The organism is Maribellus sediminis (assembly GCF_011799805.1).
GTDB lineage: Bacteria > Bacteroidota > Bacteroidia > Bacteroidales > Prolixibacteraceae > Draconibacterium > Draconibacterium sediminis_A.
This window is the reverse complement of the sequence record NZ_WXUB01000003.1, coordinates 57,672-288,357: the sequence shown is the minus strand read 5'-3', so window position 1 is coordinate 288,357 and position 230,686 is coordinate 57,672. Positions and strand designations below refer to the sequence as shown.

Here is a 230,686-nt window from a genome sequence, read left to right as displayed (position 1 = left end):
AATAAATACTGCGGCTAAAAAAAGCTGAGCGATCCAGAGAAGAATATTCATAGATTTGTTAAATTAGGTTTGCAACATTTGTTACAAGTTCTACAAAATCAAATAACTAAAATTTGCCATGTCATTCAGCGAATTAATTAATAAACGTCAGAGTGTGCGAAAATATTTGCCGCGACCGGTGGAAAAAGAAAAAATCCTGAAAATTGTTGAGGCGGTTCATTTGGCACCTTCAGCCTGTAATTCGCAACCGTGGAAAATTGTTATTGTTGATGAGCCCGATTTAAAAAGTGAAGTGGCAAAAGCGACATTCAGTAAAAGCGTTTCGTTTAACAAATTTATTCAGGAAGCTCCGGTAATTGCCGTGTTGGTGATTGAGAAAGCACGCCTAATTACGCGAATTGGTGGCACTATAAAAAATCAGGAATATCCGCAATACGATATTGGCATCGCCGCCGAACATTTTAGTTTGCAGGCTACCGACTTGGGACTGGGAACTTGCATCGTCGGTTGGTTCGACGAAAAGAAAATCCAGCAGCTGCTGAATATTCCGGCAAAGCGAAAAATTGGATTATTGATTACTTTAGGCTATTCACCTGAAGATTACAAACTCCGAAAGAAGATCCGCAAACCCATCGATCAGATTTACAGTTTTAATTCGTACTCCTGAAAACTATTTTTCCAAAATCCAGATGCCCGAATCAGGATTTTTATCAAGAAATTCATTTTTGGCTGAAAGGGCTTCATCTTCCGTATCGTATTTACCGATTCCGACAATGTAAAAACTGCCGTATTTTCCAAGGTGGAACGGTTCGTAGCCATCTGCTTTTAGCGTTTGCAGGTAAGTTTCGGCATTTTCTTCAGCTTTAAAACTACCTCCAATTAGGTAAAATTTAGGCCCGGTTTCTTCAACAACAGGCTCCTGTTTTGGTAGTTCTTCTGCCTGAGAAATTGAATCGCTAACTTCAATTTGTGTCGAATCACTTATTGTAGAATCAATCACAGCAACCGGTTCAGGTTTTTCTTCAGGAGTGTTTAAAACCGTTTCTTTTTCCACCTGTTTTTCAGGTGTTTTGTCTTTCATAAGAATAAAAACAGAAACAGCGATCAGTGGTATCAGAATTACCAGCAACCAGATCCAGCCACCTTTTCGCTTCTTTTCTTCTTTTTCAGCGACCGGAGCTTCGGTAACAGGTGGAACAACTGCAACTATTTCTTCCTCCTCTTTTTCTTCGATAGGTTCTTCCCCGGCAATTTCCTCTTCTTCGGGCTGTGATTCTTCCTGTTCTTCCAACTCTTCCACTGATTCCTCAGCCGGCTGTTCTTCTTCCTGCGACTGCTCTTCTTCTTGCGGCAGTTCTTCAGAAATATCCGGCTCATCTATTTCCGGTTCAACAGGGACAACTACCGGAGGTACTTCTTCCGTCTGTTCTTCTTCGATTACTGCTTCCGGTTCTGCAGGTTCTTCAATTTCCGGTTCTTTTAACGAAGTAGCCTCCAGTCCGAACGATTCCAGCGAGTGACTTTTATCCTTTTCAGACATAAAAACCAATTCATTTTTTTCGTTGTAATAAAGTATTCCAAGATCTAAAAGTTCAACTTTCTCTCCCTTGTCGAGCTGGTAAAGAATGTTGTCGCGTTCCTTCTCTATTTTCTGAAGCGCTTCGAAATGCGAACTTCGCGTAGCTTCGGCTACATAACCAACGAGCAAGCCGTCGTTATTTTTTATTTGCGGATTAAAAACGGTTTTGGTCGAAGGCGGTTTTATTTCATCACTTTCGTTATCGACCTGAGCCGGTTGATATTCAGAAATAAATACCCCAAATCCCGGGACGATCACCATTTCGTGATCCAGTAAAAGCTGTTGGATGTAACTGTCTATTTTCACGCTGTTCGGATTTTGGTGTAAAATTAATAAAAATCGCCATTTCGGGTTTTTTAGATTAATTAATTGGAAATCGGGCGTATCCAAACAATAATCATAATTTGTTCACAGTGGAATTTTATACTTTTGGACTTCAAACCAAGAAAAAATAATGGCAAACAAAATTTTAGTTACAGGCGGAACCGGATACATTGGTTCGCATACAGTTGTAGAACTTCAGGAATCGGGTTACGAGGTAATTATCGTCGACGATCTTTCGAACTCGAGTATTGATGTTCTGGATAATATCGAAAAAATTTCAGGGATAAAACCGGCATTCGAGCAATTCGATCTTGCCGACGCCGCTAAAACCGATGATTTTTTTAGTCGGAATAGCGATATTGATGCGATCATTCATTTTGCAGCTTCGAAAGCTGTTGGTGAATCGGTTGAAAAGCCGCTCATGTACTATCGGAATAACCTGGTTTCGCTGATGAACCTGCTGGACTGCCAGTTAAAATACGGAGTTGCAAACATTGTTTTTTCATCGTCGTGTACGGTTTACGGACAGCCAGACGTTTTGCCGGTAACTGAAGAAACGCCGCGAAAAGATGCCGAATCACCTTACGGAAATACCAAGCGTGTTAATGAAGATATTTTAAACGACACCATCGCAGCTTATCCCCGGTTGAAAGGAATTGCCTTGCGTTACTTTAATCCGATCGGAGCTCATCCGAGTGCCTTGATCGGTGAACTGCCATTGGGTGTACCACAAAACCTGGTGCCGTTTATCACACAGACTGCTGCCGGGTTGCGCGATGAGCTAAAAGTTTTTGGCGACGATTATGATACACCCGACGGTTCTGCCATTCGCGATTACATAAATGTTGTTGACCTGGCAAAAGCCCATGTGGTGGCTATCGGACGCCTGCTGAATGGCAAAAACAAAAAGAACTACGAGATTTTTAACCTGGGTACCGGAAACGGATTAACAGTTCTGGAAATTGTAAATGGTTTTGAAAAAGCTACAGGTGTTAAACTCAATTATAAGATCGTTGCTCGCCGTGCCGGTGACATCGAAAAAATCTGGGCCGATACTACCTTTGCCAACGAAGAACTGGGCTGGAAAGCTGAAAAGGAACTGGAAGAAACTTTGCTTTCGGCCTGGAACTGGGAAAAAAGAGTGCGCGGTATTTAGCAGACAAAGTCACCTTTGCGCAATTCTTCTATTTCATTGAGGTGATTCTCAGAAATATATTAGAATAATAGTAATGGTTTTCCGTTAATATGGAAAACCATTATTAATGTTACGTCTTTTTACCTTCGCACTATGCATGCTTACATTGATTAGTTCAGCACAGGAAGCAAAAACCTACCTTTCATTCGAAGGTGGGGGAACAGGAATTGTAGCTTCAGCCAATGTTGCACGAACAGTTTTTACCCACGAGCGATATAAAATTGTTTTTCAATCGGGTTTGGGATGGACTCCGAAATCCGCACATTCAAGCTTGCCGATTGATCTTCCTTTACAACTCACTTGCAATTTTGGAAAAGCCAACTTTTTTGTAGAATCCGGGCTTGGAGGCACTTTTATTTTTCGAACCGCAAATGATACTGATCAGGGAGAGCGCAAAACAAATTTGTATTTGTCTCCGATTGTTGGATTCAGGCATGAAACGGAACGATGTTTGGCAGGATTTACGCTTGTCCGCTGTTTAAAGTCTCAGGTAATAAGTTATACGATGATGTTACCACTGATTTTATTAAATTTGGCATCTCAGTCGGTACACGTTTAAAAGCAAATTAATTAAAGACAATTAGGATGAAAACGATATTAATAACAGGCGGAGCAGGATTTATTGGTTCGCATGTGGTAAGACTTTTTGTGGAGAAATATCCGGACTACAAAATCGTTAACCTCGACAAGCTCACCTACGCCGGTAACCTCGCCAATCTGAAAGATGTGGAAGATAAGCCGAATTACGAATTCGTAAAAGGCGACATTGTTGACGGCGATTTTATTCAAAAACTTTTCGAAGAACGCCGGTTTGATGGTGTAATTCACCTGGCTGCTGAATCGCATGTCGACCGTTCGATCTCGAATCCAACCGAATTTGTTTTTACCAACGTAATCGGAACCGTTAACCTGTTGAATGCAGCCAAGCACATCTGGAAAGACAGTTTTGAAGGCAAACGTTTCTATCATATTTCAACCGACGAGGTTTACGGATCGCTGGGTAGCGAAGGGATGTTTACTGAGGAAACGTCTTACGATCCGCATAGTCCGTACTCAGCTTCAAAAGCCAGTTCCGATCATTTTGTTCGGGCTTATCTCGATACTTTCGGCGTACCAACCGTGATTTCGAATTGCTCGAATAATTACGGTTCGTACCAGTTTCCCGAAAAACTGATCCCGCTTTTTATTCATAACATAAAAAATAATAAACCGCTTCCGGTTTACGGAAAGGGAGAGAACATTCGCGACTGGTTGTGGGTGGTTGATCATGCCCGTGCCATAGATGTGATTTTCCACAAAGGAGAAATTGGTGAAACCTATAACATTGGTGGTTTTAACGAATGGACCAACATAGATCTTATTCGGGTGATGTGCCGCAAAATGGATGAAAAACTGGGACGCCCTGAAGGTGAATCGGAAAAGCTGATCACTTATGTGAAAGACCGCGCCGGGCACGATTTACGTTATGCCATCGATGCTACAAAAATCAAAAACGAACTGGGATGGGAACCTTCGCTGCAATTTGAGGAAGGCATTGAAAAGACCATCGAGTGGTACCTCGAAAATACCGAATGGCTCGAAAATGTAACTTCGGGCGATTACCAGAAATATTACGAAGAACAATACGTAAAAAGATAATTCGTTTTCGAAAAAACGATGGAAAGGAGATGCAACAATGTGTCTCCTTTTTTGTTAAATTGTATGTCGTTGAAGAAACTTAAATAAACACAAGAATCGCTCAAAAAATTAAAGTAATAAAGCATGAAAATTAAATTTCTATTTCTAACGCTTGCTGTTTTTTTACTGGCGGCATGCGGTTCAACAAAAGTGGTAAGGTCGAGCCAAAAAGGCTTAAAGGGCAACTGGACACTGTCTTCCATCACAACAAGCGAGGGAGGCATTGTGAAAATAAAACAGTTGTTTAACCAGGCATCGCCCGGTTGTTTCGAAGGAAGCCGGTGGAGCTTTGTCAGTAATAACAATTCCGGTACCTACACTTTCCAGGATGCAAGCTGCAGTGCTTCGGCCAACTCCATCAAGTGGTTTATGGAAGAAAACGGCGACGAGGTAAATTTCTTATGGAAATTTATCCCCGAAGGAACAAAAGCAAAAGATGTGAAGACAGGTTATAAACTGAAACTGGTTTCGCAAAATGAAACTGAATTTGTTTTGGCACAGGATGCCACATTCGAGGGGAGTATAATTACTATATATTATGATTTTATAAGAAACTAGGATATGAAAAGGAATATTACAGTTTGGGCGGTTCTTCTGATTTTTATTTCGGGGATGACTTTGAATGGGTGTAAATCGGTACAAAATGCGAATAGTTCGCAAAAAGGTGCCGGCATTGGTGCAGCAGCCGGGGCGGCTTTAGGTGCACTTATTGGCGGTAAAGACAACCGGGCGGCAGGAGCCTTGATCGGTGCAGCCGTTGGCGGAGGTGCAGGTGCCATAATCGGTCACCAAATGGATGAACAGGCCGCCGAAATTGAAACAACCATGCCGGGTGCCGAAGTGGTGCGTAGTGAAGAAGGAATTCAGCTGATCCTGGATGAAAACGCTGATGTTCGTTTCGAATTTAACAGCTCCGATCTTACCAGCGCTGCCCGGACCAACCTGGGCAAACTGGTTGAAATATTTGATAAATATGCCGATACCGATATTCTTGTAATTGGCCATACCGACAGCGACGGCAGCGAAACCTACAACCAAACCTTATCGGAAAAACGAGCAGCTTCGGTTGTTACTTTCTTGAAGTCGAAAGGAATTGCTGCCTCCCGTTTAAAATCTACAGGAATGGGCGAAACGCAGCCAAGAGCTTCGAACGATACAAAAGAAGGAAAGGCGCAAAACCGCCGGGTTGAATTTACTATCACCGCTAACGAAGATATGATAGAAGCCGCCAAAGAGCAGGCAGGCGAGAATTGATTTTGTATGAGATATCCGGAGGTAGTGAATTCGTTTATTTCTTGTTCCGGCCGGGATAAGGATGTCATCTTTTTAAAAGATGACATCCTTTTTTAAACCAATTTTTGCATTAAGGTTAAGAAATGCCGTGAGTTCAAAAATAGCACTACAAAACTTTCAGGAACAGAAATTTATACTATCTTTGCGCCACATTTTTCAAAAACAAAAAAAGTAGAGTTATGCCAGTAAAAATGAGACTCGCGCGACACGGTCGCAAACGCTACGCATACTACCACATTGTAGTAGCTGATAGCAGGGCGCCACGAGATGGCAGGTACATTGAGCGGATTGGCACTTATAATCCGAACTCTGATCCTGCTACTATTGATCTCGATTTTGACAAAGCCTATGATTGGCTGGTTAAAGGCGCACAACCTACCGACACCGTTAAGGCAATTTTGTCTTACAAAGGTGTATTGTACAAAAAACACCTGATGGGTGGAGTGAAAAAAGGAGCTTTCGATGAAGCCGAAGCTGAAAAGCGTTTGGACAATTGGATCGCTGAAAAAGAAGCAAAAATTCAGGCGAAAATTGATCGTTTGAAAGGTGATGCTGATGCAGAGGTTCAAAAACAATTGGCTGCTGAGAAGAAAATCAACGAAGAAAGAGCTGCTGCCCTTGCTGCTAAAAGCGCGGAACTAGCTGCTGAAGCTGCCGCTGCTACTGCAGAGGAAGAAGCAGAAGAAGCTGCTGAAGAGGCAAGCGAAGAAGTTGTTGCTGAAGTTGAAGAAACTCCGGAAGCTGAAGCACCTGCTGTTGAAGAGGAAGCTTCGGAAGAAGAAAAAGGTGCTGAATCTTAAGAAAGAAATCACATCTTAGTATAGAAAACCACTCGTCGTTTGGCGGGTGGTTTTTTTGTTCATTCTAAAATGAATTACTCAAATTTCTTTGTGGTTCTTTGCGAATTCTCAGTGGTACTCTGTGTAACTTCGGTTTAAAATTGTTACACAAACCAACACAAAGATGTCACAGAGGACCTCAATGTTCTCTGCTCTATTTTCCGTCTTGTTCGAATTCAACACAATTTGTCTATTTTTGAAATATGGAAACAATACCAAAAAGCGAGTGCGAAAAAATCGGTTTCTTCAGAAAAACACACGGTGTGCATGGTGAAGTAGTGCTGGAGTTTGAAGAACATTTTGAGTTTTCGGTGGAAGAAGCCGAACGTTTTTTTGTTGAACTCGATGGTTTACTGGTTCCGTTCTTTATTGAAGAAGAAGGTTTGCGTTTTCGTTCGGCCAAGGCGGCTATTGTAAAATTCGAAGATGTTGAAAGTGAACAGTACGCCAAACGTTTGATCGGGCAATCGGCCTGGTTGTATCAAACCGAAATTGTTGACGAGCCTGAAGAACACGCCTCTTTACTGATAGGATATTCACTTTTTGATGAGCAACTTGGCGAGATCGGCCCGATTGAAGAAGTTGACGATTTTGCAGGAAATATTGTTCTTACCGTTAACCGAAAAGGCGAGGAGCTGCTTGTTCCGTTTAACGATGAAATTCTGGTTGCCCTCGATGAAGAGAAAAAGACAATAACACTGAAACTTCCAGAAGGCTTAACTGAAGTTTAATTCCGGTTCGTAGGTTTTGAATCTTTCTTTCCACTCATTCGGGATGGGTTTCGAAACCTTTTCTTTCATGTTATAGGAAACCATAATTGTAGTACAAATACATGCCGGTTCGGCTTTCCCGTTTTTGTAGAGTTGCTGAAACATTTGCAGGCTTTTTTCACCTACCGAAGCAATGTGGGTTTCTACTTCAATCAGGTCGTTTAGAAAAGTGGGTTCAATAAAATCAACCTTCACCGATGCGATCACCAGCCCTTGATCGTCCCAGCTGATAAGGCTGCCAATCACTTCTTCGAAATATTCCAGACGGGCCAGATCAAAAAACTCCTGGTACTTTGCGTTATAAACATGCCCCATCAAATCGATATCGTTGAACCGGATTTGAACCGGTGTGGGGTGTTTTTGCTTCATGTGTAAATAGTAAATGGCGGATTAAAAGTGCTAATTATTTTACGAACCGTGCAACTTTCTGAGCATTCATCCGTCCTTACAAGAGTAAAATTAAAACGTGCCAAATTCTTTTTAACTTTAGATCGTACGCAAATATTAACTCGAAAAATATAAAACCATGAAATTTAGATTATTAGCTTTTATCCTTGTCGTTGCAGGCCTTTTAACATATAGTACTTCAATGGCTGAGGAACAGGATCGTGATGTGTCTTCTTTTTCAGAAATATCGTTGAGAGTTTCGGGAAAACTGTACCTAACACAGGGGCCAAAGCAAAGCGTCAGGATTGAGGCCAAAGAATCCACATTGGAAGAATTGATTACTGAAGTTAAAGGCAGCGAACTGATCATTCGTTTTCCGAATAAAACCTGGTTCCAGCGCGATTTCAATGCAGGTAAAATCGAGATTTATATTACCGTTCCCGATGTAAATTCACTTTCAGTATCAGGTTCGGGCGATATTCTGGCAAAAGAACTGGAAGCACGTATTTTGAACCTGGCAGTAAGCGGCAGCGGAAACATTACAATTGAGGATCTGGATTCGAAAAAAGTAAAAGGAGCGATCTCAGGCTCCGGAAATATTTCATTGGAGGATGGTGGCGTAGCCGATGAATTGTCAGTGTCCATTTCGGGTTCCGGTAATTTCGATGCTGCAGGTTTCGAAGCTGATGCCGTAAATGTGGCAACTTCAGGATCAGGAAACTGTAAAGTAAGTTCCGACGGTTCGATTAAAGCCAGAATAGCAGGATCGGGCAGTGTTTATTATAAAGGAAATGCCAGTATCGATGCTTCGGTTGCGGGCTCGGGTCGTGTGAAAAAAATGTAAGAAAGCATATTGTTTATCAGAAAAAGCCATTGTTGATGCAATGGCTTTTTTTATTGCGGGAAATAGCATAAATTGAAACTGATAATTAGCTGTTTAATTAAACTTTTAATTTATGAAATTACTAAAAGAATTTAAGGCCTTTATCATGAAAGGCAATGTGCTTGATCTGGCTGTTGCAGTTATAATTGCTACCGCATTCAAAGCAATAGTTACTTCTTTTGTTAAGGATGTTTTGATGCCTCCGATAGGAATGCTGCTGGGAGGAGTAGATTTTGCCGACCTTAAACTGGTGCTGAAAGAAAGTAGCGAAGCTGTTATGAACGGCGATCAGGTGGTGACACCTGCAGTGTCGGAAGTGGCAATCAGTTACGGTTTGTGGATTAACACGATGATTGATTTTGTCATTATTGCCTTTGCGATTTTCATAATTATTAAAGCTTACAACAAAACTCAAAAGAAAGAGGAAGAAGCGCCTGCACCTCCTCCGGCTCCGTCAACCGAAGAAGTATTACTAACTGAAATCCGCGATATTTTGAAAGAAAAGAAATAATCATTCATAAGACTGCTTCCATTAGGGAGCAGTCTTGTTATTTCCTGATAATATCAATCTGTCCACCCGGGCCAAGTTTGATAATACTTGAGGGTGTTGCCGGAGTTCGGTCGTCCTGCCGGTATTCTACAATGTAATCAACTGCATTTTTAATGTCTTCCGAAATCTCATCAAAAAAGGCCGGTGATTTTTCGCCACTGATATTTGCCGAGGTAGAAACCAATGGTCGTCTGAGCCTTTGCAACAGTTTGCTGGTAAATTCTTCCTTGGTAAATCGAATACCAATACTACCGTCTTCAGCAATCAGGTTTTTCGCCAGGTTTTTTGCACCGGGATAAATAACCGTTAGTGGTGTGGTGGCAATTTCTACCAGATCCCAGGCTACTTCCGGAACTTCATCTACATAGCGATCGAGCAAGGCCGGATTTTCCATCAATACCAGCATGCTTTTCGAATCTTCCCTTTTTTTGATGCCGTAAATGCGTTTCACAGCTTCCACATTGGTGGCATCACAGCCGATCCCCCAAATCGTGTCGGTGGGATAGAGGATCACACCACCTCCTTTTAATACTTCCAGTGCTTTTTTAATAGCGTCGTGCATATTCTTTTGGTTTTCATGTTTACACCCCCTGTTGCACCTTCGGCGCACCTGTCCCCCTCAGGGGGACAATCGAATCCCTATATTTCGGGAGAGATGGGGGGCTTTTATCCAATAATGTCGTTGTACAATTTTACCAGTCTATCGGTATATTTTTGGGGCTGAAATTGCTGTGCTCTTTCTTTTCCTTTTTCTATTAGTTCATTTCTGAATGCGCTGTCGTTCAGTATTTTTGAAATCTGATTCCCTAAGTCCTCAATGTTCTCCGGAGCACAAAGTACAGCTGCATCGCCGGCTGTTTCGGGCAAACAGGAAACATTTGAAGTGATCACCGGGCATGAACAAGCCATGGCTTCGATCACCGGTAATCCAAAACCTTCGAAAACCGAAATGTATACCGACAATTCTGCCAACTGATAAATTCCGGCAAGATCCGTTTCCGGGATATTTTTCAAAAAGATCACTTTTTCTTTCCTCCCTTTTTCGGCCAAATATTTATGAATATCGTTGCAATACGAAGTCGGATTTCCAACCAAAACCAGCGGAATATCAAGTCCGGCAGCTTCCAGGGCTTTAAGTATCGACAACTGGTTTTTACGTTCTTCAATCGTTCCAACAGCCAGAATAAAATTTTCAGGCAACTTGTATTTCGCTTTTACTTTTTCGGTTTCGGCCGGTTCGAAAAACAAAGGCGAAATGGCCTGGTGAACGATTTGAATTTTGTCAGGTGCCGTTCCGATGTATTTTATAATATCGGCCTTGGTTTGTTCGCTGATAGCGATGACTTTGGTGGCTGCCTTGCAGGCATATTTTACTTTTTCGAAATAAAGCGTCCTGTCGATGTAGCTGTAAAACTCGGGGTAACGAATAAAGATGAGGTCGTGAATGGTTACCACCGACGGAACCTTGGTTTTGTGGATTCCATTGGGCAGTTCATTACTCAATCCGTGAAAAAGGTCGAGTTGATGTTCTTCCAGTTCCTGGCTCATTTGATACGAGCGCCAGAACGATTTCTTGATCTTCGACATCGATTCGGGTGGAGTAACAATTTCAAAAGCTTCCTGCTTATTCAACATACCTTTCCTTACTTCAGGAGTAAATAAAGTGTAGTGGTTCTCAGGATAGAATTTCTGAAGTGCATTGAGCGCATTTCTGGCGTAATTTCCCAGTCCCGAAGTATTTAGAAAAGCCCTTTTTGCGTCGTATCCAACTTTCATTTAAATAGCTTTGTTGACACCTAAAATACGAAAAAGGCCGGTTTAATTGCCCGGCCTTACTATTTTTGAATGTAGATTTTTAAACTTCAAAATCTTTCAATCCGGCAAAGTCGAGCGTAGCGAAATAATCTTGCACCGTTTCGGCACGACGGATTTGCACCACTTCTTCATTCTCGCGGAGCAGTAACTCAGCCGAGCGCAGTTTACCGTTGTAGTTAAATCCCATAGAATGACCGTGTGCACCGGCATCATGGATCACCACAATATCATCGGACTCCAGTTTTGGCAACATGCGGTCGATGGCAAATTTATCGTTGTTTTCACACAACGAACCGGTAACATCGTATTTGTAATCAGCTGTTTCGTATTCTTTTCCGGCAACTGTAATGTGGTGGTAAGCACCGTAAAGCGCGGGGCGCATCAGGTTAACCATGCAGGCATCCAGTCCGGCAAATGATTTATATGTTTCTTTTATGTGACGCACCTTGGTTACCAGGTAGCCATAAGGTCCGGTGATGGCTCTTCCAAGTTCGAAAAACAGTTTCAGTGGTTTCAGACCATTACCGATGATGATTTCGTCGTACACTTTTTTAATGCCGGCGCTTACATATTCCAGGTCAACAGGTTTTTCTCCCGGACGGTAAGGAATACCAACGCCACCACCAAGATTGGCAAATTCAATTTCAACTCCGGTTTTTTGATAAACCTCAAGTACCAATTTAAACAGCAACTCAGCAGTTTCCACAAAATAATCAGGATCGAGTTCGTTCGATGCCACCATGGTGTGGATACCAAAGCGTTTTACACCTTTTTCCTTCAGCAGTTGATAGCCTTCGATCATTTGTTTATGCGTGAATCCGTATTTCGCTTCTTCAGGGTGACCGATTATCAGGTTACCCTGTTTCAGATCGCCCGGATTGTAGCGCATGCAAATTTTCTCTGGCAATCCAACATGTTTCTCCACAAAGTCGATATGCGAAATGTCGTCGAGATTAATGATAGCGTCCATCTCTTTGGCCAGCTGAAATTCGTAAGCCGGAGTATCGTTTGATGTCAACATGATCTCGTCGCCACTCATACCTAATTTTTTTGCCAATTCCAGTTCGGCAATCGAGCTGCAGTCGATTCCAAAACCTTCTTCCTTCAATATCTTCATCAGATACGGATTCGGTGCAGCTTTAATGGCATAATATTCCTTAAAACCTTCGTTCCATGAAAAGGCTTTTATAAAACGTCGCGCATTTTCGCGAATGGCTTTTTCGTCATAAATATGAAATGGTGTTGGGTGTTTTTCAATAATCTGTTCAAGTTGTTCCTTGCTAAAAGGCAGCTTTTTATCTGTCATGTTTATCCTGATTTAAAGAGCTACAAAAGTACACTTTCTGGCTGATTTTTAATAGAATTATTCTAAATAAAGGGAGGATGAATTAACCGGAAATTTACATTGTTGAAAGGCTAAGTGCTGAGAGCTTCGGGCAAAGAGCTCTTTTTGTGGAAAAAAGAATAAGTTGCTGTCTTAACAGGCAAAAATGCTTAATTGTAAGGGGCGCAAAAATTATCTCGAGTTCCACTACTATCAATAGGTTGGCAAATGAAGTTTGCGTGCAATGTTAGAACCAAAGCGGTTAAATTATCAGTTGAGAGGAATCCTTACCATTTTAAAAACTTTTGCAATCCCCGTAACCAATGACAATTGACCAGTGACTAATTCCCTTCCACCAAGCTCATCGCCGCCCTGATTCCGTCGGCAGCACTTGAAACTATGCCTCCGGCGTAGCCACTTCCTTCGCCAATAATATACAGGTTCTTAAAACCTTCCACCAAACCGTTTTTTTCGCGAATGACCTGAATAGGTGCCGATGTTTTACTTTCGAAACCGAGCAGGTTTCCGTTTTCGAAACCACGCATTTTCCGGATAAAATCCTGCAAACCTACTTTCATCGACACAACTACCGGTTTTGGTAGTAGGGTCCACAAAGGAGCAGGTAGCAATCCCAGCGGGAAACTGCTTGCGGCTTTTCCGGCCAGTTTTTTTTCGGCCAGAAAACTTCGGATGGAACAGAAAGGAGCCGAGTAGCCTCCTGCATAATTGAAAAATTGTTCTTCCAGTTTTTGAAGCTGGTCGAGTGCTTCAAGCGGCGAAACCGTTTTCCCGGCCAGTTCGTCGGGATGAATTCCGGCCACACAGGCTGCGTTCGCAAAGTTGCCGCCGCGTTTGTAGTAGCTCATCCCGTTTACGATGTTGGTTTCGGCATAAGCAGCTGCAGGCACCACGGTTCCGCCCGGACACATACAAAACGAGAATACGGGGTGCAGCCCGTCGGCTTGCGAGGTGAGCCGGTATTCGGCAGCTTTTACTCCCGGAAGTGTTGCTTGTCCCCACTGAGCCAGGTTGATGGTTTCCTGCCGGTGTTCCATTCGGCTGCCAATGGCAAAATTCTTGGTGCGGAAAGGAACGCCGTTTCTCATCAGCATCCGGTAGGTTTCATAAGCCGAATGACCGGGAGCTATAAATACAGCCTCAGCTTCAAGCGATCCCGCAGAAGTCACCGCTTCATTCACTTTTCCGTTCACAATCCGGAGATCTTCCAGCAGGGTGTTAAAAAGAAAAGTGCCTCCCAGGTTTTCGAATTCGTTTCGCAAGTTCACTACAATCTTGCGCAGGTTGTCGGTGCCTAAATGCGAGTGAGTCATGTACAGTATTTCCTTCGGAGCACCGGCTTCCACATAACTTTTCAGTATAAAAAGCTTCTCTTTTGAAATGTGCTTTGAGCGCGAAGTGAGTTTTCCGTCGGAGAAAGTACCGGCGCCGCCTTCGCCAAAGGCATAATTGTTGGCACCGTTGAAAGCTCCGCCCTGTTCAAAATCGGCAATGGCTGCTCCGCGTATTTTTACCTCCGAGCCGCGTTCGATCAACGTCACTTCGAAACCCGCTTTTTGCAACGCAAAAGCATTGAAGAAACCGGCGGGTCCGCTACCCACCACCACTATTTTTTGCTTCCTTTTTTTAAAAGGAATAATCAATTCTTCCTGAATTTTTGCATCGTCTCCCTTTAATTGCGGCGAATCAACCACCACACGAAGCTGCCAGAAGATGTTTCGTTTGTTCCGGGCATCGAGACTTTTGCTTTCGGTACGAAAAGTGAACTCGCGGATACCCAGCTGCCGGCTGATCTGGTTGCGCAGTAGCTGCTCCGAATAATCGGTCGGTAATTTTATGTTGATCGTTTTGATTCCCATCTTATTTGAGTCTGTGGCAAAATTAGTGAATCGTAGCTGATTTATATGCGTTAAGATTTCTTCGCGAAAAAATTTGTAACGGAATGGGGTTCTGTACGTCTCAAATTAAAAGTAAAGGAGCAAAAATGACTGTTATGAAGTATGTGAAATCGGAATCAAGCAATCGTTTACTTGACAAAAACGGTTGTTCATCGAAAAAATACCAAAGAACATCTTGATTTTTAGCAACTTTATACTGAAAACCTGAATCGGTCAGGAAAGAAAACAAAAACTAAAAAACAATACTTTAAACAAGTTCAAGCTATGATTAGTATTAACAATGTTCACAAATCGTATGTGACCGGCCACAATTCGCTGCATGTTCTCAAGGGCATCGACCTTGACATTGAGCAGGGTGAATTTGTATCCATTATGGGATCTTCGGGATCGGGGAAATCTACTCTTTTAAATATACTTGGCATCCTGGATAATTACGACGAAGGGTCGTATTACCTGAACGGATCGCTGGTAAAAGATATGTCGGAGAAAAAGGCGGCTCAACTTCGTAACGAGCTGGTTGGCTTTGTTTTTCAATCGTTCAATTTAATTTCTTTTAAAAATGCCATGGAAAATGTGGCGCTTCCACTTTACTACCAGGGAGTGCCGCGTAAAAAGCGCAACAAGATTGCCATGGAATACCTCGAAAAAGTAGGATTATTAGAGTGGGCGACTCACCTACCGAGCGAAATGTCGGGCGGACAGAAACAACGTGTGGCCATTGCACGCTCATTGATTTCGCAACCCAAGATCATACTTGCCGATGAGCCAACCGGGGCACTCGATACCAGCACTTCGTACGAGGTTATGGAAATTCTGAAAGAGATTAACAAAGACGGAATTACCATAATTCTGGTAACGCACGAACACGATATTGCTGCCATGACGCAGAAGATCGTTCACCTGAAAGATGGCGGGATCGACCAAATTATTATGAATGGCGATCTTAAGCAGTTTAAGAGCCAATATGCGAAACAGCTGGAAACCGCTTAGGAAGTTTTCAGTCGCAGTTGCCAGTCTCTGTCTCAGAAATACATGCTTTAAACTTTGAACTTTAAACTTTGAACGATCATGTTCGACATCGATAAATGGCAGGAGATCTTTGCCACCATCAAAAAAAATAAAATGAGGACCTTCCTCACCGGTTTCAGTGTTGCCTGGGGGATTTTTATGCTGATGATCCTTTTAGGCGCCGGAAATGGCCTGAGCAACGGAGTGTCGCAGAACTTTATGCGTAATGCGGTTAATTCCATGTGGTTGTGGAGTGGTCGTACAAGTGTTCCTTACCAGGGGCTGAAAGAAGGTAGAGACATCCGTTTTACCAATGCCGATTACGACATTTTGAAAGACATGGAAGGAATTGATGCCACTTCAGGTCGTTATTACATTGGAGGAAACACCTTTTCGTACGGGAGCGAATACGGCGAGTACTCTGCCATAACCTGTCATCCCGGGTTAAAAGAAGTGGAATCGATTGAAATTATTGACGGACGTTTTATCAACCAGGTTGACATCGATCAAACCCGAAAATCTGTAGTAATTGGGAAAGACATTTACGATGCCCTTTTCAAAGGAAAAAATGCAATTGGCGAATACATAAGAGTAAATAACATTCCGTTTAAAGTGGTTGGCGTTTGTAAAGAGAGCAGTGGCACCCGTCACCGCAACGCCTACTTACCGGTAACTACTGGTCAAAAAGTTTTTAACGGAGGCAACCGCCTGCACAATTTTGCACTGACGATAAATGCCGAAACACTTGAAGAAAGCCGTGCCATTGAGCAAAAGGTGCGCGAAACTTTTGCACGCAAACACAAGTTTGAGGCAAGCGACGAATCAGCAATGGGCTCTTTTAGTTTGCTCGAAGAATTTTTGCAAACCATGAAAATATTTCAGGCGATCGACATTTTTATCTGGATAATTGGTACCGGTACGCTGATAGCCGGGGTGGTTGGTGTGAGCAACATTATGCTAATCGTTGTAAAAGAGCGTACCAAAGAAATTGGAATTCGTAAAGCCATTGGTGCCAGTCCTTCTTCTGTAATTGGTTTGATCTTGCTTGAATCGATTCTAATCACAACAGTTGCCGGTTATATCGGGCTTGTACTTGGAACCGGCCTCATGGAGGTGATCAATATTTTTGTTGAGAAACAATACGAAATATCGGCAGCAACAAACGGAGGAAATGGGGAAACAATTTTCAGAAACCCAACAGTTGACCTTGGTATTGCTGTAACTGCAACACTGGTACTGGTGGTTGCCGGGGCAATTGCGGGTTATATTCCTGCAAAACGCGCTGCAAGGATTAAACCGATTGTAGCCTTACGAGACGAATAACAGCCAACGAAAAGCAATAAACAGAAAACAAAAAACAAAATGTTCGACTTAGATCTTTGGAAAGAAATATTAAGCGCCTTAAAAAAGAACCGGATGCGGAGCTTTATGACTGCTTTTGGTGTTTTTTGGGGAATATTCATGCTTATTATTATGTCGGGAGCAGGCAAGGCGCTTGAAAACGGTGTGATGGATGGTATCCGGGCATTTGCATCAAACTCTGCTTTTTTCTGGACCGAACGTACCAGCGTTCCCTATAAAGGATTCCAGCGTGGACGACGTTGGATCTACTCCAATACTGATATTGAATACATAAAAGCCAACGTTTCTGATATTGAATACCTGTCTCCAAGGTTATTCGGACCAAATGCCAACTCGGGAGACAACACCATTCGCGGAAAAAAGACGGGCTCGTTTAATATTTACGGAGATTATCCTGAGTTTTTCAAAATTGACCCATGGACTCCGCTCCAGGGACGGCTAATCAACGAAATCGACATTATGCATAGCCGGAAAGTAGTTAACATAGGTGAGCGCGTAGTGGAAGTGATGTTTGATGAAGGTGAAGACCCGATTGGGCAGTACCTCAAAATTAATGGTGTTTACTTTCAGGTAGTTGGTGTAATAAAAGGCGAAACACGTGTAAACATTGGCGGAGGGCGAAAGCCTGAAACAATCATCATGCCTTTTACTACCATGCAAAAAACCTACAATTTTGGCGACGATGTTCATTTTTTCTCGGTTACTTCTAAACCCGGGGTTCCGGTTAGCAGCCTGGAAACCAGGTTGAAAGAATTGCTTAAAAAACGACACAATATAGCACCTGACGATTTGCAGGCCGTGGGTTCATTCAACATCGAAGTAGAGTGGAAGAAATACATGGGCTTGTTTAACGGAATTCAAATTTTAACCTGGATTGTTGGAATCGGAACACTCATGGCCGGTGTAATTGGAGTAAGTAACATTATGCTAGTAATTATTAAAGAACGTACCCAGGAAATTGGCATTCAACGTGCTATCGGCGCTACACCCGGAAAAGTGATCCTGCATATTGTAGCGGAGAGTGTTTTCCTGACCGTAATAGCCGGTTATATTGGCTTGGCGCTGGGAGTTGGAATACTCGAATTGTTGAACATGGCTCTGGAAGCCAATGCCGGAAATGCAGATGATATCTTTTTCCGTCAGCCCGAAGTTAGTTTCCAAATGGCAGTTGGCGCTTTATCCGTACTGGTGATTTCCGGGATTTTTGCCGGACTTATACCTGCCCGGCGGGCAGTGAGCATAAAACCGATAGATGCCCTTAGAGATGAGTAAAGTCGGAGAAATGAGTAGTTAATGAGTAATTGAGTGAATGAGTTCAAGAGGTATAATTGAATTAAGATTGAAGATTTATGAAGTGAGAAGAAAGTATTCAGTCGCAGTTTGCAGTGTTCAGTAAGAACCAGTGACCCCGTCCGAATGGCATTCGTGCCGGGCGGGAAATAACAGATTCACATTATAACAACAACAACTTGAAATACAAACATAAATAGAGGAAAAATAAGCTTGTGGCTAGCGGCTCGCGGCTCGTGGCTCAAAAAAATATCAAAAACAAAAAACAATTGAAGCGATGAAAAAGATTTTTAGATTTTTAGGAATTGCAATTCTGATTGCAGCATTTGGCGGAACTTTGTTCTTCCTGTACAACAAGTCGAAAAAGAAACAGGATTTTTTCGAAAATAAAAATCCGTTTTACAGTGAAGTAGTAAGTAAAACAGTTGCCACAGGTTCGGTGGTGCCCCGTTACGAAATCGAAATTGTACCCCAGGTTTCGGGTATTATTGACGAACTTTATGTGGAAGCCGGTGACAAAATTTCGAAAGGCCAGATTGTTGCCCGTATCAAAATTATTCCTGATATGGTGACTTTGAACGCCGCAGAAACACGTATGAACCGTGCCAAAATTAATTACGAAGATGCCCAGATCGATTACGACCGTCAGCAAAAACTTTTCGACAAGAATGTGATTTCATATGAAGAGTTTAAAACGGCCAAAGTAGGTTACGATTCAGCCAAAGAAGAACTTACGGCTGCCGAAAATAACCTGGAATTAATTAAAAACGGTGTAACAAAAAAGGCTGCTACCGCTACCAATACTCTGGTTCGTTCAACCATCGATGGTATGGTGCTCGATGTTCCTGTTAAAGTTGGAAATTCGGTAATTCAGGCCAATACGTTTAATGCGGGTACAACTATCGCGTCAGTAGCCGATATGTCGGACATTATATTTGAAGGGAAAGTGGACGAAACCGAGGTGGGCAAAATTAAAGAAGGCATGCCTATTGAACTGGAGATCGGTGCCATCGACAAGGAAAAATTTGATGCGCGTCTCGAATACATTTCACCAAAAGGTGTGGAAGAAAACGGCGCCATTCAGTTTGAAATAAAAGCCAACGTTCACCTGAAAGAAGGTCAGTTTATTCGTGCAGGTTACAGCGCCAATGCCAATATCGTTCTTGAGAAAAAAGACAGCGTAATGGTAATTCCTGAAGGTTTACTTCAGTTTGAAGATGATTCTGCCTTTGTTGAGGTGAACACCGGTACACCGGAAGAGCCTAAGTATGAGAAAAGAAACGTAAAAACCGGATTGTCCGACGGCATCAATATTGAGATTACAGAAGGACTGAAACTGGAGGATAAAGTTAAAGGCGAAAAAATTGATCCCAAAAAGTTAAATGAAGAAACAAGCAATCAGGGCTAATTTTAGGTGGTTGTGAAAGGTTTATGTAAATTAGTCGCAAACAAAAAACAATAACAAATGAAGAATCTTTTAACCTTGCTAACCGGTGTGCTTTTCATTGCCTTCTCGGGGGCGGTAAATGCACAGCCAACCTGGGACTTGCAAAAGTGTTTCGATTATGCCATCGAGCACAATATTCAGATCAAACAACAATCATTAAACACCCAATACAACGAAAATTTGGTGAAGCAGGCCAAGGACGATAAGCTGCCAAATTTAAATGCGCAGTTGGGCAACGATTTCAGTTTCGGTCGCTCGCTTACCTACGACAATACTTACGATAACATCAACTCGGCAAGTGTTTCCGGTTATTTGTCAACCAACATGACCTTGTTTAACGGGATGACACTTTCAAATACGGTTAAACAACGTCAACTCGACCTGGAGGTGACTTTGCACGAACTGCAAAAAACCAAAGACGATATTATGCTGGGCATTGCGGCCGAATACCTTCAGATTCTGTTTGCCGAGGAAGTAATAGAAGTAACGAAAGCTAACATTGAAGTAACGAAACACCAGATTGAAAGAACAAGACAACTGGTTGAAGCCGGAAGCGCTGCAAAAGGCGCTTTGCTCGAAATCGAAGCTCAACTGGCGCGTGAAGAACTTCAGCTGGTAAATAATCAGAATGCAGTTCAGCTTTCGTACCTGAATTTGTACCAGTTTCTCGACCTGCCCATTTCTGAAAGTTTTAAGGTTGAAAAACCAAAGCTTCCTGAAGTTCAGGCCAACCTGACTATTATGAATGCCTTTGATGTGTTCAACAATGCAGTTAACACCCGGCCCGAAATTAAAGCGGCACAGTTGCGTGTTGAAAGCGCCATGAAACAGCTTGATATAGTTAGAGGGAATCAACATCCAAACCTCAGTTTTGGCGCCAACTACTACAACCAGTACAACAACCAGTACAACGATATTTTCGGTAACCGAATTGATTTTGGCGAACAGCTAAAAAACAACAGCCGCTCGAGTCTTGGATTTACATTGAGCATCCCTATTTTCAACCGCTTCCAGGTGCGTAACGGCATTTCGAATTCCGAGCTTCAGATTGAAGATTACAAATACCAGTTGCAATTGGCCAGCAATGTACTGCGCAAAGACATTGAGTTGGTTTACACCAATGCACTTGCTGCTTTGAATCGTTACATTTCTACCCAAAAAGCTGTGACTTCAATGGCAGAAGCTTTCAGATATACCGAAGAAAAATTTAATGTAGGAATGATCAATACCGTGGAATACAACCAAAGTAAAAATAACCTCACAGTTGCACAATCTGATCTTATTCAGGCCAAATACGAGTACATTTTTCGTACAAAAATACTTGATTTCTACAACGGTGTACCGATCACCTTGTAGCTAATCATGCTTGAACATTGTTTTTTGTGCCTCCGACTGAAACGTCGGAGGCTTTTTGTTTTATAGCTAACGGAACCGGCACTTTGTTAGTATCACAAATTCAATATCTTTGTGTGCATTGTAAAAACCTATATCAATTAAACTGCACAATGAGGCCGGCACTTTTGCTTGTATTATTGTTTTTGGGGAGTTCGCTTTTCGCCGGAAACAATTTGAAATGGAAGAAAGACACTGTTACAACAACATTCAATAATAATTTTGTTTACCATGTAAAAAAGGCGAAAGGTACCATCATTGTCGATGGTATTTTTGATGAGCCTGACTGGCAGGTAGCTCAAAAAACCGATAATTTTTTCAAAGTTCTTCCTGTTGACACGGGTTATGCAACTCAGCCGTCGGTTATGATGATGACTTACGATGACAAGGCACTGTACCTGGCGCAGATATTTTACGATACTATACCCGGCAAGCGCGTAATGGAGTCGTTCCGCCGTGATTTTAGCTTTGCCAACAACGATAATCTACTGGTATTTTTCGATACTTTTTTAGATCAAACCAATGGTTATTCGTTTGGTATTTCGGCATCGGGTGCCAAATGGGACGGGACGATGAGCAACGGTCACAGCAGCTTGCTTGACTGGGATTGCAAGTGGGAATCGAAAACCCGGCATTACGACGATCGCTGGGTAACCGAAATGCGTATTCCTTTTAAATCGCTCCGCTACCCGAATAACAGTCAAACCTGGTATGTGAATTTCAGCCGTCTCGATCTGAAGTCGGATGAAAAGTCGGCCTGGGCGCCGGTGCCAAGGCAGTTCCCGACAGCCTCGCTGGCATATACAGGGGTGATGAAATTTGAGGAACCGCTGCCAAAATCGAAGACACAATTCTCGTTCATCCCCTATATTTTCGGAGGTGTTTCAAAAGATTTTGAAGCCGGAACGGATGTCGATTACCGCAAAGATTTTGGGTTCGATGCCAAAGTTGGTATCTCATCATCGATGAACCTCGACCTGACGTACAATCCCGATTTTGCTCAGGTTGAAGTGGATCAGCAGATCGCCAATATCGACAGGTTCGAGCTGTTTTTTCCCGAGAAGCGACAGTTTTTTCTCGAGAACAGCGATTTGTTTTCCGACTATGGCTACCACACATCCACACCGTTCTTTTCACGACGTATCGGATTGGATGCACCTGTTCTGGCAGGGGCACGTTTAAGTGGTAAAATTGGTAACGACTGGCGTATTGGTTTTATGAATATGACCACTGAGAAAACGAGCGATTTCCTCGCCCGGAATTTTACGGTGGCTTCGGTTCAGAAAAAGGTGTTTTCGCGCTCGAACTTTGGTGTTATAGCGGTAAACAAACAATCCATCAATGCTCCGTCGGATACCAGTATGTATAACCGGGTGTTTGGTTTCGATTTTAACCTGGCAAGTAAGGATAATTTCTGGGATGGAAAATTCTTTTACCATCGTTCTTTTCAGCCCGAAAATCCGGATAAACAATATGCACAAGGCGCATTTTTAGCTTATCAAACCAAGCACATAAAAGTTGGACTATACGAAACATCGATAGGTGAAAACTACAGGGCAGAAGTTGGTTATGTACGCCGCACCGGGTACAATTTTATTGGCCCGAGCGTAAGCTATTCTTTTGTGCCCAACAAACGGGTGGTAAGCCACGGACCTCAGGTTAAACTGGATAATTATTTCGATCCGGGATACAGAAAGATTGAACATGAATATGAATTTCAGTACAATATGCAGTTTCAGGACCGTTCGGAGTTACAGCTTTCGTTTACTAATAATTACGTAGAATTGCAGGAAGATTTTAATCCTACGCACGATGAAAACAATTATTTGCCAAAAGGATCGGATTATAAGTTTGGTGGCGTTTCGCTAGAATACACGTCAACACGTAAAACGCTGTTCAATTACGAAGTGGAAATGACAAAGGGTTCCTTCTATTGCGGGAATATCCAATATATTCAGGGAAAAGTGGGGTATCGATTTCAGCCTTATGTAAATCTCACAATGAACTTTAATTATACCGATCTCGATCTGGGTGATCCGTTTGAAAGGGAAAAGTTTTTATTGGTTGGTCCGAAAATGGATATTACTTTTTCTGACAAAATATTTTGGTCGACATTTGTGCAGTACAACGAACAGATCGATAACCTGAATATTAACTCGCGTTTTCAGTGGCGGTATCAGCCGGTTTCGGACATTTACCTGGTTTACACCGACAATTATTTTACCGGAAACTGGAACTCACGCAACCGGGCCATCGTATTGAAAATGACATACTGGTTTAATTAATCAAAGCATTCAAATAGATAGAATAATGAATATTTATGCTTATGTTAAGGACATCGGAAGGGGCCTTTTTGCCTTTTATACATCGGGAAAATAGTTTATATTTGCCTGCCTTAGAAAAAGTTGATAGCTAATTATTTAAGCATATATAACAAATTTCAATAAAACAATTAATATCATGAAGGTAACTGTAGTTGGAGCAGGAAATGTTGGAGCAACCTGCGCTCAGATAGTAGCTGAGAAGAATATTGTACAGGAGGTTGTACTATTAGACATTAAAGAAGGTGTTTCTGAAGGAAAAGCCCTCGATTTATGGCAAACAGCACCAATTAACTGGTACGATTCGCGTTTAACCGGATCAACAAACGATTATTCTAAAACTGCCGATTCTGACGTGGTTGTTATTACATCAGGTGTTCCGCGTAAGCCGGGAATGAGCCGCGACGATTTGATTTCGATCAACGCAGGCATTGTAAAAAGCGTTACAGAGAATGTGGTTAAATACTCACCAAATGCTAAAATCATTATCGTTTCGAATCCACTCGACGTAATGACTTATGCGGCATATGCTACTGCCAAGTTGCCAAAGAATCAGGTAATGGGTATGGCCGGTATTCTGGATACTGCTCGCTATCGCGCATTCCTTGCTGAAGCACTGGATGTTTCTCCACGCGATATTTCAGCCTTGTTAATGGGTGGACACGGCGATACCATGGTACCGCTGCCACGTTACACCACAGTTGCCGGTATTCCTGTAACTGAATTGATCGACGAAGAAAAACTGGATGCCATTGTTGAACGCACCAAAAAAGGTGGTGGCGAATTGGTTAACCTGATGGGAACTTCTGCCTGGTATGCTCCGGGTTCGGCAGCTGCTCAAATGGTTGAAGCCATTGTTCTCGATCAAAAACGCGTTTTCCCATGTTGTGTGAAACTGGAAGGTGAATACGGACTGAACGACATGTTTGTTGGCGTTCCGGTAAAATTGGGTAAAAACGGTGTTGAAGAAATAATTGAAGTGAAGCTGAATGAAGCTGAAATGGAATTACTGAATGGTTCGGCCAACGCTGTTAAAGGTGTAATGGACGTTCTCGACGGTATGAATATTTTGTAAGAAAAATCCTACAATAGACAAAACGGTTGATTCGAACGAATCAGCCGTTTTTTGTTTCTTATTATCTTTACCCGATGCGATATAAAATTCCTATCAAACTTATCGAACTTGAAGATGATAACTACCACCTGGTAGTCAGCTCGGATTTTGCCGATGGCAGAAAGGGCATCTGGGTGATTGATACCGGGGCCTCGAAATCGATTTTTGATAAAACACTCGAATCGGATTACACACTTATCGACGGCTTATCGGATGACCTGCATTCAGCCGGTATTAGCGATGATCCGATAAAAAGTGAAGTGGCCAACATGAATCCGTTTTCATTTTCGGGTATGAAGATCGAAAATATGAGAGTAGCCGTTTTAGATTTATCGCACATCAATCAGCTTTATGCTGCGAGTACCGATATCGTTATCTGTGGTTTGCTGGGCGGCGATTTTCTGGTGCGTTACCAGGCTGTGATCGATTATAAAAGAAAGCGAATGCTTTTACGAAAATAATTTGGTGAATTCAGCCACTGTTTCCGGAACTACATAGCGAATATAATCCTGCAGGAAATGCTGTTCAAAATTTTTAAGGTTCCAGTCGGACTCTGTTAGCAAGCCGGGATCGTTGTTCCAGGTAAAAACATGCGCGAAAACCGATTGTTTTTTGAGCTTTACCTCCAGTTTGCGGCAATCGTAGTCTTCGCCCTCATAAAAACGTAAAAGTTCCATCGACCGTGCATCAACATTCAAGACCAGCATTCCCGATACACTTTCTCCCTCAGCAGCTATAATTGCCGGGTAATCGCCTTCTGCAACACGCAGACGTTTGAAGTTGTACAGTTCGGCCTTTTGAACTGAAAACGTACGGCCGGTAAGTCCTTCAAGGATTTCGGGGAAGAGTAAAGTTCCGTATACAAAAACATGTTGCATAAAATGCTGGCATTAAATAGGCTGTCTCAAATTTAATAGCTTCATCTTTGGAAACCTGAACTATTTCGGTATATTTGCTCCGCTTAAAAGTAAAGTGTTGAGAATTAAAGCCTACATAACTAAAAAGTTGTTGATCCGACTGGTTGTTTTCGCAGCCTTGATTGCTACTGCTTTTGTACTCGATGCTTATTCTGAAAAAAATCCGACTGAATTTAATAGTGTAGAAACCGCAACTGATAATCACCATCCGGAAAGCGGTGAATTTTATGTGCTGGCTCAACTTAGCCCATACACTGTAAAAACATCGGTTCAGAAAACTTCAATCCGAAATTTAAACGTTGAGAAACATACCAGGTTTTTAAGAAACTATCATTCTGAAAGGAATTATCAGGTACTAAAGGCAGAAGTGATCCAACAAACCACGCCGCTCATTTCCTCTTATCATTTCCTGGTTTATCAAACCCATCTTTTTTCCCCCGACGAGGATCCTCTGGGCTAAGAAAGTCCGTTTTCTTCCACTAGAAAGAAAGTACATGGAATAAAAGCGTCCGTTTGTGATGCTTAGTTTCGGTAATCTGTAATCAAATAATTTCAAGAGAAATAAACATTAAAAATCAATTAAAATGCAAAACAAAGGTGCAATTTTATCATTTGCAATTCTGTTGGCCGCTGTTTGCCTTTACCAGTTATCGTTTACCTGGAAATCGCAGCAGATTAAAAAAGACGCCGTAGAATATGCACAAGGAAATCCTGATCTTGAGTATCAGTACCTTGATTCAATGGCCGGTGAAGTTGTTTACAATTTCTTAGGGCTGAAAAAATTTACTTACAAAGATGTTCGTGAGCTGGAAATGAACCTTGGTCTCGACCTGAAAGGTGGTATGAACGTAACACTTCAGGTAGAAGTGAAGGACATTATCCGTGCCATGTCGAACAACAGCAGCGACGAAACTTTTAACAGGGCGCTGGCACTTGCTTCCGAGCGTCAAAAAAATTCACAGGAAGATTACTTGACACTGTTCGGAAATGCTTTTGAAGAACTTGATCCGAATGCAAAACTGGCGTCGATTTTTAACACGCTGGAACTGCGCGACCGTGTAACTTTCAATAGTACAAATGCCGAAGTTTTAAGTGTTATCCGCAAGGAAACTGATGCGGCGATTTCTAACGCTTTCAACATCATCCGTACACGTATCGACCGTTTCGGTGTGGCTCAGCCGAATATTCAACAATTGCAAAACCGTAGCCGTATCCTGGTTGAACTTCCGGGTGTTAAAGACCAGAACAGGGTTCGTACACTGCTTCAGGGAACTGCAAATCTTGAGTTTTGGGAAACTTACGAAAACTCTGAGGTTTATCCTTACCTGATGCAGGCCAACGAAAAAATCAGAGAGTTGGAGGCTGTTGCAACAGAAAGTGCTTCGAAAGAAGTTACTGAAGGTGCCACTGCTGAGACAGAAAAAGCTGAAGCTGATACTGCTGGTGAAGAAAGTTCGCTGTTAGCCGAGATGGAAGCAGAAGCTGAAACTGATACAACTGCCGGAATTGACAACCTGGCTGATTTCAAAAATCAGTATCCTTTATTTGCTGTGCTGAATCCAAGCACCGACCAAACCGGACAATTATTCCCTGGCCCGTCAGTTGGTATAGCTGCAGCAAAAGACACTTCAAAAGTAGGTGCATACTTGCGCATGCCACAAGTAAGAAACTTGTTCCCACGTGATATGATCTTCAAATGGACTGCCAAATCGGTTGATGAGGCCGGAATGTACTACCGTTTGATTGCATTGAAAGTAACTACCCGCGACGGAAAAGCGCCGCTTGATGGTGACGTTATTACCGATGCCCGTCAGGATTACGACCAAAGAGGTACAACTCCTGAAGTTTCGATGCAAATGAATGCTGAAGGTGCCAAAATCTGGCAGCGTATGACCAAAGAGAACATTAACAAATCAATTGCTATTGTTCTGGATGGTTATGTGCGTTCGTTCCCAACAGTGAATGGTGAGATCCCTGGTGGTCGTTCAAGCATTACCGGTTTGGAAAGTGTGGAAGAAGCAAAAGACCTTGCAAACGTATTGAAGTCAGGTAAAATGCCTGCTCCTGCTCATATTATCCAGGAAGAAATTGTTGGTCCTTCTCTCGGTCGCGAGGCTATCCGCAGCGGTTTCATTTCGTTTGCAATTGCATTCGTTCTGGTACTTGCTTACATGTTGTTCTTCTACAGTAAAAATGCAGGTTTGGCAGCCAACATTGCTTTGCTTGCCAACATGTTCTTCATCATTGGTATCCTGGCGTCGTTGGGTGCTGTATTAACACTGCCTGGTATTGCCGGTATCGTACTTACTATTGGTATGTCGGTGGATGCGAACGTACTTATTTACGAACGAGTCCAGGAAGAATTACGATCGGGTAAAGGAGTTAAACTGGCCATCACCGATGGTTACAAAAATGCTTACTCCGCAATTATCGACGGTCAGGTTACAACACTGTTGACGGGTATTGTACTTTACTTGTTTGGTTCAGGTCCGATTAAAGGTTTCGCAACTACTTTGATCATTGGTATTCTTACTTCATTGTTCTCGGCTATTTTCATTACCCGATTGATTTTCGAAGGATACCTGAAACGTGGTGGACGTATCCTCTTCACTTCAACTATGACCGACAGTTGGCTGCGTAACACCAAAATCAAATTCCTCGAAAAGCGGAAAATTGCTTACATCATTTCAGGTGCTTTGATCGTTCTTTCGATCGGTTCTCTTGCTACCCGCGGATTGAATTACGGTATAGACTTTAAAGGTGGACGTACTTACGTAGTAAAATTTGACGAACCGGTTCAGGTGGCCGATGTACAGGCTTCTTTGACCGACGTTTTCGAATCAGCTCCGGAAGTAAAAATTTTTGGTGAAAATAATACCGTAAAAATTACTACCGACTACCGTATCGATGACAATACTGAAGACGTAGATAATGAAGTTGAAGCATTGTTGATGAAAGGTTTGCAGGATGGCGGATTTATTGGTCAGGATGTAACCTTACAACAATTTACGGACGTTTATCAGCAAAGTTCACAAAAAGTTGGACCTACTATTTCTGATGACATTCGTAAAGATTCAGGCATCGCGATCGGTTTCTCACTGATCATTATCTTCTTGTACATACTGGTACGTTTCCGTAACTGGCAGTTTGGTTTGGGTGCTGTTGCTGCATTGGCACACGACTCATTAATTGTATTGGGTATCTTCTCGATGCTACACGGATTGCTGCCTTTCTCACTGGAAATCGACCAGGCATTTATAGCGGCAATTCTAACGGTTGTGGGTTACTCCATTAACGATACCGTGGTTGTATTCGACCGTATCCGTGAAGTACTTGGCTTGCATCCAAAACGTCGTGTTGAAGATAATACCGATGAAGCTTTGAACAGCACATTGCGTCGTACATTTAGTACATCACTTTCAACATTTGTAGTATTGCTGGCGATCTTCCTCTTTGGTGGAGCAAGTATCCGAGGCTTTACATTTGCATTGTTGGTTGGTGTAGTTGTGGGTACTTACTCATCGATATTTGTTGCAACGCCTATTGCTTACGATACTCGTAACCGTATTGCAAAAGTGGTTGCAAAGCGTAAAAAATAGTTGTATTACACTTTATATTGAAAGAATCCGGCCGGTTTTCCGAGCCGGATTTTTTATGCTTTCAAACCTCAATGTAAAATCAACTCAGGTCTTTACGAATCATCAACCATATTTGTATATTTGCAGGCGTATATAAAGAGGAATAAACTGATGGGAAGTTATTTGTTATTCATAAGCGGAGGAGAGCTGGTTTTGGTGATGTTATTGGCTTTGCTCTTTTTCGGAGCGAAAGCCATTCCTGATATTGCCAAGACCCTGGGGAAAGGAATGCGTGAATTCAAGAAAGCCACTAACGAGATCAAACGTGAGTTTGATGAATATTCTTCTGATATCAAAAAAGATATTGATGAGGTTTCGTCTACCGTAAAAAAGGAGACCAATCAACTAAAACAGAATATTAATAAGGTTTCGGAAAAGGTAGAAAAGGAAACAAATTCTATTACAAACGACCTTAACAAGGATCTGAAAGATTAAGCCTCCAAATAAATAAAATCATTTGATGATAATTGTTTACATATTGGTGTTGCTGGCCTGCTTTGTTGTTTTGGCTCGCATTGTCGATTTATTTTTTATTGCTTCGCTCGATCGCATTTCAAAAGATCTGAGGCTTTCGAGCGATGCTGCCGGTGCTACTTTAATGGCAGTGGGATCGAGTGCTCCCGAGTTGTTTGTAGCTTTGTTTGCGGTGTTGAAACCCGGCGAACATCAGGCCATTGGGATTGGAAGTATTGTTGGTAGTGCCATTTTTAACCTGCTGGTGATTGTTGGCGCTGCGGCGGTGGTTCGCAAGTCAAAACTGAACTGGCGACCACTGGTTCGCGACCTGTTTTTTTATACCCTCGCAGTAACTTTGCTTGTCGTGTTTATCTGGGATGGAAAATTTACGTTTACCGAGGCGGCAATTTTTATGGCTGTTTATGCTTTATATGTAATAGCAGTGGTTTACTGGCGGCGAATATTGCCGTACGAAGACATGGGAGAAGATGTAGAAGATGCACATGCCGAAGAAAACCGGTATACAAAACCTCTCGATAGTCTGCTGAAATTCTTTTTCCCGACGAAAGAAAAATATTACATGGTTTTCTTTGTTTCGATTGTGCTGATTGCAGTACTCAGCTATGTTTTGGTTGAAGTAGCCGTAGCTTCGGCACACATTCTGAATATTCCTGAAGCCATTATTGCACTAACGGTTTTAGCCGTTGGTACTTCAATACCCGATCTGTTTTCATCGATTATTGTGGCCAAACAAGGTCGCGGCGATATGGCGGTAAGCAATGCCATCGGCTCTAATATTTTCGATATTCTTGTTGGACTGGGATTACCGTTTATTATTGTTATGCTGGCTTCTGGTGGGACAATCGAGGCAGGAGGAAACCTGATCCATTCGGTGATCATCCTCTTCGGATCGGTATTCTTACTGGTGATTTTACTGGTTTTCCGTCGGTGGAATGTTGGAAAACCAACAGGTATTATCCTGATCCTGGTTTATTTGGGATATTTGGTCTACGAAATACTAAATATGTAATTTCACAGTTCAGTAAATAAAAACCTGAAAGTGATAAAAGCAAAAAATATACGAAAGTCATTCGGCCAGCTTGAGGTTTTGAAAGGCATTGATCTGGAAATTCCTTTGGGTAAAATTTACTCGATTGTAGGAGCCAGTGGAGCCGGAAAAACCACCTTGTTGCAAATTCTGGGTACGCTGAGTACACCCGATTCAGGCGAGATTTACTTTGGAGATCAGAAAATTTCCGCGATGAAGGAAAAACAACTGTCGGCCTTTCGTAATCGCGAGATTGGTTTTGTTTTTCAGTTTCACCACCTGTTGCCCGAATTTACTGCCCTCGAAAATGTGTGTATCCCGGCGTTTATTGCAAAAACTTCGAAGGCAAAGGCCGAGACAAAGGCAAAAGAATTATTGCAATACCTTGGACTGAGTGACAGAATGGAACACAAGCCTTCGGAACTTTCGGGTGGCGAAAAACAGCGGGTGGCTATGGCACGGGCACTCATTAATAATCCGTCGGTGGTAATGGCCGATGAACCATCGGGAAACCTCGATTCGAGCAACCGCGACGAACTGCACGAACTGCTGTTTAAATTGCGCGACGAAATGGGGCAGACTTTTGTAATTGTTACCCACGATGATCATTTTGCCGAACGATCGGATAAAATCCTTCACATCAAAGACGGCGTAATCGGATGATCATTTCCGCTATGAAACGCGATGATCTGAAAGAATTTCTGGATGAAAAAGTGCAGGAATTCAACCGCCCTGAGTTTATTGAAACCGATCCGATTCAGGTAGCCAGACTGTTTTCAGAAAAAGAGAATATCGAAATTGCTGGATTTCTGACAGCAACCATTTCTTGGGGAAACCGGGCAGCCATTATTAAAAACGCATTGCGTTTAATGGAAATGCTCGATCATCAACCACATGATTTTATAATGAATGTTTCGCCTTTTGAATTACAAAACCTGCAGAAATTTGTGCATCGCACGTTTAACGGGCACGATCTGATCCATTTTATTGAATCCCTGAAGAACATTTATCAGAACCATGGTGGTTTGGAATCGGTTTTCGAAACCGGATTTCAGAAAAGCGCTACCGTTTATGGAGCGCTGGAGCATTTCTTTAACGTGTTTTTCGAGAATGGCGGTGAACGTACCCGTAAACACGTTTCGAGTGTTTCGAAAGGAGCTTCGGCAAAACGTTTGAACATGTACCTGCGTTGGATGTGCAGGGACAACAAATCGGGTGTTGATTTTGGTTTGTGGAAAGGAATTCCGCCGTCGGCACTCATGTTGCCGCTCGATGTACACACCGGGAATGTTGGACGCAAACTTGGGCTGCTTCAACGAAAATCGAATGACTGGAAAGCTGTGGAGGAGATCACAGCCAACCTTCGTACATTCGATCCGGAAGATCCGATAAAATACGACTTTGCACTGTTTGGTTTGGGAGTATTTGAGAAATTCTAAGTTTATGCGGGAATGTGTTACAATCAAACCCGTACCGGGTTTTAGTAGAATGTACTAATATTGTTTTACTAAATTCAAGCCCGTACCGGGCTTTGTAATATCAATTTTGACAGGATGGGTTTTGTTACCCCAAATAATCCAACTCAGTAAGAGTTGGATTATAATAAAAACCGTCAGTGGTAATCCTGTTTACAACTCGGTACGAGTTGGATAAAATAAGCACCAAATTACTGTTTGAAATTTAGAAAGTTCAAGCTAGGTTTGTTACTAAATTCTAATCTTTGCGACTTAGCGGTTTTACGTGAAATTATGGGCAGAAACAACTATTTTCAGTTTAAGCGATTCAGGATCGAGCAGGAACGGTCGGCCATGAAAGTTGGTATCGACGGCGTTTTGCTGGGTGCCTGGGCAAAAGTTGATACTTGCCAAAACATACTGGATGTTGGCGCCGGAACCGGGCTTATCGCTTTAATGCTGGCACAACGCTCAAGTGCACAAATTACCGCTATCGAACTTGAAGAAAATGCTGCCGGGGAAGCTGCCGAAAATGTTGCGCTTTCGCCCTGGAAGGATCGCGTTGAAGTGAAACACATTTCTTTTCAGGAGTTCGCTGAACATAACTCACAAAAATTCGATCTTGTTGTTTCCAATCCGCCGTTTTTTAGCAACTCCTTCCATGCAGCTAATAACGAACGCACACTGGCCCGCCATAATCAGGCACTGCCGTTTTCAGCGTTAATTGAGTTGTCGGCCAATCTTCTGACTGAACAGGGACGACTTGCAGTTATTTTGCCTGTTGAAGCAGCTCAACAATTTATTAATCTGGCCGAAACGCATAAGCTAAATATGGTTCGTTTAACCAGGGTTGCTCCCGACATGCAAAAGGATCCTCACCGTTATCTTATGGAATTTTCTAAGCAGGACTTACCTTGTAGCACCAATTTCCTCACCATAAGAAATAATCATCAAGAAGATTATTCAGCCGAATACAAATTGTTATGTAAAGAGTTTTATTTGCTATTTTAGGTGTTTTCAGATCAACCCAAAATCGACAAAAATGGAAACCCATGAAATAATCCGGATAGAAGGCCTGAGTAAATCTTTTGGCAATGGATCGGATAAGAAAGAAGTATTAAAAGGCATCGATTTAACCATCAATTCGGGCAGCCTTATTGGTTATATCGGCCCAAACGGTGCAGGCAAAAGTACAACCGTAAAAATCCTTTGCGGGATCATTTCTGATTATGGTGGTAAAATTTCGATGTTTGGAAAGGATTTCGCCGGCAATCAATTGGAAATGAAACACCGGATCGGTTACATTCCCGAAAACGGGAAGATTTACGATTCGCTGACCCCGATGGAGTACGGCCTTTTTCTCTCGGACATTTATGGTTTAGACCCTGAAAAAACCAGGGCAAAGATGGAGCAGTTTTATGACCTTTTTGAATTAAAGTCGGAATTGAATAACCGAATGGATACGTTCTCGAAAGGGATGAAACAAAAGGCGCTCATCATTAATGGCTTATTACATAATCCTGATATTATTTTCCTGGATGAACCGCTTTCGGGGCTTGATGCCAATTCGGTTATCCTTGTTAAGGAGATGTTGATCCAACTGAAAAACGACGGAAAAACCATTTTTTACTGTTCGCACTTGATGGATATCGTTGAGAAAATTTCGGATCGGATTATTTTGATCAATGGAGGGAAAGTGGTTGCCGACGGAACTTTTGAAGAACTGAAAGCCGGAAACAACAAAACGCTGGAACAACTCTTTTCAGAAATGACAGGAAAGTCGGACAACGTGGAGAGATCACAGTTTATGCGCAACATCGTTAAGTCCTGAGTCATGGGTTTTATCAATTTCACATTAAAATTGGTTGCGCTGTTCAATCCGCTCTGGAAACGGATGGGAATAGACACCCTGCAACTAAAGGCTATTTTGCGCGCAAAGCTAATCATGGACAGCCGGCGACAAAACAATATCTTCAATCAAAACAAACCAAAGGCTTCTAATCAGTCGCTGACACTGACCCTGGTAAATGGATTTCTTGGCTTCCTTATCGGTACGATGTTTTTGGGCGATATCGATCATGAAATTTCATTTTTAATCTATCATTCCGTTTTACTGGTTTACTTTTCGCTGTTAATTATTACCGAATTTTCCACCATTCTTTTCGATACAAAAGATAATGTGGAGATTCTCCCCCGACCGATTGATTCGAAAACTTTTTATGCTTCCCGGATTATTCATATTATCATTTATCTTTTAATGATGGGAATACCGCTGTCGCTGGGCGGTGTAATCATTGGAAGTGTGAAGTTCGGACTTTCAACCGGCTTGCTTCTGTTTCTCCTCGTTTTGCTCGATGTGGTGATGGCTGTTTTTATTTCAAACATTTTCTACATGGGGGTGATACGATTTTTCTCGGCCGAAAAATTTAAGACCATCATCATGTATGTGCAGGTGCTGCTTGCCGTGATTATTTACGGAGGATACCAATTTGTTCCACGCTTATTTGATAGTGAGATGATAACCGAGGCACACCTTGGAAATGAGTGGTGGCTGAACCTTATTCCGCCATATTGGCCCGCTAAAGTTTCAACACTGTTTCTCGAAGGTAATTTGTATGATTTGTGGTTTCAGCTTGTATTAAATTTCTTATTTCCGATACTGGGTATAATTGCCATTGTAAAGTACTTTGCGCCATTTTATAACCGCCGGTTGTCGGAAATTGATAGTGTTTCAGCCAAACCGATTAAAGCAAAGCAGGCGCAAAAGAAAGAGCGCAGAATGCTGATCGACTTTTTACGATTCACTACCACCGAAAAAGCCATATACCGACTGATCCGTATGGTGGTTTCAAAAGACCGGAAATTTAAACAGGGAGTGTATTCAGTAATGGGTTACGCCGTTGTTTTGTTGTTGCTTCCTTTTGCTTCGAAAATTGGACACACCGGCGAATTTTTAACAGAGTTGGCCAATTCAAAACGCTACTTCATTGTACTTTGTGTACCTGTAATGCTAATCCTGGTAATTTACCCAACCTTGCAATATTCCGAACAACCCGATTCTGTATGGTTATTCCGGTTTTTGCCGATTAAACAGGCCGGCGAATTCTTTACTGCAAGTCTGATGATCACGCTTCTGAATTATTTCTTGCCTATGGCTTTGGTCGCCTTATTCATTACGCTGTTAATATGGCCGCTGTCGGTACTGAATCATGTTCTGTTGATTTTTGGCGTGTCGTTATTATTTATGGCATTGTATGTTTTGATTCTGCCAAAATACCTGCCCTTGTCGAGAGACCGAAACATGAGCAATTCGAGCCAGAACATTGGAAATGTAATGCTGATGTTTTTGCTTGTTGCAGTTGTTGGAGGATTGGTGTATGCCTGTTCGCTTTTACCCTACTGGACCAGCTATGCCATTGGAACCGGTGCTTTTATTGCATTTGTTCTGGTGATAAAACGACTTCGCAAGATATCCTGGGAGAAAATACAGGCATAAAACATTTGAGTGAATATCAGGAAGATCTTCACCCAAATGTTTTTAGCGTAACTAGACAAAGAACAAAAACGGATTAAAAATCTTATTCATGTTGTTCGAGAAAGAATGAATGGCATCGTAATTCACTTTTGAAGTGCTGTGATCGATTTTTGCAACTTTCTTCACGATCAGTTTTTCCATGAAATTCATTTTTTTGAAGTTGAATTCGCCACCCAAACAAGCTGTTGCTTTCGCATGGATGAGCAGCTCTTCCGGAAATGCTTCCTGAAGTTGTGCTTCTGCTTTTTCGCCTTCTTCCATGCAGCAAATAAATAAACCCAGTTCGGTTTTTTGCAGGGCTTCAACATTGTTTTTACAGAACTCTTTTACTTTCTTTTGAATCTGTCCGGCGTGGATGGAGCCGCCGATTATTACACGGTCAAATTCGCTCACATCAGGAGCGCTTTCCTTTTTCAAATTACAGGTAGTTACTCCTTCCCCTAAAAATTGTGCGATTTCACTGACGACTTTTTTGGTGCATCCATGTGTAGTGCAATAGGTGATTAATGTTTTCATGTTGTTAATTGTTTTTTGGCTTTTGAATAAATAATGCTAATGTGTGTTCAAAAATTTCTATCTAAAATTAGGACACAGAAAAGAACATTTGTGTTAATAATCGGTTAATTGTTCATATTAATCGGCGAAAATAAAACACTAAAAAGTATTTAAATAAAAAAGTAGTATTTTTGCCCCAGTTTTAAAGAATAACACCATGACAATTGATATGAAACCAGACGTGCAGATTGATACTAATTATTACAAAGTAATGGGGATTAGGCAATTGACCGAACATGCTTTTGTGCTTTCGTTGCCCAAAAGCCGTTTTCGCTTTGTGGCGGGGCAACATGTTTCCTTATCTATTCCCGGCGATTATCAGAGTCGCGAGTATTCGATCTACAGCGCTGAAGACGGAGAAAACCTGGAAGTTTTGGTGAAAGAAGTTGACGGAGGTTATTTTTCTCCGAAACTGAAACACCTGAAAGTTGGCGATATGGTTGAAGTTCACGGGCCATTCGGAAAATTTGGTTTAGACGAGAAAAACCTGAAGACCCATAAACACGTGTTTATTGCCAGCGGAACCGGACTAGCACCTTTTCACAGCATGGTAAAAAGTAATCCTGAACTCGATTACCAGGTTATTCACGGAGTGCGTTACACCAGCGAAGCCTACGAGAAAGATCATTACGATAAGAAAAGATTTCTGCTGTGTACCTCGCGCGATCCGAAAGGCGATTACGAAGGCCGCCTGACCGAGTACCTTAAAAAGGCCGATTTCGATAAAAATACCTGCTTTTACCTGTGTGGTAATAGCGATATGATTTTCGATTCTATGGAAATTCTGAGGGAAAAAGGTTTTGAAAGAGAAAACATTAACGTTGAAGTATACTTCTAGATAACATTATTGATAGTTGTTGGGAGAGTCGTAAATGCCATTCCAAGCTGAATTCAGCGGAATGGCATTTTTATTTAAGTTTATTTCGAATCAATTTTTTCACCGAAGGCCAAATCACCGGCGTCGCCCAGTCCGGGAACAATGTACGATTTTGGCGTCATTTCAGGATCGACTGCACCCAGCCAAAGTGTAACATTTTCGGCCGTAATTTTTTCTTTTACGTACCGTACACCTTCTTCGCTGGCAATAATGGCAATCATATGAATGTGCGACGGCGTTCCTTTACTAAAAAGGGCTTCGTATCCAATTTCCATCGATTTGCCCGAAGCCAGCATCGGATCAGATAAAATCACCACTTTATTGTTTAACGAAGGCGAAGCCATGTATTCAAATTCAATTTCAAACTCGCCACCTTCGGTGTATTTTCGGTAAGCCGAAATAAAACAATTTTCGGCACGGTCGAAAATACGCAGCAAACCATTGTGCGTGGCAAGACCCGCCCTCAGAATTGTTGCCAGAACCGGCTGCTGCTGCAGTTTTGGTACTTTTGCTACACCTAGCGGGGTAGTTACATCAACCACTTCAAATTGAAGTTCTTTGCTGATTTCGTAAGCGAAAATTTCGCCAATTCGGTTCAGGTTATCCCTGAAACGCATCGGATCGGTTTGGATGTTGATATCTCGAATTTCTGCCAGGTAATGATCCAGAATGGAGTGATTGTGTCCTAAAATCTTAATGTCCATCGTGACGAGTTTAACGATATGTTGAATTATTATTAATCGGGACATATAACTATTTTAGTTCCGCCCGAACGAGAGTTTAAAAATAGTTTTTTAAAACTTTCAGATGAACATACTTCCTAATTTTTTGATTGTTGATACCTCAAAAAGCGGAACTTCATCGCTTTTGAATTGAATGAATCAACGATTCAGAATTTTATCCAGGAAACGAAAATAGAAAACTGAATGGAAGCTTTCGGATGAAGTACCAAAACCTTTATTCCTGTAACTAATAGATTTAATGTTTGATCCGGCAAAGTCAAGAATAATTCCGGTATCTGAAAATTTCCTGATGACGTGATCAATGAGTAGGTATTGAGCACTGTTTTCTCTCCCTTTTAAAGAAGCTGCTGAATGAAAAATTGCTCTTCCTTTAAAAATCACCAACATTATTACTGCGTTCGTTTCATCATCGTTTTTAACCCGGCAGCAATAAGTTTTTATGTTTTTATCGATCAGATCACACAAAGGTTTAAAGACTTCGAATATTCCTTCATACTTCGAGAATTTTCCTAAAGCGGTATGTATTTCAATGTAATCGTTACAAAACTCTTTAACCTCAATACTTTCTTCAATTTTCAGATTGTGCTTTTCAGCTTTTCTGATATTCTTGAGGTGGTTTTTCGAATAGTTGCTTTGTAATTCTGAGTAACTTTTATTCAGTACTAATAAATCCAGATTATTAGGGATGAGCTTTATTTTGTTATGCTTAAGGCTGTTGTGGGTATTAAAACTGTAGTGAATATGTTTGAAGCTTTTGGGTATTGACTCAAGAAATGCAGTGGAGTATTGCTCAATATTTTCTTTCGATCCGAAAACTCCCAAACGATGCGTAAAATAGGGGACAAAAATGTACTTGATCCCATATTTCCGTCGCCAGGTAAGTGGCATTACTGCTTCATAGTCGTTTAAAACCAAAGCATCCCAATTTGGCGATACACAATCGAGGTACCAGGAAAGCGCGTAAACAAGCCCGTTTTGACTGTTCTCAATGCTTGCATCCCACTTCTGCTTATTAATTTGGCTATGTTTTAAGTATTCTATCATGAAAATTATTCGTCTTTATAAACGACCTTCCATCAAATTATTTGGATACTGATACATGCATTGTAAGTTGACTTCTACTATTCCGGACAAAATCAGCCATATTTTTTAAGCTTTGAGCCACTTGAGAGGCAAAGGTAAACGATTAAAGTGAAGCTGGAAATAGGTTTCCGGACTGGCGCCAAAACTGTCAAAAAAACGGGCAACTCCGGGCAGCATCGAACCTTCGAAATCAAGCGTAAGGTTTTTGCCAACGTTTTGCTTAATAAATTCATTTACCAGGAAATACATTCCTCCCATTTCTTTTCCGGCTTCGTTTGAAGCGGCGCTGAAATAGATCACCCGATCTTTCCAGCGGCAAAAATAAACAGCCGAACACAGCTCATTATCTGATGTATATACACCATAAATCTCACCAAATCCTTTATACTGTCCGTATGCGATTAGGTTTTTCAAGGTAGCTATTGAAGACTTTGATATACTGGCTTGCAGATTTTTCTCTATAAAATCGAGATACGTTTCCAAACGAATGCCCTGAATCAGGGAAAGATTATTCGTATTGGCTTTCGCAATGTTGCGTTTGGCATTGCTCGAAAAGAATTTCTTAATGCCGGTATAACTCTGTTCGAGAGGCAGAAGGTAATTTTGTTTGGCCTGAAAATCTACCGATGTGCTATTTTTCCAGGGTAAGTTACCCGCATTCAGATGGACTTTTGCGTAACGAAAGTGCCTGACCAGGTAGTCGTAAAACTGTGAACTAATGGTGGAATTGGCTGCGGGATAAATACCAAGCTGCTGCGAAAACATCGGCTGGAAAAGGTAAGTAATGCCAAATTTTCGTCGGATTGGAAGTGGCATCACATATTCGTAATCGCCCATTACAAGTGCATCCCAGTAGGTTGCTGTTCGGTCGAGGTGCCAGGTGTTGGCGTAAATACGGCTGTTAATGGCTGCATCAATACACCGGTCCCATTTATCGTAGTCGATATCCTGATGTTTGATGTAATGCAGTTTTGTCTTTTCTGTCATTAAAAGGTATTAAGTAAGCCGCTAATTTTCTTTTCCGTTGGCCCAGGCAAAACCCAGTCGGTTCATTTCTTCAAAAACCGTTTGGAAGCCCTTCCAAATGCCTTTGTTGTTAACCGTTTCGTTGTGCCAAACACTCACAAAAGTACCACCAACTTTTTTTACTTCTGTCATAATTCCTTTAATTTCTTCCCAGGCTTGTTCGGGCTTTAATTGCTGGTAATGTGTAAAGGTCCCGTCAAGAATCTGAAACGGAGTGATCAGCAGATTTGTTGTTGTTTCGCGTTCCACATCGTAGAAATAATATGGCGTACAAATTCCGGCTCTGAATCCGGAGACACAGGAATAACCCATGGTATAATCTTCCAGAATCCCGCTTTTTATCAATCTGCGATACGATTTGGGGAACTGAATGCGAAGAAAATGTTGTCGGCTTTTGTCTACCTCTTCTCCAAGGATACTTTCCAGACGTGCACGCTCAACACCCGTTTTTTTACGATTGCCTTTTTTACTCGATGCAAACGAGGGATGTATTCCCACTTTGTATTTTTTTCTTATATCACGAATCAGTTTCTGATACTGTGTATTCTTATGCGAAATATTTTTATCGTAGCGCGCATAATCGCCAAGTAAAAAGAAGAACAGCACCTTATCTTCGTTTCCATTAAAAACTGAATCGAGGTATTCATAAGTGTCATACGGATCCTTAGCTTTACCTCGCAGCACTTTCATTCGTTCTTTATATTCAGCCCGGTTTTTAATAAACGATCGAAGCAGATTCGCACTTTCCCGCATTGTTCCTTTGTTTTTATAGGCCCAGGCATTGTCGATATCGATGGTAGAAATAAAGCGAAACGGAGTTTCAGTGAACTCCAAAACAGGATAACGCTCCTTCAACTTTTCACCCAATAATTTTGCCCAGATATTTACCACAGGCTTTTTAAGCAAATCGTATTTGGTAAGAATGCTTTGTTTTGCATGAAACCGATCGAGATGATCGCGAACCGTTTCGGTATATTCTTCATGGCGGGAAACCAGGTAAAACGAAGCCGCCAGCGGATCGAACGGCAGATCCGAATCCTGTGAACTCTCGCAGAAATACTTGTTGCCTTCGTACCAAACGGGCTCAATGTTGGGCTTTATCATTGCCCGTGAAAACATAAGCCGATGCGGTTTAATGTAGAATTCATCGTCGAATTTATCGGTTGAATAATTCAGCTTTGGTAGATCCGATTTTCTAAATTCCGACGAATTTGTTGAGAACGCAATCTCGGTTTGAAGTATCTGGTTGAAAATTAGTTTTGATATGTATTCGATCCTTGGGTTGACTTTTTTCACATAGATCAGTATCATTTTCTCTGGTTTTAAAGGTTCAGCATGCCTTCGTCGGCGAAACTAAGATAAGTGTTTTGCCCGATGATCACATGATCGAGGACGGTGATGTCCATAATTTCAGCGGCATTTTTGATTTTTGAGGTAATTTTCAAATCAGCATCCGAGGCCTGCATGGTTCCTGAAGGATGATTGTGGCATAGAATAATGGAGCTTGCCAGTTTTTCCAAAGCGACTTTTAAAATCAGCCGAACATCTATTACGGTTCCGGAAATGCCCCCCTGGCTGATCATGAAGGTGTCGATGATTTTATTTCCACGGTTGAGCAGCATCACCCAAAACTCTTCATGGTTCAGATCACCTAAAATCGGGAAAAAGAAATCGGCGGCATCTTTACTCCCCGTTATCTTGTTTTTGTTGAATACTTCAGCTTCTTTTCGGCGTTTCCCCAGTTCAAGTGCGGCAGCGATTGTAACAGCTTTTGCTTCGCCAATCCCGTTAAAGGCTTTTAAAAAATCGATGTTTTTACGCCCCAGTTCATTAAGGTTGTTGTCGGAAGCAGAAAGGATGCGTTTTGAAAGTTCAACTGCGGTTTCTTCCAGGTTACCTGAGCCAATAAGGATGGCAATTAGTTCGGCATCAGTAAGTGCCCGGGCACCTCTGGAAAGTAATTTCTCGCGAGGCCGGTCTTCGGCTGCCCAGTCTTTTATATTCAGTTTTTTGTATTCGGACATTATTGCAGACTTCTCTTCTAAAATTAGCCATAATAAATGGTTTTGAAAAGTTGCCGAATAGATTTTGAAACATGTTTAGGGAAATTGAGGGCACAAAAAAACCTCTTCGGATTCCCGAAGAGGTTTCGATATATCGAATTGATTTTTTTTACAACTGGTTAACCTGTAAGGCCAGTTTCGATTTCAGGTTCGATGCTTTGTTTTTATGAATGATATTGCGTTTTGCCAACTTATCAATCATAGCAACAACCTCCGGGTACATTTTTTCAGCTTCTGCCTTGTCAGTAGCATTACGCAAAGCTTTAATTGCATTACGCGTAGTTTTAGCGTAGTACTTGTTGTGTACTCTCTTCTTTTCGTCCTGACGGATTCTTTTTAATGCTGATTTATGATGTGCCATTTTTCTACTTCCTTCTTCTTTAAAAAAATTAGTAGCCCGTAGGGGATTCGAACCCCTGCTACAAGAATGAAAATCTTGCGTCCTAACCCCTAGACGAACGGGCCATCCTGTTTTGTTCCCTTAATTTTGGGACTGCAAAAATACTTCATTTTTGTTATCCACCAAATTTTCGAGAAATATTTCAGCTAAATTTGACATTTTTTCGTTTAAAAATGCCGTTTTTGATTTTAGCGCTGCAAAGAAAAGCAAGATTTTTGAAACTGCAAATAAAAAAATGAAAAAAAATAGCATTTATCGCAATTCGAAGTTCTGGCCGAGGTAAACGCGCCGAACGTCTTCGTCTGCAGCCAGTTCTTCTGCGGTACCGGCTTTTAATATTTTTCCTTCGAAAAGCAGGTACGAACGGTCGGTGATTGTTAAGGTTTCGTGTACGTTATGGTCAGTGATCAATACCCCGATATTTTTTTCTTTCAGCTTCATTACAATCTCCTGGATGTCTTCAACTGCAATCGGGTCGACACCTGCAAAGGGCTCGTCGAGCAAAATAAATTTGGGATCGATGGCCAGGGCGCGGGCGATCTCCGTACGTCGACGTTCTCCTCCCGACAACTGAATGCCTTTACTTTTACGAATGTGTTGCAAGCCGAACTCATCGATAAGCGTTTCCAGTTTTTCACGCTGGTACTCTTTTGAGTAGTTGGTAAGTTCGAGTACGGCTTTTATATTGTCTTCGATGCTAAGCTTACGAAAAACCGAAGCTTCCTGTGCCAGATAACCAATGCCTTTTTTCGCACGTTTGTATACCGGAAGTTTGGTTATTTCTTCATCATCGAGATATATTTTTCCCGAAAATGGCTGGATCAAACCAACGATCATATAGAATGAAGTGGTTTTTCCGGCACCATTTGGTCCGAGCAGACCAACGATTTCGCCTTGTTCCACTTCAAAACTAACTCCTTTAACAACGGTACGCTTGCGGTATTTCTTTACAATATTTTCTGCTCGAAGAATCATTTCAGTTCAAATAACGTATTTTTTCTGTTCACTTACATGGCATCCATTTCTATTTCACGTTTTTTAACTACACGACGCGAAATAAAAATACCGATCTCGTACAAAAATACCAGCGGGAAACATACCATGATCTGGCTAAAAATATCGGGTGGAGTAATAATGGCCGACAACAATAACATGAGTACATAAGCATGCCGGCGATACGTTTTCATAAACTGCGGAGTAAGTATTCCAACCTTGCTTAAAAAGTATGAAAATATCGGGATCAGAAAAACGACACCTGCTGCCAGCGAAATGGAAGTTACCGAACCAATATACGAACGCAAATTAATGGTATTCTCTACCTGGCTGCTCACCTGGTACGTTCCCAAAAAATGAATGGATAAAGGAACGATCAGGAAGTATCCAAAAAGTACACCCATCAAAAACAGGATGGATGTAAAAAATACAGCTCCTCCGGCATGTTTCTTTTCGTTTTCGTACAAAGCCGGGCGAATAAAGCGCCAGAATTCGTAAAATACAACCGGCGATGCCAAAATAAGTCCGGCAATAATCGACACCATAATATGAGTGGAAAACTGACCGGCAATTTTAATGCTCTGCATTTTTAGCGGAACCTGATTAATTTTCACGGCTTCGGAGCCAATCATATCACCCAGTTTGGAAAACATTCGGTTAGTCCAGAACTCCGGTAAGCGCGGACGTAATATAATGGTGTCAAAAACAAACTCCTTCATTACAAAAGCAACCACGGCGAAAACCATAATGGCTGCTGCCGACCGAACGATGTGCCACCTTAACTCTTCAAGGTGTTCCAGAAACGACATTTCGGCTTCGTTTTTTTGTCTGCCTCTTCTTTTTGTACTTTGTTCTTCGCTCATCCCTTAATTGGCTTTTCAGAAATCATCACAAAAGTAAACGAAATTTTGGCATTTTGAATTTCTGACATTGAAATGGATTATGTCAGGTTTATTTAAAGAATGAGTGGAATAAGGCTGTTAGGAATATTAATGCCATAATTTGCGTTATGATTTTTATTGATTTCAACTAAAAAATATTAAAAAGTATTGTGGTTTAGTTTACTTTTGATAATTTAGAAATTCAGAAGACATACAATAGTATATTGTGAGAGAGTAGGTTATGGAGAAGAACATTGTATTAACAGAGCGATTGCAGCATTTCTTTGGCTTCGATCGTTTTAAGGGTCAGCAGGAAGAAGCGGTTAAAAGTGTACTGGAAGGAAAGGACACTTTTGTTTTAATGCCCACCGGAGGAGGGAAATCGTTAATTTATCAACTTCCGGCCCTGATACTGGAGGGTACTGCAATTGTTATATCGCCTTTGATTGCTTTGATGAAAAATCAGGTGGATTCGATCAGGGGCACCCACGCTGAAGACAGCGTGGCACATTTCTTAAATTCTTCGCTGTCGAAAGCTGCAATAACCCAGGTGAAAGAAGATGTCCTGGCCGGAAAAACCAAGTTATTGTACGTGGCTCCGGAGTCATTGACAAAAGAAGAAAATATCGATTTTCTGAAGCAGATCAAGATCTCGTTTTACGCCATCGATGAAGCCCACTGTATTTCGGAATGGGGTCACGATTTCAGGCCGGAATACCGCCGTATTAAACCAATTGTTGAAGAAATAGGTCAGTCGCCGATTGTTGCGCTTACTGCAACGGCCACTGCAAAAGTTCAGCACGATATTCAAAAGAACCTTGGAATTCTGGGAGCCCAGGTATTTAAAGCATCGTTTAACCGCGAGAACCTTTATTACGAAGTGCGGCCCAAAGTAAAAACGGCAAATCAGATCATCAAATTTATAAAACAGAACGAAGGGAAATCGGGCATTATATATTGTTTAAGCCGCAAAAAAGTAGAAGAGCTGGCTGAAACCTTGCAGGTAAATGGAATTAAAGCCCTGCCTTATCACGCCGGGATGGATGCCGCGACGCGGTCGGGAAATCAGGATAAATTTTTGATGGAAGAGGTAGATGTGATCGTTGCTACCATAGCTTTTGGAATGGGGATCGATAAACCTGACGTTCGTTTTGTTATTCACTTTGATATTCCGAAAAGCCTGGAAGGGTATTACCAGGAAACTGGCAGGGCTGGCCGTGATGGTGGCGAAGGCAAATGCATCACTTTCTACAGTTATAAAGACATTCAGAAACTGGAGAAATTTATGCACGGGAAGCCAGTGGCAGAACAGGAAATTGGAAAGCAGCTTTTGCTCGATACCGTTTCTTATGCGGAATCTGCGATCTGCCGAAGAGTAATTCTGTTGCATTATTTTGGCGAGAAGTATGAGCCCGATAACTGCGGAAACTGTGACAACTGCCTGAATCCAAAAGAGCAGATCGAGGCAAAAGATGAAATCGTTACTGCCTTGAAAGCAATTCTCGAGGTCAACGAAAAATATAAAGGCGACCACATTGCAAATATTCTGATTGGTAATAAAACCGCTGCAATAAAATCGTTCAAACATTATACCCTGGAATCGTTTGGAACCGGTAAAGACCACGACGAACGATTCTGGAATGCAGTTTTCCGTCAGTCGATGGTTGCAGGTATTATTAATAAGGATATAGAAAACTACGGTTTGCTGAAAGTGACCGAGAAGGGCCACGATTTTTTAGCCAATCCACAAAGTTTTATGCTCGTTAAAAACCACGAGTACGAAGAGGAAGGAGAAGACACAGCCGGAGGAGGAGCGCCATCAGGAGGTGCCAGCGGCGATCCGCAGTTGTTTGCCATGCTGAAGGACCTTCGGAAAAAGATTGCTAAGAAGCACGATCTTCCGCCCTTCGTAATTTTCCAGGATCCATCCCTGGCTGACATGTCGATTCAGTATCCGGTAACGATAGAAGAATTGCAGAATATTCAGGGAGTTGGGCAGGGGAAAGCACGCCGCTACGGTCGTGAGTTTGTCGCGCTTATAAAAACCTATGTCGAGGAAAATGATATCGAACGACCGGAAGATCTGGTGGTGCGAACCGTTGCCAATAAATCGAAAATGAAGGTTTTCATCATTCAAAGCATCGACCGAAAATTGTCTTTCGATGATATTGCCGACTCGAAAGGTCTGGAAGTTAGCGATGTGATCGGTGAAGTGGAAGCAATCGTAAACTCTGGCACAAAACTTAATATTGATTACTACATCAATGATGTGCTTGATGAAGATCACCAGGATGAGATTTTTGACTATTTCAGGGAAGCTAAAACCGATTCAGTACAAGATGCTTTAAACGAATTGGGCGAGGACGAATACTCGGAAGACGACATCCGTTTGATGCGTATAAAATTCTTTTCCGACATGGGGAATTAGCCCTTCAAAATTTATCCCAACCTTTTTGTTGTAGAAATTGTTATTTTTGCAGCGAATTTATTCATGCATAAACAATTGGAAATGACAGTTGCAGTAAACGAAACACTTGCTTATAAAGTTGCCGATATCTCTCTTGCAGATTTCGGAAGAAAAGAAATTGAGATTGCCGAAAAAGAAATGCCCGGCTTGATGTCGGTGCGTAAAAAATTCGGACCACAAAAACCGCTCGATGGTGTCCGCGTAATGGGAAGCCTTCATATGACCATTCAAACTGCGGTATTAATTGAAACACTTGTTGAATTAGGTGCTGATGTACGCTGGTGCAGTTGTAATATTTTCTCAACGCAGGACCATGCAGCGGCCGCAATAGCAGCAGCAGGTGTACCTGTTTTTGCATGGAAAGGTGAAACACTCGAAGAATACTGGTGGTGTACCCGCGAAGCCTTGAGTTTCCCCGATGGAAAAGGGCCGCAGTTAATTGTTGATGATGGTGGCGATGCTACGTTGTTGATACATAAAGGTTATGCTGCTGAAAAAGATGCCAGTGTTTTGGATGTTGAACCGGAAAGCATTGAAGAAGGTGAAATATTAAGTCTGTTAAAGCAAACACTTGCTGAAGACAATCAAAAATGGCACCGTACTGTTGCAGAGTGGAAAGGTGTTTCGGAAGAAACCACTACCGGCGTTCATCGTTTGTATCACATGTTCGACAAAGGTGAATTGCTGGTACCGGCTATCAATGTTAATGATTCGGTAACAAAATCGAAATTTGATAATTTATACGGTTGTCGTGAATCACTGGCTGATGGAATTAAACGTGCCACCGACGTGATGATTGCTGGTAAAGTGGTTGTTGTTGCCGGATATGGCGATGTTGGTAAAGGATGTTCGCACTCGATGCGCAGCTATGGAGCCCGTGTAATTGTTACCGAGATAGACCCGATTTGTGCACTGCAGGCTGCCATGGAAGGTTTCGAAGTGAAAACCATGGAAGATGCCCTGGCTGAAGGAAATATTTTTGTTACTACAACAGGAAATAAAGACGTAATTACCGGAGAGCACCTGGCTGCCATGAAAGACCAGGCCATTGTTTGTAATATCGGACACTTCGATAATGAAATTCAGGTATCACGCCTCGAAAAGTGGCCGGGAATTACAAAGACGAATATCAAGCCTCAGGTTGATAAATATACATACGAAGACGGTCATAGCATTTTCCTGCTGGCCGAAGGCCGTTTGGTGAACCTTGGCTGTGCAACCGGACATCCGTCGTTTGTGATGAGTAACTCATTCAGTAATCAAACACTGGCACAAATCGAATTGTGGCAAAAAGACTATGAAGTTGGTGTTTACACTTTGCCAAAACATCTGGATGAGGAAGTTGCCCGTTTGCATTTAGATCAGTTGGGAGTCAAACTTACCAAACTCACTGATGAACAGGCTGCCTACATCGGAGTTCCGAAAGAAGGACCGTTCAAACCTGATCATTACAGGTATTAGAATCTTACAAGGATATATTTGGAAACGGGTCTCAGTTTTGGGGCCCGTTTTAATTGTATATCCTGAGTGTATTTCCGTACAGCGAGGTGTTGTATTGTTTTAAGGGCGCTGAGGCCGGACCGTCTGAAGGATAGCCGCCAATAAATATATACTGCGACTGACAACATGAACAGATTCCAAGAAGACCATCGGGTTCTACTTTGCAGGAACTGCTAATTTCGTTGGTGCAGGCTGCATCGAAGGCATAATATGAGCCTTCGGTTTCGCAGTACACAATAATGCCACCAAAACCAAAGCCCTGAAAATACAAGGAATTGCCCGGAACAGTCAGTTCATTGTATATCGAAAGATTAATAGGCAGGTTTACGTAAACATCGGGGATTTGCGATTCAATGTCGTTGCACGATGCGTTCATCAGCACAAATAGTGTAAAAATCAATAAATACTTTCCACTTTTCAAGACCAACTCCTTCATTTTTATTATTTTTACTGAAACGCAAAATTAGCATTTTATTGCTTTAACTTGTTTTTTATGGATGATCTGATCGTCATTATATTAACCATTGTTGTTGCTGCTATTGGTATTATCGGACAGCGAAATAAGAAAAAAGCTGCCCAGGTCAATGGTACTCCCGGTGAGGCACCGAAGCAACAACCTATGGATTTTTGGGACCTGATCATGAATGAAGAGAACAGAGCGACTCAGTTTCAGCCTCAGGCTTATTACGAAGAAGAGGATGAGATTATTGAGGAGCAGAAGCAGCCTCCTGTGGTTGAAAAACCAAGGCAGTACGAGTTTGCTGCGGACAATGAAGGCCGGTCCGACATTGAAGAGGAGCTGCGAAAAGCACTCGAACCACGAGCCCGAAAATTGAAAATTGAAGGTGAGGAATTTTCGCTCAGGAAAGCGGTAATTTATAGTGAAATTCTAAACAGGAAATACACGTAAGCGGCTATAAATCATTCATTATTAAGATTTATTCCGCGGGATTGACAGAGATTTAAATAAAATATTTACTTTTGCAGTAGGAAGAGTCCCGGGATATCCGGGATTCTTTCTGTTTTTTTATAGTATAACAAGAGAGTAATTAAAAGGAGGATACGAAATGTCCGAAGTAACATATTTAACGCAAGACGGATTAAATAAGCTCAAAAAGGAATTAGAGCATTTAATGAATGTAGAACGCCCTAAAATTTCGAAGCAGATTGGTGAAGCTATCGAGAAAGGCGATATTTCTGAAAACGCAGAGTACGATGCAGCAAAAGATGCTCAGGGCATGCTGGAGGCTAAAATTGCCATGTTAAAAGGCAAAGTGGCCAGCGCACGTATTTTGGACGAATCGAAAATTGATACTTCTAAAGTTCAGATCCTGAATAAGGTTACAATCAAAAACCAAAAGAACGGAGCAACAATGAAGTATACATTGGTTCCGGAAAGTGAAGCAAACCTGAAAGAAGGAAAGCTTTCGGTTCAAACACCTATTGCCAAAGGCCTGATGGGGAAAAAAGTTGGCGATATGGTAGAAATTCAGGTACCTTCGGGTATTATTCCATTCGAAATTGTAGACATTTCACTGTAAAAGAATGGCAAGCATTTTTACCAAAATAATCAATGGCGAAATCCCTTCGTATAAGGTAGCGGAAGACGAGAACTTTTTTGCTTTTCTCGATATCTTTCCAACGGCCAAAGGACACACTTTGGTAATTCCTAAAAAGGAAGTGGATTATCTTTTCGATCTGGATGACGAAACGTATGCCGGATTACAAATGTTTGCCAAAAAAGTAGCCAAGGGACTCGAAAAAGCTGTTCCCTGCCTAAAAGTTGGAGTAATGGTTCTGGGGCTCGAAGTTCCACATGCGCACATCCATTTGGTGCCCATGCAAAGCGAACAGGATTTGTTGAACTTTACCGACAAAACCAAATTTCCGCCTGAGGAAATGGAGGAACTGGCAAAGCTCATCGCTGAAAATATTTAGTATCAGCCCTGACCATCGCGTCAGGGCTTTTTTTTGCCCCTTCAATCTTTCAAAATTTATTAACACGCCCCGATTCAGGCGTTAAAATCCCTAACTTTAAGGGACGTTTTTTATACAACATTTATGGTTCCTTTTATTCATTTACACGTACATTCACAGTATTCGATTCTCGACGGGGCAGCCAGTGTCAACGATCTGGTAACTAAGGCAAAAAGCGACGGGATGAATGCGCTTGCATTAACCGATCACGGAACCATGTTTGGTGTGAAAGAGTTTCATGCAGCCTGCTCCAAAAATGAAATCAAACCTATTTTGGGCTGCGAAACATATGTGGCTTCGCGTACCATTAACGATAAATCGGATAAAGTCGACCGTTCGGGGCATCACCTTATTCTGCTGGCCAAAAACAAAACCGGTTACCGCAACCTGATCAAATTGATTTCAGTAGCCAACACCGAAGGTTTTTATTATAAACCCCGCATCGATAAAACCTTACTTGAACGACATCACGAAGGTTTAATTGCTTCTTCGGCTTGCCTGGGAGGTGAAATTGCTCAGTTGATTATGGCCAACCGGATGCAGGAAGCCGAGGACGCTATTTTGTGGTATAAGAATTTGTTTGGTGAAGATTATTACCTTGAACTGATGCGTCATCCGGCCCTGTCGCCAAGAGAGCGGGAGGAAGTTTACGATCGGCAGGTAGAGGTGAACCGGCACCTGGTGCGGCTTGCAAAAAGTTTGGGAGTGAAGTTGATTGCTACCAACGATATTCACTTTACAAATGAAGCGGATGCCGATGCACACGACCTGCTCATTTGTTTGAATACCGGGAAGGATTTCGACGATCCAAACCGGATGCGTTATACCAAACAGGAATGGTTCAAAACGCAGGCTGAAATGAATGAGTTGTTCCGCGACATTCCCGAAGCGCTGGAAAATACCAAAGAAGTTGCCGAAAAGATTGAAAATTTCGAATTGAATTCGGCACCAATCATGCCGGTATTCCCCATTCCGGAAGAAATAGGAACAGAGGAGGAATTCAAAGCGAAATATTCGGCCGATGACTTAAAAGAAGAATTTGGAGAAGCTGCTTTTGAACGCCTTGGCGGATACGAAAAAGTGATCCGTGTAAAGTTGGAATCGGCCTATCTCGAGCATCTTGCCATTGAAGGCGCTAAAGAACGTTACGGCGATCCGTTGGAAGATAGCGTTTTGGAGCGCCTGGTATTCGAACTGAATACCATTAAAACAATGGGTTATCCCGGTTACTTCCTCATTACCCAGGATTTTATCAACTGGGCAAAAGAGAACGGAGTACTGGTTGGTCCGGGGCGTGGTTCTGCAGCGGGGGCGGCTGTGTCGTATTGTTGCGGAATTACTAACATCGACCCCATTAAATACGACCTGCTATTTGAGCGTTTCCTGAATCCCGACCGTATTTCACTCCCCGACGTTGATATCGACTTCGATGACGACGGCCGACAACTCGTGCTCGACTACGTTACCAATAAATATGGCCGCGATAAAGTGGCACACATCTGTACTTTTGGTACCATGGCCACAAAATCGGCAATTCGCGATGTGGCGCGTGTATTGAAATTGCCGCTTCCCGAGGCCGACCGTCTGGCAAAACTGGTACCCGATGCCCCGAAAATGAGCTTCCCGAAAGCTTTCAAGGAAAGTCCGGAACTGTTAAAAGAAAAAAGTTCGGGCATCGAACTGGTTTCGCAAACCATAAAATTTGCCGAAACGCTGGAAGGATCGGTACGTCAAACGGGTGTACACGCCTGTGGTATTCTTATCAGCCGCGATCCGCTTTCTGATCATATTCCGCTGATGCCTACCAAGGATGAGGAACACCTGTTGACCACGCAATACGACGGACGTTTTGTTGAGGATATCGGTTTGCTGAAAATGGACTTCCTTGGCTTAAAGACACTGTCGATTATAAAAGAAACCCTCGAAAATATCCGGCTTTCGAAAGGTATCGAAATCGATATCGACAAAATTCCCTTTGACGACGAAAAGACATTCGAGCTATTCAGTCACGGTGAAACCACTGCCATCTTTCAGTTTGAATCCGACGGTATGAAAAAACACCTGCGCGATTTGAAACCTAACCGTTTTGAAGACCTTGTTGCGATGAATGCTTTATATCGTCCGGGACCGATGGAATATATTCCGGACTACATTGCAAGGAAGCACGGGCGGCAAAAAGTAGATTACGATGTGCCGATGATGGAGGAGTATTTGAGCGATACCTACGGAATTACGGTCTTCCAGGAACAGGTGATGTTACTTTCGAGGTTGCTGGCCGGATTTACACGTGGTGACTCCGACACGCTGCGTAAGGCCATGGGTAAAAAGATCATGGCGGTGATGAATAAGCTAAAGGAAAAATTTGTTGCCGGGTGTAAAGCCAATTTCCGTTTTGTTGATGAATGTAAAAATGCCGGAAAGAAACCGGAAGATGTGATCGAAAAGATCTGGAAAGACTGGGAAGCCTTTGCTTCTTATGCCTTTAACAAGTCGCACTCGGTATGTTATGCCTACATCGCCTATCAAACCGGATATTTGAAAGCACATTTCCCTGCAGAGTTTATGGCGGCCAACCTTAGCCGAAACCTCAGTAATATTGCAGATATCACCAAATTGATGACCGAATGCAAACGCATGAAGCTGAATGTATTTGGTCCCGATGTAAACGAGAGTTTTATCAAGTTTACTGCCAACAAAAATGGCGACATCCGCTTTGGGATGGGGGCCATAAAAGGAGTTGGCTCAGGCGCTGTTCAGAACATTATTGATACACGTGAAAAAGTAGGTGCCTTTAAAACCATTTTCGATGTGGTTGAGAATGTCAACCTTCAGAGTGTAAACAAGAAAAACCTTGAAGCACTGGCAATGGCCGGTGCATTTGATAACCTGAACGGAATAAAACGAAGTTGCTTTTTTGCCGGTGAAAACGAAACGGATGATACCAACTTTATAGAAAAGTTGATCCGCTACGGGAACAAAATTCAGCTGGAAGCAAACAGCGCCCAGCAAAGCCTGTTTGGAGGAATGGATACCGGATCGGTGGTGCAAAAACCGATCATCCCCAATGTGGAGGAGTGGGCAAAAGTTATTATGCTCGAAAAGGAGAAGAACTTCATCGGAATCTATCTGACGGCTCACCCGCTCGACGATTATAAGTTGGAAATCACTAATTTCTGCTCGAGAGATGTGGCTTTAAAAGACCTGAATAACGATATAGAAAAATACAAGGACCGCGATTTTACGTTTGGCGGCATGGTAACCGCGGCCCGTGAAGGTCAGTCGAAAAACGGGAACATGTATGCCACGCTCACACTTTCGGATTATACCGATGCAAAGGAACTGTTCTTCTTTGGAAACGACTACGTGAACTTTAGCAAGTTTTGTAAAGTCGGCCTGTTCATCATGGTGAAAGGAACCGTGAAATCGAGGTTCGGTAGTAACGACTATTACGAGTTTAAAGTAAACAGTATCGAGCTGTTGGACGATGTGCGTTCGAGCTACGTGAAAAGCATTACCATCAATGTTCCCATTCAGGTTCTGACAAAAAAACTGGTGGAAGATATTCAGCAGTTATCGGAAGAACACAAGGGGAAAGCCCTTTTAAAGTTCAATGTTTTCGATCCGGAAAACAATATGCATCTTGAAATGTTTTCTAGAACAACCAAAGTTTTTCCGTCGGATACATTCCTGAACTTTTTTGAAGATCAATCGGATATGACTTACAGAATTAATTAGTTTTGCGAAATATTAAACAGATAACAATAAAAACAATTTATTATGGCTTTAGAAATTACAGATGCCAATTTTGAAGAATTGGTAATCAACTCAGACAAACCGGTAATGTTGGATTTTTGGGCTGTTTGGTGTGGCCCTTGTCGAATGATTGCACCAATCGTTGAAGAAATGTCATCAGAATACGATGGTAAAGCAGTGATCGGTAAAGTTGATGTTGACAACAACCAGGATGTTGCCATGAAATATGGTATCAGAAACATCCCAACTGTGTTGTTTGTGAAAAACGGTGAAGTAGTAGACAAGCAGGTTGGAGCAGCTCCAAAACAGGTGTTTACTGCCAAGTTGGATGCCCTGCTGTAATCCTTAACAATTTATAGTATTCACCGGGTGGCTCTGCGAATGTTCAAACAGTCACCCGGTGAATTCATTTAATGCTTTGAAGAATATATTCGACATAGAGCAGTTTCACCAGTTCGATAATCTTGGACTGATCGCCCACGAGGTAGTGGAGGGATTTATCACGGGTTTGCACCGAAGTCCCTTTCACGGTTTTTCGGTTGAATTTGCCGAACACCGCCTTTACAACCAGGGTGAATCGACCAAACATATCGACTGGAAACTTTATGCGCGAACCGACAAGCTTTTTGTAAAACAATACGAAGAGGAAACTAACCTGCGTTGTCAGCTGGTTATCGATACTTCTTCGTCGATGTTGTTCCCCTATTCGAAAGGCAGCAAGCACCTGCACAACAAACTGGCTTTTTCGGTGTACACTGCTGCAGCCTTGATTTATCTGATGCGTAAACAACGCGATGCCGTTGGATTGACACTGTTCTCCGATAAAATCGAATTTCAAACCAATCCACGTATCTCGTCAGTAAATGCCGAGATTATGTACGGCAAGCTGTCGGAACTGATTCAGCCCGAGAACGCGCACTTAAGAAAAAACACAAACACAACCGAGGTGTTGCACCAGATTGCCGAGAACATTCACAAACGTTCGCTGGTAATCATTTTCAGCGACATGCTCGACAGCCAAAAGACCGACGAATTGTTTTCTGCACTTCAACACCTTCGTTACAACAAACACGAGGTTATTCTTTTTCATGTTACCGATCATTCGCTCGAACGCGAATTCGAATTCTCGAACCGTCCGCATAAGTTTGTTGACCTCGAAAGCGGGCAGGTGGTGAAGTTTAATCCCTGGGAGGTAAAAAAACACTACGTTTCAACGGTAAGCGAATATTTCGAAGACCTGAAAATTAAATGTGGACAGTACCAGATCGACCTCGCCGAAGCTGATATAAACAAAGATTTTAAAGAGGTGCTGTTTTCGTACCTTGTAAAAAGGAAGAAGCTGTTTTGATTCGACCAAATACCTGGTTTTCTACTTGCTTACCTTACTTCAAAATAATACTATCGTTTATCAATATCGGTTGGGCGGAAGTTACAATTTCTATTTCTTGAATGATTATTTATAAATGGCAGAATGCCACAATCCGGATTTTTGCTACTTGACGTGTTGGCAAAATGCCACGGCTCCACTTATCCGTGATTCGGCATTTGGCAACTTGCCATAGCTCTACTTTTCCGTACTTCGGCCTTTGGCAACCTGCCACGGCTTAATTTATGTGTTGAAAGGGCAATGGCAAAGTGCCATAACTCCACTTTTTATCCGTATAGCCAATGGCAAAATGCCATCGGAAGAAATGATGTTACAAAGAAGGATGGCATCCGTTTGATTTGATTCACATACGGATGCCATCCTTTTTTGTAGGCGTTGGAGAAGTTTATTCCTCTACCAAATCAGCAGGCAGCGCCTGCAACTGGTATTGAATAGTTTTTGCCAATCGGTAATTACCGGCCGAATTGGGATGCAAACGATCGGTTTCGGCGTTCGAGAAATACTTGATATTTGAATCCAGCATCGGGTAAAGTCCGCTGGTCGAATAGAGATCGATCAAAGGAACGGCCCACACCGAAGCGGCTTCTTTTAAAGTCTTCACATAGTTGTCGATGTAAAGTCCAAGGTCGTTCGAAAAGCTTTCCTCGGGCTGTACATTTCTTTCGTTGAAGCTTGCAAATCCCCGGTGAATCGGTGTCATGATCACAATTTGCTGATCGGGATAATTCGATTTTAGAAAAGCCATCACCTTGTTGATACGGCCACAAAAAGTGCTGTCATTTTCGATCAGAGTCCGGTACTTTCGGGTAACCGTGGTTCCGTTAAAGTTGGTTTCTTTGGCAGTTTCGTTGTAGAAATTCCCCAGAGGAATGTTGTGGTTGTAGTCATTGGTTCCCGCGAAAATCAGAATGGCGTCGATATTGGTTCCCCTTTCCTGTTTCAACTTTTGCGCCTGTCGGTAAATGCCGTCCCACTGGTTGCCGCTTATTCCATAAACAAATGGTTCTATTCCCATTAGGTCGGCGAGGTATTCCCAGTAAACCCGGATGGCACTGTCGCGTTTCTGCGTCATCGAATCGCCTAAAAAGGCCACTTTTTTACCCGTCCACTGCGACTGAGGATTCTTTTGTTTAGCAGTATAATCACTATTTGAATCGGATTGCTTTGCAACTGCCGGAATGGCTAACAGTGCAATTATCAGTAGTGACAATGTTAGGTCCAATATCTTTTTCACGATCATTTAATTTGGTTTAGTTGCGTAAAAATTATTATTCCCTGGTTTTACAGGAAGCCGGCGGAAGCTACACTGTAACTTTTTTCTCCTTATTAAACTTCGATCTTTTAATTGATTCCTTGCGGGTGATCAGCATCGGCATAGAAACGCCAATGGCCAGCGACATTAGGATAAAAGACATTTTAGCTCCATTATTTACCATGTCGATGAGCGTTTGTATATACGTATCGGAATCTTCAAGTTGAATGAGTGCAATCAGGCCCAACATCATCCGGTAGGCAAATGCTCCGGGAACCATCGGAATAACTCCGGGAATGGAAAAAACAAGTGGGGGACTATTCTTTAAGTGCGCCATTTGTATACTGATGATTCCAACAACAGTAGCTCCAACAAAGGAGGAGAATACGATTCCAACTCCAAAATACATGAGCCCGAATTTTACTAATCCGCCAATTGCGCCCAAAGCACCAATCGGAAAGAGCGTTCGCTTTGGCACATTAAAGAGAATGGCAAACCCGACAGCTGCAATTCCCGACCAAAATCCTTTTAACAGTAATTCAAGCATCGTTTAAAAATTTAAAATCATTCTTGAAGTAAATAATCCGACTGCAATCGCAAAGGCTATCATCAAACCGTTTATTGCACGCACCAGTCCATTTTGAATATTCCCATCTATCATGTCGGTTACTGAATTAATGAGCGGAATACCAGGCACCAGGAAAAGTACTGAAGTGGCAACCGCTTTATCGGGTTGAGATCCAATTCCAAAAAGCTCCGATAATCCGGCAATAAATGATGCGACGAAGGCGGCAAAAAAGACACACAGATAGGGATTGAATTTTAGCTTTGTAGCTTCCTGCCTTACAAAAAGCCCTATAACAGTAGCTACAAAGGCAACAAGCATATTCAAGGGATCACCTCCAAACAGGTAACAAAACCCCGAACCGGCAGCACCAACCGTGGTTAGCAGTACCCACCGCGGATAATGTGGTAAGGATTTTAAGCGATCCAGCTCTGCATTAATCTGCTGTAACGACCACTTTTCTTCCATTACATTCCAGCTGAGATGACTAATACCACTCACCATTTTGAAATTGGGTTTGAGTGGCGAAATTCGTTTCAGGCGACTGAATAAATACTTTTGATCCTCTTCAATGATAGTTAGCATTATAGCCCGCTGGGTAATCAATGATTCAATTTCGTAGCCCAGTCCATTGGCGATACGGTTCAGAGTTACCCGGGTACGGTGCGTACTTGCCCCGGAACTCATCAGCAAAGCACCAACCTCTAAAAGTGTATTTCCTACAGTCTGAGTATTTTCAACTATTTGGCCCATTATTCGTCGTTCGGTTCTTACTCCTACAAAAGTATAGTATTCCGAATTAGTCTCATAAACGAATGCAGAATATTGAGTTAGGGTTAAGAATTAGTATACAAGTGGGAAGTTTTGTGCCTTGTTGCTGTTTGCTATAAAAAGATGTTCTGTAACGCTCCCGTTTTATAAGTCGTTCATTTTCATTAAATTTAAGTTTTTACACTAATATGCCCGCTTATGCTAGTAAAAACCTTCGGAAGCGCAGTATTTGGAATCGATGCAACTACCATTACCATTGAAGTTGATGTCACCACCGGGATTAAATTCCTCCTGGTGGGCCTGCCTGACAGCGCCGTAAAAGAAAGCCAGCAACGTATTGAATCGGCTTTGCGGCTGAATGGCTACAAGTGGCCCCGGCAAAAGATCATTATCAATATGGCTCCGGCTGATATCCGGAAAGAAGGTTCGGCTTACGATCTTCCGCTGGCGGCTGCGGTATTGGCGGCATCCAATCAAATCGATTCATCGAAACTCGAAAAGTATATCCTGATGGGCGAACTGTCGCTCGACGGAACTTTACAGCCTATAAAAGGTGTGTTGCCGATTGCCATTAATGCCCGCCAGGAAGGTTTCGAAGGTTTTATTTTACCCAAACAAAATGCCCGCGAGGCTGCTGTTGTTGATAAGCTAAAAGTTTATGGTGCAGAAAATATTAAGGAGGTGATCGGTTTTCTGAACGGAGAAGAAGTAATGGAACCAACCGTAATTGACACTCGTGCCGAGTTTTATGCCCAGGTAAATAATAATCCACTCGACTTTTCGGATGTGAAAGGCCAGGAAAATGTAAAACGTGCACTGGAAATAGCCGCTGCAGGAAGTCATAATATTATTCTTGTCGGGCCTCCCGGAAGTGGTAAAACCATGCTGGCCAAACGGATTCCTACTATTTTACCGCCATTTTCGTTGAAGGAAGCACTTGAAACCACCAAGATCCATTCGGTGGCAGGCAAAATCGACCGGGAAACATCACTGATGACGCGCCGCCCTTTCAGGAGTCCGCACCACACGATTAGCGATGTTGCTCTTGTTGGAGGTGGAAATTACCCGCAGCCGGGGGAAATTAGCCTGGCACATAACGGTGTTTTGTTTCTCGATGAATTGCCTGAATTTAAACGGACTGTTTTGGAAGTTATGCGGCAGCCTCTGGAAGACCGGAACATTACCATCTCGCGGGCCAGGTTTTCGGTGGAATACCCGGCAAGTTTTATGTTGGTGGCATCGATGAATCCCTGTCCGTGTGGCTATTACAATCACCCAACAAAAGACTGCGTTTGTGCGCCGGGAGTGGTTCAGAAGTACCTGAACAAAATCTCCGGTCCATTACTCGACCGCATCGATATTCACCTGGAAGTAGTGCCGGTTCCCTTCAAAAAATTGTCGGAGATGCAATCGTCGGAGAATAGCGAGGCCGTTCGTGAACGGGTACTTGAGGCCCGGAAAATTCAAGCTGAACGATTTGCCGAATACAAAGGTGTTTATGCCAATGCTCAAATGAATTCGAAGCAGATCAGGGAATTTGTGCGGTTGGATGAGGAAAGCAACGATCTGATAAAAAATGCGATGGACAGGCTGGGACTTTCAGCCAGGGCTTACGATCGTATTTTGAAAGTTGCCCGAACCATTGCCGATCTGGAAGCAGAACAAGATGTGCAGGCTCACCATCTTTCGGAGGCCATTCATTACCGAAGTCTCGACCGCGAAAATTGGGGCGGGTAATAAAGTTGGCAGTCGCAGTGTTCAGTTGAAAATTATGTCACTAGGAAATGATCATTAAGGTCGGATGTAATATTTGGGAATCGAATCGCCACGAAGTGGTAGTTTATTTCAGCCCCGGATAAATCCCGGGTAACTATAAAGAAAATTGAATCAGCGCCCTGAAAGGGCAGTATAGTATAGCCTATGTCACAGTCATTATCGAAATTATTTGTACACATTATTTTTAGAATCAAGAATCCGATGGCTTTCATAAGAAATGAAGAACGGGATGAAATGTTTGCATACATGGGAGCTATTATAAAGGATAACGATTCGATTCCCATTCTTATAAATGGCGTAAAGGACCATGTACATATACTTTGTGTTATGTCGAAAAATATTGCTTTATCGAAGCTTGTTGAAGAAATTAAAAGACACAGCAGTAGATGGATAAAAACTAAAGGGAGACACTATCTGAATTTTAGTTGGCAAGGTGGTTATGCCGGTTTTCGGTGAGTTCTTCGCTTCATCAGAGGACAAAAGAATACATTAGAAACAGGATATTCACCACAAGAAGATGTCGTTCGAGGAAGAATATTTGCTTTTTCTGAAAAAGTATGAAATCGAGTTTGATGAGAAATACCTTTGGTTTGAATAAGCTTTTAAACTGCCCTTTCAGGGCGATCTGAAATGAATGCGAAAATCCCCAAGACTTTGTCTTGGGCTGAATTAACTCTGGCTTTCAGCCAGAAGGAAGAAACGTTGATTGTAAATATTTTGCAATGCTTTAATGGTCTCATAATTCTAAGGTTGCTACGAGAAACAGTAAAGTGGCTAATATCTGTTAATATTTCAGATAAATTGTTTCGGGCTTGGAGAGGATATGAGCCTCTTGTTTATTAGTATTCTGAAAGATGAAGCTTGGTCAAAATCAATATCTTTGTCGCTGAATCTATTACAAATAAAGTTGATGTATGGAACAGCCCAATAATCCACTTCACGGGAAAACACTCGAGGCCATTGTGGTTTATTTAGTAAGCTACTACGGATTTGAAGAATTGGGTAAGATGATTCCAATCAATTGTTTCCGAAAAGATCCCAGCATAAAATCGAGCCTGAAGTTTTTACGACGGACCCAGTGGGCCCGTGATAAGGTTGAGAAGTTATATCTTGATACAATTGGGAAAGCATAAATTTTTTTCAATCGAGTGTTTTTCGACTGAAACCTGGTAAAGAAACCAGTCCACCCCATTTCAAACTTTTAAAGTGGAGTCTCAAAAATTGGGATAGACCGGGAATCTTTTTTGGAACTACTTCTAATACCGAAATTCTTCGAAGAGGATTAATTTTTTAATTACGTATACACCGTACATTGAATCCGAATTCTTTCGGAACCGGCGCTCTTCCGCACCAATCGGCATTATTCACCAATCTTCGGGTATAAGCAAGTGCAGGTGTAAATTCTGTTGATGTCCACCAATTGTTATATTCCCCCTGGCCAAAGAAGTTGCCTGCGCTGGAACGATACCCACATGAAAGGCCGTTAAACCCGCTGGAGTTGGTACCGTTGCCATTATCAAACCAGGTGCTTGTCCCTTTCAAATATATTCCGCCAAGGGTATCCCGACTTGCAATTCCTTCAGCTTCTTGGGGCGGCATTCCCAGAAATATTTCCATTTGTTTCCATTCTTCGTCGCTGGCTACATGCCAACCGGCAGGAGCCGCATTTGCGACGGCTGGCCAATTGTATAAAGCTCCGAATTTGGCATAGTTTTCGGTTGCTTTTGCGGCTGCAACATCGGTTCCTTCATAACCATAAACATAGTACAGAGGAACAACGCCTGATCCCTCTGTCCGGAGGTTGACAGTTGGAAGCCAACCGAGGTTTTCTTCCATCCAGATCTGGTCGCCAATCTGGACCACCTTGTACCTCTTACCGTCGCGGGCATCAACGAAGGATGTCATTTTCCCTTCCAACCAGATATTAAGTAAAGAACCTGGTTCGCCCCTCATTTCTACCTCCAATACCGATTCTGCTGTTAAATCGCAAAGCTGAAGCGAATAATCAACTTCTCCACCGGAAAAATCAGCTGTGTTCAGTAATACCTGATCGTTAAAAGTAATAATGGCAGCTGACACCGACTCACTCGCAACATGCAGTTCAAAGCAATTATCGTAATCAGCAATGTTAAAGTCTCCAATAGACAGTTTTTCAATCGTAGGTTTTCCTTCTCTTCTAACAACCTGACTGTCGAAAACTACATCCAAAATCCCATCGATAGAATAATCCTTTGCCACAGCGCTTTTTAGTGTAGCCGGATTCAGTTCAACATCCTCTTTCTGGCACGATTGGAAAGTGCCGGAAACACACAGAGCAACGATCACAAATGAGCTCGTCCGCATGATGAGCCCAAATGATAGTCTAACATTTGTTTTCATACAATTTTGAATTTAATGTGTGAATAATAGAGGTTATTGAAATATTCTCCCGCATTCCCTTCGGAATAGAAGCGGAATAGGTATTTGAATAACTATAAGCAAGTTAGGACGAAATTAGCAATAATACAATACCAATAAGTCTTTTAATATTGCCGAATAATGTAAGACTTCATTATTATCAATTCCCAAAACACAATTTAATCGAATTGAAACATTATTTTTGAACATTCGCCGTTTTTAACGGTTTCAGAAATAAAACTAAATATATCAATATGGTAGACAGAATTTCAGATCCCATTGGACGACTGATGGGACTGCGTTATAAATCGCACCCCTGGCACGGCGTTTATATCGGGCCTAACGCCCCCGAAGAACTTACCGCATTTATAGAAGTTGTTTCAACCGACACCGTAAAATACGAGATTGACAAAGACAGTGGTTACCTGCGTGTTGACCGGCCACAAAAGTTTTCGAATGTGGTACCTGCGCTTTACGGTTTTATCCCACAGACTTATTGCGGTGATAAAGTAGGAGAGTATTGCAATAAAAAAACCGGTCGAAAAGACATAAAGGGCGATGGCGACCCAATTGATATTTGTGTGCTAACCGAAAAAGATCTCGCACATGGCGATTTGTTGGTGACTGCCCGTCCGATTGGCGGTTTCAGAATGATTGACGGTAATCAGGCCGATGATAAAATTATTGCAGTTCTGGACAACGACACCGTTTACGGTCATTTTAAAGATGTAAGCGAAGTTCCGTCAGTTGTTATTCAACGTCTCGAGCACTACTTCCTTACTTATAAAGATATGCCCGGAGTTGACAGCAATACCGAAATCACGGCAACTTATGGAGCTGAAGAAGCGCTCGAAGTTGTTCGACTGTCGGTTGAAGACTACAACAACAAATTTGCTAACCTGGGCAAATTACTTTAGCAGAATATTTTTAACAGAATATAGTGACCCCGTCTTCTTGGCGGGGTTTTTTCTTTACTTCAATGTTGAATTTAATGATCGGAAGGAACTTCCAACTGCTTTATTAATTTATCGAAGGCTTTTTTGAAGCCGGCTTCTATTGAAGAATAGGCAGGTAATTCTTTGCCAATAAATATAAAGAATACGGCAAGTTGGCGATCATTAAGTTGCCGGTAGAGTTCGTGTTTGTGTAAGCGATACGCTTCGCGCATCAGGCGCTTTATGCGGTTTCGCTTAACAGCTCGTTTGAAGCTTTTCTTGCTAACCGTAAAACCGGCCTGAACCGGAAAAGTAGTATTCAACTCTGTTGGCAGAAACACGACTTTTATGGGATAGGCGAGAAACGACTGGCCTTCAGAAAAAAGACGGTCGATGATTTTTTTACTGCAAAGCCGTTCTTCTTTCTTAAAAGAGTGGGATTGTGTGGTTGTTATTTCCGCCTTGTTTTCCATTGAAAAAGTAAAGGCCATCCGTCAGTCGACGAACAGCCTTTCAAAAGTATGTATTTTTCGCTTTAGTTTTTATTGTTCTTTTTAATGTACTGCTCTAGCGCCATTGTCATTGATGGTGCCTGTGCAGTAGGAGCTTCAATATCGAGTCGAAGTCCGGCATCGTGAACCGCCTTGGCTGTTGAAGGACCAAAGCAGGCAATACGTGTACTGTTTTGCTCAAAGTCAGGGAAATTCTGAAACAGTGATTTGATCCCTGACGGGCTGAAGAATACCAATACATCGTATTTAATATCGGCAAGATCAGAAAGATCGGCACTTACAGTTCTGTACAAAATTGCTTTTGTATACTTATAGCCACCTTTGTCAAGCAACTCAGGAATTTCCTGTTTGTGGATGTCGGAAAGTGGTACCAAAAAGCGCTCATCGGCATGCTTTTTCATCACACTGGTGAGATCGGCGAATTTACCGTTGGCATAAAAAATCTTACGCTTCCGATAAACTATGTATTTCTGCAGATAGAATGCGGTTGCTTCCGAAATGCAGAAGTACTTCATGGTGTCTGGAACCGTAAGGCGCAATTCCTGGCAAATTCTGAAATAGTGGTCGATGGCTGTACGACTGGTAAAAATTACCGCAGTGTGATCCAGCACCTGGATACGTGTCTGGCGGAATTCTTTGGCAGGCACGCCTTCAACCTGAATGAACGGCCTGAAATCGATCTTCAAACCATTTCGCTCGGCTAATTCAAAATAAGGAGACTTTGCTGTTTGTGGCTCCGGCTGTGAAACTAAAATGCTCTTGACTTTCAAAGTTTTATGCTTTTAATGAAACATTCCCCTTCTATTCAACTACAACTACTTTATAAATTAAAAGCAAGGGTAAAAATTCAAGGGTACAAAGGTATAAAAAGAGATAAAATATAGAAAATTGTTTCTTCAATAAAATTAAAACACCTCTTTGAAGTATGATCGCATAAAATGCAAGTACTATAATAATACCCGTAACGATCAGGAAAAGAGGGCTTTGCGCAGGAGAAAACGATACTAATGCAATGAGAGGAAGGAGTACTAATCCCAACGCTCTGAAGGTATTATCGGTGTTAAAAATGAATTCGAGGGTTTCAGTTTTGGTTTCGAACAGCAATCCCAGCGATTTGTAAAGTAACTTTTTCCCAAAAAAATAAATGAGAACACCACTAATAACAATGGCAAAATAACTTAGCTTATTGCTTGCCCTCGATACTTCGAAATAGGTAAGAGTTTGATACACAAATATCGATAATGTGAGGTAAAAAATTACGTCGAGACGATAGGCTGCATGCGAGGCCGGGTAATTGCTTTCCTGCCACATACGAACCGCTGTTGGATAGTTTACCAGCGAAGTAAACAAATGTTTAATGTATTTTATATAGGAATAACGGATGGTAGCAAACAGTAAAATCCCAACAAAAAGCAATACCGTCAGCCAGTCGGTACCGGTATCTGGTTTGCTGCGTTCGGGTAAAATAAGTTTATTGTCGATGGTTTCGGTTTGCAACAATTGCATATCCAACCGCGAAGAAATAAACTTCGAACTGTCGGTAGGTAATTTATGATCTTGTTGTAAGCGCCAGTTTCGAATTTGCTCAACTGTATATTTTGGAGTTTCAGTTTTGGTACTTTCCACGCTTTGTCTTGGTTGTTCATTTAGATCCATTATCGAAACAGGCTTAAGCTCAATGGTAAGACTGTTCTTTTGCGGAACCTGATCCAACAAGCTTTTTGCCTGTGTACTGTCTTGCTGATATGTAAAGCGGGCATCCATACTTTCGTCGGGCAAAGATACCAAATTTGTTGGCTTATAAATTTTATTTCAACACTGGCGAAAACAAGGTATTGTTGAAATATGTATTTTAATTCCGGATTTTATTGCAATAAATTAGATGATTTACCTGGCACCGATACAAGGCTTCACCGATTATATCTACCGAAAAGTTTATGCCGGTATTTTTAGCAGTGTCGATGCTTATTTTATTCCCTATGTTACTGTTCAGAACGAACAGATCGTTCGCAAGTACGAACGCGAAATTCTTCCGGGAAATAATCTGTACGGACGTGCTGTTCCTCAAATTTTGGTTCGCGATGCACAAGAGACTGAATTGTTGGGTTCAATATTAAAAAACTACGGTTATGCCGAAGTAAACCTGAACCTTGGCTGCCCGTATCCAATGGTTACCAACCGGGGGCGGGGTTCGGCATTGTTGCAAAATCCCGAAAGTTTAAAGCCGATTCTGGATACTTTTTTTGAACAGTTTAAACTGAAGCTCTCAGTAAAGCTGCGAGCCGGATTGAACGATCCGAGCGAAATTGAGCAAGTAATTTCGGTGCTGAATGACTATCCGCTTAGTGAGATCATTGTACATGCCAGGGTGGCCAAACAGTTGTACAAAGGAACGGTCAACGAAATGGCTTTTCAGATCGCTCTCGAGAGATCAGAGCATCCGGTAGTATACAACGGTGATATTTTTTCGGTAGACGATTTTCAACGTCGGTCGGAGCAGTTTTCTGCTGTTAGCGACTGGATGCTGGGGCGAGGTGTGTTGATGAACGTTTTTCTTCCGGCCGAGATAAAAGGTTGGCGATTTACAGATGCTGAAAAGCGGTTTACGCTGCAACATTTTCATGCCGGCATTGTGGAAGCATATTTACAGGCCGCCGATAATCCGGGGAATGCACTGAATAAATTAAAGCAGTTCTGGATTTATTTTAGTCTGCACTTTGATGATCATGCACGGATATTCAAGAAAATAAAAAAGTCGAAAAGTATTACAGATGTTCAGCGCGAGGCTATGCTGGCTTTTCGGGATGCTACGTTAAAACAGACTTGTTAATCGAAACGGCAGTTTTTGTCTTCGTATTCCTCCATAAGCCTCATAAGTTGGTACATTTCCCACAGTTCTTCTTCGCTTTTTGGCGCTCCGCCAATCTGTAGAAAACGTTCCAAAGCTTCCCTGTAATCCTCTTCTGTTACTATTACGTCGATCATTTTTTAGTGTGCATCGAGCCAGTTACTTGCTGCGTTCATTTCAACAATCAACTGAACGCCAATGTTTACGGCGTTCTCCATATTTGTTTTTACCAGCTTTTTCATCGCTTCCAGTTCCGGTTTGTACACATCAAAATTTAATTCGTCATGCACCTGAAGGATCATGTTCGATTGTAGCTTTTGCGCCTCCATTTCGCGGTGAATATTGATCATCGCGATTTTAATGATATCGGCAGCCGATCCCTGAATTGGAGCATTAATCGCATTTCGTTCAGCCATTCCGCGAACCACAGCATTTGCCGAGTTGATGTCATTTAAATAACGACGGCGGCTTTTGATGGTCTCCACAAAACCCTGCTCCTGCGCCAGTTTTATTTGCTTGTCCATAAACTCTTTGATCTTCGGAAAGCTCTCGAAATAGCCATCGATCAATTCCTTGGCTTCGGTGCGCGAGATGTTGAGTCGTTGCGCCAATCCAAAAGCCGAAATTCCGTAGATAATTCCAAAGTTGGCTGTTTTGGCTTTTCTCCGCATGTCGGAATCAACCTGATCTTCCGGTATTTTATAAATTTTAGCAGCGGTGATCGAGTGAATGTCCTTGCCCTCGTTAAAGGCGCGTTTCATTTCTTCATCTTCGCTTAGCGCTGCCATAATCCGAAGTTCGATTTGCGAGTAGTCGGCCGATAAAAAAACATGCTCATCATCCGAAGGAATAAATGCTTTTCTGATCTCGCGGCCGGCAGCATCGCGGATAGGGATGTTTTGCAGGTTCGGATTCACCGAACTCAGTCGGCCTGTAGCTGCAATGGCTTGGTTGTACGAAGTATGTATTTTCCCGGTTTGCTTGTCTACCAGCAAGGGCAGGGCTTCAACATAGGTCGATAGCAATTTCTTCAGTCCGCGGTAATCCAGTATTTTTTGTACGATCGGGTGACGGTCCACCAATCGTATCAACACATCTTCTGAAGTGGAGTACTGCTTGGTTTTTGTCTTTTTCGCGTTACTGTCGATCTTCAGCTTTTCAAACAATATTGGCCCCATCTGTTTTGGCGACGATACGTTAAAATCTTCCCCGGCCAGTTCAATAATTTCTTTTTCGAGCTGAATAATCTGTTCGCGCAGGTCAACGGCATATTTGTTCAGTTCATCTGAATTGAGTTTTACACCTGCACTTTCCATTTTTGCCAGCACCGGTACCAGTGGCATTTCAATGCTATCAAAAAGTTCACGAACGTTGGCTTTATCCAGTTCCGGATCGATGGCCAGTTTCAGCTGCAGCGTGAGATCGGCATCTTCGCAGGCATAATCGCGCAACTTTTCATTTGAAACCGACCGCATGGTCAACTGGTTTTTTCCTTTTTTCCCAATCAGCTCCTCGGTGTGCACTTTTTCGTAATTCAAATATTGCAGGCACAACTGGTCGAGGTTGTGTTTCATGTCGGGCTGAATAAGATAGTGAGCCAACATGGTATCGTACAATTTCCCTTTAACCGGGATGTTGTAATTATTCAGAATCAGGATATCGTACTTAATGTTCTGCCCGATTTTCACCACCTTTTCATCGGCAAAAACCTCGCGGAATTCGTCCATGATTTTTTGCGCTTCCTCGCGTTTTTTAGGCAGAGTAACACAATAAGCTTCATGAGTCCGGAACGCGAACGACATGCAAACAATTTCAGCTGTGTGCGGGTCAAGACCCGTGGTTTCGGTGTCGAAACAAAACTCCTTTTGTACCGAAAGTTCGGCACGCAAGCTTGCCCTTTGCATCTCGGTTTCAACCAGGTAATATTGATGAGGGACAGTTTCTATTGTCTGTACTGATTTTGTTTCTATCGGTGTTGCCGTTTCCGGAGTACCGAAGAGCGTGCCCTGAAAGGCCATTTCCGGTTGCGCATCGCTTAAGCCAAGGCGCGCAATCAGCGATTTAAATTCCAGTTCTTCGAACAACTTTCTCAGGTCTTCTTTGTGGAATTCTTCGTGAGTGAGTCCTTTTTTGTCAAACTCAATCGGTACATCAGTAATAATGGTGGCCAGTGTCCGTGATAAGCGAACCTGTTCTTCGTGTTCTACCAGGTTTTCTTTTTGCTTGCCCTTCAGTTTATCGATATTCTCGTAAATGCCGTCAATACTCCCGAATTCTCCAATAAGTTTTTGCGCAGTCTTGGGACCAATGCCGGGACATCCCGGAATGTTATCGGCTGAATCGCCCATCAAACCAAGAATATCTATCATCTGCTCAGCCCGTTCGATGCCAAAATTCTCCTTCACCTCGTTCATGCCCCACACTTCCGCATCGCCACCGGCTTTTCCGGGTTTGAACATCAGCACCTGTTCCGAAACCAGCTGCGCATAGTCTTTGTCGGGTGTCATCATGTAAGTGGTAAAACCTTCTTTTTCCGCTTTTTTTGCCAGGGTCCCGATCACATCGTCGGCTTCGTAACCCGCTTTTTCGATAATCGGAATATTAAAAGCTTCAATGATCTTCCGGATATAGGGAATTGACTTCCTGAGATCTTCCGGCATTTCTTCGCGGTTGGCTTTGTATTCCTTGTACATGTCGTGCCTGAAAGTTGGTGCCGACACATCGAAAACCACGCCCACATAATCCGGTTTTTCATTTTCGAGTAATTGCACAATTGTGTTGGTAACACCCAGCATGGCCGAGGTATTTACACCTTTCGAGTTGAAACGTGGATTGCGGATAAAAGCAAAATAACTGCGGTAGATCAATGCAAAAGCATCGAGAAGAAATAGTTTTTGTTGACCGGCTTCTGGCATATTTTTATGTATTACGGATTATCAGTTGCAAACCATTCGGCATACGAATTCGATGTTTCGAAAAGTCGCATGCTAAAAAGTGAAACGTTTGAAGGGAAAGCTTGTTGAAGAATTTCTGCAAAATGTAGCAACAAGTTTTCAGTGGTGGGCTGAAAATCGACCGTGATCAAACGTTCGGTACCTTTTTTGAAGGCTTCGATGTGATCGTCGGGGAACAGGGAATTTACCACCAGAGCATGATCGAAATGCTTCACAACGTTATCCTGCACCAATTCTTTAAGCAGACCAAAATCGATGACCATTCCGTCTTTCGGATGACCCGGCTCTGATTTTGGTTCACCCAGTAAAGTGACTTCCAAATGATAGGTGTGACCATGAATGTTTCGGCAAATTCCATCGTATTGATACAAGGCATGCGCCATTTCGAAATGAAATTTCCTCGTGACCCTGATTAAAGACATTTGATTGATTTTTGGACCTGTGAAACGAGTTCCGATACATCGGGACGAGTTCCATGCACTACTTACTAACTAAACAATTTTAATGGCATGAAAGTAAGCTTTTTTCGTAAAAACAGTAAATTCAATCTTATAAAACAATCGCGATTGACGGGAAACTACAATGAGAAATTAAAATCTAACAGAATTTCGCCGACTCTCCCTCATTCCCTCTCTACAGGAATCTACCCTTTATACACATCTTTGCGAGATTCTGCTCCATTTTCGTCCGGAACAATTGTTCAGCTTCGATCAGCCTTCTTCGCCGGACGAGGTACATTATGCAATTTTAACCCAGGCCGCCGTAATTCTTTGAATTACTTTGGCCTGGGCTAAAATACAACGCACTTTCAGTGCTTTTTTTTAAATCTCAAAAACAAGTTTTGCCATTTGTAGGGCTGAAAGTCCTTAATCATTCAGCCCCGGGCAGAATGAATCCGTCTGCTGACGGATGAGTGTCGCCCGGGGTTAATGATCCTACAAAATCGGCGCAATTGCGGCAAAGCATTGAAAAGGTACCCTATAATGCGCCGAATTTCTGGAGGTGATCAAAATCGCTCATTCCTTGTATTTGTGTATAAAGGGTAGCTAACTGTAGAAAGAGACGATAGTTTTGAAGGCACAATCAGGGTGAGTGATTGTATTCCATCATGACTGATGACAATTGATTCTGCTTCATTTATTTCGGAAAAAGCCACGCAACCTTTTTTTCGCTGATGCGTCTGTAATATATATTGCAATAAATGAAAAAACTGTTATTCATATTAATTGTGTTTCCGTTCCTGTTTTTTTCGTGCGAAACTGAAGTGTACGAGTCCGGGGTATTTCAATATGGTACAGAAAAGAAGTTTGACCTTCAACGGAATTACTTGTCGATGGATGAAAAACTCACTATCAGAATCGACAGTATTCACGATTCGCGTTGTCCGATTGGTGCAACCTGTATCTGGCAGGGTGAAGCCAGGGTTTATATGTCCTTTATAACAGAAACAGAAAATCAGCTGGTTTTAAGCACCTACGATAATCAAAAAGATACAATTCAGAATTTTGAAATTATTCTGACGGATGTTTTGCCTTATCCCGATTTGTCGGTTGAGACAGATCCTGATGATTATTCAGTTATTCTTCAGATCAATAAACTGGATGACTAGAACCACAGGTGTTCAACCAGTGTTTTTATCCCGATAAGTGTTAAAATGATTCCTCCCAGGATTAAGGACTGGTGACTGCGTTTAGCCGGAATGTTTTTGCCAAACAAAAGCCCCAACATCGAAGCAATAAAAGTTACTGATCCGATAACCACCGCCGGAAAAATAATCGGAGTTTCCAGAAAGCCAAAAGTAATTCCAACCACAAAGGCATCGATGCTGGTTGCTATCGATAAGCCAATGAGAACTGTCAGTTTAAAAGGATTTAAATGAGTTAAAGCATTTTCGTCTTTTATACCTTCATAGATCATCTTTCCGCCGATAGCAAAGAGCAGTCCAAAGGCTATCCAATGATCGATTGTAGAAATAAGTTCTTCAATTACATTCCCGATCATCCAGCCAATTACAGGAAATACACCCTGAAAAAAGGCCAGCGAAAAGGCAATTTTACAGGCCTGGAAAAAGCGGATGTCGCGACGCAGCAAACCAACAGATACAGAAACTGCAAAGGAATCGAAACTCAGTCCCAGGCCGATCAGTAAAAATGTTATGAATTGGAAAACAGTCATTGCGAGCGGCAAAAGTAAGCATTTGAATTCAGATTGAAAGAAATGTTACGCCGACTTTAAAATAAAAATGCCTGAAATTTACCATAGGTTTGTTATAAATTCAACAGCAAATCGTCTCATGTAACAGATGACCACAGAGGAGTTTAAAAATACGGTTATTCCATTTTCGCGAAAGTTGTATCCGATGTTGTTCAGGATATTAAAAAACGAAGAGGAAACGCGCGATGCTTTGCAGGATCTGATGGTGAAATTGTGGGACAAAAGGAACGATCTGGTGCGGTGTAACAACCAGACAGCCTACATCATTACGATGGCCAAAAACCACAGTTTCGATCTGCTAAAAAAGAAACGACCTTCCAGGATCGGGGAAAACGAAGAACATAAAATTCTGAACCTGGCCAGTGAAGATAGCGGACTGGAAGCAAAAGAAAAATTTGAACATGTTCGATCGGCCATTGACGCATTGCCGGAGAAATACCGCGAAGTGATCAGGCTGCGTGATATCGATGGATTTGAGTTTGACGAAATAAGTGAGATGACCGGTTACGAGGTGCCCTACATCAGAGTGATACTCTCGAGGGCGCGACAGAAAGTTAAAGAAGAAGTAGAAAAAAAGTACGATTATGACCAATCAGGAAAATTTGCTCGACAAATATTATAGAGGAGAGACTTCGCTGGAAGAAGAAAAGGAGTTGATGGAACTGCTTGCTTCCGAAGAAAATCAAGGTGCGGATGAGGATTTGTTTGCCTACTTCGAAAACGAGGCAGCAATTCCTGACGATTTGGAAGAATCGCTTTTTAACGGCGTGCTCGAAAAGCAGGAGCAGCGAAAAACGCGAAGGATGCGTTGGTATTCATTTAGTTCGGCGGCTGCAGTGGTTTTGGTTTTGCTTTCGGTTTATATCGATTTCAGAAAAGAGCAGAAAAGAGAAATGGAAAATCAGTTTTTTGTAATGGAACAGGCACTTTATCAACTATCGAGCAGTTTGCAACCCGAGGAGCAACAGGATATGCTGGTACTCTGGGTAGATAAAGATGTTGAGATAATCCTGAATTAGTTCAGAGTTTAAAGTTCCGAGTTCAGAGAATTGGAAATAATTACGGATAGAGAATTGAAATAAAATCTTAAAAATAAAACGATGAGACAAATGATTTTAATGGTACTGCTGATCGGGATTACGGTTACGGTACAGGCACAGGATGTACAGGGCTTTTTTAAACAGCTGACGACGAACTATTCCGAACAGGACGGATTTAGTGCGAGCATGCTGAGCAGTGATATGTTCGATTTGTACATGAAGAAGAAGGATCTGGATAAAGATTCTGAAGTGGCCGCAGCTTTAAAGAACCTGGATAATATTCTGGTGGTTTCGCAAAGTAAGTTTGGCAATGCTTATATGGCTTTTAACGAACAGGCCAATACCGGCGCGAAAAAATCAGAAACTGATCTGGGAAAGGTGTACAAGGATATTCTCGCGCATTACAACACCGGTGATTACACTTTGCTGAAAACCGAGAAAAGGATGGGAGAAGATGTAAAAGTGTACCTCAAAAAGAAAAACGGAGAGATCAGTTCGCTTGCACTTGTAACAAACTCGAACACCGTTACCAGCCTGGTTGAATTGGATGGAAAGATTGATCTGGCAAATGTGGCTTCACTCAGCAAAGCCATGAACTTACGTGGACTGGAGAACCTCTATAAAATCGATAATAAGAGTCCGTACGGAGCTTATGAGCCTTATATTGATGAAGCGCGCATTGAAGAAATGGCTGCCCGCGCCCGCGAAATGGCAGAGCGTCAGTCGCAGCTTTCGGAAGAACAAATACGGAAGATTGAGGAACAAGCCGAAATGCAGGCTCAAAAACAAATGGAAATGGCCGAGAAGTACCGCGAAATGGCAGAGAAATATGGTCGCCAACCCATTTTTCTGAATTATCCCGGCGACAGTGTAATTTACTACCTCAACGGTAAAAAGGTGAGTGCCGACGAGATCAAAGAACTGAATAAGGAAGACATCGAAAAAGTGGAAGTAAATAAACCGGGTAAAGACGGTAAAAAATCTGAAATTCACATTACAACAAAATAGGAAGGCAACAGGAAAAAGAAAAGGGCAGATCTGAAGATCTGCCCTTTTCTTTTTATAATTGAATCGCTTTATTGCAAGTATTTCGAATAGGTAATAATCAGCTGAACGCCGGTTTCGCGTCCGGTACCTTCAAGAATTACACGTCGCGGATTGTCACTGGTTTGTCCTGTAGTAATAACAAAACCCTGGTTACCCACATAAGCATCGTCATCGGGATCAAGAATGTTGATCACACGCTGAACATGTTGGGTTACGTTAAAATGATAAGTATAATCTTCCCTCAAATAACCACCGTAGTAGTTTGGGCTGAAATAGTAATCGATCGGTAAGCGCTCAATACTGTCTTTATCAATAAAAGTAAGTGTGAGGCTGGTCGGTGGCGGATATTTTTCGATGTCGCTGGCTATCGTATCGATCTGGAAAACCAGTTCGGCTTTGTTGATTGCTGTATTCAGTGAGTCGCGCCATCCTGTTAATTCGCCAACAGTAATATGCGATTTCAGGCCACCGGTTGGTTGTATGTAGATATAGTCTTCCTGCTCAACACCCTGATCCAGATCGTTGACAAACGCTGTACCCGAGTAATCGTGTACAATGTTATTTACCCGGGCACTAAACTGGGTGATCAGAAATGCCTTGGATAAGGTATCCGGTTCTTCGGCAACAATGTTGCTGTCGTTGTTGTAGTAAACCAAAAGTGCCGACCCCCGGAAAGTATTGCTTGACGAAGCTTCCAGGCGCATCAACGCGCCGCTTCCCGGAGTATTTACTTTTTCTGATTCAATATAGATTCCTTTACAAATATTGGTCAGAAATGAGTCGATGATCACCATGTCGGCTGAATCGGCTGAAATAAGTTTTTGCCCGAATTCGTTATCGATAGGTATTTTTATCACCTGGTACAAGGTATCCTGTGACGCCGAATCGAGTTCTACTTTGGGGGTATAAACGATCTCGCCGATCACCTGGTCCGATGCCATTGATTTCAGATCAATATCCTGTGTATATTTTTGGTCGTCATACAACATTTCTTCCAATTCATACACTTTTAAATTTTGGGCTGTTAAGGTATCGCCATAAACACTGCGATAGTACAAAAACAAAAAAGTGGAATCGGCTACCGGATTTGCGCCAAAATCGGTATAAGTCGTAATCCGAAGTTGTGTGGCGAAATTTACGGTGGTGTTTCCAAAAGCCTCATCCTGCAAACTTCCGATCAAATTGTAACCCGATCTGTTGGTCACAATTCCAAACTCGCTGTTGGCATACGCACCCAGCTGATCTTTAATTACAGCATTGTGGACATTAATGAGGTCGGTTCCCGGAAGAATCTCGATGCCAAGATCGTTTTCCTTGTTACAAGCTGAAAAAAGGAGTGCCATTAGAAAGAGAACTCCTGCGTATTTAAAAATCCGATTTGTATTGTGTTTCACCTGCTTTCTGATTTAATATTTAAGCTCTGTTGTTTTTCTGAAAAATTACACAAACGTATGAAAAAACAACGAGAGCATTCCGGCAATCATTGTAAAATTCCGGTTTTTAAAATTTAATTTTGATCTTTTAACAAAATTGGTGTTACACCTTATCGTAAAACTCGTTATACGCGTCGATGTAATTCTCCTTGGTTTGGTAATCGAGGAACAGTTTACCGCTTTTTTTGATGTATTCTTTTACCGCCGGGTTAATCTGTTCAGTTCCCTGTATCACGGCGTCAGAATAATCAATTGCCAGCTTATTAACATTCACATAAGTAGGCTCGTCGATCGCTGTTACATCGTCAGCAGTTATTCCGTCGAGTAAAAGTTTTTTATTAAAATCTTTGTTCAGCATATTTTTGAAGTCGTCGTTATACGACGAGTAAATTACTTTCGATTGGCTGAACAGCGGATCGTTGTAATAGTATTTTTTTATGTAAAGCGGCACCAGCGATGTGAGCCATCCGTGGCAGTGAATAATATCGGGTGCCCAACGCAGTTTAATTACTGTTTCCAGTACCCCGCGGGCAAAGAACACGGCGCGTTCGTCGTTATCTTCGAATTCCTTTCCGTGTTTATCGGCAAGCACTGCCTTGCGCTGAAAATAATCTTCATTATCGATAAAATACACCTGCATACGTGCAGCCTGAATCGAAGCCACCTTTATGATAAGCGGGTGGTCGGTATCGTTAATTACCAGGTTCATCCCCGACAGGCGGATCACCTCATGTAATTGATTACGCCGCTCGTTAACACAGCCATAACGAGGCATAAACGTTCTAATCTCTCTTCCCTTTTCCTGAACACCCTGAGGCAAATATCGCGCAATTTCCGACATTTCGCTTTCGGGTAAGTAGGGAGTAATCTCTTGTGAAATATAAAGGATTCTTTTCTTTTCCATCAACCAAAGTGCAGTTAAAAACAGGGGGCAAAATTAATAAAAATAAACTTAATATTCAATTTAAGTTGGTTAGCTTCAGCCGGTATCACAATTTTTTGTGCGGTTATACCAATATTATTTGTTTATTTTGCAGCCTCAAAATTTAGGGAATGAAACTGGTTAAGACAGTCAGCGAGTTACAGCAGCAAATACAAGATTCTGGCAAGGGCGCCAGCGTTGGATTTGTACCAACAATGGGAGCTTTGCACGAAGGCCACTTATCGTTGGTAAGGCAGGCTGTGGCTGAGAATACGCTGGCAGTAATTAGCATTTTTGTGAACCCTACACAGTTCAACGATCCTAAAGATCTGGAACGATATCCACGTACTTTGGAAGCCGATTTAAAGCTGCTTGAAACCACGGGTTGCCAGCTTGTTTTTGCACCCGATGCACAGGAGGTTTATCCGAAGCCGGATACCCGGAAATTTAATTTCGGAAAACTGGAAAAAGTGATGGAAGGTGCCTTTCGTCCGGGACATTTTAATGGGGTAGCACAGGTAGTAAGTCGCCTTTTCGACATGTTAAAACCCGATAAAGCTTACTTTGGCTTGAAGGATTTTCAGCAATTGGCTATTGTAAAAAACATGGTTAAGCAGCTGAATCTTCCTGTTGAAATTGTACCTTGCGCCATTGTTCGCGAAGATAGCGGACTGGCCATGAGCTCGCGCAACGAATTGCTGTCGGCTGAGGAAAGAAAAAATGCCGCAGTAATCTCAAAAACGCTGTTCAGGGCGAAAGAACTTAAAACGCAGATGAGCGTAAAAGAACTCGTGGAATGGGTGAAAGATGAAATCAACAATAACCCTTTCCTGGATGTTGAATATGTAGAGATAGTTGATGACGAAGAGCTGCAAGCGGCAAAAAGCTGGGACGAACCCACAACAAAAATAGCCTGTGTTGCAGTGTTCTGTGGAAAAATTAGATTGATAGACAATATTGTTCTTTAGTACAGAGACTTTTAGGTTGGAGTACTGAGGTAAAGCAATTATATAAAACGACATTCCGTCCGTCAACTGTCGGATTCGGAATGATACTAGCAGAAAAGAAAGATTTAGAACTAAGAGTTGAACAGCCATGCTAATTGAAGTTTGTAAATCGAAGATTCATAAGGTTACGGTAACCGAAGCCAACCTGCAATATGTTGGTAGTATAACCATCGACGAGGATTTAATGGATGCCGCTAACCTGATAGAGAACGAAAAGGTTCAGATTGTAAACATTAATAACGGCGAGCGCCTTGAAACCTATGTGATTAAAGGTGAACGCGGTTCGGGCACCATTTGCCTCAACGGGCCGGCAGCACGAAAAGTGGCGGTGGGCGATGTTGTGATTATTATTTCCTACGCCCAAATGGACTTCGAAGAAGCCAAAAGCTTTAAGCCCAGTCTGGTTTTTCCTGATACCGAGACCAACAGCATCGTATAAAATTAGAAGATTGGTTACCTAACTCTGAGAATCAACAGAGGGCGGATAGATCATCGATGAAATCATAAAATAAAACGTCGTGTCTGAATTTAGCCGCGAGGTTTTCTTATTTTTACAGACATGAACTTTAAAATCCGATCAAAAATCTTCCGTGATTTTGAATCACTGCATCCGCTGCTCGAAATATGGAAAGGCAGCAATAACACCATTGTTTTTACCAACGGTTGTTTCGATCTGATCCATCACGGGCATATTGATTCGCTGCAGAAATCGGCTGCTTTTGGTACCAAACTTATTGTGGGGCTTAACTCCGATGAGTCGGTTCGCATATTGAAAGGGGAGAACCGCCCGATTCTTGGGGAGATGGAACGGGCAACCATACTTGCAGCTTTTGAAATGGTGGATGCGGTTATTATTTTTAACGAAGAAACTCCGGCCGAACTGATCGCCAAAATTGTGCCCGATGTACTCGTAAAAGGCGCACAATACGAAATTCACGAAATTGCGGGCCACGATACGGTTTTGAACAATGGCGGAACGGTTGAAACCCTAGATCTGGTAGAAGGAATCTCTACCAGCGAGCTGATTGATCGGATTAAAAAACTTTGAGAAACTTTGAGTAGCCTTTGTGTGCTTTGTGGTTAGTTTTTATTAGCCACGTATCAAAGGCAGAGATCAAAAAAAAGGAGACCCGCAAGCGAGCCTCCTTCAATTAATTTATGAGTGAGTAATTTATTACTGTTTCACTACTTTCGATGAAGTAATTTTTCCTTCAGAAACAATGCGCAGGAAATAAATACCTGAAGGCAGGCCTTCGAGGTTAATTTCAGTTTGACTGTATGCGTCGTTGATCACTTCGATGATCTGTCCCTGCGATGAGGCCACATAAACACTGAACGGTTTACCGTTGGCTACACTCACATTTACAATTCCTGTAGTTGGATTCGGACAAACATCCATTGAAATGGCAGGTGTGTCTTCAACGCCAAGGATCGTTCCGTAATCTTCTTTGTAGAAAATTCCGGGGCGCAGTGCAGTTGTGAAACTTTGCATAAAGCCGGCTTGTTGTTCGGTGAACATGCAGGCACATGGCAGTGAATAATCCATGAAGTTGTAAATCTGTATCAGGTTACCACACTGGTACAACTCGCGCTGGCAATTGTCGTAAACCGTGGTTTTATAATACTGTTCCGGTGTATCGTCGAAATTATCGCCATACATGGTTTCGGTTTTTACAGGGAAAGGCATATAGACGGTTTTTTCAACTACCAGGGCAAAAGTATGTTTCAATCCAAAATAGTGTCCCAGTTCGTGAATGGCCGTTTTATATCTCAGATCCGGAGTAATTTCGTCGGCCAGGAAAGTGTTGTAATAATCCAGGCTTAAACCATCAAGTGATGGTGCATCGCTGTCTTCCGAATCGAGCCACTTTTTCCAGAAGGTGCTGTCGTTGCTTTCGAGCCATGCTGTATAATCCGGATCGTTAGTTCCCGATGGTTCAGGGTTGGTAACAAAACCTCCAACATTACCGCCATTTTTACCGTTGAAATCGGCAATGTAAATGTTGAGGTAACGTTTGTGATCCCAGTTGTAAGGGCGGCCGATATCGTCGAATTTAAAGGCATATTTTGTTTCAGCGTCAGTACCAACACCTACTGTAAAATAGTCTTCAGTAGTGCTGTGATACACTATACCGTTGGTTTCTACGCTGTCGGGATCAAGTGTGGCCAGTTTCAGTTTAATTCCGGGAACTCCGATAACACCGGTGAACGCTTCGTTTACACTTGTTTGGTCGTTGGTGCCCAGCAATGCGCTGTTTATAGCTGCCAGCATTTCCTTGATCTGGATTTCCGAAATCTTACCTTCAGGATTGTTTTCGTTGTGAATTACATGAACCACAGTGTTCACAATCAAAGCCGAATCGGGCTCGCTAACAATAGCACCGTTTTTCAAGGCATAATTTCCGGTGCTGCTGATTGCTCCGAAAGGATTGTCGCCTTCGAACAGGCCGGCTGATTTTGTAGTAGTAGTATCTGTTACATTAAATTTCGGAGCTTCAAGTTCGTCGCACGAAATGTTTCCTGCATTGAATTTATCTTCCAGTCCGTTTTCGAAATAGGCAGAAAGAGCAGGAGTATCCAGCGATTTTTCACCATTTTGAGCACACAGTAGACCCAGGTAGTGGATTTCGTAGCTTGAACTGCTTTCGAGCCATACCGGCCAAGGTTCTCCTGTTAGACAAAGGTAATCGATATTCAGAGGGCCGCTAATCGTTACTTCCGAGCGGAAGGCCTTTGAATTCAGCAAACTTTCGCATGCAGGGCCCATTACAACCACCGGAATTTGCTGGCCGTTAACTTCAACAGTTTTTTTCTCGGTTACCTCAATCAGGTCCACTTCGCCAGGTACCAAACGGTCAACATAAACAATTTCTGCATAATTGGCATACATCGAGTCGATCTCCGCGGTGGTCAGTCCAAGTCCGCCTTCTTCAACCGTTTTAGCCATTTCAGTTTTCATCTTGCTATCGATGTAACGTGGCCAGTTGTATTTGGTAATCAGTTTGAAATTGTAGTTGGTGGTATTGCCATCATTAGCTTCGTATTTATCGGATTTTTTCCACAGATCGATAATTTCCTGTGGCATAGGGAAACTGTCGGTAAGTGTTGCCAAAGGGGCATCGCACAAGCCGAAAATGGTATTTTTTTCGGTATAAGATACTTCGGTGTAGGACCATTTGGCTAGATAATCGTTGTAATATTTAAAATCGCAGGCCCAGGTCGAGTCGGTCCATTCGTAACCTTTCGACGTTAACAGACTGGTGGCTTTTGTGTAAAGCTCGTGTTCGCTGCCGGCATCAACTGTTCCTGTAGTAATACAGCTGGCCTCAGCTTCCCAGGCATCAATTTGTTCCTGGGTGATGCCGTTATCGAGCAAAAACTGACTGAATTTGGCATAGCTCAGGTTGCAGGCCCAGTTATCGTCGGTAATGCACAGGTAACTGTTGTACACAAAATACGGTTTTAATTCTGCAGGAATTTCTTCGGTTGTATCCTGTGTGAATTTGTAATGCGAAAAATCGTTGGCAACCGATCCGTTGAACAACGACATCTCCCATTGATCGCCGGGTTGTGCATCCATATCGATAAGTTTGTAGAAGGTTTGATCATGCTTATCGTAAATGTATGCTTTGTTGCCCTCTTTAAACATATAGCGCGCCTTGTCTTTGTCGTATTCTTCAGGCGATGGTTCTTCTTCGGGTCTTGCCTCGGGCCCGATCCACGAAGCACGCGGAGTGTAAATCTCGGAACATTGTACAGTAACGGTGTCGGTGGTTCCGCTGATTACTCCGGTTAAAGTAACCGTATCAGTCAGTACAGTAACATTAATGTAACCCGTTGTGTATTCGTCGGCGAACCAGTATTTCCAGCTCGATCCGGCCGGGGCAAAAGGTTCTCTCTCCTGTGCAAAAGCACCGAAGGTAACAGCAAGCAGCAAAAGTAAAAGTAACTTTTTCATACGTTTGTTTTTGTGATGGTTAATAATTTGAAATATTTATGAGTTGTTATTGAATGCATTTTATTTTTAGTGCAATGATCCGGTTCGCATGTACATAAATCCATAGTCTTTATTATCGACTATAAACAATGAAAGGCTGCCATCGATAGGATTGGCATAGGGATTCGAAACCATGGTATATCCTTCAGGCTGAATCATCTTATCCACCATCGGTTTTATTTCTTCCACAATCTGTTCAGGAATGAACGAAGAATAACCGCCATTTCCTTTTTCAGTATCCAGGTGGAAGATAACCTGGTCGCTTCCAATAGTTTCGTAGGTGAAATACACATCGAAAAAGGCTTCGTAGCCATCGCCCTTGTACAGAAAACTAAAGAAGTTGTAGGTATCGTTAAGGTTGGGGTTGTAGTAGCCCAGGTAGATACTGAAGTCGCTGAAGTAAGGATTGTTTTCCAACCCAAAGTAAGTACTGGTATCTCCATATTGAAAGCCACCTTCAAACGCTAGCCGCGAACTCCAGAAACGACCACCTTTTGCAAGGCTGATGCCATTCACTTTCAGAAAATGGTCCACTCCGTCATCGACCGGAACCATGGTTCGAACGCTCGAATAAAAGCTCGATTGAGTTCCATTATCGAAAGTGACGTTTAATACTTTCGATACTCCTTCCCCTGTGGTAATAGCACCAAACTTCATTTCGCTTACCGGCTCCATTCCCGGAACTTCGAGCGGGGTGCGCAGTTTCATACCTTCAGCGGTAAAATAGTATCCGATTTGCTGCATTGCAAGTCGTCCTTCTTCGTTGTAGAAGTAGAAACCAATTGAACGGCTGTAAAAATCCAGGCTCAATTGCAGTTTAGGTGCATCGCCTTTGTGCAGGTAATTAAATAGTACGGTGTTGTCGGTAAATTCCTTGAACTTCAGTTCCGACTGCATGTACTTGTTCATGTTCCAGTCGTCTTCGGTAGCAGGGGTCATCTCCATTCGTGAAGTACCGTCGGCGATCACAATTTTGTCCTCAGAGTAGCTTTCAATGCGGTACTGAAACGTGGTGTTGTAATTCAGTTCGTACAATTTGTGCACAAAACAGTAGGTTTCGAACGACAATTCGAAATTGCTAACATGTTTTACCGCGTAACTAATGTTTCCCTGTTTTTTAGTGGCATCGAACGGTTTGGTGCCATATATGTAGTTGTATTCGAAATAGTCGCCCACCATTTCGCAGGTTCCGTTTTGGTCGAATTTAACCACCATGTTAAAACCGCCAACCGAACTGAAATCAGGCCTTAGAACCATTTTCCAGCCATAATCGGCACTGGTAAGCAGGTTTACAATTTCCTGTTCGTGTTCTTCTGCTGTTAAACGATCTTCCGGAAACGGATCGACTGTACTCTCGCTGCAACTGTTCAGTACAACAAAACCGAGCAGTAATACTAGTGATAGATTTATTATGTGTTTCATCTTGAATCTGTTCATGATCAATCTTTTTGCTGTTATGTGTATTTGCTGTACTAAAAATCGTTTTCTTCGATGTAGTTCATCAACCAGGCTTCCGATTCGTTGCCAATGCGTTGCACATCAATTCCAAGCTCGTTGTAATAGTCGATCAGCATCTGGTATTTTTTATACACTTTATCGAAATCGGCAACTCCTAAGTATACGTAACCGTTTCCTGCTTCATTCACCATTTGAAACAGGTTGTGCAGCACCGTTTCTTTCGAGCGTGTAACCACCATCTCCGAAAGCGTTGCAAAATCTTCCAACTCGTTACTGGCACCATAGGGGCGAATAAATCCGCGGTTCAAAGCTTCCAAATAACCAAGCGAAGAAAAGTGGGTATTTTTCAGGTATAAACCCTTGCTGATTTCGGCGTAACCTTTTGGTAGTCCGTACCTTTTATTCAGAATGTGTGCGAACTCATGATGTAATACTTTTTCCATGTTTCGGCGGTATTCAAGATAGGCGTCAGGAGCCAAATCGGTACTGAAATCATTCACCATACCAATATTAATGCGGTATTGCGAGTCGGCCTGACCCGCTGCACTCATGCTGGTTCCGTTGGCTTCGCCATAATTAATTGAACCACCGATGAGAACAATTTCGCGTGGCAGATTTTTACGCAGAAACTCGTCGCTGTAATACGGTTTAAACCAGATCTCTTCCATCAATAGAAGGAAGTCGTAAACTTTTTCTACCCGCGGAGGATAGGCAATGGCTTCGTTTCCAATAAAGTGTGAATCCCAGTTGTAAATAACTTTTGATTCATATTTCTGGTTAATCTCGTAAATCTTCTTTCCCAGGGCAGTGGTCGTGTCCACTTCCTGTTCCTGAAACTCGTATGGGCCAATATCGAGGGAATCGTCTTTGTCGCAGGCATTCATTAGTAGTATGAATGCAAAGAATGATAGAATAATACTAATTTTCTTCATGGCTAAATTATCTTGGATTTTGCTCAATTTCGGGGTTGTTAATTAATTCATTATCCGGAATTTGAAGTACGTAGCGCGGATCGTTTTCCTGCAACACATACCGCTCTCCGTTAAAGGTGTGTACCAGTTCGGGATAACCTGTACGTTTCAGGTCGAACCAGCGCTGTCCTTCGTAACAAAATTCTTTGCGTCGTTCGAGTAACACGGCATCAATCAAGTCCTGCTGGGTTTTAAAGTCGCTAAACTTATAGGCCACGTAATATTCAGGCTGAAATCTGTTGATACGTAACTTGTTCAAATCGCGAAGAACATCTGCTTTGTTATCGTCACCACCAATTCTTGCAAGCGCTTCGGCCCGGTTAAGCAGAACTTCTTCGGTACGGAACAAAGGGTAATTGTATTGGTCGTAGCTCAACGACAGTTTCAGGGTAATGTAGTTGGGTGTTGAGGTGTTGGTGAACGTAAAGTTTTGTCTGCCTCTCAAATCGCGGTACTCGTAAATACGCGTAAATTCGTTGGCATAATAACCACTTCTGAAGTAGTTAACTGCAAAATAGGCAGGACGTATGAACAATACATTTTCGCGCTTATCGGTGAAATAATTATTGGCGTGCGGAAGCGGTTCGAACACTTCACCTTTATCGGGATTCGGGAAAATGTTGTGGTCGAGGAGGCTCGAATTCATTTCCCAGGCAGCGTTGCTGTATTCCACGGTTTTTTCGAAATCGCCTTTGTAGAGGTAAAAACGCGAAGCAAAAGCCAGCGCCGATACTTTCGAAAAGTGAAATTTCGGTTTTTCAATGTAGGCGTCGTTAATCAGTTCGAGACCCTGCAACAGGTCGGCTTCCACCTGATTGTACACTTCGGCAACCGTGTTTCTCGAAAAGTAATGGAATCCTGCATCGAGAGGTTCCAGCAAAACAGGTACACCCAAATCGGTGTCGGCAGTGTTGGCATCGAAGTGCTTGCTGAACAGGTTTACCAGCATAAAGTAGGAATAGGCACGTGTAAGCAGTGCTTCGCCTAAAATGCTTGCGGCAAATTCCTTATCGCCATCGGCATCCATTACATTTGCAATTACCAGGTTCAGTTTGTAAATATCGGCGTAGTACCAGCGCCAGGCATATTCCGGATTTGTAGGTTCGTCGCTGGCACGCTGATCGATCCACAGGTAAGCTTTACTCCATTCGGAATAAACACTCGGATTATTGTATGATGTGTAGTTTTTGGCAACCACATCGTCGGTCATCAGGTCGGTAAAGGCGTGATAAACACCCGGCAGACCACCAACCATTACTGCGTGGTAGTCATCAACTGTGTTCGGAACTACCCGGTCGACCGGGTCGGTGCTTAACTGTTCCTGACACGAGGTAAACAGCAAAAGCACTACAAGGCTGAGCCAGCTTATTTTCTTTCTATTTTCTTTTATGAATTTCATTTCTGTACAAATGTTTATGATTAAAAGTTGGCTTTAACGCTAAATGTAAAAGAGGTTTGAAGCGGTATATTCGATCCCTGGATCAGTGCCTCAGGATCGCGTCCGTTCAGGTCTTTGTGGGTAAGCGACCACAGGTTTTGGCCTTGCAGTTGAAAATGCACATCGCCGATGCCGTACAATTTGTGCACATCCTTCCGGAGGTTGTATCCCACGGCGGCGTTACGCAATTTAAGGTAAGAAGCATCTACTACCCTGATGTTGCTGTTGTTGTACATGTATGGGATGTTGTAGCCCTGTATCTGTAAATCGTATTGCGTCTCCAGGTCGAGAATGGCGGGAACGTTGGTGTACTGTTCATCGCCGGGGAATTGCCAGCGGTTAACCATTTCTTTCGAAACGTTCTCAGTATCCTGGTAGTAGTACGAATACACCGGATCGAGACGGGTTTTGTTTCCACCGCTGTAAACAAAGAGGAGCGAGAAATTAAAATCCTTGTACGTGAATGTATTGGTAATACCTCCCGAGTAAACAGGTTCGCTGCTTCCCATGTATTCCAGTGCATCCATGTCGCGGCTCGACAGGTCGATACCGTAAACTACGTTATCGTCGGCATCGTAAAATGTCGGAATTCCGGCTTCATCGAGCCCGGCAAAGCGGAAAGCATAAATTCCGGTCATTGGGTTGCCCACCACCGGAGCTACAATATTACGCGAAGTAAGTGTTTGTAGTGTAGGGGTGTAAAAGGCTTCGAGCACCTCGTTTTTGTTGTAGCCGAAGGTGAAATTGGTTGCCCACGAAAATTCAGGAGTTTTAATGATTGTGGCGTTCACCGAAAATTCAATACCCTGGTTGCGCATGCTGGCCCAGTTCAGGTTAACCATGTTGAAACCGGTTACCATCGAAACCGGGTAAGGACTGATCAAATCGAAATTGCTTCGGTTGTAATACTCGAGACTACCGTTAATGTTGTTTTTAAAGCTGAAGTCGACAGCCAGGTTGTAAATGTGTTCCTTTTCCCACTGAAGATCGGGATTAGGCGGTTGCATAATATAGAGTACTTCTTCCTTGTCGTTCGGGTCGATGGCGTACGAAAGATCGTAATAAGCCAGTACCTGGGGCGAAAAACTCCCCGAAACGTTACCCCTCAAACCAAAAGATCCGCGCAGTGCAAGGTTGCTGAAAAGCTTCTGATCTTTCATGAAACCTTCCTGTGTAATGTTCCAGTTGGCACCCAAACTCCAGATGGGCAGAAAACGGTAACGTGCCGATTCTCCAAACTGGTTAGAACCATCGGAGCGCATGTTGCCGTTCAAAGTATATTTTCCTTTGTACGTGTAAGTTGCAGTAGCAAAATACGAGAACAGATAAGTGGGGCTTGTATTCAACCCGTAATACGGATCGAGCGAATACACCTCTGCACGTTTGATCGGCAGGTAGCTCGGATTAGCTGTTTTTCCGCGGTAGTATTCGTAGCCGTAACCAAACATATACGAGTAATCGTAAATTTTACTTCGGTATTCCTGGCCTCCAAAAAGATCGACTTTATGTTCGCCATATATTTTCGACCACGAAATGGTATTCCGGTTGGTGAAAAAAGTGCTGCGGTCGTCGTTGGTCTGCATCAGCCCGCCACGAGGCAGGATTGTGACACCTTCGGTGGGTGCATCTTCGTCGTCGGAATCGATAAAATAATAATTTGGATTATCGCGGTACATGTTGGCCGTATTCGAGTTTTCGGTGTAAATGCGCTCAACATGTGCAAAGGTTTTTCGGTACGAAATTATCGAACTCAGATTAACATTCTTATGAATCTTCCAGTTCAGGTCGATCTGTGTAAGTGCGTCAATGTTGTTCAGGTTCGAGAACGAATTTTCAATTTCATTAAAAATATTCATTCCCGTTTTGTTGTAAGTGTAGTAATAATCCGATCCGTCGGCTTCTTTTACCGGAATAGCGCGGCTCGTATTAATTGCGTATACATACGGGTTGGTGCTGGTGTTAAAAATCTGTTGATCCTTGTTACTGATATTCAGTTTAACACCGGCTGTAAAATTTTTGGCAATGTTATAGTTGGCCTTAAAGTTGGCAATGTAACGGTCGGTTCCCTGTCCGATGGTGGAGCCGTAATCTTTAAAATAGTTCAGCGAAAAATAGTACTGCGCACGTTCGGTTCCTGAAGTGATACTCAGGTTGTGCTCCATTTTAAAGGCATTCTTAAAAAGCAGGTCGAACCAGTCGGTGTTTTCCGAACGGAGGCGATACACCTCTTGCTGGAATTCTTCCTCGGTGATCGATTTATCGTAGTAGCGCATTACCGCCTGACCAAAACCACCGGCGTAATAATCGAGGTTGTTGTAATTCAGCAGTCCTTTGTTGAACATCTCTTCCGAAAGCATAATTCTTTCGTTCGAGTTCATCAGGTAAAAATCGTTGATTTCGGGTTTAAGTTCTACCGTAAAATTACCGGCATAATCAATACTGAAATGGTCTTTTTTACCGCGTTTTGTGGTAATCACAATTACACCGTTAACGGCCTGTGTACCATAAAGTGCGGTTGCCGAAGCATCTTTCAAAATCGAAATCTCTTCAATGTCGTTGGGATTCAATCCGCCAATTGCCGAACTTACCAGCGTAGTTGGGTCGCCCGAATACAACTCGTTGGGATTGATCTTTACGGCATCTTCCATTACCACTCCGTCGATTACCCAAAGCGGTTCGCGGTTACCACTGATCGATGAATTACCACGAATCCTGATCTTGCTGCGTGAGCCGGTTGTCCCCGAAACGTTTTCGATCTGAACACCCGCAACCTGTCCCTGCAGCATTTTATCAACGGTTTCGATACCCGGCTGCTGAACATCTGACATTTTTACTTTTTGCACCGATCCGGTAAACTCGCGGCGATCGACGTTCTGAAAACCCGTAACCACCACCTCGTCTAGTCCCTGAACCGATACATTCAGTTTTACATCGTAGTGCGTTTTGTCATCCAGCGTTACAATATTTTCCTGGTAGCCGATCATGTTAATCGTAATCGACTTTACTTCTGTCGGGATAGTCAGTTCGAAACTTCCGTCGAACTGAGTTGTAGTTCCCTGCAGCAAACCATTCACGCGGTAGGTGATGGTGGCTGCTATCACACCTTCACCATTCTCATCCACCACCATTCCGGTGATGGTGCGTTTTTCCTGCTGCTTACTTTCTTCGGGCTTTACCGCCGGCTTTTCCTCCGTTTTAGGTTCAACCGGGGTGAGTACAATAATTTTTTCTTTCACTTCAACTTTTACCGACAACTGTGTCGACAGCGCTTTCAGGATCTCATCAACTGTGTTGTTCTGCAGATCAACTGTTACCTGTTTTTCAGTATCGATGGTAGTGTTGCTGTAAAAGAAATTTTTACCGGTTTGCTCTTTCAGGTGGTCCAAAACCTGTTTGGCAGTGTAAGTTGTGGTATCGGCCATAATGGTTTCGCCATAACTTACCGATGCCAGGCTGAACACCGTCAGCAAACCTATTAATACAATTCTTAGCATCATGTTTTGTAGAATCTTAATCATTTTTTCCGCTTTCTTTTCTGTTTCACCGGCTCTCACAACTGTGAAAACCAATTTCTATATGGCTTTTCTTTTCTGTTTTATTCTGAATGAAATCTGTGTGTTTAAGATGGATCGGTACTTACCAGAATCTGGTCGCCTTCATTCCTGAAATCAACATTACCGGTAACACTCAATAAATGTAGGATTTCACCAAGCTTTTGGTTTTTACTGTATTCACCGGTATACCTTACAGCGCCTGCTGCCTGATTTTCGAAATTGAAATCTACCTCGTACCAGCGTTCCAGTTCTTTTGTTATGTTGTCGAGGCTTTGGTTTTCGAAATAGAAAATGCCGTCTTTCCATGAAGTATAAAGTTGCACATCAACGTTAGCGGTGGTCAGTTTTCCGTCTTCCTCGGAATACACACTGCGCTGCCCCGGATGGATGGTCGTTTCCTGTTTGTCGGCGGTAGCCACGCTAACCAGTCCTTCAACCAGTGTGGTTTCAAAAGTGCGATCGTTTTTGTAGGCTTTTAAATCGAAAGAAGTACCTTTTACTTCAACGTTCCCAAGGGTAGTGTGCACTATGAAGGGTTTCTCGGGATTGTGAGTCACATCGAAATAGGCCTGACCTGTTAAGGTAATCTCCCTGGTATTTCCTGCAAATTCAGATGGAAATTCGAGCTGTGTTTCCGAGTTGAGCCAAACTTTGGTTCCATCGGGCAATTCAAAATAGTACTCACCTCCGGTAGGAACATTCAGCACGTTCTTTTGAATGTTTTTTGGTGCTTTTTTATTGAGTGCAGTAATTTTATTTAACTCGATAACCTGTTCGAGGCTGTTATCCAGCGAATCGTTCAGTTCAACCGTTGTACCTTCCGCAAGGTAAAGGGTGGCCCTGTTGCGATTAACGATCTGTTCCTCGACGAATTGTTCGTTTTCGTTGGCGGTTTTTAGTACCGGAGTCAAGGCAAAGATTGCCAAAACTAAAGCCAGCGAAGTAATACCGACCCTGTTTACCATCCGCGTCCGCTGCTTTTTCGTGGCCATTTTATCCACCCGTTGCCAGGCTTTGTCTACATCGTAATGTCTTTTTTCGCTCATCACTTTATGAATCTCAGATTAGTTAATTGTTATTTGTTGTTTGCTTACATTTTATATGTGCCCATTCGTGCTAAAACGGGTGAAACGATTTTTGATTTATTTTCATTTTTTTTAAATGAAAACAAATACACGAGCAACAAGAGGTTGTGTATCAATAGTATAAAGGTGTTTTTAGAAATGAAAAAATTTTCAGATTAAAGGTGGGGTAGCATAAAAATAGTTTAAAAAAAGTCCGAAATCGGGCGTTAATTCAACTCGGTATTGAGCGGATAGGAAATCCTTTCGCGCAGGAGGTTCAGTCCCCGTTTTAATTGTGTTTTCACGGTATTGATCGATACCCCAAGGACCTTTGATGTTTCGATGTACGAAAGGTTTTGAACATGGACCATAACAAAAACTTCTTTGCAGCGGGGTGGCAGGCTGTTCAGGGCAGTATCCAGTTGTTGGGTAATCTGGCTGTTTTCTTTTTTGTGTTCTTCCTGAAGGAAAACATCGCTGAAGTCGGAGATTTGCAAATGCTGGTTTTTAATCTGGTGTTTCAGAAATTTTAAGGCTGCATAACGCACACTCTGAAACAAGTAACCCTCCATTGAGCTTTCCACTTTTTTGTAGCGTTTATTCACGATAAAATCAACAAAAAACTGCTGCACAATGTCTTCGGCATCGTTGTCGTTTTTCACGATGGAGTAAACATGAGAACAAAGTTCGGCATAGTGCTGCTTAAAAAGCTCTTCAACTATTTTCCTTGTTTTATATTTACCGCCAATCCCCATAACAACTACCAAACTCTTTCTTTATTCTTACCCCGGTTTTTATTGAAGTAAACTTATCCACACTTTTTGGCTGCGCAATCCCGTTCAGATTACAAACGCGCGAAGATATTAATTTCCATGAATTTGTTCTTAAGTTGATGGATTTCACCAATAAAAGGTTGCTTTAATTTTAAATTAGAAAGGCCGTTTACGTTTTGTGGTGGAGGAAATGTGTAGGGCTGATTGGCCGCGGTGAAAACTAGTGGAGTAAAAAAAATGATCTATCTTGTGATCTTAAATTCTGAGGAGCGAACACAACGATGACAAAAACCAAAAGCATATACACCTGCCAGAATTGCGGGGCACAATCGCCAAAATGGATGGGGCGCTGTACCGCCTGCGGCGAATGGAATACCTACGTTGAAGAGGTGGTTGTAAAAAAGCAAAGTACCGGGAAATTGTCGGTGCAGCTTTCGGGTAATCAGCCACTGACACTGGATAAAGTTGAAACCGTAAAAAACAGCCGCATCTCGCTGGGAATTGAAGAATTTAACCGTGTTTTGGGTGGCGGAATTGTTCCCGGTTCGCTCATTCTGCTTGGCGGCGATCCCGGAATTGGAAAATCAACTCTGGCACTGCAAGTGGCGCTGGCCCTTCGCGATAAAACGATCTTGTATATTTCGGGAGAGGAGAGTTTGCAACAAATAAAGCTGCGGGCCGAACGCCTGAGCAACGATTTGGGGACCTGCCTGTTTTTAAGCGAAACTTCACTGGAACACATCATTGCACACACCGAACAGGTAAAACCTGAGCTCCTGGTCATCGACTCCATACAAACCATTTCTACTGAACTGATTGAATCGTCGCCGGGCTCGGTGGGGCAGGTTCGCGAATGTACAGCTGCCATTTTAAAGTTTGCCAAAAAAAACAATGTGGCAGTGGTGTTAATCGGGCACATTACCAAAGAAGGCAGCCTGGCCGGGCCGAAAGTGCTCGAACACATGGTGGATACTGTGCTTCAGTTCGAGGGCGACACCAATTACATGTACCGCATTTTGCGTTCGAACAAAAACCGTTTTGGATCGACCAACGAACTCGGAATTTTTGAAATGCGCAGCAACGGTTTAGCCGAAATTACTAATCCTTCGGAACAACTGATCTCGAAGGTAAGCGACGATGTTAGCGGAACAGCCATTGCCGCAACCATCGAAGGTGTGCGTCCTTTCCTGATCGAAATTCAGGCACTGGTGAGTTCGGCCGCTTACGGAACTCCGCAACGTTCATCCACCGGCTTCGATTTACGCCGTTTAAATATGCTGCTGGCAGTGCTTGAAAAACGTGCAGGTTTTAAGCTCATTGCAAAGGACGTTTTTCTGAACATTGCGGGCGGATTAAAGATCAACGATCCGGCAACCGACCTGGCTGTAATCTGTTCCATACTTTCTTCGAACATCGACATTGCTATTAACCATAAAGTTTGTTTTGCCGGCGAGGTTGGATTGACTGGCGAAATTCGTGCTGTCAGTCGCATAGAACAGCGCATTGCCGAAGCAGCCAAACTGGGATTTCAGCGTATTTATGTTCCTTCGCTGAACAAGGGTTTCGACGGTAAAAAATTCAAAATTGAAATTGTTCGGGTAAGTCGCGTGGAAGAGGTTTTCAAAACACTTTTCAAATAAAAAGAATTTATAGTGAAAAATTACTCCCCGTATCGTCCTTGCTCCGCCGAGCGGAGTCTGCGGCCTCAACTGTCCCCCTCAAATGAGGGGACAGCTGGAGCCGGTGGCTTCGAAGAAGTTCCGGCGAAAGCAGGGGGTAAATAATATTTTTTAACTCCTTGCATTTGATTTCTGTCGCAACTATTTATAATTTGGCGCACTGAAATGAAGAAGCGTTTTCAAATATTACTTTTTGCATTGGTATTTGCGGTGGTTGCCTGCGATAAGCCGATCATGCCAAAACCAAAACATCTGATTAACGAAAAGCAGATGATCGATATGTTGGTAGATGTCCACCTGGCCGAAGCAACTTACAATAAATATCGCTACGACAGCGTAATGCAGGACAACTCGTCGGCCAATTTTTACGCTTCAGTTCTTGACAAATACGCTGTGTCTGATTCTCTTTTTGAGCAGTCGTATGTGTACTATGCCAGCTTGCCCAAAAAATTCGAGAAAATGTACCGCAAGGTACTGAGCAAACTCAGTGAGCAGGAACAGGAATTTTCTGGACGGAAAGAAGAGCTGGAACTGGAGTTTGAAGAAAATCCAGGCAAAAATGCGAGGTGAGAAAGTTTGCGGCCACATATCTTTTTACCGGGCAGGGTAAACCGGTAAGAAATTCCATATTAATTTGCGACGACGACGGTACAATCCTGGATGTTGAACACCGGGATGAAACTTTTCGTGAAGAAGCCGGTGTAGAATATTACAGCGGAATACTGGTGCCTGGTTTTGTGAATGCACATTGTCACCTGGAACTCTCTCATTTGCATGGAAAGATCAGTGAAAAACAAGGAATAGCCGGTTTTGTAGGCGAGATCAACCGGCTGCGCAATGCTGGGGAAGATGAGGAGGAAAAAGCCATGCAGGTTGCCGACCGTCGTATGTGGGCGAATGGAATAGCAGCTGTTGGCGATATTTCTAATTCCGACGCTTCGCTCGCGATCAAGCAGAAAAGTAAAATCAAATACCACACCTTTGTCGAGGTTTTTGGCTTTCACCCATCGCGTGCCAAACGGGCTTTTGATAAGGCGGTTCAAGTACAGTCTGCATATCACACAAACAACTTGCAGGCTTCGATTGTTCCGCATTCGGCTTATTCGGTCTCCGATTCGCTGTTTCTTTCGGTTAGTGAACAGGCAGAAAAAGACTACGGTATATTGTCCATCCATAACCAGGAAAGCGAGGCCGAAAACGAGTTTGTGAAAAATGGAACAGGCCCGATTGCCGATCATTTTCAGCATAACCTGAAGCTGGATCTTTCACACTGGAAAGGTACCGGGAATGGTTCATTGCAACGGATTTTGAGTTTGGTACCAAAAGAGAATAAATTGTTGCTTGTGCATAATACTTTTACAAACAAGCAAGATATTGAGCAGCTTGTAGCAAATCGTAGTTTGGATAACACCTGGTTTGTGCTTTGCCCCAATTCAAATTTATATATTGAAAATGCCTTGCCACCTGTTTCGCTGTTTCGGGAATCTGGTTTGAATATTTGTTTGGGAACCGATAGCCTGGCTTCTAATCATCAGTTGTCGATACTGGAGGAAATGATAACACTTCAGCAACATTTTGAAACATTAAAGCTTGAAGAACTCCTGAGCTGGGCTTGCATTAACGGAGCGTTTGCTTTGGATTTGGACGCAGAACTGGGGAGTTTCGAAGTCGGTAAAAAGCCGGGAGTAAACCTGATATCCGGACTCGATCTGAAAAATCTGAAACTCACACAAAATACAAAAGTTAAAAGGCTCCTTTAATCAATCTTTCCAACACGCGAATATTTTTACCTTTGCAGCGGTTTAGAAATCACACAAATGAAGATCGGAAACATAGAATTACGAGATACGCCGCTTTTCCTGGCACCCATGGAAGACGTTACTTATCAGTCGTTTCGCTGGATGTGTAAACAATTTGGTGCCGATGTGGTGTATACCGAGTTTGTTTCGTCGGAAGCGTTGATCCGTAGTATTGATAAGACGAAACAAAAAATGCACCTCTACGATTTCGACCGGCCGGCGGCTATCCAGATATACGGACATAACATCGATTCGATGGTGCGTGCTGCGCAGGTAGCCGAAGAATTTAATCCCGATTTTATCGATATCAATTATGGCTGCCCGATGAAAAAAATTGTTCGTCACGGTGCCGGATCGGGAATGCTAAAAGATCTGCCCAAGATGCAGCAAATGACAGCTGAGATCGTAAAAGCCGTTAAAGTTCCGGTGACTGCAAAAACCCGTTTGGGCTGGGCGGCCAATGATACTCCGATTATGGAAGTGGCCGAACGTTTGCAGGATGTGGGCATTCAGGCGCTGGCCATCCATGGTCGCACCCGCGAGCAGCTGTATACTGGCGAGGCCGACTGGACGCTGATTGGCGAGGTTAAAAACAATCCGAAAATCCATATTCCGATTATCGGAAACGGCGATATTAACAGTGGCGAAAAAGCAAAAGAATTGCTGGATGCTACAGGTGTTGATGCGTTAATGATTGGCCGGGGTTCCATTGGACGTCCCTGGTTATTTCGCGAAGTGAGGCATTTCCTCGATACGGGAGAAAGCCTGCCTCAACCAATTGTCAGCGAAGTTGTTGATGTATTAAAAGAACAGTTGCGTATGAACCTTGAGTGGCGCGAGGAAGAACGGGTAGGGATTGTGATGATGCGCAGGCATTTTGCAAAATACTTCCCCGGATTGCCAAATTTCAGGGATTTGAAGATCAGGTTATTGCGTGCCGAAGCAAACGATGAGGTACACGAAATCCTGGATCAAATCGTTGAAGAATATGGGGAATACCAGTTGGATTTTACAACAGCAAGTTTAAAATGACAGATCAGAAATACAGTAAATACTTTTCAAAACAATCGCTTTGGGATAAACTCAAAGAGCAGGCCAAAAATGCCGGATTGAAAGTGGTGTACGCCGTTCTGGTGTTGTTCTATACTATGGAATCGCCTGATGTAAAAACAAAAACCAAACTCAGCATTGCAGCCGCTCTCGGATATTTTATTTTACCCACTGACGCAATTTTCGATCTAACCCCGATAATCGGCTATTCTGATGATCTGGGCGTTTTGCTTTTTGTACTCACACAAATCGGCAAAAATGTCACCCCTGAGATCAAGGAAAAAGCCAAAGCAAAACTCGACGACTGGTTCGGAAATATTGAAACAGAAGCCATACGCGAGATCGACGAAAAAATCAGCTAAGTACCTTGTTAATAGAAGTTAAAGTTGCAAAACATGCAAATTTATGGCATGTATATTGCATATATCTAAATATGTAGATGCAAGGAGGTTTCCGATGGAAAGGACAAAAAGGGGAAGAACGGAAACCAGGCAGATACCTTGCTTTTTGTTTTTTGTTTTTTGTGAAGGGGGACTACCTTCGAATTGTTAGCTTGGAATAGCCTCGCTCTGGCGGGGCTATTTTTTTGTGCCCTGTTTCTAAGTTTTCAAGCTAATTTGATACTTTAGCTAACTCAAGCAACTTTATGTTAGAACTTGATTTTACAATTCTGCAATGGATTTTACTGGCTACCTGTGCCATGCTGGTTGGTATGTCGAAGGTAGGAGTGCCCGGAGTTTCAATGCTCGTAGTGCCTGCTTTGGCTATTATTTTTGGAGGAAAGGCATCAACCGGAATTCTGCTGCCCATGTTAATGATGGCTGATATTTTTGGCGTGAGTTACTACCACCGGCATGCCGAATGGAAATACCTTTGGAAACTGTTGCCCTGGGCATTTGCAGGCGTTGGCATTGCTCTTTGGGTGGGCGAAGTGGTAGATGATAACTGGTTTAAAAATATCATCGCAATTTTAGTTTTTCTGTGCATTGGTTTGATGTTGTGGAAAGACCGGCAGAAAGGAAACCAGCTTTTCCCCGATACCTGGTGGTTTGCAGCACTAATGGGAGTTCTGGGTGGTTTTGCTACCATGATAGGTAATGTTGCCGGGCCCATTTTCGCGATTTATTTGCTGTCGATGCATTTGCCAAAAAACAGTTTTATAGGTACCGGCGCCTGGTTCTTCCTAATCATTAATTTTTCAAAATTTCCCTTGCACATTCTGGTTTGGAAAACCATTAACTGGGATACTTTAACACTTAATTTACTGATGTTGCCGGCAATTGCACTTGGAGCATTTTTGGGTGTAAAACTCGTAAAACAAATTTCAGACAACCTATACCGAACAGCTGTGATCATTGTTACCGCACTTTCGGCATTTTTATTATTGATATAATGGAAACATTAACAGAATTCTTTAAAGCTAAAACAGTTGCCACTTTACTCGACGTTGGTACCGGCCCCGGGCATTTTATTAAAGTATTGAAGGAAGCGCTTCCCTCGACCAAAATCACAGGCATTGATCCTGATCACGATTCTTTGGAAGAAGCCCGGGCAACATATCCCGAGGTAACATTTCGGGAGATGAAAGGAGAGTTTCTTGATTTTCCGGATAATTCATTTGATGCGGCTTCCATTTCTATGGTTTTACATCATCTTTCTGATGTTCAGCTTACTTTAAAAGAAATGCAACGTGTGGTAAAGTCGGGTGGGTGGATAATTGTGAATGAATTATTTAGCGACAATCTTAATCCGGCCCAGGAAGTCCACAAACGCATTCACCATTTCCGCAGTAAAATAGATCGCATGAATGGTATTTGCCACAACGAATCGTTTAAGAAAGAGGAAATTATTCATGAAGTTAAAAAGTCGGGACTGGAAGTTGTACTGCAATTTGAGAACCGGAAAACTGCAAATCCTCCTACTCCGGAGGAAATTCAGGAGCGGAAAGAAAAGCTTCATGCTGCATTGAAACAGCTTGAAGGCCGTCCTGAATACCATGAAATGGCGGCAGAAGTTCCACGAATTGAAGCCGATCTCGAAAAATTCGGTTTCGAAATGGCGACCCGGCTGATAGTTGTTGGCAGGGTAAAATAACTAAAGGCGGTTGTTTACCACATTGTTGTAAATAGAGCCAAACTGAACACGGACACCAAAATTGGCACCAACTTCAAATGTTGATGGTAGCTGAACTTTATTCAGCAAAACATCCTCGAGTGAAACTTCGCCTTTGGGAAGGTAAATCTGGTCGTGTACATTCTCAACCCTAAAGCCCATTCGTACCGACAATCCACGGATAATTCGCACCGACAGGTCAGTGTCGAGTGTGATTCGGTTTTTGCTCCAGTCGTGCATGTAATTGGTGGCATTCAGTCCGGCCCGAATTTCGCCCCAGGTTTGTACTACCTGTAAATCGAGCCGTAAGGATTGTTCCCACAAGCTTTCCCTTATTTTGTCGAAAATGGTTTCCTCGTAATATTTTTTCCATTCCGGACCAATGTAATAGGCGATAGTAAATACTTTTCGGTCAGAAATATCCCAGGGGAAAATATTGTATTCAATGGCCGGTTTGAATGAAATGGAATATACGGTATTACTATAATTGCTGTTGTAGTAGCTTCCAAATGCCCCGGCCGACCACCGCGACGATAAGCTTTTTACCACGCTCGACGAAGCATTGTTACTTGTATTGTCAGAGCGATACTCTTCGCCATCGGTAATGTATTTTCGCGTACGTACACTTCGTCTGACATTATTTCTGTAACGCCATTCTTCGGTTACTTTATCGGCTCGCAAATTAAACGAGTAATCGTAAGTTTTACGGCTTTCTTCAAGGTTTACATCCCCATACACATCTCCTCTGAAAGTCCAGTTATTCCATGGATCATCTGCGTTTTGAGCAGGTTGTTCTTCCGCATCGCCATTGTACCGGAATACCAGTTTCTCCGAAGCTTTTGTTTGGTTTACAAAAGGCATTAATCCCAAAATCAGCGCATCGGTAATTTTCTTTCTGCTTTCTTCGTAAGTGTCGCTCGAAAGTGTGGTGGAGGTGATCGTATAATCACTCAGGTTTTCAATGGTCAGGTTATTGTACATTAGCGAATAAACCATTCCTCCTGATCCGCTTACCCGATCGGTAATAATAATGTGAACATCGGCAACTGCCGGATCATTTACAAAATCAACAAAGCGCATTCTCCGAAGCAGGTAATCCATATCGAGTCTGATTCCTTCAATATAGATTTTAAGCTTTTCTTCTCTTTTGGTATACGATCGCGTACTTTTGACCGCAATCTTCTCGTGGGTAAAATTATCTCCGGCACTTACACCAATACTGGCAATAAGTAAGAAAATAGTCAGAATGTAAAATTTAAGCAGCATGGTTCTTCCTGGCTTCCTAGGTTTAAAGTTGGTTGAAAAATATCGGGTTTTTAATTACCCTCGCCAAATATAACTTATTGATCTTAAATAGCCCCGGTTTTTTTAGATTTCATTTACTTTGTTGAAGTTTAGGTAAAAGTAATGGCAAAACGAGAAAAGAAAACGCGGAGTAAAGGTTCGGCCGGAAACAACAGAAAATCAGGTGAGGACTTTTTGCAGAATAACCTTCAAAAAGCTGAGGTTGAGGAAACTGATTCAGGTTTACAGTACAAAATAATAGAAAGCGTTGAAGGTCCCAGGCCCAATGTTCATGATACTGTAAAAATTCATCAGCGGGCACTTCTACTTGATGGCAAAATTCTGGAGGACACTTATCGTCAAAATCAACCCGATGAAGTTGCTATTGAAGAGCTTATTGAAGGATTGCAGGAGGGATTGCAAATGATGTCAGTTGGTAGCCGATATAAATTCTGGGTTCCGGCCGATCTGGCCTGGGGGAGAAAAGGTACCGGAAATAAAATTCCACCAAACGCTGTCCTGAGTTTTGACATTCGGCTGGTGGAAATCTGCTGAAATGGATGTCCGTTTTTATTCAGACTATTTTTAATTGGTTTCAGATCGAAATGATGGAATCTATCGAAGCAGTAGATTCATTCTTTATCAAACGGATTTCAATCTCCATTTATCTTTTTGGGATTCTCCGAATTACGGCATGAGCGTTATCTCGCTGCTGACCCCGAAAATAGTAATGTTGGCCACGTTGTTGCAGGCATCTTCCGATGTGTCGGAAGCAGGTCTGTAATCAATTTCACAGCTCAAATCATAGTCCTTAAGGCTGATGTTCAGGATGCCTTCCTGTATCCAGCGGCAGCAAACACCAACAATCAGCGGCGAGCTTGTCGTCATGGTATAGGTATAACCGTCTGAGCTTTTTCCGCTGTGTGTTCCTGTAATCTTGTACATATCGTCGCAAAAATCGGCTTCGTCGCCTGTTAGTGCAGCGTGTGTATCGTAGCCCGAAATCCATTCACGTTGTGTTTGCTGTTCAAAATGGAATACCTCTTCAGAGGGCGCTGTAATTACACCCTCGCTAACCGTGCACTTATAAACCGGATGCTCACTTGCATTTAGACCGCTGTACTTGATGGTTTGTACACCTTCTACCTTATAATTATCGTGGTAAAATTCATCAAAAGTAATTTCCCACTCGGCGCCACTCACACTTGGAAAATTGTCGGCAGAAATAATCATTTTCCCTCTGCGTTGGTGCATATCGAGGCCGGTAACATTTTCAGGGCCATAATCTACGGTAATGGTCTTTGGCCAGCTTGTCAGGTCGAGCGGACTTACTGTGATAACTGGATAATCCTCTGAAGTGTCTTCAGCACTTTTCGTTTGCCCTTGCAATTGAAGATCAAGACCAGCCTTTGTACCTTCTTCCTGCGTAGAAGCAAAAATACTGTAAGCTGTTGCCGCTTCCGAAACAAGAACCACAGCTTCATCACTCGTAATAGTTTTTTGATCCACTTCTTTGCATGCCGGGAAAAGAAATACCAGCATAAGAAAACCAGCAGCGATAGTATTTTTCATAGTCGAGAATTGAAATGGTTTGCCTTTAAACTTAGTGATTTTTCATTGAAAATAATATTGCAAGCAATTATTCTGAATGATTTTTAATTTTTGGCTTGTTTCTGTGGTAAAAGTTCACCAGGATTTTCAGTAGTACAGGCCATAAAAAAAGCCGTCCTGGTTAGAACGGCTTTCTTTGAATTATACTTTTCTATTAATAGAATTTCGATCTTTTGTCAACGATTTCAACAGCATCGCGGTGAGCCTGGAAAGCTTGCTGAGCAGCTCTGTAGTTCAATGTTTGTGCCAGGCGGTTTTGTTCAGCAGCAATGTCTCCAGCCGGATTTTGAGTCTCCGAAGTTACCACTACAACAAATACGCCGTTGTTTCCTGCAATAGGTGCAGAAATCTGGTCAACATTCAACGAAGTAACAGTACCAATTACTGCCGGCTCCAGTCCAACTCCCGGGATTGAGAACGAATTGAAGTTAATGCTGTTAGCACTTTTTACTTCAGTATCCAATGCTGCAGCAACTGAAGCCAAATCTGAATTGCCACTCAATGCAGCTTTTGCTTTTTCAACCAGTACTTCAGCTTTCTTTTCTTTGCTTACTGCCAGTTCAACACGTGGTTTTACGTCTTCGAGTGGTGCAATACCTTTTTCAGTAACCTGAACAAGTACTGCAATTACAAAATTATCGCCCAGTTCGAAGATCGGAGAACCCTGAGTCGTTTGAAGGATTGAGTTTTCTTCAGCTTCGTAAGCAGATCTTACCAACTGACGGGCATTTTCAAGACCAACAATCTGACGGTCGTTTTCGCCAACATTGGCAACTCGCTTAGTTAGCTTTTGTTCTGCAATTGCTGCATCGAAAGCTTCACGTGAAGTGTTGTTTCCGGCAAATTCGCTGGCTTTAGCGTAAACATTCTGATAAGTTTTGGTACTTGCAATTACGTTACGTACCAGGTAAGCCACCTGAACCTGCGGAGTAAGTTTACCAAGCTGAGTAGTTTGAACGATGTGGATTCCAAACTGCGAAGTAACTACAGTAACTTCTCCTTTTTTATTATTGAAAGCTGCATCCTCAAATGGTTTTACCATTTGTCCACGCTGGAACCAACCGAGGTCGCCACCGTTAATAGCAGATCCCTGGTCGACTGAATTGTCGCGTGCAAGTTGAGCAAAGTCAGCTCCTTTTTCAATCATTGTCTTTAAACTGTCAGCCAAAGCCTGAGCAGCCAGCAGTTCTGCCTGAGTAGTAACCTGCAGAAGTATGTGACGTGCCTCAACCGAGTCGGGCATCATCTCCGATTTGTGAAGTTTAGCCAGTTTAAAGGTTTCGCCATCAGGATACGGACCGAAAACATCGTTTACCTGGGCACCTTCGTCGAAGATCCATGTTGCAATGTTTTCAGGAAGATCGTCTCTTTTTTCCCACACATTTTCAAAAGCTACATCTGAATTCGCATTTACAAACTGAACGTTATCATCGGTTTCAGCAAAGTCGCTTTTAATATCGTTGATCCATTTTTCAGCATCGGCATAATCGTCGGCCGAAGGTGAAACAGGATATGTAATGTATTCAATTCTTCTGCTCTGCTCCTGCTCGTAGTCTTCCTGATGAGCGTTGTAATAATCTTTCAGATCTTTTTCTGTAATGCTAATCTCATCGTCGGAAACGGTGCTGTGTGGCAACGAAATGTAATCGAAATTTACAGTTTTGCTGCTGGCCTGCAGTGTATTTTCAGCTTCCTGAGTAGTTACATACAAGCCTTTTCCAACCATGTTGGCGTATTTACTTTGCGTACGCTCATCAACGATTTGGTTTTCTAAAGTTAACCAGTAATCGCGGTTTTCCTGAGTTACTGCTCCTGTTTCCAGGTTTTTCAGGAAACGAACCACTGAACCACGGTCGAACTGACCGGTTTCAGGATTACGGAAGATTTGCTGAACGATAGGGTGGATGTTAGACCCCTGCAACATATCGAACAATTCTTCTGAGGTTACATTGATACCCAGATCTTTGTAGGTTTCACCCATAACAATCTCGGCGATTTTTTGCTGCCAGGCTTGTTCCCTTACCTGTGCCCACATATTCTCGTCCAGCTGACTGGTCTGATAATTTTGTTTGAATATTTCTCCTAATTCTTCAACTTCTGACTGGAATTCAGGATATTGGATTGAAGTACCATCTATTTCCCCTACTTCCAGGCGGTTTCTTTGAAACATCGACGAACCACCTTGTAACATATCGCCAAGGATAAATGCTGCCAATGAAACACCGATTACAATTGCTACTAACAATCCCGCTCTCGTTCTAATTTTTTGTAACGTTGCCATTGATTTACAGTTATTTTAATGCAAAATTTTGTTTGATTTTTTCGAGCTACGAAGATAACAATTTTAACTATTTAACCACTTTATTTGATTTTTTTTTGCAATAGTCCAAAACAGGCTTGTAACTAACAGTAAGACAGGTGGTTATGCAAGGTGTTTTGCAGCAGTTAATTTTCTGAAATGGTGAGTTTCACCAATTCGATTTTCGTATTGGTAGCTTTTAGTATTTTGAAGTGGAATTTTCCGATCTTGATTACGGAGTTGATTTTGGGGATACTTTCGTGGTAATAAAGTATATAGCCAGCAAGTGTTTCGAATTCTTCGGTCTCGGGTAGTTCGAAAAAATATTTCTCATTTAGCAGGTCGATTTCTGCTCTTCCCGAAAAGATGTATTCGTTATCGCTGATTTTGCGTTCAATAATATCGCTTGTATCGTGTTCGTCTTCAATCTCGCCAAAAATTTCTTCAAGAATGTCTTCGCTGGTCACCATCCCCGATGTTCCTCCAAACTCGTCGACCACAATTGCAATGCTGCGGTGTTCCTGAATAAAGGTGCTTAGCAGTTTATTGGCCGGCATGGTTTCCGGAACGATCAATACTTTTTTGATAAAAGGTTCTATCGATTTTGGATTATTGAACAGGACTGAAGAATGCACGTAGCCGACAATGTTATCCGAATTTTCCTTGTAAAACAGAATGCGGGAATAGCCGGTTTCCACAAATTTTTGACGCAATTCGCTGATGGATGATCCAACTTCCAGCATTTCAATTTCAGGCCGGGGAACCATAATTTCGCGAAGTTTTACCTTCGAAAAATCCAGTGCATTCTTAAAGAGCTTGATTTCGGTTTCAACATTCTTCTCCAGCAATTCAATCCTGGATGCATCGCTGTCGTTTACAAATTCATCCAGATCGATCCGGCTAAAAACCGGGTTCTTCTTACCGGCATAAACATCAGTTTTAAACACTCGTTTCAAAAGTGTGTTGGCTATTGCTATTGAAAATCGGGTTATTGGGTAAAATATGATGTAGAAGAATGCCAGCGGAAGTGTAAATAAATTGAGGAACAAATTCGGAAACAGTCGAAAAAGTGTTTTGGGCAGAAATTCAGAAAATACAAGAATGATCAGTGTTGAAATAACGGTTTGCAACAACAGGATCAGCGATTCGGTATGCACGTAAAGTTTCAATACCGGTTCGAGCAAGCCGGCAAATGCAATACCATAAATAACCAGGGCGATGTTGTTGCCCACCAACATGGTAGCAATGTACTGGCCGCCGTTAGCAGTTACAAACTTTAATATTTTCGAATTGAATGGTTCGGATTGTTTGTCGAGTTCGAGTCGGAGTTTATTGGCCGACACAAAAGCAATTTCCATGCCTGAGAAAAAAGCAGAGAGAAGAATGGTTATCAGTATCAGCAAATAAAGATTCATTTATGCTAGATCATTTAAACTGGATGGCCTTATCGGTATCTTGCGGCTTAGGAATATCCGGCCGTTCCGGTTGTGCGATTTGCAGCGGCTGGTTTTCCTGCGTCGTTTTTGGCTCCTTGTTAACGGTTACATACAGAATGCCTTTAACGTTCTTTATCTTCCAGTTTTCCATATTCTGATCCGAAGTTAATCCAACTCCGGTAATAATCTGGTCTTCCCTGATAATTTTTACAAACTCTTCGGTGTAGATTTTTTCATTTTTTTCTTCCCAAATCAAGTGTTCCGTCAACAACGAATCGCCATCAAGATTGGTTACAACAACGTTATTTTTGGCTTCCCACTTTGCTTCCTTCACGAATTCTTTGGCATAATCGGCCCGGATACTCGACACAATTTTTTGCTGCGCATCGTATTTTACAATTTCCACACCCTGCGGAAATTCGGTGTAGGAAACACCATCGGTTTCGAAGCGCAAAAGCTTGGGTGTTTTAAGTGTATACCTGATTTTACCGGAATCGGTGTAGGTGGTTTGAAAATTGGTGGCTTCCTGGATTGGAAGGTTCTCGGGGGCCGAAAAAGCTTTTATTTCGGCGAGGTTGTTGCTCTCGCAAGCATAGAAAAGTATTGCAGCCCCCATAAAGAGAACTGCAATACTAATTTGTTTTATACGGTGTAAGATTTTAGAATCTAACTTTTGTATTTTCATTTATCCATCCTCCTACGTGATAGGTAGCACCATCCTGGAGACCTTCCATAAAGGCTTCTTCTTTGTTCGGGAAATACTTTTTGTACTTCGCCAGCATCTCCGAAGCTTCAATTGCACAATCTTCTCCACGTCGTGCTTTTGCGTAATAATCGCAAGCTAACCAGAACACTGCTGATTTTTCAAGAGCAGTTCCTTCAAATTTCTGAGAAGCAGCTACATAAACGTCAGCAATAAGTTTATTTGCTTCACACAAATCAGGGTCGAGTTCCAGGGCAAGTCGTGCATCGTTACGAGCTCCAACCAGGTTGCCGTCTTTGATGTAGCGCAACAAACCTCTTTCGTAGTGGTAAGTAGCTTTCAATGTATTGTCGGTTTCCTGGTCGATAGCCATTTGGTAGTATTCCCTGGCTTTTTGCATATCGTCTTTTTTCAGGAATCGACGAGCCATGTTAAATGCGGCCTCTGCCGAAGGATCAAGTTGGTATAAACGTTCAGTTGCAGTTCCGAACAGTTCCGATTCGGTACAGTTGGCTTTACCCAGGCGGCGCAACATACTTTTGATGTAGTCGATATCGTCTTTGTTTTCTTCGTAATCGCTGCTGTAGATCTTGATCAATACGTCGCAGTCGGCAGCGCCTGATTTTCCGAAACGGTCTTCAATGAATGGTAACACCTGTTCCTGTGTGATCTGAACTTCTTTTTCATCATCGCTTGTGGCAATAATGTTATTGGCAATCTCGGTACACTTTTCGTAATTTTCAACTACTTTTTCTTTTGGTAATTCACCAAGCTGAAACAGTGCAACTGTGGTTTGCATTAACAGCACCAATACCGGTGGTTCAGTTTCGTTACCTTGCAGTTCTACTGATTTACTCAGTAATTCGTAACCGGTTTTGTGAATTTTTTTCAACTCTTCAGTATCCGGAGTTTCGTCGTCATCGGCGTTAAGTTTGTATTTCAACCAGGCAGTTCCTTTTCTGCCCAAAACAAAACCTTCCTGTCCGAAGTATTTAATACGGGTGTCGTGCAGTTTCATGTACTCGTCGAGCAGTTTTTTGCGTGCCTCTGCGGTAGGTGCCTTTTCGATCATATCTTCGTACATTTTTGCACCCTGGATATAGAGGTTCGTAGTTGACTTCGGATATGTTTTTAATAATTTTTTCCAGTGAGGCATGGCCGATTTGTAATCGCCCTGTTTGTAAAATTCGGTGTACAACGACCATTCATTCATGAAGTCCTGATTCTGTTCTTTGATCAGTTCTTCCAAGGATTTCAGGTTTACGCCACCGGCGCCTACATCAGCTGCTCCAGAAGCGGAAGGGAGTTCTCCGGTTACAGCAATATCAAAAACATCACCTTCAATGTTTTCAATGTCTTCTCTTACTGATTCTCCGGTTGCCAGAGGAGTAAATTTGATCCATTTTGATTTTGGATCGACTGCAACTTCATACTTTCCGTCAAAGCTGGTTGTCATAGTACCTCCTTTATGTACTTCAACGGTTACTCCGGCAGCCGGTTCTCCATCCATATAAACGGTTCCGGTAAGCACTCTTTGTGCCTGGGCAACTGTAACGCCGGCTGAAACAATTGCAGCAATCAGGAGTGTTATGCGTAATAAAGCTTTCATAATAGTTTTATTTTTTCTATAATTTTAATCGATCTTTCGCTGAATAAACCACAAGTCGTGCAAATTAGCGCTCAAATTAACTTTTGCGTAATCCTCACGAATCAGGTTGAAATCTGTTGTCCCTCGTCTTCCAAACTCAGCAGAAATGTTTATGGTTGAGTTTGAACGATATACAGGAAGACCCAGTCCAAAAGTTATGCCAAAACTGTTTATTTGGTGTCCATCGAAAGAATGATACGTTTGTTCGTAATTAAATCCTGCCCGATAAGCAACACGCTTAAATGCACTTCGAATGGAGAATTTATCCGGAATCCATTCAGCGCCGATTGCAAATTTATTTAAATCTGCCAAAAATTCACTTTTTTCACCCAAAAAGAGCGCATCGCTCCAGCCTTGGTGGTAATAGTCAACATTTATCTCGTAAACGTTCTTTTTTGAGAACGATAAACCAAGACCAATGGTGGTTGGGAAAACAAGTTCTGCCTTTTCTTCTTCCTGGAAAAACAATGTATCCAGATCAGATGATTGAGAATAATAAATATTCTTCATAACAATGTCGGAAGCAAGTGCTGTATATTTTGGTTTATTCTCGAGCACTGCACCAAGTACAAGTTGCTTGTCGTTTTTCAGGGGCAGAATCGCCTGTGCTCCCAGTTCAAGCCCAAAGTCTCTTAATCTGAGTCTTGAATACCTTTGGAGCAGGTACAAGTCGGCACCGGAAAAGTTGAGTTCGGAGTTACGGCTGAGGTTTCCGAAACGGTAATTCAGGTTCATCCCCAGCGAAAAGTATTTCGATGGTTGAATGGCCAAACCCCAAACTGCATCCGAAATAGTTCCTTCTCCATAGTAAGTAGTTAAGTATTCCACCGAGTTCTCAAGTTCTTCGCCTGCCTGCACATTATAGCCTACACTCGAATAGGGGTACAATGCTATACTGGTGGCCATCCAATCATTAATCCTGAATGCCATGGCAAAGTAATTGAAGTTTATATCGTTCGATGTGGCGCTACTGATATTTGATTTGTACTTTGAGAAATTACCCTGCAAGCCAAACTCGAACAAAAAGTTGAGTGAATCGATTGCAGAATACGATGCCGGGTTGGCTCCGTTGATCTGTAAGTCATAGCGGCTTGCCAGCGTTGCTCCACCCATAGCTGTTGTACGCCCAAAGCTATAGGAATTAAGGTCGCCTAAACCATATCTCGAATATGGCGAGGTTGTGTTATTGTTGAATTGCGCAAATAACATAGCCGGGAAAAGAATGATCCCGGCGATCAAAAAAATTACTCTACTATATCTCCCCATTATATTCTAGAATGCGGTTTAAACCCAAGCTGGTTAAATTAAAGTGTACAAAGAAAGAATTTTTTAATTTGTTATCAAAAAATTCAGCATCGCCTCCGGTTATAATAACTTTTAAATTATCATAAAATTCTTTAAAAGCCGAGATGGTACTATCTACCTCGTACACAGTTCCGTTCTGTACTCCTGCTCTTATTGCGTTGGCGGTTGAGGTGCCAAACAGTTTGCTGTAATCGGCACGTTCGGTCAATGGTAACTTCCCGGTAAACTGATGCAGCGCCCTAAAACGCATTTCAATTCCCGGCGATATGTTCCCGCCAAGGTATTTTCCTTCGGCAGTAAGTATATCATAAGTTATTGCTGTACCGGCATCAATAACCAGTACATTCGTTTCCGGGTAAAGATCGAAAGCGCCAACAACGGCAGCAATCCTGTCTTTCCCCAGGGTATGTTTTGTTTCGTAACAGTTTTCGATGGGTAAAGGTGTACCTGCCTCCAGTTCAATAAAGGTGTCGAATTCCTGCTTCAGGGCATCGCGCAATTCCTGAGGGTAGTCTTTTACCGCCGAAAGAATCACATGATCGAGTTCGTCGTACTCTCGTTTCAATACCCCAATGTGCGAAGCGTTGAATTCTTCCACCGGAACAGTAATCAGCACTTCTCCCCGGTTAAAAACCGAAAATTTGGTTCGTGTATTTCCTATGTCGATTACCAAATTCATTAATCAATGATTCTTTGGCTGATATCGAGGGCTTTTACCGAATGTGTTAATGCCCCAATAGAAATGTAGTCAACGCCTGTGTGTGCCACCTTGCGAATACGTTTGATCGTCATATTGCCCGAGGCTTCAATTTTCGCCCGCTTATTAATAATGTCAACGCATTCTTTCATCAGCGAAGAACTCATATTGTCGAGCATAATAATATCCACATCAGCAGCAAGTGCTTCTTTTACCTGTTCAATATTGGTTGTTTCCACCTCTATTTTAATGCTTTTCGGAACCCTTTTTCGAATGGCTTCAACAGCTGCAGTAATTCCGCCGGCAACCTGAATGTGGTTGTCCTTAATCATTACCATATCGTAAAGTCCAAAACGGTGGTTCGAAGCTCCTCCCATACGAACTGCGTATTTATCGAGGTGACGGTAGCCCGGCAGTGTTTTCCGGGTATCAAGAATTTCAACCTTGGTTCCTTCAATTTCTTTCATACAAAGGTGAGCGTAACTTGCAATGCCCGATAAACGTTGCAGAAAGTTCAGCGCTTTGCGTTCGCCGGTTAAAAGTGCCCTGTAATTTCCTTTGAATTCAGCAATGATATCGCCCGGTTTAACTTCGCTGCCATCGGGAATCATTTCCTTCCACTTTAGGTTCTCGTCAAATTTTCTGAAAACCATTTCGGCAACAGGTAATCCGGCGACCACACCTTCTGCTTTTGCAACAAATTGTGCGGTTCTTGTCTCGTTTGGATTAATGAGGTTATTTGTGGTTATATCCCCATCCCCGATATCTTCTGCGTAAGCCAGGTCGAAAAGTACTTCGGCCGACTTCAGTGTTTTTTGATCCATCATAACCTTATTCTCTAACGGTTTCTAATTGATAATTTTTTCCTTTTTGTTGAAGTATATGCACTTTAAAATCAGGATTTTCTTTTTGAAAATCTTCACGGATATGACCGCCTCGGCTTTCTTCCCTTATCAAAGCAGCTTGTGCAATTAGTTTACAGATAGTTGCTGTATTCCTGATTTTTATGAGGTTGTATTCGTTCACTTCCGGCTCGAATGAAGCTTCAATTTCTGTAAAACGATCAAGAGCCTTCTGCAGCGATGGTTTATTTCTGACAATGCCCAGATTTTCGGCCATCATCAGGGCCATTTCGTTCTGGTATTGCAGAAAGAGTTGTTCATTTTCGCTGTCCACATAAACCGGTTCCGGAATTGAAAGCTCGAAGTCGGGTGTATTTTGTTTGGCAGCTTTTTCACTGGCACGTTTACCAAAAACCAGGCATTCGAGCAATGAATTACTTGCCAGTCGGTTGGCGCCCATTACACCCGTTGAAGCTACTTCGCCACAGGCAAACAATCCCGAAATATTGGTTTCAGCATCCAGGTTGGTATGCACTCCGCCCACCATATAATGCGCTGCCGGTGAAATGGGCAGCAGGTCTTCGGTCATATTAAATCCGTATTCTTTCAGGTGCTTGTCGATGTTGCTGAAACGTTTACGGATCTTGTCTTTATCGAGGTGTTTTAGCGACAGGAAAATGTGTTTTTTGCCCGATTTCTGTATCTGTCGAAAAATGCTGTAAGCCACCACATCGCGGGGTGCCAGTTCTGCCAGTGGGTGAATGTCTTTCATAAAACGTTCGCCTTCGTGGTTCAACAACCAGGCTCCTTCTCCACGTACCGCTTCACTGATCAGGTAAGCATCTTTGCCGGGAACATAAAGTGCCGACGGGTGGAACTGAATAAATTCCAGATCGGCAATCTGTGCTCCGGCTGCATACGCCAAAGCAATTCCATCGCCGGTGGCCGTGTGCGGATTTGTCGAACGTTCAAAAATGCGTGACAAACCTCCTGTAGCCAGAATTACGGCTTTCGACTTAAAAATGATGTTTTCCTTTGTTTTGAAATCATAGGTTTGAACACCTTGTATACACTGATCGTTTTGTAATAAACGAATGGCAGCTACATATTCGAATGCCTGAACATTTGCTTTTTCTTTTACGAGGCCCAGTTTAAAGCAGGTAAGCTCTTTCCCGGTTGCATCGCCGCCGGCATGCAGAATACGGCGTTTGCTGTGCCCTCCTTCAAGACCAAGTACAAAATCATCGTTTTCTTTATCGAAGGCCATCCCTTCATCGATCAATTCCAGCACCCGTTCTTTACCTTCGTTTACGAGTATCTCCACAGCATCTCGATCGCAGATTCCGCGTCCGCTAACCATGGTGTCGCGTAGGTGTTGCAAAGGCGAATCATCCTGAGCGATTGCTGCGGCTATTCCTCCCTGCGCATAGTACGAATTGCTGGTGTCGAGTTGCGATTTGGTAACAATTGCAACCGTGCCAAAATTGGCAGCTTTATAAGCTGCCGACAAGCCAGCTAATCCACTGCCTATTATAACGGTATCAAATTCAAGTACTTGCATCTATTCTGTTTTCTGCAAACAAGCGTGCAAAGTTAGCATTTCTTTTATGCAAATGCACAATAATTCAAATTAATACCTTGTGTATTTTGAAATTGAGCCGCTTCCAATTTTTAAAATTAATTTGAGCGTTAAACCTTCGCCTGAAACAATTGTCTTTGTAACGTCAGAAGTACCATGAATAATAACGTTCGCGGTGCAAAATGTAGTTTTAACACAATAATTGTAGTTGTGTTAAGATTTTTTGTTGATTTTTGCGATCTGTTTTGAAATTAAGTTCGAAGTAACCTAAGAAGATTGAACCATGAGTTGGAGAAAAATTACTTTTATTGTTGTTGCCCTCATCGTGTTGTTGGGTGGTTCAGCAGCGCTTTCTGAATTATTTGTTTCGATGAAACCCGAACCGCCTACCAAACCCGGGCAGGACCTGAAACGCTTTGTAAAAGCTGAAACAGTGAAATATGACGATGTAGTCTCACCTTTAACACATGAAGGCCGTGCCAGTTCGGGGAGCGAAGTTGTTCTGGTGGCAGAGGCTGCCGGGAAGATTGAGCCCGGAACCGTGCGCCTGAAGAAAGGCACAAAATTCGAGCAAGGTCAATTACTGGCTGAAATTTATAAAGATGAAGTAGAACTGGCTTTAAAAGCCCGGAAGAGTAGTTTCCTGACCACGATGATCTCGCTGCTTCCCGACTTGAAAGTTGATTTCCCGGATGCTCTTGAAACTTACGAAAGTTTTTTCCGACAGATCGATCTGAATAAGGATCTTCCTGATTTTCCTGAGGTTAGCAACGAAAAACTAAAAATATTTTTAGCCAGCCGTGGTGTTTACAGCGAGTATTTCGGCATTAAACAAGACGAAAAGAAATTAGAGCGACACAGTTTATACGCTCCTTTCGATGGTACTTTCTCGCAGGTTAACTACGAGGTTGGAGCCTATGTGAACACAGGCGCACAGATTGCAAAAATGATCCGTACCGACAATATTGAGATCGAGGTTCCTGTGCCAAACAGTGAAAGTAACTGGATAAAAGTTGGCGATAAAGTAGAAGTTCACGAAATGAACAGTAATGAAGTTTTGACGGGAACGGTGATCCGGATTTCTAATTTTATTGACGCAAATACCCAATCGCGCAGCATCTTTGTACAGGTACTGAGTAAACCGGGGCATGAACTGCTTCCGGGCGAATATAAAAATGTGAGTTTCCCCGGACAGGTAATCGAAAGGGCAATGGAAATCCCACGCAATGCCGTTTTTAATTCCAACGAAGTTTATGTAGTGATTGACGGCAAATTAAAGAAGCGTGAAATCAATGTGCTTAAAACAACCGAAACCACCCTTATTTTTAATGGTTTAAAAGAAGGTGAAAAGCTGGTTGTACAGCCGCTTATTAATGTAAAAGAAAATACACCTGTTGGTATTCTTGGCGAAGAGCAACCTGAAATGCAGGGAGGCAAAAAAGCTAAATCAACCAAAGAACAGGCCTAGTCATGAAGAATAATCCTATTGCACTTTTTGTCCGGTTCCCGTTCTATGCCAACCTGATACTTGTCTTTTTTATCATTGTAGGGGGAATCAGCCTCTACTCGATGAAAAAGTCATTTTTCCCCGAGCGCGAATCGAACATTATAAATGTAAGCGTAATGTATCCTGGAGCTTCTCCGGTTGAAATGGAGGAGGGGATCACTTCAAGGGTAGAGGAAGCCGTTCGGGCTATTCCCGGAATTTACGAGATTAACTCGGTATCATCGGAAAACAGTTCGCGTGTTACCATCGAATTTGAACCGAGTTACGATATCGATGAAGCACTAATAGAAGTAAAAAATGCCGTTGACGGTATTTCAGCTTTACCTACTGCTGCTGAACGGCCGATTGTTGCTAAAACAAGGACGACTTCTCCGGCTGCCCGTATGGAAGTTACCGGAAATGTTGACCTGATGACACTGAAAAGTTATGCCCAGCAAGTGGAAGAAGATTTCCTTGCGTCAGGATTTATGAGCCAGGTGTCAATCTCAGGTTTTCCGGCGCTTGAGATTTCGGTGGAAGCACACGAAGAAGATCTCTTGCGTTACGGCATTACATTCACCGATCTGCAAAATGCCATATCAAACAATAACCGCGATGTTTCGGGCGGACAAATACGTTCTGCGGAAGAAGAACTTTTGATTCGTCTTCGTTCGCGCAGTTCCGATCCGAACAAAATTGGCAACATTATTTTGCGTGCCAATGCCGATGGCAGCGTGATTCGCATTCGTGATATCGCTTCGGTTAAAATGAAATTTTCGGATGTACCAAACAAGGCCATTGAAAATGGGAATCCGGTGATCAACCTTCGGGTTAATAAACTGATTACCGAAGATTTGGACGAGATTGATGTATATATTAAAGACTACGTTAAGCAGTTTAACTCAAAAAATTACGGTGTTGAACTGAAACTTTCGCGTTCCTATCTCGATGTTTTAAAGTCACGTTTGGCACTGCTCTATACCAATGGCGGTCAAGGATTGGTGCTGGTTGTACTTATTCTTGGAATCATGCTTAGTACCCGACTTTCGTTGTGGGTAGCATGGGGAATCCCGGCATCTTTCCTGGGCATGTTCATCATTGTAAATGCCATGGGTGTTACCATCAACATGATGTCGCTTTTCGGGATGATCCTGGTAATTGGTATCCTGGTTGACGATGGAATTGTGATTGGTGAAAACATTTTCCAGCATTTTGAAAAAGGAAAGAGTCCGATGCGGGCAGCGGTAGACGGTACAACCGAAGTAGTTCCTGCTGTTATCACTTCTGTTCTGACAACGGTATTTGCATTTTCACCGTTGATTTTTATTACGGGACGAATGGAGATGATGTACGAAATGGCAGTGATTGTGATCTTCAGTTTGATAGTTTCGCTTTTGGAAGCCTTTTTTGTTCTGCCTGCTCACCTTGGAAACAAACATGTTCTCAACCGAAAGATTCTTAACGCAAAAGCAACGGGTGTACGAAAATACATCGAAAAGTTTTTTAGCTGGTTACGCGATTATGCCTATGATGGGGTACTGAAGCTGGTTATCGAATGGCGTTACATTGTAGCTGCTATTCCTGTAGCTATGATCATTATTACTATGGGATTGATTGGGGGACAGATCATTAAAACCACGTTCTTCCCACGTATGGAATTCGATGATTTCAATATAAATATTGCATTTACGCCGGGCTCGGGAGAGCAAAAAACAATGGAATACCTGCAGCGTTTCGATAGCGTTGTTTGGGTTGTGAATGCCGAGATGATGGAAGAATACAATGACACGCTTCCAATAATCGAGAGCAGCATTATTAATCTGGGATCGGGTTTCGACCGTTCAGAAAGTGGTGCTCATGCCGGTAATGTGGATGTTTCTCCGCGAAACTCAGAAGAAACGGGAATCAGTTCCTTCGAAATTATCGAACGAATCAGAAAACACCTGGGCACAATTCCGGAAGCTGAGAAATTTACGATAGGTTCGCGCGGACGTTTTGGTTCGCCTGTTTCTATCGGGCTTCTTTCACGCAATATTGAAGAGTTGGAGCATGCCCGCGATTACCTGATGGATAAACTGCACACTTATCCGCAGCTAAAAGACATTGTAAATACCAACGCGATGGGTAAAGAAGAAATTCTTCTTGAGCTGAAACCCAAGGCTTACATGCTTGGTTTGAACGAAAGTACCATTGCGAATCAGATCCGTCAGGCATTTTATGGTGGCCAGGCACAAAGGTTGCAGGTTGGCCGCGATGAAATACGTATTTGGGTGCGTTATCCGGCTGAAGGAAGGGCAAAACTCGGTCAACTGGAAAACATGAAAATTGTGACTCCCCAGGGCGAATATCCTTTTACCGAACTGGTAGATTATAAAAAGGAACGCGGGCCGGTAAATATTAACCGGTTTAATGGTCGCCGCGAAATCAGGGTTGAGGCCGATCTGGTAGATCCGGATGCTTCGGTAACCGAAATACTCAATCTGATTAAAGCCGACGTAATTCCTGAGTTGCAGATGCTGTATCCGGGACTCAGAATTGAATACATGGGGCAGCAGAAAGAAAGTGAGCGAAACATGGGCGACCTTTTGTTCCTGTTTCCAATGGCCTTTCTGGCTATCATTTTTATCCTGATGGTAAATTTCAAATCGTTTGAGCAACCGCTTATAATTTTGATCATGATCCCGATTTCCATTCTTGGTGCGGTTTGGGGACATGGCATTCACGGAAAACCATTATCGATATTAAGTCTTTGGGGAATTGTAGCCCTCACCGGTGTTATCGTAAACGATGCTGTAGTGTTCCTTGCGAAATACAATTTGCTGATTACCGAGGGCACGAAAGTGAAAGATGCCATTGTTGAGGCAGGAAAATCGAGGTTACGGCCAATTATCCTGACAACGCTTACTACCTCGTTCGGGCTGTTCCCGCTGGTACTCGAGAAAAGTTTTCAGGCACAGTTTCTAATTCCAATGGCCATTTCACTGGTTTATGGTGTGGCCTTCGGTACCTTATTTATTCTGTTATTCTTCCCGGCTTTAATCATCATTTTAAGTGATATCCGAATGTTTGTTCGCGAAACCTGGACAGGAAAGAAATTTGAACGCGAAGAACTGGAAATCGCCTGGATTCACTCGCAACGAAAAATCGATGATACCATTGATGTAAAACACGAAAACGAAGAACATGAAAGTCATTAAAATATTAGTTCTACTCCTGTTTATTTTCGGAACTGCCGGAGCGCAGCAAACGCTTTCGTTAACCGATGCCATTTCGAAGGCACTGGAAAACAATTACGGAATAATTATAGCAAAGGGGAACCAGCAAATTGCCGAAATCCAGAATAACTGGGGAACGGCCGGTCGCTATCCTTACATCACCCTTTCGGCAGCTGATAATAATTCATACAACATTGTTGAAGGCAATGACAATGTGAACAATCGCTTTACCGGAGGTGCAGTGCTTGGCTGGACTTTGTTCGACGGTTTCTCGGTTCGCATTAACAAAACCCGGCTCGATGAACTGGAAAATCTCTCAAAGAACAATACCGCACTTCTTGTTGAAGGCACCATTCAGTCGGTGATTCTTGCCTACTACGATGTATTGCTCCAAAAAGAAAAACTGGCCAATGTGCAAGTGGTAATGGACCTGTCGAACGATCGTTACGATCAGGCTCAGCAGAAAAAGGAATATGGTTCGGCGGTGACTTACGATGTGCTTCAGGCCCAAAATGCTTACCTCGAAGACCGCGCCAGCTATCTACTGCAGGAAGTTGCCTATAAAAATTCGAAACGTAACCTGGCCTACTTAATGGCCGAAAAGGAAAATATCGATTACGAATTAACAGAACAATTCGAACCTGTTTTGGCCGAATATACACTGGCCGACCTGGAAGCTCAAATGATGGCCAACAACAAAAGCCTGCAGTCGCAATTCATAAACCTTCGTTTGCTCGAAAATCAGATTGCTGCTGCAAAAAGTGCGTATTCGCCCAGCCTCGATTTTACCGGCGGTGTTTCGGGAACAACCACCCGTTTAAAGCCCGAAAGTGCCGATGCCAGCTGGAGCAAAAATGCCACCATGTACGGTAATTTTACACTTAGCTGGAACCTTTTTAGCGGTGGTAACCGAAAACGCGCAGTTCAAATTGCCGAGATCGATCGCGAACTGGCTGATGTGGAAATGGACGACATTCAACACGATTTGACCAATCAACTGGCCAACTTGTACGAGTTTTACCAGGTGCGGAAAGAATTGCTGGTTCTGGCACGTGAAAACATTCAGGCTGCACAACTTAATCTACAAATCTCGCGCGAAAAATTTGAATCAGGTGCCATCAATTCCTTTAATTTCCGTGATGTACAACAGATTTATCTGAATGCTGCACAAGGTGAATTACAGGCCATTTATTATTTTATCGATGCACAAACTTCGCTGCTGCGTTTAGCCGGAGTCATTGTACAGGATTACGAATAGATATTTCAGAATTAATATTTCCCGGATACTAGTCCAAACTTGCCAAATACTAATTCACTTCCTTTTTTATCAGGAAGTGAAGGCATTTTTGTCGCATAAATAATGTTAAACACTAAATTTAATGCGATGAAAAAAATCAGCCTGCTCCTTTTAATCTTTTGCTTAATTCTACAATCGAATAATGTTAATGCTTCCAATCACGAAGGAAAAGTTGATATCACACCCAAATTACAAAAAGGGCACAGCTGGAATATGGTTGTAGAGCTAGGTGGACAAAATACCCATTGGAATTTTGACTTAAAGGATGGCCTTTCAAACTGGTTACCAAACAATTTTATGGGAATGCAAGATTCCAAATTAAAATATGAATGGGATGTTTCTTGTTTAAGCTCAGATATTGACAAATTGATTCTACGGTTCGAGTTAAAAAGGATTATTGAAGAGTCGAGACTCAAGAGTGACAATTTGGAATATTTAGTTTATAACGATACAGATTATCCTTTAACGCTGAACCAGGAAGATATTAGTAAAATTGATGAGATTATCGGGAAAATTATTGACATTGAGATACCCTGGAATACTGATTCAACAATTATTAGAACAAATAATGATTTTAACGGGAACAACATTAGTTTTCCAAGTTTTACCTTTCAAAACAGAAAAGCCGCTAAAAACCAATTTGTGAGTTTTTCAAGTAATGAATATGCAAGTGTTGCTTCAGCATCATTATGGCTTTTAATGATTCAGTGGAGAAATGCGCTACCGGAATCACCGGTTAATATTGGTGACAGATGGAATTCGGCATTTCGCATTGCCGGAGATACTCCCAAGGGTAAATCGGTTGAACTGGATTATGAGTTAGTAGAAACAAATTCAAATAATGTTTTAATAAAGGTCAGGTACGAGGACTCGGAAAATGAACTGCTTATTGATCGTGAGACTGGATGGCCGGCTTTTTTAGATAATTTTTCGGTCATAAGAAGTTACTCGTATAACTTGTCAAATCCGAATACACATGTTGAGGGATACTTTAATGATGAACTGAATGGGGAAGCATTGTTCGAGATAAAGTATCCCACTGGATATGAAGCGCGAAAACTTGAGGTGGTGAATGGGAAATTCAATATTGATTTGGATTTAAAAGAACCTGTTTTAGCCAAGGTCAGATTTAAGAAAGTTCAATCCAATATTTTTCTTACTCCAATGATGAATGTAAATGTGCAATGGGATGAGGGAAAAATGCTGGCAAAAGGTTTTGGTGCCGAAGATATTAATTGTGTGGAAGAGATTTTTAAAAAACCTTTCTATTTCGATTATGCAACCAATGATTATCCAAAGGGAAGAATTATTAAAAAATGGGGTGACTTTACAGAAAGGATTGATAGTATTCTTTCTACTTACGGTTCCACCATTTCGGTTAACTGTAGAAATTATATAACTGATGAAAGAGATTTTCGCAAAGCTTCCTGGTTTGTGTCTGCACTTGACAAGATTAGGTTTGAACAATACACCAATTACCCTTTATTTATTCCAAAAGATTTTAATCGTTTAAATGAGAATAAGGAATATTTTCAGACCTACCTTGATACTTTGCAGATTAACGGGGACATCAGTTTGTGTTCAGAAGCGTATCATGTTTTTATTTGCGAATATCTTAAGTTAGAGCAGACTAAATTTCTAAGTGGAAAGAGCAGAGGATATGGTCGTGACAGATTTGCAGAAAACATTCTTTTTGCCGGTATTCAATACATCGGCTACCCTTATTACTTCTCAGTATACGACATATTGAAATCGGAAATCATTAAAGGGAATACTGCATTAATCCAAAAGGAATTAGAGGACTTCTATAATCTTCCCTGCAGCTCGTCGTTAAAAAATGACTTAAAGAAAGAAATTGATGAAATGGAACCCCTGAAACCCGGGAATGCATTTCCGGTTTATGAAATCGTGGATATCGATGGAAAAACTCAAAAGCTTCCCAAGGGTGAGTTTTGCATAGTAGATTTGAATGAATCTTTTTCTGCCCAGAATCCTCAGCACAAAGAAGAAGCGGAAGAATTGACAAGAATAATAGCAAAGGATGATCGAATTGAAAAAATTAATTATGTAGTTATTCGACCCGATTTTGCAAAAGGCAAGATGGTTGAAACTCCCAGTAATGACACTGTGAATTTCGCACATATTTATTTGTCTGAAGATGATATCACAACATTGAGTTCGTTCAAAATGGTTGAAGGTCGTCGGGTACTTTTACTGGATAAAGACTTTAAGATCATCAATAATAATATTGGAAGAATCAGACCTTATTCAGGGCATAATTTTTCTGAAATTCTTGACAAATACTTCGAAGCCCAAAACCAGTCCAAATCGCACGAAGGAAGAAAGGCTATGACTTTAGGTGCACTAATTACCTTATTGGGAAGCTCGCTTGTTGCCTGGATTATTATCAAAATTAACGGCCGGCGCATTAAAAAGAGAGAAGCAGCCCGCAGAAAACTTTCTGAGCTGGAACTGAAAGCGATACGTTCGCAAATGAACCCGCATTTTATTTTTAATGCGATGGGATCGATCCAAAACCTGATGAACCACAGTCAAACCGAAAAGGCAAACCTGTATTTATCGCGCTTTGCCAAACTCATGCGGATGGTATTAAGCAGCTCGAACAAGAAACTGGTGAGCCTTGCCGACGAGCTGGAATTAATTCGTTTATACCTGGAACTTGAAAAGCTGCGGATAGATTTTCGATACAATATTAAGCTGGTAGATGCTGTTAATCCCGAAACCGAAGAAATCCCCGGAATGCTTTTGCAACCCTTTGTGGAGAACGCCGTTATACACGGCATTACTCCCAAAGGGGAGGGGAATATTGAAGTGGAAATTTCGAAAGTAGGGTCGAATCTGGTGTGCTCGATCACCGACGATGGAGTGGGAATCGATCCGGAGAAAACTGGAAACGGAAACGGGTTGGCCATGAAGTTTGCCGAAAAGAGAGTTAATTTGCTGAGCGAACAATTAAAAACCCGTATGAAGCTGGAAGTGCAAAACCGAAATTTGTCGGAAGGCAAGAGCGGAACAAAAGTTACCCTTATAATTCCTGTTGAATAATGAAGATACGAGCCATTATAGTAGAAGACGAAAAAAGCAATCGCGAAAACCTTGCAAAAATTCTAGATGAATACTGTAAGAATGTAGAACTGGTTGCGTTATGTAGTTCTGCCATAGAAGGAAGAAAAGCAATAAGCGAACTTCAACCCGATTTGATTTTTCTGGATATTGAAATGCCCGGAGGCAACGGCTTCTCGATGCTGGAAAGTTTGGAACAAATTAATTTTGAAGTAATTTTTGTAACAGCATTCGACCATTATGGAATTAAAGCGGTAAAATTCTGCGCCCTCGACTATCTGCTTAAACCCATAGATTTGCTGGAACTTACACAGGCGGTTGACAAAGTGGAGAAACGCCTGGTTGAGAAAAGTGATAACCTTCGAATGAAAACAATGCTCAATAATCAGAAAAACAAGTTGAGCTCACCCAAAATAGCCATTCCACTATCTGATAAAATTGAATTTGTTGAGGTTTCCTCGATTGTCCGCTGCGAAGGCGACGGTAATTACACCAATTTTTTCCTGAAAACCGGAGAGAAAATCATTGCTTCGAAAACACTTAAAGAGTTTGATGAATTGCTGAGCGATTACAATTTTTTGCGTGTTCACCAATCCCACCTGATTAACCTCAACGAGGTAAAATCCTACATCAAAACCGACGGCGGTTACATAAAAATGAACGACGGATCTACCGTAAGCATCGCCCGGCTCAGGCGCGAAATGGTGCTGGATAAGCTGAAAGGAATGTAAGAACAGTTTTGTAACATTGACTAGTTCCGCTACCTACCAAATTTACACCGAAACTCACCCAATCTCCATTCAACTCATTTCTTCCGGATTCCTGTTTGGATATTTGAAGCGTAAAATTTCAATAATCTACTAATTTTAACGCAATGAAGAAAATCAACTTATTACTGTTTCTTATTTGTATTCTGTTTCAGACTTCTTATTTAACCGCAGGTAACGCGGATGAGAAGATTGACCTTTCTCCAAAAATAAAAAAGGGGGATAGTTGGAATATGGTTTTTAATCTTGATACAGATATAGAAAACTTGATGTTCTTTGATACCCTGAATGTTAAGAATATAGCTACCTTAAAGAAACTAAAAGCAGTTACAGATTGGAAAGTCCAATGTCTAGAGATAAGCGATTCAGTAATAAAACTTAAATATACTTTAGAAAGGTTTAAGGTTCAGAGTCGATTATCTCTGGGAGCAGATACCGTGGTTCTTTTTAATGACTCTGATTATCCAATTTTTGAAAAAGATATCGATTATGAGTTTTTGGAAGAGATTATTGGTAAATCGATGGAGTACCTATGTGAGAATGGTAAGGGAAGTATTACAAAGAATGAATTCACCAATGAAATTTTGTCAATACCCGTCCACAATATTTCAAATGATATATTTGGTAATGATTATGGCATTAACCTGAGTATTAACCTTTATGGATTATTAGGTCCAAAACTCATTAATTATTCTTCAACACTTTTTACCAACGTTTTATCATTTGCTCCAGAAAAAATAGGGAAACGATGGAAAACCAACATACAAATTTCAACTTCCGATAGCATAATTAATGATACATTCGATTCTCAGGTTGTTAAAAAAGATAGTAACATTGTATATATACAAATTGAAGGACAAAGACAACCTTTTCTTGCAGATGTAAATTTGGGTATTCCTTTTGTATTCCCAGATAATATCTGTTTCATCTATAATTTTCCGAATTTGAATAATACAAGAATTCGGGGGAATATTGAAAATACAGACTATATAGGTGAAGTTAAACTTGATATTTTTACACCCTTACTAAAAAAAGATACTTCGGTTTTAATTGAGAATGGTAAATTCAATATAGAGATAGATTTGAATGAGCACGTTTTTGCCTATTTAACTTTTAATGGCAAACGAAAATATTCACTTTTAATTCGGCCTGGTATGCAGGTTGATTTTAAATGGGAGAAAGGGAAAAAATTTCCCAAAATAACAGGTTTCGGAGCGGACGACATGGAATTCATATTAAAATATTATGCCTCTTTCCCTCCATATGATTACCAACCCTATTTCTGGCAGTTTTCGAGAGATACCAAAAATTTGTACAACAAATATTTAAAAGAATTTGATGGCAAATTATCTACGGAATGTCTTCAATTCTTAAAAGAGGATTCGACTTATAAGGTTGGTTTTATGAAAGTACTTAGTATGATTAGCCGTAGGCAAGATCGTGATTTTTTTGCTCAAATCGATTCAATTCCTTTATTAAGTTTTAACTCTGAATTGCTACCAAATTACTATCTGTTTTCCACAGAAAACAGGATATTAAAACTCAAAACTTTAAAAAAACAAATTGGGGGAGTTTATAACGATAAAAATTATGATGAAAACATTCAATTTGCAAAAATTATGTACAAAGGATACCCAATGTATCAAGCGATTTATTCTGTTATCCGTGATGCATTGCTTAATGGAGATGTCCAAATTATCCAAAAAAATTATAATGATTTTTTGCAGTTCCCAATTCACCCTAAATTTAAGGATGATCTAAAAAAATTGTATTCAGGTATTGAAACCCTCCAAAAAGGAAATCCAATTCCAGTGACTTCATTTTATGATTTTGAAAAAGGTGAGGTTGAATTAAAAAGTGGTGAGTTACAAATTCTTGATATTAATGTTTATGAGTATAGTTTTTATCAAACAATTGAAGGGCAAATAAGGCAATTAGAAGACCTTATCAGACTTGACAACAGAATCGACAAAATAAATATAACAGTTATTCGCCCGGAGTCATCTAAAGGAAAATTTGAAGAATACAATGGTAAAAAATCAGTTGACGTAACCTACATTTATCTTCCCGAAGATAAAATCAAGCAACTAAAATTACTTCAACTTAATAACAAGCGAAGAACTTTGTTTTTGGATAAAAACTTAAATATACTTGATAATAACTTTGCCAGTCCTTTTATAAATGCCCGGACTCAATTACCTAAAATATTAGACGATTATTTCGAATCGCTTAATCAACCAAAATTAAAAGCCGATACACGTCGGCTTTTACTCTTTATTCTTGTCAGTCTGGTTTGTTTTGGCTTTTTAACCTGGTTGATCATTCGGGTTCGTACGCAAAAAATCTCTAAGCGTGAAGCTGCCAAACGGAAACTTTCGGAATTGGAATTACGCGCCATACGTTCGCAGATGAATCCGCATTTTATGTTTAACGCGCTGAATTCCATCCAAAACCTGGTGAATAAAAGCAAGATTGAAGCGTCGAACATTTATCTTTCGGAATTTGCTGAAATGATGCGGCTTGTTTTGAACAACTCCGAAAAACAACTGGTACCGCTCGAAGAAGAAATGAAGTTGATTAAATCGTACCTGGAACTGGAAAAGCTCCGGATTCCATTTGAGTTTGAAATTATAATTGATCCGGACATCCATCCGGAGGAAGAAGAAATACCCGGAATGCTGATTCAGCCTTTTGTTGAGAATGCTGTTATACACGGCATTGCACCTCAAAAAGGCGGAGAAATAAAAGTAGCATTCACCAAAACAGATCATAAGATTTGCTGTGAAATTACGGATAACGGAATGGGGATTTCGAAACGCTCGGAACAACGAAACGGAAACGGCAAAGCCATAAAAATGTTGGAAGAGCGTATAAAAATTGTGAACTCACAAACAACCGAAAAGCTTACTTTCGAAATTATTGACCGGAACAAAATGAATGAAAAGGGAACACTGGTAAGGATTGAAATTCCTGTTTAGACTAAGAAATCTTGAATATGAATAAAATAAGAACCATATTGGTTGACGACGAACCCGGAAACAGTGAAAACCTGCGTAATCTTTTGGCAAGGTATTGCCCGCAGGTGGAGGTTTTAGCTTGCATCGACAACATTCATTCTGCGGTTGAAACCATCGTGCAGCAAAAGCCGGAACTTATTTTTTTGGATATTGAACTTATCGAAGGAACCGGATTCGATTTGCTTGAAATGCTCCCGGTAAAAAACTTTGAGGTAATTTTTGTAACCGCATTTGATCAATACGCGCTTAAAGCCATAAAATTTTGTGCGCTAGATTATATCTTAAAACCGGTAAACATAAAAGAATTGGTGAAAGCTGTTTCCCTTTTTGAAGAGCGCCGGAAGGAGAAATTTGATAACAAAAGAATGCAGGTGTTGCTCGATAACTTTTCTGCATCAAAGAAGCGTATTGTACTGCCTTTATCTGATAAAATGGAGTTTGTTGAAGTTGACCGGATTTTGCGGATTCAGGGAGAAGGGAACTACAGTCATGTTTACCTGATTTCCGGAGAAAAATTCCTGGTTTGCAAAGCCTTAAAAGAGTTTGACGAATTGCTTTCTGAATATAACTTTTTGCGTGTTCACCAATCCCACCTGATTAACCTCAACGAGGTAAAATCCTACATCAAAACCGACGGCGGTTACATAAAAATGAACGACGGATCTACCGTAAGCATCGCCCGGCTCAGGCGCGAAATGGTGCTGAGCGTTTTAAAAGAAATTTAAGGTCGGGAAAAACTCGGTTGAGGTCGAGTTTGTAAAACTTTGAACCGGGTTTTATTCAATTACCATACAGTCGTGCCCCACAATCACTTCACCATCATATTTTGTTGCTATTTCATTTAGGAGATCTTCTTCGGTATCGCCCCAGGAAAGCAGGTGATACAGCACCAGTTTGCCGGGTTTTGTTTTGGCTGCAAGTTCGCCAAGTTCGAGTGAGGAAGTATGGTTGGCAGCGTGGTATTTTTTCCAGAATTCATTTCGTTTGGTCCAGCGGTGATACGAATATACTTCGTGAACAAGAATATCGGCACCTTTCGAGTAGTTCAGTATATTCTCGCAAGGTCGCGTGTCGCCCGAAAGTACGATGGTTTTATCGGGGGTAGTAAATCGAAACCCAAAGGCGTTGATCCAGCTGCCGTGCTCTACATGGAAAGCCTCAACTTTTACCAGCGAATCAACATAAATAATCCCGTCCTCTTCAAATTCGTGGGTGTTAACTTTCCAACCTGTTTCATTGGCAGGTTCCAAACCATTCAACCTGTAATCTATATCGGCCTTGTAAGCTTCCACAATGTTGTCGGCCAAATGTTTTGTCCCAACCGGCCCGTACAATTCAAGCGGCACATCGCGCTCCAGAACCCAGGGAGTCAGCAATAGATCGGGCAGGCCGATGGTATGGTCGGAGTGCAGGTGGGTAAGAAAAGCGAGCTTTAGGTTTTTAGCTTCCAGTTGCGGAAATTCTCCACCGTATTGCGGTGTCATTCTTGCTGCATTCCGTACAAGGCCTGCACCAAAATCAACCAGATAGGCATTATCGTTTACAAGGATGGCAACACTGCTTCCTGCATGATCGGGATCGGGATTTGGAGTTCCGGTACCCAGCAGAATTACTTTGGTTTGTGCGTTGGCAAAAACATTCAAAAGTACGGTAAGCGAAAGAAGAACCAGGTATTTCATTCGATGTAAATTGCTTATTGTTTTTAACGATCAAAGAGCTGAGCGCCCAAATTAGCTAATGCTAAGTTTCGATTCAATGACCACCTCTTTAACACAGGCCGCAGGTGAAAGTTCGAGTAACCATTTTATGGTTTTGAAAAGGTCTTCGGGCTCTATCATTTCTTCGGCAGCCAGAGGAGTACCGGCATCGTAAGCCATTTTGGTGTTTACCCAACCCGGGCACAGAGCAGTAACTTTAATTCCCTGTGGAGTGAGTTCGCGGTACAAGGACTCGCTCAATCCCAGCATCCCGAATTTTGAGGCGCTGTATCCGCCACTTCCGGCAAAACCAACTTTCCCCGATCGCGAAACTACATTAAAAATATAGCCCATTCCCTGTTCCTGCATTACCGGAACAATGACTTTCGTGAGATTAAACTGGGCAGTGAGATTGGTCGTTATCATCGCCTGGAAATCGAACTCGGAAAGCTCCAAGGTACCATCGAAATAAATACCGGCATTGTTCACCAGTACGTCAATCCGGCCGTGTTTAGCTAATATAGCATTTACAGTTTCCCACATTTTACCGGTGTCGGTAATATCAAGTTGAAAAATGCAGGGTGCCAGACCTCCGGTATTGACAATTTCAGTGGCTGCCAGTTCAAGGTCCATCAGATTGCGCCCGATTAATACGGTTTGAAAATTTAATCTTGCCAGTCCGTTTGCAACTGCCCGGCCGATTCCTTTTCCTGCACCCGTAATTACGGCTATTCGGTTCTCTAAAATCATATCCTGTTTTTTGCTAAAGATACGATGTGAATGCAGGAAATAAAAATGCATACAACTCTTAGTAAGGATGTCATCTTTTCAAAAGATGACATCCTCGGTGTTACTAAAATCATACATTCACTTTTTTTTAAGACCCGACCAGATTGCAGGAAATGTAAATAATATAAAGAGTTCCTTAATTTTTGTAACTTCATATCCAAAAACCTACTGACAATGAAAACTTTACCGTTTATTGCAATCCTCGTTTCTATGTTTTTAACTCCTGATTCCTTAGCTCAAAAGCTTAATCAGGTGGTTTTGGATGCTTATGAAATAAGGATGAATGGCAACGCCGATGAGGCCGCTGACATGCTAAGAAAGTACATCGAAAAAGATTCCTCAAATGCCATGGTTTATTTTGAATATGCCAGGGCTTTGTGTCATTTGTCTCCTTCACGAATTGATTTCAATCCGAGATTAAGAAATCCTGGTTATATAACAGATACCTTAACAAGAGAAGCTGCTTTAAGAATGATCGATAAAGCCATATCTATTGATCGTAACAATCATTGTTTTCATCAATTAAGGGGAAGTATTTTTTTGATGCTGCCGGAAAAACCTTCTCGTGAAGAAGATTCAATTTTTTCATTTATCGAAGACAACTTTGAGCTTGTTCCGTCTGTCGAACTGGCTAGCGCTCTTTATGGTAAATATCTATTAGATAGCTTGATGGGGACATTGGAAGTGGATCCGATGAAAATGCAAAAATTCAAGGAATACATAAAAAGTAACGATCGGTTCGAATATTTAAAGCAAATAAAATGGGAAGACGAACAGAACAGAAATATGAAGCACCTGGCATATTATAAGCAGTTTCTTGTAACCGACAGTTTAAATGTAAAACTTTTAAAGGAATTAGGGTACCAAAGTTTTTTAGTTGACAGTATTGAATTGGGAATAGGATTTTATGAAAAGGCATTAAATATTTGTGGCGATTACCAGGAGGCTCTTGGGGAGTTATGGCGAAGTCCCCTGGGAGAATCCCGTTCAATGAGAAGTGCACGGCCACTATCGGATGCACAAAAGTTTTATGAAGAATGGAGAAGGGAGAAATTAACTGCCTTCCTTGAAACAGGACCAGATGCGCCAATCAGGTGTCTGGCATATATGTCTTTGTCGAATAGTTATAAAAAAACAGGAGAAGAAGAGCAGGCACGGAAAATGGATTTGGCTGCCCGGGAGTCTGATCCTTATTTTTATGAACTTGGCTTTTATGAGGAGATGCTCTTGAGGCATCCAAATGAGATTTTTAAGTATTCAAACCTTATCCCAGATAATGTGGGCGAATAAGTTTAATTTTTGTCCTCCAGCAAAAAACCAGTTCCATGTATGTTTCTGATTTCGATGTTCGGATCGTCTTTCAGGTACTTCCGAAGTTTATTATCGGCAAAGGAAGTAATCTTTTCAAAAGATGACATCCTCGGTGTTACTATAATCATACATTCACTTTATTTAAAGACCCGACCAGATTGCAGGAAATATAAATAATATAAAGAGTTCCTTAATTTTTGTAACTTCATATCCAAAAACCTGCTGACAATGAAAACTTTACCGTTTATTGCAATCCTCGTTTCTATGTTTTTAACTCCTGTTTCCTTAGCTCAAAAGCTTAATCAGGTGGTTTTGGATGCTTATCATTTACGAATGAATAATGAGGCCACAGAAGCAGCTGATTTACTCGAGAATTACCTTAAAAAGGATAGCACCGACGCTTTGGTTTATTTCGAATATGCAAGAACGCTGTGTCATTTGTCTCCGGAACAAATCGAATTTAACCGCGCCGAAAGAAAGCGGATCAACAACACCGACACTTTAAAAAGAATGCAGGCCCTTGGTGCAATCGATAGGGCAATAAAACTTGATCCCTGGAACCATTATTATTCTTCCTTACGGACGGACATAATATTTAGTTTAGGGAGTAATTTTCAGTCAAAAGTTAAATTAGATCAAATTGATAATACATTCAATGTCTTAGAAAAAGATTTTGAAGTCAGACCATCTATTGAGATAGCTCATGGGCTTTATGTAAAGTATTATATGCAAAGTCTTATGGATTCTACAAAAGCTGATCCTGTTAAGATCAAAAAATACCGCGATTATTTGGAAGAAAATGACAGGTTTTTATTTCTGAAGATAAAATACGAAGAGGTAGGTTCAGGAAAAAAAATGTCGAGACTGGATTATTATTTACAATTTCTTACTACTGACAGTTTAAATTTTAAACTACTAAAACAACTGGGTGATATTTATTTAGAAAAGGATAGTGTTACTAGAGCTATTGGATTCTATGAAGATGCATTGGAAATAAGTGGAGATTACCAGGATGTGTTAGGTTTTCTATGGCTTAATCCGATTGCTGAATCTAAATCCCTCAGGCACAATTTGAATGTAGAGTCAAAGGAAACGCTTGATGAGTGGAAAGTCGAAAAAATTATGGCTTTTCTGGAGACAAATCCGAATGCTCCCTCTAAATGTCTTTCGTATATGTCATTGTCAAATATTTACAGAAGGTGGGGTGAAAATGAAAAGGCGCAGGAGATGGAATTGATGGCCAGGAAAACAGAACCTTATTTTTATAAACTCGGACATTACGATGAAACTCTGCTCAGAAATCCGCTTGAAGTATTTGAGTATTGTAACCTCAGAGAAAACCTTTCAGAATAGATAATTATTTCACTTCCAGCAAAAAACCAGTTCCATGTATGTTTCTGATTTCGATGTTCGGATCGTCTTTCAGGTACTTCCGGAGTTTAGTAATAAAAACATCCATGCTTCGGGCGGTAAAGTAGCCGTCGTCGCCCCAGATTTTTCGCAGTGCAGTTTCACGGCTGAGCAATTCGTTCTTATTCTGGCAAAGTAATTTTAACAAGTCGGCTTCTTTAGGCGAGAGTTTTTGTTTTTCGCCATCTCGGGAAATACTTCTTAGTTTAGAATCAAAAACATACGAACCAATTTCAAAAACAAAAGCTTCTGATTTTGTTTCTACCGACTGCCGTTTGATAATGGCTTGAATTTTCGCCAGCAAAACTTCGGTATCGAAAGGTTTGGTGATGTAGTCGTCGGCACCCAGGTTGTAGCCTTTCAAAATGTCCTCTTTCATGCTTTTGGCGGTGAGGAAAACCATGGGAATGTCTTTGTTGATCTTCCGTATTTCTGATCCAACCGTAAAACCATCCACATTCGGTAACATCACATCGAGGATGCAAATATGATAGTCACCGCCGTTGAAGCGCTCCAGGGCATGTTTTCCGTCATCGACCCAGGTAACATCGTAGTCGTTTATTTCGAGGTACGATTTCAACACCGCGCCAAAACTCAGATCGTCTTCAACAAGAAATATGTGTTGTTTTACTGTCATTGTTCTTCCATATAACCACCCCCGTCCGTCAGCTGACGGACGGCCCCCTCCTTTGGAAGGAGGGGAAATTCGTGGTTCAAAAAGTATAATTAATTCAAAATTGTACTGTCTTTATAATTTATGCCGGCCTCAATTCTCCTCCTTTAAGTACGAGTGAGGAGGTTTACTCCCTCACAAAAGGTAAAAATACATCAAATTTACTTCCCTTACCCGGTTCACTGGAAACCGAAATAGTTCCTTTATTGGCTTCTATAACGGCTTTCACGTAGCTGAGGCCCAACCCGAATCCCTTAACATTATGCACGTTTCCGCTGGTTTGCCGGTAAAAGCGCTCAAATATTTTTGCCTGCACCACTTTATTCATTCCAATGCCTTTGTCGGCCACCGAAATTAAAATTCCCTTTGCAGTATTTTTTGTGCTAATTGTGATCTCCGGTGCGTCGGGAGAATATTTATTGGCATTATCGATGAGGTTGTACACCACATTTGTACAATGAATTTTATCGGTGGTTACTACCGAGTTGACAGCGCCAAAATCCATTTCTATTTTCCCGCTGCGTTTCTCTATTTGTAAAATAATACCCTGAATGGCATCTTCAATCAACTCGTGTACATCGATGGTTTCCCAGCGGAAATCAAACTCTTTGCGGTCGAGGCGGGCAATCGTAAGAATGTCTTCCACCTGTCGGTTCATACGGGTGTTTTCTTTTTTTATCATCCCTGCAAAATAACGGATACGTTCGGGATCATTCACCACTTTATCGTTGGTAATAGAATCGGTAGCTACCGAAATGGTGGCAATCGGCGTTTTAAATTCGTGCGTCATGTTGTTGATGAAATCCGATTTCATTTCCGAGATCTTCTTCTGGCGCAGGATGTAAAAAATGCTCAGTGCGAAGGCCATCAGAATAAAGAGTGAGAACATAAACGAGGCCACCAGCAACCAGTTCAGCGAGCGATAGATAAAACTGCCTTTCTCCGGGAAAAATACGGCCAGTTTAATGTTTTTCTGAAAGATATCGTTGGGATAAAGGTTGGCCTGAAATGCAGATGATACCACTGCCAAAGAATCACTTACGCCCATGGGGAAATCGGCAATGCTGTCGTGGATAATTCCAAATTCAAAGTCGAGCGTAATATTTCCCTGGAGTAATTCAGTTGTTAACACATCGAATATCTGGGTTTCATCAATTTGTCGTACATCCCAGCCCGACACTTCGCTCACCATTTTATTGGCAATGCGTTTCAGATTCCCGGCTTTTACCTGCACCCGCTGCGAAAAATCGGGACGCAAAACATTAAAAGTATCGAGTTCCATCAACACCGAATCGATCTTCACGGAAGTAAAAGTGTACAAGGAATCGGCATCCGAAATTATGGTGTCTTTTTTTATAAATACCATGCTGTTTGCGCCGGTATTATTGCCTGCAACCACAACATGAGCGGGGCTGGTGGTTTGCCGAACATTATAAGTAAAGGTCTGACGGCTGTTGTCATCGCTGTCGTTTTCTACCTTAATCTCGATAACAGCTTCTTTATTGTTGGGAGAGATCTCGCGAATAATTTTTATTGGTTTGCGCTTTGCCTTAAGCGTGCTTTCAGAATCGACCCGGGCATGCCAGAATTGCCTTTCTTCATCCAAATCAAGCGCAATTTCCGGAGCAGTTGCCCAATGCAGCGAATCGTCATCGAAAATCATGTCGTTCACAACACCAAAATTGTGGATGTCTTCAAGCCGGTTAATCGTGCGTTGCATCGCTTCATTCACGCTGCGATCGAACATTTCGTTTTTTACCCGAACGGCATTGTTCATCCAGATCAATTGTACGGTGATGATCCCTAAAATAGAGATGCCCATCAGAATGACCAGTGCGGTAAATAATTTTTTGTTCATGGCTCAAATATAGCTATTTAGCCGGGCCATTTTTGGATTTTAACTTTTCCTTAACAGAGTTTAACCAGGCTTTAACGGATTGTGTCACAGTTTGTAGGCTATATTTGTTCCAGAAATCAAAAAACAAAAATTTTAAGTCCTATGAAAAGTATTTTTACGATCGCTGCAATGCTGACTTCAGCTATTCTGTTAACCTCTGCCGTATTATTTACCGACGTTCCACAGGATCCGCCTAAAAAAGGAAAAAAGCACATTAACCTTGTGCGCATAGATGATAGTGGTAAAAAAGTTGAAATTGATACCGTATTGGAAGCCAACCAGGTTTTTGTATGGAATGGCGACACCATTGGAAAAGACGGCGCTTTGAAATGGATAAGCGAAGATGGTGATTTTGATTTTGACATGGACATGAATTTCGATGTAAAAACCGATGGAAAGCATAAAGTGATTGTGATGAAATCGGGCGATGCAACTGCTCCGATGGTTTACGAATTCAAAACCAATGACGATTCAACAAAGCAATACCGTGTAAAAATGATTACTGCTGGCGATGAAGATCATATGAAGGTAATGAAATGGCATGCCGACAGCGATGAAGATGTATTTTTTGGAGCGCCTGCCGCACCACATAAAATGATGTTTGTTGGCGACCGTAAAAAAGGAAACGTAATAGACCTTAGCGATCCGGGTATTGTTTCTTACGAGAAAAAAGACTTGAAAGACGGTAAGGAAAAAATCGTGATTGTTCGCGAAAAACCATCGGAAGAGGCTATTGAAATGAATGAAGAGATCATAATTAATGGTGCACCAATGATACACGGGATGCATGCTCCGGTAGAAAAGCGCATAAAAGTAATTGCCGGCGACGATGGTAAAGTAGAAATTCTTGAAGATGGCGGTGTTTGGAGCGTGGAAAATATGGAAGAAGGCGAAAAGGTGATCGAAAAAGACGGTAAGAAAATCGTGATTAAAAAAATAAAGGAAGGCGACGAAGTAAAAGTTAACGTTGAAGTAGAAGAAAAAGAAGAAAAGAAATAGTTAATAATTAAACAGCAAAAAACAGAAGCAGGAAGGCCGGTTTCCCGATTGGGATGCCGGCCTTTTTTATTGCATTATTTTACTTCTATCCTTCGATCGGGGTACTCTGGCAAAATGCGATTAACCAATTGCCATGTTCTTTCTCCATGACGTAATTCTCGAGAGCCACTACATGCAGGTTCTCTCCCTGGAATTTACCATCAATCGTGAATTTTAAAAGAATGAGCCCTTGTTTTCCGTCAAAATCTGACTTAAAAGGTTCGAGACTGATTTTCTCTATTGTTGCACTTTCATAGTTTTTCACCTGGGCTTTGAATTCGTCCAGATTTTTGTAATAAACACCTGCATCGATGACAGAAAAATCATCGGCACAATATTTATCAAATCCGTCATAATCAAAAACCTTCATGGCATCATAAAATCCAGTGATGGATTGCATGGCTTTTTCTTCGTCAGAACTTTTAGGTACAGTTGTAAACCCGCAAAACAGGACAACCAGTGTGAATAGAGACAAAATTTTTTTCATCAGGCTAATTTTTTGGTGTGCCGGATTCTACGAGAAACATGCCAAAAGGTTCAATTCATTCAGGATTGTTATTTATAAGTATTCATTATCCAATAATTCGGTCTGGTCATCTTCATCCAAAATCTCTATCTTCGGACATAATCACTGAAATTTAAACGGAATTATGAAATCAAAAAAATTGGTGCTCTCAATTATGCTGTGCGTTCTTGTGGCAACTTCACTGCAGGCGCAACCGACATGGAAAAATTTGTTCGAAGATGATTTATCGAATGCTGCTTACAAAGCAGGAGTTTGGACAGCTGAGAATGGTGTGTTAACGGCAAGCGAGGACGAGTGTATCTGGACCGTTGATGACTACGATAATTTTGTTTTGGAATTGGAATTTAAAACAGCAGAAGGAACAAATAGTGGGGTTATTGTGTATTGCACCGATACCAAGAACTGGATCCCTAATTCTGTTGAAATACAAATTGCCGATGACTACGCCGAACAATGGGCAACTGCTGATAAAACCTGGCAGTGTGGTGCTATTTTTGGTCACTTGGCTGCCAGTGAAAGCCGCGTTAAAAAGCCGGGTAAATGGAATAAAATGCGCGTGAGTTGTCACGATCGGGAAATTTCCGTTGAATTGAACGGGAAAATCGTTACTGAGATGGACATGGCACTTTGGACAAGCGGAACGAAGAACCCGGATGGTACAGACATTCCATCGTGGCTAAGTACTCCCTTTGCTGAATTAGCAACTAAAGGGAAAATTGGCTTTCAGGGAAAACATGCCGGCGCACCAATTTGGTTTAAGAACATCAGAATTAAAGCGTTGTAGTACTTTGTGATGGAATCAACGTCTTTTACCGAACAATTTTAATCCCGTCCGGAGCATCGATTTTTGTATCAATTGCTCCATTTGTTAGCTTGGTATGCTTTACATTAACCACACCCAATGGCGTTGGAAAACTGCCTTCCGCCCATTCCAGGTCTCCCAGGTGGGGTTCTACTTTTAAGGTTTTACATCCGGGCTCCAATACTTTTATCCCCAGTACATTTTCCGTCAACCAGGCTGTGACTCCCGACGACCAGCCATGACACAGACTATGCCGGTAGCTGGGATAACAGTAGGCTCCGAATGAACCGTGTATGTCGTTCATCCCTTCGGGTGTGAACTCGTCGAGGCGGGCAGAATTTTCCATCCATTCGATATTAAAATCTTCCCAGAAAGTAGTGGCTCCCATGTCGAGCATACCTCCCCAGTAATCGCTCACAATTTCGAGTGCCTGATTGTAAAGGCCGGCCATAGCCAGCGCATCGAGCATGTACAGACCATAAAAGGTTGAAAAACGTGCTGCTCCGTCTACTGCTATTACTTCTTTACAGGCTTTTGTAGGATCTAAAATACCTGCTACTGCCATTAATGCAGCAGCTTGTTTCAGGTCGTTGTGTCCCATCACTTTACGGTTCAGTTTTTCGATGGATGAATCGCACTGTTGGGCTGCTTCCGCCGCATCCAGAATTTCACACAACTTACGTGCATCTTTCAGAGCCCAAACCAGGAGTGCACGGTAACCGGCTTCCACGCCTTCCTTGTTTGGCGTTGATGGCCAGTCTAAAAAGCGGAAAGGACTTAAGGTTTCCGTTCCGTCAGCCTCAATTTTAGAAGCGATCAGGTCAATCAAACCAACAATGTAATCCCGGTGGCGATTCAAAAAATCAAGGTCGCCATTCTGCATGTACCAGTCGTGATGAATGATGAGGTACCACATTGAATACGAACTCATTCCGTTCATCCAGTTAGGTAGGGGATACTGTTCGCAGGCCAGGTCGAGACTGCGGGGAACCACTTCATTATCGCCGAAAACTTTTGTTATCGTCTTCAGTTCGGGATGAAAATCGCCCAACCACACCAGCCGGTCGCGTTTAATGCCATCCCACAGGTATTCCTGCATGTTCAAATGAGTGGTGTAAGCTCCGGTCATCCAGATTTTATTTAGCCTGTCGTTGCTGCTGTTAAAAGAACCCAGATAAGGAATATCGCGGTAACGTAAAATAGCACTGACTTCTTTCAGATTGATGGTGGTATTGGGTTGAAGCAGATCGATACGAACAAAGCGAAATCCGGTGTTGCCGATTTCAATAAGCCCGGTGCGTGGAATTTCCATAATGATGTCGCGCTTGGCATGGTCGTCGGTTGAAAAACCCATCAGCCAGTCCGAGTTGTAAGTCTGGCTGTTTGCTTCTCCAACGGATTCGCCAAAACGAATCCTGACCAGTGATGGTTCGCGGCGCGAGGAACCTCCCATTACGAGTTGCAGCCCTCCGTGAAGTTCCTTTCCGTAGTCAAGTAATATGGAAGCTGTATCTGTGTCGGTGCTTTTCATGGAGCAAAAGATCTTTCTTTGGCTCATTTCCGACTGGCTGTTTCCAATTTTTAAGAGTACTTCAGTGTTGGTGATTCGTTCGCCGTTGGGATCGGAAGTCCACATAATGCGTTGTGGAGCGATAAAAACACGTGTTAACTCGTCTTTACGTGCTTTACCTTCGTAATCCGGACCAAATACAGGCGGCAGTTGGGCAAAGCAGGTAGTTTGCATCAGAACAACACACAAAAAAGAGAATAGTAGTTTCATGGTTAGGCTCGATTTATTGATGGCAGAATATTTATTCAGTTGCTGAAAAATGCATTTTCATAAATTTCAGAAAAATGTCGTAATCCTCCGGCACGGTTCCATGGCCTCCTTCGTGCATGTAATAGCCCAGATCGTGGAGGATCGGGACATTGGCAGCCGGCATGGTTTTAGTTTCCAGACCTTTTTTGCCCAGCAGTTCATAAACGGGCTCTGCTGCTACCGCAGACAAAAATTCGCCCTTCGGATCAGACCAGTTGTCCGTTGTTCCGGTCTGCAGTAAAAGTGGCCGGGGAGCCATTAATGCTATCAGCATGTGTGCATCCACCGGCGATAGCCCGGGGTCGTCGCCATAAAGTGCCCGGTTACCACAGAATTGGTAAAAATACCTTGTGGAGTCGGTCATGTGTTTGATGGTTTCACCATATTCCCGTCTCGAAAGCGCGGCTCCTCCTTCGCCTGAACAACTTGCGATTACCATCCCAAAACGCTGATCGTGTGCACCCGCCCACAAAACGGTTTTTCCCAATCGAGATATACCAAAAAGGGCCACTTTTTTTGAGTCGATGTCACTGTCTGTTTCCAGGTAATCCATGGCGCAGCTAAGTCCCCAGGCCCAGGCAGCTATTGCTCCCCATTCATCCGGGGCGGGATAACTTTGGTCTTTCTTAAAGTAATATCCCCTGATGCCGTATGAAATTCCTTTGGCAAAATCAGGCTCGATATCACCGTAGTAGATGGTGGCAAATCCAAAACCTGCAGCTATGAATTTTTGGGCATCCATTCTTCCAAAACTCATTCCATCGGGGATCGGCACTCGTTTTCCGTCACGTCCCCACATCATACCTTTTCGAACGCCCGGATCATCAACGGTCACTGCATTTGGAACAAAACTGATATTCAATAACAATGGCACCGGACCTTTTGAGTTGGCGGGAAGATAAATTAGCAGATCGGCCTTATGGTCCGTCGTATCTTTGGTGAAACAAAGAGTCACTTGTTTGCGGATGGCCTGATTGTTAAATGCCGCTGTTCCGGAATCAAATACTTTAAAACTGACTTCTTTTCGGTTGGGTGCCTTCCCAAATTGGTGCTCTTCAAATAAACGAATAATTTCAGGTCGCCTTGTGGAATACCATGTATCGGTGTCTCTTACTTTTTTACCATTAGCCAAAGCCAGCGGATCGGGCAAGATATATGGCTTAACAAGTGCTTCGTTGTAATTGACCGGAATACCGGCCACTTTTTCAACAGCATCCTGACCCGTACTTTTCAGGGAGCTTAATATGAATACAAGTAATAAGAATCTGATAAGAAGCTTTGGATTCATCTTTGAAAGTTTAGTTTGATCACCAGGTTAAGTCTGCTTATTGTTTTAGCAGCCTGTAATTTACAAAATTTAGAGAGAGGTGTTTGACCATTCGGTCTAAAAATCATTAGAATTACGGTCTTTTTCGTTCACGGTAAATTCCGCTTCACCCAGGCAAATTGTTCCGTTTTCAGAAATTCCTTCAATATAAATTTTATAGTCGGAAATATTGTCGCAGGTAAAAAAGGATATGCTGGCTTTGCCATGATTCAGGCTGACAGAAGGATTCCAGTATAAAGTGGTGCGTTTGTCCGGAATTTCGGAATGAATATTTTCGCTGGTGTATTTTGGAGAATAGAACTCCCGGTAACTGGAAAAACCCTGAATCCGTCTGGCCAAAGTACCCTTAAGAGTATTTGGCGAAGGAGCATATTCGCCACCTCTTTTCAGAATAATGTTAACGGCACCATGCGCTCCTTGCATTCCAAAAATGGCAGCTTGCGCACGCTTTAAAATTTCCACTCTTTCTATCATTTCCATTGGGATGGATGTTACAGGATTAAACATTGAATCGATTCCTGTTATTTCAATCCCGTCAATCAGGTATATACCTCCAAATCCTCCGGGGACGCGTCCTTTCAGATATTCAATAATATCGGGGTAGGCATAAGCATTATCCACCATTTCGATGGTGTAGGTTGGTTCACTGTATATTTGTATTCTTCCTTTATTTTCTTCTTTCGGTTTATCTGCGATCACATTAATTTCACCAATAAGATGCGCGTAGCGGTCGGGGAAGAATTCTTTTAATTCCAGGTCGTTTTCATATTTTCTTTGAAGCAAAGAAACCGGCATATCTGATAAATTCCTCATCATGGTGATTTCGGCGGGCGTTATCCCAGGAGATGCGAATTGAAAATTGTTTAAGGTTACGGTTGTGTTTGTCTTGTTCTTACGATTGGTTCCTTGCACGATTACAGTGGCCGAATCGTAAAACTGCACATTTTTAAAGGTGTAGCGTCCCAGGGAATCGGAGGGAGTAAATTGCATAAATTTATTTTCGCTGGAAGACACACTCAGCATTACATTTCCATCGTTTAGCCTTTTTGACTGGTAATAATTCTTCAGTGTACCGCTTAAAGTGAGCCCCAACCTTGTTTCAAAATCAGGCGTTTTTTCTTTTTCCGCTAACGAATTCCAAATGTAGTTGCTCCAGCCATGGGTAAGCATTAACAGGTTCAGTTTTTGTGCCGATGAGACCGTTGGTTCATCAATAAAATACCCGGCCGGATTTGCAATGTATCCCCTTAATTCAGAATCGAGCAGGAGGTACGATTTTATGTTTTGTGTAACTCCGGTTGTAGGAAATGAACTCTCATCGATGACTGTAACGGAAAGATTCACTTGTTCTTGTAAAGAAATTTTCTTGTTGCCAATTACCTCAATTTCTACTTCTTCACGAGGAACGAAATGTGAATTATTCAGGCTGATGTCGAGTGCCGCGCAGTCTGAATTGTCAATAAAAACAAGTCGTTCAGAAAGTGGCACCAAATTTTGATCGAGTACAATAATCCGGTTTATTCCAGTTTTTAGAAGTTCATTTTTTATGGAAACCGTTTTTTCTGTTTCGCACGAGCCAACATCGGTGTAGGAAGTCAAAATACCGCGGTGCATCGCTGCAACGGAATAAGTTCCATTTTCCTCCCGATTATTTGAGTTGATAACCAGTTCAACGCCATTTTTATTTTGACGTGTAACCATCAGTTTAACTCCGCTGTTCATAATCTCGGGGAAATTGTATTCTACATTTGGATATCCGTCAATTTCAAGTGTGTACGTTTCTTTCTGTTCGGGCACGAAATGGATAATGCCCATTCCGTCATACAATGAAGCAAATTTCAGCAGCTCTTCTCCGGCGCGATTCATTAACTTTCCACGAATATCGATTCTTCTGCCGGCACCGTCAGTTGCTGTAAACGCCATCTGGTTGTAAGTATCGGCTAAAAGAAAGCCTCCCTCAGGAAATAAATCGATACTTACTTTGGTGATTCTATTTTGATGCTGCTCGTACAGCACTTTGTTTTTTACCCGGGCAATGCTGATCGGTTTTGAGAAGTTCATATCGTCGCCATAAGCGCCCAGTAAATCGGTGTAAGCCCTGATCAGAAAGTTTCCTTCCTTTAGATTTGGATCGTTGAGTGATAACTGACCCGGACAAAATCCCTGGTGAATGGGAAACAGCTCCTGATGAACAATGTTGGCACTGCTGTCGGCTAACTCTACATATAAATTACAATCAGTTTTTACAGGTTGATGCGTTTGCGGATGAAGCAGATAAGCCGCAAACCAGATTGTATCTCCGTAGAAATAAAATTCATGGTCGGTGTGAAGGTAAAGTTTCTGAAAAGGGGGAACAGATTCTGATTCGTGTTTAAGTGTGTTTTCGTTTTGGGCAAAAAGATTTAGTGACAGTGTGATCAGTAGAATTGGGAGTAGGTTTATTAGTTTCATTTTATTTTGTTTAGTCGCTTGACTATCAGCAAAAATAGCGCCAATTTTTAGTTTGTCCAACTGTTGTGTAGCTACATTTATTAAACTCAAAGTTTTTAAAACGGAGAAACATTTGCTCGTTATGTAACGAAGCCGGACAGCACCTGATGAGACGGAAATGAAAACAATTCTTACTTAAAAGAATTAGAAAGGTGATAGTTCATTAGATTTCTCCTTCCAGCCAGTTTTTAAAGTCTTTCACCTTCTCGCGGGCTACCAGAAAATCGTCGTCGTTGGGGTGTTTCACTTTTAACTTCAGGCGCGAATTGCTGTAAGCCACTACATCGGTAATCGATTTTAGCGCAACCAGGTATTTTCGGTTGATCCTGAAAAACTGTGACGGGTCTATCATTCCTTCCACGAGTTCGAGACTTTGGTCGAGCAGGAAATCTTTGCCGTCGCTGAGTTTGGCGTATGTTCCTTTTTCGAAGCTGTAGAAATACAGAATATCGGTGGTTTCGATTACACGAAGATGCGTGCCGACTTTTACCAGGAAGCGTTCTTTGTATTCCTGTTTTTTTATCGAATCGATGATTTCTGCGAGTATCGCCGACGAAATAGACGTAGCCGCCGGCTTTGCAAGCTCTTCAAATTTGATCAGCGCTTTTTCCAGTTCAGGGCGTTCGATAGGTTTCAGAAGGTAATCGATACTGTTGACTTTAAATGCCCGGATGGCGTATTCGTTATAAGCCGTAGTGAAGATCACCGGCGTTTTGAAATCGATTTGTTCGAAGATGTCGAAACTCAATCCATCGCCAAGCTGGATATCAAAAAAAGCCAGTTCGGGAGCTTCGTTGTTGCTCATCCAATCAACAACTGCTTTTACGGTGTCGCAAACCGCCAGTATTTCTGCATCCGGCCTCAGTGCCGAAAGGTGTGCAGCCAGTTGTGCTGCCGCCAGTGGTTCATCTTCTACAATCAGTACTTTCATAATTTAGCCTCGAGCCTCGAGCTGTGAGCTACGAGCTTTTTGTTCTTTCAATGATAATCAGCATCACATCAGTCCTTCAATCCTTCAGTCCCTCAAACCTTCAAACCTTCAGTCCCTCAAACCTTCAAACCTTCAGTCCCTCAAACCTTCAATCCTTCACCCTTCCATCCGTATCAGCGGCAAACTCACCCTAAAATAGTGGGCATTTTTGGTAATGATCATTTCTTTTCCGGTAAGGTATTCGTAACGCCCGGCCAGGTTTTTGAGTCCGGTCTGGCTGGGTTGCTCCAGCACTTTTTTCGGCTGAAGGTTATTTTCAACTACCAGCTCATAATCGTCGGAAATGGCAATCACAATTTTTAAGGGATTCGCCATCGACATTTCGTTGTGTTTTATGGCATTTTCAACCAGCGATTGCAGTGAAAGCGGAATTACTTTCCCGTCGATTTTTTCGTTGGCAATAATGTCAACCTGCAGGGCTTCACCAAACCTGATCTGTTGCAGGTAGATGTATTTTTTTACAAAATCGATTTCTTCTTTCAGCGAAACAATATCCAGGTTTTTAAAATGCAGCAGGTCGCGGTAAAAAGTGGAGAGTTCGCCGGTAAAGGTTTTGGCCTTTTCAACATCCAGATCGATGAGGCTGCGGAGGACATTCAAACTATTAAAAAGAAAATGCGGATTGATCTGATCCTGCAGCACTTTGTACTGGAGTGCCAACGCTTCGCTTTTCACCTTTTCTTTTTGACTTACCTCTTCGCGCCAGGCCTTGAAAAACGAAATGGCATATATAATAGCGGCAATGATTATAAAAATGATGTACTCCGAAATAATTGTTCCCTTGTTCCATGTCCAGAAATTTTCCCAGTTCTGATCGAGAATAATCATAAACCAGAACCAGTTAACTACAAAAATTACAAGGCTGGAGTAGGCGAGGTGCAAAACAAGCGCAGTTAAAATGCTTTTTAGTGGTTTTCGGATCCAGTCGATAAAACGGGAAGCCACTTTATCAAAAAGCAAGCCGTTCATAAACAAGGGAAAACCGAGCGAAATGGAATAACCGGCGTTCCATAAATACGCTTCGAGCGATTTATTCAGGCTGCCGCCCATCAGGAAACTCGTAACAATTCCAATTAATATTGAAACAACAATAATGGTGGAAATTCGTATGGCAATTTTAGTTTTCAAGGAGACAGATTTTGCAGGTGACAAATTAGTAAATTTTGCAGGAATAGTAACTTGTAAAGCAATCGATGATGCATTCTATCGAAAAATGCATCATCGATCGCTCTTACCATGTTTAATTATTTTCGGTTTCGCTGCACTGGCTCAGGAGTTCTTTGTTGTGATAAGCTCCCCAGCCTGGTTGCAACGGATCGGTTTGTTTCTGAGTTTCAAACATCATAGCTGCTTTCTCCAGATCGGGTTTTGCTTTTTCGGCACCTCCGCCAAAAAACTTCGGTGTATGAAACGTATTGCTTCCGCGCAGGTAGTACACTCTTGGATTTTCGGGATTTAGCTTCTCTGCAATAGCAATGGCTTCGGCTGCTTTTTGCGAGTATTTGGCTCCTTTGCTCATGTCGGTAATTCTGATTTGGTACAACAGGGCCTGCAGTGCAAAAATCTCCGATTCACCGTCATGGTTTTTCATGATTTTGTCAACCAGTTGTTGCGCTTTATCGAGTTGAACGTGTTTGGCATCGGCCTCCATGTTATCAAAAAAAGTAGAGCGAATAAAGCAGTAAGCAGCGTAGTAATCGGGCAACCATTTGTCGGTTTCGGCATTGGCAATGCGTTCGAACTGGTTGGCCAGCGCCTGCAGTTCAACCGAAGAATTCAGCGTGTACAATTTATCGATGTTTGCTTTCATGGCTTCTTCGTATTTCGAAGAAAAGGCAGTAGTAGCAATGGCAACAAATAGGATGGTAATAATTGTTTTCATCTTGTTTAAATTTTATTTGTTTTTGTGAACGATTTTCTGATTCAAATTTCAGCGATAATAGTGGCTCCTGAAATTGTTCCTTACCGAACTGTTGTTTTTGTGGGATGAATTGTCGACGTGCGGAATGCTGAACTTGTTTCAGTATGACAATCCCTTAAAAATTCAGAAACAGCCCCACAAAGACCATGCGTTTCAGGTCGCGTTTTACGGGGATTAAGTTGTAGTTTCCCTGTGCGTCGGCTAAATCTGAAGGCCGGTAACTCAAAATGTTGTCGTTACCCAGTACATTGTTTACCGAGCAGTAGAATACTGAATACTGATTTCCGAGGTAAAATACATGACTGAAATTCAGACTGAGGTCGGAGTACATTTTTGTTTTCTCTCCGTTGAATACCGTCGAATTCGGATCGTTGTACGGACGGCCACTCGCAGCGGTAAATGACATCCCGATCTGTGTATTTATTTTATTCACCCAATATTTTCCAACTACCGAAAAGGTGTGAGCGGAAACAAATTCCGGTGTGGCTTTTTCAGGGTAATACTTGTATTTCCGCTTGGTGTCGATGTAGGAATAGGTTACCCAGTAGTCGAAACCTTTAATTGTTTTTTGGTCGCGCCAGAAAATGTCGAGGCCACCGGCGTAACCATCGCCGGTATTCTGAAGGTTGGACGGCAATCCGTTTTCACCGGCAGAATAAGTGACCAGGTCGCTGTAGGTTTTATAATAGGCTTCGGCACGGAAAAGTCGCTCGGAAACGTCTCCAAACTGATAGCTCAAAATGTAGTGTGTGGCTTTCTCAAAATCCAGATTGGTGGTTAGTTTCAGGTAATCGGGCTGAGGTGTTTGGTGGTACATACCCCACGCTCCCGAAAGCTGCGCATCTTCACCGGTTTTTAAGGCCACTGCAAAACGCGGTGCCACATTCCATCTATTAATTACCGAAGAGTATTCGCTTCGCAATCCCGGACGAATGGCCAGGTTTTTAGAGAATTTAATTTCGGGCTCAACAAAAACTCCCAGCAAATGATCCTTGAATTTGCCGGTGTAAGTTTCTCCTTCAGCCTGAATATAATCCTGGTTATACAAGTGTGAAGTTTCATTGGCTCCCCAGGTAAGTTTTATGCCTTCCGACATATCGTGAACCAGTGCAAAACGGGTTTCAACCCTCCACTCGCGTGTATTCACATCGTCGGCTGCAAGCCCGGTCTTTTGATCCTGAAAAGTTGATGAAACACCCAAGCGGTAACAGCTTTTATCGGAAATGCAGTCGCGGTACGAAAGGTTGGAATAAACGGTTGCTACCCGATTTGAGATTTTCATCGGATTGCCATCACTCCCCGCCGGGACATTATAAGCCAGGTTGCCGTAATCGGTGGTTACATAAGCCTTAAACAAGCCCGAAGAACGTGGTTTGTACCGAAAAACAGCGGTTCCGTTCACCGACTCCACCGGTTTTCCCCAGTCGATATTGCTGTTAAAGATTTTATTGTAACCTGAAAAGTTAATGTAGCCACCCGAAAGCATCAGCGAACTTTTGTCCCAGCTGCTAGTATGGTTAGCTTCGCCGCCAACGCTCATCAGAGAAATTCCTGTATTGTCGTTTTCAGCTTTACCGGTTGAATTAAGCACTAAAACCGATGAAAGCGCCTGACCGTATTCGGCCGAATAACCGCCGGTATTAAACTGAACTCCGGTAAACAGAGAGGGTGAGAAGCGTCCACGGGTAGCTACATCAGGTGTTTTTGAGTAGTAAGGTTTTGCAGCCACCAGGCCGTCGATGTAGGTTGCTGTTTCGTATACATCGCCTCCGCGCACGAGCAAACGGCCGTCGTCGGCAGAAGCCTGTGTTCCGGGCATGGTTCGGATGGCAGCCATCACGTCGCCGTTGGCACTTGGTGTGGTGTAAATATCCAGCGGTTTCATTACCGAGGCCCGGCCTTCATCGTCGGCAGTAAAACTTCCCGCAGTAATAGTAACGGCATCCAGTGTGTTTACGCTTTCCTGTAATTCGATTTTTAATTTGATATCGCTGGTTAAATCGATTTCCTGTTCCCAGGATTTATAGCCAATAAAAGTGGCCATCAGAACCTGTTTCGCGTTTTCTGATGTACGAAAAGTAAACCAGCCCTCGTCATCAGAACTGGCGCCGTCGTAAGTATCTTTTATAAAAATATTTACGCCGGGAATAGGTTTGCCTTGTTTGGTAGTAACCAATCCTGAAACAGTGGTTTGTGCAAGTACAAAAATTGCCGGGAAGAGCAGCAGAATTGTTGTAATTGTTCTTTTGAAAGCTTGTTTCATGACTCGAAGTATTAAATCGTTTATTGTTTTCACGATTCAAATCTCCGCCGAAAATCAAGCTTTTGAAAAAGAGGTTTACCGAAGTGTGGAATTTTTGGGATGAACTGTAAGTTGAGTTATTAGCATAAAAAAAGCTGCCCATTCAACAATAGGCGGCCCGTGCTAAAAAACCTTAAATCCTCGAACTGGCAATTGGATAAATACCTAATAATCCGTAAATTATATATAAATCAAAGACCTCTTGTAAATGCCATTATCAACCGACCAATTCCTTCAAAAGTTGACTGAGATTGTGGAAGCCAATTTGGGCAACGAGCAATTTGGGGTATCTGAATTAGCAAGGGAAATGGGTATGAATCGCACCGTTTTATATCGAAAAGTAAAACTGTTCACCAATAAAACAATCAGTAAATTTATTAGCGAAATAAGGCTAAAACGCGCATTGGAATTGCTTCGTAACGATTCGGGCAATGTATCTGAAGTGGCCTACGAAGTAGGATTTGGTAGCCCAACCTATTTTATTAAATGTTTCAACAAACAGTATGGATTTCCTCCCGGTGAAGTATTAAAAGGTATGCACCAGCACACAACTGATTATGCAGATTTTCAAAAACCACCATCTAAAAAATACACCGCTTATTCAAAATACATCTATGCATTTATCGGCATTATACTTGCCATCGGTGGCTACTATTTAATAAATCAATTTATATTGGAAAAAACGACGGTTGAAAAATCAATTGTTGTTTTGCCCTTTGATGACTTTAGTGAAGAAGTTGGAAACACATCTATTATTGAAACATTTCGAGATGAATTAATTGGGAAACTTGACGGTATTAATGACTTGACGATAATATCAAGAACGACAGCTGACACTTATAGAAATACCAATAAATCAATAGGAGAAATAGCAAAAGAATTACATGCTAACTATTTTTTGGAAGGCAGTGTAACGAAGATTAATGATGAGGTTAAAATCCAGCTTCAACTTATATCGGCAAAGGACGAACATCTTTGGTCGGAACCTTATGTGAGAGAGATAACAAATGAGAATACATTCGAAGTTCAATCAGAAGTAGTTTCACAGGTAGTTAACTCTCTTAAAGCTGTAATTTCGTCCAGCGAGAAAATAGAGATTGCACGCAAACCAACAGAAAATTTGGGTGCTTATAACTTTTACCTGCAAGGATTAGACTATTTACGTTTATATGAAAAGGACAGAAAGAGAATTCATTACAGAAATGCAAAAAATGTTTTTGAAAAGGCGCTAGAAATTGATTCAACTTTTGCCGATGCTTATTTGCAAATGGCTCATATATACATTAATAACCTCGCCTGGACTTATTCTTACAATCAGTGGGAAAAATATTTCGACTATCTCGATTCTGGGTTTGTCATGATTGAAAAAGCGAAGAAATTCGAAACCAGTGATATGAGCAAAGCCTTACGTCTTGAAGCTGATTATTATCAACGAGTAGGAATGGATGACAAAGCCTTGGCAACATTTGAAAAATCGTGGAAAAGCAAGAACTTTGAGTATTATCTTGCAAAATCTGACTTTCAGTATTTTAATCTCGAATACCACGAATCCATAAAATACTTTCTTCTCTACTATGAATGCAGACCAAACACTTTATTATTAAACGCCACTTCATTATCAAACTTCATTGAAAATTTATGTCATTCAGGATTTCCAGAGACAGCAATAAAATTTGCGAAAGAAATGCTAAAAATCACCAACGATTCTTTGCATTATAAAAATACATTGTCCTTCATTTATTATTTGACCGGAAATTACCAAGCAGCTAAAAAAGTAATGTTGGAATTATACAACTGCGATACAACTAATTTATATAGAATATCTCAAATGATTGATGTTAATGTTTATCTTAATGATATAGAAGATGCTTTATTCTATTTCAATAAGTTACATGGTGCTGATATAGAGATCTCTCAAAATTTTCGTTTTGATATTGTTCATGGATACCTGTATCAAATAACCGGTCATGAAAAAAAGGCAAAAGAAATGTTTAATAATGAAATTGAAATGCTAAAGGAACAAATTAGACTGAATACCTATTTTGCGCAGGAACTGTTTGCACATGCTAGATTAGCAGCTGTTTATTCTGTAATGGGTGAAAAAGAACTCGCTTTAAAAAACTTACAAATCTCTGCACAAAGAAAGTCTATTCCTTTATTTTTTATTAACCAAACCAGTCCTTGGTTTGATAATATCCGAAATGAACCGGAGTTCCAGGATTGTATAAAAGAATTTGAAAAGAAATACAATAAAGAACACGGTAAAATAGAAAAACTTTTAGTCCGGGAAGGAATTATTCAGTAGTAAAATCTACATAAAAATACCCGCATTCGATCTGTTGCACTTCATCAACTCCGCTGCCGAAACCAATCTGAAATTATTGGAAACTTTTCATGCTTTGCAGTCGAATATATTATCTGAAAGCAAGCGGTTTGATAAATCCTTAATAATCCGTAACTTATATATAAACCAAAAGAACTACACAAGGTGTCTTTATCAAACGACCAATTCCTTCAAAAGTTAACTGAAATTGTGGAAGCCAATTTAGGCAACGAGCAATTTGGGGTATCTGAATTGGCAAGAGAGATGGGCATGAATCGTACCGTTTTATATCGAAAAGTAAAACTGTACACCAATAAAACAATCAGTAAATTTATTAGCGAAATAAGGCTAAAACGCGCATTGGAATTGCTTCGTAACGATTCGGGCAATGTATCTGAAGTGGCCTATGAAGTGGGATTTGGTAGCCCAACCTATTTTATTAAATGTTTCAACAAACAGTATGGATTCCCTCCCGGTGAAGTATTAAAAGGTATGCACCCTGTTACTGTTAATAAAGAGGAAAAAGAAATTAACAAACATAACCTCACCCTTTTTAAAAAATACATTTTCATTATAGCACTTATCATAGTTGTTGGAGTTATTCTTTCTTACATCCGTTTTTTTCGGCCAGAAGAAAATAAAATTACTATTGTAATCCCTGTTTTCAACGATGAAAATCCTGTAGTTACTGATAACTCATTAAAAATCTTCAGAGAAGAATTTCATAGCAAGTTGCAAAACATTGAAGCATTAAATGTTATTTCCTCTTCGGTCACTGAAATGCCACAATACATGAATATGAGTAATCTGGAACTAGCTAAGTCTTTTAATGCAGATTATATTCTAAACGCTAAAAGAATTTCGGTAAACAATATTGGTAAAATATATTTGCATCTGTCTGATTCAAAAGGAATTGAAATATGGAACGATGCTTATCCGGACAAAAGCGAGGACGGAAATATATTTGATTTTTGTGCTGAAATTGCATTGGATGTTACTTCTAAACTGCAAGTTTCATTGAAAACAGAAGAAAGGAACAAATTATTAGAGACGCCTTCCGAAAATTTAATTGCACTTAATTATTATAATGCGGGAATTAATGAACTTGAAAATGTACATAAAGGCATTGGAAGCGTATTAAGAGCAAAAAGATTTTTTGAGAATGCTTTGAAAAATGATTCCAATATGGCCGAAGCTTATGTGCAAATGAGCCACATCTATATCGAACATTTAAAAGACATGTATGGTTGGGCTGGTAAGTTGGAATTGCCCGATGCAGAGAATTTGAATATGGCCAGATGCTATTTAGATTCTGGACGAATGATGGCCGATAAAGCTATACAATTTGACGACAGAAATAGCAGGGGATACAGATTATTAGCAGATTATTTTCGTGAAACGGGTGATCCAGAATTAGCAAAAAAGTATATGGCATTAGCTGATAGATATGCCGTTCACGATATTGATTTTTTTCTTTCGAATGCTTCCAGGTACAGTGATTCTGGTCATCATTACGAGGCGATTGAATGTGGCATCAAATATCTACAGCAAATCCCGATGAATTTGTCACCAGATCCCAATACCCTTAATATTTTATGGCTAAACCTTGGATTAATGGGATTTGATGAAACAAGTTTGAAATATGAGAAAATGTATTGTGAACAAAGACCTGATTCCTTTCCTCATTTTGCACGAATGGCCTTTTTAGAAATGTGGAATGGTAATTTTGAAATTGCTGATGATTATCTTCAAAAAAACCTCGAAATTAATCCAACTAGTTTGTTTTGTTTTGAGCAATTAATGTTCACTTCAAATTGCATGGGTATTTATGAGCAGGAATTTGAATATATGCTTCGTGCTAAAGAGTTAATGATAAATAGAGATGATTCGATCACACCAAATCTTTATTTTGGTTCAGCTTATATTAATGCCGGACTGTTCGATGAAGCCCTATTTCACCTGAATCCATTTATTGAAAAGTTTGAATATGAGATTGAACATAATCGACCCGTGTTATCATGGGATTACCTTTCAAATACATTACTCTCATACATTTATGCCGGATTGGGAGAAAAAGAAAAAACTTTTTATTATTTAAATGCCCTAAAAACTGCTGAATCAAATTACGGCTGGTTGAAGTTCTGTTTAACTTATTACCCGGAGTACGACAAATACAGGAATACTTCAGAATTTCAAAATATTTACCAATACATTGAAAAACAATACTCGAAAGAATATAAAAAAATAGAAAAACTTTTAATCCGGGAAGGAATAATTCAGTAGTAATCTTTCTATGTTTTTCCTACATACACCTTTTGCATCATAATATTTACTTTTTGTATCATAGGTTTCAAGCCTGTACAAAACTTTTAGCTTTTAGTAACATGGGTTCTTAGTCTCATGATGCTCAATACGAGAACTTTACACTAGTCTTTTATTATTTAACTTTTAAATTAAATGTCATGAAAAAGAGTGTAATTTTCTTCATTTGTTTTGTTGTTCCGTTCTTCTTATTCGGGCAGAACAAAACGGAGGATCCGATTGCCAACGTCGGAGAAGTACAAGTTTCCCCTCCTCAATTTACAGGTATTAATAATGTAAATAATCTTCTAAACGAGAGTTCCGATGTATTGATTAAAGCCTACCTCGCTGAAAAAATTACTTTTCCTGAAAGAGCGGCGGTTTGCAAACAAGAAGGTACAGAAGTCATAAAATTTTTAATTACACCGGAAGGTGAGGTAAGCGATATTACTATAGTTAATAGTGTATGCCCGGAACTGGATAAAGAAATTGTCAGGGTTTTACAAACTACCAATGGGATGTGGAAACCTGGTTTGCGGAACAATAACGCGGCTACTATGCCACAAGAAATATCAATGGTGTATTCGAGTGTTGATGAAGCAAACGGAGCAGTGATGGAAAGGTTTTATGAAAAGGCGAAATATTTCCTGGATAAAGGCAACCAAAAACTGTATGTAAAAGAAAAACCCAGTAGTGCGCTTAAATTCTACAACAATGGAATTAAATATCTTCCCAACGATGAAAGCCTTTTAATGGCCAGAGGTTTGTGTTTGTATGCTTTGGGTGACCTGGATGCAGCCAGAAGGGATTGGAGCAGGATTGAACAACTGGGAGGAGTTAATGTCAATGAATTGGTAGCTGATTTGTCAGGGCAAAAAAGCTACGAAGAAATGATGTGGATTTTAAATAACTCGTCAGAAAGCTTATCACAAAATATTCAGGCTAAATAATCAACCCGAAAATTTTCAGCAGTAAAAAACTAACGCCATATTAATCTCTAAGCTTTTACATTCTTTTTCGGGATCGGCGAATTGCTATTTCATTGTCTCCGAAAAGCAGTTCGTCCCTCCCAAAAGGGATTTCTTCAAATAATAATCTGCAATGTTTTCCGGCTTAAACATCCTTACCATCATTTTACGAGCTTATTCCTTTTCATTCCGATTCCGAGCACTCGGGATCAGGGTGAGTATTAAAATTTAGAATCGTAATTTATTGTTGAATTTCTGGAGACTTTCATAAAAAAAGCTGCCCATTCAACAATGGGCAGCCCGTACTAAAAAACCTCAAAGCCTCGACCAAACTGATTGATAAGTCTGATCTACGCATCCCTCATACAATCTTTATGGCTCAGGGGTCAACATAAAATCAACCTGGGTTGATTCTCCTGCTGTAACACTAACATTAAAAACGGTATCTGTCGTAAAACTATCTAACTCAGTTGTCATGTAGTAGTTTCCTGCCAGTATCCCGATGATCTGGTATTTACCATCCGGGTTTGTAAAGGCAGAAGTTATTAAGCTGTCAGTCATCTCTTCAGTTTCCATCCACACTTTTACCGAAGCATTTTCAAGTGCGGTATTGGCAGTATCAAGGACGGTGCCTTCGATACGTCCAGCCATATCGAGGAGGACGCACCGAATCACCGGCTTGAAGTTGAACCCAATAATATTTCCTTTTTTCCAGTTGCCTTTGGCAACGAATGATTTACTTACATCGAAGTCGAGCAACACGTCGGCATTTTGTCCTTCGCTGATTTCAATGGCCGGCTCAATTTTAATTTTCAGGCCGCTGCTCGATCCGCTTGGTACTTTCAGGTCGAATTTCGTGTCGTCATTCATATAAACCGACGATTTGCTAACATGCATTCTGATCTGGTCGTACGAACCGGCTTCAAGCTCCACCGAAGCTAAAAGCTCGGTAACACCATTCGAAAGTGTAAGCAAGTCAACCTCCATTGGCTCATCTGTTAGCGTAATAAATTCGGCACCTGTAGTGTCGCTTTCCTGTTTTCTTATTTCTACCTTGTCGATAGTTACAACAGTTTTAGAAACCAGGTTAATAGGAAAAGGAGCATCGGTAAGATAGATGTTCACTTTTCCCTTGCCTTCCGTGTAATTCACCGTGTCATCCTTACTACACGAAAGCATTAACGCGGTTCCTAAAACAAGTATCATCAATACAAATCCAATTCTTTTCATGTCTTTTCTGTTTTTAAATTTTGGTGAAAAAGTGTTGATAGCCGCCGGGGTCTGAAGTGGCGGCATCTCAACTGATTTAATGGTCATTCTTTATCACTTAATTTCAATAATCCCGTACTTAAATATTTTCAAAGAAGGTGTTGAAAGCCGCCGGGTTTGATGGCGGCATCTCAACTGATAAAAAACAAAGGGTTATTTGTTATTACTTAATTTCAATTACTGCGTATTTTGATATTTTCCAGAATTCATCCGGGTTCTCAATTTCCAGGTAGGCAATCATGCCATTCTCTTCAATAAAATTGTAAGAACTGTCGGGATGTTCTGATATAATTTTAACCTGTTTGGTAAACAGCGGAATGGTTTTGGTATCGCGGATGTCGAGCTGAGTGAAATAACTTTGGTCCATGTTGTTTTTCAACGATACATGTTTTCCCAGTCCCAGAAAGCCGCCATCTTTTTTTACTACACCGTTGTCAGCCAGTTCCTTGTAGGTTCCGAATGCTACAAAGCCTTTATTTAATTCATCGGTTTTTTCCTGAATGACGCGCTCTTTTACGACCAGCGTGTCGGCTTGTTGCGCCATCAGCGTCGACATGGTATCAACCACGCTATGCAATTCTGCTATCTGCAGATCTTTTTCTTCGAGTTGCTCCTGCAGAGCTAAAATTTCAGAATTTTGTTCCTCAATGCTTTGATTCAGGCTAGCCAGTTTCTTTTTGAACGAGCTGAGTTCGATACCCGCACGTTTCAGACGCTGCTCAAGCTGATCGATGTGCTCGCTGCTTTTTTCAAGCATTTCATTCATCAGCGCAATGTCATCGATAATGGCTTGTTTCTGATCGCGTCCGCCCTCTTTCTGGGTTTCGAGAGAAAGCATCTTGCGCTTCTCTTTTATAAATTTCAGGTTATCTTCAATGTCGTTGAATGCGCCCACAAGTTCGTTCACCATGGAGTCGCGTGCAGCAAGTTCTTCATCAACATTCAGCTTCTCGGTTTGAAGCGAATTGATTTCACTTGTTTTTTTCTGATAGATAGAAACACCGGCAAAAGCAACAATAACAACAATAATCAAAGCGAGCAGTCCGGTCGCTATCTGTGATTTTCTGTTCTTTTTCATGACTCTGTTCCTCCTAGTTATTAATTTGAATAATATGCCCTATTATAGCCAAGCTGTGTGCCACATATTTTTGGCACCGCTAAGCATCAATAGTACAGTCAATTAAGAAATCAGGCTAAAAACAGAATTCTATCAATATGATAGCGAATTATCAAAATGATAATTTGAAGGAGGGCTAATCTTCTTCTTTAAGCATGCGGTAAATGGTGGCAACGCCAATATCGAGTTTCTCGGCAACTACCTTTGGTTTGTTGTCATATTTGTCGAGCAGGCGTTTTACCAGGCGAAGGTTGTATTCGCGAAGAGTCATGTTTTCAGTAAACAAACTTTCCATGTCGGTGGGGTCATCCAGAATTAAATTTCCGGCATCAATTTCACGATCGTCCGCTAAGGTAACGGCCAGTTCGATTACCGATTTCAATTCACGAACATTTCCCGGGAATGGGTAAGCCAGCAGTTTTTTCGAAGCCTCGGCAGTAAGTGTTTTGGGTTCAAGCTTATTTTCTTTGCAGAAGTTGGTAATGAAGCTTTTGGCCAGCAAAATAATGTCGTTTCCGCGTTCGCGCAAAGGCGGTAAATCAATTGGCAAGCCATAAAAACGGTAGTAAAGGTCTTGTCTGAAATTTCCCTTTTTAACCTCGTCGAGCAGATTTTTGTTGGTAGCGATAATAATGCGGCAGTCAATTTTAACCGGTTTATTGCTGCCAATTCTTATAATTTCTTTTTCCTGCAATGCCCGAAGCAATTTGGCCTGAAGTGAAATATCCATTTCTGCAATCTCATCGAGAAATAATGTACCTGAATTGGCTTCTTCAAATTTTCCGATCCTGCGCGCCGCAGCTCCTGTAAATGCTCCTTTTTCGTGCCCGAAAAGTTCACTTTCGATCAGATCGGTTGGGATGGCGGCCATATTCACGGCAACAAAAGGCTGTTTGGCGCGTGTTGAATTGTAATGGATTGCTTTTGCCACCAGTTCTTTCCCTGTTCCGGTTTCGCCGGTAACCGAAACAGTAACATTGGTACGGGTAGCTTTTTCAATCAGGTCGTAAATTTTTTGGGTGGCCGGGCTGCTCCCGACAATCGTATTCTGGTAACTGTATTTCTTTTTAACTTCTTTACGCAGCGTTTTAATTTCGTCCTTAAGCTGGGCTTCTTTCCGAATATTATTTACAGTATTAAGGAGTCGTTCGCGTATGTCTTTCGATTTTACAATGTAATCGTAGGCGCCGTGTTTCAGCAAATCAACAACCACTTCAATATCTTCCTGCTCAGAGATCAGTATCACCTGAACATCTTCATTTATTTCCTTGATCTGTTTTAGCACTTCCAGACCTTTCATGTCGGGCAAACGGTAATCGAGGGTAACTACATCGGGTTGCTGATGCAGTTGGTCGAGGCAGCTTTTACCGGTAGCAAACGACTGTATCTCGTAATCGGGATTCAACGACAGGTTGTGAACAAGCAAACGGTTGTACCATTCATCGTCCTCTACCACAAATATTTTAAAAGCATTCGATTCCATTAATCGTGTTCCCTCAGTCTTATTGCGCAAAAGTATCTATAATGTCTTTCACGGAAAAGTAAAAAGCCACTAAACCGAAAACTTGGTGAGCAGGGCAGTCAATTCTTTGTTCAACGTCTCGATTTCATGCTTCAATTCTGCTATCATATTTTCTAAAAGATCAACATCCGGATTATTTTCGGCCATGTTCTGCAGGCCTTTCACCTTGTGGTACAGGGGCAATACATTCATATATTTTACCGGTGCGGCCAGTTTGTGAGCAAGGTCGGCAATGGCCTGAAAGTTTTTCCCGGCCAGATTCTCCTGCATGGCCTGCAAACTGTTTTCGCTCGACGAAATAAATAAAGTGATCATTTCCTGCAGGAATTTTGAGTCGCCATTTCCCATTCGTTCAAGTTCGCTAAGATCGGGCTTTATGCCTTCAGTTTTTTTAAGCTCAATCTTCTCTATGTCGGATTCTTGTCCTAAAACCTTTTGAATACTGTGGTACAAGGCGGCTTCAGTAAATGGTTTTTCCATGGCAAAATCAAATCCATGTTCAGTGCTGTTCAAGGTTTCGTTGCCGGTGTTTGCCGACAGCGCCATAATTTTAGCTGCATTTCCCGATGCCTTTATTTTTTGAGCCGCTTCAGTACCATTCATCACAGGCATACGAATATCCATCAGAATCAAACTGTACACATTTCGCTCTGAAAGTTCAACTGCTTGCTTCCCATTTTCCGCCTCATCAAAATCAATTTTCCATTTATAGAAAATATTTTTTAGAAGGTGCCGGTTAAATTCGTCGTCGTCAACAAGCAGCACTTTTTTATTTTTCAAACCTGAAGGAGCCGGGTAGCTTTCAATGTTTTTCTGAAGTTTCTTTCGGTCACCGATTTTAAACGGGAGGTTTACATTGATCACCGTGCCCAAACCAAGCTGGCTTTTCAAAGTGATTTCTCCGTTTAAAAGCTCAACCAGTTTTTTTACGATATACAGACCCAGACCGGTGCCGCCGCTTTTTTTATTGATGTCGGTGTCCAGCTGAACGAAATCGTTAAAAATAAGCTGTTGGCTTTCTTCGGCAATACCAATACCTGTATCCGAAATTTCAAACGACAGTAAAATGTTTTCCGCCTGGCTTTGCGCATCTGCTTTAAGTTTGACCAGCCCGGCATCGGTGAATTTTATGGCATTGGTCAGCAGATTGCTCAGGATTTGTTTCAGGCGGCCTTCATCGCCGAAAAGTACCAGCGACTCATCAAAGTTCTTTTCAAGTTCAAATCGAATGTTTTTGGCTGCGGTACTTTTGCGGTTGTACAACTCCAGTTTATCGAGTAGGTCGTTCAGCGAAAAATCGATGGGGTTTAATTGAAGTCGTTGATTTTCGATGCGGGTGAAATCGAAAGTATCATTCACCAACTCAGTTAAATGTTGTGTCGATTCAAAGATAATCTGCAGGTCTTTCTCAATTTTGGCATCGTGTTTTTGTTGCAGCAATTGTTCCGACAAGCCGTGTATGGCATTTACCGGCGTACGCATTTCGTGGCTTACAGTAGCTACAAAAAGTTCTTTTGTACGCGCGAGGTTTTCAGCCTGCGTTTTGGCTTCCCTAAGTGCTTTTTGATAAGCCCGGGATTTTCGAAGATCGCGAAAAAACAGGAAGAGTACCAGTATCATTAATAAAATAAGTGATAGTGCAAACTGCACAAGCCGCTTGTAAGTTTGTGTGGCAAGGCTATCGGCTTCCTGCGATTTTTGAAGCAGGCTTTCCTGCTCTTTTAACTCAAGCCGGGCAATAACTGCCGACAGTGCCTCATTCACCTGCAGGTTTTTTTGCAGGTAAGCGGCTTCCGTTGTCGACATTTCCTGGTTGCGCTGTCTGATCTCTTCCTCCAGGTCCTGCATCTCCTGTCGCAGGATTTGTTTTTCAACGGTTCGGTCAACAATTACCGGTTTTGGCGGTTCGGGTTGCTTGCCAAACAAACGTTTTAAAAATCCACGCTTTTCGGCTTCCTCAAAATGAATGGTATCCTGCACTACCATAATAGTATCCAGCGTTTCGAAATACTGGTTAAATGATTCGTGCTCGGTTTTTTTCGAGAGATGCAGGTTGAGTATGTTTTTCCAGATCACCATTTTTTGTTGCGAAAGAGTGATCATGGAATCCAGGAGTGGCTGACTTAAACTATCTGTTATCGTTGTGTTTTTGATGTCGGTGAGTTTGCTTTCCAGCGAATTATTTATTTCGTAATAATCATTCAGATAACTTTTCTTTTCACTGAGGGCATACAACTTTACCACATTTTCCATTTCGTTGAGGTCGGAATTGGCATCCTTCACCAATAAAAGTTTGTTGTCGGGGTGCGATTCTGCGAGCATCGAATTAACGATCTCTGACAAGCTTTTATAAACCAGGTTTCCTGACAAAGCCATCAGTGCCAGCATAACGATGGTCAGCAGAATAATGGGTATCTCAATTTTAACTTTCCTCATATAGTTTTTTACATGCGAAGAATAAAACGATTATCCTAAGCAGAAGTTGCAACAAGTAATGAAACATCTGTGCGGATTTAACGCAAAATCCTAACCAACATTGTTTTTGCAAAGTTAGCCTTTTGCAACTCAATTCTTAAATTTAGCGATATCGGGCAATTAATCCCAAAAGATTGTTAAATCCATCTGAACAACTTGAGTATTATTTCCTTAATGAATTAAAAAAGGATACTTTTGTCCGTTCAAATTTTGATATTAAGAAAAATAGAATAAAATGGCTGATAATCAGAAAACTTTACTGATGATTCTCGACGGATGGGGAATCGGCGATGGATCGAAAAACGACATCGTTTCAACGGCTCCAACACCTTTTATGGATTCGTTAATGGAAAAATATCCGCACTCGCAATTGCTGGCAAGTGGCGAAAATGTTGGTTTGCCCGATGGGCAGATGGGTAACTCGGAAGTGGGTCACCTGAACATTGGTGCCGGCCGTATTTTGTACCAGGATATGGTGAAGATCACCAAAGCCATTCGCGATAAGTCGTTGTGGGAAAATCCGCAAATTGTGAAAGCCTACAATTACGCAAAAGAAAACAATAAGAAAGTACACCTGATCGGTTTGATCGGCCCTGGCGGAGTTCATGCGCTGAGCTCGCACATGGTTGCTTTGTGTCAGATTGCCACCGATATGGGACTGGAAGATGTGTTTATCCACGGTTTGACCGATGGTCGTGATACCGACCCGCGTTCGGGATACGGTTTTGTTGAAACCGACCTGAAAGCTTTGGAAGGCACTGTTGGTAAATTCGCTTCGTTGATTGGTCGTTACTTCGGAATGGACCGCGATAAAAACTACGATCGTTTGAAACTGGCTTACGATCTTTACACTCAGGGTAAAGGTGAAGCGTCGACCGATATTCTTGCCAGCATGCAGAAATCGTACGACAATGGTGTTACCGACGAGTTCATGAAGCCGATTGTGATGGTTGATGAAAACGGTGAACCACTGGCTAAAATTGAAGAAGACGATGTTGTGATCTGCTTCAACTTCCGTACCGACCGTTTGCGTCAAACTACCATTGCTTTCACTCAGGAAGACCTGCCGGAATACGGTATGCACACCATGAATTTGCAGTGGTACACGATGACCAACTACAAAGCCGATTTTAAAGGTATCAACGTAATTTTCGATAAAGAAAACGTTCAAAATACCATGGGCGAGATCGTTTCGAAAGCCGGTTTGAAGCAGATCAGAATTGCTGAAACTGAAAAATATGCCCACGTAACTTTCTTCTTCAGTGGTGGCCGCGAGGCAGAATTCGAAGGTGAAAGCCGTATTCTTGTTCAATCGCCAAAAGTTCCTACTTACGATCTTCAACCCGAAATGTCGGCACCAGAAGTTCGTGATGCCATTGTTCCAAAACTGGAAAACGGTGAAGCAGACTTTGTTTGTCTGAACTTTGCAAACGGCGATATGGTAGGACACACCGGCGTTTACGAGGCGGTTTACAAAGCAGTTGTTGCTGTTGACGCCTGTGCTAAAGATGTGGTTACAGCTGCTCAGAAAGGTGGTTACGATATCATGATCATTGCCGACCACGGTAATGCCGATAACGCAGTGAATCCGGATGGATCGGAAAATACTGCACACTCGCTGAATCCGGTGCCTTGTATTTTTGTTTCAGAAAAAGAAGGTATTGAACTGGAGAATGGAGTGCTGGCTGATGTCGCTCCAACTTTATTAGCCGTTATGGGACTTGAAGTTCCGGCTGACATGACCGGGAAAAACCTGATCAAGAAAAAATAGATTTTTGATAGTGCACTGTCATTCCCACGAATGTTGGAATCTTCTGTAATGTGGAAGGTTCCTGCTGACGCAGGAATGACAGTTCTTTTTGTTCTAATTTGAATTTTTGAGAAGATGATCGAGATTGGCCGCACCATATTAAGCGACGATGTATTTGAAAAGCACTTTGTGTGCGATATATTAAAATGTAAAGGCGCCTGTTGTATTGAAGGTGACTCGGGTGCTCCGCTTACCGATGACGAGGCCATGATGATCGAGCTGGAATATTCCAATTTTGAAAATTATCTTCCTGAGAAACATATACGTGAAGTTGAAAAGCAAGGCTTCTCAGTTATTGATAGCGACGGCGACCTGGTAACGCCGCTGGTTGACAACCGACAATGCGCCTTTAGTTTTTACGACGAACGTGGCATTTTAAAATGTGCCATCGAAAAAGCCTACTTCGAAGGTAAGTCCAAATTCAGGAAACCAATTTCCTGTCATCTTTTCCCCATTCGAATCACCGAATACAAACGTTTTGATGCCGTTAATTACCAGGAACTGGAAATCTGCAAACCCGGTCGCGAGTGTGGCACATCGCAAAAAATTCCGCTATATAAATTTCTAAAGGAACCGCTAATCAAAAAATATGGCGCCGATTGGTATGCTCAGGTTGAACTGGCTGCCGAACATTTGGATCGTCAGAAATAGACCGATTCCTACTTCTTTTTTAGTTGCTCAGCTTATTTTATCCCTCCTTTTTCATTTGTCCTAATCAGGGCATTTGTCCCCATTGTCAAAAAAGTGTCCCAAAATGAGCCGTACTTAAACTTTGGCACGAAATCTAAGTGTCAATAAATCAGTTGTTTGTGATTTTTGGCATGTGAGTTGCTTTTAGAAAAGCGATTCGGACGCAAATTGAATCAAGCTTTTTTGAAGAAAAAATTTACAAACAATAAACAACACAACATCATGAAAAATTTATCATTAATCTTATCATTGGTTTTAATCTTCGGAATTTCTATTGTTGCTAACGCACAAAAAACAGCTAACCACAACGTAAAAGTTGGTATCTCGAAACATGCACTTGTTGGAGTATCTTCTGCATCAGAAATTGTACTTGAGCCGGCAGCTCCAACTGTTGCAGGTGAAGGTCTTAACTTTGACGCTGAAAGCACAAGCGACAACTCGGTATACTTACAGTATTCTTCAATAATCGGAAGTTCAGCAAACAAAATTACTGTTGCAATGGACGGCGATAATTTGCCAACCGGAGTAAGCATTGAGTTGACCGCTACTGACGATGCAGGAGCAGGTAACGGAGCAGTAGGTAAAGCTGTAAAAGGTGCGATCACACTTTCAGGTACCAGCGAAGACATTGTAACAAATATTAAAAACTGCTACACAGGTACAGGTGCCGGTTCAGGTCATCAGCTAACTTATACATTGAAAATGGGAAGCGATGCAAAGTACGAAGATTTGACTTCAGGAAATTTTACAAATACGGTAACGTACACTATAACTGAGAATTAATTCGACTTTCGGGTAAAAAATAAGAGTCTATGCAAGGCCTGACTGTGAAGTCAGGCCTTTTTTTGTTCAGTTTTTTGAACCCGAAAAATAGGCAAAAAGCTTATTGACGTGCTTTTTATTATGTTCTATCTTTAGGAGATGAATTTTAAGGGCGCAATAGGATTATTTTTTATACTGCTTGTTTTGGCCGGTACTTGTTATGCCGATGAGCATGAAGCAAATCATAAAGCCAAAGTGAACATTCCAAATGTTGCCTTACTTTCGTTACAGTTTGAAGAAAATGCAAATCTGGATCTGACCGGGAGTGCGGCTGCCGTTGCCGGAGATCAGATAAATCTGAATACCAGGCAAAAGTCAGGAGTTTGGATAAATTATTCTTCGGTTAGCGAAAAAAATCAGAAAAGAAAAGTAACAGCCAGCGTTAGCGGAACAATGCCTCATGGAATTACTTTAAAGGTAAAAGCAGAAAAGAGTGTTGGTAAGGGAAAAGGAGAATTAGGGCAAAGCAAAGGTTTAGTAGAACTATCGGAAATGCCCGCTGATATTATTTCAGGCATTGGTTGCTGTTACACCGGAACCGGAACTCAAAACGGACACCTGCTCTCGTACGAAGTGGATGTTGATGAAGCTGTTTTTTACCGAAATTCAGAACAGCAGCCTGCTTTAGTAAGTATTGTTTATACGCTCACCGACGATAATTAATACTTCCAAAAAATTGCAGAAATTTAGAAGATTGGTATTTTAGCATTAAATCCTTGAGAATGTTAAAATCAGCCATAAAAATTCGGGTTTACACCAAAATGTGTATCCTTTTTTTCATGTTAATGCACCTGGCATTTTTTGCGCAGGCAAATATTGTAATTTTAAACGGATTGTCTCATGAGCAAGTGGGGCAGCCCGGCGAACAATACCGCGATCGTGTTGAAATTCAAAACAGTGGTAGCGAGACTAAAAGCGTGAAAGTTTACCTGCGTGATTACTGGTTTTCGTACACAGGCGAAAGCAGGCACGACGAACCCGGAACCTTGCAACGTTCAAATGCTTCATGGATCAATTACAGCCCGCAACTTTTAACGCTTGAACCTGGCGAAAAAGCCGCCATCGATTTTGAAGTAAGTGTACCGCAAAGCGATTCGTTGCGGGGAACTTACTGGAGCGTTATCATGGTTGAAGGCATTTTACCGCCGGACACAACAGCGAGCACCGGTGGCGTTAAAATAAATACGGCCATTCGTTACGCCATTCAAATAATTACCAATATTGGCGATTCGGGAAGTAAAGACCTGCAGTTTCTGGGACTTGAGCTGGTTAAAGACGGGGAACGAAATTTACTAAATGTGGCTGTTGAAAATACAGGCGAATGCATTCTTAAGCCTGAAATGAGTCTTGAGATTTTTAGCGCCGATGGTACCTCGCTTGGCGTTTTTAAAGCCGATCGCCGAAAAACTTTCCCGGGAACTTCTATAACAACTTCAATTCCACTCGACGGAATCGAGCCCGGAAGTTATGCTGCCGTTCTTGTTGCCGATTGCGATGAGGATCATATTTACGGAACCAATATTTCGCTTGAACTTTAATAATGCGTGCAAGTCGTCTGCTCATTGTTGTAATATTTTTAGTGCTGTGCCGGAATGTAGCGGGGCAGGGAGCAGATCGACTTTCTATCCAATTCAATACTACAGATATTTCTGTAATCCCCGGAAAAATTGTCAACCTGGCGTTTCGGGTACAAAATCATTCTGAAGATACGCTTAATGCGCTTCCCGTTTTTTCGCATCCCGAATCGTGGAACATCGTGACCCGTCCGTTCAATATGCAGCTGAAGCCAAACGCGCTTTCGCTGGGCATTGTTTCCTTTAAAGTGCCGAACAACCATCCGGTGGGTAAATTTGCTTTTCAGGTTGAACTGCACCATGCTACAAGTGATGAGGTTTTGGCTGTGTCCCAAATTGAAGTTCAGGTAAAAGAGGTTGAAAACATTACCTTACAATTGGTCGATAAGACGGATCATGTGATGGCCGGCGAAAATATCAGCGCAAATTATTTGATCCAAAATCTTGGGAATACCGAGAAAAAAATATTTCTGAATACCGGCAATTGCGATATTGTTGGATCGCCCGATCTGAAACTACAGCCCGGAGAATCGGCCGGGGTGAAGATCGTTAAAGCAACTTCTGAGGAATCGATTGAAAGTAGAAAGGAATCCTTTACGCTAAGGGTCCAGATCAACGATCGGATTTTGGAAAGCGTGTATGCGAGTTCCATTGTATTGCCATCGAAAAAAGCAAAACAGGATCTGTTTTTTAGATTTCCGGTAAAAGCTTCGGCTACTTATTTATCGACAAATAGAAATAACGATTTCCAATCGGCTTATCAGTTTGAAATTGAAGGGCGGGGCACTCTCGATCCGCAAGGAAAGCACCGGCTTGGGTTTTTGGCGCGCTGGCCCAATAATGCCGATCTTAGTTTTTTGGGATTGTACGATCAGTATTACCTGTATTATTCGCAGAAAAATGTCGATCTGTTTCTTGGCGAAAAATCGTACAACCTTACGCCGCTCACCGAAAATTCGAGATTTGGCCGCGGAGCTGAGGCCAAATTCACCTTGAATAATGGCTTGGCTTTCGGAGCCATGTATGTAAAACCGCGTTTTTATGAGGAAATAGAGGATGAACTGGCCGCCTTCTCAGAATTCAATTTTGGGAAACAAAATAGTGTTGGCGTTTATTTACTCTCGAAAAAATACCTGGGGTATAATGATCCTGCGCAATTGATAAGTGTTACTTCACAATTGAATCCCTTCGAGAACACCAGTCTTGAACTGGAGTATTCGAGAGGGGAATTCAACGAGCAGGGATCGAATGCATGGCGGGCAGGATTGAACAGCAGGTTTTCCATTTTTCAGCTTTCAGGGATTTACTACGATGCCGGCAAATACTATCCGGGATATTATACCAACTCGAGGTTTTACTCGGCCAATGCCGGTGCACGAATTTCAGAAAAACTGAGTTTGACAGTCAATGTAAGGGAAGACTTCAACAATGCCCAGCTCGATACCTTTTTTGTTGTGGCTCCCTATTCCAGGTCGTTTCAGGGAGGGCTTAATTACCGGCTTGGTTCCGAAAGCAGCGTGAAATTGTACTGGCGGGAAACCGAGCGAAAAGACAGGCTAAGTCTTCAAAAATTCCATTACACAACCGATTCGTGGAACCTGCAGTTTAACCAACGACTCAAGCGGTTTAACTACAGCCTTACCGGCGAGTTAGGCGAAACCACCAACTATTTGCTGGCAGACGGGCAAAACAAACAAAACAGCTACCGTGTTAGCACGAACCTGACTTATCAATTCAATACCCGGAATTCGATCCGGCTTTTTGGGCACTGGTCGAACATCAATCAGTTTGTATCCGACGATCAGCGAAGTTTGATGGCCGGACTTTCAGCTTCGAGTAGAATTACCCGAAACCTCCGAATGAATTTCTACCTTCAGAATGCTTACGATATCGACGATTACTACCGTAACCGAAACCTGATGCAATTCAATCTCGATTATTCATTTTTAAAACGGCATACAATTTCGCTACGCAGTTTTTACACCATTTTTAAAAGCCAGACCAGCGATCCTGAATTTACAATCTCGGCGACTTACTCCTACAACCTGGGAATTCCTTTGAAACAGGTTATCAAAGCCGGCAAAATCGAAGGTAGAATTACCGATCAGCAAGGCAATGCCGTAGAAGGCATTTACATAAAGGTGCTAAGTGAAATTGCAGTTTCGGATAAGGCGGGTGAATTTGAATTTAAAGCCGTTCCTCCGGGAAAACAACTGTTGACGATCGATCGCGATAAACTTAAGATTGACGAAACCACAAATATTCGCATGCCACTGGAATTGGATGTACATGAAAATGAAGTCTCGCAGGTAAATATTCAGATTTTGAAAGGTGCCAGGATAAAGGGGCAGTTAAAACTGGGTGAAGCATCGCTTTCGGCGCTTGATGATATGCAGGCGAGTGCAGCAAACATTGTTGTGGAATTAAAGACCGACTTCGAGTCTTATCGCATAACAACTGACAAGAGTGGTTCTTTTTCCTTTCCGCTGGTGCGTCCCGGAACAGTTGTGTTTCGCATTTATGCCAATACCATTCCGGCCGGTTATCAGGCAGCGCAGTCTAGCTACGAGTATGAACTGGTGCCCGGTGAAGAGCGCGAAATCGATTTGGTTCTTTCGGTTAAAAAGAAGAACATTATTTTTAAACCTTCGGGTACGGCCATGTCGGTAAAAGGGGGTGTTAGTACTTTGAAAGTGGCAAGTACAACAAAGCCTGAAAAAGCTGAAGCCAAACCTTATTACACCATTCAAATTGGCGCGTTCAGAAAGCCTTTACCAAAAGATGCTGATTTTCTGAGTGGACATACTTTTTATTTCGAAAAACAAATTGATAACTTTCACAAATATTTTGTTGGGAAATATGATTCCGAAGAAGCGGTCTTAAAACAGCTGAAAGTGTTAAAGCTGCGTTATCGGAATGCATTTCCGGTGGTAGTTGTTAACGATGAGATAATGACTCTTAATCAATTCAATACCAGGATAAAATGAAGCGATTTCGAAAAAATATAGTGCTCACGACATTTGTGTTAATGCAGGCGTTTCCGGTGTTTTCGCAATTGAACGATAAGGCTGTGAACGTGCGTTTTACGGTTCCCGAGATTGCCGTGGTCGACATTGAGCCGGCGCTAAACAACGTAGAGTTTGCCATAAGTGCTTCCGATCAGCCGGGTGCTGAACCGGTGGTGGAGAAACTTTCTGAAGAATCGCTTTGGATCAATTATTCTTCGGCCATACGACCAAACAGCAATAAGCGAAAAATTGTGGCACAGATTAGCGAAGGAGAAATTCCGGCCGGCATTGCTTTTTTTATAGAAGCTTCGGCGGCAACTCCCTTTGGCAGCGCCAACCAGGGAAATTCACTTGGGAAAGTCCAGATGACTAAAGATCCGCGGCCAATTATTAGCGGCATTGGAAGTTGTTATACCGGCGACGGTGTGAACATGGGACACGAGTTGAAGTACTCGATTGAGATTACCGACTTTTCGAAAATAGAATCGGCGGGAGATCAGGTGTTTACCGTAATGTACACCATTAGTGACAATTAATGCAGCGAACGATGAAAGTATACAAAACAAAATTTCTATTAGAAAAACTGGTCTTTGCCGGATGTTTACTGCTTATCGGTTTCGTTGTAAAGGCGCAGGAACTCGAGCTTCAGGTTGAAGGGATGGCAACTTTTGATGCCGCAAGTTTTAGTATCGAAAATGCAGGAGCCGATTTTAATGCTTCCGTTGAAAGTGAATCAACGCTCTTTGTTACGGTAGATTCAAATGATGCATGGGATAAAACGAACAATCCAAACCGAAAATGGAAAGTTGAAGTGCGAAAAGAGGATGTAAGTTGGGATGATGCCATGCAGGTTGAAATCGTAAGAAGCGGAAACGGATATTCGAAAGAAAATAATAAAAGCAATCACGTTAACGATGGTCAGAATTACCAGGTTGTTTCTGCCAACTCCAGCTATTTCTTCCGTGGTAAAGGCTTAATTTCAGAGATCCCCATTCAGTTTCGCTTGAGCGGTATTTCCATTGTTCACGGGGCCGGCGATTTTGAAACCAATGTGATGCTTACTATTTACGACGATTGAGGATCTGGTTTTTATTGGGCTGCCGCTACGTCCGAAACGCTTAGTGGGAAAGTTTGTCGTTCAATTAGTCCTTCACTGTTAATGCCTTCTAAAACAATAGTATAAGTTGCCGCTTCATCAGATGTGAAAAAGCGGATTTCAACTGTATTATTTTCGTTGAACCTTACTTCAGGATTCCAGTAAAGTACATTTCTGAAATCAGGAATTCGTGTATGCTTAAGTGAATCCTGCGAGTAGTCGGGCGAATTAAATTTGTATACCGGAGTATACATAGTATAGGATTGCCGAAACAGGTTTTTATCGAAATCAAAGGCAGCCATGTCTCCTGCCTTCGTAACCAGATTCATTACCTTGCCAATTTGATACTGATGAACAAACACATCACGGCTTTCAACATCAATTCGTTCAACCTTTGCCGCATTAACTTTTAAGAGGTCATTCTGATTGGCAACTGGAACGCCGTCAACCATGCAGAACGAGTTGATTTCGCGCGAATTAACTTCTCCTTCTGATATCGAGAAGCTGAATTCATCAGCCTTCTTCACCAGATGTGCCTGTGGCACCAATTCGCGGAAAATCTCCTCCATGGTTGGCATTTCAATGTAGTTGTCTAGCACTGTTGAACTGCCGGGAGAACCATAAAAACTCACCGGTTCAGCCTGTTGCAGTTCCTGTGCCGGCCACGGATTAACCTTGTCATAAAGCACAGAGATCTGCATATTAATAATGGCCTGGTTGAGTTGAGCCAGTTTTTCACGTTCCATGTATAGGGGCGTCAGTGGTCGGCTTGAATACTTCGCGGAAAAAGGTAAATCGAGGTTGACTTTGTATCTTGCCGACAATGAATCCTGGAGGAAAGGCTGAATGACCATTTCCTGTTCGCCAAATCCGTTCGCTTCAAAATAAAATTGGCCGGCCTCATCCGTTTCGCTTATGTCGATTGTTGGATGATGCCCGACAAAACTCAGCATGAAAGCCTCATTTTTGATCGGTTCCTGCGTTTCAATATCAAGTATCCTTCCTGAAATGATTTCACCTTTTCGCTCGGGTAAATAAAGTTTGTTATCCGAATCGGCGAGAATTTTTTGAATCGGCGAATAGGCAATCAAAAGATCATTAACAGTTAGATTTTCACTCGCATATTTAGTTAATTCATTAAGCGGAGAATTAAACACAGTTGGTGAATTCTTATTCGATTTTGCAGCCAGCAGACAGTCTTTTAACACCGAAACAGATACGTCTTTCAGCTGGCCCTGATTTTTAATTTGCAACACGACCTGTGAGCGCCCGGTGTAATTTTGTTTGTCAGTGTTTACTTCAAAACGGCTCTCAACGGTTTCGGCATCTTTCACAAAAAAGCGCGATGCCACAACCTCGCCTGAAGGATGAATAAGTAATGCATTTAAATAGCCCTTTAGCAGCTCCTTTTTTTCAACATTAACAACAGGTATTTTCTGATCGACGAAGCGGTAGCTGTTCAGCAATTCTCCCGTGGAGCTTAGAATATCCAGCTTCCATTCTGGTGTATGGAACTCGTTTGGTGTAGTAGAATGTAATTTAAACTGCAGTGAATTACCGGTCTCGTTACTGAGTTGCAAAGCATAAGCGTTTTCATTTGCTTCAAATGCGGTAATCGTTTTTAGGGAATTGCTTCCGGCCTGGAACGTGTAACGGCCCGGTTGTTCTGTCTGAATCAAAACAGCTCCAAATCCGTTTTTATCGGTTTGAATACTGGCAATTGAATCACCGCCAGGAGATAAAATCGTTCCCGAAGTACTGATCGGGTTTCCTGTTTTATTGAATGAGCGGGCTAGAATTTTAGTTTGACAGTGCGCGGGAATACGACCATTCTCTCCGTAAAAAATTACAGTGTCGTCCCTGAATATATTTTCGGCAGCCGGGAAAGGTTTTTTTGAAAATGGATTCATAACCACAATGTCTTTCGTAAAAAACAGGTCTGCGTTGTAGTTTCTCATCCATTTGGTGTAGGCTCTTATTCTGAAAATACCGGTCGAGAGCGTGTCGGGTAATTCAAATTTCGTGTCGGCGCTTCCGTTTTCGAGGGCAAATTTTAACTGAACAACAGGCGTGTTTTTGCCGTTGATTACCTCAAGGTATGCCACCTGGCTGAGTTCCGACTTATTTGTGCTACCGCTTTTTATACAGTCAATTTTAAGCCATACGGGCTCACCACTGATGTAAATGTCTCGATCAGTTCGAAGCACAACCGTTTCCTGAGCTGTGGCAAAAAACACAAACACAAGTATCAAAAAGGTTAATATGATCTTTGGTAGCTTCATATTTATCTTATTCATCTTCCCAAAAATCGGGAGGATTCAATTCTCCTTGTAAGGTACAATCACAACATTGCGGCGTAGAAACAGCCAATCCGATAACTTTGTCGATAAATGGATTTTCGTGAAGGATTGGAAATGCCAGAACGTATTCATAGAAATCGTTCAGAATATAGTTCTCGTAAATTTCATATACCGACATATTCAGATCTTTCACCATCAATGAGTCGAAACCACAGCTGTTGTAATAGTCATTCACCGGAAGTTGCAGATATCGTATTTCGCTGTAGTCGATATATAGTCGCCGTGTTGCTGCCGAGACCACAGAAAAGTACCCCAGCACTTTTTCATCAGGATCGGCTTCATTCTTAATATTCCCCTGGATGGTAAAAGGCTGTTCACCAAAAATATTGTTGACATCCGGATTGGTTTGTTCGAGTTTTCGCCAGTATTCGTATTCTTCCTTGGTTATAGAATATTGTTTGATTAATACACTGTAGCGCTGGAAAAGCTTATCTGTATTTTTCGAATCCACAAAAAACAACTCCTTGCCTTCAATGTTTTTCTGTGATTGTCCGCCAAAATTTTGAATCAGAATTTCGTTTGACACTTCCGATTTCCAGCAGTATTTTTTTGAAATTGTTTTTTCCCAGTCTCCATCCGGAGTGGGTACTTCGTCGTAGCCAAACGGGATGGCAAATTTCCAGTCTTCATCGTAGGCCCAACGCAGGTATTCCACGTCTTCAGCATTCACTTTTCCGTTAATAAATACCCGTAATCCTGTGAAATAGCTTTCAGCAACGCTGTCGGGATGATTGCCTGGTACATAGTAAATGCTGTCGATTTGGGTCGCCGGTTTCATCATACATGCATCCGATCGATATACACGTCCGTTTTTAGTTGATATTTGTAAAGTGTATGTTCTGCCGGGTACTCCGATGAAATTGTTCTCATTGGTTTCGTATATTCCATCTTCGGTTTCCGTAAACGCAGTCATGTTGCCTAAGTCGTCCTCAATGATAACGTTCGCACCTGTTTCGAGAGTTATGTCTTCATTTATATTGGCCACTGCGCGGGTTAACCGTACCTGGTAGGCTGTGTTTTCATTCGAAATTAATCCGTCCACAACAAGCAGGTTCGATGCTTCATCGCCAACCGAAGCTGAAAACGGTTCCAGACAAGCCTGCAATGCCCATATTACAAACAGGGCGCAGCATATTTTCAACCAAATTGATGTTCGAAATAAAGTCTTAATGTTATATAAGGCCACCGAATTCTTTCTTTTTGCATAAAGAAAGTAAAAAATATTGATCATATGGTTACTGTCGTACATATTATGTTATTTTTGGGATGGATAATTCATTTATTAGTTAATGTTCGTGCGCTGTTTAATTTTAATCCACTTTTTGCTTGGGTGCGTTACTACACTTTATGCACAAAAATCGCCTGCTTATGCTTTGGATGAAAAGAAGGCGCTTGAAGCGTATAAGCATGAATTACCGCGGGATTACGGATATTTATACGGAAAGACTTATGAGTTATATCATTACGGATTAGAAACCAGTCCCTTGTTTAATGCAACCCTCGGAATGGACGGCATTATTTATTCCAATGGCGAATCGTATTCGGCCACGCTCATGTACGATATTTACAAGGATGAGCTGGTCTGTTTAACCGATATTTTTCCCGCATCCAATTTTATTTGTCTGAATAATGAAGTAATCGACTCTTTTAAAGTGGTGGCGAAACCCGAAAGTAAATCGCCCTTACAATTACGCCGCGAGACGGAATTTACTTTTGTAAAGGTTAATTTTTCTGAGATTGAGCAAGATGTATTAGCCAACGGATTTTATGAAACCATTAAGTCGGGGGATAAAGCGATTTTTGTGCACCACGAGGCTATTCAGGGGAACAACGAAGGTGAGGAGGCTGTTATTCAAGGCATTTTCAGGTACGATTATGTGCGAAAGAAAACACTTTTGTTAAAAGGAAAATATTACGACCTCAATTCAAAACGAAAATTCTTAAATCAGTTTCCCGAAAATAAAAAGGCTATTTCCAAAAAGCTTCGATCGTTTCATGCCCGGTTCGAAGACCTGTCGGCCACCCAATTACTTGAAGCTGTAAACTTAATTACCGAATAATTTTGTACCTGATGAAGAAGATTGTATTAATCGCTATACTGGTTTTAGTTGCTCTGATACAATCTGTGGCTCAAAACGAAAAGATCACGCTGAACGTCAGCAACGAATCTTTTGAAAACATTATTTACGGGCTTGAAAAACAAACGGGTTATCATTTTTATTACAATCCTGAGTGGGTTGACAGCCTGCTATTTACTATGAATGTGAATGCAGCTTCATTAAACGAGGTTCTGGATAAATTGTGCCAACCTCAGAACCTGTCCTTTGCAATTTTGGAAGGGAAAAGAATCGTTTTTACAAAAGACTACAAGCTTAAAACCGATTTTGCAGCGGCTTATATCGACTACCTGGATAACAAACAAGTTGCTCCTGCTGATACCGTTTACGGTTTGCCCAGATCGAAGGAAGAAAATCCCCAGGACAGCGAATTCAAAGTATACACCATTGGTAGTCCTTCGGTTAATCCGCGCTCAAAAACGGCCACTCTGCAGGGAACGATTAAGGATGCTGACTCAGGCGAACCCCTTGTAGGAGCCACCGTTTACATTGAAGAGCTGAAACTGGGAACCGCATGCAATGCTTACGGCTATTACACCATAACCATTCCCAAAGGTCAATATAAAGTAGAGTATCGTCAGATCGGTATGCGCACGGTGCAGCGAAACATTATAATTCATTCCGATGGTAAACTGAACGTGGAGCTCGAGTACAAACCCGAGGCACTAAACGAAGTTATTGTAATAGCCAAAGAGGAAAATAATGTGAAAACTGTTCGCATGGGAGTGGAGAAAATTTCGATGAAAACATTGAAGCAGCTACCGATGGGATTTGGAGAAGCAGACATTATAAAAAGTTCCTTACTGCTTCCGGGAGTACAGTCGGTGGGCGAAGCGTCAAGTGGCTTCAACGTACGAGGTGGTAGCGTCGACCAAAACCTTATTCTTTTGAACGATGCGTCGATTTTGAATACCTCACACTTTTTTGGTTTTTTCTCAGGCTTTAATTCTGAACTCGTAAAAGACATCACCTTGTATAAAAGTGGTATTCCGGCCAAATATGGTGGTCGGGTTTCGTCGGTTATGGATATTACTTTAAAAGACGGTAATCGCAAAAAGACGGAATTCGGTGGTGGGATCAGTCCCGTTTCGGGCCGATTGAATTTAGAAGGACCGATCGTTAAAGACAAAAGCTCGTTTATTATTGGGGCGCGGTCAACATATTCGAACTGGATTCTGGGCCTGCTTGACGATGAAAAGCTCAAAAATAGCTCGGCCGGTTTCTATGATGTGCAGGGAAATGTTTCGTTCGATATTAACCCGAATAACAGTTTGTACCTGTCAGGTTACCTGAGCCATGATGCCTTCGATTATTATGCTGAAGACGCATTCGAATACCAATCGTTTGCCTCAACTTTCCGATGGAAACACATTTTCAGTCCACGCTTGTTTTCCACTTTTACGGGTGTTGTGAGCAATTACGATTACACCATGAAATCGAGAACCGACAGCACCCAGCTGAATAATGTGCAATACAAAATTCTGCAGAAAACGTTTAAAGCCGATTTTACCTATCATACTGCCAACAATCACAAAATCGATTTTGGATTGAATTCAACCTGGTATGATCTGTATCCCGGAAACCAGTGGCCGGTCGGCAGCACTTCGCTGATCACTGAGAAAGCGATTGAAAAGGAACAGGCACTGGAGTCGGCTTTATATATTGGCGATGAATTTGATTTAAACGGAAGGATCTCGCTGGCAGCCGGATTCAGGTATAACTTTTATGCCAACTTCGGCCCCAAAACACAGGTTAATTATCTGGCTGGCATCCCGCGAAACGAGGCGTCGATAATTGATACGACCCATTTCAGTAAAAATGAAGTTGTTCAGTTTTATTCTGCTCCCGAAATACGGTTCTCGGCTAATATCAAATTGGGGCTCGATAATTCATTAAAGATCGGTGCAAACCGTATGTATCAGTACATTCACCTGATGTCGAATACAATGGCCATGTCGCCAACCGATGTGTGGAAACTCAGTGATTCGTACCTGAAACCACAACGCGGCGATCAATTTTCGATAGGCTTTTACCATAATATGCGGCAGAATACCATCGAAGCTTCGATTGAGACCTATTATAAGAAGCTGGATAATATTCTGGATTACAAAGGTGGTGCTCAGCTTGTTATGAGCGATCACCTGGAAACTGATGTAATCAACGGAAAAGGAAAAGCCTACGGAATTGAGTTGATGTTACAGAAAAAAAAGGGCAAGTACACCGGCTGGATAAACTACACCTATTCGCGTATTTTACACAAAATCGACAGCGAATTTGAAGAGGAGCGGGTGAATAACGGCGAATATTTTCCGGCAAACTACGATATGCCACACAACTTTAAACTGGTGTTTAATTACAAATATTCCAGGCGATTTAATCTGTCGGCCAACTTTTTATACAACACCGGAAGGCCTTATACGGCACCGGTAGCCTATTATTATTTTAACGATGCCATGCGCGTGTATTATTCCGACAGAAATGCAGTGCGCATGGATGATTATATCCGGCTTGACGTGGCGGCAAACATTAACGGGAACCTGCTGCGAAAGAAGCTTAATCACAGTTCCTGGACCTTTGCGGTGTACAATGTTTTCGGTCGGAAAAATCCATACTCCATCTTTTTCCGCACCGAGAATGAACAGGTGAAAGGTTATAAAATGTCGATTTTCGGGCAACCCATTTTCACGGTTACTTACAACTTCAAGTTATTTGGAAACGCAAAAGATGATTTTTAGGAAGGTTCTCAATAAGGGCGTTCGCTTAATCAGTTTTAAACTATTGTTTTCCAGAAAGAGGATGATTAAATTTGAGGATGCGCAAATTCTATTTTATCGTTTTACTGCTTCTAGCTTTTATTGCTTGCGAAGACCGCGAGCCCGATCCGGTTGTTATTCCAGTTTGGCTCGAGGCCCGGATTGCCGAGCTCGAAGACTCGGGATGTGTGGGCTGCAACATCAGAAGATATACTTACAAGGAAGAATTTTTTTACCACGTGTATTGCAATTACTGGTCGTGTATCGATTGCGAGATTTATCATTATGATGGTGAACCCGTGGATTGGGAGTATACTGATCGCGCCGATTTCTGGGCCAATAAAAACCGAACTGTATTGCTGTGGGAATGCCCTGTTGATTCAACTTCGCAGCCTTAAAATAAATGTAGGTAGGGGCAAAAATGTTTATGAAAAAAATTAAGCCATAATTTCAACCCGGTTTCCTTCAGGATCCAAAATCACACTTTCGTAATAACCGTCACCTGTAATTCTTGGTTCGCTGATAATCCGGAAACCATCTTTGCGCAATTCTTCAGTAAGTTCACGAACCTTTGTTATTGAACCAACCTGTATGGCAAAATGAATCAATCCGGAATGTTGTTTTATCGGGTCATTTTTCGATTTTGGAATGTTGGGCATTTCCATCAGTTCTATTCGGCAGTCTCCATTAAATGTGAGAAAATACGAACGAAATTCTTTGCTGTGGTTATAGTATATTTCTGATGATGACGCATCGAAATAGTGCGTGTAAAAATTTCGGAGACCCTCGAGGTTATAAGTCCAAATACCAAGATGTTCAATTCGCATGGCTTCTGTTTTTTTGTTCTTTTAAAAATACGAAACGTTTTATTGAAAAGCCACAGCGACCGAATTAAAAATTAGCTTCCCATTCGTTAAAGAATTGTTCCAGAAAATCTTCCATGAATTGATGGCGTTTTTCAGCAAGTTCTTTCGCCGTTTGGGTATTCATCCGGTCTTTCAGCAGCAATAGCTTTTCGTAAAAATGATTAATGGTGGGCGCATTTGTTTTTTTGTAAGCCTCGAAACTATCGTGGTTTTCCGGCTGAACAGCCGGATTGTAAATCAATCTGTTTTTGTTGCCACCATAGGCGAAAGTTCTTGCAATGCCTATCGCTCCAATGGCATCTAGCCGGTCGGCATCCTGCACAATTTTTGCTTCCAGTGAACTCGCCGGAGTTGGAACACCGGCTCCTTTGTATGAAACCTCGTGAATGATTTCCAATACTTTTTCAATATCCTGTTCAGAGACGTCCATTTTGCTCAGCCACTCGAATGTCTTCGAAACTTTGCTTCCGCCATTTAACTTCCAGTCGTCAAGATCGTGGAGCAAAGCAGCCAGTTCGATGTGAAAAATATCACCTCCTTCGGTTTTAGCTATTTGTAAAGCCACTTTTTTCACCCTGTAAATGTGCCACCAGTCGTGTCCCGATCCTTCGTTTTCAAAATAAGCTTTTATGTAATCCTCTGTGGCTTTCAGTAGCTGTTTTTGTCGAAAATTTGTATTCATAATTCGAAATTTGGTAAATATTCTTCATCCAAAAAGCATAAAAAACGTTAATAATTTAATCCTTGTTTTGTAAGTAGCAGAATATCAGCATATTTGAGAAGGTGTTAATTCAGTGAGACTTATGTCACCGTAGCAAACATTAGTTTTTTACTATTTTTGCACGCAGTTAGGGAACGTAAATTGCTATATAAACGGCTTTTACGAAACAGACAGTTAGGAATATTTATGACTTATACAGAGAAATTGACTTTGCCGGCGATGTTTCAACATTCGGTAAAAACTTATAAAGATAAAACCTCGATCGTTTTTGCCGGTGAGAAGAATTACACTTACCGCGAAATGGGTGAAGAGGTTGAATTGTTGGCTGAAATGCTTTTGGAACTGGGAGTTTCAAAGGGCGATAAGGTAGCAATATTAAGCACCAATATGCCCAATTGGGGTAAGGTGTTTTTTGCTATTTCGATGGTTGGGGCCGTGGCAGTTCCAATTCTGCCCGATTTTCATAGCCGTGAGATTCATACCATTATCGAACATTCTGAATCGAAGATCTTATTTGTTTCGGAAGGTTTGTACCACAGCCTTGGCGAAGAAACCAGCCAACTGCTGAAAGGGATGGTTTTGATGGAAAATTATGCCATTATTCCACAAGCTACTCCGGCAGATCATCTGAAAATACTGGAGACTTCTTTACCGGTGAAAGTTGAGAAATACAGTCCGGCTGAGGTTGAGGAAGATGATCTGGCATCGATTATTTATACATCAGGAACAACAGGTAATCCAAAAGGAGTGATGCTATCACACAAAAACCTGACCTGGACAGCGCGTCAGAGCAGAACCTTACAAAAGATTGATTCTAATGACCGATTTTTGTCCATACTGCCGTTGTCGCACACACTCGAAAACACAGTTGGTTTCTTGCTTGCGATAATGTACGGAGCATCGGTTCATTACCTGCGCAAACCGCCGGTAGCTTCTGTTTTAATGCCTGCATTTCAGAAGGTAAAACCAACCGTGATGTTGTCGGTGCCTTTGATCATTGAAAAAGTTTATCGCTCGAAAGTACTGCCGACGTTTCAGAAAAATGCTTTAATGCGTTTTCTGAGCACGTTTAAACCTACGCGAATTGTGTTGCATAAAGTGGCCGCAAAAAAACTGCTGAAGACTTTTGGCGGTAAAATTCATTTTTTTGGCATTGGGGGTTCAAAACTCGATAGTACAGTGGAACGCTTCTTATACGAAGGTGGTTTCCCGTATGCCATTGGTTACGGACTTACAGAAACTGCACCGCTTTTAGCCGGCGCCGTTGGTAAAACCAGGACCATCGGATCAACCGGTATTGCCATGGAAGGTGTTTCGCTGCGTATTGCCGATCCCGATCCAAAAACCGGTGAGGGAGAAATACAGGCCAAAGGAGAAAATGTAATGCAGGGTTATTATAAAGCTCCGGATATTACAGCTGAAGTTTTTACCGAGGATGGCTGGTTCCGAACCGGCGACCGTGGGGTGTTTGACAAAAACGGACGACTGCACATTAAAGGTCGTATTAAAACGATGATTGTTGGAGCCAGCGGAGAAAACATTTATCCTGAAGAAATCGAATCAGTGATCAACAAGATGCGTTTTGTGCTGGAGTCGCTGGTGGTGGAGAAAAAGGGCAAACTAGTGGCCATGATTCATTTAAACAGGGAAGAGATTGAAGAGCAATTTCAGCACCTGAAATTGGAAGCTAAACAGTTTATCGCTTTAAAATCGGAAGAGATTCTGAATGAGATTCACAAGAAAGTAAACCAGGAAGTGAATAAATTCTCACGCATCAGCCAGGTTGTTCTTCAGCCGATGCCTTTCGAACGTACACCAACAAAGAAAATCAAGCGCTTTTTATACGCTTAGTTATAACCATATTAATGGAAAGGAAAGCTTTTGCGGAGGCTTTCCTTTTTTTATTACAGGTCGGCAGAATTTGTTAATTTTGTAGCCACAAAAATCGCAAAGTAAATGGTAACCGAATCGAGATATAGTGCCAGGGGAGTTTCGGCCTCGAAAGAAGATGTTCATGCAGCCATCAAAAATGTGGATAAGGGTTTGTTCCCGAAAGCATTTTGTAAAATCGTGCCCGATATTTTGGGTGGCGATGCTGATTGGTGCAACATTATGCATGCCGATGGAGCTGGAACAAAATCGTCGCTGGCCTACATGTATTGGAAAGAAACCGGAGACCTCTCGGTTTGGAAAGGCATTGCACAGGATGCACTGATTATGAATGTTGACGATCTGCTTTGTGTGGGTGCAACTGATAATATTTTGGTTTCATCCACCATTGGAAGAAACAAAAACAACATCCCGGGCGAAGTTATTGCCGCTATTATCAACGGAACTGAAGAGTTGCTGGCCACGCTGCGCGAAATGGGGATCAGCATTTATTCAACAGGTGGTGAAACTGCCGATGTTGGCGACCTGGTTCGTACCATCATTGTTGATTCAACCGTTACCTGCCGCATGAAACGGGAGGATGTGGTTTCGGCGGACCGGATAAAAGCCGGCGATGTAATCGTAGGGCTTTCATCATCGGGTAAAGCTACATATGAAGATGCGTACAACGGTGGCATGGGAAGCAATGGATTGACTTCAGCCCGTCACGATGTTTTCGCGAAATACCTCGCCGAAAAATATCCTGAAAGTTTTGATCCTGAAGTGCCTGCTGAACTGGTGTATTCCGGACAGAAAAAACTGACCGATGCGATTGAAGGTCTGGATATTGATGCCGGAAAACTGGTGTTGTCGCCAACGCGGACTTATGCGCCGGTGATCAAAAAAATCCTCGACAAGTATCGTGACCAGATTTCGGGAATGATACACTGTTCGGGTGGTGCACAAACCAAAGTGCTGCATTTTGTCGATGATGTACACGTGATAAAAGACAACATGTTTCCGGTTCCTCCGTTGTTCAGCATGATACAGGAACAGTCGGGAACCGATTGGAAAGAGATGTATAAGGTGTTCAACATGGGGCACCGTTTTGAGATATATTGTGGCGCCGATGTGGCCGAAGAGATCATGAAGATTTCAGAGTCGTTTAACATTGATGCACAAATTGTTGGGAGAGTGGAACCTTTCGATGGTAAGAAGCTTACCATAACATCGGAGAAAGGTACTTTTGAATATTGATTGTAAGGAAAAAAGAGATGGCACAATACCCGTTACTGGAAAAATTTGAATCGATAAAACACCGCTACGAAGAGGTGGAACAGCAGATTACCGATCCTGAAGTGATTGCTGATATGCAGCGTTATGTGAAGCTGAATCAGGAATATAAACAGCTGCAAAAGCTGGTGGCAAAATTTCAGGAGTATAAAAACCTGGTGGATAATATCCTGACCGGGAAAGAAATGCTGGCAGAAGAAAGCGATGAAGAAATGCGTGAAATGGCACGCGACGAAATTGAAGAGTCGGAAGAAAAGCTGCCTCGGGTTGAAAAAGAAGTAAAAATGTTGCTGGTACCTGCCGATCCGGAAGATGCCAAGAACGCGATTCTTGAGATTCGTGCCGGAACAGGTGGCGACGAAGCCAGTATTTTCGCGGGCGATCTTTTCCGCATGTACTCAAAATTCTGCGAGAAAAAAGGATGGCGGCTCGAGGTAACCAATGCCAACGAAGGAACTGCCGGTGGCTTCAAGGAAATTGTAGCCAACATTACCGGAGAAGGCGTTTACGGCATCATGAAATACGAATCGGGTGTGCACCGTGTACAGCGTGTTCCGCAAACCGAAACACAGGGGCGTGTGCATACTTCGGCGGCCACTGTGGCTGTTTTGCCCGAAGCCGATGAATTCGATGTGGAACTCAGGACCGAAGATATTCGTCGCGATGAGTACTGTTCGTCGGGACCGGGTGGACAGTCGGTGAACACCACTTATTCGGCCATTCGTTTGACCCACCTTCCAACCGGAATTGTGGTGACTTGTCAGGATCAGAAATCGAAACTGAAAAACCTGGATAAAGCGATGGCCGAGCTGCGTACGCGTTTGTACAATATGGAATACCAGAAATACATCGATGAAATTTCGTCGAAACGTAAAACCATGGTTTCTACCGGCGACCGTTCGGCAAAGATCCGTACTTACAACTGGCCGCAGGGACGTGTTACCGATCACCGTATCAACCTTACACTGTACAACCTGCAGGCGATCATCGGTGGCGAGATCGAAGAGATCATCGAAAAACTGATGTTCGAAGAGAACGCAGAAAAACTGAAAGAAGCAGAAATCTAATAATAATGGAAGTCTTGTGACTCCGATCTTCAAGCTTCCGACTAAGAGACATGAATCAACAACAACTTTTTGAACAGATACAAAAGAAACGCAGTTTTCTTTGTGTTGGGCTGGACACCGATATCCAAAAAATACCGCAGCATTTACTCGATACTTCTGATCCGATGTTTTCTTTCAACAAGGAAATTATTGATGCTACAGCAGAGTTTACCGTTGCTTACAAACCGAATCTTGCCTTTTACGAGAGCCAGGGATCGGCAGGAATAGTGAGCCTCGAAAAAACGGTTTCGTATGTAAAATCGAAATACCCGAATATTTTTATTATTGCCGATGCCAAGCGTGGCGATATCGGGAATACTTCGAATTTATACGCCCGCGCATTTTTTGGCAAGCAGAAATACGATGCGGTTACAGTAGCGCCGTACATGGGTGAGGATTCAGTGAAGCCGTTTATGACTTACCCTGAAAAATGGGTGATCCTGTTGGCTTTGACATCAAACCAGGGAGCGTACGATTTTCAGTTTATCGAAAATAAAGAGAACGGCGAAAAGCTGTTTGAAACAGTATTGAAGACCTCGCAAAAATGGGGAACCGAAGAAAACCTGATGTACGTGGTTGGTGCAACAAAAGCCGAAAAGCTAAAAGAGATTCGCGAAATCGTTCCGAACCATTTCCTTTTGGTTCCGGGTGTTGGTGCACAAGGTGGCAGTTTGCAGGAAGTGGCGCACAACGGTTTGAACAGCAAATGTGGATTATTGGTAAACTCATCGCGCGGCATTATTTATGCTTCGTCGGATGTTGACTTTGCAGACCAGGCAAAAGCCGCAGCCAAAAAAGTTCAGCAGGAAATGGAAGTCCTGCTGGCTGAAGCAAATCTAATTTAGAAGAAATATAAACCAAATAAAGAAGGGTAGCATTTACAAGATGCTACCCTTTTCTTTTATGTCATAAGTCGAATTAAATTATATCTGTTCCCAGCCTTTTCTATAATTGTGTCGAATCCATTCTTCGGCCATTTCCAGTGCCGGAAGTGTTGCATAATCCTTGTTGAAACGCGGATCGCCATTCACAACTTCAAAATTATCGCGTGTAAGAATACGCAGTTTATCCGAAGATGATATGTTTTTGAAACGCATATTTGGTCCGTCCCATTCCAGCTTGCGCTGCAGGCTTTGCAAGCGAACGGCCAGCACACCCATTACCACCATTTCATTCAGAGGTCCGGCATAACTAAAGTTAGAAGAGGCTTCCACACGGTGGCTTTTGTCTTCTTTGCAGGCTCTTATCCAGTCTTGTTCGTGGCCACCTTCCATTGCATCCGCAATTCTTCGAATCGACATTTTAGGTTGATCGAAATGCGCCATTTCCGACGTTGGCAGCAAGGTAGGATTGGCGGCATAAGTTCCACACATAATTTTCCCGCGTGTTCCGTAAAAAATACAGCCACCGCCATCGTCACCCATTTGTTCGTCGTCTTTTAGTTCGTCGGGACGAGGTGGCATAAATCCACCGTCGTACCAATGCACGCTAACCTCTGGCATTCCCACTTTTGGCAGATTATCACGGCGTGGAAACTCGTAACGGACAAACTCGGCATTCGGCGCCGAATCGTTATTAAATGCAGTTGAACTGGCTTCAACACTTGTCGGGTATTGCAGGTTGAGCGCTTTAAATACCGGGTCGAGAATATGGCAGCCCATATCGCCTAGAGCTCCGGTACCAAAATCCCACCAGCCACGCCAGTTCCAGGGGTGATAAATCGGATTATAATCGCGGAAAGGAGCGGGGCCGATAAACAGATCCCAGTCCAGATCTTTGGGTACACGTTTGCTTTTTTCAGGACGGCTTAATCCCTGTGGCCAGATGGGGCGGTTGGTCCAGGTGTCAACATGCGTGATTTCACCAATGCTACCTGCCCAAATCCATTCGCAGATTTGACGGATTCCTTCAGCAGAATTTCCCTGGTTACCCATTTGCGTTGCTACGCCGTAACGTTCAGCGGTTTCGGCCAGGATTCTTGATTCGTACACAGAATGGGTAAGCGGTTTTTGAAGAAAAACATGCTTCCCTTCACGCATGGCCATCAAAGCAGGAAGTGCGTGCGTATGATCCGGAGTGGCGATCATTACTGCATCAATATCTTTTTCCTGTTCGAACATCACCCGGAAATCTTTGTATTGTGTGGCCCGGTGCCAACGCGGGAAAGCATTCCTGCCTGCGTATTCCCAATCCACATCGCAAAGCGCAACGATGTTTTCAGTTTCCATGAATTTTAGGTTGGTGAAGCCTTTTCCGCCAACACCGATCCCTGCAATGTTTAGTTTGTCACTGGGTGCCTTATGGCCGAGTCCGGCAATTACATTGGATGGAACAATAGTTGCTCCGGCAATCCCTGCCGAGGTGGTCATCAAAAATTTTCTGCGTGATAAATTCGTCATTTTCTCTGTTTCAAAACCTTGCGAAAAATAGGAAAAATATAGGCGAATGCCTACGAACGAAGCTTTGTATTTAAGGATTTTGAATAAACATTAACAAGATTTTAGGGGCGACTTGATTTTGGAACTTGTATTGCGCGTTTCACAAGGGGTATTCTTAAATAAAAAGAGCAACACTGTACGTGCTGCCCTTCGATGTATTCATGGCGTTATCTCTATTAAACCTCAATCGGTAGTATTACGGCGTCAATCACATGGATTATTCCGTTGGATGCCGAAATGTTAACCATTAGGTTACCTTCTTCATCTGTTACGAAATTGGCAGTATTACCAACAGCCCAAATCATTCCGGCATTGTCTACTTTAAATGAAGCACCTTCAAGTAAAGTTTCAATGTTTCTTGGACTGTTTTTCGGAACAACGCTGTTCGCAGCGCGGCGACCATCAGTTACGTGATACAGAAGTACATTTAAAACCAAGCCGGCATCCAGATCAGTTATTGCAGTAACTCCCAGTGCACCATACAAAGCTTCAAAAGCGGCATCGGTCGGTGCAAATACGGTGTATTGATCAGTGCCGTTCAAAAACATATCTACCAGGCCAGTACCCAGCGAATCGTCAACATATAATAATGCAGCAACCAGTTCGTCAAATTCTCCATCATCTGCCAGGGCAATCTCGGCAATACTTAAATCACCCTTCTTTACGGCTTTTCCGGCTTTCAATTCAGCATCTTCGGTTGAGATGGGTTCAAAATCATCACTCGGTTTTTCACAGCTTATTGTCATGGCTGCAACAGCAAAAAGTGTTAGGAATGCAAAAATTCGTAAGTTCAATTTCTTTTTAAGATTTAGAGTCTTCATGTCTTTTAATTTTTAATTGTTACACCTACTCTAACAGAATCTCTGCTTAAAATGTTTAAGCAAAATAGTATAAAAATAAACAAAAAGTTATTTTAACTCGTGTAAGACTTGAAAATAAAGGTGTTTTATATAGATGTTAAAAAAAGTTAAAAATAAATGATCTATAAATTTGAGGCAGCCTTGAGCTCGGAAATGCCTTCCTCGTGCTTCATTTTTGTGTAAAACAAAATTGATGTTCTCAGGCGGAAAGAAAGTGTGGGAATTCTAACTCCCTATAAAAAATTGTTTGGATAAAAGTGGCGAGTGGTAACAAAATCTGGTTGAATAACACACATAAAAAAAGCTCCGGATTTCTCCGAAGCTTTGGGTGGAAGACCGGACTTGAACCGGCGACCTCTGGAACCACAATCCAGCGTTCTAACCAACTGAACTACATCCACCATTTGTTTTGCGGGTGCAAATATAAATATTTTATTTGTTCATCAACTTAAATTTAAGAAAAAACAAAATTCATTTTTAGTGTTCGAGTAATATCTTCTAAAAAATAAATACCAATTGTGTAAATTTCATGCAACCCCTGTATCTTTTTCTTGTCATTAAAATTGAAAGTTGCACAATTGGGAAACGTAGAGCACATACATAAAAAAATAATTGAGGCATGTAAGAAGGGAAACGAAAGTGCCCGTTACCAGTTGTATCAACTGTATGCAAAGGCTATGTACAACGTAAGTTATCGCATGATGAACAACCGTGAAGAAGCCGAGGATATGTTGCAGGAAGCATTTACGCAGGCCTTTATGAAACTCGACTCATTCCGGTACGAATCCAGTTTCGGATCGTGGTTAAAACGAATTGTTGTGAACACCTGTATCAATGCCATAAACAAACGTAAAGTTGATTTGACGTATTGCGAGGAAATTTATTCCGATGCTGTTTCGGAAGAAGAGGAAGCGGAGCCGGTTTATACGGTTCAATTGGTTACCCGGGCCATTGAACAACTTCCGGAAGGAAGCCGGATGGTGCTTTCGCTTTACCTGCTCGAAGGTTACGACCATGGAGAAATTGCCCAGATTATGGGAATTACCGAGTCGACCTCGAAAAGCCAGTACATGCGGGCAAAACGAAAGGTGGCCGATTTATTAAAAGGAATTACAGAAGGATAATGGATACAATTAAAATCGGATAACGATGAAAAAAGACAGGTTAGAGGAATTTGTGAGCGCCAATCGCGATGAGTTCGATTTTAGAGAACCGTCGCCGGAACTCTGGGAGAAGATTGCAAAAAATACCCCGCAAAAGAAAGTTGTGCCGTTAAGAAGCTATTTTATGCGCGTGGCAGCAGTTCTTGTTGTTGCACTTATTAGTTCGGTTCTGGTGTGGCAATCCGGTATTTTATCGTCGAATAAACTGGCCCGAAATGCCGATCCCGAGCTGGTTGAACTGATGGAAACAGAAACCTATTACTCGCATCAGGTGAATAAAAAGCTGAAGGAAATTCAAAAGTGTTATTACACCTATCCCGAATTGAAGGACGAAATTGAAACCGACCTGAACGAACTGGAAGATATGTATAAAGTATTGAAAGACGATCTGGGAGAAAACATATCGAATAAAAGTGTTATTGAGGCCATGATTGAAAACAACCGTTACCGCTTAAAACTTTGCGACGACGTGTTGGAACAAATTAATTGTTAAGAAAGGAGTATTCCATGAAACGTTATATTTTGACAGGATTTTTCATTTTGGTACTTGGCCTGCTGCCGTTTTGGTCGAAGGCTCAGTTCAGCGATACACGCGAGCTGGTAAAGGAGTTTGCCGTGTCGCCCGAAACCCAGATTGAAATTGCCAATAAGTACGGGAAAATAGACATTAATACCTGGGATAAAGATTCTGCGGTGTTCGAGATCAGTATCAGGGTGGAAGAGAAAAAACTGTCGAAGCTCGAAGAATCGATGCGTAACATTGAATTTGATGTGACCAGCAGCGGACATTACCTGATTATAAAAACCGAGGTGGAAAAAAACAAAGGAGGACTGTCGAAAGAGTTCCAGAAGTTTAAAGAAACCCTGCTGAGTTCCGATGGGAATATCCAGGTGGATTACACAGTTTGGGTTCCGAAAACCAACCGCCTGAAAGTTGAGAACAAATTTGGTGATATTTTTATTGGTGATTACATGGGAGAGGTGTGGATCAACCTCTCGAACGGAAATCTGAAAGCCAACGATTTTACTGAAAATCTCGACCTAACACTAAATTTTGCCGATGCCACCATCAACTCTGTTAAAAAGGGGAGGCTCGACTGTAATTTTAGTGAACTTTACCTGAAAAAAGCAGAATCTGTTCGGATAATCAGTAAATCCACCGAGTTCGATTTACAGGAAATCGGGGAACTAAATGCCGATTCGCGTCGCGACAAATTCCGGATACAGCAAGTTGATTTAATAGATGCACAGGGAAGCTTCTCCAATTTCAGAATAAACGAACTTACCGACCGGATAAACCTAAAGTCGGAATACGGCGATGTGGAAATTGACAATATTGCTGCCGATTTTGGGGGCGTCATTCTCCAGTCGAAATCCACCGATATCAGTTTGTATTTTAACCGTGAGTCTCTGTTTAATTTCGAAATCAACCACAGTAAAACGCAGCTTTCGCTCGACGATTATTTGAAGGTTGCCGATGAAAAAGTTAGCGATGATGAAAAAACGGTAACATTGAAAGGTAGTTTTGGAAAATCTTCTGAAGCCACTCCAAAGCTGAACATCACAGCAGAATCGGGCAGTTTGAGCATTCGCTCGAAATAAATTTCACTTTTTTTAAGAAAAGTTGCAACCCTCAAAAAAATCACCTGTCTCTAAAAATGAAACAAGCATGATAAGATATTTGAAATAAGCCATAAAGAATAATTTCATGCGAGTTCCATCTGTCACCGTTTAAAATAAACAATACTAAACAGATGAAAACAAATAAACGTTGGCCAAATGAGGTCGCCAGCCTCAGGTCGTGAAAACAATTAAACAAAAACAGAAAATTTTAGTAACATGAAAACACTTACAACTTTTTTGACCGGAGCACTTTTTTTGCTCTTAACAGCCACCAGCTGCATCAACGACATCAACGTTAGTGGCAATGGAATTCAGGCTACAGAATCGAGAACCACTTCTGCTTTTAGCCAGGTAAAATCTTTAGGCGCGTTCGACGTTTACATTACAAACGGTGAAGAATACAGCGTTATGGTTAGTGCCGACGAAAACCTGTTGCAATACATTGAAACGTATGTAAGTGGTGAAACGCTTAAAATCGATATTGACGAATTACACAGCGTTAAAGCCATTGTTCCGATGGAAGTTTACATCACCACTCCGGTTTTGGATGGCGTTATTCAAAGTGGTTCGGGTAAGATCATTGCCGATTATTTTGAGACTGACCATTTTGATGCAGTGCTCTCGGGATCGGGAAGGATAGTAGCCTTATTCGGTGCCAATTCAGGAGATGTTTTGTTGTCAGGTTCAGGTCAGCTGGATATCTCAGGTAGTGCCGACCACGTTGAGTTGGTTGTCAGCGGGTCGGGTAATATCGATGCAGCCGATCTGGCAGTGAACGATTGTAAAACACTTACGTCGGGATCAGGGAATATGTGGGTCAGTGTTGACGATTACCTCGAAGCGCGTATCTCGGGAAGTGGTAATGTTTATTACTACGGAACTCCTACGCTTGAAACACACATTTCAGGCTCAGGCCATGCAATTCATAAAAACTAACTTCAAAGTACCTCGCCATGAAGAAGACTTTAGTACTGATTCTCCTCTTGTTCCCAGCCATCGCATTTTCGCAATTGTATAAAAATGCTGTAGGTATCCGGGGCGGACTTACATCAGGATTCGAATACCGCATTTACACCGACGATGCCAATTCATATAAATTCCTGCTCGGCTCACGCGACAACGGCGTTCAGCTGCATGCTTTTAAGGAATTTCACCAATACGACATGTTCAATTTCACCGATCAGTTAATTTTTTTCTACGGTGCCGGTATGCACATCGGGTACGAACAGTGGCAAAAACATTATGTTGAAGGTAACAGCAGTTGGTACGAAGAACGAACCGCAATGCTGGCTGGTCTCGACGGCCTGGTCGGGCTCGAGTACCAGTTTTACGAAGTGCCCATCTCGTTGGGACTGGAAGTAAAACCATACTTTGATATACTTGGCAGGGAGATGTTCAACGTTGAATTATTCGACTTTGCTTTTACCGTGAAATATCTATTTTAAAAAACATTTAAACATATTTAAAATGAAACAATTAAGCATTTTTCTTGTGCTTATAATGGCCGCGCTTTACGCCGGCGCACAAGACGACTACCGAAGCGATGAGGTAGAAACCATCTTCTCAAGAAATAAAAGTAACGGAGGTTACGGTGCGTTCTCCATCGGATATTCACAAATTGATGGTCGCGATGCACTGATTACCGGTGCCCGCGGAGCATTTATTTTTGATCACTCTTTTGCCATTGGTTTAGGCGGATACGGTTTTGTGAACAATCTCGATTATGACAGCTACGTTGGAGACAATCCCGAAGAACGATTTATGCTTGCCGGTGGTTATGGCGGAATATTTCTTGAACCGATTATTGCAGGAACAAAACCGGTGCATGTTTCCTTCCCGATTTTGGTGGGAATGGGTGGCATTGCATTGGTCGAAAATAACGGCTGGGGCTGGGAATGGGATATCGATCCCTACCACCCGGGACATGAATACGATCACGATTTGTTTTTTGTTTTCGAACCAGCCGTGGAACTGGAATTTAACCTTACACGGTTTTTCAGAACCTCGGCATATGCCAGTTATCGTTTCACTTCCGACATCGATTTGTATGATACCGAACAGGATGTACTGCGAGGTTTCAATTTCGGAATGACGTTCAAGTTTGGGAAGTTTTAGGAGGGGTGAGTAAAAAGAAAATGCCGGGGCAATTGTGTTCCGGCATTTTTGTTTTTTCAAACCGGATCATCTGTCGCGTTTATCGTTAATTGATTAATTTTGCCGCCTCAGTCATTAATAATGAAGAACAAAGACTTTCTGGCGTATGGATCAGCTTTGGGAGCTGCTTTTTTCTGGAGCTTTTCGTTTATCTGGTTTAAAATTGCCTACCTGGGTTACGATCCCATTACGGTAGTGATTTTCAGATTGGCTATTTCTGCGGTTCTGATCAGTGTGATCGCCTGGAGTTTGAAACGCTTTCAGCTGCCTTCAAAGAGGGATTTCTGGTTGTTTGTGCTGATGTCGTTTTTCGAGCCTTTCCTGTATTTTATTGGCGAAAGCTACGGATTAATGTATATCTCATCGACAGTGGCAGCAGTAATTGTGGCCACCATCCCATTGTTTTCGCCCATTGCAGCATGGTTTTTTTACCGCGAACAGGTACGCTGGATGAATGTGGCAGGCCTGCTTTTTTCTTTTGTCGGAGTTGGACTGGTGGTTTTAAATGGTTCCTTTCGTTTCGATGCTTCTCCACTGGGCGTTGGGCTCGAATCGATGGCTGTACTAGCCGCCATTTCGTACTCTATCGTGTTGCGAAACCTGGTAGGGCGCTACAATACACTTTCGATAATTGCCTGGCAAAATATTATAGGAGTAGTGATGTTTTTACCGGTGTGGTTGGGGCTCGAATTTCAGGAGTTTACAAGCAAGCCATTTCATCCGCAAGCGTTCCGTGCCATTGTATTCCTGGCTGTTTTTGCCTCCACGCTTGGTTTTGTGTTCTTTACGCAAGCCATCCGAAGCCTGGGGGTAAATCGTTCGAATACTTTTATTAACCTGATCCCCGTTTTTGTGGCTATTCTTTCGGTTATTATTCTGAAGGACAGTTTAGGCATTCAGCAAATTATTGGTATTCTGATCGTAGTTTCAGGTTTGTTCCTGGCTCAACTCAGGAAGCGCAGGAAGGCAGATGCTTTTGAGGCCATTGAAGTTAGCACACAACGTAAAGGTTAGTGTTCAGTTTTCAGTCGCAGTGACGAGTGGGTGTTAGGCTGCTGACTACGAGACAAAACAAACTGTCACCTGCTGAATAGAGAAATAGTGATTAGCGAATGATGATTAACGATTGAAGATTTAAGAATGAATGAAAAAAGTTACCAGTCTCAGTGTCCAGAACGTCATCCTGAACTTGTTTCAGGATCTTTTCAATGACCAGTGATAGTTTCACAATTTGAAAGTATCATCAATTAGAATGACGAATATTAAATAAAAGCCAAACAAGCTTGCGGCTTGAAGCTTTAAACTTGAGGCTAAAAAATGAAAAGAGTAGAATATAAAACGCCGGAACAATTAAAGATACTGACCGATAAAAACCGGGCTGAAACGACTGCTTTTCTGAAAAAGCTGAAAAAGAAAAAGCCCAAAAACCTGGATGATGTGGTTCACGACCTGCATGTGGCGGCTTTTTCAGATTTCGATTGCCTCGATTGTGCCAACTGTTGTAAAACCATTGGCCCGCGGCTGATTGATAAAGATGTGGAGCGCTTGGCCAAACATTTAAAAATGAAGCCTTCGGAGTTTATGGATCAGTACATTGTGGTGGACGAAGACGGCGACATGATTTTTCGCGAACATCCCTGTCCGTTTTTGCTGCCCGATAATTATTGCATGGTTTACGAAAGCCGCCCGCGTGCCTGCCGCGAATATCCGCACACCGACCGCAAACGTTTTTACCAGATTCTGAATCTTACCCATAAAAATTGTGAAACCTGCCCGGTAGTTTCCGATATTGTGGAAGAATTAAAAAAGAAGGAGTGGTGAACTATCAAAATCCTATAGTTACTTTGGTTGACCTTGCTTACAAAGTGAATTATAAAACTATTCTGCAGGATTTAAATGTGGCAATTGCCAAAGGCGAAAGCGTAACTATCACAGGTCCTTCCGGTAGCGGGAAAACGACGCTGCTAAATATTATCGGTCAAAAGCTCAAGCCAACTACGGGTCAAATCATATTTGCAGAAGAAATAACTTCAAAACTGGTACCGCAACAGGACGATTTTCTGTCGGCATCAGGATTGCGGGTTTCCTATTACAGCCAGCGCTACGAAAAACCCAATGAAGAATTGGTTCCGACTGTTCGTGAATTTCTCCTGAAAAAAGTTCCCGGAACCGGGCAGGAAGCGATAACCACGGTTTTGGAGGAACTTGAAATTGAATACCTGTTTGAGCGCAAAATATTGTCTTTAAGTAACGGTGAGCGAAAACGCGTCCAACTGGCTGAAGCTTTGTTGCAGAAACCCGATCTGCTGCTTTTCGATCAGCCTTTTGTGGGACTTGATGTACATGCAAGAGAAACTTTTTTTCGTATTCTTGAAAAACAAAAGCAGGCCGGAATTACAATGGTTTTGGTGAGCGAATCAGGTCTTATTCCGCCATTTACTGACCAACATATTGAGCTGGAGCTTCAGGACGAAAAGCAACACACCTTTCACCGCGGATTTGATGCCTCAAAGAATGAGGAATTAAATGCCTTTCCCGAACTCAGTATAAAGGAACAACAGGGTTACGATTCTATAGTTAAAATGAACATTGTAAAAGTGATGTATGGTGGAGAAGCTGTTTTGTCGGAAATCAACTGGGAAATAAAACCGGGTGAAAAATGGCTTTTGCAGGGACATAACGGTGCGGGTAAAACGACTTTACTGAGTCTTATTTCTGCAGATAATCCGCAGGGCTATTCCAACGACCTGATGTTGTTCGACCGCAAACGCGGAAGTGGCGAAAGCATCTGGGATATTAAAGCGAAAATAGGTTTTGTATCGCCCGAGTTGCACCTTTATTTTATTCGCCGGCGTGGTTTGTACAATGCAGCGGCATCAACCGAAGTAAGCTCTTCTTCAATGAAATGCCTCGATGTGGTTTTGTCGGGATTCAAAGATGAAGTAGGCTTTACAACCACCTCTTCGCACATGGAAATTGAAACTGCGCGAAAATGGCTTCATCTGCTGCAAATGGAGCATTTAGCCACCGCTCCGTTTTTGCATGTTTCGTTGGGCGAACAACGGATCATTCTTTTGGCGCGGGCATTGGTTAAATCACCTGATCTTTTAATTCTTGACGAACCGTGCCAGGGACTTGATTCGTCGCAAGTCAATCGCTTCACCTCTGTTTTGAATGAGGTTTGTACCAGAAACCACACCACCCTTATTTATGTAACACACCGTAAGGAAGAGGTTCCTTCGTGTATCACACATTTTTTGGAGTTGAAAAAAGGCCGGGTAATTGGATCTGGTGTTTTTAGCTAGAGGATTTTTTTCTGTCAGGTTACTGCATTCTCTTCGATTTTATGTAAAATATGATATCTTTATGGAGCTAAACGAATATTGCTATTATGGGCTATAACGGAATGGGCTACCAGCGATGGATAGCAACTATGAAACCCAGAAAATTCCTTTCGAAACGAAGCAAACCTGACGGTGGAGGCGGAGATGCCCGGCATACCCCGGATGTCGGAGATTATTATCACATCAGCAAACGCGACTTTAGCTGGCTCAGGCAAAAAAAGTATTCCCAAAGCGACAAACGTAAATTGCGGGCGAAATTATTTCAACAAAGGCATCAGCAAAACATTGGTTTTACAATAGGTATTGTGTTTACCTTTCTTGCGGTTCTGCTCCTGGTCCTTTATCTCAACCATAAATTGAACTGGTTTTAAAACCCCAAATTATACTATTTAATTACCTTTGGCGTTTTATACGAAAAAGAAGCAAAGTGAACTGTATTTACTTGTGGTATAAAGCCGATGTATAGTTGGCAGGCTTTACAAAGCATGGCGCATTTAAAGACTTTCACCAAATAACAATCGGTATTATTGAAAATTAAATCGCGAATGAAGCGAAAGGTTTACCTTATTTTATTACTTGGAATTATTGCATTAACCGGCCGGGCACAGATTGGTGGTGAGTACACCTACCAGTTTCTGGAGCTCACCAACTCGGCCAGAATTGCTGCTTTGGGAGGTACCCAGGTAGCCGTTTCCGATTCATTGGATTTAAATCTTCCGTACCATAATCCCTCGTTGCTGCACCGCGAAATGAGTAATCGTGTGCTGGTGAACTATGTGAATTACCTGGCCGATATTAATTATGGATATGCCTCTTATGCGCAGTCGTATGAAGGGATTGGGAACTTTGCCGTTGGTATGCATTACATTAATTACGGGAAGTTTGAGGAAGCGCTTGAAACGGGAGAGTTGACCGGTGCTACTTTTAAAGCTGCGGAATATGCGCTGAACCTGATCTACTCGAACAGTTACCAGCGCTTAAGTTACGGAGTAAACTTAAAACCTATATTTTCTTCTTTCGAAAGCTATCAATCGTTTGGAATTGCCGCTGATTTGGGGCTGAATTTCAGCAGTAAGTCAAAGTTTACAACTGTTGGAATTGTAGCACGAAATTTCGGAACACAGATCAGCACATATTATCAGGATGGTAAACGCGAAAAAATCCCGTTTAACCTTGAAATGGGAATCAGTCAGCGTTTACAACATGCACCCTTAGTGTTTTCAGCTACCTTGCAGCACCTCACTCAGTGGGATCTGTCAAGCCCGGCAGAAGAGCCTGATTTTTCAACCGAAACCATTTACGAATACGACGAGAAATTCATGAAGCAATTTATGCGTCACCTGGTTTTTGGTGTAGAGCTTCTGCCTTCGGAAAACTTTATTTTAAGGGCCGGTTACAATTACCAGCGTCGTCAGGAACTGAAGTTTGAAGAGAAAGCTTCAACAGTAGGTTTTTCGGCAGGTTTCGGTTTGCGAATCAAACGCTTCAGGCTCGATTACGGAATCTCCCGTTTTCATTTAGCCGGATCGTCAAACCTCTTTTCGCTTTCGATTAACCTGAACGACAATTTGTAAAAAAGGACTAAATTCTCTTAAATAATTCTCATCTTTGTTAGCTGAAATCATATGAGCGAAAAAAAGATCATAATTGCAATCGACGGGCATTCATCGTGCGGAAAAAGCACGATGGCTAAACAACTGGCACAAAAACTGGGTTATATCTATATTGATTCGGGAGCCATGTACCGGGTAGTTACCTTGGTGGCGCTGCGAAATGGCTGGATGGAAAATAAAGTACCCGACGTAGCAAAAGTGATCGAAGGACTAAAGGACATAAAAATTACATTTCAGTGGGATGAAAGCCTGGGGAAAAACACCACTTTTCTGAATGGGGAAAATGTGGAGGAAGAGATTCGCCGGCTGGAAGTTTCCGAAAATGTGAGCCCGATTAGTACCATTGCTGATGTGCGAAAAGAAATGGTTCGCCAGCAACGCGAGAACGGTGTTAACAAAGGAATTGTAATGGATGGCCGCGATATCGGCACCGTTGTTTTTCCCGATGCCGAGCTCAAGATCTTTATGACAGCATCGCCTGAGATTAGGGCCGAACGCCGCTATAAAGAGCTGAAAGAAAAAGGGCTGGATGTAAGTTTCGAGGAAATTCTGGCTAATGTTGAAGGCCGCGATAGGATCGATTCAACACGTGCCGCGAGTCCGTTGAAACAAGCCGACGATGCACTTGTTTTGGATAACAGCCATATGACGCGCGAAGAACAATTGGAGTGGACCATAAACAAAGTAAAAGAAATAATTGAGGGATGATAGTTGAGATTGACAGACGATCTGGTTTTTGTTTTGGAGTAATTAATGCGATCAAGGAAGCAGAAAACGAGTTGCAGCGCGAAGGCAGCCTGTATTGTCTGGGCGATATCGTTCACAACGGGATGGAAGTGGAACGCCTCGAAAAAATGGGCTTGAAATCCATTTCAAAAGACGAATACTTCAAACTGAGCAATTGTAAGGTGCTGATCCGTGCCCATGGTGAGCCGCCGGAAACGTACGAACACGCCAAAAACAACAATATTGAACTCATTGATGCAACCTGTCCGGTAGTTATTACGCTGCAGGAAAAGGTAAAAGGTTCGTACCTGAAGAACAATCAGCAGCAAGGGCAGGTGGTGATTTATGGCAAAAAAGGCCACGCTGAGATCATCGGCCTTAACGGGCAAACCGATAACAGTGCGATTGTAATCGAGAGTATGGCCGATCTGGAAAAAGTGGACCCGAGCCGTCCGGTGGCGTTGTATTCGCAAACAACAAAGCGCATCGAAGATTTCTACGACATTGCACAAAGCGTAAAATCGAAAATGCAACCCGGAGTTCCGCTGGAAATTAAGGATACCATTTGTCGTCAGGTTTCAAACCGGGTGCCGAATCTGAAAAAATTTGCAACGCAATACGATCTGATTCTTTTTATTGCCGGCGAGAAAAGTTCGAACGGTAAGTACCTCTACACCATCTGTAAAGAGGAAAATCCAAAATCATACAAAGTGGCTACCATCGATGAAATCAATCCCGATTGGTTTGAAGGCGTAAATTCGGTAGGAATTTGCGGCGCTACATCAACACCCAACTGGTTAATGGAGAAAGCCGCAGAATGGGTACACGAAAAGTTTGATTAGTTTAAATCTGTTTTGCGCCTTGAGCCGCCTTTCTCCAAAAGATCACATACAGCGGAAATTATTTTGCACCGTCTTTTAAGGCGGTGAGGCTGATTTCACAGATCGAGCTAATTTTTTTAGGATTTTTGGAGATTTTAATTTACAAAAATCCTAAAAAAAATCTTGGTCACGGAACTGGTTGTAACACCGCTCTAAAGAACGGTGCAAGAAATTGGAGTTTGTGTTTATATAGAATTCACGTTGTTTGAGGTGTTACTTGATCAAGTTTCTTACTTCCACCTTGTGTTTTTATGTTATTTTTAACCCTGGTAAAACTACCACATGGCTCAACTTTATGCACAGGTAATATTGCCCCTTTCGTTGCACGATGCTTACACTTACAAAGTGCCGGCTTCGCTGGAAAGTGCTGTTGTGCCGGGTAAACGGGTGATCGTTCAGTTCGGTGCGCGAAAATTGTATGCCGCGCTGGTCAGCTCACTCAGTTTAACTAAACCTGATAATGTTGAAGAAATAAAGGAAATACAGGAGGTTTTAGACGAACATCCTGTGGTGTTGACCCGGAATTTTCAGTTGTGGCACTGGATGGCGCAATATTATTGCTGCACTTTGGGCGACGTTTTTCGCGCGGCACTTCCAACCGGGCTAAAGCTCGAAAGCAAAACCAAAGTTTTTTTAACCGGTTCCGAAGAAGAAGCCGAGCTGTCGGAAACTGAAAGTCTGATGCTTCGCGAAATTGAGAATGAAACCAACATTCTTGCTGACTTGCAACGAAAACTGGGAACCAGTTTTTCATATTCCACACTTAAAGCACTGATGAATAAAAATCTGGTTTATGCCGAGGAAAAGATCAGCAGAAAATACCGCCCCAAAACAGAAGGTTTTGTAAAACTGAATTCGTCGATTACTTCTGAAAAAGAACTCAGTAAAAAGCTTGAACTGCTGAAACGGGCCAAAAAACAGGAGGCACTTCTGCATCATTTTTGTGACCTTACGCGGGTTTTTGAGCCGGATGCTCTGCCCGAAATTTCAAAAAAAGAATTGCTTCACGGAACCAGTTTTGCTCCGGCGCTGGTAAAAGGCCTGGCCGAAAAGCATATTTTGGTCGATTATCAGAAGCAGGTGTCCAGGCTCGATGAGGAACAGATTGAGCAGGTGAGCATCAATATGCTCAACAAGTACCAGGCAAAGGCGTTGGAAGAAATCAAGCACGAATTTGAAACACAGCAGGTAGTTTTGATCCACGGGATCACAGCAAGCGGGAAAACCGAAATTTACATTCACCTGATCGACGAAATACTAAAATCGGGCAAGCAGGCATTGTACCTGGTTCCCGAAATCGCTTTAACCACCCAGATCGTTCAGCGTTTAAAGAATGTATTCGGACACAAAGTGGGCATTTATCACTCGAAACTAAACAGCCAGGAGCGCGTTGAGATTTGGGAAAAAACACTGCTTTTTGCTGAAAAACCGGATGAGGGATACCAGGTCATTCTCGGGGCTCGCTCAGGAGTATTTTTGCCCTTTTCAGATTTGGGATTGATCATTGTGGATGAGGAGCACGAAAACTCCTTTAAGCAGTTCGATCCGGCGCCGCGTTACAATGCCCGCGACATGGCGGTTGTGATGGGCTATCAAAACCAGGCGAAGGTAGTGCTGGGGTCAGCAACCCCTTCGTACGAGTCCTACCACAACGCTCTCGCTCAAAAGTACGGGCTGGTAAATCTGACCAAACGCCATTCCGAAATGGAACTTCCCGAGATTGTTGTGGCCGATATGAAACGCGCCTATAAACGTAAAGAAATGCATTCGGTGCTCACGCCTCAGTTGTTCGAGTTGGTGGAATCGGCCCTTGAAAACAAAGAGCAGGTGATCCTCTTCCAAAACCGGCGCGGCTACTCACCTTATGTTGAGTGTTTTTCCTGCGGGAACATTCCAAAGTGCGAACGTTGCGACGTGAGCTTAACGTATCACAAATACAAAAAGCGCCTGACCTGTCATTATTGTGGTTTTAGCTACCAGCTTCCCGAAAGGTGCGACGAATGTGGCTCGCCCGAGATCAAGACCCGCGGTTTTGGTACCGAAAAGATTGAGGACGAGATCAAGCAATTGTTCCGAAATGCAAGGATCGACCGCATGGACCTGGACACCACGCAAACGAAAAATGCCTTCGAAAAAATCGTAGGTAAACTGGAAAAGCGAAAGACCGATATTCTGATCGGCACCCAAATGGTGACTAAAGGCCTCGATTTCGATCATGTGAGTGTGGTTGGTATTTTAAATGCCGATAACCTGATCAACTTTCCTGATTTCAGGGCACACGAGCGGGCTTTTCAATTGATCTCGCAGGTGGCAGGGCGTGCCGGAAGAAAACACAAGCGCGGCAAAGTGGTCATTCAAACCACGCAACCCGAACATCCGCTCATCGATCTGATTAGCCGGCAGGATTTTAAGCAAGCCATGAAGTTGCAATTCGAAGAACGGCAGTTGTTTAAATACCCGCCATTTTACCGACTCATAAAAATAGTGGTGAAACACAAGAATCTGGAGACCGTTGATCGCGTGGCCAAACATCTTGCAGATTTCTTACGAAAGAACAGGTCGCTCGTTATTCTTGGCCCCGAATTCCCGATGATCAGCCGCATTCAGTTGTGGCACCATAAGGAAATCTGGATAAAAATCGATCGGAAGTTACCACTCGATCAGGTAAAATCAGGTATAATGGAAGCCGTAAAAGCTGTTAAGTCAGCACCTTCAAACAGCAACAGTCAGATCAATATCGATGTCGATCCGTTTTAAGTAGTTTCTGACTCATCCGGATTCAATCTCCATTCAATCTGCCTCAATCTCTTTCAATCCAATTCAATCCATTCTTCGCCCTTCTCAACACGTTCCTGCATCTGCAATTTTCTTCTTGTCTCGCCTTCGTTTTATGCGTTAACACATTTTTCGGGCATGGAATTTTTTATAGATTTGTAGCCTTAACACAATTTTGTGAACAGTAAAGACGTAAATCAGATTTTTGAACAGTTTTCCCGGATGCGGGTTCTTGTCATCGGCGACGCCATGCTCGATACCTATCTGTGGGGGAAGGTAGAACGGCTTTCTCCTGAAGCTCCGGTTCCCATTGTTTCGGTTACCCGGCGCGAAAACCGACTTGGCGGCGCGGCAAATGTAAGCCGTAATATTCAGGCTTTGGGCGCCACTCCGATACTCTTTTCGGTTGTTGGCGACGATGATAACGGCAAGGAATTCGAGAGCCTGCTTCTAAAACGCGAATTAAGCAACAAAGGAATTTTTGTAGATACTTCGCGGAGTACAACGGTTAAAAACCGGATCATCAGCAGCGGCAAACAGATCGTGCGTGTTGATGAGGAATCTACGAGCTACATTTCGAAGGAAATGGAGCAAAAACTGATTAGCGCCATACTGCAGGAAATTGAAGAAAACAAGATCGATGTGATCGTTTTTGTTGATTACGACAAGGGCATTATTACGCCAAACTTGTTTGAAACAGTTAACAAAGCAGCCATCGAAAAAAATATTCCAACAGCCGTTGATCCCAAACGGCGAAATTTTTGGAACTACAAAAATGTTAGCCTGTTCAAGCCGAATTTTAAGGAGTTTGTTGAAGGCATTGGCCAACCCATTGCAAAAGACGATCTGGAAACCATAAAAATGCATGCCGACAGTTTTAAACAACAACAAAACCTGAAACTCATTTTTATTACCCTTTCAGAGCTTGGTGTATTTATAAGTAACGGCGTGAAAGAGCAGTATTATCCGGTGGTAATTCGCGATATTGCTGATGTTTCAGGGGCCGGCGATACCGTGATTGGAGTAGCCAGTCTGGCAATGGCAGCCGGGCTTTCACCAAAAGTTATGGCGCTGATGTCGAACCTTGCGGGCGGCCTGGTTTGCGAGAAGGTTGGCGTAGTTCCGGTCGACAGCGAACAGCTCCGAAAAGAAATGAAATCAGCTAAGTATTAAACAAGTTATTCACGATAAAATCGTTGATAGCTTACTGATAACCCGTTAATAAAAAATCGATGGAGGTTTTTGGGTTTTTGTTACCTTTGAAACCACTCTAAAAGAAAAAGACGCGTAGATGGGAAAAATAATTTCGTTGGCAAATCAGAAAGGAGGAGTTGGAAAAACCACCACTACCATTAACCTGGCCGCCAGTTTGGCGGTGCTTGAGCAGAAGGTGCTGGTGATTGATGCCGATCCGCAGGCAAACGCAACTTCAGGACTGGGATTTGATGTGAACAATGTTCAGTCGAGCATTTATGAATGTATTGTTGATGATGTGGATGCCAGCAAGGTGACGCTGAAAACTCAGATCGAAAACCTCGATTTGATTCCGTCGCACATCGATTTGGTGGGAGCCGAAATTGAGATGCTGAACATGCCCAACCGTGAAAAAGTTTTGAAAAACGCGATTGAGCAGTTAAAAGAAAATTACGACTTTATATTTATCGACTGTTCGCCATCCTTAGGACTGATCACCGTGAATGCATTAAGCGCTTCTGATTCGGTAATTATTCCGGTGCAGTGCGAATATTTTGCCCTGGAAGGTTTGGGTAAACTGCTCAACACCATCAAAATTATTCAGAGTCGTTTGAATCCCGAGCTAGCGATCGAAGGCTTCCTGCTTACCATGTATGATGGTCGATTGAACTTGTCGAACCAGGTTTACGAAGAAGTGAAGCACCATTTTCAGGAAATGGTTTTCGAAACTGTTATTCAGCGAAATGTAAAGCTCAGCGAGGCACCAAGTTACGGGAAACCGGTGGTGCTTTACGATGCCAGTTCACGGGGTGCGATTAACCACATGAATCTGGCGCGTGAGATTTTGCAGCGTAATGAAATGACCCAGATGTCGAAAGATAAAAATATAGTAATCAATTAAGGGAGTTTATGATGGTAAAGCGAAACGCACTGGGAAGAGGACTTGGAGCATTGATCGACGACGCCGAAAAAGTACAAATGGGCGCCGGCATCAGTGAAATTGATCTCAGTAAAATTGAGGCAAATCCTTTTCAGCCGAGGACAAAATTTGATGAAGAGGCTTTGCAGGAACTCGCAACGTCCATCAAGGAAATTGGCCTGATCCAACCGATCACGCTGCGAAAAGTTGCTGAAGACAAATACCAGATCATTGCCGGTGAGCGTCGTTTCAGAGCATCACAACTGGCCGGGCTCAAGTCAATTCCGGCATACGTTCGTAAAGCTAAAGACGACGGCATGCTGGAGATGGCGCTGGTTGAAAACATTCAGCGCGAAGACCTCGATTCCATCGAAATTGCAATAAGCTACCAGCGTTTGATTGATGAGCTGGAATATACCCAGGAAGAACTGAGTTCAAGGGTCGGGAAAAAGCGTTCGACCATTGCCAATTACCTGCGCTTGTTAAAATTACCGGCCATTGTTCAGAAGGGATTGATCGACAAAGAAATTTCAATGGGGCATGCACGTGCCATTATCAATATTGAAGATGAGAATCTTCTGATCGACATTTACGAACAGATTGTTAAACACGGTTTTTCGGTAAGAAGAGTTGAAGAGATCGTTCGCAATCTCAATACGCAGGACGAAACAAAGGACGCTAAAAAAGGCCCGAAATTTCCGAAGGAATACAACGGCTTTAAAAAGCAGCTGGATCAGATTTTTAGTACCCGTGTCGATTTCTCGATGAATGAGAAAGGAAAGGGGAAAATCACTATCCCATTCAAATCTGAGAAGGATTTGGAGCGAATTGTTAAAATAATAGAAAATCAAAAATAAACTTTAACTTTCAGCTCAATACGTTTCGTATTTTCTATTTTTGCCCAAAATTCTTAGTGTGAACGCAGGGAACCTTTTTTCTAAAATACTTGTCATTTTACCTGTTCTGTTTATTTGTTTTAGTGCAAACGGACAAATTCTTGATGTAGATTCTACCCGTATTGTGGAGATGAATCAGGAAACTGAAAAGCAGGTAAAGGAAGTGCATTCACCTAAAAAAGCAACCATTTATTCGGCGATTCTGCCGGGGCTGGGACAGGCCTACAACAAAAAATACTGGAAAATTCCGTTGGTTTACGCGGGTTTTGGTACCCTGGGTTATTTCATTCACTGGAACAACGGCAACTACCAAATAATGAAAAATGCCTACAACGATTTTACGGATGATGATCCGGATACCAATTCGTATCTCGATTTGGATGGGGCACAGTATTATAACCTGGAAAAGGAACCTGATATTACGAACTTTAAGACCAACGTGGCCAAACAGCAGGATTATTACCGCCGGAACCGCGACCTGCTGGTGATTTGTACTTTTGGTTTTTATGGCCTTCAAATCATCGATGCCAGCGTTGATGCGCATTTTTTCGATTTCGACATCAGTGAAGACCTGACGTTTAACTGGCAGCCAACCATGAACTCCTTTAACAGGCAACCTGTTTACGGTTTAAACTGTACATTTACTTTTTAATGATGAATAAGTACTTTCTTTTAAATATTCTCTTTTTTATTTTTTCGGTGAACGCCATGGCACAGTTTCAGGATTCGATTCCTGTTGATCTGGCTGAACTGGATACCTTCGCTACTGATTCGCTGGAAACGGACTCCATCAGCAACGAATTACTGCAAATTGACGATGACCTGAATAGTGTTTTCTCCGACAGAATGGACAGTCTGCTGCACTCGTGGGAGGTACAGAATCGTTTCAATTTCGACAGTTCGGAAGTGGTTTTTAATTCTTATCCGACAAATATCAGTGATTCGGTATACATGGAGCGCCTGAAAGATATCGAGCAGGTGATCGACTTGTCTTACAACCAGGTGGTAAAACGCTACATTCAGATGTATACCGAAAAGAAGCGCGATCTGGTGGAAGTGATGCTGGGACTTTCGGCCTACTACTTTCCTATTTTTGAAGAAACGCTCGACAAATACGATATGCCACTCGAGATCAAGTACCTCGCCATTATTGAATCGGCGCTGAATCCAACAGCACGTTCAAGGGCTGGCGCCAACGGTCTCTGGCAGTTTATGTACGGAACGGCAAAAAATATGAAGTTGGAGATCACCAGCTTTGTGGATGAGCGCCGCGACCCGATCAAGGCTACCGATGCTGCGGCACGTTACCTCGAACGTTTGTACGATATTTACGGCGACTGGCACCTGGCAATTGCAGCTTACAACTGCGGCCCGGGAAATGTGAACCGTGCGATTCGTCGCTCGGGAGGAAAAACCAATTACTGGGAAATTTATTACCGCCTGCCACGCGAAACCCGTGGTTATGTGCCGGCATTTATTGCGGCAACCTATACTTTCGAGCACTACAAAGAACATAACCTGGTGCCCCGGTATCCCGATATTCCCTTATCGGTTGATACGGTGATGATCAGCGATTACCTGCATTTCGACCAGGTGGTGGCTAACCTGGCTATCGACAAGGAACAGTTGCGTGCGCTCAATCCAATGTATCGACGCGATGTGATTCCGGCGAAAGCAAACAAGCCTTATCCACTGGTTCTGCCAAATTCGGTAATGTTGGATTTTGTTGAAAAAGACACTACAGTTCTGGCTTACGAACGCGAAAAATATTTTCCGAACAATACCTTGATAGATCCAACCACCAGTTCAGGCGGTTATTTTACTCCCGTTGATATTAAAGGAAAAGAAAAAGTGCTGTACACCGTGAAATCGGGTGATAATGTTGGTTTTATTTCATCGTGGTTTCATGTCCGGGCTTCCGACCTGCGTTACTGGAACAACATTAACCGCGATATCATTCGCGTGGGTCAAAAGCTGGCCGTTTATGTTCCCGAAGGACAAAAGGCAAGATATGAAAAGATCAACTCCATGAGTTTTGCTGAAAAGCAAGCTTCGATAGGTAAAACGGTTAAACCGGCCGAGCCGAAAAAGGTGGAACCGCTCGACCCGAACTATGTCTACCATACCGTGCGCAGTGGCGATACCATTTGGGATATTGCGAAACAATATGCAGGCATTTCTTCTGATGACATTATGAAGTTGAACAACCTGAGTAACGACCGTGGTTTGTATGTGGGGCAAAAGCTCAAAATCAAACGAAAAGGGTAGGCAATACTTTCAATTTTGTAAGTAGTATTGATATTGCTTTTGTCTGCTTCCTGCGGGCAGCTAGGGAGTAAATTTTCCTTTACCTTCGATTATTTCAAGGACCTCTTTTACCGGCAGCGCCTCAATTGTTAAGCCGTCTTTTCCTGTCATTGTTTTGGCAGCAAAAAGCGAATTTAAAATGGCTTCTTCGGTCGCTTCATTCACCGCCTCGAACAGCGGCGTAATTTTATCGTTTCGTAATTCCCTGTTTCCCACTAAGGTATTTTCTCCCGGGAAATAGGGAATGCGTAAATCTTCCGCCGTTGAAAAGGCGATCACATACTCGCCGCTTCCGTTCGAACCGCTTCCTCCGGTTTTTGCCAGTCCCAAGATTGCCCGTTTTGCAAGGCGTTTTAAGTTTCTTGCTGTTAAGGGAGCGTCGGTGGCGACTACGATCATACAGGAGCCATCGCCGGAATTCAACTGTTTACGCTCCTTTAATTCGTGGCCGACAGGCTTACCTGCAATGCTTAAATGACCGCCAAAATTGGTTTGAACCAGCACGCCAATCGTGTAGCCGCCTTTTTCTTTTGGCAAAACACGCGAGGCTGTTCCAATTCCGCCTTTGTATCCAAAACAAATGGTTCCCGTTCCGGCACCAACAGCGCCCTGTTCTACCGTCCCTGATTTGGCGTTAGTTATCGCTTCAATTACATGGTCTTTTGTTACATGTCGTCCCTGGATATCGTTTAAAGAACCGTCGTTGGTTTCCCCGACAATCGGATTGATGGATCGTACGTATTTTTTATTATCACCGCTGGAAAGCACATAATCGATTAAAGCATCAGCTGCAGTTGGAACCGATAACGTATTGGTGAGAATAATGGGCGTTTCTATTTCGCCAAGCTCTTCTACCTGCGAATAGCCGGTGAGTTTCCCAAATCCATTGGCAATATACATCGCAGCAGGAACCTTTTCCATAAATATATTTCCGTCGTGAGGAAGTACGGCAGTTACCCCGGTTCTTATATCGCTGCCCTCCATTATGGTGGTATGACCAACTTTTACACCCGCTACATCGGTAATCGCATTGTTCGCTCCTGTTTCATAAATCCCGGATATGATGCCGTAATCGCGGGGCAGTTTATTTTGTCCGAAGCAAACGGAACTAAAAAGCAAGAAGAGTATTAGAAGTTGTTTCATATTTTGAAATTGGCCACTTTATACGAAATATTGCGATGCAATAATGATCAGTATGATCGCCACAATTAATGCATAGCTCCAGGGACAAGCAAAGTTGAAAGTCCAGCCAGTTGATGTAATTTTGGGAACTGTTAAACGTGGATCTTTCCGGTTAAAATAAAAAACACCCCGCCAGTTAGCCGGATTTTTATGCATGGTGTCAAGCAACTCTTTTTCGATTTTTGATTTCATTGTTTTAAGGTAATGAACGAACGGCTATGTTTAAATTGAGATTCAAAATCAGCGCTTTGAGCCTGTGTTAATATATATGATATTCACCTTCATTCAGAGGTACAAAGAATTCTACTTTTCCACATTTGGGGCAAACATACAAGTCAAATGATTCTCGATTAATAAAAGCCTCAAATATATTTCCCAGAATTCCAATTTTAGGTCCTTCATGAAATTTGTATTCTCCTGAAAATATCATAGGCGCCTTGCACCTTAAGCAGTCAATTTGTCTTTTATTCTCGCTTAAATCTTTTATATCAATTACTTTTTGCTCTGACAGGCTGTAATTACAATTCCAGCATAACTCAAAATTGTCTTCGATCTCAGCTTTGCAATTGGGGCAGTTTTTCATCTTATTCCGTCGTATTTGTTTTAGTTCCAAAACTTATTTATCTGAATAAAAGTAATCATAATTCTTTGAAGAAAATCGTGGATGTTTGGTTAAAAGCTCACCGGAAGCCAAATGAAGGTTTAACCAAAAGTTTATTGATTGCCCGGAGTCCTAGTGAAGCTTTAAACGTTTGGTTAAACGTTCCCCCGGAGCAAAGTGAAGGCGTGGGTGTCTGTTTAAAGCATAAAAAAATGAAAGTTGAAGGCTTAACTGTTTGGTTATGGCTTCACCGGATATTATTCAGGCTTTAACCATTTGGTGATGGTTTTGATATTACCCCCTTCAAATAGTAAATGGAATTTTTGTCGCTCGTTTTCAAAAACAACTTTAAAGCCAGAATTATGAAGTTATTCGTGAAACTTTATCTGTTTCTACTCCAACCCGTACCGGGTTGTGGTGCTTTTCCCGATAAGGCCGTTACTACAATCTAACTCCTACGGAGTTTCTCAAATGGTATTATCGCGATAAAATCCTTTCCAATAATAAGCCCGGTAAGGGCTTGATTCTGGTAAAAAGCTATGTCCACAAAAGAAAAGGAATCCTGTAGGGATTCGGTCTCTGAATCCAGGTAAAATTCTTCCAGCTTCCAACTTCAAACCAGTTTCTACTGTTTCAACTTCAGTGGAATCTGCACATTAAACGATTCGCCTTTTGTGGTTGGATTAATGTTGATGATGGAACAGGCCGAATACAGTACCTGCGGATTTCCGGCATCGTCGATCAGCAATTGCGGGCGTTCCAGGCGATTCACTTTTAGGGTGTCGCCTGATTGCAGCACCAACTGCTTTTCCATAAAGAAGGGCTGTTCGGGCTTGGTCCACTTTAAACCATCTATCGATTCCAGGATAGCCAGACCCGGTTCCTGCCCCGTGATTTTACCCGAGAAGTCCTTAAATACCGCATAAAATTTTTGTTGCGTTTTGTGGTACCACACATAAGGATCTTCGGCACTGGCAATTTTCCCGTCTTCGGTTCTGATGTCGAAAATAATGTCATCGAGCGGAGTAAACGGCCCTGTTGGTGAATTGGAAAGCGCTACGCCATGTACGCCTCTCCAGTTCGGATCGTAAAGGTTGCCTTTAAAGTAAAGCAGGTATTTCCCGTCGGCAGGACGATAAGTCACCGAAGGGTTCACCACGATAATATTATCGGGTTTTGCCTGCGTTCCTTCTGGCGAAGGATCAACAATATTATCGGGTTTTACGCGAGTGCGAGGTGCCAAAATAGGAGCATCCGGCCGATTGAAGTTCCCGTTCATCAGGTCCTCGAAATTGTTAAACTCGATGACCGCAATTTTTTGATTTTGCTGAACGCGGTTACGTTTGTTTAGTTTCTCGCCGGGCGACCCGGGAGGCTGAACACCGGGATCTTTCGAGCCGATGTAATAGAGGTAATATTTACCGTTAAATTTTTTGATGTGCGGATTCGAAACCATTTGTGCATCCCAGGCGGCAGTATCGCCATCAAGAGCACGTCCGCGCAACACAATTTTCTGGAATTTGAAATCGTGATCGGGATAATCGGAAACGGCATACGCCAGTTTTGAATGCAGTACCCAGCCGTCAGTAAAAGCGGGGAGCGAATCGCCACATTCAAAAACATTGTAGATCATGTGGTATTTTCCATCGTCGCCCTTAACCACACTGCCTCCCCACACAAATCGATCGGGATCATTCAATGCCGATGGGCCAACCAGGATATTTCCCATTACGGTTGCATCGATCGGCTGAGCTTCAACCCTTATACTTTGTTCTTTTTTTTGTGCACAAGCCGCTGTAATTACCAGCAAACCTAAAATTCCGAAAAGTTTAAATTGTTTCATCTGTAATTTTAATAGCGTAACCTAATTACTAAAGTATGCTTCAGTATAGTACCTTTTAGAAATATGTCTCTGGTTTTCTTCTGTTGGAAAGAAACTCCAACTTTTAATATTATTGAATGTTCAGTTGCTTCTCCAGCGTTTTGATTTCTCCTTCAAGCTTCTTTTGTTTTTTGATGGCTTTCGAAAGTGCCAGTGCATCGCGAACAGCTTCCTTGTCGTACTTTTCCAGGATGATGTAATAATATTCGTCGCCCAGGAAAACAGCTTTTAAATTGCGGTCGACATGTTGGGCAATAAACTCTATTACGCCATTGTCCTTTCCATTTCGGTACGATACTTTTTCCCATTTTGCTTCCATAAAATCGCTGCGGTGATTGTCGGGGGTGCCGATTTCAATTTTATCGGTTTTGGCATCTTCGCCACTGTCGTACACCCGCAGCCCGGTGTGGTTCAGCCAGTGGTCGCCATGGTAGTTGCTGCTGAGGTACAGATCGCCCCGTTCATCCAAATGTACCTGAATGTACGAGCGGTCCCAGGCGCGTTTAAAGGTCTGGCGTTTGTGAATGTATTGCGTGTAGCGGTCGAACTCGGTTTTTTCCGTTACAAAATTCTTTTCCAGGTCGGCAATCGTCAATTTCAGCGAATCGAGTTCGGCCTCGGTGCGTCCGTAAACTTCAAAACGTACATCCTTTGCAATGTTATTGGCCGCATTAACCGAATACACAGCTTCAGGATAAAGCCTTGCAATGCTGTCGAGTTGCAGCAGTGCCTGCGTGGTATCCTGTTTTTCGAGCAGCAATTTTGCAGCTTCCAGTTTTACGCGAGCCTTGTCTTCGTCAGAAGGGCCGCAAGCAGTTACAACAATAATCAGTAGCAGTATAATATATAGAATTGCCTGTTTCATCGTCAAATGTTTTTCGCAAAAGTAGTATTTTAGCCCGAGTTGAACGAACGTGTCGCGTACTTTTAAGTGCCTAAATATGAATACCAACTCGATACAATTTTTTAATACTAATCCCGTTGACGTGCCCGGAGGTGCTGCGGAAATAATCCTGGCAGCCTGGCAGATCAGTAATTCCGAAAACATCGGAAAGATCATCCGGCTGGCTCACAATGTTGGGGCAAGTCAGGCATTATTTATACAAGGCGGCGAAAACCACCGGCTTTCTAAAATCAAAAAAACAGCAGGTTTTTCCTTCGATCAGCAAAACTGGAGTTTTTGTTCAGAAGAAGAATTTCTTAGCAATTACCTGCCGTATTACGATAGTGCTGCACTTGAAACCTGCGACGGAGCAACCAATATATTTACTACTCAACTACCGAAGAAAATCCTGTTGCTGGCCGGCAGCGAATCGCACGGAATTCCGGAGCACATTCTTGATAAAATCAATCATAAAGTAGTTATTCCAATGCCGGGTGGCTGCAAATCGATGAATGTTTCCAATGCACTGTCGGTGGCGGCTTTCGAATGGCTGCGGCAAACCAATTATTCGTTGTAGTTCATTATTGTTTTAATAAATTTTAATTCCATCGACAGTTTTCTTCCATTTGATAGATTTTTTCTACTTTAGCCGAAAATCAACGCGCCATGATCACTTTAACCCAATTGGAATATATTGTAGCTGTTGATACCCACAGGCACTTCGGTAAAGCCGCAGAGGCTTGTTTTATCACTCAGCCAACGCTTTCCATGCAAATCAAAAAGCTCGAAGAAGATATGGAAGTTATTATCTTCGACCGGAGCAAGCAGCCACTTATCCCAACCGATATTGGTCAACGCATCATTGAGCAGGCCAGAGTAGTTTTAAAGCAGTCTGAAGAGATCATGAATATTGTGAAAGATCATAAGCACCAGGTTTCTGGGATGTTGCGCATTGGCATTATTCCAACTCTGGCTCCTTATCTTTTACCGATATTTATTGGCGAGTACAAAAAGAAATATCCGAATATCTTTATAAAGGTTACCGAGGCAACTACCGAAAATATTATCAAGCTGCTGAATAAAGACCTTATTGATGTGGGCGTTTTGGTAACTCCGCTGAAAGAGGAGAAGATTATTGAAAAGCCGGTTTTCTACGAAGAAATGCTGATTTATGCCAACAGTCAGCACAAACTGCATACACAAAAAGAAATTACGCTTCAGGACATCGCCACACCGGAAATCTGGTTGTTGAGCGACGGGCACTGTTTTCGCGACCAGGTAGTTAATCTCTGTAATTACCTCGGAACGGCCGACAGCGAGTTGCCTTTCCACTTCGAAGCTGGTTCGCTGGAAACCCTGATGAATATCGTTGATCACGAAGGCGGACTGACGCTGATTCCTGAACTGGCAAAGGCTACCATGTCGAAAAGGCGTGCGTATAACGTGAAGAATTTTACCACTATCAAACCTTTGCGTGAGGTGAGTTTGGTTTATTCGCGGCATTTTGCGAAACATAAACTGATCAACCTACTTTGGAACGTTATGCGCGACGCAGTTCCAAAAGAAATGCAGGAAGCTGAACGCGGTACCATTGTGGAGTGGCGTTAAGGTGAATTTGGAGTTCGGAGTTTAGAGTTCAAAGTTGAAAGCTTTGCCGGAAAAACAGAAAACAGAGTTGGATAGAATGATTCAAAGCTCTGACTTGTAGCTTGCGGCTTGTAGCATGAAGCTCTGCCATCAAAAAACATTATTTCCATAAACCGATTTAATATTCCCTTAATTTTTCGTGTAATTTATGGCGAAATAAAATTTTTATATACCTTTGCGCCGCTAAAAGCGGATGTGGCGGAATTGGTAGACGCGCTAGACTTAGGATCTAGTACCTATGGTGTGGGGGTTCGAGTCCCTTCATCCGCACGACTAACCGCCGACCTTCCTTTTTTGGTAAGGCTTGGCGGTTTTAATTTTTTGAAAGCGATTAAAATTATACGATAATGAACATTACCAGGGAAAATATCGACAATGTAAATGCAGTGATCAACATTGCCATTGAAAAAGCCGATTACGCAAAACAGGTAGAGGACGTGTTGAAAGATTACCGTCAGAAAGCATCGATTCCGGGATTCCGTCCGGGAAAAGCACCAAAAGGCCTTATCCAGAAGAAATTTGGTATGGGTGTGCTGGTGGAAGAAGTAAACAAGTTGCTTTCACAAAACCTGTCGAAATATCTGGTTGATGAAAAACTGCCAATTTTGGGCGAGCCGCTTCCAAACGAAGAGCGTCAGGCTGCTATCGATTGGGAGAAAGATGAAGATTTTACCTTTACTTTCGATGTTGCTTTGGCACCCGAAATCAGCGTTGCACTCGACAAACGCAACAAATTTAAATACTATAAAATTGCGGTTTCCGATGAAATGATCGGACAGCAGGAAGAAATGGCTGCATCGCAATTGGGACAGAATGTTCCGGCTGAAGTAGCTAAGGAAGACAGCTCGGTACGCGGAAATTTTGTTCAGCTCGATGCTGAAGGAAACGAAGTGGAAGGCGGAATTGCTCCAGAAGGTGTTTTGCTAGCTGTTGACAAAATTAAAGACGAAGAAGTTAAAAACGCTTTTGTTGGTTGTAAAAAAGACGACGTGATCATTTTCGATCCGGTTAAAGCTTTTGATAACCGTCACGAAGTGGGGCACATGCTCAATATTTCGCACGAACAGGCTGATGAGTTGAACAGCGAATTCCGCTTTACGGTTACTGAAATTCTTCAGTTCGAAAAAGCTGAATTAAATGAAGAGCTTTTCAAACAACTGTACGGCGAAGATACCGAGGTGAAAACCATCGAGGATTTCAGAGCTAAAATCAAAGAAGACCTGGCTAACAGCCTGGTTTATTCTTCGGAACACAAATTCGCTTTGGACACCCGCGATGCGCTGGTTGAAAAAGTAGCCATGGAATTGCCTGAAGAATTTTTGAAACGTTGGTTGATCGCTGTTAACAAGGAATTGACCGTTGAGCAGGTAGAAAATGAATTCGACAGCTTCATCCTCGATCTGAAATGGCAGTTGATCAAAGACTCGATCTCTAAAGAAAACGAGATTAAAGTTACTCCTGAAGAAGCCGATGAATTTGCAAAACGTTTGGCTTTGGCACAATTCCAGCAGTACGGAATGTACGATGTGCCGGAAGAGCAACTCGAGTCGTTCGCAAAAATGATGATGGATAAACCTGAGGAGCAGGAAAGAATCTACAAAAAGGTTCACGAAGACAAGGTGATTGCTTTGGTAAAAGAAAAAGTGACACTCGACGAAGAGGAAGTATCTCAGGACGAATTCAATAAAATGATGCAATAGGCGGAAAACGCTTATTTCACATTCATGAAACGAGCACATTTAATCACTGATTTTAATCTTGGTGTAAGAAGTGCGAGTTACATGTGATACCAAAGGTTACATTAATTGTAATCACATGAAATAAATTCTGCTGAAGCTAGCAGCAAGAAACTTTTTTATAACTTTGTGAGGTACACAAGTGCTTTACAAAGTTATTTTTTTAAGTATTGACTATGAATAATCAAAACGAATTTCAAAAATATGCAACCAAGCATGCCGGAATCAGCAGCATGACCATGCATAAATATACTTCAATGTACGGAGCGTATATCTCTCCTACTATTATAGAAGAACGCCAGTTGAACATAGCTTCAATGGACGTTTTCTCGCGTTTGATGATGGATCGTATCATCTTTTTGGGTGTACCGATCGACGACACTGTTGCCAATATTATTCAGGCGCAGTTGTTGTTCCTCGAATCAACCGACCCAAGCAAGGATATTCAGATCTACTTTAACTCGCCGGGAGGTTCGGTTTATGCAGGTTTGGGAATTTACGATACCATGCAGTACATCACTGCCGACGTTGCAACCATCTGTACAGGAATGGCCGCATCGATGGCTGCCGTGTTAATGACTGCCGGAACAAAAGGAAAGCGTTCGGCACTGAAGCATTCACGCATCATGATCCACCAGCCAATGGGAGGTGCTTCGGGGCAGGCTTCTGATATTGAGATTACGGCACGCGAAATCAAGAAAATCAAAAACGAATTATACACCATCATCGCCGAACATTCGGGACAAACTTTCGAGCAAATCGAAAAAGACTCGGATCGAGACTACTGGATGACATCGCAGGAAGCGCTGGAATACGGTATGGTTGATGAAGTATTAGTACGGAACGGTAAATAATGGCGGATAAAAAAAATATGGATAAGTGCTCGTTCTGCGGAAGGGAAAAGAACGAGGTGAACCTGCTTATTGCAGGTATCGACGGGCACATCTGCGACCGCTGTGCTGACCAGGCACATTCTATCATCCAGGAAGAGGTGAAAACCAACAATAAATTTGATCTTGACGGTATTAAATTGTTAAAGCCGAAGGAGATCAAAGAATTTCTGGATCAGTATGTAATTGGTCAGGACAGGGCGAAAAAGATTCTGTCGGTTTCAGTGTACAACCACTACAAAAGGTTGACGCAGCATGTTAGCGACGATGAAACCGAAATCGAAAAATCAAATATTATTCTGGTAGGAGAAACGGGAACCGGTAAAACACTTTTGGCAAGAACCATTGCCCGAATGTTGCATGTTCCGTTTACGATTGTCGATGCCACCGTATTGACCGAAGCCGGTTATGTGGGCGAAGACATCGAGAGTTTGCTGACACGTCTGTTGCAGGCTGCCGATTACAATGTGGAAGCAGCAGAACGGGGGATTGTTTTTGTTGACGAGATCGATAAAATTGCCCGTAAATCGGATAATCCTTCCATCACCCGCGATGTTTCGGGAGAAGGAGTTCAGCAAGGACTACTGAAATTGCTCGAAGGTTCAATTGTGAACGTACCGCCGCAAGGAGGTCGTAAACACCCGGAACAAAAACTGATTCCTGTTGATACAAAGAACATACTGTTTATCTGCGGTGGTGCATTTGACGGAATCGAACGCAAAATTGCCAATCGCCTGAATACAAAAGTTATTGGTTACAGTGCTGCCAAAGAAGTTGATCGCATTGAGCGCGAAAACCTGTTGCAGTACGTTTCGCCTCAGGATTTGAAATCGTTTGGGTTGATTCCGGAGATCATTGGGCGTTTGCCGGTATTGGCCAACCTCGATCCGCTGGATAAACACACATTGCGAAATATTCTTACCGAACCTAAAAACTCGGTGATCAAGCAATACAAAAAGCTGTTCGATATTGATGGTATCGAACTAACGTTTGATGAAGAAGCTTTGGAATATATTGTTGACAAAGCCATCGAGTTTAAACTGGGTGCCCGTGGACTGCGTTCGATCTGCGAAAACATAATGAACGATGCCATGTTCGACATGCCTTCAGAGGAAGTCGATCACCTGGAGATCAATAAAGAATATGCCGCAGATAAGCTTGATAAATCGAGTTTACAGCGACTGAAAGCAAGTTAAAAAACAACAATATAAGCCGGGCATTTTGTCCGGCTTTTTTATACATGCAAATCACAGGAACCATATTAACCGGAGGGCAGAGCAAGCGAATGGGCAGCGACAAAGCGCTTTTGCAGCTCGAAGGAAAGACTTTGTTGAAACGAGCTGTCGATCTTTGTTCCGGATTGTGTGAAGAAATTCTGATCAGCTCCAATAATCCGACGCACCGGATCGAGAACTTACGAAGGATCGAAGACGAGGTTGCAGATTGCGGCCCGATTGGCGGGATTTATACTTGCCTGAAACACTCGGCAAACGACTGGAACTTTGTTCTAAGTGTTGACGCCCCATTCGTTCAGCCTGATTTTATTCAATTTCTGAAAAACAAGACTGATCAATTTGATGCTATTGTTCCGGTTCACGATGGCAAAAAAGAACCCTTGATCGCCATGTATCACAAAAATGCTTTACCGCAAATTGAGGCGCAGATTAAAGCAGAAAACTACAAGTTGCATTTTCTTTTACAGGAGTTGAATACCAATTTTGTAGATGCAACAGAATGGCTCGTGAGATATCCTGAGTTGTTTCGTAATTTAAATGCTCCTGAAGATCTTTTGTATTAATCAGCAAACTAGCCGAATTCTGAAATACTTTCCAGGCGGCTTTTATCTACGATTAGTATATCCTTCCCAAATATTTTAATGATGTTATCCTTTCGAAATTCGGATAAAGTCCGGATAACATTTTCGGTTGTCATCCCAATATATTCAGCAATTTCGCGGCGCGAGATGGGCAATTCAAATTCGTCACGTTCGTAAATATAGTTGGCAAAATACAGGAGAACGTGAGCAACCCTCCCTTTTAGTTGTTTTCGCCGTATGATGAGGTTTTCGATAATAATTTTGTCGGTGGCCTCACTAATTCGTACCATCATGTCCATCGTGAACATCGCATTTTCCTGCGCCTTGTTTTTTACCACATTCAGATCCAGGACACAAACGGTAGAATCTTCAAGGGCGGTTACAGAATACATGTGAACTTTGGATGAGAAAACACTCAATAAACTCACAAAATCAAACGGTTTCGAGAAACTGATGATCTGATCTTTTTGTTCGCCAGACGATTTGGAGAGCTTCACCAGGCCTTCCTTCATATACAGAAAATCGTCGATGGGATCTCCTTCATTCAGAATGCGCTGCCCTTTTGTGTAGGTCCGTTCCTCCTTTATGTCACAAATGTCGAAAAGCTCATCCTCGGAAACATGTGAAAAGAATAAGTTTTTCAGCTGACATTGTTCACAGCTACATTTAGGTGTTTTGTAGTTCATATCTGTACTGGCCTTAGCCCTACTAAAGTACCAAATTCTTATGATATTTATTAGATAGTGATAATTATCATAAGGCTCTAAAAATCATAAGTCTTGCCGGCGGGTAACTTTAGATGCAATAAAACTATCAAACTATGAAGCGAATTGTAATACTTGGCGCCGGTACTGCCGGAACAATGATGGCCAATAAACTGCGGAATTCACTCGACAGGGAGGAATGGGATATCACAATTGTGGATCAGTTTAAGACCCATTATTATCAGCCGGGATTTTTATTCATCCCCTTTGGCATTTACAACAAACAGGATGTGATCAAGCCAAAATCGGACTTTATTCCGGCCGGGGTAAAAATGATCTATTCGAAAATTGATAAGATTGAGGCCGAAGCGAATAAAGTGGTTCTTGATGGCGGCCAGGTATTGAATTATGATTTTTTGATTGTAGCTACCGGAACAAAAACAGTTCCTTCTGAAACACCCGGACTTCAGGATAAATTGTGGTACAAGGAGATATTTGATTTTTATACAGTTGAAGGCGCAATGGCGCTTCAGAATTTCTTTAAAGGCTGGGAAGGAGGAAAGCTGGTAATGGCCATTACCGAGTTGCCTTACAAATGCCCGGTTGCGCCACTAGAGTTTGTCTTTCTGGCCGATGCCTATTTTACTGAAAAAGGAATCCGGGATAGAGTTGATATCACCTATGTAACGCCCATGCCGGGTGCTTTTACGAAACCGATTGCAACTAAGATGTTGTCGGAATTACTGGCAGAAAAAAACATCAAGGTTGTTCCTGATTTCTACATCGAAAGAGTGGACAACGACAACAAGAAGTTGATTTCCTACGACGAGAATGAAATTGATTTTGATGTGCTGACGGTTGTCCCTGTGAATATGGGGGATGAAATGATTGAACGAAGTGGCTTAGGCGACGACATGAATTTTGTGCCTACCAACAAGCACACTTTGCAGTCGGTAGCACACGAAAACATTTTTGTATTGGGCGATGCAGCTAACATTCCTACCTCGAAAGCAGGATCGGTGGCGCACTTTGCAGCAGAAATTCTTTTCGAGAACCTGATGAGCGCTATAGAAGGTCGGCCCTTGCAGGCTATGTTTGACGGACATGCCAATTGTTACATAGAAACAGGACATGGTAAAGGAGCATTGATTGATTTTAACTACGATACAGAACCGCTGCCCGGCACTTTCCCGCTTCCGGGAATCGGACCCTTTGGTTTGCTGAAAAATACGAAAATCAACCATTACGGAAAGGTGATGTTCCGCTGGATCTACTGGCACATTTTGCTCAAAGGAAAGGAAATGCCGATAGAACCACACATGACAATGGCCGGTAAGAAAAAGGTGAACTAATAGAAAAGGAGCCTGATAATGGAAGAAAATACATTACAAGCAGAAATAGCCCAACTGAATCAGAAAGTGGATTTGTTGCTGGAATATGTAAACCAACAGCGTCTAAAAACAAATCAACTAGAAGATCTTATTGCCGATATATCGATAGTTGGGAAAGATATGTACGACACAGCAGTTGAGGAACTGGATAACCGAATGGTGCATCTCGATCTGGATGAGGTTAAAGGACTAATGTTAAGGATACTCCGGAACATTGACAACATGAACAAGTTTCTGGAAATGTTTGAAAGCATTAACGATCTTATAAAAGATGCCTCTCCGATTCTGAACGAAGTGATTATCGATTTCACTAAAAAACTGAATGAACTTGACCAAAAAGGCTATTTCGAATTCTTTGCAGAAGCCGGAACAGTTATCGATAATATTATAGCGCATTATAAACCTGAGGATGTTCGCGAACTGGCTGATAATGTGGTCACGATCATGGAAACAGTACGTTCGGCAACTCAACCTGAAATGATGACTGCCCTTAATAACGGGCTAAAAATTTACGGCAGTATGGAAATGAATAATGTTCCCGAATATTCAATCATTAAAGTAATGCGCGAAATGAATCAACCGGAAATGAAACGCGCGCTTGGATTCTTTGTAACCTTTATGAAGAACATGGCGGCTGAAACCAATAAAAATAACACTTAAAATATGAACTATGGCTGAGAAGAATTTAGCAGGAAAAACAGTTGAAGTAACCGAAGAAGGTTACCTGGTAAACACCGGAGATTGGTCGAAGGAAATTGCGGCCGAGATGGCAAAAGAAGACGGCATTGAATTGACCGACAAGCACTACGAGGTATTGGATTATCTGCGCAAAGAACAGGCTGCAGGTGCTACACTTACCATTCGGAAAGTAGGAAAATCGGGTATCACTGATATCAAAGGATTGTATCAGTTGTTCCCGGGCGGACCATTGAAATTGTCTTCTAAATATGCTGGCATACCAAAACCAGCCAGTTGTGTTTAAAACCAAAATCCGGAAATTATGACTGAAGTAAAGGAAACTCCTTTAAAAAAAGTATTGATAATTGTAGCCAAAGCCAATATTGAGGATGTGTATGCAGGCTTGATCATGGCGAACGGTGCAGTTATGGAAGGTATTGAGGCGAAACTGTTCTTTACATTTTTCGGCCTGGATGCCATTACCAAAAAGTACATGAATAAACTGCATACATCAACGGTTGGTAATCCTGGAATGCGCATGCCGGGTGGTCTTCCGTTTCCAACTTTGCTGGGCGCAATTCCTGGTGTGGAAGCGGGTGTTTCTGCCATGATGAAAAAGCAGATGGATGAACTGGACGTTCCGCCGGTTGATGAGTTTTTGGATATGATCACCGCCGGAGGTGGAGAAATATACGCCTGTAAAATGGCAGCAGATATGTTTAAGCTTACCAAAGATGATTTGAGTGACCATGTTGAGGCAATTATTACGGTAGGAGACCTGTACGCAATGTCAGGTGGAGAAGGGACTCAGATTATTTTTACCTAGCTTAATCATTCCAAGGGGGGTAAACGTCATTCATTTATGAGTGGCGTTTTTACTTTAATCCCATGCAGGAAGAATGCACTTCGAGCTTCTCCCCGAGATTAACTCATCAAAATCATCCAGACTTTGTTGCATTATTTTCGAGTCTTCTTTATGACAGGTAAGACAGGCACCGGCAGTAAGAATTCGTTGTTGCTGATCGATGCTGAAAGGGAAAACATTCGATCGGGTTGAAACTTTGCCTTCGCGGGTTTGAAGAAAGTCGATCCAGGCATCAGCCGGCAGCCCGTCGTTCGGATCGCTTTGATACAGCGCCTTGAATTTCCATTTTCCTTTCCCGTTTTCAATCACGTATTTTAATTCACCTTCGCCATAACCCAAAGCCAGCGAACTGTTGTGGCAGCTAACACAGCTTCTTCCTTTTGCTGAAGTGGTATGTGGTGCAGCCGGCGCATACAGGCGGTGAAAGATGGTAGCATCATTTTTATCTCCGGTGTACGAATGCAGGTCGATGGTCATGATCATGCCCGGAAGTACCGGTATAACTTCGGTTTTTTCTTTTGTTTTTCGAATGCCCAGCGTAGGCAGTTTGGCATTGTACTCGCCAATGTATTCCACCCAGCTGCCCGGCTTTTCGCGATTTTCAATCATGTTGTAACCGCGTTCATTAGCGTCATACTCGTTATGGCAACCGATGCAGGTGGGTGCCCACGAAGTATGGCAGCTTGAGCAGGCCAGGCTCGAGTGCGCATTGTCTCTGGAGCATACTTTTGCCGGCGCTTTCATAGTCATTTTCCTGCCGCTGTTTTTAGTAAGAAAGAAAACAGAATCGTTTTCGATGTAGGTATTGATCAATGCACGATTATGTTTTTCGGTAATCAGGAATGTTTTATTCGCAATGTTTCCAAAGCGAAGTGCAGCAATTTTGGCCGATTCATTATCCAGGTTTTCAGCCGTGATTGTTCGTGGTTCACCATTAAAATGGCAGTCGGAGCATTGCACATCCTGCTGATCTTCCTGGTGGGCGTAATGTGTTCCGTCGCCCATTACTTCGTACGAATGATGACAATCGATGCATTCCAGACCAAGTTCGTGGTGTACATCCGCTGGTTGTTTTACAAATACGCGTTCATCTTCAATCAAGCGGTAGTTCGTTGAGTCGGGCATTTCGCTCGCAAGCAAAGTAGTTTCGTGCCAGCCTTCGTAACTGGTCGAAATTCTTCCCGAACGGCTGTGGCAGCCAAAACAATGGTTGTTTGTAATTTTCAAACTGATCTCGGGATGCGATTTTAATATTTCGCCATTGTTCGCTGCCAGCGCTTTTTCTGCTTCCGGACTGTAATTCAGGTGGCAGGCCAGGCAACCTCCACCCCGGCTGAATTCATTAATCGGACCCAATTCTGTTTTTGGATTTCCGAGGTGGCAACGCACACACAAATTTCGCAGGTGTTCATCGGCCGGTGAATCTGCGAGTTCATAAATTGAAGTCAACAGATCAGGATTATCCTGTTCGTTAAAGGTAAATCGGTCAACACTGATCATCCCGCTGAGTGTGGCCATCAAGCCTGTGGGAACACGCTCCACAATTTCAGGGTGACACTGCGTTGTTCCGCACGAAAGTTTAGCTGTGGAAAGATTCCCGGGAATCAGAATCATATTGTTGTGCGACTGATTTTTGTCGGTTGCAAATGGATTGCCGCCGTGGCACGAAATACAGCCGATTGCTTCAGCCGAATGAGAGTCGGTGAAACCATGGGTTTCGGTGTGGCAGGCCAGACAACTTTCTTTTCTTCCCTGGATGACCGGTGAATTTAAAGCTTCATTTAATGTAAAATCAGGAGCGAAATCCACACGTGGTGTTCTGAAATTATGCAGAACACTGGTTTTGTATTCCTGGCTCCACGGCCTAGTCAACTGCCAGCTTTCTCCTCTAAAAAACAGGCCTATTAAGGTAAGTATGGCATATAAACCTGTAAACAGCAGCAGGCTGCGTTTGCTGATGAGCATGGTTTTTCCGGCTGCGGAATTGCTTAAATATACCAGGATCAAAACGACCAGAAATAACAGAAGCGACCAAGCCGGATGTTGCAACCAGTGCAGAATTTCCTGGAAGCCCACAAAGTACCATGGCCCTTTAACCGCCGGATTGATATTATCGTGCAGTGGTGCGCTTAGGAAATAGCTGATCACAAAAGTGGCAAGTGTTGAAACCACAAAGTCCATAACCGGAGGCCAGAATTTGCGGCTGTGTTCTACCATGGCAATGGCTATAAAAACCGTAAAAGTGGCAATGTGGTGTACGTAGATTAACTGGTAGCTTTCCGGTGAGCCCAACAATGAATAAGCCAGTGACTCACCAATTAGCGGAATGCGTTCGGAAAGTGTTTGAAGTATCTGGCGGGCCTGGACACTGTCGGCATCGCCTTTTAATAAAAAGCCGGTGATCATGGCCAGGAAAATGATCAGCAGCGAAAGACTCAGCCGAAAAGCGATTCCGGGTTTCAGTCCAATTTTCATTTTGTGGTGAAAATGGTCGTAAAGGTGGATCAGGCTGAGAATAAGAAAAAACTGAGAACTCCAGTAGTGATAATTTCTTATGAACGACGCCCACGGATTGCTGACCATAATGGTACTGACGCTCAAATACGGATCTTTAGCATCAAACGGAATAGCCAGCATGACACCGGATAACAGAACCAACCAGAACATGGCAAGTGCGTATGTTCCAAAAGTGGTTTTATTTTTCTTCCGTTTCATTTTAGCCATTTATTGTGATGTTGTTTCCATCTTCCGATATGGTGGACGGGACCACTTTCAGATTTTTATAAGCAGGGCCTTTCAATACGTTCCCCTGTAAATCGTATTGCGAACCATGACAGGGACATACAAAGTGGTCGCCTTCCAGTTTATCGATTTTGCAGCCTAAATGTGTGCAGTGTGCAGAATATACAGTGGTAGTGTTATTTTTTGTTACAATAATATAATCAGCACTGAAGGCAATTTCCTTATTTCGGTTAAACGGCAATGTAAGGCTTTTCTGTTTTACAGCTTCCAGATGATTCAGGGTAAGTTTGTTCCATATAAAGGCAAAAAAGGAGACCAATCCAACGGCACCAATCCTCAAAAAAGTTCTCCTGCTTCTCATAATCTTAAATTAATACAAGCAAATATGAGATAAATTGCCAAGATTTGAAACCTGACACACCACTTTTCAATCTGATTTCGGTGGCTTCCATAACAGTAATTCTCACAATTTCAAGCCCTTTTGCGCTTGTTCAACTCAGACAGGAGGGACCTCTAATTTGGAAACAGACCAGATATGTTATGGAGCATTTGTTCTATTTAATACTTTTTTGTCTCATTTGTTATTTTGTGATTGATGGATTGTAATTATTTGTTTAAAAGTCTGTAAAAGAATGATATAAAACATAACAAAATGAGCAAAAGATCGTTAAATTCGCCCTCGAAACTGTGCTGCAACTTGCTTATTTTTAATGTTTTCAAATAGGAGTATGTCATCGTTGTTCTCTAAAAAGCTTTTTATATTTGCAGCCAATAATCTAGAGATGTAGATACGTAGAAACGTGTATTTTATAGGTCAGTTCTTCTGATCCCCGAATAAGATCAGTTTCTTTTACAACAATAACATTTTACGAATGAAGACCAGAAGGGATTTTATTAAAATTTCAACAGCCGGTGCCGGAGCAGTAGCCTTAAGTTATAAGGCTTTTGGTTCGAAAGGTTTTGGCCTTTTCGAATCGAATTCGGTCGACCCGGTGAGTGATGAAGACCTCACACCTTATCCAACTTATTGCGAGGTATGTTTTTGGAAGTGTGCAGGCTGGGCTTATGTCGATAAAAGTGGTAAAATCAGAAAGGTGCTTGGTAACCAGGATGATCCGCATTGTAACGGCCGTTTGTGTCCGCGTGGAACAGGTGGTGTTGGAATGGTTTACGATAACGACCGTCTGAAAAAACCGCTGATCCGCGAAACACGCAAGGATGGAAGCCAGTTTTTCCGCGAAGCAGAATGGGACGAAGCACTCGACCTGGTAGCTTCCAAAATGAAAGAGGTAAAGGAAAAGTACGGTCCTGAAGCATTTGGCTTGTTCAACCACGGAACACCGGGTGGGCAGTTTCATCACCTGTTAAAAGCTTATGGTTCGGAAAGCAATGCCGAGCCTGCCTTTGCTAACTGTCGTGGACCGCGTTCTTCGGCTTTCTTTTCAACCTTTGGAGCCTATGTTGGATCGCCCGAAAATACCGATATCCGTGACACCAAATGCCTGGTGCTGATCGGATCGCACATTGGCGAGAACATGCATAACTCGCAGGTTCAGGAAATGTCGGAAGCCATTGACAACGGTGCTACGATTATAACCGTCGACCCGCGGTTTTCAACTGCAGCAGCACACTCGCAACACTGGTTGCCCATTAAACCGGCTACCGATATCGCGCTTTTACTGGCCTGGATCCATGTGCTGGTTTACGAAGAACTGTACGATAAAGACTTTGTTGAAAAATACACTTTCGGGTTGGAATACCTGAAAGATCATGTTAAGAATTTTACTCCTGAGTGGGCTTATGGAATTACAACCATCGAGCCTGAAAAGATCAGGGAAACAGCACGTGCAATGGCAGGTGCCGCTCCTTCGGTTATTGTTCACCCGGGACGTCATGTGGTTTGGTATGGCGACGATACCCAACGCGAGCGTGCAATGGCTATCTTAACTGCATTGCTTGGTGCCTGGGGAAAACGAGGTGGTTTTTATTTCCCTGAAGGTGTTTCTGTACCAGCATTTCCGCATCCGCATTTCCCGGAACCGGAATGGACCTGGAAAGATTGGAACGAAGGAAGGTATCCGTTGGCAACAATGGGAATTACTACCGAATTGCTGAAAGCATCTATTCCGAGATACAATTACAAACACCAGGTAAAAGCATGGCTGGTAGCAGGTACCAACCTGCCGCTATCGATGCCGGATAAACCATTGTTCAAAGAAGCCGCAGCAGCTGTTGAGTTTATTGCCGTTATGGATACCATGCCGATGGACATAACCGGATACGCCGATGTAGTGTTGCCCGAAGCAACTTACCTGGAGCGTTACGATGTGATCCGTTCGGCACCTAACCGGGAGCCAAACATTGCGTTAAGAATGCCGGCTATCGAGCCAATGTACGATTCGAAACCGGGATGGTGGATCGCCAAACAAATTGGTGAGCGTTTGGGCTTGCACGATTACTTCAATTTTGACGATTATTCTGAAGTAATTGACTGGCAACTGAAACAACTCGGAACTTCACTGGAAGAAATGAAGAAAATCGGGGTGAAGAAATTCCCGAGAAAGAGTGGCCCCTTGTACATGGGCGATAACGAAGATTTTACGTTCAACACCAACAGTGGTAAAATAGAATTGTATTCTACCGATTTTGCTGATCATGGTTTCGATGCGATGCCAAAGTTCACCAAACATCCGGAACCGCAACAGAATTTTTACCGCTTAATATATGGCCGCGCGCCAATGCACACCTTCAGTCGTACCTCAAATAATCCGAATCTTTCCGATCTGATGAGCGAAAACAGCGTTTGGGTGAATCCAAAGGTTGCCGACTTATGGGGATTGAAAAAAGGACAGGAAGTGTGGCTGAAAAACCAGGACGGACATGTGACTTCGTTCCCGGTAAAAGTGCGTGTAACCGAACGAATTCGTTGGGATTCGGTTTACATGGTACACGGTTTCGGACATAAAAACAAAAAACTTTCGCGTGCTTTCGGAAAAGGAGCCAGCGACACTGAAATGATCACAAACGTGGTGGTTGATCCGATTATGGGTGGAACCGGCATGAGAGGAAACTTTATAACATTTTTAACTGAAGAACCTGCACGGGAAGAAAAGGAGGTTAAAGCATGAGGTATGCAATGGCGATCGACACCAAAAAATGTGTCGGATGTGGCGACTGTGTAGTGGCCTGTCAAACTGAGAATAATGTACCGCACGGCTATTGCCGCGACTGGATCGTGGAAAGTGTGGATGGAACCTATCCAAGTTTAAGCCTGGAATTCCGTTCTGAGCGTTGTAATCACTGCGATAACTCACCTTGTGTGCGTTGCTGCCCAACCGGTGCAAGTCATATCGAAGAAGGTGGAATTGTTACGGTTACCCATCATAAATGTATTGGTTGCGGTGCCTGTATTCAATCTTGTCCTTACGATGCACGTTATTCGCATCCTGAAGGATATGTTGATAAATGTACGTTCTGTTTGCACCGTGTTCAAAAAGGACAAAGCCCAGCTTGTGTTGATGTTTGTCCGACCAGGTGTTTACATTTCGGCGATCTCGACGATCCGAACAGCGATGTTTCACTGGCGATAAAAGACCGTAAATGGAAAACGCTGGCTCCTGAAGCCGGTACTGATCCACAACTGTATTTTCTTACTTAATGTAGATGTAATAAAGTGATAGATTACAGAATTAATATAGCGGTTCAATCGAACATACTCACCCTGATCGTGACTACGTCACAATCGTCCCTCTCTACAGGTAGAGAGGGAGAAGAGGGAGAGTCAATAACTTGTATAAACGACTTTAGGTCCTAAAAAATAATAATTTATGAAGGAAGAATTATTTGTAAGCGGACGAAATATTCCAAATATCGATCCATACCTGAATATCTGGCACTGGCAGATTCCACTTTATTTGTTCTTAGGTGGTTTGGCTGCCGGGATCTTATTTTTTGCCGGATACTTTGTAGTAAGAGGTAAAGAAAAGGAAATGCAGACTACCGTTAAGTGGGCGCCAATTCTTGCTCCAATCGCACTGATACTCGGCTTGTTTGCCCTGTTTCTCGATTTGAAACACAAACTCTACTTTTGGCAACTGTACACCACCATCCGTCTGGAATCGCCGATGGGTTGGGGAGCCTGGACTTTGATGATCATCACGCCATTATCGTTTGTTTGGGTAGCCAGTTATATGAAGGAATTAGTACCCGGGTGGCACTGGAAATTCGATTTTCTTGAAAAATTCGAAGCCTGGGTCATCAAAAACAGAGTTGGTCTTGCCTGGATCATGATGATCTATGCGATTATCCTCGGAGTTTATACTGGGATATTGCTTTCGGCGTTCAACGCCCGACCTTTATGGAATACATCCATTTTAGGGCCGCTTTTCCTGGTTTCCGGTTTTTCTACGGGGCTTGCTACTATCATCTGGATGAGCAAAGATGCGAACGAACGAAAAGTATTAAGCCGGATTGACCTGGTATTTATCTTTATCGAACTATTCCTGATCATTCACCTGTTTATGGGATTTTTGGCCGGATCGCAAACTGCAATCGAAGCTGCGAATCTTTTCCTCGGAGGTGAGTTTACGGTAAGTTTCTGGGTGTTCGTGGTATTGATCGGATTGATTTTACCTGCCGTATTTGAAACCATTGAAATATGGGGAATTCATGTGCCAAAATGGTTGCCACCGGCAATGATCCTGTTTGGTGGATTTATGTTCCGTTTTATCATGGTGGAAGCCGGACAGATAACACGCTATTTATATTAAAAACATTATAAGATTGAATTATGAGTACTGATAAAGCTGTAAACGGTCAACCAAAATACATCAATCCTTATTTGGGAGGAGTTTTGCTTGGTCTGCTTATTCTTGCAACTGTATTTGTTACCGGGCGCGGTATTGGAGCCAGTGGTGCAATTAAAAGTGCTGTGGTAACTACATCGAATACTGTTGCTCCGTCAGCAACACAGTCAAACGCATACATGGGAAAATTTGTCAGCGACGATCATTCGCCAATGTATACCTGGTTGGTCTTTGAATCACTGGGAGTATTGCTGGGAGGATTGTTGTCGGGATTGATATTTGGTCGTGTTGGCAAATTCAGAACCGATAACGGCCCGCAAATTACCAGCAAAAAGCGCTGGATTCTGGCAATAATTGGGGGTGCGCTATTTGGTCTTGGCAGTCAGTTTGGCCGCGGATGTACCAGTGGAGCAGCTTTGAGTGGAACTGCGACATTTGCCCTGGGAGGAGTAATCGTGATGTTCGGAATTTTCGGAACCGGATATATCATTGCCTACTTCTTCAGAAAACTTTGGATATAGAAGAAAGTTGGCAGTAGCAGTTGGCAGTTTCCAGTGGCTAATCTACTGAGAACTGAGACTGAGACTGAAAACTAAGACTGAGAAAATATGACTTATCATTTTATACATAGAACATTCAAAAACATTAAAATATGGGACCTTTAATTCCTAACGGCATAATTGGAGAAGGCTGGGATTTTGTAATCGCAATTTTAATCGGAATCGCTTTTGGGTTTATTCTTGAAGCTTCAGGATTTTCTTCATCGAGAAACCTGGCCGGTGTATTTTACGGTTATAATTTTGTAGTGCTTCGCGTATTTTTTACTGCGCTTATTGTAGCCATGGTTGGCCTGATGTATTTCGATTACTTCGGTTGGCTCGACCTTTCAAAAATATTTATCCTTCCTACTTACCTCGGGCCTATGATAGTTGGAGGTATAATAATGGGATTTGGATTTATAATCGGCGGTTACTGCCCGGGAACCAGTTTTACGGGTATTGCAATAGGTAAACTCGATGCACTGTTTTTTACCGTAGGGCTTTACCTGGGAATCATGGGATTCTCGCTGGCTTTCCCGCTATTCGAAGGATTTTACAACAGTGGTTCAATGGGAAATATCACCTTAACAGAACTTACCGGAATTCCTGCACCTTATTTTGCCATGGCTTTTACCGTTGTGGCGCTGGCGGCATTCTGGGGAACCATGTTTATTGAAAAACGTGTACGTAAAAATATGAAGCAATATAAATTCTAAGATGATGAACAGAAATTATATTTTTCTCACAATTCTAATGCTTGTACTGGCCGGAGGAACGCTCTTCCTTTCAATGAATGATGAGCCCGATCAAATCGATCCGAAAGTGCTTTTGGAGGAAATGATTCAGCCTACAAGATATGTTTCTACCGATCAGGTAGCTAAAATGCTCATCCAGGGCGATCCTTCGTTGATGTTGATTGATGTTCGCAGCGAGGACGATTATAGTTATTATACCTTACCCGGTGCAGTAAACATTCCACTCGATAGCTTGCTGGTTAACGGCAATCTTTCGTACCTGGGAATGCCCGGGACTAAAGTTGTTTTTGTTTCCAACGACGATATTAAAGCCGATCAAATGTGGGTACTCACCAAACGCTTGGGTTACAACAGTACTTATGTTCTGAAAGGTGGAATTAATTGCTGGATGCAAACCATTATAGAACCGCAGCGACCAAGTGATGATGCACCTGCTGTCGATTTTGAAACATACACTTTCAGAAAAGGAGCCCAGATGTATTTCACCGGAGCGGGATCAGGAGAATCGGAAGCAACAAAAGTTGACGTCGAAGTACGTCGTCGTGAAAAGAGCAACGTTGCAGCCGGAGGATGTTAAACTTAACTTGTAAAAATTAGTAGCATGCATATACATGAACTCAATCCGTGGAGAACTCTGATCGCTTTGTCGATTTTTGTAGTTGTGTTGATTATTGGCTTTATCACAAAGCCAAAGCCATTGTTTACTTACGAAAAAACCATAGCCGAAAGTGTGAGTGCGCTATCCTTGTCCGAGGATTATGTCTATCCCTGGGAACTGGAAGATATTATTGCCAATAAACCGGATAGTATCGTACTATTCGACATTCGGAATAACTTCGTTTTTGGTCAGGGACATATCCCGGGATCGGAAAACCTTGCCGCATCGGTACTTAGCCGCGAAGAAAACATCGATCGCATGAAAAAGCTGCGGGATATGGGAGTTACCGTTGTGTTGGTTGGTGAAGACGAATTACACGCCAATGGCCCGTGGATGTTCTATCGCCAGGTTGGATTTAATAACGTGAAGCTCTTGCTGGGAGGTTATAATTATTATTTCGAGCACAAAGATGATCTCTATTCAACCATCGACGATGACGCTTATTTTAAAGGCATTGCCCGTTTCGATTATGCTGAAATGGCTGCTCCTAAAGACGGTGCAGCACTCAATTCTGACGACATGAGCAAGCCGGTTCAGGTGCAACGCCGACAGAAAAGTAATGTTGCCGCAGGAGGTTGCTAAAAAACCATATTACTATATTTTCGATAAGTCCCGGTGAGTATTTCATCGGGATTTTTTATTTGGAATCATTTTTGCAAGAGCATCGGCTAATAGTTATTTTTACCTTGCATTAAAAATCAAATTACATGTCAAAGATCCTGGTTATAGACGACGAAAGAAGCATTCGAAATACGCTCAAAGACATTCTGGAATACGAGAAATATGAGGTTGACCTGGCAGAGGACGGAAATAAAGGAGTTGAAATGATCCGATCGGCAGAGTACGATGTTGTTTTGTGCGACATTAAAATGCCCGGACTCGATGGCATTGAAGTTCTGGAGCGTGCAGTGGTTCTGGCACCGGATACACCTATTGTGATGATCTCTGGCCACGGAAACATTGATACCGCAGTAGATTCGATAAAAAAAGGAGCTTTCGATTACATTGAGAAACCACTCGATTTGAATCGATTGCTAATCACGATCAGAAATGCCATGGACAAATCGAACCTGGTTACCGAAACCAAGATCCTTAAAAGGAAAGTCAACAAAAAATACGACATTGTTGGTGAATCAAAAGCCATAACTGAAGTGATCAGCATGGCCGATCGTGTTGCTCCAACCGATGCCCGCGTTTTAATCACCGGATCAAACGGAACCGGGAAAGAGTTGGTTGCCCGCCGTATTCATGACCAAAGTAACCGGGCGTCGGGTCCTTTTGTTGAGGTGAACTGTGCTGCAATTCCAACCGAGTTGATCGAAAGTGAACTGTTCGGGCACGAAAAGGGGGCTTTTACCTCGGCAGTGAAACAACGTAAAGGAAAGTTTGAACAAGCCAATGGCGGTACTTTGTTCCTGGATGAGATCGGCGACATGAGTCTTTCGGCACAAGCAAAAGTTTTGCGCGCGCTCCAGGAAAGTGAGATTAGCCGTGTTGGTGGCGACAAACAAATTAAGGTTGACGTGCGCGTGGTGGCCGCCACAAATAAAAACCTTTCAGAAGAAATTGAGGCGAACAAGTTTCGTGAGGACTTATACCACAGGCTTAGTGTAATTCTGATAAAAGTGCCAACGCTAAATGAACGAATCGAAGATATCCCGCTGCTGGCCAATCATTTTATTGAGCAGATCTGCAGCGAATACGGAATGTCGCAAAAAACCATTACCGATACTGCCATCGCAGAGCTTCAGAAACTAAACTGGACCGGTAATATCAGGGAATTCAGAAATGTGATAGAAAGGCTGATCATTCTTTGTGATAACGAGATCAATGAAGCAGATGTGCTGAAGTTTGCGGCACCACTGAATTAGGGATCTGAACAACATTTTCAGGATAGATCGCATGGCGCTTTCTCTTTAAGTGGAAAAGAGATTGCTTGTGATTTGTGGTACTTAGTAGTGAGTGTTTGTTTTTTAGTTTCTATCAATCACAATCAATCACAATCAATCACAATCAATCACAATCTTTTAGATGAGCCTTTATGGATTTCGGTTTTTAAGTAGGTTCGGAATAGAATAAAACTTTTTATTTCCGGTTTTAAAAACAACTTCGCGCCTTTGTTGTTAACTAATAAACAAGTGCCAAAAGTGGGGCTTGCTATAAGCTCAATAAAAATATTAGCCTCTGGTTTCGGAAGTCAATTTGTCATGGCGTATTATTAATCTTTCCCTCGGGAAAAATACTTTCTTCCGTTCTCAGGGGCTTTTTTTATGCCCTTTTTTAACGACTTTGATTAGATATCAAAATTGGAAATTGATTATTGGATGATTCTCAGTTCATGATTTTCTCACATGGATTTATCGAATCCCTACAGGATTCCGGTCCTGTGATTGATTTCGCTTTTTACTATAATCAAGCCCGTACCGGGCTTTGCTGTTGTTTTTTATGGACATGAATGAGATAGTAATTGGCTGATTGTAGGAATTAATTGCAGTGGTTTGCTGTCGGTATTAATAGATACTGCTTGGATATTCAACATAGGAAATTGGTTATTGAATATTTCAGATCCGATACTTTTTCATTCAGCACTTATCGAATCCCTACAGGATTCCTATTCTTTTATGGATTAAGTTTATTAGTATAATAAAGCCCGTACAGGGCTAATTACAGGAAAGCATTGTAATTGCAACATTCACTTCTTAAAACTCCGAAGGAGTTCGATTATAATAGGGAATGTCATAAGGAAACGTACAACCCGGTACGGGTTGGAATTTCTCACCAAGATCAGAACCTTACCTTAAACAGGTAGAAAATGATGTTTAAAACGATGTACAGCAGAATGGTAAGTGCCAGTCCGTAAACATTCAATGTGATCAGCAAAGCAAGAGCCAGCCCTAAAAACAAGTAACGGTACCAGTTTTCACCGAATTTAAGGTTATGAACTTTTAAAGAGAACATCGGCATATTTATCACCATCATTCCCGACATAAAAACACCAAGTATCACCAGGTTTTTGGTGGAGTAGATCACTTCAAAATATTGGTAGTATCTTGGAAATTCCAGCATTAGCCCCATCGAAGCCCAGAAAATTCCGTTCGACGGAATTGGCAAGCCGCGGAAAAATGGTTCGTTGCTGGTATTTACATTGAACTTTGCCAGGCGAATAGCTCCAAATACGGGAACAAGGAAAGCCGAAAACAGAATTAGCCACTCATACCAGTGGGCATTGATTTCGTAAATGCGTTGATTGGCATCAAATAATGAGAATTCGAGCAGCGTAAAAAGAATGGCACCCGGTGCAACTCCGAATGAAACCAGGTCGGATAAGGAATCGAGTTCCTTGCCGGTATCAGAGTAGGCATGCAGTACTCTTGCAGCCATACCGTCGAGGAAGTCGAAAACCGAAGCGGCACAAATAAAAATACCTGCCCAGATCAGGTGCCCGTCGATGGCAAAAAACGTAGCGAGTACTCCTGAAAGCAAGTTCAGTGTTGTAATGAAATTTGGTATTTGTTTAATAATAGCTCTCATAAATTACAGGTTTCCGGAGATGATCAACCAAAGAAAAACAGCAGGAATGGCAAACAGCAGACTATCCAGCCTGTCGAGAAATCCTCCGTGACCGGGCAGGATATTTCCTGAATCCTTTGCTCCGATCTCGCGTTTTATTTTCGATTCGAATAAATCACCCAAGGTGCCAAAACCAACGGTAAGCAGAGCGATTACGATCCAACTCAGCATGCTTATTTCCTGGAAAAGTACCGCATTAACGATACCCATTATCACGGCGAAAACAGCTCCGCCAATTAATCCTTCCCACGATTTGGCCGGTGATATTTTCGGACAAAGCTTGTGTTTCCCAAGTGCAGAACCTATCATGTATGCAAACGAATCGTTCACCCAAAGAATAAAGAAAATGCCAGCCAGAATCCATGGATAATACACTGTACTTTGGCCTGTAGCCGACGAGTGAACGACAAAATTCATCAGTCCGAAAGGAATGGCAATGTATACAAATCCTAAAACTGTTATGCCGCTGTTTTGCAGGGTAAGTTTATTCGAACGGAACAACTCGATAATAAAGAGCGTCATCAAAATCGGGATAAATATAAACGCAAATGGGCGGGGCAGGTAGCCGCCGGATAATCCGAAACTGGTAAAAAAGAACAGCAGTCCGAGCAAGGTGCCGGGTAAGCGGTATATTTTGTGCCCGGCTTCCTCAACCATGGCATAGAACTCGTATTGCGTAAAAAAGAGCAGGGTGGCAAAAACCACCGCAAAAGCAATGGGATGGATTAATATTCCACCCATCATAATTACGACGTAGAGAATGCCCCAGATCGAACGTTTTAAAAGATTACTCACCTTTCAGGTTTTTGAGCAACTCAACTGATCTCACCACATCCTGTTCGGCGGTGTAGATCAAAAACTCCCCAAAACTTTGATAAGCTGAGTCGTGCTGGTTCATAATTACGCATTTAATTCCTGCATTTTCCAGAATGTCCTTAGCCATTTCAGCTTTCACTTCTGAATCAGTCATATAAACTTCTTTCCATCCTTTCTCCATAATACAAATTTAGTAAAATCTGCAAAGGCGTGCTTATTTGTTGAAATTCTGATTGATAAACACATGAAATTCGCGCGGTCCGTGTGCTCCCATTACCAGTGTTTTTTCAATATCAGCGGTGCGGCTCGGGCCGGTCAGTAAGGAAATCTGAGAAGGTAGCTGCTCAGGATATTTCTTGCGGATGGCAGAATAAGCCTCTTCAAGATAAGGTACTACCTGGTTTTTATCGGCAATAACCACATGGATTTCGGGGAAAACAAATAAGCGGCGCCCGCTGCCAAGTGCTGAACTTACCATCACGGAACCTGTGTGGGCGACCAGGTATTCGCAGGAAGTGATTCCTACAGATAAATCGTGAGGCAGCTGGTCGGTTGACGTGAACGGGATTTTGTGTTGATCCAGTTTTGCCTTCAGATCACTTTCGTTACAAACGATCAGTTCTTTTTGAATACCATCAAGAAATGATATCAGCTCAGCGTATAATTCGGTTTCCGACGTGCATAAATGAACGCTCCCGTTCACTTTCTCCAAACTTTCTTTGAAGGCAAGCTCCAAAGGCTGTTCAATGGGAAAATAAACGGGAGCATCAAAATCGGGCTTTTCCGGCTCGGGATGAATGGCGCTTTTCAGCTTATTCAATATGTCTTCCCGGGCGCTTGCCATTTATGCGTTGGTAACACCTTCTTCGGTGTTTTTATCTTCGTTTTTTTTCTTAGCCTCCTCGAGTTTTTCTTTGGCCTCTTTCAGTACTTCGGCTTCTTTATTGCCGTTTTCCGATATCACGTGTTTCTTTTCCCACGGACGTTTGCCAAAGATCTCCTCCAGGTCTTCACTAAAAATCACCTCGCGTTCAAGCAAGAGGTTAGCCAGTTCGGCATGGCCTTCTGCGTTGTCTCTCAGTACTTCTTTAGCGCGAACGTATTGGCTGTCGATCAGTACTTTCACCTCTTCATCGATCAGTTCAGCAGTTTTTTCACTGTATGGTTTCGTGAAAGAATAATCCGACTGGCCGGTTGAATCGTAGTAACTTACATTTCCAACCTTTTCGCTCATTCCAAAAATGCTGACCATGGCATACGCCTGCTTGGTTACTTTTTCAAGGTCGTTCTGAGCTCCTGAAGAGATTTTACCAAAGATCAGTTCTTCAGCAGCACGACCACCCAGTGCCGATGCCATTTCGTCGAGCAACTGGTCTTTTGTAGTGATCGAACGTTCTTCGGGTAAATACCAGGCAGCACCCAGTGCTTTTCCGCGCGGAACGATGGTAACTTTAACCAGCGGGTGTGCATGTTCGAGCAACCAGCTTATTGTAGCGTGACCTG

The 230,686-nt window shown here is 42.3% G+C and carries 206 protein-coding genes and 3 tRNA genes (2 of these 209 only partly in view); 124 read left to right on the top strand and 85 right to left on the bottom strand.

The features are described 5' to 3' along the window. Positions 1-51: the beginning of a DoxX family protein gene (locus HFD85_RS13130; protein ID WP_167610431.1), read on the bottom strand. It extends 315 nt beyond the left edge of the window; the window shows 51 of its 366 coding nt (coding positions 1-51); the start codon lies at positions 49-51; the stop codon falls past the left edge of the window. Positions 52-118: 67 nt separating this feature from the next. On the opposite strand from HFD85_RS13130, the gene HFD85_RS13125 reads away from it, so the two are divergent. Then, positions 119-667, top strand: coding sequence for a nitroreductase family protein (locus HFD85_RS13125; protein ID WP_167610428.1), 549 nt, complete (start codon positions 119-121; stop codon positions 665-667). Between the two features lie 3 nt (positions 668-670). On the opposite strand, the gene HFD85_RS13120 is transcribed toward HFD85_RS13125, so the two are convergent. Continuing rightward, positions 671-1,885: an HU domain-containing protein gene (locus HFD85_RS13120; RefSeq protein ID WP_167610425.1), complete on the bottom strand. Its 1,215-nt coding sequence runs from the start codon at positions 1,883-1,885 to the stop codon at positions 671-673. A 148-nt stretch (positions 1,886-2,033) separates the two neighbouring features. Here HFD85_RS13120 and galE point away from each other — a divergent pair, with 148 nt between their 5' ends. The 7 genes from galE (at position 2,034) to rimM (ending at position 7,638) form a co-directional block, all read left to right on the top strand. Beyond that, entirely contained in the window at positions 2,034-3,059 is a 1,026-nt protein-coding gene (gene galE, locus HFD85_RS13115; RefSeq protein ID WP_167610422.1) for a UDP-glucose 4-epimerase GalE, read from the top strand. Positions 3,060-3,165: 106 nt separating this feature from the next. Beyond that, positions 3,166-3,657: a hypothetical protein gene (locus HFD85_RS13110; RefSeq protein ID WP_167610419.1), complete on the top strand. Its 492-nt coding sequence runs from the start codon at positions 3,166-3,168 to the stop codon at positions 3,655-3,657. Positions 3,658-3,683: 26 nt separating this feature from the next. Continuing rightward, positions 3,684-4,736 carry a dTDP-glucose 4,6-dehydratase gene (rfbB, locus tag HFD85_RS13105; protein ID WP_167610416.1) on the top strand — a complete coding sequence of 351 codons (1,053 nt, stop codon included), beginning with the start codon at positions 3,684-3,686 and terminating at the stop codon, positions 4,734-4,736. Positions 4,737-4,859: 123 nt separating this feature from the next. Beyond that, on the top strand, positions 4,860-5,333 hold the full coding sequence (locus HFD85_RS13100) for a lipocalin family protein (protein ID WP_167610413.1): 474 nt from the start codon (positions 4,860-4,862) through the stop codon (positions 5,331-5,333). A 3-nt stretch (positions 5,334-5,336) separates the two neighbouring features. Beyond that, on the top strand, positions 5,337-6,029 hold the full coding sequence (locus tag HFD85_RS13095; RefSeq protein WP_167610410.1) for a YiaD family glycine zipper/OmpA-like lipoprotein: 693 nt from the start codon (positions 5,337-5,339) through the stop codon (positions 6,027-6,029). A 230-nt stretch (positions 6,030-6,259) separates the two neighbouring features. Continuing rightward, positions 6,260-6,868: a 30S ribosomal protein S16 gene (locus HFD85_RS13090; protein ID WP_338087143.1), complete on the top strand. Its 609-nt coding sequence runs from the start codon at positions 6,260-6,262 to the stop codon at positions 6,866-6,868. 242 nt (positions 6,869-7,110) lie between these two features. Continuing rightward, positions 7,111-7,638 (top strand): ribosome maturation factor RimM, encoded by a 528-nt coding sequence (gene rimM, locus HFD85_RS13085; protein WP_167610404.1) that lies wholly within the window; start codon positions 7,111-7,113, stop codon positions 7,636-7,638. Here rimM and HFD85_RS13080 read toward each other — a convergent pair. Further along, positions 7,624-8,046, bottom strand: a complete 423-nt coding sequence (locus tag HFD85_RS13080; RefSeq protein ID WP_167610401.1) for an acyl-CoA thioesterase — start codon at positions 8,044-8,046, stop codon at positions 7,624-7,626. The two genes, rimM and HFD85_RS13080, sit on opposite strands and share 15 nt — an antisense overlap. Positions 8,047-8,203: 157 nt before the next feature. Between HFD85_RS13080 and HFD85_RS13075 the strand changes: the two genes are divergently transcribed. Together HFD85_RS13075 and mscL are read left to right on the top strand one after the other, a co-directional pair. Next, positions 8,204-8,908: a head GIN domain-containing protein gene (locus HFD85_RS13075; RefSeq protein ID WP_167610399.1), complete on the top strand. Its 705-nt coding sequence runs from the start codon at positions 8,204-8,206 to the stop codon at positions 8,906-8,908. Positions 8,909-9,020: 112 nt separating this feature from the next. Beyond that, a complete protein-coding gene (gene mscL, locus HFD85_RS13070) occupies positions 9,021-9,458 on the top strand; it encodes a large-conductance mechanosensitive channel protein MscL (protein WP_167610396.1) in 438 nt (145 codons plus the stop codon). 37 nt (positions 9,459-9,495) lie between these two features. Here the strand turns inward: mscL and HFD85_RS13065 are convergent, their stop codons facing one another. The 4 genes from HFD85_RS13065 to HFD85_RS13050 form a co-directional block, all read right to left on the bottom strand. Next, positions 9,496-10,059, bottom strand: coding sequence for an L-threonylcarbamoyladenylate synthase (locus HFD85_RS13065; RefSeq protein WP_167610394.1), 564 nt, complete (start codon positions 10,057-10,059; stop codon positions 9,496-9,498). Between the two features lie 104 nt (positions 10,060-10,163). Further along, complete coding sequence (locus HFD85_RS13060) at positions 10,164-11,273, bottom strand: glycosyltransferase family 4 protein (RefSeq protein WP_167610391.1); 1,110 nt, start codon at positions 11,271-11,273, stop codon at positions 10,164-10,166. Positions 11,274-11,352: 79 nt separating this feature from the next. Continuing rightward, positions 11,353-12,618, bottom strand: a complete 1,266-nt coding sequence (locus HFD85_RS13055; protein ID WP_167610387.1) for a diaminopimelate decarboxylase — start codon at positions 12,616-12,618, stop codon at positions 11,353-11,355. Between the two features lie 359 nt (positions 12,619-12,977). Continuing rightward, complete coding sequence (locus tag HFD85_RS13050; protein ID WP_167610385.1) at positions 12,978-14,513, bottom strand: NAD(P)/FAD-dependent oxidoreductase; 1,536 nt, start codon at positions 14,511-14,513, stop codon at positions 12,978-12,980. A gap of 303 nt (positions 14,514-14,816) precedes the next feature. Between HFD85_RS13050 and HFD85_RS13045 the strand changes: the two genes are divergently transcribed. From HFD85_RS13045 to HFD85_RS13010, 8 genes are all read left to right on the top strand, one after another. Further along, the gene (locus tag HFD85_RS13045; RefSeq protein WP_167610382.1) at positions 14,817-15,542 is read left to right on the top strand and encodes an ABC transporter ATP-binding protein; all 726 of its coding nucleotides are present in this window, start codon (positions 14,817-14,819) and stop codon (positions 15,540-15,542) included. 78 nt (positions 15,543-15,620) lie between these two features. Further along, entirely contained in the window at positions 15,621-16,883 is a 1,263-nt protein-coding gene (locus tag HFD85_RS13040) for an ABC transporter permease (RefSeq protein ID WP_167610379.1), read from the top strand. Between the two features lie 39 nt (positions 16,884-16,922). Beyond that, positions 16,923-18,194, top strand: coding sequence for an ABC transporter permease (locus HFD85_RS13035; protein ID WP_167610376.1), 1,272 nt, complete (start codon positions 16,923-16,925; stop codon positions 18,192-18,194). 295 nt (positions 18,195-18,489) lie between these two features. Next, entirely contained in the window at positions 18,490-19,620 is a 1,131-nt protein-coding gene (locus tag HFD85_RS13030) for an efflux RND transporter periplasmic adaptor subunit (RefSeq protein WP_167610374.1), read from the top strand. Between the two features lie 57 nt (positions 19,621-19,677). Continuing rightward, complete coding sequence (locus HFD85_RS13025) at positions 19,678-21,015, top strand: TolC family protein (RefSeq protein ID WP_167610372.1); 1,338 nt, start codon at positions 19,678-19,680, stop codon at positions 21,013-21,015. A 149-nt stretch (positions 21,016-21,164) separates the two neighbouring features. After that, positions 21,165-23,336 carry a DUF5916 domain-containing protein gene (locus HFD85_RS13020; protein WP_167610370.1) on the top strand — a complete coding sequence of 724 codons (2,172 nt, stop codon included), beginning with the start codon at positions 21,165-21,167 and terminating at the stop codon, positions 23,334-23,336. A 175-nt stretch (positions 23,337-23,511) separates the two neighbouring features. Next, a complete protein-coding gene (mdh, locus tag HFD85_RS13015; protein WP_167610368.1) occupies positions 23,512-24,447 on the top strand; it encodes a malate dehydrogenase in 936 nt (311 codons plus the stop codon). A gap of 74 nt (positions 24,448-24,521) precedes the next feature. Then, positions 24,522-24,947 (top strand): aspartyl protease family protein, encoded by a 426-nt coding sequence (locus HFD85_RS13010; RefSeq protein ID WP_167610366.1) that lies wholly within the window; start codon positions 24,522-24,524, stop codon positions 24,945-24,947. Here the strand turns inward: HFD85_RS13010 and HFD85_RS13005 are convergent. Then, a complete protein-coding gene (locus HFD85_RS13005) occupies positions 24,936-25,364 on the bottom strand; it encodes a gamma-glutamylcyclotransferase family protein (RefSeq protein ID WP_167610364.1) in 429 nt (142 codons plus the stop codon). The two genes, HFD85_RS13010 and HFD85_RS13005, sit on opposite strands and share 12 nt — an antisense overlap. Positions 25,365-25,461: 97 nt before the next feature. Between HFD85_RS13005 and HFD85_RS13000 the strand changes: the two genes are divergently transcribed. From HFD85_RS13000 to HFD85_RS12960, 9 genes are all read left to right on the top strand, one after another. Continuing rightward, a complete protein-coding gene (locus HFD85_RS13000; protein WP_167610362.1) occupies positions 25,462-25,863 on the top strand; it encodes a hypothetical protein in 402 nt (133 codons plus the stop codon). 124 nt (positions 25,864-25,987) lie between these two features. Next, a complete protein-coding gene (gene secDF / locus HFD85_RS12995; RefSeq protein WP_167610360.1) occupies positions 25,988-29,002 on the top strand; it encodes a protein translocase subunit SecDF in 3,015 nt (1,004 codons plus the stop codon). 150 nt (positions 29,003-29,152) lie between these two features. After that, positions 29,153-29,476 (top strand): twin-arginine translocase TatA/TatE family subunit, encoded by a 324-nt coding sequence (locus tag HFD85_RS12990; RefSeq protein WP_167610358.1) that lies wholly within the window; start codon positions 29,153-29,155, stop codon positions 29,474-29,476. 25 nt (positions 29,477-29,501) lie between these two features. After that, on the top strand, positions 29,502-30,527 hold the full coding sequence (locus HFD85_RS12985; RefSeq protein ID WP_167610356.1) for a calcium/sodium antiporter: 1,026 nt from the start codon (positions 29,502-29,504) through the stop codon (positions 30,525-30,527). Between the two features lie 30 nt (positions 30,528-30,557). Beyond that, entirely contained in the window at positions 30,558-31,208 is a 651-nt protein-coding gene (locus HFD85_RS12980) for an ABC transporter ATP-binding protein (RefSeq protein WP_167610354.1), read from the top strand. Beyond that, positions 31,205-31,984, top strand: a complete 780-nt coding sequence (locus HFD85_RS12975) for a TIGR02757 family protein (RefSeq protein WP_240925048.1) — start codon at positions 31,205-31,207, stop codon at positions 31,982-31,984. Before HFD85_RS12980 ends, HFD85_RS12975 begins: the two co-directional genes overlap by 4 nt. 309 nt (positions 31,985-32,293) lie before the next feature. Then, the gene (locus tag HFD85_RS12970; protein ID WP_167610352.1) at positions 32,294-33,010 is read left to right on the top strand and encodes a tRNA1(Val) (adenine(37)-N6)-methyltransferase; all 717 of its coding nucleotides are present in this window, start codon (positions 32,294-32,296) and stop codon (positions 33,008-33,010) included. Between the two features lie 31 nt (positions 33,011-33,041). Continuing rightward, the gene (locus HFD85_RS12965; RefSeq protein ID WP_167610350.1) at positions 33,042-33,830 is read left to right on the top strand and encodes an ABC transporter ATP-binding protein; all 789 of its coding nucleotides are present in this window, start codon (positions 33,042-33,044) and stop codon (positions 33,828-33,830) included. 3 nt (positions 33,831-33,833) lie between these two features. Next, a complete protein-coding gene (locus tag HFD85_RS12960) occupies positions 33,834-35,495 on the top strand; it encodes a hypothetical protein (protein ID WP_167610348.1) in 1,662 nt (553 codons plus the stop codon). A 51-nt stretch (positions 35,496-35,546) separates the two neighbouring features. On the opposite strand, the gene HFD85_RS12955 is transcribed toward HFD85_RS12960, so the two are convergent. After that, positions 35,547-36,050 carry a flavodoxin domain-containing protein gene (locus HFD85_RS12955; protein WP_167610346.1) on the bottom strand — a complete coding sequence of 168 codons (504 nt, stop codon included), beginning with the start codon at positions 36,048-36,050 and terminating at the stop codon, positions 35,547-35,549. A 196-nt stretch (positions 36,051-36,246) separates the two neighbouring features. Between HFD85_RS12955 and HFD85_RS12950 the strand changes: the two genes are divergently transcribed. Beyond that, on the top strand, positions 36,247-36,927 hold the full coding sequence (locus tag HFD85_RS12950; protein WP_167610343.1) for a ferredoxin--NADP reductase: 681 nt from the start codon (positions 36,247-36,249) through the stop codon (positions 36,925-36,927). 80 nt (positions 36,928-37,007) lie between these two features. On the opposite strand, the gene upp is transcribed toward HFD85_RS12950, so the two are convergent. The 9 genes from upp to tatC form a co-directional block, all read right to left on the bottom strand. Continuing rightward, complete coding sequence (gene upp, locus HFD85_RS12945; RefSeq protein WP_167610340.1) at positions 37,008-37,670, bottom strand: uracil phosphoribosyltransferase; 663 nt, start codon at positions 37,668-37,670, stop codon at positions 37,008-37,010. Positions 37,671-37,847: 177 nt separating this feature from the next. Further along, positions 37,848-38,753, bottom strand: a complete 906-nt coding sequence (locus HFD85_RS12940; protein WP_167610337.1) for a hypothetical protein — start codon at positions 38,751-38,753, stop codon at positions 37,848-37,850. Positions 38,754-38,858: 105 nt separating this feature from the next. Further along, positions 38,859-39,779 (bottom strand): hypothetical protein, encoded by a 921-nt coding sequence (locus tag HFD85_RS12935; RefSeq protein WP_167610334.1) that lies wholly within the window; start codon positions 39,777-39,779, stop codon positions 38,859-38,861. Positions 39,780-39,800: 21 nt separating this feature from the next. Continuing rightward, complete coding sequence (locus HFD85_RS12930) at positions 39,801-41,129, bottom strand: polysaccharide deacetylase family protein (RefSeq protein ID WP_167610331.1); 1,329 nt, start codon at positions 41,127-41,129, stop codon at positions 39,801-39,803. An 11-nt stretch (positions 41,130-41,140) separates the two neighbouring features. Further along, positions 41,141-41,842 carry a RadC family protein gene (gene radC / locus HFD85_RS12925; RefSeq protein ID WP_167610328.1) on the bottom strand — a complete coding sequence of 234 codons (702 nt, stop codon included), beginning with the start codon at positions 41,840-41,842 and terminating at the stop codon, positions 41,141-41,143. A 148-nt stretch (positions 41,843-41,990) separates the two neighbouring features. Beyond that, complete coding sequence (gene rpsT / locus HFD85_RS12920; RefSeq protein WP_167610325.1) at positions 41,991-42,242, bottom strand: 30S ribosomal protein S20; 252 nt, start codon at positions 42,240-42,242, stop codon at positions 41,991-41,993. 32 nt (positions 42,243-42,274) lie between these two features. Then, a tRNA-Glu gene (locus HFD85_RS12915) sits at positions 42,275-42,346 on the bottom strand. Positions 42,347-42,533: 187 nt separating this feature from the next. After that, complete coding sequence (gene lptB / locus HFD85_RS12910) at positions 42,534-43,256, bottom strand: LPS export ABC transporter ATP-binding protein (RefSeq protein ID WP_167610322.1); 723 nt, start codon at positions 43,254-43,256, stop codon at positions 42,534-42,536. A 32-nt stretch (positions 43,257-43,288) separates the two neighbouring features. After that, positions 43,289-44,137 carry a twin-arginine translocase subunit TatC gene (tatC, locus tag HFD85_RS12905; protein WP_167610319.1) on the bottom strand — a complete coding sequence of 283 codons (849 nt, stop codon included), beginning with the start codon at positions 44,135-44,137 and terminating at the stop codon, positions 43,289-43,291. Between the two features lie 259 nt (positions 44,138-44,396). On the opposite strand from tatC, the gene recQ reads away from it, so the two are divergent. Further along, on the top strand, positions 44,397-46,583 hold the full coding sequence (gene recQ, locus HFD85_RS12900; protein ID WP_167610316.1) for a DNA helicase RecQ: 2,187 nt from the start codon (positions 44,397-44,399) through the stop codon (positions 46,581-46,583). An 81-nt stretch (positions 46,584-46,664) separates the two neighbouring features. Next, positions 46,665-48,083 (top strand): adenosylhomocysteinase, encoded by a 1,419-nt coding sequence (gene ahcY, locus HFD85_RS12895; protein WP_167610313.1) that lies wholly within the window; start codon positions 46,665-46,667, stop codon positions 48,081-48,083. A gap of 49 nt (positions 48,084-48,132) precedes the next feature. Here ahcY and HFD85_RS12890 read toward each other — a convergent pair whose 3' ends face one another. Next, a complete protein-coding gene (locus HFD85_RS12890) occupies positions 48,133-48,558 on the bottom strand; it encodes a Rieske (2Fe-2S) protein (RefSeq protein WP_167610310.1) in 426 nt (141 codons plus the stop codon). A gap of 57 nt (positions 48,559-48,615) precedes the next feature. Between HFD85_RS12890 and HFD85_RS12885 the strand changes: the two genes are divergently transcribed. From HFD85_RS12885 to HFD85_RS12860, 6 genes are all read left to right on the top strand, one after another. Beyond that, positions 48,616-49,032: a hypothetical protein gene (locus tag HFD85_RS12885; protein WP_167610307.1), complete on the top strand. Its 417-nt coding sequence runs from the start codon at positions 48,616-48,618 to the stop codon at positions 49,030-49,032. 157 nt (positions 49,033-49,189) lie between these two features. Continuing rightward, the gene (gene greA / locus HFD85_RS12880) at positions 49,190-49,663 is read left to right on the top strand and encodes a transcription elongation factor GreA (RefSeq protein WP_167610304.1); all 474 of its coding nucleotides are present in this window, start codon (positions 49,190-49,192) and stop codon (positions 49,661-49,663) included. Positions 49,664-49,667: 4 nt separating this feature from the next. Then, positions 49,668-50,060 carry an HIT family protein gene (locus HFD85_RS12875; RefSeq protein WP_167610301.1) on the top strand — a complete coding sequence of 131 codons (393 nt, stop codon included), beginning with the start codon at positions 49,668-49,670 and terminating at the stop codon, positions 50,058-50,060. A gap of 123 nt (positions 50,061-50,183) precedes the next feature. Beyond that, positions 50,184-53,834, top strand: coding sequence for a DNA polymerase III subunit alpha (gene dnaE, locus HFD85_RS12870; protein ID WP_167610298.1), 3,651 nt, complete (start codon positions 50,184-50,186; stop codon positions 53,832-53,834). 42 nt (positions 53,835-53,876) lie between these two features. Further along, the gene (gene trxA / locus HFD85_RS12865; protein WP_167610295.1) at positions 53,877-54,194 is read left to right on the top strand and encodes a thioredoxin; all 318 of its coding nucleotides are present in this window, start codon (positions 53,877-53,879) and stop codon (positions 54,192-54,194) included. Positions 54,195-54,252: 58 nt separating this feature from the next. Then, positions 54,253-55,200 (top strand): DUF58 domain-containing protein, encoded by a 948-nt coding sequence (locus HFD85_RS12860; RefSeq protein WP_206081970.1) that lies wholly within the window; start codon positions 54,253-54,255, stop codon positions 55,198-55,200. Positions 55,201-55,624: 424 nt separating this feature from the next. Here HFD85_RS12860 and HFD85_RS12855 read toward each other — a convergent pair whose 3' ends face one another. From HFD85_RS12855 to HFD85_RS12845, 3 genes are all read right to left on the bottom strand, one after another. Further along, positions 55,625-56,473, bottom strand: a complete 849-nt coding sequence (locus HFD85_RS12855; protein ID WP_206081969.1) for an SGNH/GDSL hydrolase family protein — start codon at positions 56,471-56,473, stop codon at positions 55,625-55,627. A 67-nt stretch (positions 56,474-56,540) separates the two neighbouring features. Continuing rightward, positions 56,541-57,038 carry a threonine/serine exporter family protein gene (locus HFD85_RS12850; protein ID WP_167610289.1) on the bottom strand — a complete coding sequence of 166 codons (498 nt, stop codon included), beginning with the start codon at positions 57,036-57,038 and terminating at the stop codon, positions 56,541-56,543. 3 nt (positions 57,039-57,041) lie between these two features. Next, positions 57,042-57,809, bottom strand: a complete 768-nt coding sequence (locus HFD85_RS12845; RefSeq protein WP_167610286.1) for a threonine/serine exporter family protein — start codon at positions 57,807-57,809, stop codon at positions 57,042-57,044. Between the two features lie 216 nt (positions 57,810-58,025). On the opposite strand from HFD85_RS12845, the gene HFD85_RS12840 reads away from it, so the two are divergent. The 3 genes from HFD85_RS12840 to HFD85_RS12830 all read left to right on the top strand — a co-directional run bounded on the left by HFD85_RS12840 (position 58,026) and on the right by HFD85_RS12830 (position 60,736). Next, positions 58,026-59,564, top strand: coding sequence for a YifB family Mg chelatase-like AAA ATPase (locus tag HFD85_RS12840; RefSeq protein WP_167610283.1), 1,539 nt, complete (start codon positions 58,026-58,028; stop codon positions 59,562-59,564). Between the two features lie 240 nt (positions 59,565-59,804). Then, complete coding sequence (locus HFD85_RS12835; protein ID WP_240925047.1) at positions 59,805-60,059, top strand: transposase; 255 nt, start codon at positions 59,805-59,807, stop codon at positions 60,057-60,059. A gap of 458 nt (positions 60,060-60,517) precedes the next feature. Then, positions 60,518-60,736: a VF530 family protein gene (locus tag HFD85_RS12830; protein ID WP_167610280.1), complete on the top strand. Its 219-nt coding sequence runs from the start codon at positions 60,518-60,520 to the stop codon at positions 60,734-60,736. 157 nt (positions 60,737-60,893) lie between these two features. On the opposite strand, the gene HFD85_RS12825 is transcribed toward HFD85_RS12830, so the two are convergent. Next, complete coding sequence (locus HFD85_RS12825; RefSeq protein ID WP_167610277.1) at positions 60,894-61,982, bottom strand: FISUMP domain-containing protein; 1,089 nt, start codon at positions 61,980-61,982, stop codon at positions 60,894-60,896. 272 nt (positions 61,983-62,254) lie between these two features. On the opposite strand from HFD85_RS12825, the gene HFD85_RS12820 reads away from it, so the two are divergent. Continuing rightward, complete coding sequence (locus tag HFD85_RS12820) at positions 62,255-62,917, top strand: inorganic pyrophosphatase (protein WP_167610274.1); 663 nt, start codon at positions 62,255-62,257, stop codon at positions 62,915-62,917. A 71-nt stretch (positions 62,918-62,988) separates the two neighbouring features. On the opposite strand, the gene rnpA is transcribed toward HFD85_RS12820, so the two are convergent. From rnpA to HFD85_RS12805, 3 genes are all read right to left on the bottom strand, one after another. Then, positions 62,989-63,408 (bottom strand): ribonuclease P protein component, encoded by a 420-nt coding sequence (rnpA, locus tag HFD85_RS12815; protein WP_167610271.1) that lies wholly within the window; start codon positions 63,406-63,408, stop codon positions 62,989-62,991. Positions 63,409-63,470: 62 nt separating this feature from the next. Next, positions 63,471-64,217 (bottom strand): uroporphyrinogen-III synthase, encoded by a 747-nt coding sequence (locus HFD85_RS12810; RefSeq protein ID WP_167610268.1) that lies wholly within the window; start codon positions 64,215-64,217, stop codon positions 63,471-63,473. 31 nt (positions 64,218-64,248) lie between these two features. Further along, complete coding sequence (locus HFD85_RS12805) at positions 64,249-65,226, bottom strand: DUF4271 domain-containing protein (RefSeq protein ID WP_167610265.1); 978 nt, start codon at positions 65,224-65,226, stop codon at positions 64,249-64,251. Between the two features lie 103 nt (positions 65,227-65,329). Between HFD85_RS12805 and HFD85_RS12800 the strand changes: the two genes are divergently transcribed. After that, positions 65,330-66,277 (top strand): tRNA-dihydrouridine synthase family protein, encoded by a 948-nt coding sequence (locus tag HFD85_RS12800; RefSeq protein ID WP_167610262.1) that lies wholly within the window; start codon positions 65,330-65,332, stop codon positions 66,275-66,277. On the opposite strand, the gene HFD85_RS12795 is transcribed toward HFD85_RS12800, so the two are convergent. From HFD85_RS12795 to HFD85_RS12785, 3 genes are read right to left on the bottom strand one after another with little or no spacing between them, the layout of a single operon-like run. Next, on the bottom strand, positions 66,274-66,432 hold the full coding sequence (locus tag HFD85_RS12795) for a hypothetical protein (protein WP_167610259.1): 159 nt from the start codon (positions 66,430-66,432) through the stop codon (positions 66,274-66,276). The genes HFD85_RS12800 and HFD85_RS12795 overlap by 4 nt on opposite strands. A 3-nt stretch (positions 66,433-66,435) precedes the next feature. Beyond that, positions 66,436-69,210, bottom strand: a complete 2,775-nt coding sequence (polA, locus tag HFD85_RS12790) for a DNA polymerase I (RefSeq protein ID WP_167610256.1) — start codon at positions 69,208-69,210, stop codon at positions 66,436-66,438. A gap of 11 nt (positions 69,211-69,221) precedes the next feature. Further along, entirely contained in the window at positions 69,222-69,671 is a 450-nt protein-coding gene (locus HFD85_RS12785) for a 6-pyruvoyl trahydropterin synthase family protein (protein WP_167610253.1), read from the bottom strand. Positions 69,672-70,450: 779 nt separating this feature from the next. On the opposite strand from HFD85_RS12785, the gene HFD85_RS12780 reads away from it, so the two are divergent. Beyond that, a complete protein-coding gene (locus HFD85_RS12780) occupies positions 70,451-70,858 on the top strand; it encodes a hypothetical protein (protein WP_167610250.1) in 408 nt (135 codons plus the stop codon). On the opposite strand, the gene HFD85_RS12775 is transcribed toward HFD85_RS12780, so the two are convergent. Further along, entirely contained in the window at positions 70,855-71,436 is a 582-nt protein-coding gene (locus HFD85_RS12775) for a manganese efflux pump MntP (protein WP_167610247.1), read from the bottom strand. The genes HFD85_RS12780 and HFD85_RS12775 overlap by 4 nt on opposite strands. 115 nt (positions 71,437-71,551) lie before the next feature. Here HFD85_RS12775 and HFD85_RS12770 point away from each other — a divergent pair, with 115 nt between their 5' ends. The 3 genes from HFD85_RS12770 to HFD85_RS12760 all read left to right on the top strand — a co-directional run bounded on the left by HFD85_RS12770 (position 71,552) and on the right by HFD85_RS12760 (position 73,511). After that, positions 71,552-72,085: an RNA polymerase sigma factor gene (locus HFD85_RS12770; protein ID WP_167610244.1), complete on the top strand. Its 534-nt coding sequence runs from the start codon at positions 71,552-71,554 to the stop codon at positions 72,083-72,085. After that, on the top strand, positions 72,048-72,482 hold the full coding sequence (locus tag HFD85_RS12765; protein ID WP_167610241.1) for a hypothetical protein: 435 nt from the start codon (positions 72,048-72,050) through the stop codon (positions 72,480-72,482). Before HFD85_RS12770 ends, HFD85_RS12765 begins: the two co-directional genes overlap by 38 nt. Positions 72,483-72,563: 81 nt before the next feature. Next, positions 72,564-73,511 carry a DUF4252 domain-containing protein gene (locus tag HFD85_RS12760; protein WP_167610238.1) on the top strand — a complete coding sequence of 316 codons (948 nt, stop codon included), beginning with the start codon at positions 72,564-72,566 and terminating at the stop codon, positions 73,509-73,511. A 68-nt stretch (positions 73,512-73,579) separates the two neighbouring features. Here the strand turns inward: HFD85_RS12760 and HFD85_RS12755 are convergent, their stop codons facing one another. Next, positions 73,580-74,944 (bottom strand): DUF4270 family protein, encoded by a 1,365-nt coding sequence (locus HFD85_RS12755; RefSeq protein WP_167610234.1) that lies wholly within the window; start codon positions 74,942-74,944, stop codon positions 73,580-73,582. A 142-nt stretch (positions 74,945-75,086) separates the two neighbouring features. Beyond that, positions 75,087-75,887 (bottom strand): glycogen/starch synthase, encoded by an 801-nt coding sequence (locus HFD85_RS12750; protein WP_167610231.1) that lies wholly within the window; start codon positions 75,885-75,887, stop codon positions 75,087-75,089. Positions 75,888-76,036: 149 nt separating this feature from the next. Between HFD85_RS12750 and panC the strand changes: the two genes are divergently transcribed. The 3 genes from panC to rfaE2 all read left to right on the top strand — a co-directional run bounded on the left by panC (position 76,037) and on the right by rfaE2 (position 77,960). Continuing rightward, a complete protein-coding gene (gene panC / locus HFD85_RS12745) occupies positions 76,037-76,873 on the top strand; it encodes a pantoate--beta-alanine ligase (RefSeq protein WP_167610228.1) in 837 nt (278 codons plus the stop codon). 127 nt (positions 76,874-77,000) lie between these two features. Beyond that, entirely contained in the window at positions 77,001-77,351 is a 351-nt protein-coding gene (gene panD, locus HFD85_RS12740) for an aspartate 1-decarboxylase (protein ID WP_167610223.1), read from the top strand. A gap of 120 nt (positions 77,352-77,471) precedes the next feature. Next, positions 77,472-77,960: a D-glycero-beta-D-manno-heptose 1-phosphate adenylyltransferase gene (gene rfaE2, locus HFD85_RS12735; protein WP_167610220.1), complete on the top strand. Its 489-nt coding sequence runs from the start codon at positions 77,472-77,474 to the stop codon at positions 77,958-77,960. 126 nt (positions 77,961-78,086) lie between these two features. Here rfaE2 and HFD85_RS12730 read toward each other — a convergent pair whose 3' ends face one another. The 7 genes from HFD85_RS12730 to HFD85_RS12700 all read right to left on the bottom strand — a co-directional run bounded on the left by HFD85_RS12730 (position 78,087) and on the right by HFD85_RS12700 (position 90,161). After that, positions 78,087-80,870 carry a zinc-dependent metalloprotease gene (locus HFD85_RS12730; RefSeq protein WP_167610217.1) on the bottom strand — a complete coding sequence of 928 codons (2,784 nt, stop codon included), beginning with the start codon at positions 80,868-80,870 and terminating at the stop codon, positions 78,087-78,089. 66 nt (positions 80,871-80,936) lie between these two features. Further along, positions 80,937-82,331, bottom strand: a complete 1,395-nt coding sequence (locus tag HFD85_RS12725; protein ID WP_167610214.1) for a DUF4302 domain-containing protein — start codon at positions 82,329-82,331, stop codon at positions 80,937-80,939. Between the two features lie 50 nt (positions 82,332-82,381). After that, positions 82,382-83,299 (bottom strand): putative zinc-binding metallopeptidase, encoded by a 918-nt coding sequence (locus HFD85_RS12720; protein WP_167610210.1) that lies wholly within the window; start codon positions 83,297-83,299, stop codon positions 82,382-82,384. Between the two features lie 7 nt (positions 83,300-83,306). After that, on the bottom strand, positions 83,307-84,737 hold the full coding sequence (locus tag HFD85_RS12715) for a RagB/SusD family nutrient uptake outer membrane protein (RefSeq protein WP_167610207.1): 1,431 nt from the start codon (positions 84,735-84,737) through the stop codon (positions 83,307-83,309). A 20-nt stretch (positions 84,738-84,757) separates the two neighbouring features. After that, on the bottom strand, positions 84,758-88,294 hold the full coding sequence (locus HFD85_RS12710) for a SusC/RagA family TonB-linked outer membrane protein (protein WP_167610204.1): 3,537 nt from the start codon (positions 88,292-88,294) through the stop codon (positions 84,758-84,760). Between the two features lie 101 nt (positions 88,295-88,395). Beyond that, positions 88,396-89,376, bottom strand: coding sequence for a FecR family protein (locus HFD85_RS12705; RefSeq protein WP_167610201.1), 981 nt, complete (start codon positions 89,374-89,376; stop codon positions 88,396-88,398). A 245-nt stretch (positions 89,377-89,621) separates the two neighbouring features. Then, positions 89,622-90,161 carry an RNA polymerase sigma factor gene (locus HFD85_RS12700; RefSeq protein ID WP_167610198.1) on the bottom strand — a complete coding sequence of 180 codons (540 nt, stop codon included), beginning with the start codon at positions 90,159-90,161 and terminating at the stop codon, positions 89,622-89,624. Positions 90,162-90,448: 287 nt separating this feature from the next. On the opposite strand from HFD85_RS12700, the gene radA reads away from it, so the two are divergent. The 7 genes from radA to HFD85_RS12665 all read left to right on the top strand — a co-directional run bounded on the left by radA (position 90,449) and on the right by HFD85_RS12665 (position 96,789). Beyond that, entirely contained in the window at positions 90,449-91,807 is a 1,359-nt protein-coding gene (radA, locus tag HFD85_RS12695) for a DNA repair protein RadA (RefSeq protein WP_167610195.1), read from the top strand. A 204-nt stretch (positions 91,808-92,011) separates the two neighbouring features. Next, the gene (locus tag HFD85_RS12690; RefSeq protein ID WP_167610192.1) at positions 92,012-92,416 is read left to right on the top strand and encodes a DUF4296 domain-containing protein; all 405 of its coding nucleotides are present in this window, start codon (positions 92,012-92,014) and stop codon (positions 92,414-92,416) included. Then, positions 92,413-93,606 carry an amidohydrolase family protein gene (locus HFD85_RS12685; protein WP_167610189.1) on the top strand — a complete coding sequence of 398 codons (1,194 nt, stop codon included), beginning with the start codon at positions 92,413-92,415 and terminating at the stop codon, positions 93,604-93,606. The genes HFD85_RS12690 and HFD85_RS12685 overlap by 4 nt, the downstream gene beginning before the upstream one ends. 57 nt (positions 93,607-93,663) lie before the next feature. Further along, positions 93,664-94,677: a tRNA dihydrouridine synthase DusB gene (gene dusB / locus HFD85_RS12680; RefSeq protein ID WP_167610185.1), complete on the top strand. Its 1,014-nt coding sequence runs from the start codon at positions 93,664-93,666 to the stop codon at positions 94,675-94,677. Further along, a complete protein-coding gene (locus tag HFD85_RS12675; protein ID WP_167610182.1) occupies positions 94,674-95,057 on the top strand; it encodes a YkvA family protein in 384 nt (127 codons plus the stop codon). Before dusB ends, HFD85_RS12675 begins: the two co-directional genes overlap by 4 nt. A 284-nt stretch (positions 95,058-95,341) precedes the next feature. Further along, complete coding sequence (locus tag HFD85_RS12670) at positions 95,342-96,088, top strand: sulfite exporter TauE/SafE family protein (protein ID WP_167610179.1); 747 nt, start codon at positions 95,342-95,344, stop codon at positions 96,086-96,088. Next, positions 96,088-96,789, top strand: a complete 702-nt coding sequence (locus HFD85_RS12665) for a class I SAM-dependent methyltransferase (protein WP_167610177.1) — start codon at positions 96,088-96,090, stop codon at positions 96,787-96,789. Before HFD85_RS12670 ends, HFD85_RS12665 begins: the two co-directional genes overlap by 1 nt. On the opposite strand, the gene HFD85_RS12660 is transcribed toward HFD85_RS12665, so the two are convergent. Next, complete coding sequence (locus HFD85_RS12660; RefSeq protein ID WP_167610174.1) at positions 96,790-98,073, bottom strand: hypothetical protein; 1,284 nt, start codon at positions 98,071-98,073, stop codon at positions 96,790-96,792. Positions 98,074-98,214: 141 nt separating this feature from the next. Here HFD85_RS12660 and HFD85_RS12655 point away from each other — a divergent pair, with 141 nt between their 5' ends. After that, positions 98,215-98,646: an FKBP-type peptidyl-prolyl cis-trans isomerase gene (locus tag HFD85_RS12655; RefSeq protein ID WP_167610171.1), complete on the top strand. Its 432-nt coding sequence runs from the start codon at positions 98,215-98,217 to the stop codon at positions 98,644-98,646. Between the two features lie 132 nt (positions 98,647-98,778). Here the strand turns inward: HFD85_RS12655 and HFD85_RS12650 are convergent, their stop codons facing one another. The 9 genes from HFD85_RS12650 to nadB all read right to left on the bottom strand — a co-directional run bounded on the left by HFD85_RS12650 (position 98,779) and on the right by nadB (position 110,193). Further along, entirely contained in the window at positions 98,779-99,663 is an 885-nt protein-coding gene (locus HFD85_RS12650; protein WP_167610168.1) for a hypothetical protein, read from the bottom strand. A gap of 193 nt (positions 99,664-99,856) precedes the next feature. Beyond that, positions 99,857-101,983: a peptidylprolyl isomerase gene (locus HFD85_RS12645; protein WP_167610165.1), complete on the bottom strand. Its 2,127-nt coding sequence runs from the start codon at positions 101,981-101,983 to the stop codon at positions 99,857-99,859. A gap of 164 nt (positions 101,984-102,147) precedes the next feature. Next, a complete protein-coding gene (locus HFD85_RS12640; RefSeq protein ID WP_167610162.1) occupies positions 102,148-103,416 on the bottom strand; it encodes a hemolysin family protein in 1,269 nt (422 codons plus the stop codon). Between the two features lie 10 nt (positions 103,417-103,426). After that, positions 103,427-104,122: an LPS export ABC transporter periplasmic protein LptC gene (lptC, locus tag HFD85_RS12635; RefSeq protein WP_277345454.1), complete on the bottom strand. Its 696-nt coding sequence runs from the start codon at positions 104,120-104,122 to the stop codon at positions 103,427-103,429. Then, positions 104,097-105,749, bottom strand: a complete 1,653-nt coding sequence (locus HFD85_RS12630; RefSeq protein WP_167610157.1) for a tetratricopeptide repeat protein — start codon at positions 105,747-105,749, stop codon at positions 104,097-104,099. The genes lptC and HFD85_RS12630 overlap by 26 nt, the downstream gene beginning before the upstream one ends. 24 nt (positions 105,750-105,773) lie before the next feature. Continuing rightward, on the bottom strand, positions 105,774-107,054 hold the full coding sequence (gene bamG, locus HFD85_RS12625; protein WP_167610155.1) for a BamG family beta-barrel-assembly machinery protein: 1,281 nt from the start codon (positions 107,052-107,054) through the stop codon (positions 105,774-105,776). Further along, the gene (locus tag HFD85_RS12620; protein ID WP_167610153.1) at positions 107,041-107,772 is read right to left on the bottom strand and encodes a type III pantothenate kinase; all 732 of its coding nucleotides are present in this window, start codon (positions 107,770-107,772) and stop codon (positions 107,041-107,043) included. Before HFD85_RS12620 ends, bamG begins: the two co-directional genes overlap by 14 nt. After that, positions 107,772-108,617, bottom strand: a complete 846-nt coding sequence (nadC, locus tag HFD85_RS12615; protein WP_167610151.1) for a carboxylating nicotinate-nucleotide diphosphorylase — start codon at positions 108,615-108,617, stop codon at positions 107,772-107,774. Before nadC ends, HFD85_RS12620 begins: the two co-directional genes overlap by 1 nt. A 4-nt stretch (positions 108,618-108,621) precedes the next feature. After that, entirely contained in the window at positions 108,622-110,193 is a 1,572-nt protein-coding gene (nadB, locus tag HFD85_RS12610) for an L-aspartate oxidase (protein ID WP_167610149.1), read from the bottom strand. 301 nt (positions 110,194-110,494) lie between these two features. On the opposite strand from nadB, the gene HFD85_RS12605 reads away from it, so the two are divergent. The 7 genes from HFD85_RS12605 (at position 110,495) to HFD85_RS12575 (ending at position 123,802) form a co-directional block, all read left to right on the top strand. Further along, on the top strand, positions 110,495-111,679 hold the full coding sequence (locus HFD85_RS12605) for an efflux RND transporter periplasmic adaptor subunit (RefSeq protein ID WP_167610146.1): 1,185 nt from the start codon (positions 110,495-110,497) through the stop codon (positions 111,677-111,679). 2 nt (positions 111,680-111,681) lie between these two features. Continuing rightward, positions 111,682-114,894, top strand: coding sequence for an efflux RND transporter permease subunit (locus tag HFD85_RS12600; protein ID WP_167610143.1), 3,213 nt, complete (start codon positions 111,682-111,684; stop codon positions 114,892-114,894). Further along, a complete protein-coding gene (locus HFD85_RS12595) occupies positions 114,881-116,170 on the top strand; it encodes a TolC family protein (RefSeq protein ID WP_167610140.1) in 1,290 nt (429 codons plus the stop codon). The genes HFD85_RS12600 and HFD85_RS12595 overlap by 14 nt, the downstream gene beginning before the upstream one ends. A 465-nt stretch (positions 116,171-116,635) precedes the next feature. After that, entirely contained in the window at positions 116,636-119,275 is a 2,640-nt protein-coding gene (locus HFD85_RS12590; protein ID WP_167610137.1) for a sensor histidine kinase, read from the top strand. After that, positions 119,275-120,024, top strand: a complete 750-nt coding sequence (locus HFD85_RS12585) for a LytR/AlgR family response regulator transcription factor (protein ID WP_167610134.1) — start codon at positions 119,275-119,277, stop codon at positions 120,022-120,024. Before HFD85_RS12590 ends, HFD85_RS12585 begins: the two co-directional genes overlap by 1 nt. Before the next feature lie 143 nt (positions 120,025-120,167). Further along, on the top strand, positions 120,168-123,038 hold the full coding sequence (locus HFD85_RS12580; RefSeq protein WP_167610132.1) for a histidine kinase: 2,871 nt from the start codon (positions 120,168-120,170) through the stop codon (positions 123,036-123,038). Positions 123,039-123,055: 17 nt separating this feature from the next. Continuing rightward, complete coding sequence (locus HFD85_RS12575) at positions 123,056-123,802, top strand: LytR/AlgR family response regulator transcription factor (RefSeq protein WP_167610129.1); 747 nt, start codon at positions 123,056-123,058, stop codon at positions 123,800-123,802. A 51-nt stretch (positions 123,803-123,853) separates the two neighbouring features. Here the strand turns inward: HFD85_RS12575 and HFD85_RS12570 are convergent, their stop codons facing one another. Then, the gene (locus tag HFD85_RS12570; protein ID WP_167610126.1) at positions 123,854-124,756 is read right to left on the bottom strand and encodes an MBL fold metallo-hydrolase; all 903 of its coding nucleotides are present in this window, start codon (positions 124,754-124,756) and stop codon (positions 123,854-123,856) included. 51 nt (positions 124,757-124,807) lie between these two features. Then, on the bottom strand, positions 124,808-125,524 hold the full coding sequence (locus HFD85_RS12565) for an SDR family oxidoreductase (RefSeq protein ID WP_167610123.1): 717 nt from the start codon (positions 125,522-125,524) through the stop codon (positions 124,808-124,810). A gap of 213 nt (positions 125,525-125,737) precedes the next feature. Between HFD85_RS12565 and HFD85_RS12560 the strand changes: the two genes are divergently transcribed. After that, positions 125,738-126,853, top strand: a complete 1,116-nt coding sequence (locus HFD85_RS12560) for a hypothetical protein (RefSeq protein WP_167610120.1) — start codon at positions 125,738-125,740, stop codon at positions 126,851-126,853. Positions 126,854-126,855: 2 nt separating this feature from the next. Here HFD85_RS12560 and HFD85_RS21700 read toward each other — a convergent pair whose 3' ends face one another. Next, positions 126,856-127,002, bottom strand: coding sequence for a hypothetical protein (locus HFD85_RS21700; RefSeq protein WP_206081967.1), 147 nt, complete (start codon positions 127,000-127,002; stop codon positions 126,856-126,858). A 100-nt stretch (positions 127,003-127,102) separates the two neighbouring features. On the opposite strand from HFD85_RS21700, the gene HFD85_RS12550 reads away from it, so the two are divergent. After that, entirely contained in the window at positions 127,103-128,227 is a 1,125-nt protein-coding gene (locus tag HFD85_RS12550; protein WP_167610117.1) for a tetratricopeptide repeat protein, read from the top strand. A 4-nt stretch (positions 128,228-128,231) separates the two neighbouring features. On the opposite strand, the gene HFD85_RS12545 is transcribed toward HFD85_RS12550, so the two are convergent. Together HFD85_RS12545 and HFD85_RS12540 are read right to left on the bottom strand one after the other, a co-directional pair. Next, positions 128,232-128,921 (bottom strand): response regulator transcription factor, encoded by a 690-nt coding sequence (locus HFD85_RS12545; RefSeq protein WP_167610114.1) that lies wholly within the window; start codon positions 128,919-128,921, stop codon positions 128,232-128,234. Between the two features lie 163 nt (positions 128,922-129,084). Continuing rightward, positions 129,085-130,815: a sensor histidine kinase gene (locus tag HFD85_RS12540; RefSeq protein ID WP_167610111.1), complete on the bottom strand. Its 1,731-nt coding sequence runs from the start codon at positions 130,813-130,815 to the stop codon at positions 129,085-129,087. A 141-nt stretch (positions 130,816-130,956) separates the two neighbouring features. Between HFD85_RS12540 and HFD85_RS12535 the strand changes: the two genes are divergently transcribed. Further along, a complete protein-coding gene (locus tag HFD85_RS12535; protein WP_167610108.1) occupies positions 130,957-131,853 on the top strand; it encodes a hypothetical protein in 897 nt (298 codons plus the stop codon). A gap of 85 nt (positions 131,854-131,938) precedes the next feature. On the opposite strand, the gene HFD85_RS12530 is transcribed toward HFD85_RS12535, so the two are convergent. Further along, entirely contained in the window at positions 131,939-132,379 is a 441-nt protein-coding gene (locus tag HFD85_RS12530; RefSeq protein ID WP_167610105.1) for a nuclear transport factor 2 family protein, read from the bottom strand. Between the two features lie 163 nt (positions 132,380-132,542). On the opposite strand from HFD85_RS12530, the gene HFD85_RS12525 reads away from it, so the two are divergent. Continuing rightward, positions 132,543-133,202 carry a 3-keto-disaccharide hydrolase gene (locus HFD85_RS12525; protein WP_167610102.1) on the top strand — a complete coding sequence of 220 codons (660 nt, stop codon included), beginning with the start codon at positions 132,543-132,545 and terminating at the stop codon, positions 133,200-133,202. A gap of 25 nt (positions 133,203-133,227) precedes the next feature. Here HFD85_RS12525 and HFD85_RS12520 read toward each other — a convergent pair whose 3' ends face one another. From HFD85_RS12520 to HFD85_RS12490, 7 genes are all read right to left on the bottom strand, one after another. Further along, positions 133,228-135,000: an alpha-L-rhamnosidase-related protein gene (locus HFD85_RS12520; protein WP_167610099.1), complete on the bottom strand. Its 1,773-nt coding sequence runs from the start codon at positions 134,998-135,000 to the stop codon at positions 133,228-133,230. Between the two features lie 31 nt (positions 135,001-135,031). After that, positions 135,032-136,327 (bottom strand): alpha/beta hydrolase family protein, encoded by a 1,296-nt coding sequence (locus HFD85_RS12515; RefSeq protein WP_167610096.1) that lies wholly within the window; start codon positions 136,325-136,327, stop codon positions 135,032-135,034. 96 nt (positions 136,328-136,423) lie between these two features. Further along, on the bottom strand, positions 136,424-138,817 hold the full coding sequence (locus HFD85_RS12510) for a TonB-dependent receptor (RefSeq protein WP_167610093.1): 2,394 nt from the start codon (positions 138,815-138,817) through the stop codon (positions 136,424-136,426). A 202-nt stretch (positions 138,818-139,019) separates the two neighbouring features. Beyond that, complete coding sequence (locus HFD85_RS12505) at positions 139,020-139,787, bottom strand: LytR/AlgR family response regulator transcription factor (RefSeq protein WP_167610090.1); 768 nt, start codon at positions 139,785-139,787, stop codon at positions 139,020-139,022. A gap of 156 nt (positions 139,788-139,943) precedes the next feature. Next, complete coding sequence (locus tag HFD85_RS12500) at positions 139,944-140,975, bottom strand: sensor histidine kinase (RefSeq protein WP_167610087.1); 1,032 nt, start codon at positions 140,973-140,975, stop codon at positions 139,944-139,946. A gap of 112 nt (positions 140,976-141,087) precedes the next feature. Further along, a complete protein-coding gene (locus HFD85_RS12495) occupies positions 141,088-141,729 on the bottom strand; it encodes a hypothetical protein (protein WP_167610084.1) in 642 nt (213 codons plus the stop codon). Positions 141,730-141,883: 154 nt separating this feature from the next. Further along, positions 141,884-144,031, bottom strand: a complete 2,148-nt coding sequence (locus HFD85_RS12490) for a TonB-dependent receptor (RefSeq protein WP_167610081.1) — start codon at positions 144,029-144,031, stop codon at positions 141,884-141,886. A gap of 247 nt (positions 144,032-144,278) precedes the next feature. Between HFD85_RS12490 and HFD85_RS12485 the strand changes: the two genes are divergently transcribed. From HFD85_RS12485 to HFD85_RS12475, 3 genes are all read left to right on the top strand, one after another. Beyond that, complete coding sequence (locus tag HFD85_RS12485; protein ID WP_167610078.1) at positions 144,279-146,375, top strand: helix-turn-helix domain-containing protein; 2,097 nt, start codon at positions 144,279-144,281, stop codon at positions 146,373-146,375. Positions 146,376-146,603: 228 nt separating this feature from the next. Next, the gene (locus HFD85_RS12480) at positions 146,604-148,676 is read left to right on the top strand and encodes a helix-turn-helix domain-containing protein (RefSeq protein ID WP_167610074.1); all 2,073 of its coding nucleotides are present in this window, start codon (positions 146,604-146,606) and stop codon (positions 148,674-148,676) included. A 179-nt stretch (positions 148,677-148,855) separates the two neighbouring features. Next, the gene (locus tag HFD85_RS12475; protein WP_167610071.1) at positions 148,856-149,644 is read left to right on the top strand and encodes an energy transducer TonB; all 789 of its coding nucleotides are present in this window, start codon (positions 148,856-148,858) and stop codon (positions 149,642-149,644) included. 390 nt (positions 149,645-150,034) lie between these two features. On the opposite strand, the gene HFD85_RS12470 is transcribed toward HFD85_RS12475, so the two are convergent. The 4 genes from HFD85_RS12470 to HFD85_RS12455 all read right to left on the bottom strand — a co-directional run bounded on the left by HFD85_RS12470 (position 150,035) and on the right by HFD85_RS12455 (position 156,006). Beyond that, positions 150,035-150,979 carry a DUF4382 domain-containing protein gene (locus HFD85_RS12470; RefSeq protein ID WP_167610068.1) on the bottom strand — a complete coding sequence of 315 codons (945 nt, stop codon included), beginning with the start codon at positions 150,977-150,979 and terminating at the stop codon, positions 150,035-150,037. A 115-nt stretch (positions 150,980-151,094) separates the two neighbouring features. After that, the gene (locus HFD85_RS12465) at positions 151,095-152,009 is read right to left on the bottom strand and encodes a Cbp1 family collagen-binding glycoprotein adhesin (RefSeq protein WP_167610065.1); all 915 of its coding nucleotides are present in this window, start codon (positions 152,007-152,009) and stop codon (positions 151,095-151,097) included. 175 nt (positions 152,010-152,184) lie between these two features. Then, entirely contained in the window at positions 152,185-153,531 is a 1,347-nt protein-coding gene (locus HFD85_RS12460) for a sigma-54-dependent transcriptional regulator (RefSeq protein WP_167610062.1), read from the bottom strand. A 69-nt stretch (positions 153,532-153,600) separates the two neighbouring features. Next, positions 153,601-156,006, bottom strand: coding sequence for a hybrid sensor histidine kinase/response regulator (locus HFD85_RS12455; protein WP_167610059.1), 2,406 nt, complete (start codon positions 156,004-156,006; stop codon positions 153,601-153,603). A gap of 274 nt (positions 156,007-156,280) precedes the next feature. Here HFD85_RS12455 and gpmI point away from each other — a divergent pair, with 274 nt between their 5' ends. From gpmI to HFD85_RS12415, 8 genes are all read left to right on the top strand, one after another. Further along, entirely contained in the window at positions 156,281-157,816 is a 1,536-nt protein-coding gene (gene gpmI / locus HFD85_RS12450; protein ID WP_167610056.1) for a 2,3-bisphosphoglycerate-independent phosphoglycerate mutase, read from the top strand. A gap of 114 nt (positions 157,817-157,930) precedes the next feature. After that, on the top strand, positions 157,931-158,506 hold the full coding sequence (locus HFD85_RS12445; RefSeq protein ID WP_167610053.1) for a DUF3109 family protein: 576 nt from the start codon (positions 157,931-157,933) through the stop codon (positions 158,504-158,506). 261 nt (positions 158,507-158,767) lie between these two features. Beyond that, entirely contained in the window at positions 158,768-159,328 is a 561-nt protein-coding gene (locus HFD85_RS12440; RefSeq protein ID WP_167610050.1) for a hypothetical protein, read from the top strand. A 138-nt stretch (positions 159,329-159,466) separates the two neighbouring features. Further along, positions 159,467-160,030 carry a hypothetical protein gene (locus HFD85_RS12435; protein ID WP_167610047.1) on the top strand — a complete coding sequence of 188 codons (564 nt, stop codon included), beginning with the start codon at positions 159,467-159,469 and terminating at the stop codon, positions 160,028-160,030. A 59-nt stretch (positions 160,031-160,089) separates the two neighbouring features. Then, on the top strand, positions 160,090-160,905 hold the full coding sequence (locus HFD85_RS12430) for a COG1470 family protein (RefSeq protein WP_167610045.1): 816 nt from the start codon (positions 160,090-160,092) through the stop codon (positions 160,903-160,905). Positions 160,906-160,907: 2 nt separating this feature from the next. Further along, positions 160,908-163,928 carry a hypothetical protein gene (locus tag HFD85_RS12425; RefSeq protein WP_167610043.1) on the top strand — a complete coding sequence of 1,007 codons (3,021 nt, stop codon included), beginning with the start codon at positions 160,908-160,910 and terminating at the stop codon, positions 163,926-163,928. Then, the gene (locus HFD85_RS12420; RefSeq protein WP_167610042.1) at positions 163,925-164,485 is read left to right on the top strand and encodes a hypothetical protein; all 561 of its coding nucleotides are present in this window, start codon (positions 163,925-163,927) and stop codon (positions 164,483-164,485) included. The genes HFD85_RS12425 and HFD85_RS12420 overlap by 4 nt, the downstream gene beginning before the upstream one ends. 11 nt (positions 164,486-164,496) lie before the next feature. Continuing rightward, on the top strand, positions 164,497-165,027 hold the full coding sequence (locus HFD85_RS12415) for a hypothetical protein (RefSeq protein WP_167610040.1): 531 nt from the start codon (positions 164,497-164,499) through the stop codon (positions 165,025-165,027). An 11-nt stretch (positions 165,028-165,038) separates the two neighbouring features. Here the strand turns inward: HFD85_RS12415 and HFD85_RS12410 are convergent, their stop codons facing one another. Further along, positions 165,039-167,342, bottom strand: coding sequence for a hypothetical protein (locus tag HFD85_RS12410; protein WP_167610039.1), 2,304 nt, complete (start codon positions 167,340-167,342; stop codon positions 165,039-165,041). Next, complete coding sequence (locus HFD85_RS12405) at positions 167,335-168,654, bottom strand: DUF4249 domain-containing protein (RefSeq protein ID WP_167610037.1); 1,320 nt, start codon at positions 168,652-168,654, stop codon at positions 167,335-167,337. The genes HFD85_RS12410 and HFD85_RS12405 overlap by 8 nt, the downstream gene beginning before the upstream one ends. Before the next feature lie 73 nt (positions 168,655-168,727). Between HFD85_RS12405 and HFD85_RS12400 the strand changes: the two genes are divergently transcribed. The 3 genes from HFD85_RS12400 to HFD85_RS12390 all read left to right on the top strand — a co-directional run bounded on the left by HFD85_RS12400 (position 168,728) and on the right by HFD85_RS12390 (position 172,673). Continuing rightward, positions 168,728-169,465: a hypothetical protein gene (locus HFD85_RS12400; RefSeq protein ID WP_167610034.1), complete on the top strand. Its 738-nt coding sequence runs from the start codon at positions 168,728-168,730 to the stop codon at positions 169,463-169,465. 11 nt (positions 169,466-169,476) lie between these two features. Further along, positions 169,477-172,257, top strand: coding sequence for a TonB-dependent receptor (locus tag HFD85_RS12395; RefSeq protein ID WP_167610031.1), 2,781 nt, complete (start codon positions 169,477-169,479; stop codon positions 172,255-172,257). A gap of 77 nt (positions 172,258-172,334) precedes the next feature. Then, complete coding sequence (locus tag HFD85_RS12390; protein WP_167610028.1) at positions 172,335-172,673, top strand: hypothetical protein; 339 nt, start codon at positions 172,335-172,337, stop codon at positions 172,671-172,673. A 39-nt stretch (positions 172,674-172,712) separates the two neighbouring features. On the opposite strand, the gene HFD85_RS12385 is transcribed toward HFD85_RS12390, so the two are convergent. Further along, complete coding sequence (locus HFD85_RS12385) at positions 172,713-173,102, bottom strand: VOC family protein (RefSeq protein ID WP_167610025.1); 390 nt, start codon at positions 173,100-173,102, stop codon at positions 172,713-172,715. Positions 173,103-173,166: 64 nt separating this feature from the next. Next, positions 173,167-173,823: an HD domain-containing protein gene (locus tag HFD85_RS12380; protein ID WP_167610022.1), complete on the bottom strand. Its 657-nt coding sequence runs from the start codon at positions 173,821-173,823 to the stop codon at positions 173,167-173,169. A 258-nt stretch (positions 173,824-174,081) separates the two neighbouring features. Here HFD85_RS12380 and HFD85_RS12375 point away from each other — a divergent pair, with 258 nt between their 5' ends. The 4 genes from HFD85_RS12375 to pyrF all read left to right on the top strand — a co-directional run bounded on the left by HFD85_RS12375 (position 174,082) and on the right by pyrF (position 178,975). Then, positions 174,082-175,713 (top strand): AMP-binding protein, encoded by a 1,632-nt coding sequence (locus HFD85_RS12375; protein WP_206081966.1) that lies wholly within the window; start codon positions 174,082-174,084, stop codon positions 175,711-175,713. Between the two features lie 105 nt (positions 175,714-175,818). Then, the gene (locus tag HFD85_RS12370; RefSeq protein ID WP_167610015.1) at positions 175,819-176,988 is read left to right on the top strand and encodes an AIR synthase related protein; all 1,170 of its coding nucleotides are present in this window, start codon (positions 175,819-175,821) and stop codon (positions 176,986-176,988) included. A 17-nt stretch (positions 176,989-177,005) separates the two neighbouring features. Then, positions 177,006-178,091 (top strand): peptide chain release factor 1, encoded by a 1,086-nt coding sequence (prfA, locus tag HFD85_RS12365; RefSeq protein ID WP_167610012.1) that lies wholly within the window; start codon positions 177,006-177,008, stop codon positions 178,089-178,091. A gap of 50 nt (positions 178,092-178,141) precedes the next feature. Beyond that, positions 178,142-178,975, top strand: coding sequence for an orotidine-5'-phosphate decarboxylase (gene pyrF / locus HFD85_RS12360; RefSeq protein ID WP_167610009.1), 834 nt, complete (start codon positions 178,142-178,144; stop codon positions 178,973-178,975). A gap of 78 nt (positions 178,976-179,053) precedes the next feature. On the opposite strand, the gene HFD85_RS12355 is transcribed toward pyrF, so the two are convergent. From HFD85_RS12355 to HFD85_RS12345, 3 genes are all read right to left on the bottom strand, one after another. Continuing rightward, positions 179,054-180,529, bottom strand: coding sequence for a Gfo/Idh/MocA family protein (locus HFD85_RS12355; RefSeq protein WP_167610006.1), 1,476 nt, complete (start codon positions 180,527-180,529; stop codon positions 179,054-179,056). A 215-nt stretch (positions 180,530-180,744) separates the two neighbouring features. Next, a complete protein-coding gene (locus HFD85_RS12350) occupies positions 180,745-181,389 on the bottom strand; it encodes a fasciclin domain-containing protein (RefSeq protein ID WP_167610003.1) in 645 nt (214 codons plus the stop codon). A gap of 365 nt (positions 181,390-181,754) precedes the next feature. Next, positions 181,755-181,830 (bottom strand) — tRNA-His (locus HFD85_RS12345). 176 nt (positions 181,831-182,006) lie between these two features. On the opposite strand from HFD85_RS12345, the gene HFD85_RS12340 reads away from it, so the two are divergent. The 19 genes from HFD85_RS12340 (at position 182,007) to HFD85_RS12250 (ending at position 200,984) form a co-directional block, all read left to right on the top strand. Next, positions 182,007-182,552, top strand: a complete 546-nt coding sequence (locus tag HFD85_RS12340) for an RNA polymerase sigma factor (RefSeq protein WP_167610000.1) — start codon at positions 182,007-182,009, stop codon at positions 182,550-182,552. A gap of 25 nt (positions 182,553-182,577) precedes the next feature. Further along, positions 182,578-183,084: a hypothetical protein gene (locus tag HFD85_RS12335; protein ID WP_167609997.1), complete on the top strand. Its 507-nt coding sequence runs from the start codon at positions 182,578-182,580 to the stop codon at positions 183,082-183,084. Positions 183,085-183,098: 14 nt separating this feature from the next. Further along, complete coding sequence (locus HFD85_RS12330; RefSeq protein ID WP_167609994.1) at positions 183,099-184,193, top strand: DUF4097 family beta strand repeat-containing protein; 1,095 nt, start codon at positions 183,099-183,101, stop codon at positions 184,191-184,193. A 237-nt stretch (positions 184,194-184,430) separates the two neighbouring features. Further along, entirely contained in the window at positions 184,431-185,150 is a 720-nt protein-coding gene (locus HFD85_RS12325) for a head GIN domain-containing protein (protein ID WP_167609990.1), read from the top strand. Between the two features lie 17 nt (positions 185,151-185,167). Further along, the gene (locus HFD85_RS12320) at positions 185,168-185,659 is read left to right on the top strand and encodes a hypothetical protein (RefSeq protein WP_167609988.1); all 492 of its coding nucleotides are present in this window, start codon (positions 185,168-185,170) and stop codon (positions 185,657-185,659) included. A 22-nt stretch (positions 185,660-185,681) separates the two neighbouring features. Then, positions 185,682-186,329 carry a hypothetical protein gene (locus HFD85_RS12315; protein ID WP_167609985.1) on the top strand — a complete coding sequence of 216 codons (648 nt, stop codon included), beginning with the start codon at positions 185,682-185,684 and terminating at the stop codon, positions 186,327-186,329. Positions 186,330-186,449: 120 nt separating this feature from the next. Further along, positions 186,450-187,382 carry a DMT family transporter gene (locus tag HFD85_RS12310; protein WP_167609983.1) on the top strand — a complete coding sequence of 311 codons (933 nt, stop codon included), beginning with the start codon at positions 186,450-186,452 and terminating at the stop codon, positions 187,380-187,382. A gap of 303 nt (positions 187,383-187,685) precedes the next feature. Beyond that, positions 187,686-188,189, top strand: a complete 504-nt coding sequence (locus HFD85_RS12305) for a YkgJ family cysteine cluster protein (RefSeq protein WP_167609980.1) — start codon at positions 187,686-187,688, stop codon at positions 188,187-188,189. Continuing rightward, positions 188,186-189,673 (top strand): ATP-binding cassette domain-containing protein, encoded by a 1,488-nt coding sequence (locus tag HFD85_RS12300; protein WP_167609977.1) that lies wholly within the window; start codon positions 188,186-188,188, stop codon positions 189,671-189,673. The genes HFD85_RS12305 and HFD85_RS12300 overlap by 4 nt, the downstream gene beginning before the upstream one ends. 86 nt (positions 189,674-189,759) lie before the next feature. Then, the gene (locus HFD85_RS12295; RefSeq protein WP_167609974.1) at positions 189,760-190,083 is read left to right on the top strand and encodes a hypothetical protein; all 324 of its coding nucleotides are present in this window, start codon (positions 189,760-189,762) and stop codon (positions 190,081-190,083) included. 174 nt (positions 190,084-190,257) lie between these two features. Next, entirely contained in the window at positions 190,258-191,286 is a 1,029-nt protein-coding gene (gene porQ / locus HFD85_RS12290; protein ID WP_167609971.1) for a type IX secretion system protein PorQ, read from the top strand. Positions 191,287-191,337: 51 nt separating this feature from the next. Beyond that, the gene (gene cmk, locus HFD85_RS12285) at positions 191,338-192,033 is read left to right on the top strand and encodes a (d)CMP kinase (protein ID WP_167609968.1); all 696 of its coding nucleotides are present in this window, start codon (positions 191,338-191,340) and stop codon (positions 192,031-192,033) included. Beyond that, positions 192,030-192,893, top strand: coding sequence for a 4-hydroxy-3-methylbut-2-enyl diphosphate reductase (locus HFD85_RS12280; RefSeq protein WP_167609965.1), 864 nt, complete (start codon positions 192,030-192,032; stop codon positions 192,891-192,893). Before cmk ends, HFD85_RS12280 begins: the two co-directional genes overlap by 4 nt. 321 nt (positions 192,894-193,214) lie before the next feature. Continuing rightward, positions 193,215-195,689 carry a replication restart helicase PriA gene (gene priA / locus HFD85_RS12275; protein WP_167609962.1) on the top strand — a complete coding sequence of 825 codons (2,475 nt, stop codon included), beginning with the start codon at positions 193,215-193,217 and terminating at the stop codon, positions 195,687-195,689. 195 nt (positions 195,690-195,884) lie between these two features. Then, complete coding sequence (locus tag HFD85_RS12270) at positions 195,885-196,880, top strand: bifunctional heptose 7-phosphate kinase/heptose 1-phosphate adenyltransferase (protein ID WP_206081965.1); 996 nt, start codon at positions 195,885-195,887, stop codon at positions 196,878-196,880. 118 nt (positions 196,881-196,998) lie between these two features. Next, the gene (locus HFD85_RS12265) at positions 196,999-197,802 is read left to right on the top strand and encodes a ParA family protein (RefSeq protein ID WP_167609959.1); all 804 of its coding nucleotides are present in this window, start codon (positions 196,999-197,001) and stop codon (positions 197,800-197,802) included. 8 nt (positions 197,803-197,810) lie between these two features. After that, positions 197,811-198,677 carry a ParB/RepB/Spo0J family partition protein gene (locus tag HFD85_RS12260; protein ID WP_240925046.1) on the top strand — a complete coding sequence of 289 codons (867 nt, stop codon included), beginning with the start codon at positions 197,811-197,813 and terminating at the stop codon, positions 198,675-198,677. A 58-nt stretch (positions 198,678-198,735) separates the two neighbouring features. Then, positions 198,736-199,368: a DUF5683 domain-containing protein gene (locus HFD85_RS12255; RefSeq protein ID WP_167609956.1), complete on the top strand. Its 633-nt coding sequence runs from the start codon at positions 198,736-198,738 to the stop codon at positions 199,366-199,368. Then, positions 199,368-200,984, top strand: coding sequence for a lytic transglycosylase domain-containing protein (locus tag HFD85_RS12250; protein ID WP_206081964.1), 1,617 nt, complete (start codon positions 199,368-199,370; stop codon positions 200,982-200,984). Before HFD85_RS12255 ends, HFD85_RS12250 begins: the two co-directional genes overlap by 1 nt. Before the next feature lie 60 nt (positions 200,985-201,044). Here HFD85_RS12250 and HFD85_RS12245 read toward each other — a convergent pair whose 3' ends face one another. Further along, a complete protein-coding gene (locus HFD85_RS12245; protein ID WP_167609953.1) occupies positions 201,045-202,166 on the bottom strand; it encodes a DmpA family aminopeptidase in 1,122 nt (373 codons plus the stop codon). Between the two features lie 18 nt (positions 202,167-202,184). Beyond that, entirely contained in the window at positions 202,185-202,397 is a 213-nt protein-coding gene (locus tag HFD85_RS12240) for a DUF5808 domain-containing protein (protein ID WP_167609734.1), read from the bottom strand. Between the two features lie 456 nt (positions 202,398-202,853). On the opposite strand from HFD85_RS12240, the gene HFD85_RS12235 reads away from it, so the two are divergent. Next, a complete protein-coding gene (locus tag HFD85_RS12235) occupies positions 202,854-203,078 on the top strand; it encodes a hypothetical protein (protein ID WP_167609950.1) in 225 nt (74 codons plus the stop codon). A gap of 353 nt (positions 203,079-203,431) precedes the next feature. Here HFD85_RS12235 and HFD85_RS12230 read toward each other — a convergent pair whose 3' ends face one another. Next, positions 203,432-204,649: a glycoside hydrolase family protein gene (locus HFD85_RS12230; protein WP_167609947.1), complete on the bottom strand. Its 1,218-nt coding sequence runs from the start codon at positions 204,647-204,649 to the stop codon at positions 203,432-203,434. Between the two features lie 109 nt (positions 204,650-204,758). Further along, complete coding sequence (locus tag HFD85_RS12225; RefSeq protein ID WP_167609944.1) at positions 204,759-205,553, bottom strand: hypothetical protein; 795 nt, start codon at positions 205,551-205,553, stop codon at positions 204,759-204,761. Between the two features lie 76 nt (positions 205,554-205,629). Between HFD85_RS12225 and HFD85_RS12220 the strand changes: the two genes are divergently transcribed. From HFD85_RS12220 to HFD85_RS12190, 7 genes are all read left to right on the top strand, one after another. Further along, positions 205,630-206,148, top strand: coding sequence for a TrmH family RNA methyltransferase (locus tag HFD85_RS12220; protein WP_167609941.1), 519 nt, complete (start codon positions 205,630-205,632; stop codon positions 206,146-206,148). Between the two features lie 89 nt (positions 206,149-206,237). Continuing rightward, positions 206,238-207,179, top strand: a complete 942-nt coding sequence (locus HFD85_RS12215; protein WP_167609938.1) for a LysR substrate-binding domain-containing protein — start codon at positions 206,238-206,240, stop codon at positions 207,177-207,179. A 228-nt stretch (positions 207,180-207,407) separates the two neighbouring features. Next, positions 207,408-207,488, top strand: a tRNA-Leu gene (locus HFD85_RS12210). A 77-nt stretch (positions 207,489-207,565) separates the two neighbouring features. Continuing rightward, positions 207,566-208,918: a trigger factor gene (gene tig / locus HFD85_RS12205; protein ID WP_167609935.1), complete on the top strand. Its 1,353-nt coding sequence runs from the start codon at positions 207,566-207,568 to the stop codon at positions 208,916-208,918. Positions 208,919-209,130: 212 nt separating this feature from the next. After that, positions 209,131-209,808, top strand: coding sequence for an ATP-dependent Clp endopeptidase proteolytic subunit ClpP (gene clpP, locus HFD85_RS12200; protein ID WP_167609932.1), 678 nt, complete (start codon positions 209,131-209,133; stop codon positions 209,806-209,808). Then, positions 209,808-211,040, top strand: a complete 1,233-nt coding sequence (gene clpX / locus HFD85_RS12195) for an ATP-dependent Clp protease ATP-binding subunit ClpX (protein ID WP_240925045.1) — start codon at positions 209,808-209,810, stop codon at positions 211,038-211,040. Before clpP ends, clpX begins: the two co-directional genes overlap by 1 nt. 44 nt (positions 211,041-211,084) lie before the next feature. Then, on the top strand, positions 211,085-211,642 hold the full coding sequence (locus HFD85_RS12190; RefSeq protein ID WP_167609930.1) for a molybdenum cofactor guanylyltransferase: 558 nt from the start codon (positions 211,085-211,087) through the stop codon (positions 211,640-211,642). 8 nt (positions 211,643-211,650) lie between these two features. Here HFD85_RS12190 and HFD85_RS12185 read toward each other — a convergent pair whose 3' ends face one another. Further along, positions 211,651-212,346: a Crp/Fnr family transcriptional regulator gene (locus HFD85_RS12185; RefSeq protein WP_167609928.1), complete on the bottom strand. Its 696-nt coding sequence runs from the start codon at positions 212,344-212,346 to the stop codon at positions 211,651-211,653. Positions 212,347-212,480: 134 nt separating this feature from the next. Here HFD85_RS12185 and sqr point away from each other — a divergent pair, with 134 nt between their 5' ends. The 4 genes from sqr to HFD85_RS12165 are packed head-to-tail and all read left to right on the top strand — an operon-like array spanning position 212,481 to position 215,259. After that, a complete protein-coding gene (gene sqr / locus HFD85_RS12180) occupies positions 212,481-213,716 on the top strand; it encodes a type III sulfide quinone reductase, selenoprotein subtype (RefSeq protein ID WP_167609925.1) in 1,236 nt (411 codons plus the stop codon). 18 nt (positions 213,717-213,734) lie between these two features. Next, positions 213,735-214,415, top strand: a complete 681-nt coding sequence (locus HFD85_RS12175) for a DUF1641 domain-containing protein (RefSeq protein ID WP_167609922.1) — start codon at positions 213,735-213,737, stop codon at positions 214,413-214,415. Between the two features lie 10 nt (positions 214,416-214,425). Further along, on the top strand, positions 214,426-214,737 hold the full coding sequence (locus HFD85_RS12170; RefSeq protein ID WP_167609919.1) for a TusE/DsrC/DsvC family sulfur relay protein: 312 nt from the start codon (positions 214,426-214,428) through the stop codon (positions 214,735-214,737). Positions 214,738-214,755: 18 nt separating this feature from the next. Continuing rightward, positions 214,756-215,259 (top strand): DsrE/DsrF/DrsH-like family protein, encoded by a 504-nt coding sequence (locus HFD85_RS12165; RefSeq protein ID WP_167609916.1) that lies wholly within the window; start codon positions 214,756-214,758, stop codon positions 215,257-215,259. A 54-nt stretch (positions 215,260-215,313) separates the two neighbouring features. Here HFD85_RS12165 and HFD85_RS12160 read toward each other — a convergent pair whose 3' ends face one another. Together HFD85_RS12160 and HFD85_RS12155 are read right to left on the bottom strand one after the other, a co-directional pair. Next, positions 215,314-218,013, bottom strand: a complete 2,700-nt coding sequence (locus HFD85_RS12160) for a cytochrome b family protein (protein ID WP_167609913.1) — start codon at positions 218,011-218,013, stop codon at positions 215,314-215,316. Between the two features lies 1 nt (position 218,014). Next, complete coding sequence (locus HFD85_RS12155; RefSeq protein ID WP_167609910.1) at positions 218,015-218,401, bottom strand: QcrA and Rieske domain-containing protein; 387 nt, start codon at positions 218,399-218,401, stop codon at positions 218,015-218,017. A gap of 511 nt (positions 218,402-218,912) precedes the next feature. Here HFD85_RS12155 and HFD85_RS12150 point away from each other — a divergent pair. From HFD85_RS12150 to HFD85_RS12115, 8 genes are all read left to right on the top strand, one after another. After that, positions 218,913-221,168: a molybdopterin-containing oxidoreductase family protein gene (locus HFD85_RS12150; protein WP_167609907.1), complete on the top strand. Its 2,256-nt coding sequence runs from the start codon at positions 218,913-218,915 to the stop codon at positions 221,166-221,168. Beyond that, the gene (locus tag HFD85_RS12145; protein WP_167609904.1) at positions 221,165-221,698 is read left to right on the top strand and encodes a 4Fe-4S dicluster domain-containing protein; all 534 of its coding nucleotides are present in this window, start codon (positions 221,165-221,167) and stop codon (positions 221,696-221,698) included. Before HFD85_RS12150 ends, HFD85_RS12145 begins: the two co-directional genes overlap by 4 nt. Positions 221,699-221,867: 169 nt before the next feature. Then, the gene (gene nrfD, locus HFD85_RS12140) at positions 221,868-222,809 is read left to right on the top strand and encodes an NrfD/PsrC family molybdoenzyme membrane anchor subunit (protein WP_167609901.1); all 942 of its coding nucleotides are present in this window, start codon (positions 221,868-221,870) and stop codon (positions 222,807-222,809) included. A 20-nt stretch (positions 222,810-222,829) separates the two neighbouring features. After that, a complete protein-coding gene (locus HFD85_RS12135; RefSeq protein ID WP_167609898.1) occupies positions 222,830-223,366 on the top strand; it encodes a YeeE/YedE family protein in 537 nt (178 codons plus the stop codon). A gap of 131 nt (positions 223,367-223,497) precedes the next feature. After that, positions 223,498-224,100 (top strand): YeeE/YedE thiosulfate transporter family protein, encoded by a 603-nt coding sequence (locus tag HFD85_RS12130; protein ID WP_167609895.1) that lies wholly within the window; start codon positions 223,498-223,500, stop codon positions 224,098-224,100. A 1-nt stretch (position 224,101) separates the two neighbouring features. Further along, a complete protein-coding gene (locus HFD85_RS12125) occupies positions 224,102-224,716 on the top strand; it encodes a rhodanese-like domain-containing protein (protein ID WP_167609893.1) in 615 nt (204 codons plus the stop codon). Between the two features lie 24 nt (positions 224,717-224,740). Beyond that, complete coding sequence (locus HFD85_RS12120) at positions 224,741-225,379, top strand: rhodanese-like domain-containing protein (protein ID WP_167609890.1); 639 nt, start codon at positions 224,741-224,743, stop codon at positions 225,377-225,379. Between the two features lie 125 nt (positions 225,380-225,504). After that, positions 225,505-226,668, top strand: coding sequence for a sigma-54-dependent transcriptional regulator (locus HFD85_RS12115; protein ID WP_167609887.1), 1,164 nt, complete (start codon positions 225,505-225,507; stop codon positions 226,666-226,668). Between the two features lie 913 nt (positions 226,669-227,581). Here HFD85_RS12115 and HFD85_RS12110 read toward each other — a convergent pair. The 5 genes in view from HFD85_RS12110 to ftsH are tightly spaced (at most 33 nt apart) and all read right to left on the bottom strand, a layout consistent with a single transcriptional unit that may run on beyond the window. Continuing rightward, the gene (locus tag HFD85_RS12110) at positions 227,582-228,328 is read right to left on the bottom strand and encodes a CDP-alcohol phosphatidyltransferase family protein (protein ID WP_167609884.1); all 747 of its coding nucleotides are present in this window, start codon (positions 228,326-228,328) and stop codon (positions 227,582-227,584) included. A gap of 3 nt (positions 228,329-228,331) precedes the next feature. Beyond that, entirely contained in the window at positions 228,332-229,162 is an 831-nt protein-coding gene (locus HFD85_RS12105; protein WP_167609881.1) for a phosphatidate cytidylyltransferase, read from the bottom strand. Then, complete coding sequence (locus HFD85_RS12100; protein ID WP_167609878.1) at positions 229,155-229,364, bottom strand: putative signal transducing protein; 210 nt, start codon at positions 229,362-229,364, stop codon at positions 229,155-229,157. The genes HFD85_RS12105 and HFD85_RS12100 overlap by 8 nt, the downstream gene beginning before the upstream one ends. Positions 229,365-229,397: 33 nt before the next feature. Beyond that, positions 229,398-230,027 (bottom strand): LutC/YkgG family protein, encoded by a 630-nt coding sequence (locus tag HFD85_RS12095; protein ID WP_167609876.1) that lies wholly within the window; start codon positions 230,025-230,027, stop codon positions 229,398-229,400. Beyond that, positions 230,028-230,686: the end of an ATP-dependent zinc metalloprotease FtsH gene (ftsH, locus tag HFD85_RS12090; RefSeq protein ID WP_167609873.1), read on the bottom strand. 1,438 nt of this gene lie beyond the right edge of the window; only the last 659 of its 2,097 coding nucleotides appear in the window; the start codon falls outside the window, past its right edge; it ends in the stop codon at positions 230,028-230,030.

Coding starts and splice junctions, on each gene's coding strand:
- HFD85_RS13125 (WP_167610428.1), top strand. CDS start 119: ATGTCATTCAGCGAATTAATTAATAAACGTCAGAGTGTGCGAAAATAT.
- galE (WP_167610422.1), top strand. CDS start 2,034: ATGGCAAACAAAATTTTAGTTACAGGCGGAACCGGATACATTGGTTCG.
- HFD85_RS13110 (WP_167610419.1), top strand. CDS start 3,166: ATGTTACGTCTTTTTACCTTCGCACTATGCATGCTTACATTGATTAGT.
- rfbB (WP_167610416.1), top strand. CDS start 3,684: ATGAAAACGATATTAATAACAGGCGGAGCAGGATTTATTGGTTCGCAT.
- HFD85_RS13100 (WP_167610413.1), top strand. CDS start 4,860: ATGAAAATTAAATTTCTATTTCTAACGCTTGCTGTTTTTTTACTGGCG.
- HFD85_RS13095 (WP_167610410.1), top strand. CDS start 5,337: ATGAAAAGGAATATTACAGTTTGGGCGGTTCTTCTGATTTTTATTTCG.
- HFD85_RS13090 (WP_338087143.1), top strand. CDS start 6,260: ATGAGACTCGCGCGACACGGTCGCAAACGCTACGCATACTACCACATT.
- rimM (WP_167610404.1), top strand. CDS start 7,111: ATGGAAACAATACCAAAAAGCGAGTGCGAAAAAATCGGTTTCTTCAGA.
- HFD85_RS13080 (WP_167610401.1), bottom strand. CDS start 8,046: ATGAAGCAAAAACACCCCACACCGGTTCAAATCCGGTTCAACGATATC.
- HFD85_RS13075 (WP_167610399.1), top strand. CDS start 8,204: ATGAAATTTAGATTATTAGCTTTTATCCTTGTCGTTGCAGGCCTTTTA.
- mscL (WP_167610396.1), top strand. CDS start 9,021: ATGAAATTACTAAAAGAATTTAAGGCCTTTATCATGAAAGGCAATGTG.
- HFD85_RS13065 (WP_167610394.1), bottom strand. CDS start 10,059: ATGCACGACGCTATTAAAAAAGCACTGGAAGTATTAAAAGGAGGTGGT.
- HFD85_RS13060 (WP_167610391.1), bottom strand. CDS start 11,273: ATGAAAGTTGGATACGACGCAAAAAGGGCTTTTCTAAATACTTCGGGA.
- HFD85_RS13055 (WP_167610387.1), bottom strand. CDS start 12,618: ATGACAGATAAAAAGCTGCCTTTTAGCAAGGAACAACTTGAACAGATT.
- HFD85_RS13050 (WP_167610385.1), bottom strand. CDS start 14,513: ATGGGAATCAAAACGATCAACATAAAATTACCGACCGATTATTCGGAG.
- HFD85_RS13045 (WP_167610382.1), top strand. CDS start 14,817: ATGATTAGTATTAACAATGTTCACAAATCGTATGTGACCGGCCACAAT.
- HFD85_RS13040 (WP_167610379.1), top strand. CDS start 15,621: ATGTTCGACATCGATAAATGGCAGGAGATCTTTGCCACCATCAAAAAA.
- HFD85_RS13035 (WP_167610376.1), top strand. CDS start 16,923: ATGTTCGACTTAGATCTTTGGAAAGAAATATTAAGCGCCTTAAAAAAG.
- HFD85_RS13030 (WP_167610374.1), top strand. CDS start 18,490: ATGAAAAAGATTTTTAGATTTTTAGGAATTGCAATTCTGATTGCAGCA.
- HFD85_RS13025 (WP_167610372.1), top strand. CDS start 19,678: ATGAAGAATCTTTTAACCTTGCTAACCGGTGTGCTTTTCATTGCCTTC.
- HFD85_RS13020 (WP_167610370.1), top strand. CDS start 21,165: ATGAGGCCGGCACTTTTGCTTGTATTATTGTTTTTGGGGAGTTCGCTT.
- mdh (WP_167610368.1), top strand. CDS start 23,512: ATGAAGGTAACTGTAGTTGGAGCAGGAAATGTTGGAGCAACCTGCGCT.
- HFD85_RS13010 (WP_167610366.1), top strand. CDS start 24,522: ATGCGATATAAAATTCCTATCAAACTTATCGAACTTGAAGATGATAAC.
- HFD85_RS13005 (WP_167610364.1), bottom strand. CDS start 25,364: ATGCAACATGTTTTTGTATACGGAACTTTACTCTTCCCCGAAATCCTT.
- secDF (WP_167610360.1), top strand. CDS start 25,988: ATGCAAAACAAAGGTGCAATTTTATCATTTGCAATTCTGTTGGCCGCT.
- HFD85_RS12990 (WP_167610358.1), top strand. CDS start 29,153: ATGGGAAGTTATTTGTTATTCATAAGCGGAGGAGAGCTGGTTTTGGTG.
- HFD85_RS12985 (WP_167610356.1), top strand. CDS start 29,502: ATGATAATTGTTTACATATTGGTGTTGCTGGCCTGCTTTGTTGTTTTG.
- HFD85_RS12975 (WP_240925048.1), top strand. CDS start 31,205: ATGATCATTTCCGCTATGAAACGCGATGATCTGAAAGAATTTCTGGAT.
- HFD85_RS12970 (WP_167610352.1), top strand. CDS start 32,294: ATGGGCAGAAACAACTATTTTCAGTTTAAGCGATTCAGGATCGAGCAG.
- HFD85_RS12965 (WP_167610350.1), top strand. CDS start 33,042: ATGGAAACCCATGAAATAATCCGGATAGAAGGCCTGAGTAAATCTTTT.
- HFD85_RS12960 (WP_167610348.1), top strand. CDS start 33,834: ATGGGTTTTATCAATTTCACATTAAAATTGGTTGCGCTGTTCAATCCG.
- HFD85_RS12955 (WP_167610346.1), bottom strand. CDS start 36,050: ATGAAAACATTAATCACCTATTGCACTACACATGGATGCACCAAAAAA.
- HFD85_RS12950 (WP_167610343.1), top strand. CDS start 36,247: ATGACAATTGATATGAAACCAGACGTGCAGATTGATACTAATTATTAC.
- upp (WP_167610340.1), bottom strand. CDS start 37,670: ATGGACATTAAGATTTTAGGACACAATCACTCCATTCTGGATCATTAC.
- HFD85_RS12940 (WP_167610337.1), bottom strand. CDS start 38,753: ATGATAGAATACTTAAAACATAGCCAAATTAATAAGCAGAAGTGGGAT.
- HFD85_RS12935 (WP_167610334.1), bottom strand. CDS start 39,779: ATGACAGAAAAGACAAAACTGCATTACATCAAACATCAGGATATCGAC.
- HFD85_RS12930 (WP_167610331.1), bottom strand. CDS start 41,129: ATGATACTGATCTATGTGAAAAAAGTCAACCCAAGGATCGAATACATA.
- radC (WP_167610328.1), bottom strand. CDS start 41,842: ATGTCCGAATACAAAAAACTGAATATAAAAGACTGGGCAGCCGAAGAC.
- rpsT (WP_167610325.1), bottom strand. CDS start 42,242: ATGGCACATCATAAATCAGCATTAAAAAGAATCCGTCAGGACGAAAAG.
- lptB (WP_167610322.1), bottom strand. CDS start 43,256: ATGATTCTTCGAGCAGAAAATATTGTAAAGAAATACCGCAAGCGTACC.
- tatC (WP_167610319.1), bottom strand. CDS start 44,137: ATGAGCGAAGAACAAAGTACAAAAAGAAGAGGCAGACAAAAAAACGAA.
- recQ (WP_167610316.1), top strand. CDS start 44,397: ATGGAGAAGAACATTGTATTAACAGAGCGATTGCAGCATTTCTTTGGC.
- ahcY (WP_167610313.1), top strand. CDS start 46,665: ATGACAGTTGCAGTAAACGAAACACTTGCTTATAAAGTTGCCGATATC.
- HFD85_RS12890 (WP_167610310.1), bottom strand. CDS start 48,558: ATGAAGGAGTTGGTCTTGAAAAGTGGAAAGTATTTATTGATTTTTACA.
- HFD85_RS12885 (WP_167610307.1), top strand. CDS start 48,616: ATGGATGATCTGATCGTCATTATATTAACCATTGTTGTTGCTGCTATT.
- greA (WP_167610304.1), top strand. CDS start 49,190: ATGTCCGAAGTAACATATTTAACGCAAGACGGATTAAATAAGCTCAAA.
- HFD85_RS12875 (WP_167610301.1), top strand. CDS start 49,668: ATGGCAAGCATTTTTACCAAAATAATCAATGGCGAAATCCCTTCGTAT.
- dnaE (WP_167610298.1), top strand. CDS start 50,184: ATGGTTCCTTTTATTCATTTACACGTACATTCACAGTATTCGATTCTC.
- trxA (WP_167610295.1), top strand. CDS start 53,877: ATGGCTTTAGAAATTACAGATGCCAATTTTGAAGAATTGGTAATCAAC.
- HFD85_RS12850 (WP_167610289.1), bottom strand. CDS start 57,038: ATGCTTGAATTACTGTTAAAAGGATTTTGGTCGGGAATTGCAGCTGTC.
- HFD85_RS12845 (WP_167610286.1), bottom strand. CDS start 57,809: ATGGGCCAAATAGTTGAAAATACTCAGACTGTAGGAAATACACTTTTA.
- HFD85_RS12840 (WP_167610283.1), top strand. CDS start 58,026: ATGCTAGTAAAAACCTTCGGAAGCGCAGTATTTGGAATCGATGCAACT.
- HFD85_RS12835 (WP_240925047.1), top strand. CDS start 59,805: ATGGCTTTCATAAGAAATGAAGAACGGGATGAAATGTTTGCATACATG.
- HFD85_RS12830 (WP_167610280.1), top strand. CDS start 60,518: ATGGAACAGCCCAATAATCCACTTCACGGGAAAACACTCGAGGCCATT.
- HFD85_RS12825 (WP_167610277.1), bottom strand. CDS start 61,982: ATGAAAACAAATGTTAGACTATCATTTGGGCTCATCATGCGGACGAGC.
- HFD85_RS12820 (WP_167610274.1), top strand. CDS start 62,255: ATGGTAGACAGAATTTCAGATCCCATTGGACGACTGATGGGACTGCGT.
- rnpA (WP_167610271.1), bottom strand. CDS start 63,408: ATGGAAAACAAGGCGGAAATAACAACCACACAATCCCACTCTTTTAAG.
- HFD85_RS12800 (WP_167610262.1), top strand. CDS start 65,330: ATGATTTACCTGGCACCGATACAAGGCTTCACCGATTATATCTACCGA.
- HFD85_RS12795 (WP_167610259.1), bottom strand. CDS start 66,432: ATGATCGACGTAATAGTAACAGAAGAGGATTACAGGGAAGCTTTGGAA.
- polA (WP_167610256.1), bottom strand. CDS start 69,210: ATGCCAGAAGCCGGTCAACAAAAACTATTTCTTCTCGATGCTTTTGCA.
- HFD85_RS12785 (WP_167610253.1), bottom strand. CDS start 69,671: ATGTCTTTAATCAGGGTCACGAGGAAATTTCATTTCGAAATGGCGCAT.
- HFD85_RS12780 (WP_167610250.1), top strand. CDS start 70,451: ATGAAAAAACTGTTATTCATATTAATTGTGTTTCCGTTCCTGTTTTTT.
- HFD85_RS12770 (WP_167610244.1), top strand. CDS start 71,552: ATGACCACAGAGGAGTTTAAAAATACGGTTATTCCATTTTCGCGAAAG.
- HFD85_RS12765 (WP_167610241.1), top strand. CDS start 72,048: ATGACCAATCAGGAAAATTTGCTCGACAAATATTATAGAGGAGAGACT.
- HFD85_RS12760 (WP_167610238.1), top strand. CDS start 72,564: ATGAGACAAATGATTTTAATGGTACTGCTGATCGGGATTACGGTTACG.
- HFD85_RS12750 (WP_167610231.1), bottom strand. CDS start 75,887: ATGGAAAAGAAAAGAATCCTTTATATTTCACAAGAGATTACTCCCTAC.
- panC (WP_167610228.1), top strand. CDS start 76,037: ATGAAACTGGTTAAGACAGTCAGCGAGTTACAGCAGCAAATACAAGAT.
- panD (WP_167610223.1), top strand. CDS start 77,001: ATGCTAATTGAAGTTTGTAAATCGAAGATTCATAAGGTTACGGTAACC.
- rfaE2 (WP_167610220.1), top strand. CDS start 77,472: ATGAACTTTAAAATCCGATCAAAAATCTTCCGTGATTTTGAATCACTG.
- HFD85_RS12730 (WP_167610217.1), bottom strand. CDS start 80,870: ATGAAAAAGTTACTTTTACTTTTGCTGCTTGCTGTTACCTTCGGTGCT.
- HFD85_RS12725 (WP_167610214.1), bottom strand. CDS start 82,331: ATGAAACACATAATAAATCTATCACTAGTATTACTGCTCGGTTTTGTT.
- HFD85_RS12720 (WP_167610210.1), bottom strand. CDS start 83,299: ATGAAGAAAATTAGTATTATTCTATCATTCTTTGCATTCATACTACTA.
- HFD85_RS12715 (WP_167610207.1), bottom strand. CDS start 84,737: ATGAAATTCATAAAAGAAAATAGAAAGAAAATAAGCTGGCTCAGCCTT.
- HFD85_RS12710 (WP_167610204.1), bottom strand. CDS start 88,294: ATGATTAAGATTCTACAAAACATGATGCTAAGAATTGTATTAATAGGT.
- HFD85_RS12705 (WP_167610201.1), bottom strand. CDS start 89,376: ATGAGCGAAAAAAGACATTACGATGTAGACAAAGCCTGGCAACGGGTG.
- radA (WP_167610195.1), top strand. CDS start 90,449: ATGACAAAAACCAAAAGCATATACACCTGCCAGAATTGCGGGGCACAA.
- HFD85_RS12690 (WP_167610192.1), top strand. CDS start 92,012: ATGAAGAAGCGTTTTCAAATATTACTTTTTGCATTGGTATTTGCGGTG.
- dusB (WP_167610185.1), top strand. CDS start 93,664: ATGAAGATCGGAAACATAGAATTACGAGATACGCCGCTTTTCCTGGCA.
- HFD85_RS12675 (WP_167610182.1), top strand. CDS start 94,674: ATGACAGATCAGAAATACAGTAAATACTTTTCAAAACAATCGCTTTGG.
- HFD85_RS12670 (WP_167610179.1), top strand. CDS start 95,342: ATGTTAGAACTTGATTTTACAATTCTGCAATGGATTTTACTGGCTACC.
- HFD85_RS12665 (WP_167610177.1), top strand. CDS start 96,088: ATGGAAACATTAACAGAATTCTTTAAAGCTAAAACAGTTGCCACTTTA.
- HFD85_RS12660 (WP_167610174.1), bottom strand. CDS start 98,073: ATGCTGCTTAAATTTTACATTCTGACTATTTTCTTACTTATTGCCAGT.
- HFD85_RS12655 (WP_167610171.1), top strand. CDS start 98,215: ATGGCAAAACGAGAAAAGAAAACGCGGAGTAAAGGTTCGGCCGGAAAC.
- HFD85_RS12650 (WP_167610168.1), bottom strand. CDS start 99,663: ATGAAAAATACTATCGCTGCTGGTTTTCTTATGCTGGTATTTCTTTTC.
- HFD85_RS12645 (WP_167610165.1), bottom strand. CDS start 101,983: ATGGCAACGTTACAAAAAATTAGAACGAGAGCGGGATTGTTAGTAGCA.
- HFD85_RS12640 (WP_167610162.1), bottom strand. CDS start 103,416: ATGAATCTTTATTTGCTGATACTGATAACCATTCTTCTCTCTGCTTTT.
- lptC (WP_277345454.1), bottom strand. CDS start 104,122: ATGAAAATACAAAAGTTAGATTCTAAAATCTTACACCGTATAAAACAA.
- HFD85_RS12630 (WP_167610157.1), bottom strand. CDS start 105,749: ATGAAAGCTTTATTACGCATAACACTCCTGATTGCTGCAATTGTTTCA.
- bamG (WP_167610155.1), bottom strand. CDS start 107,054: ATGGGGAGATATAGTAGAGTAATTTTTTTGATCGCCGGGATCATTCTT.
- HFD85_RS12620 (WP_167610153.1), bottom strand. CDS start 107,772: ATGAATTTGGTAATCGACATAGGAAATACACGAACCAAATTTTCGGTT.
- nadC (WP_167610151.1), bottom strand. CDS start 108,617: ATGATGGATCAAAAAACACTGAAGTCGGCCGAAGTACTTTTCGACCTG.
- nadB (WP_167610149.1), bottom strand. CDS start 110,193: ATGCAAGTACTTGAATTTGATACCGTTATAATAGGCAGTGGATTAGCT.
- HFD85_RS12605 (WP_167610146.1), top strand. CDS start 110,495: ATGAGTTGGAGAAAAATTACTTTTATTGTTGTTGCCCTCATCGTGTTG.
- HFD85_RS12600 (WP_167610143.1), top strand. CDS start 111,682: ATGAAGAATAATCCTATTGCACTTTTTGTCCGGTTCCCGTTCTATGCC.
- HFD85_RS12595 (WP_167610140.1), top strand. CDS start 114,881: ATGAAAGTCATTAAAATATTAGTTCTACTCCTGTTTATTTTCGGAACT.
- HFD85_RS12585 (WP_167610134.1), top strand. CDS start 119,275: ATGAAGATACGAGCCATTATAGTAGAAGACGAAAAAAGCAATCGCGAA.
- HFD85_RS12580 (WP_167610132.1), top strand. CDS start 120,168: ATGAAGAAAATCAACTTATTACTGTTTCTTATTTGTATTCTGTTTCAG.
- HFD85_RS12575 (WP_167610129.1), top strand. CDS start 123,056: ATGAATAAAATAAGAACCATATTGGTTGACGACGAACCCGGAAACAGT.
- HFD85_RS12570 (WP_167610126.1), bottom strand. CDS start 124,756: ATGAAATACCTGGTTCTTCTTTCGCTTACCGTACTTTTGAATGTTTTT.
- HFD85_RS12565 (WP_167610123.1), bottom strand. CDS start 125,524: ATGATTTTAGAGAACCGAATAGCCGTAATTACGGGTGCAGGAAAAGGA.
- HFD85_RS12560 (WP_167610120.1), top strand. CDS start 125,738: ATGAAAACTTTACCGTTTATTGCAATCCTCGTTTCTATGTTTTTAACT.
- HFD85_RS21700 (WP_206081967.1), bottom strand. CDS start 127,002: ATGATTATAGTAACACCGAGGATGTCATCTTTTGAAAAGATTACTTCC.
- HFD85_RS12550 (WP_167610117.1), top strand. CDS start 127,103: ATGAAAACTTTACCGTTTATTGCAATCCTCGTTTCTATGTTTTTAACT.
- HFD85_RS12545 (WP_167610114.1), bottom strand. CDS start 128,921: ATGACAGTAAAACAACACATATTTCTTGTTGAAGACGATCTGAGTTTT.
- HFD85_RS12540 (WP_167610111.1), bottom strand. CDS start 130,815: ATGAACAAAAAATTATTTACCGCACTGGTCATTCTGATGGGCATCTCT.
- HFD85_RS12535 (WP_167610108.1), top strand. CDS start 130,957: ATGAAAAGTATTTTTACGATCGCTGCAATGCTGACTTCAGCTATTCTG.
- HFD85_RS12530 (WP_167610105.1), bottom strand. CDS start 132,379: ATGAAAAAAATTTTGTCTCTATTCACACTGGTTGTCCTGTTTTGCGGG.
- HFD85_RS12525 (WP_167610102.1), top strand. CDS start 132,543: ATGAAATCAAAAAAATTGGTGCTCTCAATTATGCTGTGCGTTCTTGTG.
- HFD85_RS12520 (WP_167610099.1), bottom strand. CDS start 135,000: ATGAAACTACTATTCTCTTTTTTGTGTGTTGTTCTGATGCAAACTACC.
- HFD85_RS12515 (WP_167610096.1), bottom strand. CDS start 136,327: ATGAATCCAAAGCTTCTTATCAGATTCTTATTACTTGTATTCATATTA.
- HFD85_RS12510 (WP_167610093.1), bottom strand. CDS start 138,817: ATGAAACTAATAAACCTACTCCCAATTCTACTGATCACACTGTCACTA.
- HFD85_RS12505 (WP_167610090.1), bottom strand. CDS start 139,787: ATGAAAGTACTGATTGTAGAAGATGAACCACTGGCGGCAGCACAACTG.
- HFD85_RS12495 (WP_167610084.1), bottom strand. CDS start 141,729: ATGAAAACAATTATTACCATCCTATTTGTTGCCATTGCTACTACTGCC.
- HFD85_RS12490 (WP_167610081.1), bottom strand. CDS start 144,031: ATGAAACAAGCTTTCAAAAGAACAATTACAACAATTCTGCTGCTCTTC.
- HFD85_RS12485 (WP_167610078.1), top strand. CDS start 144,279: ATGCCATTATCAACCGACCAATTCCTTCAAAAGTTGACTGAGATTGTG.
- HFD85_RS12475 (WP_167610071.1), top strand. CDS start 148,856: ATGAAAAAGAGTGTAATTTTCTTCATTTGTTTTGTTGTTCCGTTCTTC.
- HFD85_RS12470 (WP_167610068.1), bottom strand. CDS start 150,979: ATGACCATTAAATCAGTTGAGATGCCGCCACTTCAGACCCCGGCGGCT.
- HFD85_RS12465 (WP_167610065.1), bottom strand. CDS start 152,009: ATGAAAAAGAACAGAAAATCACAGATAGCGACCGGACTGCTCGCTTTG.
- HFD85_RS12460 (WP_167610062.1), bottom strand. CDS start 153,531: ATGGAATCGAATGCTTTTAAAATATTTGTGGTAGAGGACGATGAATGG.
- HFD85_RS12455 (WP_167610059.1), bottom strand. CDS start 156,006: ATGAGGAAAGTTAAAATTGAGATACCCATTATTCTGCTGACCATCGTT.
- gpmI (WP_167610056.1), top strand. CDS start 156,281: ATGGCTGATAATCAGAAAACTTTACTGATGATTCTCGACGGATGGGGA.
- HFD85_RS12445 (WP_167610053.1), top strand. CDS start 157,931: ATGATCGAGATTGGCCGCACCATATTAAGCGACGATGTATTTGAAAAG.
- HFD85_RS12440 (WP_167610050.1), top strand. CDS start 158,768: ATGAAAAATTTATCATTAATCTTATCATTGGTTTTAATCTTCGGAATT.
- HFD85_RS12435 (WP_167610047.1), top strand. CDS start 159,467: ATGAATTTTAAGGGCGCAATAGGATTATTTTTTATACTGCTTGTTTTG.
- HFD85_RS12430 (WP_167610045.1), top strand. CDS start 160,090: ATGTTAAAATCAGCCATAAAAATTCGGGTTTACACCAAAATGTGTATC.
- HFD85_RS12425 (WP_167610043.1), top strand. CDS start 160,908: ATGCGTGCAAGTCGTCTGCTCATTGTTGTAATATTTTTAGTGCTGTGC.
- HFD85_RS12420 (WP_167610042.1), top strand. CDS start 163,925: ATGAAGCGATTTCGAAAAAATATAGTGCTCACGACATTTGTGTTAATG.
- HFD85_RS12415 (WP_167610040.1), top strand. CDS start 164,497: ATGAAAGTATACAAAACAAAATTTCTATTAGAAAAACTGGTCTTTGCC.
- HFD85_RS12410 (WP_167610039.1), bottom strand. CDS start 167,342: ATGAATAAGATAAATATGAAGCTACCAAAGATCATATTAACCTTTTTG.
- HFD85_RS12405 (WP_167610037.1), bottom strand. CDS start 168,654: ATGTACGACAGTAACCATATGATCAATATTTTTTACTTTCTTTATGCA.
- HFD85_RS12395 (WP_167610031.1), top strand. CDS start 169,477: ATGAAGAAGATTGTATTAATCGCTATACTGGTTTTAGTTGCTCTGATA.
- HFD85_RS12390 (WP_167610028.1), top strand. CDS start 172,335: ATGCGCAAATTCTATTTTATCGTTTTACTGCTTCTAGCTTTTATTGCT.
- HFD85_RS12385 (WP_167610025.1), bottom strand. CDS start 173,102: ATGCGAATTGAACATCTTGGTATTTGGACTTATAACCTCGAGGGTCTC.
- HFD85_RS12380 (WP_167610022.1), bottom strand. CDS start 173,823: ATGAATACAAATTTTCGACAAAAACAGCTACTGAAAGCCACAGAGGAT.
- HFD85_RS12375 (WP_206081966.1), top strand. CDS start 174,082: ATGTTTCAACATTCGGTAAAAACTTATAAAGATAAAACCTCGATCGTT.
- HFD85_RS12370 (WP_167610015.1), top strand. CDS start 175,819: ATGGTAACCGAATCGAGATATAGTGCCAGGGGAGTTTCGGCCTCGAAA.
- prfA (WP_167610012.1), top strand. CDS start 177,006: ATGGCACAATACCCGTTACTGGAAAAATTTGAATCGATAAAACACCGC.
- pyrF (WP_167610009.1), top strand. CDS start 178,142: ATGAATCAACAACAACTTTTTGAACAGATACAAAAGAAACGCAGTTTT.
- HFD85_RS12355 (WP_167610006.1), bottom strand. CDS start 180,529: ATGACGAATTTATCACGCAGAAAATTTTTGATGACCACCTCGGCAGGG.
- HFD85_RS12350 (WP_167610003.1), bottom strand. CDS start 181,389: ATGAAGACTCTAAATCTTAAAAAGAAATTGAACTTACGAATTTTTGCA.
- HFD85_RS12335 (WP_167609997.1), top strand. CDS start 182,578: ATGAAAAAAGACAGGTTAGAGGAATTTGTGAGCGCCAATCGCGATGAG.
- HFD85_RS12330 (WP_167609994.1), top strand. CDS start 183,099: ATGAAACGTTATATTTTGACAGGATTTTTCATTTTGGTACTTGGCCTG.
- HFD85_RS12325 (WP_167609990.1), top strand. CDS start 184,431: ATGAAAACACTTACAACTTTTTTGACCGGAGCACTTTTTTTGCTCTTA.
- HFD85_RS12320 (WP_167609988.1), top strand. CDS start 185,168: ATGAAGAAGACTTTAGTACTGATTCTCCTCTTGTTCCCAGCCATCGCA.
- HFD85_RS12315 (WP_167609985.1), top strand. CDS start 185,682: ATGAAACAATTAAGCATTTTTCTTGTGCTTATAATGGCCGCGCTTTAC.
- HFD85_RS12310 (WP_167609983.1), top strand. CDS start 186,450: ATGAAGAACAAAGACTTTCTGGCGTATGGATCAGCTTTGGGAGCTGCT.
- HFD85_RS12305 (WP_167609980.1), top strand. CDS start 187,686: ATGAAAAGAGTAGAATATAAAACGCCGGAACAATTAAAGATACTGACC.
- HFD85_RS12295 (WP_167609974.1), top strand. CDS start 189,760: ATGGGCTATAACGGAATGGGCTACCAGCGATGGATAGCAACTATGAAA.
- porQ (WP_167609971.1), top strand. CDS start 190,258: ATGAAGCGAAAGGTTTACCTTATTTTATTACTTGGAATTATTGCATTA.
- cmk (WP_167609968.1), top strand. CDS start 191,338: ATGAGCGAAAAAAAGATCATAATTGCAATCGACGGGCATTCATCGTGC.
- HFD85_RS12280 (WP_167609965.1), top strand. CDS start 192,030: ATGATAGTTGAGATTGACAGACGATCTGGTTTTTGTTTTGGAGTAATT.
- priA (WP_167609962.1), top strand. CDS start 193,215: ATGGCTCAACTTTATGCACAGGTAATATTGCCCCTTTCGTTGCACGAT.
- HFD85_RS12265 (WP_167609959.1), top strand. CDS start 196,999: ATGGGAAAAATAATTTCGTTGGCAAATCAGAAAGGAGGAGTTGGAAAA.
- HFD85_RS12260 (WP_240925046.1), top strand. CDS start 197,811: ATGATGGTAAAGCGAAACGCACTGGGAAGAGGACTTGGAGCATTGATC.
- HFD85_RS12250 (WP_206081964.1), top strand. CDS start 199,368: ATGATGAATAAGTACTTTCTTTTAAATATTCTCTTTTTTATTTTTTCG.
- HFD85_RS12245 (WP_167609953.1), bottom strand. CDS start 202,166: ATGAAACAACTTCTAATACTCTTCTTGCTTTTTAGTTCCGTTTGCTTC.
- HFD85_RS12240 (WP_167609734.1), bottom strand. CDS start 202,397: ATGAAATCAAAAATCGAAAAAGAGTTGCTTGACACCATGCATAAAAAT.
- HFD85_RS12230 (WP_167609947.1), bottom strand. CDS start 204,649: ATGAAACAATTTAAACTTTTCGGAATTTTAGGTTTGCTGGTAATTACA.
- HFD85_RS12225 (WP_167609944.1), bottom strand. CDS start 205,553: ATGAAACAGGCAATTCTATATATTATACTGCTACTGATTATTGTTGTA.
- HFD85_RS12220 (WP_167609941.1), top strand. CDS start 205,630: ATGAATACCAACTCGATACAATTTTTTAATACTAATCCCGTTGACGTG.
- HFD85_RS12215 (WP_167609938.1), top strand. CDS start 206,238: ATGATCACTTTAACCCAATTGGAATATATTGTAGCTGTTGATACCCAC.
- tig (WP_167609935.1), top strand. CDS start 207,566: ATGAACATTACCAGGGAAAATATCGACAATGTAAATGCAGTGATCAAC.
- clpP (WP_167609932.1), top strand. CDS start 209,131: ATGAATAATCAAAACGAATTTCAAAAATATGCAACCAAGCATGCCGGA.
- clpX (WP_240925045.1), top strand. CDS start 209,808: ATGGCGGATAAAAAAAATATGGATAAGTGCTCGTTCTGCGGAAGGGAA.
- HFD85_RS12190 (WP_167609930.1), top strand. CDS start 211,085: ATGCAAATCACAGGAACCATATTAACCGGAGGGCAGAGCAAGCGAATG.
- HFD85_RS12185 (WP_167609928.1), bottom strand. CDS start 212,346: ATGAACTACAAAACACCTAAATGTAGCTGTGAACAATGTCAGCTGAAA.
- sqr (WP_167609925.1), top strand. CDS start 212,481: ATGAAGCGAATTGTAATACTTGGCGCCGGTACTGCCGGAACAATGATG.
- HFD85_RS12175 (WP_167609922.1), top strand. CDS start 213,735: ATGGAAGAAAATACATTACAAGCAGAAATAGCCCAACTGAATCAGAAA.
- HFD85_RS12170 (WP_167609919.1), top strand. CDS start 214,426: ATGGCTGAGAAGAATTTAGCAGGAAAAACAGTTGAAGTAACCGAAGAA.
- HFD85_RS12165 (WP_167609916.1), top strand. CDS start 214,756: ATGACTGAAGTAAAGGAAACTCCTTTAAAAAAAGTATTGATAATTGTA.
- HFD85_RS12160 (WP_167609913.1), bottom strand. CDS start 218,013: ATGAAACGGAAGAAAAATAAAACCACTTTTGGAACATACGCACTTGCC.
- HFD85_RS12155 (WP_167609910.1), bottom strand. CDS start 218,401: ATGAGAAGCAGGAGAACTTTTTTGAGGATTGGTGCCGTTGGATTGGTC.
- HFD85_RS12150 (WP_167609907.1), top strand. CDS start 218,913: ATGAAGACCAGAAGGGATTTTATTAAAATTTCAACAGCCGGTGCCGGA.
- HFD85_RS12145 (WP_167609904.1), top strand. CDS start 221,165: ATGAGGTATGCAATGGCGATCGACACCAAAAAATGTGTCGGATGTGGC.
- nrfD (WP_167609901.1), top strand. CDS start 221,868: ATGAAGGAAGAATTATTTGTAAGCGGACGAAATATTCCAAATATCGAT.
- HFD85_RS12135 (WP_167609898.1), top strand. CDS start 222,830: ATGAGTACTGATAAAGCTGTAAACGGTCAACCAAAATACATCAATCCT.
- HFD85_RS12130 (WP_167609895.1), top strand. CDS start 223,498: ATGGGACCTTTAATTCCTAACGGCATAATTGGAGAAGGCTGGGATTTT.
- HFD85_RS12125 (WP_167609893.1), top strand. CDS start 224,102: ATGATGAACAGAAATTATATTTTTCTCACAATTCTAATGCTTGTACTG.
- HFD85_RS12120 (WP_167609890.1), top strand. CDS start 224,741: ATGCATATACATGAACTCAATCCGTGGAGAACTCTGATCGCTTTGTCG.
- HFD85_RS12115 (WP_167609887.1), top strand. CDS start 225,505: ATGTCAAAGATCCTGGTTATAGACGACGAAAGAAGCATTCGAAATACG.
- HFD85_RS12110 (WP_167609884.1), bottom strand. CDS start 228,328: ATGAGAGCTATTATTAAACAAATACCAAATTTCATTACAACACTGAAC.
- HFD85_RS12100 (WP_167609878.1), bottom strand. CDS start 229,364: ATGGAGAAAGGATGGAAAGAAGTTTATATGACTGATTCAGAAGTGAAA.
- HFD85_RS12095 (WP_167609876.1), bottom strand. CDS start 230,027: ATGGCAAGCGCCCGGGAAGACATATTGAATAAGCTGAAAAGCGCCATT.